The sequence below is a fragment of the Mesorhizobium sp. LCM 4577 genome (assembly GCF_001854795.2).
Lineage (GTDB): Bacteria > Pseudomonadota > Alphaproteobacteria > Rhizobiales > Rhizobiaceae > Mesorhizobium > Mesorhizobium plurifarium.
On sequence record NZ_MDDU01000002.1, the window covers coordinates 171,972 to 402,657 of the forward strand.

Annotated in this window: 210 protein-coding genes and 3 tRNA genes (2 of these 213 only partly in view); 119 read left to right on the top strand and 94 right to left on the bottom strand. The window is 64.9% G+C overall.

The annotated features are described in order from the left end of the window. The 12 genes from LCM4577_RS05355 to LCM4577_RS05410 all read left to right on the top strand — a co-directional run. On the top strand, window positions 1–123 hold the end of the coding sequence (locus LCM4577_RS05355) for a chemotaxis protein MotC (RefSeq protein ID WP_071070073.1). The gene continues 1,308 nt to the left of window position 1, outside the view; only the last 123 of its 1,431 coding nucleotides appear in the window; its start codon lies beyond the left edge, outside the window; the stop codon is at window positions 121–123. After that, window positions 120–1,475, top strand: a complete 1,356-nt coding sequence (locus LCM4577_RS05360; protein WP_071070075.1) for a flagellar hook-length control protein FliK — start codon at window positions 120–122, stop codon at window positions 1,473–1,475. Before LCM4577_RS05355 ends, LCM4577_RS05360 begins: the two co-directional genes overlap by 4 nt. Then, window positions 1,405–1,995, top strand: coding sequence for a transglycosylase SLT domain-containing protein (locus LCM4577_RS05365; RefSeq protein ID WP_083354641.1), 591 nt, complete (start codon window positions 1,405–1,407; stop codon window positions 1,993–1,995). Before LCM4577_RS05360 ends, LCM4577_RS05365 begins: the two co-directional genes overlap by 71 nt. 222 nt (window positions 1,996–2,217) lie before the next feature. Continuing rightward, on the top strand, window positions 2,218–2,886 hold the full coding sequence (locus tag LCM4577_RS05370; protein WP_040989981.1) for a response regulator transcription factor: 669 nt from the start codon (window positions 2,218–2,220) through the stop codon (window positions 2,884–2,886). Between the two features lie 91 nt (window positions 2,887–2,977). Further along, window positions 2,978–4,234, top strand: a complete 1,257-nt coding sequence (locus tag LCM4577_RS05375; RefSeq protein ID WP_071070077.1) for a flagellar hook protein FlgE — start codon at window positions 2,978–2,980, stop codon at window positions 4,232–4,234. 29 nt (window positions 4,235–4,263) lie between these two features. Continuing rightward, window positions 4,264–5,718 carry a flagellar hook-associated protein FlgK gene (gene flgK / locus LCM4577_RS05380; RefSeq protein ID WP_071070079.1) on the top strand — a complete coding sequence of 485 codons (1,455 nt, stop codon included), beginning with the start codon at window positions 4,264–4,266 and terminating at the stop codon, window positions 5,716–5,718. Between the two features lie 3 nt (window positions 5,719–5,721). Next, window positions 5,722–6,771, top strand: coding sequence for a flagellar hook-associated family protein (locus LCM4577_RS05385; RefSeq protein WP_040989987.1), 1,050 nt, complete (start codon window positions 5,722–5,724; stop codon window positions 6,769–6,771). A 31-nt stretch (window positions 6,772–6,802) separates the two neighbouring features. Next, window positions 6,803–7,150: a flagellar biosynthesis regulator FlaF gene (gene flaF / locus LCM4577_RS05390; protein WP_040989989.1), complete on the top strand. Its 348-nt coding sequence runs from the start codon at window positions 6,803–6,805 to the stop codon at window positions 7,148–7,150. After that, window positions 7,147–7,584, top strand: a complete 438-nt coding sequence (flbT, locus tag LCM4577_RS05395; protein ID WP_071070081.1) for a flagellar biosynthesis repressor FlbT — start codon at window positions 7,147–7,149, stop codon at window positions 7,582–7,584. The genes flaF and flbT overlap by 4 nt, the downstream gene beginning before the upstream one ends. A 1-nt stretch (window position 7,585) precedes the next feature. Further along, window positions 7,586–7,993 (top strand): flagellar hook assembly protein FlgD, encoded by a 408-nt coding sequence (gene flgD / locus LCM4577_RS05400; protein ID WP_071070083.1) that lies wholly within the window; start codon window positions 7,586–7,588, stop codon window positions 7,991–7,993. 23 nt (window positions 7,994–8,016) lie between these two features. Next, complete coding sequence (gene fliQ / locus LCM4577_RS05405; protein WP_040989996.1) at window positions 8,017–8,283, top strand: flagellar biosynthesis protein FliQ; 267 nt, start codon at window positions 8,017–8,019, stop codon at window positions 8,281–8,283. A gap of 227 nt (window positions 8,284–8,510) precedes the next feature. Continuing rightward, window positions 8,511–10,154 carry an MFS transporter gene (locus LCM4577_RS05410; RefSeq protein WP_071070085.1) on the top strand — a complete coding sequence of 548 codons (1,644 nt, stop codon included), beginning with the start codon at window positions 8,511–8,513 and terminating at the stop codon, window positions 10,152–10,154. A 12-nt stretch (window positions 10,155–10,166) separates the two neighbouring features. Here the strand turns inward: LCM4577_RS05410 and LCM4577_RS05415 are convergent, their stop codons facing one another. The 4 genes from LCM4577_RS05415 to LCM4577_RS05430 form a co-directional block, all read right to left on the bottom strand. Then, window positions 10,167–11,552 carry an FAD-binding oxidoreductase gene (locus tag LCM4577_RS05415; RefSeq protein WP_071070087.1) on the bottom strand — a complete coding sequence of 462 codons (1,386 nt, stop codon included), beginning with the start codon at window positions 11,550–11,552 and terminating at the stop codon, window positions 10,167–10,169. Between the two features lie 48 nt (window positions 11,553–11,600). Further along, window positions 11,601–13,382, bottom strand: a complete 1,782-nt coding sequence (locus LCM4577_RS05420) for a chloride channel protein (RefSeq protein WP_071070089.1) — start codon at window positions 13,380–13,382, stop codon at window positions 11,601–11,603. 158 nt (window positions 13,383–13,540) lie between these two features. Then, window positions 13,541–14,050, bottom strand: a complete 510-nt coding sequence (locus LCM4577_RS05425; RefSeq protein WP_071070090.1) for a cupin domain-containing protein — start codon at window positions 14,048–14,050, stop codon at window positions 13,541–13,543. A gap of 14 nt (window positions 14,051–14,064) precedes the next feature. Then, a complete protein-coding gene (locus tag LCM4577_RS05430) occupies window positions 14,065–14,793 on the bottom strand; it encodes an NAD(P)-dependent oxidoreductase (protein ID WP_071070092.1) in 729 nt (242 codons plus the stop codon). Window positions 14,794–14,855: 62 nt separating this feature from the next. Between LCM4577_RS05430 and LCM4577_RS05435 the strand changes: the two genes are divergently transcribed. From LCM4577_RS05435 to LCM4577_RS05470, 8 genes are all read left to right on the top strand, one after another. Further along, complete coding sequence (locus LCM4577_RS05435; protein ID WP_052468314.1) at window positions 14,856–15,329, top strand: MarR family winged helix-turn-helix transcriptional regulator; 474 nt, start codon at window positions 14,856–14,858, stop codon at window positions 15,327–15,329. 95 nt (window positions 15,330–15,424) lie between these two features. Then, window positions 15,425–17,512: a flagellar biosynthesis protein FlhA gene (gene flhA, locus LCM4577_RS05440; protein ID WP_040990011.1), complete on the top strand. Its 2,088-nt coding sequence runs from the start codon at window positions 15,425–15,427 to the stop codon at window positions 17,510–17,512. After that, window positions 17,509–18,261 carry a flagellar biosynthetic protein FliR gene (fliR, locus tag LCM4577_RS05445; RefSeq protein WP_071070094.1) on the top strand — a complete coding sequence of 251 codons (753 nt, stop codon included), beginning with the start codon at window positions 17,509–17,511 and terminating at the stop codon, window positions 18,259–18,261. The genes flhA and fliR overlap by 4 nt, the downstream gene beginning before the upstream one ends. 2 nt (window positions 18,262–18,263) lie before the next feature. Next, complete coding sequence (locus tag LCM4577_RS05450) at window positions 18,264–18,650, top strand: hypothetical protein (protein WP_071032972.1); 387 nt, start codon at window positions 18,264–18,266, stop codon at window positions 18,648–18,650. 100 nt (window positions 18,651–18,750) lie between these two features. After that, a complete protein-coding gene (locus LCM4577_RS05455) occupies window positions 18,751–19,290 on the top strand; it encodes a rod-binding protein (protein WP_082369904.1) in 540 nt (179 codons plus the stop codon). 8 nt (window positions 19,291–19,298) lie between these two features. Beyond that, window positions 19,299–19,718, top strand: coding sequence for a hypothetical protein (locus tag LCM4577_RS05460; RefSeq protein ID WP_071032968.1), 420 nt, complete (start codon window positions 19,299–19,301; stop codon window positions 19,716–19,718). 31 nt (window positions 19,719–19,749) lie between these two features. Next, window positions 19,750–20,280, top strand: coding sequence for a hypothetical protein (locus LCM4577_RS05465; RefSeq protein ID WP_041012660.1), 531 nt, complete (start codon window positions 19,750–19,752; stop codon window positions 20,278–20,280). 184 nt (window positions 20,281–20,464) lie between these two features. After that, window positions 20,465–20,749, top strand: coding sequence for an SCP2 sterol-binding domain-containing protein (locus LCM4577_RS05470; protein WP_040990022.1), 285 nt, complete (start codon window positions 20,465–20,467; stop codon window positions 20,747–20,749). A gap of 60 nt (window positions 20,750–20,809) precedes the next feature. Here the strand turns inward: LCM4577_RS05470 and LCM4577_RS05475 are convergent, their stop codons facing one another. Continuing rightward, window positions 20,810–21,334: a GNAT family N-acetyltransferase gene (locus LCM4577_RS05475; protein WP_071070597.1), complete on the bottom strand. Its 525-nt coding sequence runs from the start codon at window positions 21,332–21,334 to the stop codon at window positions 20,810–20,812. A gap of 343 nt (window positions 21,335–21,677) precedes the next feature. After that, entirely contained in the window at window positions 21,678–22,811 is a 1,134-nt protein-coding gene (gene odc2 / locus LCM4577_RS05480) for an ornithine/lysine decarboxylase (RefSeq protein ID WP_040990024.1), read from the bottom strand. Between the two features lie 541 nt (window positions 22,812–23,352). Here odc2 and LCM4577_RS05485 point away from each other — a divergent pair. The 4 genes from LCM4577_RS05485 to LCM4577_RS05500 all read left to right on the top strand — a co-directional run bounded on the left by LCM4577_RS05485 (window position 23,353) and on the right by LCM4577_RS05500 (window position 27,586). Continuing rightward, window positions 23,353–24,549 (top strand): amidase, encoded by a 1,197-nt coding sequence (locus LCM4577_RS05485; RefSeq protein ID WP_071032966.1) that lies wholly within the window; start codon window positions 23,353–23,355, stop codon window positions 24,547–24,549. A gap of 2 nt (window positions 24,550–24,551) precedes the next feature. Beyond that, window positions 24,552–25,451 (top strand): LysR family transcriptional regulator, encoded by a 900-nt coding sequence (locus LCM4577_RS05490; RefSeq protein WP_071070097.1) that lies wholly within the window; start codon window positions 24,552–24,554, stop codon window positions 25,449–25,451. A gap of 178 nt (window positions 25,452–25,629) precedes the next feature. Continuing rightward, entirely contained in the window at window positions 25,630–26,298 is a 669-nt protein-coding gene (locus LCM4577_RS05495) for a DUF1007 family protein (RefSeq protein WP_040990029.1), read from the top strand. Between the two features lie 157 nt (window positions 26,299–26,455). Beyond that, window positions 26,456–27,586: a nickel/cobalt transporter gene (locus LCM4577_RS05500; protein ID WP_052468794.1), complete on the top strand. Its 1,131-nt coding sequence runs from the start codon at window positions 26,456–26,458 to the stop codon at window positions 27,584–27,586. Window positions 27,587–27,592: 6 nt separating this feature from the next. Here LCM4577_RS05500 and denD read toward each other — a convergent pair whose 3' ends face one another. From denD to LCM4577_RS05520, 4 genes are read right to left on the bottom strand one after another with little or no spacing between them, the layout of a single operon-like run. Further along, the gene (gene denD, locus LCM4577_RS05505) at window positions 27,593–28,567 is read right to left on the bottom strand and encodes a D-erythronate dehydrogenase (protein ID WP_071032960.1); all 975 of its coding nucleotides are present in this window, start codon (window positions 28,565–28,567) and stop codon (window positions 27,593–27,595) included. Between the two features lie 2 nt (window positions 28,568–28,569). Then, window positions 28,570–28,776 (bottom strand): hypothetical protein, encoded by a 207-nt coding sequence (locus LCM4577_RS05510; RefSeq protein ID WP_040990031.1) that lies wholly within the window; start codon window positions 28,774–28,776, stop codon window positions 28,570–28,572. A 51-nt stretch (window positions 28,777–28,827) separates the two neighbouring features. Then, entirely contained in the window at window positions 28,828–29,823 is a 996-nt protein-coding gene (locus LCM4577_RS05515; protein ID WP_071032958.1) for a cation diffusion facilitator family transporter, read from the bottom strand. A gap of 57 nt (window positions 29,824–29,880) precedes the next feature. Next, complete coding sequence (locus tag LCM4577_RS05520; RefSeq protein ID WP_041004977.1) at window positions 29,881–30,567, bottom strand: GNAT family N-acetyltransferase; 687 nt, start codon at window positions 30,565–30,567, stop codon at window positions 29,881–29,883. A gap of 82 nt (window positions 30,568–30,649) precedes the next feature. On the opposite strand from LCM4577_RS05520, the gene LCM4577_RS05525 reads away from it, so the two are divergent. Beyond that, window positions 30,650–31,834: a pyridoxal phosphate-dependent aminotransferase gene (locus LCM4577_RS05525; protein WP_071070099.1), complete on the top strand. Its 1,185-nt coding sequence runs from the start codon at window positions 30,650–30,652 to the stop codon at window positions 31,832–31,834. 12 nt (window positions 31,835–31,846) lie between these two features. Here LCM4577_RS05525 and LCM4577_RS05530 read toward each other — a convergent pair whose 3' ends face one another. The 3 genes from LCM4577_RS05530 to LCM4577_RS05540 form a co-directional block, all read right to left on the bottom strand. Further along, window positions 31,847–32,608, bottom strand: coding sequence for an SDR family oxidoreductase (locus LCM4577_RS05530; protein ID WP_071070100.1), 762 nt, complete (start codon window positions 32,606–32,608; stop codon window positions 31,847–31,849). 238 nt (window positions 32,609–32,846) lie between these two features. Then, window positions 32,847–33,578 (bottom strand): tellurite resistance TerB family protein, encoded by a 732-nt coding sequence (locus tag LCM4577_RS05535; RefSeq protein WP_071070599.1) that lies wholly within the window; start codon window positions 33,576–33,578, stop codon window positions 32,847–32,849. 139 nt (window positions 33,579–33,717) lie between these two features. Beyond that, entirely contained in the window at window positions 33,718–34,647 is a 930-nt protein-coding gene (locus tag LCM4577_RS05540) for a rhodanese-related sulfurtransferase (RefSeq protein WP_071070102.1), read from the bottom strand. Between the two features lie 146 nt (window positions 34,648–34,793). On the opposite strand from LCM4577_RS05540, the gene LCM4577_RS05545 reads away from it, so the two are divergent. Then, window positions 34,794–35,432 (top strand): 2-dehydro-3-deoxy-phosphogluconate aldolase, encoded by a 639-nt coding sequence (locus LCM4577_RS05545; protein ID WP_071070601.1) that lies wholly within the window; start codon window positions 34,794–34,796, stop codon window positions 35,430–35,432. 11 nt (window positions 35,433–35,443) lie between these two features. Here LCM4577_RS05545 and LCM4577_RS05550 read toward each other — a convergent pair whose 3' ends face one another. Next, window positions 35,444–36,193, bottom strand: coding sequence for an SDR family oxidoreductase (locus tag LCM4577_RS05550; RefSeq protein ID WP_071070603.1), 750 nt, complete (start codon window positions 36,191–36,193; stop codon window positions 35,444–35,446). A 144-nt stretch (window positions 36,194–36,337) separates the two neighbouring features. On the opposite strand from LCM4577_RS05550, the gene LCM4577_RS05555 reads away from it, so the two are divergent. Then, window positions 36,338–37,231 carry an AraC family transcriptional regulator gene (locus LCM4577_RS05555; protein ID WP_071033161.1) on the top strand — a complete coding sequence of 298 codons (894 nt, stop codon included), beginning with the start codon at window positions 36,338–36,340 and terminating at the stop codon, window positions 37,229–37,231. Between the two features lie 69 nt (window positions 37,232–37,300). On the opposite strand, the gene LCM4577_RS05560 is transcribed toward LCM4577_RS05555, so the two are convergent. The 4 genes from LCM4577_RS05560 to LCM4577_RS05575 form a co-directional block, all read right to left on the bottom strand. Next, complete coding sequence (locus tag LCM4577_RS05560; protein WP_198540251.1) at window positions 37,301–37,477, bottom strand: hypothetical protein; 177 nt, start codon at window positions 37,475–37,477, stop codon at window positions 37,301–37,303. A gap of 125 nt (window positions 37,478–37,602) precedes the next feature. Beyond that, window positions 37,603–37,676 (bottom strand) — tRNA-Gln (locus LCM4577_RS05565). 93 nt (window positions 37,677–37,769) lie between these two features. After that, window positions 37,770–39,629, bottom strand: a complete 1,860-nt coding sequence (locus tag LCM4577_RS05570; protein WP_071070604.1) for a DUF882 domain-containing protein — start codon at window positions 39,627–39,629, stop codon at window positions 37,770–37,772. A gap of 378 nt (window positions 39,630–40,007) precedes the next feature. Beyond that, entirely contained in the window at window positions 40,008–41,555 is a 1,548-nt protein-coding gene (locus LCM4577_RS05575; protein WP_071070104.1) for a sigma-54 dependent transcriptional regulator, read from the bottom strand. A 157-nt stretch (window positions 41,556–41,712) separates the two neighbouring features. Between LCM4577_RS05575 and LCM4577_RS05580 the strand changes: the two genes are divergently transcribed. The 11 genes from LCM4577_RS05580 to LCM4577_RS05630 all read left to right on the top strand — a co-directional run bounded on the left by LCM4577_RS05580 (window position 41,713) and on the right by LCM4577_RS05630 (window position 54,952). Next, window positions 41,713–43,551 carry a M3 family oligoendopeptidase gene (locus LCM4577_RS05580; RefSeq protein WP_041004762.1) on the top strand — a complete coding sequence of 613 codons (1,839 nt, stop codon included), beginning with the start codon at window positions 41,713–41,715 and terminating at the stop codon, window positions 43,549–43,551. A gap of 355 nt (window positions 43,552–43,906) precedes the next feature. Then, on the top strand, window positions 43,907–44,602 hold the full coding sequence (locus LCM4577_RS05585; protein WP_041004764.1) for an NADH dehydrogenase: 696 nt from the start codon (window positions 43,907–43,909) through the stop codon (window positions 44,600–44,602). Window positions 44,603–45,061: 459 nt separating this feature from the next. Beyond that, complete coding sequence (locus tag LCM4577_RS05590; protein WP_071070106.1) at window positions 45,062–46,207, top strand: aminodeoxychorismate synthase component I; 1,146 nt, start codon at window positions 45,062–45,064, stop codon at window positions 46,205–46,207. Beyond that, on the top strand, window positions 46,156–46,818 hold the full coding sequence (locus LCM4577_RS05595) for an aminotransferase class IV family protein (RefSeq protein WP_071032941.1): 663 nt from the start codon (window positions 46,156–46,158) through the stop codon (window positions 46,816–46,818). Before LCM4577_RS05590 ends, LCM4577_RS05595 begins: the two co-directional genes overlap by 52 nt. Before the next feature lie 39 nt (window positions 46,819–46,857). Continuing rightward, window positions 46,858–47,793 carry a DUF3445 domain-containing protein gene (locus LCM4577_RS05600; protein ID WP_071070108.1) on the top strand — a complete coding sequence of 312 codons (936 nt, stop codon included), beginning with the start codon at window positions 46,858–46,860 and terminating at the stop codon, window positions 47,791–47,793. Between the two features lie 131 nt (window positions 47,794–47,924). After that, entirely contained in the window at window positions 47,925–49,370 is a 1,446-nt protein-coding gene (locus LCM4577_RS05605) for a homospermidine synthase (RefSeq protein WP_041004770.1), read from the top strand. An 87-nt stretch (window positions 49,371–49,457) separates the two neighbouring features. Further along, window positions 49,458–49,832 (top strand): hypothetical protein, encoded by a 375-nt coding sequence (locus LCM4577_RS05610; RefSeq protein WP_071032935.1) that lies wholly within the window; start codon window positions 49,458–49,460, stop codon window positions 49,830–49,832. Between the two features lie 191 nt (window positions 49,833–50,023). Then, complete coding sequence (locus LCM4577_RS05615) at window positions 50,024–52,075, top strand: bifunctional metallophosphatase/5'-nucleotidase (RefSeq protein WP_071070110.1); 2,052 nt, start codon at window positions 50,024–50,026, stop codon at window positions 52,073–52,075. A gap of 143 nt (window positions 52,076–52,218) precedes the next feature. Beyond that, window positions 52,219–53,283: a ferrochelatase gene (hemH, locus tag LCM4577_RS05620; protein ID WP_071070112.1), complete on the top strand. Its 1,065-nt coding sequence runs from the start codon at window positions 52,219–52,221 to the stop codon at window positions 53,281–53,283. Between the two features lie 135 nt (window positions 53,284–53,418). Then, complete coding sequence (locus tag LCM4577_RS05625; RefSeq protein WP_071070114.1) at window positions 53,419–54,369, top strand: SPFH domain-containing protein; 951 nt, start codon at window positions 53,419–53,421, stop codon at window positions 54,367–54,369. Between the two features lie 118 nt (window positions 54,370–54,487). Then, on the top strand, window positions 54,488–54,952 hold the full coding sequence (locus tag LCM4577_RS05630; protein WP_041004775.1) for an NfeD family protein: 465 nt from the start codon (window positions 54,488–54,490) through the stop codon (window positions 54,950–54,952). 50 nt (window positions 54,953–55,002) lie between these two features. Here the strand turns inward: LCM4577_RS05630 and LCM4577_RS05635 are convergent, their stop codons facing one another. Continuing rightward, window positions 55,003–56,004, bottom strand: coding sequence for an SIS domain-containing protein (locus tag LCM4577_RS05635; RefSeq protein WP_071070116.1), 1,002 nt, complete (start codon window positions 56,002–56,004; stop codon window positions 55,003–55,005). Window positions 56,005–56,164: 160 nt separating this feature from the next. Here LCM4577_RS05635 and LCM4577_RS05640 point away from each other — a divergent pair, with 160 nt between their 5' ends. Continuing rightward, window positions 56,165–57,967, top strand: coding sequence for an outer membrane beta-barrel protein (locus LCM4577_RS05640; RefSeq protein ID WP_071032923.1), 1,803 nt, complete (start codon window positions 56,165–56,167; stop codon window positions 57,965–57,967). An 82-nt stretch (window positions 57,968–58,049) separates the two neighbouring features. On the opposite strand, the gene galU is transcribed toward LCM4577_RS05640, so the two are convergent. Then, window positions 58,050–58,955 carry a UTP--glucose-1-phosphate uridylyltransferase GalU gene (galU, locus tag LCM4577_RS05645; RefSeq protein WP_071070118.1) on the bottom strand — a complete coding sequence of 302 codons (906 nt, stop codon included), beginning with the start codon at window positions 58,953–58,955 and terminating at the stop codon, window positions 58,050–58,052. 235 nt (window positions 58,956–59,190) lie between these two features. On the opposite strand from galU, the gene LCM4577_RS05650 reads away from it, so the two are divergent. The 3 genes from LCM4577_RS05650 to LCM4577_RS05660 all read left to right on the top strand — a co-directional run bounded on the left by LCM4577_RS05650 (window position 59,191) and on the right by LCM4577_RS05660 (window position 62,341). Then, complete coding sequence (locus tag LCM4577_RS05650) at window positions 59,191–60,411, top strand: lytic murein transglycosylase (RefSeq protein ID WP_071070606.1); 1,221 nt, start codon at window positions 59,191–59,193, stop codon at window positions 60,409–60,411. 221 nt (window positions 60,412–60,632) lie between these two features. Then, a complete protein-coding gene (locus tag LCM4577_RS05655) occupies window positions 60,633–61,847 on the top strand; it encodes a DUF459 domain-containing protein (protein WP_071070121.1) in 1,215 nt (404 codons plus the stop codon). 86 nt (window positions 61,848–61,933) lie between these two features. Further along, window positions 61,934–62,341 (top strand): MAPEG family protein, encoded by a 408-nt coding sequence (locus LCM4577_RS05660; RefSeq protein WP_071032916.1) that lies wholly within the window; start codon window positions 61,934–61,936, stop codon window positions 62,339–62,341. Window positions 62,342–62,494: 153 nt separating this feature from the next. On the opposite strand, the gene LCM4577_RS05665 is transcribed toward LCM4577_RS05660, so the two are convergent. After that, the gene (locus LCM4577_RS05665) at window positions 62,495–63,949 is read right to left on the bottom strand and encodes a glutamate synthase subunit beta (RefSeq protein ID WP_071070123.1); all 1,455 of its coding nucleotides are present in this window, start codon (window positions 63,947–63,949) and stop codon (window positions 62,495–62,497) included. 140 nt (window positions 63,950–64,089) lie between these two features. Further along, entirely contained in the window at window positions 64,090–68,826 is a 4,737-nt protein-coding gene (gene gltB, locus LCM4577_RS05670; protein WP_071070125.1) for a glutamate synthase large subunit, read from the bottom strand. A gap of 489 nt (window positions 68,827–69,315) precedes the next feature. Here gltB and LCM4577_RS05675 point away from each other — a divergent pair, with 489 nt between their 5' ends. Both LCM4577_RS05675 and LCM4577_RS05680 read left to right on the top strand, forming a co-directional pair. Continuing rightward, a complete protein-coding gene (locus LCM4577_RS05675; protein WP_071033159.1) occupies window positions 69,316–70,365 on the top strand; it encodes a low specificity L-threonine aldolase in 1,050 nt (349 codons plus the stop codon). Between the two features lie 10 nt (window positions 70,366–70,375). Then, window positions 70,376–71,269 carry an MBL fold metallo-hydrolase gene (locus LCM4577_RS05680; RefSeq protein ID WP_071070128.1) on the top strand — a complete coding sequence of 298 codons (894 nt, stop codon included), beginning with the start codon at window positions 70,376–70,378 and terminating at the stop codon, window positions 71,267–71,269. On the opposite strand, the gene LCM4577_RS05685 is transcribed toward LCM4577_RS05680, so the two are convergent. Further along, window positions 71,270–72,022: a sulfite exporter TauE/SafE family protein gene (locus LCM4577_RS05685; protein ID WP_071032908.1), complete on the bottom strand. Its 753-nt coding sequence runs from the start codon at window positions 72,020–72,022 to the stop codon at window positions 71,270–71,272. It lies immediately after the preceding gene. Window positions 72,023–72,157: 135 nt separating this feature from the next. Next, entirely contained in the window at window positions 72,158–72,625 is a 468-nt protein-coding gene (locus LCM4577_RS05690; protein ID WP_041004796.1) for an Hsp20 family protein, read from the bottom strand. 464 nt (window positions 72,626–73,089) lie between these two features. On the opposite strand from LCM4577_RS05690, the gene LCM4577_RS05695 reads away from it, so the two are divergent. After that, on the top strand, window positions 73,090–74,046 hold the full coding sequence (locus tag LCM4577_RS05695) for an alpha/beta fold hydrolase (RefSeq protein ID WP_071070130.1): 957 nt from the start codon (window positions 73,090–73,092) through the stop codon (window positions 74,044–74,046). 105 nt (window positions 74,047–74,151) lie between these two features. On the opposite strand, the gene hisN is transcribed toward LCM4577_RS05695, so the two are convergent. Together hisN and LCM4577_RS05705 are read right to left on the bottom strand one after the other, a co-directional pair. Then, window positions 74,152–74,925, bottom strand: coding sequence for a histidinol-phosphatase (hisN, locus tag LCM4577_RS05700; RefSeq protein WP_071070132.1), 774 nt, complete (start codon window positions 74,923–74,925; stop codon window positions 74,152–74,154). Between the two features lie 357 nt (window positions 74,926–75,282). Continuing rightward, entirely contained in the window at window positions 75,283–76,239 is a 957-nt protein-coding gene (locus tag LCM4577_RS05705) for an N-formylglutamate amidohydrolase (RefSeq protein ID WP_071070608.1), read from the bottom strand. A 150-nt stretch (window positions 76,240–76,389) separates the two neighbouring features. Here LCM4577_RS05705 and cpdR point away from each other — a divergent pair, with 150 nt between their 5' ends. Together cpdR and LCM4577_RS05715 are read left to right on the top strand one after the other, a co-directional pair. Next, on the top strand, window positions 76,390–76,752 hold the full coding sequence (gene cpdR / locus LCM4577_RS05710) for a cell cycle two-component system response regulator CpdR (protein WP_006199474.1): 363 nt from the start codon (window positions 76,390–76,392) through the stop codon (window positions 76,750–76,752). 115 nt (window positions 76,753–76,867) lie between these two features. Next, a tRNA-Val gene (locus LCM4577_RS05715) sits at window positions 76,868–76,942 on the top strand. Between the two features lie 98 nt (window positions 76,943–77,040). Here the strand turns inward: LCM4577_RS05715 and LCM4577_RS05720 are convergent. The 3 genes from LCM4577_RS05720 to LCM4577_RS05730 all read right to left on the bottom strand — a co-directional run bounded on the left by LCM4577_RS05720 (window position 77,041) and on the right by LCM4577_RS05730 (window position 79,492). Continuing rightward, entirely contained in the window at window positions 77,041–77,334 is a 294-nt protein-coding gene (locus LCM4577_RS05720) for a DUF1330 domain-containing protein (protein ID WP_071032903.1), read from the bottom strand. A gap of 27 nt (window positions 77,335–77,361) precedes the next feature. After that, window positions 77,362–78,126 (bottom strand): SDR family NAD(P)-dependent oxidoreductase, encoded by a 765-nt coding sequence (locus LCM4577_RS05725; RefSeq protein WP_071070134.1) that lies wholly within the window; start codon window positions 78,124–78,126, stop codon window positions 77,362–77,364. Window positions 78,127–78,337: 211 nt separating this feature from the next. Next, entirely contained in the window at window positions 78,338–79,492 is a 1,155-nt protein-coding gene (locus LCM4577_RS05730) for a dihydrodipicolinate synthase family protein (RefSeq protein WP_071070136.1), read from the bottom strand. 245 nt (window positions 79,493–79,737) lie between these two features. Between LCM4577_RS05730 and LCM4577_RS05735 the strand changes: the two genes are divergently transcribed. The 14 genes from LCM4577_RS05735 to LCM4577_RS05800 all read left to right on the top strand — a co-directional run bounded on the left by LCM4577_RS05735 (window position 79,738) and on the right by LCM4577_RS05800 (window position 95,981). Further along, window positions 79,738–80,781, top strand: a complete 1,044-nt coding sequence (locus LCM4577_RS05735) for a LacI family DNA-binding transcriptional regulator (protein WP_071032899.1) — start codon at window positions 79,738–79,740, stop codon at window positions 80,779–80,781. Continuing rightward, complete coding sequence (locus LCM4577_RS05740; RefSeq protein WP_071032897.1) at window positions 80,778–81,794, top strand: Gfo/Idh/MocA family protein; 1,017 nt, start codon at window positions 80,778–80,780, stop codon at window positions 81,792–81,794. Before LCM4577_RS05735 ends, LCM4577_RS05740 begins: the two co-directional genes overlap by 4 nt. Next, window positions 81,791–83,392 carry an acyl CoA:acetate/3-ketoacid CoA transferase gene (locus tag LCM4577_RS05745; RefSeq protein WP_071070138.1) on the top strand — a complete coding sequence of 534 codons (1,602 nt, stop codon included), beginning with the start codon at window positions 81,791–81,793 and terminating at the stop codon, window positions 83,390–83,392. The genes LCM4577_RS05740 and LCM4577_RS05745 overlap by 4 nt, the downstream gene beginning before the upstream one ends. After that, complete coding sequence (locus tag LCM4577_RS05750; protein ID WP_071033157.1) at window positions 83,385–84,161, top strand: enoyl-CoA hydratase/isomerase family protein; 777 nt, start codon at window positions 83,385–83,387, stop codon at window positions 84,159–84,161. The genes LCM4577_RS05745 and LCM4577_RS05750 overlap by 8 nt, the downstream gene beginning before the upstream one ends. Window positions 84,162–84,171: 10 nt before the next feature. Further along, the gene (locus LCM4577_RS05755) at window positions 84,172–85,683 is read left to right on the top strand and encodes an aldehyde dehydrogenase family protein (protein WP_071070140.1); all 1,512 of its coding nucleotides are present in this window, start codon (window positions 84,172–84,174) and stop codon (window positions 85,681–85,683) included. 58 nt (window positions 85,684–85,741) lie between these two features. Then, the gene (locus tag LCM4577_RS05760) at window positions 85,742–86,995 is read left to right on the top strand and encodes an ABC transporter substrate-binding protein (RefSeq protein ID WP_071070141.1); all 1,254 of its coding nucleotides are present in this window, start codon (window positions 85,742–85,744) and stop codon (window positions 86,993–86,995) included. A 125-nt stretch (window positions 86,996–87,120) separates the two neighbouring features. Further along, complete coding sequence (locus LCM4577_RS05765) at window positions 87,121–88,080, top strand: carbohydrate ABC transporter permease (RefSeq protein WP_071070143.1); 960 nt, start codon at window positions 87,121–87,123, stop codon at window positions 88,078–88,080. Then, on the top strand, window positions 88,077–89,021 hold the full coding sequence (locus LCM4577_RS05770; protein WP_071032887.1) for a carbohydrate ABC transporter permease: 945 nt from the start codon (window positions 88,077–88,079) through the stop codon (window positions 89,019–89,021). The genes LCM4577_RS05765 and LCM4577_RS05770 overlap by 4 nt, the downstream gene beginning before the upstream one ends. A 22-nt stretch (window positions 89,022–89,043) precedes the next feature. Beyond that, entirely contained in the window at window positions 89,044–90,159 is a 1,116-nt protein-coding gene (locus LCM4577_RS05775) for an ABC transporter ATP-binding protein (RefSeq protein WP_071070145.1), read from the top strand. A 68-nt stretch (window positions 90,160–90,227) separates the two neighbouring features. Continuing rightward, window positions 90,228–91,745, top strand: coding sequence for a GMC oxidoreductase (locus tag LCM4577_RS05780; RefSeq protein ID WP_071070147.1), 1,518 nt, complete (start codon window positions 90,228–90,230; stop codon window positions 91,743–91,745). Between the two features lie 199 nt (window positions 91,746–91,944). Further along, the gene (locus LCM4577_RS05785; protein WP_071032881.1) at window positions 91,945–92,706 is read left to right on the top strand and encodes a 3-ketoacyl-ACP reductase; all 762 of its coding nucleotides are present in this window, start codon (window positions 91,945–91,947) and stop codon (window positions 92,704–92,706) included. Between the two features lie 6 nt (window positions 92,707–92,712). Continuing rightward, complete coding sequence (locus LCM4577_RS05790) at window positions 92,713–94,341, top strand: GMC family oxidoreductase (RefSeq protein ID WP_071070149.1); 1,629 nt, start codon at window positions 92,713–92,715, stop codon at window positions 94,339–94,341. 7 nt (window positions 94,342–94,348) lie between these two features. Then, window positions 94,349–94,669 carry a Dabb family protein gene (locus tag LCM4577_RS05795; RefSeq protein ID WP_244508227.1) on the top strand — a complete coding sequence of 107 codons (321 nt, stop codon included), beginning with the start codon at window positions 94,349–94,351 and terminating at the stop codon, window positions 94,667–94,669. Window positions 94,670–94,763: 94 nt separating this feature from the next. Beyond that, window positions 94,764–95,981, top strand: coding sequence for an MFS transporter (locus LCM4577_RS05800; protein ID WP_071070151.1), 1,218 nt, complete (start codon window positions 94,764–94,766; stop codon window positions 95,979–95,981). 10 nt (window positions 95,982–95,991) lie between these two features. Here LCM4577_RS05800 and LCM4577_RS05805 read toward each other — a convergent pair whose 3' ends face one another. The 12 genes from LCM4577_RS05805 to LCM4577_RS05860 all read right to left on the bottom strand — a co-directional run bounded on the left by LCM4577_RS05805 (window position 95,992) and on the right by LCM4577_RS05860 (window position 110,489). Beyond that, window positions 95,992–96,837 (bottom strand): EamA family transporter, encoded by an 846-nt coding sequence (locus tag LCM4577_RS05805; RefSeq protein ID WP_041012623.1) that lies wholly within the window; start codon window positions 96,835–96,837, stop codon window positions 95,992–95,994. A gap of 7 nt (window positions 96,838–96,844) precedes the next feature. Then, window positions 96,845–97,762, bottom strand: coding sequence for an endonuclease/exonuclease/phosphatase family protein (locus LCM4577_RS05810; protein WP_071070154.1), 918 nt, complete (start codon window positions 97,760–97,762; stop codon window positions 96,845–96,847). 225 nt (window positions 97,763–97,987) lie between these two features. Further along, window positions 97,988–99,541, bottom strand: a complete 1,554-nt coding sequence (locus LCM4577_RS05815; RefSeq protein ID WP_071070156.1) for a sodium:proton antiporter — start codon at window positions 99,539–99,541, stop codon at window positions 97,988–97,990. A gap of 176 nt (window positions 99,542–99,717) precedes the next feature. Next, a complete protein-coding gene (locus LCM4577_RS05820; protein WP_040990142.1) occupies window positions 99,718–100,782 on the bottom strand; it encodes an ABC transporter ATP-binding protein in 1,065 nt (354 codons plus the stop codon). Window positions 100,783–100,797: 15 nt separating this feature from the next. Further along, complete coding sequence (locus tag LCM4577_RS05825; protein ID WP_071070158.1) at window positions 100,798–101,589, bottom strand: ABC transporter permease; 792 nt, start codon at window positions 101,587–101,589, stop codon at window positions 100,798–100,800. Next, entirely contained in the window at window positions 101,586–102,494 is a 909-nt protein-coding gene (locus LCM4577_RS05830) for an ABC transporter permease subunit (protein WP_041004825.1), read from the bottom strand. Before LCM4577_RS05830 ends, LCM4577_RS05825 begins: the two co-directional genes overlap by 4 nt. A 60-nt stretch (window positions 102,495–102,554) precedes the next feature. Beyond that, window positions 102,555–103,661, bottom strand: coding sequence for an ABC transporter substrate-binding protein (locus tag LCM4577_RS05835; protein ID WP_040990149.1), 1,107 nt, complete (start codon window positions 103,659–103,661; stop codon window positions 102,555–102,557). A gap of 245 nt (window positions 103,662–103,906) precedes the next feature. Next, the gene (locus LCM4577_RS05840; protein ID WP_041012620.1) at window positions 103,907–105,079 is read right to left on the bottom strand and encodes an iron-containing alcohol dehydrogenase; all 1,173 of its coding nucleotides are present in this window, start codon (window positions 105,077–105,079) and stop codon (window positions 103,907–103,909) included. A gap of 18 nt (window positions 105,080–105,097) precedes the next feature. Next, the gene (locus LCM4577_RS05845; protein WP_071070159.1) at window positions 105,098–106,486 is read right to left on the bottom strand and encodes an aldehyde dehydrogenase family protein; all 1,389 of its coding nucleotides are present in this window, start codon (window positions 106,484–106,486) and stop codon (window positions 105,098–105,100) included. A gap of 148 nt (window positions 106,487–106,634) precedes the next feature. Continuing rightward, window positions 106,635–108,005, bottom strand: coding sequence for a glutamine synthetase family protein (locus LCM4577_RS05850; protein WP_071070161.1), 1,371 nt, complete (start codon window positions 108,003–108,005; stop codon window positions 106,635–106,637). A gap of 87 nt (window positions 108,006–108,092) precedes the next feature. Next, on the bottom strand, window positions 108,093–109,649 hold the full coding sequence (locus LCM4577_RS05855; RefSeq protein ID WP_071070163.1) for an amino acid permease: 1,557 nt from the start codon (window positions 109,647–109,649) through the stop codon (window positions 108,093–108,095). 21 nt (window positions 109,650–109,670) lie between these two features. Beyond that, a complete protein-coding gene (locus LCM4577_RS05860) occupies window positions 109,671–110,489 on the bottom strand; it encodes an N-formylglutamate amidohydrolase (protein ID WP_071070165.1) in 819 nt (272 codons plus the stop codon). Between the two features lie 142 nt (window positions 110,490–110,631). Between LCM4577_RS05860 and LCM4577_RS05865 the strand changes: the two genes are divergently transcribed. The 3 genes from LCM4577_RS05865 to LCM4577_RS05875 all read left to right on the top strand — a co-directional run bounded on the left by LCM4577_RS05865 (window position 110,632) and on the right by LCM4577_RS05875 (window position 115,960). Then, window positions 110,632–111,456, top strand: a complete 825-nt coding sequence (locus tag LCM4577_RS05865; RefSeq protein ID WP_040990416.1) for a MurR/RpiR family transcriptional regulator — start codon at window positions 110,632–110,634, stop codon at window positions 111,454–111,456. 224 nt (window positions 111,457–111,680) lie between these two features. Next, window positions 111,681–112,832 carry an efflux RND transporter periplasmic adaptor subunit gene (locus LCM4577_RS05870; RefSeq protein ID WP_071070167.1) on the top strand — a complete coding sequence of 384 codons (1,152 nt, stop codon included), beginning with the start codon at window positions 111,681–111,683 and terminating at the stop codon, window positions 112,830–112,832. Beyond that, window positions 112,829–115,960 carry an efflux RND transporter permease subunit gene (locus tag LCM4577_RS05875; protein ID WP_071070169.1) on the top strand — a complete coding sequence of 1,044 codons (3,132 nt, stop codon included), beginning with the start codon at window positions 112,829–112,831 and terminating at the stop codon, window positions 115,958–115,960. Before LCM4577_RS05870 ends, LCM4577_RS05875 begins: the two co-directional genes overlap by 4 nt. A 1-nt stretch (window position 115,961) precedes the next feature. On the opposite strand, the gene LCM4577_RS05880 is transcribed toward LCM4577_RS05875, so the two are convergent. Genes LCM4577_RS05880 through LCM4577_RS05905 form a run of 6 tightly spaced genes read right to left on the bottom strand, consistent with a single transcriptional unit; the run spans window position 115,962 to window position 121,794 of the window. Beyond that, window positions 115,962–116,369: a GtrA family protein gene (locus LCM4577_RS05880; RefSeq protein ID WP_071070171.1), complete on the bottom strand. Its 408-nt coding sequence runs from the start codon at window positions 116,367–116,369 to the stop codon at window positions 115,962–115,964. After that, on the bottom strand, window positions 116,366–117,187 hold the full coding sequence (locus LCM4577_RS05885) for a ChbG/HpnK family deacetylase (protein WP_071070174.1): 822 nt from the start codon (window positions 117,185–117,187) through the stop codon (window positions 116,366–116,368). The genes LCM4577_RS05880 and LCM4577_RS05885 overlap by 4 nt, the downstream gene beginning before the upstream one ends. Then, window positions 117,184–118,152 (bottom strand): glycosyltransferase family 2 protein, encoded by a 969-nt coding sequence (locus tag LCM4577_RS05890; RefSeq protein ID WP_071070176.1) that lies wholly within the window; start codon window positions 118,150–118,152, stop codon window positions 117,184–117,186. Before LCM4577_RS05890 ends, LCM4577_RS05885 begins: the two co-directional genes overlap by 4 nt. Continuing rightward, on the bottom strand, window positions 118,145–119,479 hold the full coding sequence (locus tag LCM4577_RS05895) for a glycosyltransferase family 87 protein (protein ID WP_244508228.1): 1,335 nt from the start codon (window positions 119,477–119,479) through the stop codon (window positions 118,145–118,147). The genes LCM4577_RS05890 and LCM4577_RS05895 overlap by 8 nt, the downstream gene beginning before the upstream one ends. 30 nt (window positions 119,480–119,509) lie before the next feature. Beyond that, entirely contained in the window at window positions 119,510–120,547 is a 1,038-nt protein-coding gene (locus LCM4577_RS05900; RefSeq protein ID WP_071070180.1) for a zinc-binding dehydrogenase, read from the bottom strand. 5 nt (window positions 120,548–120,552) lie between these two features. Then, the gene (locus tag LCM4577_RS05905) at window positions 120,553–121,794 is read right to left on the bottom strand and encodes an acyl-CoA dehydrogenase family protein (RefSeq protein ID WP_041012612.1); all 1,242 of its coding nucleotides are present in this window, start codon (window positions 121,792–121,794) and stop codon (window positions 120,553–120,555) included. Window positions 121,795–121,926: 132 nt separating this feature from the next. Here LCM4577_RS05905 and LCM4577_RS05910 point away from each other — a divergent pair, with 132 nt between their 5' ends. The 6 genes from LCM4577_RS05910 (at window position 121,927) to LCM4577_RS05935 (ending at window position 126,357) form a co-directional block, all read left to right on the top strand. Continuing rightward, complete coding sequence (locus LCM4577_RS05910) at window positions 121,927–122,742, top strand: SDR family oxidoreductase (RefSeq protein WP_041004994.1); 816 nt, start codon at window positions 121,927–121,929, stop codon at window positions 122,740–122,742. A 51-nt stretch (window positions 122,743–122,793) separates the two neighbouring features. Further along, the gene (locus LCM4577_RS05915; RefSeq protein ID WP_071070182.1) at window positions 122,794–123,273 is read left to right on the top strand and encodes a MaoC family dehydratase; all 480 of its coding nucleotides are present in this window, start codon (window positions 122,794–122,796) and stop codon (window positions 123,271–123,273) included. Beyond that, a complete protein-coding gene (locus tag LCM4577_RS05920) occupies window positions 123,270–124,307 on the top strand; it encodes a phosphotransferase (RefSeq protein ID WP_071070184.1) in 1,038 nt (345 codons plus the stop codon). The genes LCM4577_RS05915 and LCM4577_RS05920 overlap by 4 nt, the downstream gene beginning before the upstream one ends. An 18-nt stretch (window positions 124,308–124,325) precedes the next feature. After that, entirely contained in the window at window positions 124,326–125,102 is a 777-nt protein-coding gene (locus LCM4577_RS05925) for an SDR family NAD(P)-dependent oxidoreductase (RefSeq protein ID WP_071070185.1), read from the top strand. A 207-nt stretch (window positions 125,103–125,309) separates the two neighbouring features. Further along, window positions 125,310–125,954, top strand: a complete 645-nt coding sequence (locus tag LCM4577_RS05930; protein ID WP_040990168.1) for a TetR/AcrR family transcriptional regulator — start codon at window positions 125,310–125,312, stop codon at window positions 125,952–125,954. A 169-nt stretch (window positions 125,955–126,123) separates the two neighbouring features. Then, window positions 126,124–126,357, top strand: coding sequence for a hypothetical protein (locus tag LCM4577_RS05935; protein ID WP_040990169.1), 234 nt, complete (start codon window positions 126,124–126,126; stop codon window positions 126,355–126,357). A gap of 90 nt (window positions 126,358–126,447) precedes the next feature. Here LCM4577_RS05935 and LCM4577_RS05940 read toward each other — a convergent pair whose 3' ends face one another. From LCM4577_RS05940 to LCM4577_RS05960, 5 genes are all read right to left on the bottom strand, one after another. Beyond that, on the bottom strand, window positions 126,448–126,672 hold the full coding sequence (locus LCM4577_RS05940; RefSeq protein ID WP_071032842.1) for a hypothetical protein: 225 nt from the start codon (window positions 126,670–126,672) through the stop codon (window positions 126,448–126,450). 85 nt (window positions 126,673–126,757) lie between these two features. Beyond that, entirely contained in the window at window positions 126,758–127,342 is a 585-nt protein-coding gene (locus LCM4577_RS05945) for a sarcosine oxidase subunit gamma (protein ID WP_071070187.1), read from the bottom strand. Next, a complete protein-coding gene (locus LCM4577_RS05950; protein ID WP_071070189.1) occupies window positions 127,335–130,328 on the bottom strand; it encodes a sarcosine oxidase subunit alpha in 2,994 nt (997 codons plus the stop codon). The genes LCM4577_RS05945 and LCM4577_RS05950 overlap by 8 nt, the downstream gene beginning before the upstream one ends. Beyond that, entirely contained in the window at window positions 130,325–130,621 is a 297-nt protein-coding gene (locus tag LCM4577_RS05955) for a sarcosine oxidase subunit delta (protein WP_040997306.1), read from the bottom strand. The genes LCM4577_RS05950 and LCM4577_RS05955 overlap by 4 nt, the downstream gene beginning before the upstream one ends. 72 nt (window positions 130,622–130,693) lie before the next feature. Next, window positions 130,694–131,947 carry a sarcosine oxidase subunit beta gene (locus LCM4577_RS05960; protein ID WP_041004846.1) on the bottom strand — a complete coding sequence of 418 codons (1,254 nt, stop codon included), beginning with the start codon at window positions 131,945–131,947 and terminating at the stop codon, window positions 130,694–130,696. A gap of 242 nt (window positions 131,948–132,189) precedes the next feature. Between LCM4577_RS05960 and LCM4577_RS05965 the strand changes: the two genes are divergently transcribed. The 9 genes from LCM4577_RS05965 (at window position 132,190) to LCM4577_RS06005 (ending at window position 139,705) form a co-directional block, all read left to right on the top strand. Next, window positions 132,190–132,948, top strand: coding sequence for an SDR family oxidoreductase (locus LCM4577_RS05965; protein ID WP_071070191.1), 759 nt, complete (start codon window positions 132,190–132,192; stop codon window positions 132,946–132,948). 108 nt (window positions 132,949–133,056) lie between these two features. After that, window positions 133,057–133,443 carry an SET domain-containing protein gene (locus LCM4577_RS05970; RefSeq protein WP_071070193.1) on the top strand — a complete coding sequence of 129 codons (387 nt, stop codon included), beginning with the start codon at window positions 133,057–133,059 and terminating at the stop codon, window positions 133,441–133,443. Window positions 133,444–133,622: 179 nt separating this feature from the next. Next, window positions 133,623–133,889: a 30S ribosomal protein S21 gene (gene rpsU, locus LCM4577_RS05975; protein WP_027165252.1), complete on the top strand. Its 267-nt coding sequence runs from the start codon at window positions 133,623–133,625 to the stop codon at window positions 133,887–133,889. Window positions 133,890–134,021: 132 nt separating this feature from the next. Then, window positions 134,022–134,873, top strand: a complete 852-nt coding sequence (locus tag LCM4577_RS05980) for a tetratricopeptide repeat protein (protein ID WP_071070195.1) — start codon at window positions 134,022–134,024, stop codon at window positions 134,871–134,873. A gap of 213 nt (window positions 134,874–135,086) precedes the next feature. Continuing rightward, the gene (locus LCM4577_RS05985) at window positions 135,087–135,563 is read left to right on the top strand and encodes a DUF992 domain-containing protein (RefSeq protein ID WP_071032831.1); all 477 of its coding nucleotides are present in this window, start codon (window positions 135,087–135,089) and stop codon (window positions 135,561–135,563) included. A gap of 248 nt (window positions 135,564–135,811) precedes the next feature. Next, on the top strand, window positions 135,812–135,940 hold the full coding sequence (locus LCM4577_RS05990) for a hypothetical protein (protein ID WP_274534965.1): 129 nt from the start codon (window positions 135,812–135,814) through the stop codon (window positions 135,938–135,940). A 16-nt stretch (window positions 135,941–135,956) separates the two neighbouring features. Then, the gene (locus LCM4577_RS05995) at window positions 135,957–136,967 is read left to right on the top strand and encodes a hypothetical protein (RefSeq protein WP_131803425.1); all 1,011 of its coding nucleotides are present in this window, start codon (window positions 135,957–135,959) and stop codon (window positions 136,965–136,967) included. Between the two features lie 8 nt (window positions 136,968–136,975). Next, window positions 136,976–137,980, top strand: coding sequence for a hypothetical protein (locus tag LCM4577_RS06000; RefSeq protein WP_071070199.1), 1,005 nt, complete (start codon window positions 136,976–136,978; stop codon window positions 137,978–137,980). Window positions 137,981–138,253: 273 nt separating this feature from the next. Next, entirely contained in the window at window positions 138,254–139,705 is a 1,452-nt protein-coding gene (locus tag LCM4577_RS06005) for an MFS transporter (RefSeq protein ID WP_083354643.1), read from the top strand. 64 nt (window positions 139,706–139,769) lie between these two features. On the opposite strand, the gene coaBC is transcribed toward LCM4577_RS06005, so the two are convergent. The 3 genes from coaBC to ubiE all read right to left on the bottom strand — a co-directional run bounded on the left by coaBC (window position 139,770) and on the right by ubiE (window position 143,733). Further along, the gene (gene coaBC / locus LCM4577_RS06010; protein WP_071070203.1) at window positions 139,770–141,245 is read right to left on the bottom strand and encodes a bifunctional phosphopantothenoylcysteine decarboxylase/phosphopantothenate--cysteine ligase CoaBC; all 1,476 of its coding nucleotides are present in this window, start codon (window positions 141,243–141,245) and stop codon (window positions 139,770–139,772) included. Between the two features lie 72 nt (window positions 141,246–141,317). Then, window positions 141,318–142,892, bottom strand: a complete 1,575-nt coding sequence (gene ubiB / locus LCM4577_RS06015; RefSeq protein ID WP_041004851.1) for a 2-polyprenylphenol 6-hydroxylase — start codon at window positions 142,890–142,892, stop codon at window positions 141,318–141,320. Window positions 142,893–142,956: 64 nt separating this feature from the next. After that, complete coding sequence (gene ubiE / locus LCM4577_RS06020) at window positions 142,957–143,733, bottom strand: bifunctional demethylmenaquinone methyltransferase/2-methoxy-6-polyprenyl-1,4-benzoquinol methylase UbiE (RefSeq protein ID WP_040990181.1); 777 nt, start codon at window positions 143,731–143,733, stop codon at window positions 142,957–142,959. Between the two features lie 168 nt (window positions 143,734–143,901). On the opposite strand from ubiE, the gene LCM4577_RS06025 reads away from it, so the two are divergent. The 3 genes from LCM4577_RS06025 (at window position 143,902) to LCM4577_RS06035 (ending at window position 146,404) form a co-directional block, all read left to right on the top strand. Then, a complete protein-coding gene (locus tag LCM4577_RS06025; RefSeq protein ID WP_071070205.1) occupies window positions 143,902–144,876 on the top strand; it encodes an adenosine deaminase in 975 nt (324 codons plus the stop codon). A 126-nt stretch (window positions 144,877–145,002) separates the two neighbouring features. Continuing rightward, window positions 145,003–145,632: a uracil phosphoribosyltransferase gene (gene upp, locus LCM4577_RS06030; RefSeq protein WP_071070207.1), complete on the top strand. Its 630-nt coding sequence runs from the start codon at window positions 145,003–145,005 to the stop codon at window positions 145,630–145,632. Between the two features lie 205 nt (window positions 145,633–145,837). Further along, entirely contained in the window at window positions 145,838–146,404 is a 567-nt protein-coding gene (locus LCM4577_RS06035) for a TIGR02281 family clan AA aspartic protease (RefSeq protein ID WP_040990183.1), read from the top strand. 5 nt (window positions 146,405–146,409) lie between these two features. Here LCM4577_RS06035 and deoA read toward each other — a convergent pair whose 3' ends face one another. The 6 genes from deoA to LCM4577_RS06065 form a co-directional block, all read right to left on the bottom strand. Further along, window positions 146,410–147,726, bottom strand: a complete 1,317-nt coding sequence (gene deoA, locus LCM4577_RS06040) for a thymidine phosphorylase (RefSeq protein WP_071070209.1) — start codon at window positions 147,724–147,726, stop codon at window positions 146,410–146,412. Then, window positions 147,726–148,529, bottom strand: coding sequence for a purine-nucleoside phosphorylase (locus LCM4577_RS06045; RefSeq protein ID WP_041004856.1), 804 nt, complete (start codon window positions 148,527–148,529; stop codon window positions 147,726–147,728). Before LCM4577_RS06045 ends, deoA begins: the two co-directional genes overlap by 1 nt. Continuing rightward, window positions 148,526–148,918, bottom strand: coding sequence for a cytidine deaminase (gene cdd, locus LCM4577_RS06050; RefSeq protein WP_071070610.1), 393 nt, complete (start codon window positions 148,916–148,918; stop codon window positions 148,526–148,528). The genes LCM4577_RS06045 and cdd overlap by 4 nt, the downstream gene beginning before the upstream one ends. Before the next feature lie 61 nt (window positions 148,919–148,979). Further along, a complete protein-coding gene (locus LCM4577_RS06055) occupies window positions 148,980–149,951 on the bottom strand; it encodes an ABC transporter permease (protein ID WP_041004857.1) in 972 nt (323 codons plus the stop codon). Window position 149,952: 1 nt separating this feature from the next. Next, window positions 149,953–151,092 (bottom strand): ABC transporter permease, encoded by a 1,140-nt coding sequence (locus tag LCM4577_RS06060; protein ID WP_071070211.1) that lies wholly within the window; start codon window positions 151,090–151,092, stop codon window positions 149,953–149,955. Further along, window positions 151,089–152,621 carry an ABC transporter ATP-binding protein gene (locus LCM4577_RS06065; RefSeq protein WP_071070213.1) on the bottom strand — a complete coding sequence of 511 codons (1,533 nt, stop codon included), beginning with the start codon at window positions 152,619–152,621 and terminating at the stop codon, window positions 151,089–151,091. Before LCM4577_RS06065 ends, LCM4577_RS06060 begins: the two co-directional genes overlap by 4 nt. A 257-nt stretch (window positions 152,622–152,878) precedes the next feature. Between LCM4577_RS06065 and LCM4577_RS06070 the strand changes: the two genes are divergently transcribed. Further along, window positions 152,879–153,088, top strand: a complete 210-nt coding sequence (locus LCM4577_RS06070; protein WP_040990189.1) for a SlyX family protein — start codon at window positions 152,879–152,881, stop codon at window positions 153,086–153,088. 22 nt (window positions 153,089–153,110) lie between these two features. Further along, complete coding sequence (locus tag LCM4577_RS06075) at window positions 153,111–153,518, top strand: hypothetical protein (RefSeq protein WP_041004859.1); 408 nt, start codon at window positions 153,111–153,113, stop codon at window positions 153,516–153,518. On the opposite strand, the gene LCM4577_RS06080 is transcribed toward LCM4577_RS06075, so the two are convergent. From LCM4577_RS06080 to LCM4577_RS06095, 4 genes are all read right to left on the bottom strand, one after another. Further along, window positions 153,513–153,971, bottom strand: a complete 459-nt coding sequence (locus LCM4577_RS06080; protein WP_244508229.1) for a GNAT family N-acetyltransferase — start codon at window positions 153,969–153,971, stop codon at window positions 153,513–153,515. The genes LCM4577_RS06075 and LCM4577_RS06080 overlap by 6 nt on opposite strands. Window positions 153,972–154,036: 65 nt before the next feature. Beyond that, on the bottom strand, window positions 154,037–155,026 hold the full coding sequence (locus LCM4577_RS06085) for a BMP family protein (protein WP_040990191.1): 990 nt from the start codon (window positions 155,024–155,026) through the stop codon (window positions 154,037–154,039). Window positions 155,027–155,262: 236 nt separating this feature from the next. Then, window positions 155,263–155,589 carry a hypothetical protein gene (locus LCM4577_RS06090; RefSeq protein ID WP_071032806.1) on the bottom strand — a complete coding sequence of 109 codons (327 nt, stop codon included), beginning with the start codon at window positions 155,587–155,589 and terminating at the stop codon, window positions 155,263–155,265. A 98-nt stretch (window positions 155,590–155,687) separates the two neighbouring features. Beyond that, window positions 155,688–156,383 carry a DUF2569 family protein gene (locus tag LCM4577_RS06095; protein ID WP_071032805.1) on the bottom strand — a complete coding sequence of 232 codons (696 nt, stop codon included), beginning with the start codon at window positions 156,381–156,383 and terminating at the stop codon, window positions 155,688–155,690. 459 nt (window positions 156,384–156,842) lie between these two features. Here LCM4577_RS06095 and LCM4577_RS06100 point away from each other — a divergent pair. Continuing rightward, window positions 156,843–156,932 (top strand) — tRNA-Ser (locus LCM4577_RS06100). Between the two features lie 38 nt (window positions 156,933–156,970). Here the strand turns inward: LCM4577_RS06100 and LCM4577_RS06105 are convergent. Both LCM4577_RS06105 and LCM4577_RS06110 read right to left on the bottom strand, forming a co-directional pair. Further along, on the bottom strand, window positions 156,971–157,468 hold the full coding sequence (locus LCM4577_RS06105) for a GFA family protein (RefSeq protein WP_244508230.1): 498 nt from the start codon (window positions 157,466–157,468) through the stop codon (window positions 156,971–156,973). 24 nt (window positions 157,469–157,492) lie between these two features. Beyond that, window positions 157,493–157,708 carry a KTSC domain-containing protein gene (locus LCM4577_RS06110; RefSeq protein WP_040990195.1) on the bottom strand — a complete coding sequence of 72 codons (216 nt, stop codon included), beginning with the start codon at window positions 157,706–157,708 and terminating at the stop codon, window positions 157,493–157,495. Between the two features lie 101 nt (window positions 157,709–157,809). On the opposite strand from LCM4577_RS06110, the gene LCM4577_RS06115 reads away from it, so the two are divergent. From LCM4577_RS06115 to LCM4577_RS06125, 3 genes are all read left to right on the top strand, one after another. Continuing rightward, window positions 157,810–158,421 (top strand): alpha-ketoglutarate-dependent dioxygenase AlkB, encoded by a 612-nt coding sequence (locus LCM4577_RS06115; RefSeq protein ID WP_071032801.1) that lies wholly within the window; start codon window positions 157,810–157,812, stop codon window positions 158,419–158,421. 82 nt (window positions 158,422–158,503) lie between these two features. Then, on the top strand, window positions 158,504–158,899 hold the full coding sequence (locus LCM4577_RS06120) for a hypothetical protein (RefSeq protein ID WP_071070217.1): 396 nt from the start codon (window positions 158,504–158,506) through the stop codon (window positions 158,897–158,899). Window positions 158,900–159,078: 179 nt separating this feature from the next. Then, the gene (locus tag LCM4577_RS06125) at window positions 159,079–160,269 is read left to right on the top strand and encodes an NADH-quinone oxidoreductase subunit D (protein WP_071070611.1); all 1,191 of its coding nucleotides are present in this window, start codon (window positions 159,079–159,081) and stop codon (window positions 160,267–160,269) included. A 193-nt stretch (window positions 160,270–160,462) separates the two neighbouring features. Here the strand turns inward: LCM4577_RS06125 and LCM4577_RS06130 are convergent, their stop codons facing one another. Next, window positions 160,463–160,897: a hypothetical protein gene (locus tag LCM4577_RS06130; RefSeq protein ID WP_071033149.1), complete on the bottom strand. Its 435-nt coding sequence runs from the start codon at window positions 160,895–160,897 to the stop codon at window positions 160,463–160,465. Between the two features lie 303 nt (window positions 160,898–161,200). On the opposite strand from LCM4577_RS06130, the gene LCM4577_RS06135 reads away from it, so the two are divergent. Continuing rightward, window positions 161,201–161,383, top strand: a complete 183-nt coding sequence (locus LCM4577_RS06135) for a hypothetical protein (protein ID WP_040990423.1) — start codon at window positions 161,201–161,203, stop codon at window positions 161,381–161,383. 42 nt (window positions 161,384–161,425) lie between these two features. Here the strand turns inward: LCM4577_RS06135 and LCM4577_RS06140 are convergent, their stop codons facing one another. From LCM4577_RS06140 to LCM4577_RS06170, 7 genes are read right to left on the bottom strand one after another with little or no spacing between them, the layout of a single operon-like run. Then, on the bottom strand, window positions 161,426–162,217 hold the full coding sequence (locus tag LCM4577_RS06140) for a sugar isomerase domain-containing protein (RefSeq protein WP_071070219.1): 792 nt from the start codon (window positions 162,215–162,217) through the stop codon (window positions 161,426–161,428). A gap of 23 nt (window positions 162,218–162,240) precedes the next feature. Next, window positions 162,241–163,008 (bottom strand): GntR family transcriptional regulator, encoded by a 768-nt coding sequence (locus LCM4577_RS06145; RefSeq protein WP_071032795.1) that lies wholly within the window; start codon window positions 163,006–163,008, stop codon window positions 162,241–162,243. Further along, the gene (locus LCM4577_RS06150; protein ID WP_071032792.1) at window positions 163,005–163,877 is read right to left on the bottom strand and encodes an ROK family protein; all 873 of its coding nucleotides are present in this window, start codon (window positions 163,875–163,877) and stop codon (window positions 163,005–163,007) included. The genes LCM4577_RS06145 and LCM4577_RS06150 overlap by 4 nt, the downstream gene beginning before the upstream one ends. Continuing rightward, window positions 163,874–164,614 carry a PIG-L deacetylase family protein gene (locus LCM4577_RS06155; protein ID WP_040990207.1) on the bottom strand — a complete coding sequence of 247 codons (741 nt, stop codon included), beginning with the start codon at window positions 164,612–164,614 and terminating at the stop codon, window positions 163,874–163,876. Before LCM4577_RS06155 ends, LCM4577_RS06150 begins: the two co-directional genes overlap by 4 nt. Continuing rightward, window positions 164,611–165,468, bottom strand: coding sequence for a carbohydrate ABC transporter permease (locus tag LCM4577_RS06160; protein WP_071070221.1), 858 nt, complete (start codon window positions 165,466–165,468; stop codon window positions 164,611–164,613). The genes LCM4577_RS06155 and LCM4577_RS06160 overlap by 4 nt, the downstream gene beginning before the upstream one ends. Next, on the bottom strand, window positions 165,465–166,397 hold the full coding sequence (locus LCM4577_RS06165) for a carbohydrate ABC transporter permease (protein ID WP_071070223.1): 933 nt from the start codon (window positions 166,395–166,397) through the stop codon (window positions 165,465–165,467). The genes LCM4577_RS06160 and LCM4577_RS06165 overlap by 4 nt, the downstream gene beginning before the upstream one ends. A gap of 55 nt (window positions 166,398–166,452) precedes the next feature. Next, the gene (locus LCM4577_RS06170) at window positions 166,453–167,724 is read right to left on the bottom strand and encodes an extracellular solute-binding protein (RefSeq protein WP_071070225.1); all 1,272 of its coding nucleotides are present in this window, start codon (window positions 167,722–167,724) and stop codon (window positions 166,453–166,455) included. A 312-nt stretch (window positions 167,725–168,036) separates the two neighbouring features. Here LCM4577_RS06170 and LCM4577_RS06175 point away from each other — a divergent pair, with 312 nt between their 5' ends. From LCM4577_RS06175 to LCM4577_RS06190, 4 genes are all read left to right on the top strand, one after another. Next, complete coding sequence (locus LCM4577_RS06175) at window positions 168,037–169,329, top strand: ABC transporter substrate-binding protein (RefSeq protein ID WP_071070227.1); 1,293 nt, start codon at window positions 168,037–168,039, stop codon at window positions 169,327–169,329. 27 nt (window positions 169,330–169,356) lie between these two features. Then, the gene (locus LCM4577_RS06180) at window positions 169,357–170,247 is read left to right on the top strand and encodes a carbohydrate ABC transporter permease (protein WP_071070229.1); all 891 of its coding nucleotides are present in this window, start codon (window positions 169,357–169,359) and stop codon (window positions 170,245–170,247) included. Continuing rightward, window positions 170,244–171,104: a carbohydrate ABC transporter permease gene (locus LCM4577_RS06185; protein ID WP_071070231.1), complete on the top strand. Its 861-nt coding sequence runs from the start codon at window positions 170,244–170,246 to the stop codon at window positions 171,102–171,104. Before LCM4577_RS06180 ends, LCM4577_RS06185 begins: the two co-directional genes overlap by 4 nt. Window positions 171,105–171,275: 171 nt before the next feature. Continuing rightward, window positions 171,276–172,139: a hypothetical protein gene (locus tag LCM4577_RS06190; protein WP_131803251.1), complete on the top strand. Its 864-nt coding sequence runs from the start codon at window positions 171,276–171,278 to the stop codon at window positions 172,137–172,139. A 23-nt stretch (window positions 172,140–172,162) separates the two neighbouring features. Here LCM4577_RS06190 and LCM4577_RS06195 read toward each other — a convergent pair whose 3' ends face one another. Further along, window positions 172,163–173,347: a Gfo/Idh/MocA family protein gene (locus LCM4577_RS06195; protein ID WP_071070235.1), complete on the bottom strand. Its 1,185-nt coding sequence runs from the start codon at window positions 173,345–173,347 to the stop codon at window positions 172,163–172,165. Between the two features lie 209 nt (window positions 173,348–173,556). Between LCM4577_RS06195 and LCM4577_RS06200 the strand changes: the two genes are divergently transcribed. From LCM4577_RS06200 to LCM4577_RS06235, 8 genes are all read left to right on the top strand, one after another. Then, entirely contained in the window at window positions 173,557–174,456 is a 900-nt protein-coding gene (locus LCM4577_RS06200) for a MurR/RpiR family transcriptional regulator (protein ID WP_071070237.1), read from the top strand. 71 nt (window positions 174,457–174,527) lie between these two features. Beyond that, a complete protein-coding gene (locus LCM4577_RS06205; RefSeq protein ID WP_041004872.1) occupies window positions 174,528–175,310 on the top strand; it encodes an SDR family oxidoreductase in 783 nt (260 codons plus the stop codon). Beyond that, a complete protein-coding gene (locus LCM4577_RS06210) occupies window positions 175,307–176,833 on the top strand; it encodes a mannitol dehydrogenase family protein (protein ID WP_244508232.1) in 1,527 nt (508 codons plus the stop codon). The genes LCM4577_RS06205 and LCM4577_RS06210 overlap by 4 nt, the downstream gene beginning before the upstream one ends. Window positions 176,834–176,852: 19 nt before the next feature. Next, window positions 176,853–177,764 carry a sugar phosphate isomerase/epimerase gene (locus tag LCM4577_RS06215; protein ID WP_071070241.1) on the top strand — a complete coding sequence of 304 codons (912 nt, stop codon included), beginning with the start codon at window positions 176,853–176,855 and terminating at the stop codon, window positions 177,762–177,764. 88 nt (window positions 177,765–177,852) lie between these two features. Beyond that, window positions 177,853–178,884 carry an ABC transporter substrate-binding protein gene (locus LCM4577_RS06220; protein ID WP_071070243.1) on the top strand — a complete coding sequence of 344 codons (1,032 nt, stop codon included), beginning with the start codon at window positions 177,853–177,855 and terminating at the stop codon, window positions 178,882–178,884. Window positions 178,885–178,985: 101 nt separating this feature from the next. Next, window positions 178,986–180,530: a sugar ABC transporter ATP-binding protein gene (locus LCM4577_RS06225; RefSeq protein WP_071070244.1), complete on the top strand. Its 1,545-nt coding sequence runs from the start codon at window positions 178,986–178,988 to the stop codon at window positions 180,528–180,530. Next, complete coding sequence (locus tag LCM4577_RS06230; RefSeq protein ID WP_071070246.1) at window positions 180,527–181,513, top strand: ABC transporter permease; 987 nt, start codon at window positions 180,527–180,529, stop codon at window positions 181,511–181,513. Before LCM4577_RS06225 ends, LCM4577_RS06230 begins: the two co-directional genes overlap by 4 nt. Beyond that, the gene (locus LCM4577_RS06235; protein ID WP_071032768.1) at window positions 181,510–182,496 is read left to right on the top strand and encodes an ABC transporter permease; all 987 of its coding nucleotides are present in this window, start codon (window positions 181,510–181,512) and stop codon (window positions 182,494–182,496) included. Before LCM4577_RS06230 ends, LCM4577_RS06235 begins: the two co-directional genes overlap by 4 nt. A 23-nt stretch (window positions 182,497–182,519) precedes the next feature. Here LCM4577_RS06235 and LCM4577_RS06240 read toward each other — a convergent pair whose 3' ends face one another. The 7 genes from LCM4577_RS06240 to LCM4577_RS06270 form a co-directional block, all read right to left on the bottom strand. Continuing rightward, window positions 182,520–185,189, bottom strand: coding sequence for a nitrate reductase (locus LCM4577_RS06240; protein ID WP_071070248.1), 2,670 nt, complete (start codon window positions 185,187–185,189; stop codon window positions 182,520–182,522). Between the two features lie 3 nt (window positions 185,190–185,192). After that, complete coding sequence (gene nirD, locus LCM4577_RS06245) at window positions 185,193–185,522, bottom strand: nitrite reductase small subunit NirD (RefSeq protein ID WP_071032765.1); 330 nt, start codon at window positions 185,520–185,522, stop codon at window positions 185,193–185,195. 20 nt (window positions 185,523–185,542) lie between these two features. After that, window positions 185,543–187,993: a nitrite reductase large subunit NirB gene (gene nirB, locus LCM4577_RS06250; RefSeq protein WP_071070250.1), complete on the bottom strand. Its 2,451-nt coding sequence runs from the start codon at window positions 187,991–187,993 to the stop codon at window positions 185,543–185,545. A gap of 16 nt (window positions 187,994–188,009) precedes the next feature. Next, a complete protein-coding gene (locus LCM4577_RS06255) occupies window positions 188,010–189,311 on the bottom strand; it encodes a nitrate/nitrite transporter (RefSeq protein WP_071070252.1) in 1,302 nt (433 codons plus the stop codon). Between the two features lie 52 nt (window positions 189,312–189,363). Continuing rightward, window positions 189,364–189,531, bottom strand: a complete 168-nt coding sequence (locus LCM4577_RS06260) for a hypothetical protein (protein WP_198540249.1) — start codon at window positions 189,529–189,531, stop codon at window positions 189,364–189,366. A 321-nt stretch (window positions 189,532–189,852) separates the two neighbouring features. Further along, on the bottom strand, window positions 189,853–191,082 hold the full coding sequence (locus LCM4577_RS06265) for a CmpA/NrtA family ABC transporter substrate-binding protein (protein ID WP_071070254.1): 1,230 nt from the start codon (window positions 191,080–191,082) through the stop codon (window positions 189,853–189,855). A gap of 2 nt (window positions 191,083–191,084) precedes the next feature. Beyond that, window positions 191,085–191,687 (bottom strand): ANTAR domain-containing response regulator, encoded by a 603-nt coding sequence (locus tag LCM4577_RS06270; protein WP_071070255.1) that lies wholly within the window; start codon window positions 191,685–191,687, stop codon window positions 191,085–191,087. A 162-nt stretch (window positions 191,688–191,849) separates the two neighbouring features. Here LCM4577_RS06270 and LCM4577_RS06275 point away from each other — a divergent pair, with 162 nt between their 5' ends. Then, window positions 191,850–192,575 (top strand): Crp/Fnr family transcriptional regulator, encoded by a 726-nt coding sequence (locus LCM4577_RS06275; protein ID WP_071070613.1) that lies wholly within the window; start codon window positions 191,850–191,852, stop codon window positions 192,573–192,575. 40 nt (window positions 192,576–192,615) lie between these two features. Here LCM4577_RS06275 and LCM4577_RS06280 read toward each other — a convergent pair whose 3' ends face one another. From LCM4577_RS06280 to LCM4577_RS06295, 4 genes are read right to left on the bottom strand one after another with little or no spacing between them, the layout of a single operon-like run. Next, entirely contained in the window at window positions 192,616–193,086 is a 471-nt protein-coding gene (locus LCM4577_RS06280) for a hemerythrin domain-containing protein (protein WP_244508233.1), read from the bottom strand. Window positions 193,087–193,110: 24 nt separating this feature from the next. Next, window positions 193,111–193,242, bottom strand: coding sequence for a cytochrome bd-I oxidase subunit CydX (gene cydX, locus LCM4577_RS06285; protein ID WP_071032755.1), 132 nt, complete (start codon window positions 193,240–193,242; stop codon window positions 193,111–193,113). Window positions 193,243–193,267: 25 nt separating this feature from the next. After that, the gene (cydB, locus tag LCM4577_RS06290; RefSeq protein WP_071070615.1) at window positions 193,268–194,422 is read right to left on the bottom strand and encodes a cytochrome d ubiquinol oxidase subunit II; all 1,155 of its coding nucleotides are present in this window, start codon (window positions 194,420–194,422) and stop codon (window positions 193,268–193,270) included. A 14-nt stretch (window positions 194,423–194,436) separates the two neighbouring features. Beyond that, window positions 194,437–196,008: a cytochrome ubiquinol oxidase subunit I gene (locus LCM4577_RS06295; RefSeq protein WP_071070257.1), complete on the bottom strand. Its 1,572-nt coding sequence runs from the start codon at window positions 196,006–196,008 to the stop codon at window positions 194,437–194,439. Window positions 196,009–196,107: 99 nt separating this feature from the next. Here LCM4577_RS06295 and LCM4577_RS06300 point away from each other — a divergent pair, with 99 nt between their 5' ends. Continuing rightward, window positions 196,108–197,724 (top strand): ATP-binding cassette domain-containing protein, encoded by a 1,617-nt coding sequence (locus LCM4577_RS06300; RefSeq protein WP_071070258.1) that lies wholly within the window; start codon window positions 196,108–196,110, stop codon window positions 197,722–197,724. Then, window positions 197,721–199,319, top strand: a complete 1,599-nt coding sequence (locus LCM4577_RS06305) for an ATP-binding cassette domain-containing protein (protein ID WP_071070260.1) — start codon at window positions 197,721–197,723, stop codon at window positions 199,317–199,319. The genes LCM4577_RS06300 and LCM4577_RS06305 overlap by 4 nt, the downstream gene beginning before the upstream one ends. Here LCM4577_RS06305 and LCM4577_RS06310 read toward each other — a convergent pair whose 3' ends face one another. Continuing rightward, window positions 199,320–200,813: an ATP-binding protein gene (locus LCM4577_RS06310; RefSeq protein ID WP_071070262.1), complete on the bottom strand. Its 1,494-nt coding sequence runs from the start codon at window positions 200,811–200,813 to the stop codon at window positions 199,320–199,322. Window positions 200,814–201,067: 254 nt separating this feature from the next. Here LCM4577_RS06310 and LCM4577_RS06315 point away from each other — a divergent pair, with 254 nt between their 5' ends. Further along, window positions 201,068–201,322 carry a hypothetical protein gene (locus LCM4577_RS06315; protein ID WP_071070264.1) on the top strand — a complete coding sequence of 85 codons (255 nt, stop codon included), beginning with the start codon at window positions 201,068–201,070 and terminating at the stop codon, window positions 201,320–201,322. A 78-nt stretch (window positions 201,323–201,400) separates the two neighbouring features. Here LCM4577_RS06315 and LCM4577_RS06320 read toward each other — a convergent pair whose 3' ends face one another. Next, a complete protein-coding gene (locus LCM4577_RS06320; RefSeq protein WP_040990257.1) occupies window positions 201,401–201,886 on the bottom strand; it encodes a hypothetical protein in 486 nt (161 codons plus the stop codon). A 190-nt stretch (window positions 201,887–202,076) separates the two neighbouring features. Between LCM4577_RS06320 and LCM4577_RS06325 the strand changes: the two genes are divergently transcribed. Together LCM4577_RS06325 and LCM4577_RS06330 are read left to right on the top strand one after the other, a co-directional pair. Continuing rightward, window positions 202,077–202,442 carry a RidA family protein gene (locus LCM4577_RS06325; protein WP_071070266.1) on the top strand — a complete coding sequence of 122 codons (366 nt, stop codon included), beginning with the start codon at window positions 202,077–202,079 and terminating at the stop codon, window positions 202,440–202,442. 91 nt (window positions 202,443–202,533) lie between these two features. Then, window positions 202,534–203,760: an amidohydrolase/deacetylase family metallohydrolase gene (locus LCM4577_RS06330; protein WP_071070268.1), complete on the top strand. Its 1,227-nt coding sequence runs from the start codon at window positions 202,534–202,536 to the stop codon at window positions 203,758–203,760. Window positions 203,761–203,916: 156 nt separating this feature from the next. Here the strand turns inward: LCM4577_RS06330 and LCM4577_RS06335 are convergent, their stop codons facing one another. Both LCM4577_RS06335 and LCM4577_RS06340 read right to left on the bottom strand, forming a co-directional pair. After that, window positions 203,917–205,707 (bottom strand): NAD(P)/FAD-dependent oxidoreductase, encoded by a 1,791-nt coding sequence (locus LCM4577_RS06335; protein WP_071070270.1) that lies wholly within the window; start codon window positions 205,705–205,707, stop codon window positions 203,917–203,919. Between the two features lie 196 nt (window positions 205,708–205,903). Then, window positions 205,904–206,851, bottom strand: a complete 948-nt coding sequence (locus LCM4577_RS06340) for a MurR/RpiR family transcriptional regulator (RefSeq protein ID WP_071070272.1) — start codon at window positions 206,849–206,851, stop codon at window positions 205,904–205,906. A gap of 275 nt (window positions 206,852–207,126) precedes the next feature. On the opposite strand from LCM4577_RS06340, the gene LCM4577_RS06345 reads away from it, so the two are divergent. From LCM4577_RS06345 to LCM4577_RS06365, 5 genes are all read left to right on the top strand, one after another. Then, window positions 207,127–207,954 carry an ABC transporter ATP-binding protein gene (locus tag LCM4577_RS06345; protein ID WP_071070274.1) on the top strand — a complete coding sequence of 276 codons (828 nt, stop codon included), beginning with the start codon at window positions 207,127–207,129 and terminating at the stop codon, window positions 207,952–207,954. Further along, window positions 207,951–208,799 (top strand): ABC transporter permease, encoded by an 849-nt coding sequence (locus LCM4577_RS06350; RefSeq protein ID WP_041004892.1) that lies wholly within the window; start codon window positions 207,951–207,953, stop codon window positions 208,797–208,799. The genes LCM4577_RS06345 and LCM4577_RS06350 overlap by 4 nt, the downstream gene beginning before the upstream one ends. A gap of 61 nt (window positions 208,800–208,860) precedes the next feature. Beyond that, a complete protein-coding gene (locus tag LCM4577_RS06355) occupies window positions 208,861–210,033 on the top strand; it encodes an ABC transporter substrate-binding protein (RefSeq protein ID WP_071070276.1) in 1,173 nt (390 codons plus the stop codon). 71 nt (window positions 210,034–210,104) lie between these two features. Beyond that, entirely contained in the window at window positions 210,105–211,196 is a 1,092-nt protein-coding gene (locus LCM4577_RS06360; protein WP_071070282.1) for a Gfo/Idh/MocA family protein, read from the top strand. A gap of 197 nt (window positions 211,197–211,393) precedes the next feature. Then, complete coding sequence (locus LCM4577_RS06365) at window positions 211,394–212,830, top strand: amidase (RefSeq protein ID WP_071032728.1); 1,437 nt, start codon at window positions 211,394–211,396, stop codon at window positions 212,828–212,830. Between the two features lie 104 nt (window positions 212,831–212,934). Here LCM4577_RS06365 and LCM4577_RS06370 read toward each other — a convergent pair whose 3' ends face one another. Continuing rightward, window positions 212,935–213,339 carry a hypothetical protein gene (locus LCM4577_RS06370; RefSeq protein WP_071032726.1) on the bottom strand — a complete coding sequence of 135 codons (405 nt, stop codon included), beginning with the start codon at window positions 213,337–213,339 and terminating at the stop codon, window positions 212,935–212,937. A gap of 434 nt (window positions 213,340–213,773) precedes the next feature. Here LCM4577_RS06370 and LCM4577_RS06375 point away from each other — a divergent pair, with 434 nt between their 5' ends. From LCM4577_RS06375 to LCM4577_RS06405, 7 genes are read left to right on the top strand one after another with little or no spacing between them, the layout of a single operon-like run. Then, entirely contained in the window at window positions 213,774–213,863 is a 90-nt protein-coding gene (locus LCM4577_RS06375; RefSeq protein ID WP_040990279.1) for a K(+)-transporting ATPase subunit F, read from the top strand. A gap of 22 nt (window positions 213,864–213,885) precedes the next feature. Then, window positions 213,886–215,589 carry a potassium-transporting ATPase subunit KdpA gene (gene kdpA, locus LCM4577_RS06380; RefSeq protein WP_071070284.1) on the top strand — a complete coding sequence of 568 codons (1,704 nt, stop codon included), beginning with the start codon at window positions 213,886–213,888 and terminating at the stop codon, window positions 215,587–215,589. Between the two features lie 7 nt (window positions 215,590–215,596). Next, on the top strand, window positions 215,597–215,827 hold the full coding sequence (locus LCM4577_RS06385) for a hypothetical protein (protein WP_071033146.1): 231 nt from the start codon (window positions 215,597–215,599) through the stop codon (window positions 215,825–215,827). Further along, entirely contained in the window at window positions 215,824–217,917 is a 2,094-nt protein-coding gene (kdpB, locus tag LCM4577_RS06390) for a potassium-transporting ATPase subunit KdpB (RefSeq protein ID WP_071070286.1), read from the top strand. The genes LCM4577_RS06385 and kdpB overlap by 4 nt, the downstream gene beginning before the upstream one ends. A gap of 12 nt (window positions 217,918–217,929) precedes the next feature. Beyond that, window positions 217,930–218,493: a potassium-transporting ATPase subunit KdpC gene (gene kdpC / locus LCM4577_RS06395; RefSeq protein WP_071070288.1), complete on the top strand. Its 564-nt coding sequence runs from the start codon at window positions 217,930–217,932 to the stop codon at window positions 218,491–218,493. A 53-nt stretch (window positions 218,494–218,546) separates the two neighbouring features. After that, complete coding sequence (locus LCM4577_RS06400; protein WP_071070617.1) at window positions 218,547–221,270, top strand: sensor histidine kinase KdpD; 2,724 nt, start codon at window positions 218,547–218,549, stop codon at window positions 221,268–221,270. Beyond that, window positions 221,267–221,959 (top strand): response regulator transcription factor, encoded by a 693-nt coding sequence (locus LCM4577_RS06405; RefSeq protein WP_040990284.1) that lies wholly within the window; start codon window positions 221,267–221,269, stop codon window positions 221,957–221,959. Before LCM4577_RS06400 ends, LCM4577_RS06405 begins: the two co-directional genes overlap by 4 nt. Window positions 221,960–222,144: 185 nt before the next feature. Here LCM4577_RS06405 and LCM4577_RS06410 read toward each other — a convergent pair whose 3' ends face one another. Continuing rightward, window positions 222,145–222,741, bottom strand: a complete 597-nt coding sequence (locus LCM4577_RS06410) for an invasion associated locus B family protein (RefSeq protein WP_040990285.1) — start codon at window positions 222,739–222,741, stop codon at window positions 222,145–222,147. Between the two features lie 32 nt (window positions 222,742–222,773). Further along, window positions 222,774–230,686, bottom strand: partial view of an autotransporter outer membrane beta-barrel domain-containing protein gene (locus tag LCM4577_RS06415; protein WP_244508235.1) — the 3' portion only. 298 nt of this gene lie beyond the right edge of the window; 7,913 of the gene's 8,211 nt are visible here — the last part of the coding sequence; its start codon lies beyond the right edge, outside the window; its stop codon occupies window positions 222,774–222,776.

The following is a 230,686-nucleotide window of genomic DNA, read 5'->3' on the forward strand; positions in this document are numbered from 1 at the left end:
GTTGTGCAGGCATCCGCGCCGGTGGCGACGACCGATGCGCAAGACCCGATCGACGCGGCGGTGACCAGCACGCGCCGTCAGCTCGACCAGATCGACCAACTCCTCGGAGCAGCTCCCAAATGACCAGCGTCAACCAGACCCTGCCGGGCTTTGCTTCGAGTCAGCCTCGGCAGCACGCAGCCGGCGGCAAGGACAAGGATCAGAATTTCGGCGAGATGGTGAACGGGGCGGAAAAATCAGATCGGCCGCAGAGCAGACATGCCGCCGGACCGGTAACGCCGGACGCACATCTCGCAGAGCGCTCATCTGCCACTGGCAAAGAGGAGCCGGACCAGGACCCCGGGGGGAAAACCGCCCCGTCGAAAGCGACCACGGGAAAGGCCACGAAGAACAGTGCCGGAGACGCAAAGCCGGGGGCGGACAATGATAGCACAGCACAAACCAGCGATTCCGCGCCGCTGCAGGATCGCCTGCCATTGCTGATGGCGCTGAGCGACATGAAGCATTTCGCGCAGTCGTCGGGCGCGGGCGACAAAGGTTGCACCGACGGTGACGATGGCGCCGGCGGACACGGATCACTGCAATTGCCGCTGCGCCCGGGCAAGCGCGCGGCGGTCGACGGTTCCGGCGAGCCGCAGTCGCGATCCACCCGTTCGACGTCGGCTGAAGACCACGGGCCTGACTTCGGGCAGAAGCCGCTCAAGGCGGACGGGGCTCTCGACATGCCGGGCCGCAGCGATGCCAAGATCATGCCGGCGCAAGGCAACGAACCGCAGGCGGACGGCCTGGTGCCGCCACAAGGCTGGCGGCCGGCCTCTGCCGCCAAGACCGCGCAACAATCGCAGTCGGCCACGCAGCAGACACCGGGCAAGCCGTCTTCTTCCGCCGCACGCATGGAAGTCGTCAGCCAGCAGAGCTTCCCGGCGCCGGCGCAAAACCCGATCGGCCAGACGGCATCGGCGCTGGTTGAAACGCTTGCCTCCGACAAGGGCGTTCAGCAGGCCTTCGCAACCGCCTCGGCAGGCTCGCAGACGACCAATTCTGTTGCCGTTCCGACACATGTGCTCAAGATCGAGCTCCATCCTTCGGAGCTCGGATCGGTCACCGCCAGCCTGCGGCTGTCGGGCGAGCAACTTTCGATTGAGATGAAGCCGCAGACACACGAGGCATATCACCGTCTCACCGCCGACAGCGACGCTATCGTCAAGTCCATGCGCAGCCTCGGCTTCGATGTCGACAAGGTTACGATCCTGCAACCTTCGATAGCAGCGCATGCGGCCAGCCGCGTTGACGCAAGCAGCGCCATGCCGATGTCGACAGGCCGCGACCAGCCTTCGTTCCAGCCCGGGAACTCGGGCGGCAACAGCGCGGGCGGCGACCGGCAACCGGGAAGGAACGATGGCAATGGCGCACAAGAATTCAGTCGTGCCGCTTCGCCTCTTCGCGAGCGCGCTGACGACGATATGTATATCTAGTTTCGCCGTCAGCGCGGCCAGCGCCGCGGCCAATCCCTGCGAGCCGGAGATCCTGCGCGCCGCCGACCGCTACGGCGTGCCCGCCGGCATCCTTTACGCGGTCGGCCTGACGGAGACCGGAAAGAAGGGCAGCCTGCAGCCTAATGCTTTGAATATAGAGGGAAAAGCCATCTTTCCCCACAGCCGCGGCGAAGCGCTCGCCACATTCGAGAATGCACGGCGCGAGGGCAAGACGCTGATCGATCTCGGCTGCATGCAGATCAACCATCGCTATCACGGCGCCCAGTTCCGCAGCGTCGAGGACATGCTCGACCCGCATCAGAATGTCGACTACGCGRCGCGCTTCCTGGTGAGCCTGCATGCTAGGCACATGACTTGGTCGATGGCCGTCGCCCGCTATCATGCCGGCCCCGACAACGACCCGGCGCAGAAGGTCTATGTCTGCCGTGTCATCGCCAACATGGTCGCCACCGGCTTCGGCAAATGGACATCGAACGCCAGCGCCTTCTGCAATCAATAGTTGCCACTCTTCGAACACCGATCGACCGTCGCCGGCATGCTAACCGGCGCCAATATCGTCAGCCGACAGTTCGGCGCGAATACACTTGCACAACCGGCTTTATTACGGCCTCCAAAAAACTCCCAAGAAAATAGCTACAAGAAATGATGGTTTTCCAGGATTCGCCGAGCCGGGTACCCCTTTCCGCACGGGGCAAGTGAATTTGATTCGGAGGGCGGGCCGATGATCGTGATCGTTGACGAGCGAGAGCTCGTGACAGAGGGCTACTCTTCACTTTTCGATCGCGAGGGAGTAGCCACGGCCGGCTTCGCGCCAGGCGAATTCGGCGAGTGGGTGAGTTCCGCCGCCGACACCGATCTCAGATCCGTCAGGGCCTTTCTCATCGGCGACTGCCGCGACGGCGCGATATCGCCGCGCCAGATCCGCGACCGCACCGGCGCGCCGGTGATCGCGCTCAGCGAACAGCACTCGCTCGAACATACGTTGCGGCTGTTCGAAAGCGGCGTCGACGATGTCGTCCGCAAGCCGGTCCATATCCGCGAGATCCTCGCCCGCATCACCGCCATCCGCCGCCGCGGCTCCGAAGAGGCCGCGTACACCGAAGTCGGCTCGATGCGCATCTTCATGGACGGCCGCGATCCGGAGATCGACGGCGAGCCGCTGCCGCTGCCGCGGCGCGAGCGGCGCATCCTGGAATACCTGGCCAGCAACCGCGGCCGGCGCGTGACCAAGACGCAGGTCTTCAACGCCATCTATGGCATCTTCGACGAAGAGGTCGAGGAGAACGTGGTGGAGAGCCACATCTCGAAGCTGCGCAAGAAGCTGCGTGAGAAGCTCGGCCACGATCCAATCGATTCCAAGAGGTTCCTCGGCTATCGGCTGGTGTTCTGATGGCCGCCCAAGGCCCATCCCGCGCCAGCCTCGCGCAAGACACGAGGCATAGTTTCATGGCCTCCTACCCAGGCACTGCGGAGATCCATCGATGAGCCTCTACGGAATGATGCGGACCGGCGTTTCCGGTATGAACGCGCAGGCCAACCGCTTGTCCGCGGTGGCTGACAACATCGCCAACTCCGACACCACCGGCTACAAGCGCTCTTCGGCCGAGTTCTCGTCCCKGATCATGCCCGGCACCGGCGGCGCCTATAATTCCGGCGGCGTGACGACGACGATCCGCTCGGCCGTCAGCACGCAGGGCGTCATGACCTACACCACCTCGGTGTCCGACCTTGCCGTCAACGGCGACGGCTTCTTCGTCGTGCAGGACGCCAGCGGCACACCCTACCTCACCCGCGCCGGCTCCTTCGTACCGGACGCGCAGGGCCGGCTGGTCAATGCCGCGGGCTACCAGCTCATGGCCTACAGCTACGCCAATGGCGAGCCGGCAGCGACCGCCAACGGCTTCGAAGGCCTCGTGCCGGTACAGATCTCCGACCAGGAAATGACGGCGACGCCGAGCACGGAAGGCGTCTTCAGCGGCAACCTGCCGGCAGGCGCCACTCCCGTCGCGGCCGGCAGCCTGCCCTCGACCAACAGCGCTTCGGCCCAGTACACGTCGAAAACGTCGCTGGTCGCCTATGACGATCTCGGCAACAAGAAGCTGCTCGACGTCTATTTCACCAACACCGGCGCCGGCACCTGGCAAGTCTCGGTCTTCGACCAGTCGAAGGCGACTCCCGGCACTTCCTTCCCCTATACCGGCGGCGCGCTGGCATCGACGAACCTCACCTTCGACACCACCACGGGCAAGCTCACCGGCGCAACCGACAGCATCTCCTTCACCGTGCCGGGCGGCTCGACGCTGAACCTCGATCTCTCCAAGGTGACCCAGCTCGGCACCGGCTTCACCGTCGCCGACGCCAAGGTCAACGGCAACGCGCCGAGCTCCATCCAGAAGGTCCAGATCGGCCAGGACGGCGTCATCTACGCGCAGTTCGCGGACGGGTCGACCAAGGCGCTGTACAAAATCCCGCTGGCCGACGTTCAGAGCCCCGACAACCTCACCGCAATGCCCGGCAACGTCTATGTGCAGAGCCCCGACTCCGGCGCCGTGCGCATCGGCTTTGCCAATGAAGGCAAGCTCGGCTCCATCGTCTCCGGAGCGCTCGAAAATTCCAACGTCRATATCGCCGAGGAGCTGACCAACATGATTGCGGYGCAGCGCAGCTACACCGCCAATTCCAAGGTCTTCCAGACCGGTTCGGACCTGATGGACGTCCTCGTCAACCTGAAGAGATAAACGACGGGCGCCGCCCGTGAAAGATCAGCATGTCGCTTTCCTCCGCACTAAGCATTGCCCAGTCGGCGCTCCTGGCCACGTCCAAGCAAACCAGCGTCGTATCGCGCAATGTGGCCGATGCGTCGAACCCGGACTACACCCGCCGCATCGCCGTGGTGACCAGCACGGCGCCCGGCGCCAGGGCGGTGGAAATCCAGCGCGCCGCCAATGATCTTCTGTTCCGGCAGAACCTCTCGGCGCTGTCGGCATGGAGCGGCCAGAGCGCGCTTTACGACGGCATGGATCAGCTCGATCTGTCGGTCAACGGGGTCGACAATGCGTCGTCCCCCTCCACCGCGATCGCCAACCTGCAGAAAGCTCTGCAGCTCTACGCCACCACGCCGTCGAACCAGAACCTGGGCACCAGCGTCGTCGACTCCGCCAAGCAAGTGGTGAATTCGCTGAACAGCGGCACCCAGGCGATCCAGGATTTCCGCACCCAGGCGGACAGCCAGATCGCCACTGCCGTCGACGATCTCAACTCGCTGCTCAGCCAGTTCCAGGACGCCAACAAAGCGGTCATCTCGGGCACGCGTTCCGGCACCGACGTCTCTGACGCGCTCGACCAGCGCGACGCTCTCCTGAAGAAGATATCGGAGTATGTTCCCGTCTCGACCTTCACGCGCGGCGACAACGACATGGTCATCACCACCAAGGACGGCACAACGCTGTTCGAGACCGTGCCGCGCTCGGTGACCTTCACGCCGTCGTCCGGCTATTCGGCCGGCACGGCCGGCAACACCGTCTATATCGACAACGTGCCGGTCTCGGCGGGCACCGGCGACAACTCCACCGCCGACGGCAAGCTTGCGGGCCTTCTGAAGCTGCGCGACGGCGTCGCCTCGACCATGCAGAGCCAGCTCGACGAAATCGCGCGCGGCCTCGTCACTGCATTTGCCGAAACCGCGCCATCGCAGCCCAATGCGACCGGCCTGTTCACATGGTCGGGTGCGCCGGCGATTCCGGCTGCCGGCACGCTGGTCGACGGCCTCGCCGGCACGATCAGCGTCAACGCCGCCTTCGATCCGAGCGCCGGCGGCAACCCCGCGCTGTTGCGCGACGGCGGCGCCAACGGCGTGGCCTATGTCGCCAACGGCGGCGGCGGCGCATCCTATGCGGACCTTCTGATCGGCTACTCCAGCAAGCTTGATCAGCCGATGACCTTCGACAGCTCGGCCGGCATCACCGTCAGCTCCGGCGTCTCCGACTATGCGGCCAATGCCATCGGCTGGTTCGAAGGCGTGCGCCAGCAGGCCTCGGCCAATGCCGACAGCAAGCAGGCGCTTGCGGCGCGCACGGCCGAGGCGCTGTCCAACGACACCGGGGTCAATGTCGACCAGGAGATGTCCCTGCTCCTCGACCTCGAGCACACCTATCAGGCCTCGGCGCATATGATGAAGACGGTAAGCGATATGCTGGACGCTCTGATGAGCGCGGTGGGATAATTCATGAAAGCGACAGGCGTTTCCTCTGCTGCCATTTCCAACGCGCTGCGTTACCAGCAGGCGAAGATGCAGGCCGACCTCGTCAAGGCGACGAAGGAATCGCAGACCGGCACGGTCGCCGATGTCGGCCTGGCGCTTGGCGCCCGCACGACCCAGGCCGTCACCTTCCAGCGCGATCTCGACCGGCTGAACGGCATCGTCGATTCCAACGCGCTCGTCTCGGCGCGCCTGACATCGACCCAGGATTCGCTCGGCCAGATCGCCGATACCGCCCAGAGCTTCCTGTCGGCGCTGACCAGCGGCGTCTCGGGCGACTCCTCGACCAGCATCCTGCAGACCGCCGGCGCCTCGGCGCTGCAGCAGATGACGGGCATCCTCAACACCAGCGTCAACGGCGAATATCTGTTTGCCGGCACCAACACCGACGTCAAGCCGATCGACGATTTCAACGCCGCCGGCTCGCCGGCCAAGGCCGCCTTCGACGCCGCCTTTTCGAGCTATTTCGGCTTTGCCCAGACCGACCCGGCGGCGGCCAACATCACCGCCGCGCAGATGGACAACTTCATCACCACACAGGTCGAGCCGCAATTCCTGGGCGCCGGCTGGCAAGCCAACTGGTCGAGCGCCACCGACGACCAGATCACCAGCCGCATCTCGCTCAACGAGACCACCCAGACTTCGGTCAGCGCCAATGAGCAGGGCATCCGCAAGCTTGCCATGGCGTCCGCCATGGTAAGCAGCCTGCTCACCGGCAATATCAGCGAGGCCGCCCAGAACGCCGTCGTCGGCCGCGCCCAGACGCTGGTCGGCGAAGCCATCGGCGGCATTACCCAGATACGGGCCGAGACTGGCATTGCCCAGCAACGCGTGTCCGATGCCAGCGACCGCATGAAAACCCAGGTCGACCTCTTCGAGAAGCATATCGTCGATCTCGAGGGCGTCGATCCGTCGGAGGCCGCGACTCGCGTCGCCGACCTGACGCAGCACATCGAGACGTCCTTCGCCTTGACCGCGCGTTTGCAGCAGCTCAGCCTGCTCAACTATCTGACTTGAACACCTAAACCGGAACGCCAGAGCGCCGACGATGTATCAATTCTCCTACGCCGACATCCAGACCGACTCCGTCGCCGATGCCAAGGACCGGGAGCGACAGTTGCTCACCCGATCGATCGACATGCTGGCAGCGGCAGCCGCCGTCGGCACCGAATCGATGGAAGCGGTCGAAGCGCTGCATTTCACCAACCGCATCTGGACCACCTTCGTCGAGGATCTCGGCTCCAGCGACAACGCGCTCCCCAAGGAACTGCGCGCCAACCTGATCTCGATCGGCCTGTGGCTGCTGCGCGAGACGGAAGACATCCGCCAGGGCCGCACCAACAATTTCGAAGGATTGATCGAGGTCTCCCAGATCATCCGAGACGGCATCCAATGACCAACACGCTGAAGATCTCGCTGAAGCCCAACGAGAAGATCTACATCAACGGCGCTGTCATCCGCGTCGACCGCAAGGTCACCATCGAGCTGATGAACGACGTGCAGTTCCTGCTCGAAAGCCACGTCATCCAGGCCGACCAGGCCTCGACGCCGCTCAGGCAGCTTTATTTCATCGTGCAGATCATGCTGATCAACCCGGCAGGCGCCGCGGAGGCGCGCGACATGTTCCGCCGCTCGCTGCCGATGCTGATCGCGAGCTTCGACAACCAGGACATCTGCAACAGCCTGAAGCAGATCGACCGCATGGTCGGCGAGGACGATATCTATGAGGCGCTGAAAGCGATCCGCGCGCTCTATCCGCTCGAGCGCAAGGCGCTCGAGGACAATGACGACATTCCCGAAACGCCCCGCGCACTGGCTGTAGGAGCATAAGATGGCCGTCGACATGACGACAACGATCCCGGTTGGCGCCAACCAGGCCAGCCAGCAGACCTCTAAGACGGCGGTGGACTACCAGTCGTTCCTGAAGCTTCTGATCGCCGAGATGAAGAACCAGGATCCAASCAAGCCGATGGATTCGACGCAATATGTTGCCCAGCTCGCCACCTTCTCCCAGGTCGAGCAGTCGGTGCAGACCAACACCAAGCTCGACCAGATCATGCAGTCCTCGGCCTTGTCGCAGGCCGACGCGCTGATCGGCCGCTCGATCACCTCGGYCGACGGCAAGACCACCGGCACGGTGGCTTCGGTGACGCTTTCCAGCAGCGGCCTGATCGCGGTGCTGCAGGACGGCACCCAGGTCCCGGTCGGCGCGGGCGTGTCGATCAAGCCGGCCGCCTAACCGGTTTCGCGCAGGGCCAGCCGATGAATGAGGCCGATGCCCTCGATATCGTCCAGTACGCGGTGTGGACGGTTCTCACCGCTTCCGCCCCCGTTGTGCTTGTGGCGATGGTGGTCGGCATCGGCATCGCGCTCATCCAGGCGCTGACCCAGATCCAGGAAATCACGCTGACCTTCGTGCCGAAGATCGTCGCCATCATGCTGGTGGTAGCGCTGACCGGGCCGTTCATCGGCAGCCAGATCTCGGCCTTCACCAACGTCATCTTCGAGCGTATCGAACACGGCTTCTGACGCGAAGCAGACAAGCGCTTGCGCTTGCATGAGCAGCGAGACGATAGGCTGGGCCGAGGCTGAAGGCGCGAAAATCGCGAAATTTTGATCCAGACCGGCAAGAAGCTTGGTCTAAAGCTTCGCCGACGCATTTTCGCTTTTGCCGTCCTATTGTTGGGTCGCACTCTTTGGCGAGTCGCCCGCCTCTTCAGGCGCGGCGAGCCTGAATAGCGGACGAAGGCGCAACCATGATCGACGACGAGCCGGAAAGCGAACGCGTCTCCGCGCTGGCGCCGTTCCGGCATGGCATCTTCCGCGCCGTCTGGTCGGCCAGCCTGGTGTCGAATTTCGGCGGCCTGATCCAGGGCGTCGGCGCCGCCTGGATGATGACCACGATCGCCACCTCGCCCTATCAGGTGGCGCTGGTCCAGGCTTCGACCACCTTGCCGATCATGCTGTTCGCGCTCGTCGCCGGCGCCATCGCCGACAGCTTCAACCGCCGCAAGGTGATGCTGGTGGCGCAGACCTTCATGCTGGTCGTCTCGGCGCTGCTCACCTTGTTCACCTGGCAAGGCTGGATGACGCCCTGGACGCTGCTTGCCTTCACCTTCCTGATCGACAGCGGCACGGCGCTGAACAGCCCGTCATGGCAGGCCTCGGTCGGCGACATGGTGCCGCGCGCCAAGGTGCCGGCGGCGGTGGCGCTCAACTCGCTGGGCTTCAACATCACCCGCAGCGTCGGCCCGGCCATCGGCGGCATCATCGTCGCCGCAGCCGGCGCGGCCGCAGCCTTTGCCGCCAACGCCATCAGCTATATCGGCCTGATCCTCGTGCTCGCCCGCTGGAGGCCGGCGCTGCCCGAGCAAACCTTGCCGCGCGAGTCGCTCGGTGCCGCGATGGGCGCCGGCCTGCGCTATGTCGCCATGTCGCCCAACATCGCCAAGGTGCTGGTCCGCGGCTCGGCGTTCGGCTTCAGCGCCGGCGCGGTGCTGGCGCTTCTTCCCCTGGTGGCCCGCGACGTCGTCAAGGGCGATGCGCTGACCTATGGCATCATGCTCGGCGCCTTCGGCATTGGCGCGGTCGGCGGCGCACTGATCAGCGTGCGGCTCAGGCAGTTGCTGTCCAGCGAGGCGATGGTGCGCATGGCCTTTGCCGGCTTCGCGCTCTGCGCCCTCAACGCCGCCATCAGCCACAATGCCTGGCAGACATCCGCGGGCCTGCTCATCGGCGGCGCCTGCTGGGTGATCGCACTCTCGCATTTCAACGTGACGGTGCAGATGTCCACGCCGCGCTGGGTGGTCGGCCGCGTCCTGTCGATCTACCAGACGGCGACCTTCGGCGGCATCGCTCTGGGCAGTTGGATCTGGGGCGTCGTCGCCGACGCGCATGGCGCCGAGATTGCGCTGATCGCGGCGGCGATCGCCATGCTTGCCGGCGCAGCCATCGGTTTCTTCCTGCCGCTGCCGAAGCAGACGGTCCTCAACCTCGATCCGCTCAACCGCTTCAAGGAGCCGATGCTGTCGCTCGATCTCAAGCCGCGCAGCGGCCCGATCGCCATCATGATTGAGTACATCATCCGCGAAGAGGACGTGCCGGAGTTCCTGGCGACCATGGCCGAGCGCGGCCGCATCCGCCGCCGTGACGGCGCGCGCAACTGGACGCTCGCCCGCGATCTGGAGTATCCATCCGTATGGATCGAGCACTACCACACGCCGACCTGGGTCGAGTACATCCGCCACAACCGGCGCGCCACCCACGCCGACGCCTTGGTCGGCGAGCGCATCCGCGCGYTGCACAGCGGCGAGGAGCCGCCGCGCGTGCGCCGTATGATCGAGCGCCCCACCACCGCCGGCACGACGCTTGTATCGCCCAAGGGCCCGATCGATCACTGATCTTCTGGCCGATCAATGCCCTGTCATGGCGTCGGCAATGGCGGCAAGCTTCGAAGTGTGTGCAAGCCCAGCCGCCTCGCGCTGGTCGGCGATGCGGTAGAGCTGATACATCGAATGGACGCCCAACCAGCGGAACGGCTCCGGCYCCCAGCGCCGCACTTTGCGGTTGACCCAGGGCAGCCGAGTCAGCTCGGTGTTCTCGCCGAGCACCAGATCGGTCAGCGTGCGTCCGGAAAGATTGGAGCTCGACACGCCGAGCCCGACATAGCCGCCGGCCCAGCCGATGCGCGTCGCGGGATCGAGGCCGACCGTCGTGCACCAGTCGCGCGGCACGCCGAGCACGCCGCACCAGGCGTGATCGATGCGGCACCCCGCCGTCTGTGGCAGAAGCGTCGTCAGGATCGTGTGCAGCTGGTCGATCGTCGCCTGCTGCGTCTGGCCGTTGACGTCGGTGCGCGAGCCGTAGCGGTAGGGCACGCCGCGCCCGCCCATGGTGATGCGCCCCTCACGCGTGCGCTGGGCATAGCAATAGGCATGCGCGGCATTGCCAAGCAGCTCGTGCCCCTCCCAGCCGATCCTGCGCCAGAGTTCTTCCGACAGCGGCTCGGTGACGATCTGCGCGCTGTTGAGCGCCAGCCATGTCCGCTCCTCGCCAGGGATGCCGGCCGTGAACCCTTCCGTCGCCCGGATGATGGTTTCGGCCCGCACCGTGCCGCGGTCCGTGGTCACAAGGCCCTTGGCGATGGATGTCACGGTCGTCTTCTCGTGGATCGAAACGCCGAGACGCTCGACCGCCGCCGCCAGCCCTCGCACCAACTTGGCCGGCTGCACGCGCGCCTGGCCGTGGATGACGAAGCCGCCCATGACGTTGCGGATGTCGATGCGCGCCCGGGTCGCCTCGGCGTCGAGCAGCTCGATGCGTTCGGGATCGGCGTCCCAGGAGCGGATCGTCTCGCATTCCTCGCGCACGCGTTCCAGCTGCGCCGGATTGGTGGCGACCGTCAGATTGTCGACGCGGCGGATGTCGGCATCGATGCCCTCTTCCGTCGCCACCCGGATCACCTCGTCGACGCAGCCTGCCATCGCCTTCTGCATGGCGGTGACGCCTTGCCGGGTCGAGGTCTTGAGATATTTCTCGCGCGACCAGYCGAAGCCGCCCGACAGCCAGCCGCCATTGCGCCCCGACGCGCCGAAGCCCGCGAACTCGCGTTCAAGCAACACGATGCGCAGCGATGGTTTGGCCTTCTTCAGGTAGTAGGCGGTCCAAAGCCCGGTATAGCCGGCGCCGACGATCGCGACATCCGCCTCGATGTCGCCCGGCAAAGGCGGACGCGGCGCGGGGATATGCCCCAGATCCGCGTACCAGAACGAGATATCGCCGTTGCGCTTGACTTGCATGGGGTGGCTTCCAAGAATGACGTCTTATTGGCCGGGCTGTCGTTCGGGTCAACCTTCGCCCGACAGGTCGCGGCGCGCCTTGTCGAGCTCTTCGGCGTAACGGCGCATCAGATGGCTTTCGGTGAGCAGGCCGAGAACGATGCGCTCGTCGAAGTCCTCGACCACCGCCAGTTCTTCGGCCCCGGTGCGCTGGAAGGTCTCGGCCGCGGTCTGGACGTTCATAGAAGGCACCAGCACCGCGTCCTTGAATTGGGCCAGCGCGCTCACCGGCGTATCGCCGTCGGAGCGATCGCTGTGCAGTTCCGGCACCAGAAGCATGCCGACATATTGGTCGGCTTGCTCGACGGCGATGACGCGCTGTCCGGAGCCGAGCGGGACCTCCTTGCGGAATTCGGCGAGCGTGGTCGAGGCAGGGATGGTGCGGACATCCTTGCGCATCATCGAGCCGACGGTGAGGCTGCGCATCCAGCCGACGTCATGGGCGCTGCGGATCGTCTCGCCGCGCAGATGGAAGCGCCAGGTCGAGAAGGAGTAGCCGAAGGTCTCGCGCACCAGGATGGCCGACATGATCGAGGCCGCCAGCACGACGCCGGTGAGCGTCAGGTCGCGGGTCGATTCCAACGCCAGGAACGTCATGGTCAGCGGACCGCCGACGACGCCGACCGCAAGCGAGGTCATGCCGACGACGGCGGCGACCGCCGGATCGATGCCGGCCGACGGCGCGGTCATCGCCATGACGCCGGCGAAGACCTTGCCGAGCAGCGCTCCAAGGAACAGCGAGGCGAAGAACAAGCCGCCGCGGAAGCCGGAGCCGAGCGAGATGGCCGAGGCCGCCAGCTTCAGCACGAAGACGCTCGCCACCACCGGCAGCGCGTAGTTCATGGCGAACTCGCGGTGCAGCGCGCCGTGGCCKCTGGAGAGCACTTGCGGCGTGACCAGCCCGAGCAGGCCGACGAAGATGCCGCCGATGAAGGGCCTGACCGACGCGTCGACCGACAATCGCACGAAGACGCGCTCGATAATGCTCACCAGATGCATGATGGCGATCGAGGCCGCTCCGCCGAGCAGTCCCAGAAGCAGGAACGGCACATATTCGCTGGCGGTCAGATTCGGCAAACCCGACAATTCCAGCGGGAACGGCACGCCGCCGAACATTTCCGCCGTTAGCGAGGCGCAGATCGCTGCCGTCATCACCGGCGCCACGTTGGCGACGGAGTAGATGCCGATGACCAGTTCGAAACCGTAGAAGGCGCCGGTCAGCGGCGCGTCGAAGGCGGCGGCGATCGCGCCGGCAGCACCGCAGCCGACCAGGACGCGCACATCATTGCGGCGCAGGTGGAAGGCGCGGGCAAGCCGGGAAGCAATGCCGGAACCGATCTGCGTGTAGCCGGCTTCCAAGCCGACCGAGGCGCCGAAGCCGCTGGAGATCATCGTTTGCGCCACGATGATGAAGGTATCGGTGAGCGACATGCGCCCGCCATAGAGCGCGTTGGCCTCGATCGGGTCGACTGGCGTGCGGAACTTGCGCTTTCTGAGCCAGATGACGGAAAGGCCGAGCAGCAGGCCGCCGATCGCCGGGTACATCGCCTGCGTCGGATCGGCGAGCGAGAACATCGCCGAAAGCCGCCCGCCCGGCTGCACGTCGAACAGCAGCCAGTGCATGGCTTGCACCAGCCCGCTCATGCCGGTGACCAGCGCGCCCGCGATGGCGCCGACCATGCCGGCCATCAGCACGATCACGATGCCGCGCGCCTCGAGCACGGGGATCGAGCTGATCAGCACCGCGCGAAGCCGGCGAGCGTAGACTTGTGGGTCGTTTCTGGCAGGCAACGGAACGGCTCGCCGGTATGCGAAAGGAAAACAGCTGCCGTGCCTGATACGCGCGGCGGCTATGCGTGGCAACCGCAATGCCGACCGCTTGTRGCGCCATTTTGGCGTTGCGCGAATTAGCCTTAAACAAGACTTGTCGTACGACCGAGGAGATAGACTTAGTCAGGTACGGGAATGGTGAGAGGGCCGCAATCATCTTCCGCGACGAAGATCACCAGCAGCTCGGCCGGCTCGGTGGCGCTGGCGTTCTCGGCGAAAGAATGGATCGCGCCAGGCGGTTCGWACCAGGTCTGGCCCTGAGTGTAGGTCACCGCCGGACTGCCTTCCATCTGCGAGCGCAGCGCTCCCTTGATGWCGAAGGCCGTGACGGAGCCCGGATGACGGTGTCGCGGCGTGTAGGCATTGGGCGGGAATTCGACCAGCGCCGTGGTGATCGAATGCCCAGGAACATTCGGCAGTTTTTCGCAGGACAGCGGCTTCACCGTGGTGGTCGGACGCGCCGCCACCCCTTCCCCCGCATCGGCTCCCATCATGTGGATATGCGCGTCCATTCCACCTGCGGCGGTGATTGCCCTGTTGTTCTGGACAAGGGCCATGCCAAGCAACCCGGCAGCGATGGCGACGACGCCGAGCAGCGTAAGGCTGCGTGAAGAAACGTCTTCGATCATGACAGCAACTCCTTTCATCCGGCTAGGCGAAAGCCAGCATGCCAGCCTAGTTCGGCGACGGCCTTGTCGGTCGTGATCCGGCCGTTCGGCTCCGCGACATTGAACGCGCCCTGCGTTCCATGCTCGACGGCAAGCAGCGCCGCATAAGCGGCGGCGTCGACATGGACGGCCGGCTCCGCGGCGGTTTCCGTGCCGGTGCCTGGACCGTAGAGATGGCCGTAGCGCAGCACGATGCCGGTGATCGGCGAGGCGCCGAGCACATGTTTCTCCAGCGCGATGACGCCGCCGACGCTGACGGCGCGGCCGCCTTCCGCACCACTGTCCAGCGGATCCGTCTCGGCATGCGGCTCTGCGCCCGGCGCATAGACCCAGGCGATGCTCTGCGCGATCAGCCGCTTGGCCCCGGCAGCCTTCGCCGCTTCGACGAGGTTGCGGGTTCCTTCGTCACGGATGCGGGCGTTGCGGGTGGTTGCCTCAGCCATCTTAGACGGATCGAGCCCTGCCGGCAGGTCTGTGAGCTGATGAATGACGATCTCGGGCCTGGCTGCCACGACCGCCGCGCGCAGCGCGTTGGCATCGAACACGTCGACCACCACCGGATCGGCGCCGAGCGCGCGAAGGTCCTCGGCTCTTGCCGCCTGGCGCGTCGTCGCCGTCACCTGATGCCCGGCAGCCACCAGTTGCGGCACCAGCCGGCGGCCGATCGCGCCCGAGGCGCCCGCAAGAAAAATACGATAGCCCATCGTCTTTCGTCCCTTGATGCGGTAATATCAGAGCACGAACAACATATAAGAGTACTGATATCATGCGCAAGAGGAATCCCTCCATTCCGTCCGCCGGTGAAGGCAAGCGCGGCGAGCAAGGCTATCTGGGCTATCTGCTGCGACAGGCGGCTGGCGCCTATCGCCTGAAGGTGGAGCGGACGCTGGATGAATTCGGCGTGACGCAGGCGCAGTTCGCGGCCCTCACCATGATCTCGGCCTATCCCGGCCTGTCCAACGCCGACCTGGCCCGGCTGGCCGTGCTGACGCCGCAGACGGTGAGCGTGATCGTCGGCAATCTGGAAAAGGCCGGCTCCCTCGTCCGTCGGCCACACGCCGTCCACGGCCGCATCCAGCACCTCGACCTTTCGGACAGCGGCCGCGCCCTGCTGAAGAAGTGCCGGGAACGCGTCTACAAGCTCGAAGGCGAGCTGACCGCCGGCCTCTCCGCCGAGGAGGAACGCGCCGTGCGGCGCTGGCTGGTCGCCGTCGCGACGACGGACGCAGCAAAGGCCTGAAAACCCACTTCGCCACTCTCCCACCTTCGCGCAAGCTTGGAGGATTACGGTCGAGGGYCTGCCCTATGCGTGGCGGGTCTTGATTTGGGGACGACATGGCGATCAGCGAAACACTCCCGTCCGGCCTGGTGGCGAAGAACGGCCGCGACGTCTTTTTCGCGCTGGGCATCGTCGTCATCCTGGCGGTGCTGTTCCTGCCGATCCCGGCATTCCTCATCGATATCGGCCTCGCTTTCTCGATCGCGCTTTCGGTGCTGATCCTGATGGTGGCGCTGTGGATCCAGCGGCCGCTCGATTTCTCGTCCTTCCCGACAGTGCTGCTGATCGCAACCATGCTGCGGCTATCGCTCAACATCGCCACCACGCGCATGATCCTGTCGCATGGCAATGAGGGCACGCATGCCGCCGGCTATGTCATCTCCGGCTTCTCCAAGCTGGTGATGTCGAGCGACTTCGTCATCGGCCTCATCGTCTTCATGATCCTGATCGTGGTGAACTTCATCGTCATCACCAAGGGCGCCACCCGTATCGCCGAAGTCGGCGCGCGCTTCACCCTCGACGCCATCCCCGGCAAGCAGATGTCGATCGACGCCGACCTTTCCGCCGGCATGATCGACGAGAAGACGGCGCAGTTGCGTCGCCGCGAGCTGGAAGAGGAATCCTCCTTCTTCGGCTCGATGGACGGCGCCTCGAAATTCGTGCGCGGCGACGCCATCGCCGGCCTCATCATCACGGCCATCAACATCGTCGGCGGCATCGCCATCGGCTATCTGCGCCACGGCATGGGCCTTGGCCAGGCGGCCGACGTCTTCATCAAGCTGTCGGTCGGCGACGGCCTCGTCACCCAGATCCCGGCCCTCATCGTTTCGCTCGCCGCCGGCATGCTCGTCTCCAAGGGCGGCACGCGCGGCTCGGCCAACCAGGCGGTGTTCGGGCAGCTCGGCGCGCACCCGCGCGCGCTCTATGTCGCGGCCTCGCTGCTGGTCATCCTCGGCCTGATGCCCGGCCTGCCGCTGTTCCCCTTCTTCGCGCTCGCCGGCGGCATGGCCGGCCTCGGCTACATCATCCCGCTGCGCCAAAGCCGCGAGCGCGCTGCCGCCGAGGCCCTGAAGACGCAGGAGAAGGCCAACAAGGTCGAGGAGGAGAAGAACTCGGTCAAGGCCTCGCTGGTCACCGCGGAGATCGAGCTGCTGATCGGCAAGCAGCTTTCGACCAGGCTGATGGTGGCGCATCAGGAGCTGGTGTTCCGCATGTCGAAGATGCGCAAAAAATTCGCCCAGCAATACGGCTTCGTCGTGCCGGAGGTGCGCGTCGCCGACGACTTCGCCATTCCGCCGAAAAGCTACCAGATCAAGGTGCACGGCACGGTCGTCGCCGAATACCAGATGCGCGTCGGCGAGATCATGGTGCTGCTCGGCACGCGCGGCGTGCCGGAGATCCCCGGCGAGGAAATCCGCGAGCCGGCTTTCGGCATGCGCGCCTATTCGGTGCTCGAAACCTTCGCCGAGGATCTGAAGCGCGAGAACTTCACCTTCGCCGACAACATGTCGGTGCTGCTCACGCATCTCTCCGAGGTGATCCGCAACAATCTGCCGCAGCTCCTGTCCTACAAGGACATGAAGGCGCTCCTCGAACGGCTCGACCCCGAATACCGCAAGCTCGCCGACGAGATCTGCACCTCGCACATCTCCTACCCCGGCCTGCAGGCCGTGCTGAAGCTGCTGCTCGCCGAGCGCGTCTCGATCCGCAACCTGCATCTGATCATCGAGGCCATCGCCGAGATCGCGCCGCATGTGCGCCGCACAGAGCAGATCGTCGAGCATGTCCGCATCCGGATGGCGCAGCAGATCTGCGGCGACCTTTCCGAAGGCGGCATGCTCAAGGTGCTGCGCCTGGGCAACCGTTGGGACCTCGCCTTCCACCAGAGCCTCAAGCGCGACGCCAAAGGCGAGGTGCGCGAGTTCGACATCGATCCGCGCCAGCTCGAGGAATTCGGCCAGGACGCCACAAAGGCGATCCGCAAGCATCTCGAGGCCGGCGAGCGCTTCGTGCTCGTCACCGCGCCCGACGCGCGTCCCTATGTGCGCATGATCATCGAGCGGCTGTTCACGACGCTTCCCGTTCTCAGCCATGTCGAGATCGCCAAGGGCGTCGAGATCAAGGTGCTCGGAACGATCTCGTGAACGCGCTCTCGCAAGGCGTCGTCATCGCCRCCTTCCTCGCCTTCTGCCGCATCGGCGCCTGCTTCATGCTGATGCCGGGCCTGTCCAGCGCCCGTGTGCCGATCCAGATCCGGCTGTTCGTCTCGGTGGCCGCGACCGGCGGTCTGCTCGCCTTCCTGTGGGACCGCATCTACCCCTTCGTCGATCCGCGTCCGCAGGTGCTCGCGCCGATGATCGTCTCCGAGCTGCTGGTCGGCGGGCTGATCGGGGCCATGACCAGGCTCTACATGGAGGCGCTGCGCTTCATGGGCTCGGCCATTGCCATGCTGATCGGCTATGGCGGCTCGGGCGGCCCGGCGATCGAGGAGCCCGAGCCGCAGGCGGCGCTTGCCGCCATCATCTCGTTCTCGGCGCTGCTTCTGCTTTTCGTCTTCGATTTCGACCACGAGATCGTCAAGGCGCTCGTCGCCTCCTACCAGGTCGCCCCGGTCAACGTGTTCTTCAACCCGCAGGCGGCCCTCGTCGACGTCACCGACACCGTGTCGGACGCCTTCTTCCTGGTCATCCGGCTCGGCAGCCCGTTCGTCGCCTATGCCATCCTGGTCAATCTGACGATCGGCTTCGTCAACAAGCTGACGCCGCAAATCCCGGTCTATTTCATCTCGCTGCCCTTCGTCATCGCCGGCGGCATGATCATCTTCTATTTCGCCGTCGGCACGCTGCTGTCGCTGTTCGTCGACGGCTTCGTCGACCTCACGCTGGCGCGGTAGCCATGACCACGCGCAAAGACCGCCTGAAGAAGCTGGTCAAGGTCCAGGAGCAGTTGAAAGCGCTGCACGAGACCCGCCATGCAGGCTTCCTCGCCGCAGCCGTCAAGGCCGAAGCGGAGGCCAAGGAGTTGATCGAGCGCTTCGACACCGATAAATCGCTCGCCGGCCTCTTTCCCGCGCTCTACCACAAGCGCATCACCGACGCGCTCGGCCGGCAGCAACAGAACCTCGAAAATGCGCGCCAGGAAGCCGCGCTGATCGCCACCGCGACGGCGCGCACCAACATGATCGAGCGCGCCTACAAGGATGTTCGCCGCCGCGACGAGCGCGAGCGCTCCGACCGCGAGCGGCTCGACCTGATCACGCAAAAGCGAACTTCCGACGGCTAACCTTCGCAAGCCTGCCACAAGCTTGTTCAGTCATTGTGCGGATAACAAAACCGGCAAAAGGCGGACTTTCTTGGCCATTTCCCCACCCAGCGACATCGTCATGGACGTTGCCCGCGCAGCGGAGCCGGCCGATGTCGAGGCCGCGCGGGCGGCGCTCCTCAGGCGCGCGGGTAGTGCGCCTGGCGCTTTCTCCCTCGATCCATCCGCAACGGTCGATGCCGGTTCCGTGCTCTCGCGCGCCACGGCCGACAAGGCGGAAGCCGCTAACCCCGCGAAGAAGTTCCAGCGCTTCGAGGCGATGGTGCTGACGACCTTCATCCAGAACATGATGCCCAAGGACACCGAGGGCGTTTACGGCAAGGGCCTGGCCGGCGACATGTGGAAGTCGCAGCTTGCCGAAAAGGTGGCCGATGTCATGGCCGCGCATGGCGGCATCGGCATCGCCCGGTCGATGCTTGCCGACCACTATCTCGACGGCAAGCACAAGGTGCCGGTCGGCCCGGTTGCCGGCGGACCGCAGAAAACCGAGATCGACCAGCAGACCCGGCTTTCGACCTCGATGGTCGAGGAGCTTGAGCGCAAGGCCGCACGGTCGATGACCGGCGACGACACAACCATAAAAACGGACATCAAGATCTAGGGACCTACATGGCCGACCAAACGGACCTTTCCAACCTTCCCGCGCGCACCAACGCAATGGAGGCGCCCGCCGCCGCACGACCCGGCAACCTCGCCGCCATCATCGGCCGCATCGAGGAAGTCGTGGACGAGGAGACCGCTGGTATCCGCAGCGGAACGGCCTATGACCTCAAGGCCTCGAACGCGCGCAAGAGCCGGTACCTCTACGAGCTCAACCGCGCCTTGAAGGGCGCCAATGAGATCGAATTCCTCGAGCAGCATAAGGAAGGCCTGGTGCGGCTGCGCCAGAAGCTGGCGAAGAACGAAGCGGCGATCCTTGCCCATCTCAACGCGGTCAACGAGGTCGCCACGCTTCTGAGGAACGCCATCCAGCGCGCCGATACCGACGGCACCTATTCGGCCGGCGAGTTCGGCATGGCGCGGGCATGATTGAGATGATCGGGGCGCAAGGAAAGACCCGGTGATAAAATTCATCGCCGCCGCGCTGTGGATTTGCGCCGTGACGCTCGGCGCGGTCTTCTATTCCTTCCAGGCTGCAGGCCAGCGCGGCGCGGCCGAACCGCCGAAGCCGATGCTGGGCGGCCTCGACTACGTCAAGACCGACATGATCTCGGTGCCGCTGCTGCGCGACGGCTCGATCGACGGCTATTTCCTCACCAAGCTCGTCTATACGGTGGAACCGGCAGAGATAAAGAAGCTGTCGGTCCCCGCGCAGGCGCTGATGACCGACCAGGTCTATTCCTACCTCTATTCCAACCCGCAGATCGATTTCACCAAGAAGGGATCGATCGATCTCGACGCCTTCCGCAAGTCGATCCGCGACACCATCAACACACGCGTCGGCGTCGAGCTGGTGCACGAGGTGCTGATCGATCAGGTCAACTTCCTCTCCAAGGACGATATCCGCGACAACGCGCTTCGCCGCCGCAGGAATGCCGGCGAAACGGCGGCGGCGATGACCAAGGCGTTCAAGACCGCGCCGGAGCATTGACGGCCTAGCCGTCGGAGACATGGCACAGCTCTCCAAGCGATATGACGCAGGGTGACCGCGTTGACGTTTACGTCAACCCGAAGCTATATGCGCCGTGATGGGCGGCCGCTTAGGCGTGGCGCGCCTACCTCGCCCAGCGGCCAAGCGCCGGTGCGCGTCAACGCAACCAACGAGGAGAACCGCCATGGGCGTTCAGGAGATTGCCGACAAGATCAAGTCGCGCGTGGCCAGCGCCGGCTTTGAGCATTCGGTCAAGTTCGACACCGGCAGCGACGGCGTCATCGTCATCGACGGCGCGACCGTCTCGACCACCGACGCGCCGACCGACTGCACCATCAAGCTCTCGCTCGACGATCTGGATTCGCTGATCGCCGGCGACCTCAACCCGACCATGGCCTTCATGGCCGGCAAGCTGAAGGTCGAAGGCGACATGACGGTCGCCATGGCGCTCAGCCAGCTGCTCGGCTGATCGTTCGCAAAAAACAACGCCGCCCATCGGGCGGCGTTGTTTTTTGTCGAATAGTAGACGTCACGCCACGAAGCCCGGCGCCTGTCCCTTGATCTTGCGGCCGGCGGCCTTGATCGTGCCCTTGGCGCCGGCCAGAGCACCTTCCCTCAGTTCCAGCGCCAGAAGCCGATGCCGCTCATAGGGGCCAGGCATGGCGAGCGCCCCGGTGCGGTCGGCCGAGAAGCCGAACCGCCCGTAATAGGGCGCGTCGCCGACGAGCAGGATCGCGCCGTGGCCGAGCCGCTCGGCCTCGGCGACCGCGTGCCGCATCAGCGCCGAGCCGATGCCGCCGCTCTTCAAGCCCGGCTCGACCGCGAGAGGGCCGAGCAGCAGCGCGGCCGGACCGCCCTCGCCCAGCCTCACATCCCACAGCCGCACCGTGCCGACGACCGCGCCCGAGGCATCGCGGGCGACGAAGGCCAAGCCTTCCGAAGGCCGGCGGCCGCGCCGCAGCTTCTCGGACGGCTTCTTCTTGCGCTTCGGCCCCATGGCACGATCGAGTAGCGCTTCGCGCGCCGCGACGTCGCCAGCGCCTTCGCCAAGGATGACGAAAGCCGGCGCCTGGGCGGCCCCCTCGTCCGGCGCGCTGCGCGAGCCAGCCTGTGCCCTGAGGGCAAGGGAGGGCGCGAACGCATTTTCAGGCGAAGTGGAAACCGGTTCGCCGTAAGAAAATGCGCCAAGAAGCACTGCCGTCGAGCCATTCTCCCCCGCGGAGAAAAGCTCAGCCGACGGTCCGGACGAGGGGGCAATTTCGGTGGCCACCATGGCCGATTTGGTCAGGTATTCCATGTCCGCGATCCTTCACGAGCGGAGATCTGTTCCACAAGCGAGCCCGGGCGGGCGACATCATCGCCCGCGCCGGATGATCTGAGCGGTCCTTGCGAACCGGTCAGATCACGTAGGATCGGAGAGGCTCGAAGCCGTTGAAGGCGACCGCCGAATAGGTGGTCGTGTAGGCGCCGGTGCCTTCGATCAGCACCTCGTCGCCGATGGTCAGCGACAAGGGCAGCGGATAAGGCGTCTTCTCGTACATCACGTCGGCCGAATCGCAGGTCGGGCCGGCGAGCACGCAAGGCGCGGTCTCCGAACCGTCATGGCGGGTGACCAGCGGATAGCGGATCGCCTCGTCCATGGTCTCGGCGAGACCGCCGAACTTGCCGATGTCGAGGAACACCCAGCGCACATTGTCGTTGTCGGCCTTCTTCGAGATCAGCACGACTTCCGACTTGATGACGCCGGCATTGCCGACCATGCCGCGGCCAGGCTCGATGATCGTCTCGGGCAGCGCGTTGCCGAAATGCTTGCGCAGCGCCGAGAAGATCGCCTGGCCGTAGGCCTGCGCCACCGGCACGTCCTTCAGGTAACGGGTCGGGAAACCGCCGCCCATATTGACCATCTTCAAGACGATGCCTTCCTCGGCGAGCGTCGCGAACACCTTCTTGGCGTCGCCCAGCGCGCGGTCCCAGGCCGACAGGTCGGTCTGCTGCGAGCCGACATGGAACGACACGCCATAGGCGTCGAGGCCGAGGCCCCTGGCATGGCGCAGCACGTCGACGGCCATCGCCGGCACGCAGCCGAACTTACGCGACAGCGGCCACTCGGCGCCTTCGCCGTCGGTCAGCACACGGCAGAACACGCGCGAGCCGGGAGCGACACGGGCGATCTTCTCGACCTCCTCGACGCAGTCCACGGCGTAGAGGCGGATGCCGAGCTGGTAGGCGCGTGCGATGTCACGCTCCTTCTTGATGGTGTTGCCGAAGGAAATGCGATCGGCCGGCGCGCCGGCATCCATCGCCATCTCGACCTCGGCAACCGATGCGGTGTCGAAGGACGAGCCCATCGCAGCAAGGAGGCGCAGGATTTCCGGCGCCGGGTTTGCTTTCACCGCATAGTAGATCTTGGAATCGGGCAACGCCTTCTCGAAGGCGCGGAAATTGTCGCGCACGACATCGAGGTCGACGACGAGGCAGGGACCGTTCGGACGTCGGGTGGCGAGGAAGTCAAGGATGCGCTGGGTGGCCATCGGGGTCTCTCCATCACGCCTTTCGGCGCGCACAAGGGTGCGGACGCGAGCTGTCGGCCTCGCGAACACGCGATCAAACAAAGGCGGGACGTCAAATCCATGGAACCAGCCGGTGGAGACCCCGGAACCATGAAATGCCGTCTCGCGGCGATGAACCTTGGCCTTGCCCGGCCTCGGTTCGCTTTGTCTGCCTTGGCTTGGATGGGAGAACCCCGTCCGCACTGCCGGCAATGAAGGTGTGCCTCTTTAGTAACCCCGGTCTTTGGACGACCGGAAGAGAACCAGAAAGGCCCGCACCGTCGTTGCTTCAAGGTGTCCTCGGTCTTGTGGTTGGCCACTGACCGACTGGAGGGGTTGGCTCCAGTTACCTTACCGATTGCCCTCACCATTCGAGGATCGGCGGACACCCACAGGCACGTGCGACTTTGGGCAAGCGCGATATAGGAGCGAAGGGTTTCACAATCAATAAAAATCGTAAGCGCAGGTTGTAAAATTTCTGGCATCGAACAATGTTTGTCGCACCGTATCCGGAAATCGAACGATGCCAGGAACTCAAGGACCGCTGAACGCCTTCCTCGATCTGCGCCAAATGCCTGTGGCGAATGCGGAATTGGGCCCGCTCGCCGGTCTGCGCCTGGCCGTCAAGGACATCTATGACGTCGCGGGTTACCGCACCGGCTGCGGCAATCCGCAGAAATTCGAGGAGGCGCATGCCGCCTCGCGCACGGCCGAAGCGGTGCAGACGATTCTCGATGCCGGCGCGCGATTCGTCGGCAAGACCCAGACCGACGAGCTGGCCTTCTCGCTGTTCGGCCAGAACGCGCATTTCCCCTTCCCGGTCAATCCCGCCGCGCCCGACCGCGTCACCGGCGGTTCGTCCTCCGGCTCGGCTGCCGCGGTCGCCGGCGGACTGGCGAACATCGCCACCGGCTCCGACACCGGCGGCTCGATCCGCGCGCCGGCGAGTTTCTGCGGCCTGATCGGGCTGCGCACCACTCATGGCCGCATCTCGCTCGACGGCGCGATGAAGCTGGCATCGAGCTTCGACACGTTCGGCTGGTTCGCCGACGACATCGAGACCTATGAGGCGGTCGGCAAGCTTTTGCTCGGTCGCGATCCGCAACAGCACCCGCTCAACCGCCCGCTGTCGATCCGCTGGCTGGACGCCTTCGTGACGGGTCCGGCGGAAGCCGCCGAATATCAGCGCATGAAGGCGCTGGCCGCCGCCGTCATCGGCCAGCCCGCGGAGACCGAATACGCCTTCGCCTCGTTCCCCGACGAGCTTTACTGGTGCTTCCGCCGCTTGCAGGCCTTCGAAGCCTGGCGCGAGCATGGCCCCTGGATCTCGGCCGGCGGCCGCCTCAGTCCGGGGGTCGAGGAGCGTTTCGGCTTCGGCCGCACAATAGATGCCAAAACTGCCGCCACCGAAGCGGCGCGGCGGCTGGCTTTCCGGGCTGAGCTTGGCGCCCTGCTCGGCAACAACGGCTTTCTGGTCCTGCCTACCGTTCCAGGCGCGGCGCCGCTTGCCGCCAGCACGCCCGAACAGTTCCAGGTCTATCGCGAAAGGGCGCTGCATCTTTTGTGCCTTTCCGGGCTTTCGGGCTTTCCGCAGATCACCTTGCCGATCGGCGCGATAGACGGCGCGCCCTTCGGCCTTTCGCTGCTCGGGCCTTCCGGCAGCGACGTTGCCCTGATACGGCTCGGCCGCAGGATTCTCGACGCGGCACGAAAGGTCTGACCATGGATACATTGACCCGCATGCGCGCCTTCATCGACGTGGTCGAAGCGGAAGGCTTTTCGGCCGCGGCGCGCAAGATCGGCCGCTCCAAGGCGCTGTTGTCGAAATATGTGCGCGAGCTGGAGGACGAGCTCGGCGCGCTGCTCTTGAACCGCACCACGCGGCAATTCTCGCTGACCGAAGCCGGCCACACCTATTATCAGCGCGCGTCCGAGATCGTGCGCGAGGTCGACAGCCTCGCCGAGGCGGTGCGCCAGTCTTCCGGCGACGTCCGCGGCAGGATCAAGCTGTCGGCGGCCCGCACCTTCGCCGACGCGCCGATCGGCCAGTCGCTGGTCGACTTCGCCAGGCAGCATCCCGACATCGTGCTCGACATCCATCTCGACGACCGCTTCGTCGACCTTGTCGAGGAAGGCTTCGACCTTGCCGTGCGCATCTCGCGGCTGGAGAACTCCTCGCTGATCGCCCGGCGGCTGGCGCCGTTCTCGGTCAGGCTTTGCGCTTCGCCGGAGCTGATCGCCAAGCATGGCGCGCCGACGCGGCCGCAGGATCTCGCCAACATGCCCTGCATCGTCGACACCAATGGCCGCTCGCTGGCCAACTGGCGCTTCAAGGGCGAAGGCGAGGAATCCATCAGCGTCGCCGTGTCGGGCCCGATCGAGGTCAACAGCCCGATCGTGGCGAGAGCCGCCGCGCTCTCCGGCCTGGGCTTCGCCATGCTGCCGGATTTCATCGCCGCCCCCGACGTCGCGTCCGGCAAGCTGGTCACAGCGCTCGACGACCGCCTCCTGGCCGGCACCGGCATCTTCGCCGTCTACCCGCACCGCCGCTATCTGCCGGCCAAGGTAAGGGTCTTCGTCGACTTCCTGGTGCACTGGTTCAGGACGCGCGACACCGCCTGATGCCTGTCGCCTCGACGCCCGCAGCGGCGCGCATCAAAGTGAAGCTGAGGCATGTCGCCCAAAAGTGCGCAGCGGTTTTGGGCGAACGACATGCATCGAAACCAAGCGCGTCCCAATTTCGCCCGCTTTATGTCAACCCTCGGGCTTGCTCCCGAAGTCAATGGAATCGCGGCACGGAATGCATCTGAAACGGCAAGCAACCATGCTGGCTTCGGCCCTTGCGGCCACATTGGCCTCGGTCGAGCAGGCTGAAGTCCATCCGCATGTCTTCGCCGAAGCCCGGCTCGACGTCATCCTCAGCCAGGATCACCAAAGTGTGACGGCGCTGCGCCACCTTTGGCGCTTCGACGATTTGTTTTCGAGTACAGTGATGATGGAGTTCGACAAGAACTCCGATCTGAAACTTGACGACAAAGAGCTCAAGGAAGTGGCCGACACCGTCCATTCCTCGCTGGCTGAGTTCAACTACTTTCAGCTCGTCACCCAGGACGGCAAGGACGTGCCCATGGTGCCGCCGCCGCATCTGATGGCGAATTTCGACAACGACCAGCTGATCATCCTGTTCGAGTCGCAGCCGAAGACGCCGATCAAGCTCGCCGGCAAGATCGACATCGGCGTCTACGATCCGACCTTCTACACCGCGATCGACTTCACCGACGACGCCAACATGACCGTCGAAGGCCTGCCCTCGACATGCACCAAGAAGGTCATCCGGCCGGATCCGGACGAGGCGATCAAGGAAAACCAGAAGACCCTGACGGACGCGTTCTTCAACGATCCGACAGGCACCGACATGAGCAAGATCTTCGCCACCAAGCTCGAGTTGAACTGCCCGCCGGAAGGATGATTTGGTGATGAGACCCTCTCTGCGCGCAAGCAGGTTCCGCAAAAGTGTCGCACGGTTTTGCGATTGGAACCTGCGACAAGCAAGGGAATCCAGGCGGATATTCGTGGGACATCCCACGAATATCCGCCTGGCTCTCGGCCTCTTGGCAGCCGCCTTGATGGCGACCCATCTGTCGGGCGTGGCCCATGCCCAGAGCTCGCTCGGCATCGGCACCAATGACGGCATGGCGCCGACCACTACGGGTCCGTTCGCCCATATCCTGATGTGGATCAATCTCAGGCAGCAGGAATTCTACCATTCGCTGGCCGCCGCCATGAAGGCGATGCGCCAGGACGGCAGCAAGTTGTGGCTGCTGATCGGCCTGTCCTTCGCCTATGGCATCTTCCACGCCGCCGGCCCCGGCCACGGCAAGGCGGTGATCTCGTCCTACATGGTCGCCAACGAAGTGGCGCTGCGGCGCGGCATCCTGCTTTCCTTCGTCTCGGCGCTGCTGCAGGGCCTGACGGCGGTGGTCGTCATGATGCTTGCCTATTTCGTGCTGCGGGGCACCGCGATCTCGATGACCGACGCGGCCTGGTTCCTGGAAATCTCCAGCTTCGTGCTGGTGACGCTGTTCGGTGCCTGGCTTTTGTGGCGCAAGCTTGGTCCGTCGATCCTGCGCCTGTTCGGCAGGACGCCCGCTTACAGCCTGTCGGCTGCCCATGCGGGCCATTCGCATGCGGGACACGCGCATACCCATTCGCACGCAGGCCATTCCCACGCACATGCGCACGCCGCGCACTCCCTGCACGTGCATGACGATCATGATCATCATGATCATTCGCATGCGCACGCCCATGATCATGGCGCGCATGACCATCACGCCGCGCACGGCCACGCCCATCACGACCATGGCCCGGGCGAAGTCTGCGAGACCTGCGGCCATTCGCACGCGCCGGATCCGGCGATGCTGTCGGGCGACCGCTTCGACTGGAAGACAGCCTGGTCGGCGGTGGCCGCCGTCGGCATCCGCCCCTGCTCCGGCGCGCTGATCGTGCTGAGCTTCGCGTTGCTCAACGGACTGTGGCTAGGCGGGTTGCTGTCGGTGCTGGCGATGTCGATCGGCACCGCGATCACCGTCTCGGCGCTGGCGACGATCGCCGTGACGGCCAAGAACTGGGCGGTCTACTTCGCCGGCGACGGACGCATCGGCAACCGTATCCATTCGATCGTCGAGATCGGCGGGGCCGCCTTCATCTTCCTGGTCGGACTGCTGCTTCTGTCGGCCAGCCTGTCGGGCGGCGTCTGAACTCTATCAGGCGATCTTTCCGTCCAGCTCGTCCTCGATATGGGCAAGGATGATCTCGTCGAAATTCTTCTCGGCGGCAAAGCCTAGTTCCCTCGCCCGCCTCGCCTCGAAGCGCGTCGGCCAGCCTTTGACGATCGCCCATATGGTCTCGTCGGACTGCTCGCGGATCCGCCTCGCCACCTCGGCGCCGGCAATACGCTCCAGCGCCTCGATCTGCTCGCCGACGGTCACGGCGACGCCCGGCATCGTGAGGTTGCGGCGCGGACCGACCTTGTCGCCGTCGATTTCGGCCGCATGGATGAGGAAATTCACCGCCGAGCGCGGGCTGGCATGGGTGTGCAGCACCGAGCGCGGCACCGGCAGGATCGCCTCCTGCCCGGCGAGCGGCTCGCGGATGATGCCGGAGAAGAAGCCCGACGCCGCCTTGTTCGGCTTGCCGGGGCGCACGCAGATCGTCGGCAGGCGAATGCCGATGCCGTCGAAGAAGCCGCGCCGCGTGTAATCGGCGAGCAGCGCTTCGCTCATCTGCTTCTGCGTGCCGTATGAGGTGAGCGGCGTCGGATGGAACTCGTCCGGGATGACGTCCGGGAACGGCGCGCCGAACACGGCGATCGACGAGGTGAAGACAAGGCGCGGCGCGAACGCCGCCAGCCGCACGGCGTCGAACAACGCGCGCGTGCCGTCGAGATTGACGCGGTAGCCCAGATCGAAATTGGCTTCCGCCTCGCCCGACACGATGCCCGCCAGGTGGAAGATCACGTCCGGGCGCGGAGCCACGAGGGCCGCCATGGCGCCGGGCGCGGAAAGATCGCCGGTGTGAATCGAGACATCGACGCCGGCGAGCGCCGGCGTCTGCGGCGCCACGATGTCGTGCAGGTCGAGCGCCGTTATCTTTTGCCCGCGCAGCATGCCGTCCTTGGCGAGCCGCGCGACAAGCTTGCGGCCGACCATGCCGGCCGCGCCCGTGATTAGAATTCTCATCTTCAGAGACCTTTCTTGCGCTGGCTGCGTCCGCGCAGCCACAGGACGACGAACAGCCCGACCATGAAGATCGCGGCGATGGCGGCCGCCAGCACCGTCGACACCTTGCCGGCGGCCAGCATGATGGCCGGCAGGAAATAGGCGGCGAGACCGAACAGCAGCAATATCACCGCCGCGGCGATCGCCGCGTTTTTTGTGTCACGGTCCATCAGCGGGCGGTCCTCATTTCGAGGCTGTTCGGTTTCATCGTCACGGCGGGATCAGTGATAATGCCGGCGATCGGCAGGCGCGCCATGCGCGTGATCGTGATCATGGTGATGGTCATGCTCGTCATGGCTGTCGGCGCATTGTCCGAATTCGGGCTCGACCGTGGCATGCTCGATGCCGTGCTTGATCGCAAGCCGCTTCTTGATGGCGCTCACCGCGATATGCGGATCGACGCCGTCGTTCAGGCAGGCATGCAGCGTCGCCATGTTGGAGGTCCCGTCGAGCGACCAGACATGCATGTGATGCACCTCGCGCACCCCCTTGACCGCGCTTTCGATGTCCTTGGCGATCACATCGCGGTCGAGGCTTGCCGGCACGCCTTCGAGCAGGACATGGGCCGCCTCGCGCATCAGCGACCACGCCGTCGACAGGATCAGCAGCGACACCAGCACCGACAGGATCGGATCGATCGGCGTCCAGCCGGTTGCCAGGATGATGAGGGCTGCCGCGATTGCCGCGGCCGAGCCGAGCAGGTCGCCCAGCACATGCAGGATGGCGCCGCGCATGTTGAGGCTCTCGCGGTCTCCGCCATGCAGCACGAAGAAGGAGGCGATGTTGACCAACAGGCCGGCCACCGCCACCACCAGCATCGGCCCGCCCAGCACCGGCGACGGGTGCATCAATCGCCCCCAGGCCTCGTAGACGATCCAGAGCGCGATGACGAAGATGGCAATGCCGTTGGTGTAGGCGACCAGCGTCTTCACCCGGGCGAAGCCATAGGTGAGCCGGCCGGTGGCCGGACGCCCCGCCAGGTGGAAGGCATACCAGGCAAGGCCGAGCGCGATCGAATCGGCGAGCATATGGCCAGCATCCGCGAGCAGCGCCAGCGAGCCGGTGAGCAGGCCGCCGAGCGCCTCGGCGACCATGAAGCCAGCAGTCAGGCAGGCCGCGATCAGGACCCGCTTCTTGTCGGTCGAACCATGCACATGGCCGGCGCCATGGCTGTGACCGGCCGGGCCATGATCGTGCGAAGCGTGGTCATGCGCCATTGCCGAACTCCTGTCTGACCTTGCCGGCAAGCGGTTTCCGCTTCCAGAGATCGTGGTCTACGCACCGAAGTCGGCGCGAAAATCCTCAAGGCGCCGCTTCTGGCCGCCTTCGCTATCGAAATTCGCCGGATCGAGCCAGCCTTCATAGGCTTTGCGCAAGGCCGGCCACTCCTTGTCGATGATCGAATACCACGCCGTATCGCGGTTTTCACCCTTGACCACAAGGTGCTGGCGGAAGATGCCTTCGAACTTGAAGCCGAAGCGCTCGGCGGCGCGCTTGGAAGGCTCGTTGCGGTTGTTGCATTTCCACTCGTAGCGGCGGTAGCCGAGATCGTCGAAAAGATATTTCGCGAACAGGAACTGCGCCTCGGTCGCCGCCGGCTTGCGCGAGATCAGCGGACCCCAATAGATGTTGCCGATTTCGCCGACGCCGTTGTTGGCGTCGATGCGCATCAGCGTCTGGCGTCCGGCGATCTTGCCGCTCGCCTTGTCGATGACGGTGAAGAACAGCGGATCCTCGCTGGCTTCGGCCTTATCGAGCCAGGGCTGGAAGGCGGCGCGAGTTTCCGGCGGGTAGTCGGGCAGCCAGGCGAAACGTCCGCCGGCATCGGAAACCGAGGAGGCCTCGTAGAGGCCGTCGCCATGCTTTGCCGCGCTCAGCGGTTCCAGCCTGACGGTGCGTCCCTCGATCGCCTTGCGTTCCGGCCGCGGGCGCGGCTGCCATTTCTTCAGATCTTCCGACACCGGCCACTCCAATCCGTTGACTTTTCCCGGCGGACGGTCACAAAAACGCTCGCTCACAGAAAGAACCACAGGGACGGGAAAAATGCTCCACACGATCGCGGCCTTCGACCGGCTTGGCGAGGAAAACGCTTTCGCGGTGCTGGCGAGGGCCACCGCGCTTGCCCATCAGGGCCGCGACATCATCAACCTCGGCATCGGCCAGCCCGACTTCAAGACGCCGCAGCACATCGTCGAGGCGGCGATCAAGGCGCTGCGCGACGGCCACCACGGCTACACGCCGGCAAACGGCCTCTTGGCCACCCGCGAGGCTGTCGTGCGCCGCACGCTGACCACCACCGGCGTCGAGGTGTCGCCCGAGAATGTGATGATCCTGCCCGGCGGCAAGCCGACCATGTTCGCCGCGATCCTGATGTTCGGCGAGGCGGGCACCGAGATCCTCTACCCCGATCCCGGCTTTCCGATCTACCGCTCGATGATCGAGTTCACCGGCGCCACGCCGGTGCCGGTGCCGATCCGCGAGGAGAACGGCTTTGCCTTCTCGGCCGACGAGACGCTGGCGCTGATCACGCCGAAGACCAGGCTGCTGATCCTCAACTCGCCCGCCAATCCAACCGGTGGCGTCACCCCGCGGGCCGAGATCGAGAAGCTGGTCAAGGGCTTGGAGAAGCACCCTCAGGTCGCCATCCTGTCGGACGAGATCTACGACGTCATGACCTATGACGGCGAGACCCACTGCTCGCTGCTCAACTTCCCCGAGATCCGCGACAGGCTGATCGTGCTCAACGGCTGGTCGAAGACCTGGGCGATGACCGGCTGGCGCATGGGCTGGTCGATCTGGCCGAACGGCGACAGGGGCGCCCATCTCTACGACAAGGTGCGCAAGCTGGCGGTGAACTGCTGGTCTTGCGTCAACGCGCCGAGCCAGTTTGCCGGCATCGCCGCGATCGACGGCCCGCAGGACGACGTCGAGAAGATGATGCGCGCCTTCGACAACCGCAGGAAGATCGTGGTCGAGGGGCTGAACGCGCTGCCCGGCATCTCCTGCGTCACGCCGAAGGGCGCCTTCTACGCCTTCCCCAACGTCTCGAAGACGGGTTGGAAGGCCAAGAAGCTCGCCTCGGCGCTGCTGGAGGACGYCGGCGTGGCGCTGATCGGCGGGCCGGATTTCGGCGTTCTCGGCGAAGGCTATATCCGGCTTTCCTACGCCAATTCCGAGGAGAACATCCTGCGCGCGCTGGAGCGGATCGAGGCGTTTCTGAAGAAGTGAACCGTCAGGCGCTTACCCGCGCCCGACAAACGGCATTTTCGTCGCCATCACCGTCATGAACAGCACGTTGGCGTCGAGCGGCAGGCTAGCCATATGCAGCACCGCATCGGCGACGCGCTGCACGTCCATCACCGCTTCGGCGGCGATCGAGCCGTTGGCCTGCGGCACGCCGACGGTCATCGGCTGCGCCATCTCGGTCAGCGCGTTGCCGATGTCGATCTGCCCACAGGCGATGTCGAAGGGCCGGCCGTCGAGCGCCAGAGTCCTGGTGAGCCCGGTGATCGCGTGCTTGGTCGCCGTATAGGGCGCTGAGCCCGGGCGCGGCGCATAGGCCGACACCGAGCCGTTGTTGATGATGCGACCGCCCATCGGCTTCTGCCGTCGCATGGCGCCGAAGGCCGCGCGAGCGCACAGGAACGAGCCGGTGAGGTTGACGCCGACGACATCGTTCCAGACCTCGACCGGGATCTCGTCGATCAGCGTCGACTTGTAGCCCATGCCGGCATTGTTGAAGAGCAGGTCGACGCGGCCGAAGGCCTCGAGCACGGTCTCGAACATGTCGTCGACCTCCTCGGCCTTGCTGATGTCACAGGCGACGGCCAATGCCTTGGCCTGCGTCTTGCCCGCATCGGCGATCGCCTCTTCCAGCATCGTCTTGCGGCGGCCGCAGAACACCGTGTTCCAGCCCGCCTGGAGCAGCGCCGTGGCGACGCTCTTGCCGATGCCGGTGCCGGCGCCGGTAACGATGGCGGTCTTCTCTGCTATGGCTGTCATCGCCGTCCTCCCGGTTTGCCTGGAAGACGTGGCATCGCAAATGCCGTGGATCATGGCAAGCCGCTATTGGCGACAAACAAGAGGCCAACAAAAAGGGCGGTCATTGGCGACCGCCCCGATCTGAACCGCGCTTGGGAGGAGGAAAAGCCGGTCCGACTGATTAGAATGATGCGCTTGCTGAGTTAACGAAACATTAACGACCAGCAGGGCGGTGCGCAGCGGCGTTTACCAACATGATTCACCACGGCGAATTAGGCGCGTTGCCCGCCGGCACCTTTGCCGCCGAGACAGTCGCCTCGACATGATCGACCAGCGCGTCCGGCAGGCCGAGCCGGCCGGCGAGCAGGTCGAGATAGCCGCGCTCGGCGCGCGTGTCGGGATCGATCGTCAGTCGCGAGGCGGTGTAGAGCTCGAGCTTCTGCGCATCGGTCTTGGCGCCGGCGACCAGCGTGTCGAGATCGAGCGGGCTTTCGAGCTCGGCAAGCAGGAATTTTTCCGCTTCCGCGCCGATGCCGGCGAGCTTGAGCTTGTCGGCGATCTTCTTGCGTTCGTCGTCGTCGACATGGCCGTCGGCCTTGGCCGCCGAGATCATCGCCCTGACCAGCGTCAGCGTGAACTCGGCCTCGCCTTGCGGCGCCTGCGCGGGATCGAAAGCAGTATCGGCCGGTGGCGGCAGCAGCTCCGGCTCGCCGGATGCCGGCGCCTGCGCGGGTTCATTGCCGGCCTTGTAATTCTGGTAGGCCTTGTAGGCGAGGCCGCCGATCGCCGCCAGGCCGCCGAGCTTGATGGCCGCGCCCGTCACCTGCCGTCCAGTGCCGGTGCCGAGCAGCACGGCGGCAAGCGCGCCGGCGGCCAGCGGATTGTCCTTCGCCATCTGTACCGCCTGCCCCGCCTTGTCGCGGACGGTCGAGCCCGTGCCGGGAATTTGCGAGCCGAGAAGGTCGTCGAGCAGCTTCTTGGGGTCGAGCATCAATGCCTCCAGAATTGGCCCGGCCAAATGCGCGCGGGCAAGGTTTCGGACCGGCAAGACGTAGGCCCCGCACATCAACATTACAATGATGGGGGACATTACAAGACGGGGCCGCTTTTCGGTTGCGGGGCCGGCCGCTCTAATTGCCGATATGACGCTTGCCACCGCGTGCTTGCGCCAGTTCCACCTGGCGATGGCGTTCGGCATAGCGCTCGCGATCCGCATCGGACCGCGCCTCGAAGCAATGCGGGCATGAAACGCCGATCGCGTATCTCGGCGACAGCCGGTCCTCGACCGTCAGCGGATGGCGGCAGGCGCGGCAGAGCTCCGCTTCGCCCTCGGTCAGGCCATGCGAGACGGACACCCGCTCGTCGAACACAAAACATTCGCCTTGCCAGAGGCTGTCTTCGGCCGGCACGTCCTCCAGATATTTCAGGATGCCGCCCTTGAGATGGAAGACATTTTTGAGGCCGAGCGACTTCACATAGGCCGTCGCCTTCTCGCAGCGAATGCCGCCGGTGCAGAACATCGCCACCTTGCGGCCTTCAAGCTCCTCGCGGTGCTCTTCGATCCAGGCCGGGAACTCGCGGAAGCTACTGGTCTTGGGATCGATCGCGCCCCTGAAAGTGCCAAGCGAGACTTCGTAGGCGTTGCGCGTGTCGACGACGACGGTATCGGCATCCGAGATCAGCGCATTCCAGTCGGCCGGCGCGACATAGGTGCCGGCGCTGGTCGCCGGGTCGATGTCCTCGACGCCCATGGTGACGATCTCGCGTTTCAGCCGCACCTTCATGCGGTGGAACGGCATCTCGGCGGCGCCGCTGTATTTGACTTCCAGCCCGGCAAGACCTTCGATGGCCCGCAGATGGTCCACGAGCGCGGCAATCGCTTCCTCGCTGCCGGCGACGGTGCCGTTGATGCCTTCACGCGCCAGAAGCAGCGTGCCCTTGATGCCGTGCCCGCAGCAGAAGGCTGCGAGCGGCGCGCGCAAGGCCTCGTATCCGTCGAGCCGGGCAAATTTATAGAGCGCGGCGACACGGACGGGCTGAATTTCCTTGGCTATTGTCATGGCTATGCCACTAGACCGTGGTGAAAGCCGTTTCAAGGCAAAGCAGGAAGGGCGGTCAGGTGCGCGGCATCGCGACACGCCGAGCTTCGTGGACTTGGATCAACCCTTCTGCTAATCGGTTTAAAATGATCGAAATGGAGACCAGCATGACCAGCATGACCGAAAAGCTCCTGTCGCTCCTCAACGGTCAGCCGGTTATCCCGGTGCTCAAGATCGCCAGTGTCGCCGATGCCGTGCCGCTCGCCCGCGCGCTTTCGCGCGGCGGCTTGAGGGCCATCGAGATCACTTTGCGCACGGCCGATGCGTTGGAGGCGATTCGCCGCGTCGCGGCCGAAGTCGAGGAAGCGGTCGTCGGCGCCGGCACCATCCTCGACGCCAGGCAGTTCGATGAGGCAGCCAGCGCCGGCTCGAAATTCATCGTCAGCCCCGGCATTACCAGCCAGCTTCTCGACGCGGCCAAGGACAGCCCCGTGCCGCTTTTGCCCGGCGCCATCACGCCCGGCGAGATCATGGCCGCGCGCGAAGCCGGCCTTCGCTTCCTGAAGTTCTTCCCGGCCGAGCAGTCCGGCGGCATCGCGTCGCTGAAGGCTTTCGCCTCGCCGTTGGCCGACGTGAAATTCTGCCCGACCGGCGGCATAACGGCCAAGAACGCCGCCGACTATCTGAGCCTGCCCAACGTGATCTGCGTCGGCGGCTCGTGGGTGGCGCCCGACGATCTCATCAAGGCCGGCAGGTGGGACGAGATCGAAGCGCTGGCGCGTGAGGCGAGCAAGCTCAAGAAGTAATCCGTGCTTGCTTACCAGGGCAGCGGGCCGTTCTCATCGAAATAGCCGCCCGTCGGCCCGCCGGGCTCCAGCGTCGCCAGCCGCACGATGATCTCGGCCGCCTGCTGCACCGTGCGGCCGCCTCTGTGCGCATTGAGATCCGTCGCGGTGTAGCCGGGCGCGGCGGCATTGACCATGATGCCGCGTGGCGCGAGTTCCCTGGCGAAGGCGAGTGTTACGGCGTTGAGCGCGGTCTTGGAGCTGCCATAGCCCATGACATTGGGCGACTGGCTGTTGCCGGACGCGCGCGCCAGCGATCCGAGATAGCTGCTCACCATGACGATGCGGGAAGCGGGGGATGCCGCGAGCAGCGGCAGGAACGCCTGGGTGACCCGCACTGGGCCGAAGACGTTGACGTCGTAGGTGGCTTTCATGTCCGCGACATCCTCGCGGCTCGGCGGCCGCTCATAGCGGCCATCCGGGCCTAGCGCCTCGACATAGCCGGGCGCGATGCCGGCATTGTTGACCAGCACGTCCAGGCTGGGAGTCTGCGCCGCGACGGCTTTGGCCGCCGCCGCCACGCTGCCGTCGCTGGCGACGTCGAGTGCGAGCCACTCGACGTCCAGCCCCTCGGTGCGCAGCGCTTGCGCCGCTGCTTCGCCGCGCTCGGCGTCGCGCGCCCCGAGCCAAACCTTATAATCCAATGCCGCCAGCCGCCGGGCGGTCTCAAAGCCGATGCCCTTGTTGGCGCCGGTCACCAGCGCATTCTTTCGCGTCGTCATGTCCATGTCTCCTGTTCGGTGAACCTAGAGATGACGTGAACCGGCTCGCTTCGCGCGCCAAAAGCTCTCAGCCTCTTGCCTGATCCTTGCAGTTGGGTGCCCGCTTGGTTGCCTGGCCGCCATGGATCGGCAATGCTGAAAGCGATGAACGACGCGCTTCAGGAACTGATCTCGATCGCCGGCCGCCATGCGAATGGGCGGCGGACGAAGACGGCCATTCCCCGCGTCACGATCGGCCGCAGCGAGGTTCCGACGCCGCCGCTGCCCGAGCTTTGCCAGCCGACCACGCTGTTCGTCCTGCAGGGAACCAAAACGGTGCTGATCGGCGACCGTACGCTCGCCTACAGCGCCGGCAGCTATTTCGTCTATGCGGTCGAGACACCCGCCACCAGCCAGTTGATCGAGGCGAGCGCCGCGCGGCCTTACATGGCCATCGCCTTCGCGCTCGATACCGAGTTGATCGCCGGCCTGCTCATCGACCACAAGCCGGCGATCGATGACGATAGCTTCGTGACCAATCAGGTTGATGACCTGCTGCTCGACGCATGGCGCCGGATGCTGCGGCTGCTCGACAGGCCGGCGGAGATTCCGGTTCTTGCGCCCATGCTGGAACGGGAGATCGCATTCAGGCTGTTGCAAGGCCCGCAAGGCGAGAAGCTGCGCCAGCTCGCGCGCGCCGACGGCCGCCTTTCGCAGATCCGCCGCGCCACCGCTTGGATCCGCGCGCATTACAACGAGCCGATCGATGTGACGCAATTGGCCGAGCTGTCGCATATGAGCAATGCCGCCTTTCATCGCCACTTCAAGGCGGCGACGGCGATGAGCCCGATCCAGTATCAGAAGCAGCTTCGCCTGCTCGAAGCGCGCCATCTGCTGATCGCGCAACCAGGCAGCGCCGCGCAGGTTGCTTTCACCGTCGGCTACGAAAGCGCTTCCCAGTTCAGCCGCGAATATGCCCGCCAGTTCGGATTGCCGCCTGCGCGCGACGCCGCGCGGCTTCTGGCCAAGGGCGAAGCGGCCACGCTGGAAGTTGACTGAGCACCAAAGCGCGCCGCGATCCTCTTAAACCGGCCGGCTTGCGCCGACCGGGGCAGTCTTGAAACGCAACTATCTGCAGACCCTGACCTTCTCGACCACCTTGTGATGGTGACGCCAATGCGTCACCAGCTTGGTCGCGCAATGGTGCTTTCCGGTCTTGACGATCACGGTTTCGGCTTGCGAGGGAGCGACTACAGCCGATGCCGCAGCCAGCGCCAGAACTGACGCCAATACAATCTTCTTCATGAATATCCTCAGTTTGGAACGAGCCCGTTTTAACCCATCATTGGGCTCGGCGTTCCAACTTCACGGTAAGTTCAGCCTGGCGTGAACATGCACACACGAAACGCCGGTTCGGACATTGCCAAGTCTGGTTCCCGCTCATGGATTCGAACCACGATTCACGCCTTCAAAGGGCGCTGTCCTACCATTAGACGAAGCGGGAAGACCGGCTGGTCAAAACGGGCGGCGCATGCCGCGAAAGACAAAAGCCGCGCTGGCGGACCAACGCGGCTTTGCGGTGGTCACGCTGGCTCGCCTATTTCGTTTGGAAGCGCGCGACCGAGAGGAACTTCACCGCATTGCCGGTGAAACGGCTTGCGTCCGGCACCTGGCCATCCGCCTGGAAGCCGGCCGTGTACACCTCGCTCGGCGGCGTATGCACGATGTTGTAGGCATAGCGCGGCGCCGTCGTCGGGTCGGAAACCGAGGCGATGTTGACGCCGCTGCCCAGCGCCCAGCGCGCGGCCTGCGGCGGCGTCGCCACCACCATGGCCTTGGGTCCTGGCTTCAGGTCGTGGGCGGACGCCCTGGCTTCCTTGGCCGTCGTCTTCACACCGCCGCCGATCGCCTGCGCGGGATCGGTCCCGGCCGGCAGGGCGGCGATGGCTTTGCGCGGCGAGGCCGCATCGACGCCTGACGGATCGTTGAAGGCGGAGCGAGGCTCCGGTTCGGTCAGCGACGCCAGCTGATATTCGGCGCCGCCGCCGTCGACCCCGACGGTCGCATTGGCCTGTTCGAGGACAGCCTTGACCTCATCCTGCTTGCCGGGCTGCGGCCGGGCGGTCGGCAGCACGGAGAACGCGTCGGTCGCGCTCTTGTCCTGCGAAGCCGTTTCGGCCAGCGCCAGAAGGACGTTCTTGTCCTTCGGCGCAAGTTCCGCCGGCGTCGAGCGGTCGGGGCGCCAGGTCGGCAGCGGGATGTTGTTGACCGCCACCTGCGCCGGATCGGTGCTCGCGGCCTCGGCGGCGCTGGCGGCGCCGAACGGAACCTTGTCCGGCACCGGCGCCTGTGCCGTCGAAACCGCCTGCTCCGTCGTCGCCGAGGCGTCGGCCGTGGCGAACGGCACGTTCTGCGGCGTCTGCTGGCCGACATCGACCTTCGGACGCGGCGCGAAGTCGGGCAGCGGAACTTCCTTGGGCGGCAGCGCGGCAATGATCGTCTCGGGCGTATCCTGCTCCGGCTGCTGCGAATCGTCGGCGCTGTCATCCGCGATCTGCGGGATGTTGGCGCGCTTGGCATCCTTCGGCGAAACGATCGCGATACCCGGAAGATTGCTGGTGCGGGCCGTGGCGGCGCTCGCGACCTGAACCTGCTTCACAGTCTTCTGCTGCGGCGCCGGGGCGCTGTCGTCGGCCTCGTCGTCGGCTTCGTCGGCGCCGCCGCCGCGGAACCAGGCGAACAGGCCGCCGGACCGCTTGGTCGAGCCACCGGCGCTGGCCAGTTCGATATTGGGCGTGCCGGCGCCCTTACGCGCCTGATAAGCGGCCATCGCCTGCTCATAGCCAGGCAGCGGCCTGCCGTCGCTCGGCACATGCAGCGTCTTGCCGTTCGGGAACAGGCTAACCAGCTCCTGGCGGCTGATGCCCGGCCAATGGCGCACATTGCCGACATCCATATGCACGAAGGGCGAGCCGGAGGTCGGGTAATAGCCGACGCCGCCGCCCTGCATCTTGAGGCCGATGTTGCGCAGCTTCTTCAGCGGCACGCCGGGGATGTAGAAGTCCATCGCCTTGCCCAGCATGTGCTGGCTCTTCTCGGCGACGCCGCGGCTGCGCGAGCGCAGCATCGCGTTGGTCGACGGCGAGCGATAGCCGCAGACGACCTGGATATAGTCGGTGGCTCCGCTTTCGCGATAGGCTTCCCAGACGAGGTCGAGCAGCCGCGGATCCATCTTGGTCGGCTCGTTGCGCCGCCAGTCGCGCAGGATGATGTTGATCTTGCGCAGGCCTTCCGGATCGTAGCGGCCATTGCGCTTGTAGACGATCTCGGCCTTCTCATGCGTGTGCAGGTGATAGAGCTTGAGCGTGCGCACCTCAGCCCTGGCGCCCGGCATCGTCGCGGACAGGAACCCGGCGGCCAAAATCACGAACGTCAGCCACCTCGGCCAGACGCTCATGTGAAAATGCCGCCCGTTTTTGTGTCGTTCGATTTTGTTCAAATCAAATGGCTTTCAGGCTGCCGTTTGTCCCCGGATTTGACCAAACGGATGCGTGGTGTTCACATCCGAATATCGATCCTAATGGTTAATCATCGTTTATTGAAGCCGAAATGCGGTAACACCGTGGCGATATCCCGTCAAAAATGATGCACAGCATTTCGTGGTAAACCGCTGGTTTAGATCAAGAATCCGGCCTCGGCCAGAACACGATCTGTTACCGTTAGCGTTAATGCGTGATCCTCGGCAACGCCAACCGCTGAAAACCCAGGATTTTCCTGTCAAAAGCGACAATTTGACTCGGATTTTAGGCGGGCAGGCTGGCTCGGAGCTTGCCTGTCACGAGGCGAGCCGGTCGACGCGACCCGCTTCGGGATCAATGCCATATTCCTTCAACTTGCGGTAGAGCGTCGAGCGGCCGATACCCAACCGGCGGGCGACCTCGCTCATCTGGCCGTTGTAATGGTCGATCGCGAGCTTGATCATCTCGAGCTCGACATCGGCCAGCGCCCGCACATTGCCGCGCTCGTCGAGCGCCCGAAGCGTTCCGAAGCGCGGCTGCGGCCTGGCCGGCGCCTCGCCGTCGGACACGCCAGCCCCGGTCGCATCGGCAACGGTCTCGTCCGTTTGCCGGGTCGCGTCCGCAATCGTTTCGGCGATGGCGGATGCCGGCTCCGCTCCGAGATTGACGGTGCCTTCCACCTGCGCCCGGATCTGCGGAAACTCCTCCTCGGTCAGCACATCGCCCTCGGCAAGCACCGACGCCCGGAAGACCGCATTCTCCAGCTGGCGGATGTTGCCGGGCCAGTCATAGGCCTGCAGCATCGCAAGCGCCGTGGCCGATATGCCGGCAAGGCGGCGGCGTGGATCGGCCGGAGCGACCTTTTCCATGAAATGGCGGACAAGATAGGGAATGTCGTCGCGGCGGTCGCGCAGCGGCGGCACGAAGATCGGGTAGACGTTCAGCCGGTAGAACAGGTCCTCGCGGAACTTGCCGTCCTTGACCTGCTGTAGAAGGTTGCGGTGCGTAGCCGAGATCAGGCGGATATCGACCTTGACGGTCGAGCGGCCGCCGACCGGATCGACCTCGCCTTCCTGCACGGCGCGCAAGAGCTTGACCTGGACGTCGAGCGGCAGATCGCCGATTTCGTCGAGGAACAGCGTGCCGGAATTCGCCTCGACGAATTTGCCGGTGTGCTTCTCCGTTGCGCCGGTGAAGGAGCCCTTCTCGTGGCCGAACAGGATCGATTCGACGAGATTATCCGGGATGGCGCCGCAATTGACGGTGACGAAGGGCTTCGAGCGGCGGTGGCCGCTGCCCTGGATGGCGCGCGCCACCAGCTCCTTGCCGACGCCGGACTCGCCTTCGATCAGGATCGGGATGTTGGAGGCCGCCGCTTTCTGCCCGAGGCGTATCACCCGGTCCATCGCCGGGCTGCGCGTGATCATGTCCTTGAAGGTGAGATGGCCGCCGCCGCGTCGCCGCGAGGCGCGCTTCATCTCGTCCTCGACGGCTTCCACCTTGAGCGCGTTGGAGATCGCGGTCTGGAGGCGGTCGGGCGACGCCGGCTTGACGACGAAATCGRAGGCGCCGTGCCGCATCGCCGAAACGACCGTCTCGATGCCGCCCTGCGCCGTCTGGACGATGACGGGAACGTCGATGGCGCGCTCGCGCATCGCCTTCAGCACGCCGATGCCGTCGAGGCCGGGCATGACGAGGTCGAGGATGACGACGGAGACCTCGCGCGCGTTCGGCCCGTCGAGCACGTCGAGACCGGCCTCGCCGCTATCCGTGACGATCGCGGTGTGGCCGAACTTGGTCAACGCGGCCTCGACAAGCCTGCGCTGCACCGGATCGTCATCGACTATGAGTATGGAACCTGTCATGACTGTTTGAGTTGTCCGCCCGAGAAATCCCATGGATCATCTTGGCACAGGGTTCTAAATAAGGTTTCAAAAAACCCGGTGAACGAATTCCTTAGGATTTGACCGGCTTCTCCTTTCCCTTTGATTCTGGCCCGTTGGTTCAAAAGAGGTATCGCTGATGCGCATGATGTTTGGTCGGCGGCTTGCGGCGCCAGCGTCCGGCCAGGGTGCCGCAGGGCTTGGCGACCTGCCGGAGTGGAATCTCGCCGATCTCTATTCCGGCATGGAAGCGCCCGAGTTGAAGCGCGACATCGCCAAGGCGGCCAGCGACGCCGTCGCCTTCGAGACCCGCTGGAAAGGCACGCTGGCCGCGGAAGCCGGGCGCGGCGGCGCCGGCCGGCTGGGCGAGGCGCTGCAAACCTACGAGGCGCTCGAGGAGCTGATCGGCCGCATCGTCTCCTATGCCGGCCTCGTCTACGCCGGCAACACCGCCGATCCGCAGCGCGCCAAGCTCTATGGCGACGTCCAGGAGAAGATGACGGATGCCAGCGCGCATCTTCTGTTCTTCGCGCTCGAGCTCAACCTGATCGACGACGCGGCGATCGAAAGCGCTTTGGCCGCCGACAAGGCCTTCGGCCACTACCGGCCCTGGGTGCTCGACCTCAGGAAGGACAAGCCCTACCAGCTCGAGGACCGTGTCGAGCAGCTGTTCCACGAAAAGTCGGTGACCGGACGCGGCGCCTGGAACCGCCTGTTCGACGAGACGATGACCGACCTGCGCTTCGACGTCGACGGCGAGGAGCTGACGCTGGAGCCGGCGCTCAACCGGTTGCAGGATGCCAATGGCGAGGTCCGCCGCCGCGCCTCCGAGGCGCTCGCCGCCACGTTCCGCAAGAACCTGCGCACCTTCACCCTCATCACCAATACTTTGGCCAAGGACAAGGAAATCTCCGACCGCTGGCGCGGCTTCCAGGACATCGCCGACTCGCGCCACCTCGCCAACCGCGTCGAGCGCGAGGTGGTCGACGCGCTGGCGGCGGCCGTGCGCGAGGCCTATCCGCGGCTGTCGCATCGCTATTACGCGATGAAGGCGCGCTGGCTCGGCATGGAGGTGATGAACCACTGGGACCGCAACGCGCCGCTGCCGGAGACGCCGCAGGCGGTGATCAGCTGGGACGACGCCAGGGACACCGTGCTCTCCGCCTACCAGCGCTTCTCGCCCGACATGGCCGAAATCGCCCGCGGCTTTTTCGATCGCAGATGGATCGACGCGCCGGTCAGGCCGGGTAAGTCGCCCGGCGCCTTCGCCCATCCGACGGTGCCGTCGGCGCATCCTTACGTGCTGCTCAACTACATGGGCAAGCCGCGCGATGTGATGACGCTGGCGCATGAGCTCGGCCATGGCGTGCACCAGGTGTTGGCCGCCGGCCAGGGCGCGCTGATGGCCTCGACGCCGCTGACGCTGGCCGAGACCGCCTCCGTCTTCGGCGAGATGCTGACCTTCCGCTCGCTGCTCGAGCAGACCGGAGACAAACGCGAGCGCAAGGCCATGCTCGCCCAGAAGGTCGAGGACATGATCAACACCGTCGTGCGCCAGATCGCCTTCTATGAGTTCGAGCGCAAGGTGCATGCCGAGCGAAAGAACGGAGAACTGACCTCGGACAGGCTCGGCGAATTCTGGCTGGAAGTGCAGGCCGAGAGCCTGGGACCGGCAATCAAGCTGCGTGAGGGCTATGAGGTCTTCTGGACCTACATCCCGCATTTCATCCACTCGCCTTTCTACGTCTATGCCTATGCCTTCGGCGATTGCCTGGTGAACTCGCTCTACGCCGTCTACCAGAACGCCGAGCGCGGCTTTCAGGAGAAGTATTTCGAGATGCTGCGCGCCGGCGGCACGAAGCATCACTCCGAGCTTCTGGCGCCCTTTGGCCTGGACGCCACCGATCCCGCTTTCTGGCAGATCGGCCTTGGCGTGATCGGTTCGCTGATCGACGAGTTGGAGGCGCTCGACAATTGACGACAGCAACGACGCGCACATCGGTCGCAATAATTTAGCCGATACGCATATTAGCAAAGATCTATTCTTGCCCTAAATAGCTGTTCTTGAATAATTCTCCGGCACATTTTTCAACTAGCTTTCGACAAGCCATATGATAGCGTCCGGCTTCAAGCTCAGCCGGACGCATCGCGTAGGCCAGAGATGGCTGGTCGCGGCGCCACGGCGAATGCGATAATGGCCGTCGGCTCCGGACAAGGCCGAACGCCGATGGCTCGATTGAAGCCGGCGGTCCCGCCAACCACGGAACCTTTGACGATCCTTGGCGTGBGCTCGCCTCCCGGGCCTCGGCCGACAGATCGGACTGGAGAGGGAAATGAGCACTTTCTTCTACATGCTCCTGGCGTTCGTTGTGGGTATCCTGGTTGGCTGGTTCATCTGGGGCCGCCTGCGCGGCGAACTCGACAGCCTGCGTGACGATCTCGACCGCACACGAAGCGAGCGCGACAGGCTGCGCGCCGACAGTGATCGCTTGAAGGGCGAGCTCGACGCCTGCGGCCGTGCCCGCGCCGATCTCGAAAGCCGGCTGCGCGACGCGCCTTCCGCCAAGGGCGGCGCCGACAAGGCCGCCACGCCGGCTCCGGCGGCGCTGATGTCGACCCCCGCGACCGCGACATCGGCGGCAAAGGCCGCTCCGGCGAAGTCGGCCGCCGCGAAGAAGCCAGCGGCAACGAAGACTGCAGCCAAAACCGCCGCGCCCAAGAAGGCGGCGGCGCCCGCGGCCAGGAAAGCCGCCGCGCCGCAGGCCGCGGCCGGCAAGGCAGACAATCTGCGCCGCCTCATCGGCATCGGCCCGGTCAACGAAAGACTGCTCAAGGGCCTCGGCGTCACCACCTATGCCCAGATCGCCGCCTGGACCGAGGCCGACGTGAAGCGCGTCGAGGAAGTGCTCAATTTCGACGGCCGCATCGCGCGCGAAAAATGGATCGAGCAGGCGAAATTGCTGGCCGCCGGCAACGAGGCCGAATTCGCCAGGCAGTTTCCGACGGCTGGCACCGCAAATAACACTTGAACATCTCGCCGGCGTCTCAGCATCGGAGGTTGGCCAGACATCCGTCAATTCGTCATCCTATGGCGTAGCGAGGAGCGAAGCGACGCAGCGCAGACCATAGGATCCATTCCGTTACCTACGAGCGTTGCAGCGGTGCAGAAAGGTCTTCGTTCTGCACCGCCTTTATCCTTCGCGCGAGGTCACGGAATGGATCCTCGGGTCTACGCGTCCGCTTCGCTCCCGCTCCGCCCGTGGATGACGAAGGTTTGAGCGTTTCCGCCAATCCCTGCATTAGCTCACAGCTAGCGAACAACTTCCGCGCCAACTGGACGCCTTTGCGCCGCCCGACGCCGCTCTCTCGATTGCGCCTCGCCGGCCCCCCATATAGAGCGGTCGACTTAGAGCAATTTCGGGAAAAGTGTGTAGCGGTTTTCCGTTCGAAATTGCGCCAAACAAAGAGATTGTCCGCTTCCAAGGCTCATGTCCCTGCCCGCAGCCATTTTCCGCAACGACGCGACCGCTCGTCAGTTGGTCTTCGGCCAACCGCGCGAGATCATCGCCGCCAACGATGCGGAAGAGTTCCCCCCCGCGCTTGAAAGGGCCCAGGCTGCTTCCGATGCCGGCAAATGGCTGGCCGGCTATTTCTCCTACGAAGCCGGCTACCTGCTCGAGCCGAAGCTGGTGCCGCTGCTGCCCGAAGGCCGCCGCGCGCCGTTGGTCTGCCTTGGCGTCTTCGATGCGCCCGTCGAGCAGGCCGTGCCGCAAATGCAGGCGCCCGCCAGCAACGGCCCGATCTTCGACGCCAGGGCGACATGGTCCGCCGAGGACTATGCCGGCCRCTTCGCGCGCCTCCACAACCACATCCGCAAGGGCGACTGCTACCAGGGCAACCTCACCTTCCCGGTCCGTGCGCAATGGTCCGGCGATCCGCTTGCTGCCTTCGACGCGTTGACGGAACGCCAGCCGGTCAAGTATGGCGCGTTGGTCTCGCTCGGCGATCCGGTCGTGCTGTCGCGCTCGCCCGAATTGTTCTTCGAGATCGATGCCGGCGGCATGATCGAGACGCACCCGATGAAGGGCACCGCGCCGCGCGGCGCGACCAAGGCGGAAGATGCGCGGCTGAAGGCCTTCCTGCGCAACGACGAGAAGAACCAGGCCGAGAACCGGATGATCGTCGACCTTTTGCGCAACGACATCTCGCTGATCAGCGAGGTCGGCACGCTGGACGTGCCGGAACTGTTCCGCATCGAGACCTACCCGACGGTGCATCAGATGGTGAGCCGCGTGCGGGCGAAGCTTCTGCCCGGTATCGGCATCCGCCAGGTCTTCGCCGCGCTCTTCCCTTGCGGCTCGATCACCGGCGCGCCGAAGATCCGCGCCATGGAAATCCTGCATGAGCTGGAAGATGCGCCGCGCGACGTCTATTGCGGCGCCATCGGCTGGATCGCGCCGGGCGGCAGGATGCGTTTTTCGGTGGCGATCCGCACCATCTCGCTCTTTGCCGACGGCGAGGCCGTCTACAATGTCGGCGGCGGCGTCGTCTTCGATTCCACCGCCGAGGAGGAGTATCGGGAGTGTCTGTTGAAAGCGCGCTTCGCGACGGGAACGGTGCCGGCTTCGAGCTGATCGAGACCATGCGCTGGGAGCCCGGCTCGGGCTTCCAGCGCTTCGAGCGCCACCTTGCCAGGCTTTATGCGTCCGCCGCCGAACTCGGCTTCGCCTGCGATCCGGGACGGATCGGCGAGGTGCTTTCGAACACCGTCAGCGGACACGGAGTTGCCATGCGCGTGCGCCTCGCCTTGCAGCGCAATGGCGAGGCGACGGCCGCCGCCCAAGCCTATGAACCGCTGCCCGCCGACAAGGTCTGGCGGTTGCAGCTGGCGCGCATCCGTCTCGATTCCGCCAACATGCTGCTGCGCCACAAGACAAGCCTGCGCCAGGTCTACACGCATGCGCGCGCCGAATATCTCGCCACCCGCGCCGACGAAGTGCTTTTGGCCAATGAGCGCGGCGAGCTCTGCGAGGGCACGATCACCAATCTCTTCGCCGATTTCGGCGACGGCCCGCTCGCCACGCCCCGCCTCGACTGCGGCCTTTTGCCTGGAATATTGCGCGGCGCGCTTCTGGACGAAGGCCGCGCCGTGGAAGCAATCTACAGCTTCGACGATCTGAGGGCGGCGAAGGCGATCTTCGTCGGCAACTCGCTGCGCGGGCTGATCCCGGCGCGGCTTGGCTGACCGCGCTGGAGACACAAACTGGATAACACCCAAACAGGCATGACCGTCCGCCAGCCGACCCACACGCCCTATGACGGGTCCTCGAAGCTCTTCGCTATCGGGCTGAAGCCGCTCGACTTCGAGCGCTGGATCGAGGTCGACGGATTGCTGCTGCCGCATCTCACCGAGAAGCAACGGCTCTACGCGGAAATCCCGGAAAAGGTCTTCGTCGAGGAAGATGGCACCCGCGACGCTCAGCGCGAAGTGCTGGACCTGCTCGTCGCGCATCTCGAAGCCGCGCATCCCGGCACGCACCGCCGTAGCGGAGTGAACGTCGAGCCGATCGGTTTCGAGGGGACGATCGACAGGCTGCCTCCTGCCCTGCGCGAAGCGCCGCTGGCAAGGGCCTCGCTGCTTGTCCAGGAAGACCTGATCCTGATGCGTCGCGACGAGCGCGGCTGGCGGCTCGCCGCCGGCTCGCTCTGCTTCCCTTCGTCCTGGTCGTTGCGGGAGAAATTCGGCAAGCCGCTGCAGGATATCCACGAGCCGGTGCCCGGTTTCGGCCCCGGCACGCGGCCGGCCGAGCTCATCAACCGCATGTTCGACGGCCTGCAGGGCCAGGCGGTCGAGCGCTTCAACTGGTCGATCCAGGCCGATGACAGGCTTTATCACCCGCTCTCCAATGTCGAGCGTATCGACCGCGCCACGAACCGCCCTAGCCGCTTCCCCGACGGCGACGTCAACGCCCACGCCTTCATCCGGGTCGAGCGCCAGACGCTGCGCAAGTTGCCGGCGTCGCGCGACATTCTCTTCACCATCCGCATCCATCTCGATCCGCTCAAGGTGCTCGAAGCCCATCCGGACCGGGCAACGCTGGCCGCCTCCTTCGCGGAGCAACTCCTGGCCCTCGACCAGCAGCAGCTCGACTACAAGGGCCTGACCGCCGACCGCGACCGGCTGGTCGCATTCCTCGACGGTATCGCCGGATCGGCTTAACCACGCCACCAAACCGGCTTACCCGCGATTGGCGCTTTTCGCTGGTTTATGACAATGATCTGTGGTGTAGCGCTTGGCCGTCGGGCCAAAGGCGCCCGGTTTTGCGCGTGTTTGAAGGAGTGTGCGAAAAAATGGCGAATGAAAACTGGCCCGTTTACGGTGAAATCACCGGTCCTGTCGTGATGATCGGCTTCGGCTCGATCGGGCGGGGAACGCTGCCGCTGATCGAGCGCCATTTCAAGTTCGACAAGTCGCGCATGACGGTCATCGACCCGCGCGACACCGACCGCAAGCTGCTCGACGAGCGCGGCATCACCTTCATGCAGGACGCGGTGACCGAGAAGAATTACAAGAAGCTGCTCACGCCGCTTCTGACCAATGGCGGCGGCCAGGGCTTTTGCGTCAACCTGTCGGTCGACACCGGCTCGGTGGACCTGATGAGACTGTGCCGCAAGCTCGGCGTGCTCTACATCGACACGGTCGTGGAGCCGTGGCTCGGCTTCTATTTCGACGCCGAGGCCGACAATGCCAGCCGCACCAACTACGCGCTGCGCGAGGCGCTGATCAAGGAAAAGCAAGACAAGCCCGGCGGCCCGACGGCGGTCTCCACCTGCGGCGCCAATCCCGGCATGGTCTCCTGGTTCGTCAAGAAGGCGCTGGTCAATCTCGCCACCGATCTCGGTTTCGAGTTTTCCGAGCCCGCGCAGGAAGACCGCGAGGGCTGGGCAAGGCTGATGAAGAAGGCCGGCGTCAAGGGCATCCACATCGCCGAGCGTGACACGCAGCGCACGAAGAAGCCGAAGCCGATGAACGTGTTCTGGAACACCTGGTCGGTCGAGGGCTTCATTTCGGAGGGCCTGCAGCCGGCCGAGCTTGGCTGGGGCACGCATGAAAACTGGATGCCGAAGAACGGCAAGAAGCACAAGCACGGCTCCAAGGCGGCGATCTATCTGGAACAGCCCGGCGCCAACACGCGCGTGCGCAGCTGGTGCCCGACGCCGGGCGCGCAATACGGCCTCCTGGTGACGCATAACGAGTCGATCTCGATCGCCGACTTCTTCACCGTGCGCTCTAAGAAGGGCAAGGTCCAATACCGCCCGACCTGCCACTATGCCTACCATCCCTGCAACGACGCCTTGCTGTCGCTGGACGAGATGTTCGGCGCCGCCGGCAAGCCGCAGCCGGTTCACCACGTGCTGGACGAGAACGAGCTGGTCGATGGCGTCGACGAGCTCGGCGTGCTGCTCTACGGCCATGACAAGAACGCCTATTGGTACGGCTCGCAGCTTTCGCTGGCCGAGGCGCGCAAGCTCGCCCCCTACCAGAACGCCACCGGCCTGCAGGTGACCTCGGCGGTCCTCGCCGGCATGGTCTGGGCGCTAGAGAATCCGACCGCCGGCATCGTCGAAGCCGACGAGATGGATTATCGACGCTGCCTCGAAGTGCAGTCACCCTATCTCGGACCGGTCAGGGGCTATTACACCGACTGGACGCCACTGGATAACCGGCCGGGCCTCTTCCCCGAGGACCTGGACAAGGACGATCCGTGGCAGTTCCGCAACATCCTGGTCCGATAGCAGCGGGATCTACTGCTCTCACAGCCTTGCAATCGCCCGGAAATCGGGCGATTGAAAAGGCGCGGACTGAGGAGAGGATTTTTCAAAATGACCATTGCGCGCAAACTGCTTTCGGCAGGCGCCGCGGCAAGCCTTCTGGCTGCGGCCGCCTGCACCACCACCGGCCCCTCGGAACCCCCGCCCACGGCGGCCCCCAAAGGCGTCGAGGGCAATTGGATCGACGCCAAGGGCACCGGCCTGTCGACCTTCGCAGGCGGCAAGTTCACCACCGTCGCCACCGACACCGGCCAGAAGCTGTCGGAAGGCAGCTACACCATGACCGGGGCGACCTCGGTCGAGATCCACGGCACCTCGCTGATCCGCCAGACGCCGGTCAGCTTCAACTGCCTGATGGTCTCCACCAGCCAGCTCAACTGCACCAGCGCCAGCGGCCAGAACTTCGTGCTGACGCGCCGGGCTTGAGGGCTCGCGAATATTCGATCCACAGGGACGGCGGCGCGAGCCGCCGTCCTTTTTTGTGCCGGCAAACATCTCCCTGATTTGCGCTTGCATCGGCTGGGACCCGATGTGAACATGATCCGAGGCTGACTGTTATTTTCCGGTCAAGCGAGGGCATTAGACACCTTGAAGGTCAGCTCATCCGGGAGACGAAGATGAAGAAGATTGCCGCGATTCTAGCCCTGTCGGCCTCGGCGCTCGGCCTGTCGGCAGGCGTGTCTTTTGCCGACTACACGCTGAACATCCTGCATTTCAACGATTGGCACAGCCGCATCGAAGGCAACAACAAATACGAGTCGACCTGTTCGGCCGATGAGGAGACCAAAGGCGAATGCATCGGCGGCGCCGGACGGCTGATCACGGCGATCGCCGAGGAGCGCAAGAAGCTCGAAGGCCAGAACGTGCTGYTGCYCAATGCCGGCGACAGCTTCCAGGGATCGCTGTTCTACACCACCTACAAGGGCGCGGCRGAAGAGGAATTCCTCAATCAGATCAAGCCCGACGCGGTGACGCTCGGCAACCACGAATTCGACGACGGCGAGAGCGCCCTGGTGCCTTACCTCGACAAGGCGAAGTTCCCGATCGTCAGCGCCAATGTCGTGCCCAACGACAAGTCCGGCGCCAAGGATAAGATCAAGCCTTCGATCGTCGTCGAGGTCGGCGGCCAGAAGATCGGCATCGTCGGCGCCGTCACCAACGACACGCCGGAACTCGCCTCCCCCGGCCCGAACATCGCCATCACGGATGACGTCAAGGCGATCACCGCCGAGGTCGAGAAGCTCAAGGGAGAAGGCATCAACAAGATCATCGCGGTCACTCATATCGGCTACCGGCGCGAGCGCGACGTGATCGCCAAGATCCCGGGTATCGACGTGGTGGTCGGAGGCCACAGCCACACGCTCTTGTCGAACACCGATCCGAAGGCCGAGGGACCGTACCCGACGATGGTCGACAACCCGGACGGCTACAAGGTGCCGGTCGTGCAGGCGGCGTCCTATTCGAAATATCTCGGCGAGTTCAAGGTCGTGTTCGACGACAATGGCAACGTCAAGGAAGCCAGCGGCGCCCCGATCTATCTCGACAAGTCGGTCACGCCCGATCCCACTGTCCTTGCCCGCATCAAGGAGCTCGGCGCGCCGATCGAGGCGCTGAAGAACAAGGAGGTGGCCGAGACCACCAAGGCGATCGACGGCAGCCGCGAGAATTGCCGCGCGCGCGAATGCGAGATGGGCAATCTCGTCTCCGACGCCATCCTTGACCGCACCAAGGGCCAGGGTGTCGAGATCGTCATCTCGAACGGCGGCGGCCTGCGCGCCTCGATCGATCAGGGAACGGTGACCATGGGCGAGGTGCTGACCGTGCTGCCGTTCCAGAACACGCTGGCGACCTTCAAGATCTCGGGCAAGGACCTGGTCGCCGGCCTCGAAAGCGGTCTCAGCCAGGTCGAGGACGGCGCCGGCCGCTTCCCGCAGGTCGCCGGGCTGAAATATTCTTTCGACAAATCGGTCGCGCCCAATGCCGGCCGCGTCAAATCGGTCGAAGTGATGGAGAACGGCGCCTGGGCGCCGATCAATCCGGACAAGCAGTATCTGGTGGCCACCAACAATTATGTCCGCCAGGGCGGCGACGGCTACAAGGTCTTCGCCGACAAGGCGACGGACGCCTATGATTACGGCCCGGGCCTCGAACAGGTGGTGGCCGATTATCTCGGCGCGCATCGCCCCTACACGCCCAAGCTCGACGGCCGCATCACCGAGATTGCGGCAACGACGGCCGCGGCCGAACCGGCCAAACCCGCGGAACCGGCCAAGCCCGCCGAGACCGCTCCCGCCGCCCAGGCGCCTGCGGCCGAGGCGGCAAAACCGGCCGAGGCTACGCCGGCAAACAGCGAACCGGCGATGCCGGCTCTGCCTTCCGGTTCGAGCGACATTGCCGGCACGCCGCCGGCCGTTTCGGCTGAAACCGCCCCCGCCGAGACCGCAAAGCCGGCTGAGGCAGCGCCGGCCGCGGAACCGGCCAAGCCCGCCGAAACCAAGCCGGCAGAAACCAGCCACACCGTCGCTGCCGGCGATACCTATTGGGACCTGGCGAAAAAGGCCTATGGCGACGCCACCAAGTGGAAGCTCATCTCCGAAGCCAACAAGGATTATAGGCCGCGGCGCCTGCCGCTCGGCGCGACGCTGACCATTCCGCCGGCCGCGAAGTAATCGGTCATCCGGATTCATGGCACCCGCCCGGACAACCGGGCGGGTGTTCCTTTTCCAGGCCCAAACACGATAAGGTGCGGCCAGACGCGGCATTGAAACCCGGCAGGGCATCGCTAGTTTCGCGGCGCGACCGGAGATTGTTGATGACGCTTGCCACCCCCACCGATGCCAGAACCGCGAAGGCCGCCGGCCCGCAGCCGTCGGGCGCCGCGCCGGTCAGGCCGGGCAAGATCGGCATCATGCTGGTCAATCTCGGCACGCCCGACGGCACCGACTTCAAGCCGATGTGGCGCTACCTGCGCGAGTTCCTCTCCGACCCGCGCGTCATCGAGCTCAACAAGGCGGTCTGGTACCCGATTCTCTACGGGCTGGTGCTGACCACCCGGCCGAAGAAGTCCGGCGCCAACTACGCCCGTATCTGGAACCGGGAGATGAACGAGTCGCCGCTGCGCACATTCACCCGCGCTCAAGGTGAGAAGCTGGCCGCCGCGCTCGCCGACCTGCCCGATGTGGTGGTCGACTGGGCGATGCGCTACGGCAATCCCTCGACGGCAAGCGTCGTCCAGAGACTGGTCGAGCAGGGCTGCGAGCGCATTCTCACCTTCCCGCTCTACCCGCAATATTCGGCGACGACGACGGCCACGGCTAACGACCAATTGTTCCGCGCGCTGATGCAGATCAGGCACGCGCCGGCGATCCGCAGCGTGCCGCCCTACTACGACGAGCCGGTCTATATCGAGGCGCTTGCCCGCTCGATCGAGAAGCACATCGCGACGCTCGATTTCGCGCCGGAAGTGGTGATCACCTCCTATCACGGCATCCCCAAACCCTATTCCGACAAGGGCGACCCCTACCAGTCGCATTGCCTGGAGACGACGCGGCTGCTGCGGGAGAGGCTCGGCTGGGACGAGAACAAGCTCATCACCACTTTCCAGTCGCGTTTCGGCGCGCAGGAATGGCTGCAGCCCTATACCGACGTCACGGTCGAGAAACTGGCCAAGGACGGCGTGAGATCCATCGCCATCGTCAATCCGGGCTTCTCCGTCGACTGCATAGAGACGCTGGACGAGATCGGCCGCGAAGCGGCCGAAACCTTCCATCACGCCGGCGGCAAGAACTTCGCCCATATCCCTTGTCTCAACGACAGCGCCGAAGGCATGGCGGTGGTCGAAGCGCTGGTGCGGCGCGAGCTTTCCGGCTGGGTGTGACCGGCTTCACCGACAGGCTTTGAAGCTGCTGCGCAAAACCCGCCGCTAAGCGATATTGGCGATCACCTGATTGTAACGTTGCGGAAACACACTTAATTGATTCCGTGAGGTCGCCGCCTTTGAGGGAGAAACGAAATGGGCTTCAGCGGTTTCGATATTGCCATCATTGTTCTTGTTTTTCTGGTCATCATTCTGCTTTTCAAGGGCATCAGGACGGTGCCGCAAGGTTACAATTACACCGTGGAGCGCTTCGGCCGTTACACCAAGACGCTGACTCCCGGCCTCAACATCATCAACCCGATCTTCGAGCGTGTCGGCGCCAAGATGAACATGATGGAGCAGGTGCTCGACGTCCCGACGCAGGAGATCATCACCCGCGACAACGCCATCGTCGGGGTCGACGGCGTCGCCTTCTACCAGGTGCTGAACGCCGCCCAAGCCGCTTACCAGGTCGCCGGGCTGCAGAACGCCATCCTCAATCTCACCATGACCAATATCCGCACCGTCATGGGCTCGATGGATCTCGACGAATTGCTCTCGAACCGCGATGCGATCAACGAGCGGCTGCTGCGTGTCGTCGACGAGGCGGCGCACCCGTGGGGCATCAAGATCACCCGCGTCGAGATCAAGGACATCAACCCGCCGGCAAATCTGGTGGAATCGATGGGCCGCCAGATGATGGCCGAACGCGACAAGCGCGCCCAGATCCTGGCCGCCGAAGGCCTGAAGCAGTCGCAGATCCTCGAAGCCGAGGGCCGCAGGGAAGCCGCCTTCCGCGACGCCGAGGCGCGCGAGCGTTCGGCCGAGGCCGAAGCCAAGGCGACGCAGGTCGTGTCGGAAGCCATCGCCAAGGGCGACGTGCAGGCGATCAACTACTTCGTCGCGCAGAAATACACCGAGGCCTTGGCCAAGATCGGCTCGTCAAGCAACAATAAGATCGTACTGATGCCGTTCGAGGCCTCGTCGCTGATCGGCTCGCTCGGCGGCATCGGCGAGATCGCCCGCGAAGTCTTCAAGGGCGACGGCCCATCCGGCACGCCGCGGCAGGGCTCGCGTCCGCCGGTCGTGCGGCAGACCGACAGTTGAGGTGACCGCCGCAATTCCAGGGTGACACGGTTTTCCGTCCGGAATTGCGGCAAACAGAGAAATAGGACGGTTCCTCGTTTCCGTGAAACGAGGAACTGCTCCGGGTGGGAGAACATCGATGATCGACCGCATCGTTTCGGAACTCGGACCGTGGAACTGGATGGTTCTCGGCATCGTGCTCCTGGTGATGGAAGTCGTGGCGCCAGGCGTGTTCATGCTGTGGATCGGCATCGCCGCGCTGATCATCGGCGCCGTGTCGCTGGCGATCTGGGACGCGGCCTTCTGGACCTGGCAGGTTCAGGTCCTGGCCTTCCTCGTGCTGGCCGTCGTCTCGGCCTATATCGGCCGGCAGATCGCCGTCAGCCGGGAGGGCAGCGTCGACCAGCCGCTGCTCAACCGCCGCGGCGCGCAGATGGTCGGCCGCACGGCGACCCTGGCCGAGCCGATCAAGAACGGCCGCGGCCGCATCCGGCTCGGCGACACGCTGTGGCGCGTCTCCGGTCCGGACCTGCCGGTCGGCGCGCAAGTACGCGTGACCGGAGCGGCGGATACCGATCTGGAGCTGATTGTCGAGGCGATCTGAGCCGAGACAGATCAAGATTTCGGGCCGGTTCGGCCTGAAATCATCCGGCGTCAGGCTGCGCCAATGCGCAGCAGGTCGTGCAAATGCACCAGTCCGACCGGGCGTCTGCCCTCGACGACCATCAGGCTGGTGATGGCGGAGGTGTTGATCGTCTGCAGCGCCGTCGCCACCAGCGTGTCGGGATTTGCGGTCTTCGGATTCTTCGTCATCACCTGATCGACGCTCATAGAAAGCAGGTCGCTGGCGATGTGCCGGCGGATGTCGCCGTCGGTGATGATGCCGGCCAGCGCGCCGTCGGCGTCGGTGATCGCCACGCAGCCGAACCCCTTGCGCGACAGTTCCAGGATCGCGTCGCGCATTCCGGTGCCCAGCGGCACCAGCGGCAGCCTTTCGCCCACATGCATGATCTCGCGCAGTTGGGTCAGGTTGGCGCCAAGCTGTCCGCCCGGATGGAAGGTGCGGAAATGATCCGGCGTGAAACCGCGCGCCTCGAGCAGCGCGATCGCCAGCGCATCGCCCATAACGAGCTGCAGCAGGGCGGAGGTTGTGGGAGCCAGCCCGTGCGGGCAGGCCTCCGGTACCGCCGGCAGCAGCAGCACGACATCGGCGGCTCGCGCCAGCGCGGAGCTCTCGCCCGAGGTGATGGCAATCAGTGGAATGGAAAAACGCCTGGAATAGGCGACGATGCCCATCAATTCCTTGCTCTCGCCCGACCAGGACATGGCGATGATTGCGTCGTCCCGGGCGATCATGCCGAGATCGCCGTGATTGGCTTCCGCCGGATGGACGAAGAAGGCCGGCGTGCCCGTCGAGGCAAGTGTGGCGGCGATCTTGGAGCCGATGTGGCCGCTCTTGCCGACGCCGGTGACGATGACGCGGCCTTCGATCCGAGAGATCAGGTCGATCGCGGCGGCAAAAGGCTCGGACAGCCCGTTTGCGAGAGCGGCCGCAAGGGCCGCCACGCCGGCCTGCTCCGTCGCCACTGTTCTCAGCGCCGATTCGATCGCGGCCTGCCTGTCCGGCCGCTTTCTTTCTGGGGACCCCGCATGCATGGGCGAAGCGATTAGCGCTTTGCCGCGCCCCTGTCCAACGGAATTGCCTAAGGCCTCTGATTGGAGGGGCTCCGAGGCGGCTCTCTCAACCCTCCGTTAACCATCCGCATTTACGGTTCGGTAAGTATGGCGCAACCGCGCCGCGCAAGCAGTGGTGACGATGTCCGGGGGCCAGCCTGAAACGAAAAACGGTCGGAAGGGCATTGCCGTTGCAGCACTGCTGCTGACGGCAAGCGCGCTTGCCCTGCTGCGTCCGGCGCCTGCATTTTCGCAGGAAACCGAGCTGCGCGGCGAGGTCTCCGAATCGGCCATACTCGCCGACCAGCAGCGCAAGGCGAGGCAGTTGCGGGCGCAAGGGTCGCTGGATCAGACACCGCCTGCGACCGCGGCCGCCCAGGACTCGGCACCGACGATCTATCAACCGGCAAGCCCCGGTGCCGTTCCCGATGACGATCAGACGGCGGGCGCGACGGACAGCATCTTCGACCAGCCGCAGGCAACGGACGATCCACTGGCCGATACGACGAAGCCGGCAAAACCGCGCCGGCCCTCGACGGCCGCTCAGCGTGCTCAGGACGCCAAGACCGACACCAAGGCGAACACCAAGACCGCCGACAAGAAGAAGGCCAAGAAGAAGGCGGGCGAGGCTACCGACAACACCACCACTGCCGCGACCGCCTCCACAGGCGACAAGGCTGACGCGGCAGCGGCCGAGGACGACGGCAGCAATCGCCGCGCCGTCACCATCGACAGCGTCGACAAGCAGAAGCTCGACCCGGGCCAGGAGCGCACCGGATCGATCGATGGACAGAAGGTCAAGCCGGAGGAAGATCCCTTCGCTGCTCCCGGTGTCAAGGTCGGCACCTTTGTGTTCCGGCCAACGCTGGAGCAAGGCTTCACCGCGACGTCCAATGCCGATTCCAGCAGCACCGGCAAATCCGCGGTTCTGTCCGAGACGGCGCTGCGTTTCACCGCGACTTCCGACTGGCGCGAGAATTCGGCTCTGATCACCGGCTACGGCCAGTTCCGCAACACCGTCTCGGGCGAAAAGATCAACGATGCGCAGGGCCGCATCGAAGGCCAGCTCAATGTCGATCTCGACAACGAGCTGCGCGCCATCGCCAAGCTCGGCTATGAGGCAGCACCGGAATCGGCCTCCTCGCCGGATGCGATCGCCGGCGTCACCTCGCAGCCGCTGCGCCAGACCGTGGACGGCAGCCTGGGTCTTGAAAAGAGTGTCGGCAAGATGCGTTACGCGCTGACCGGCGCGGTCTCGCATGACTTCTACGGCGACGCCAATCTCTCAAACGGCACCACGGTCTCGCAGAAGGATCGCAACAACACGCTCTACACCGGCACCTTGCGCACCGGCTATGAGATCTCACCGGCACTCACGCCCTTCACGGAAGTCGAAGTCGGCCGCAGGGTCTATGATCAGCGTCTCGATACCGACGGCTTTGAGCGCTCTTCGAAGCGGCTCGGGGCTCGCGCCGGCGTCGAGCTCGATATGGGCGAGAAGCTATCGGGTGAATTCTCCGTCGGCTGGTTACGCGAGGCGCTCGACGACAGCCGCCTCCCGGCAATCGCCGGGCCGTCCATCAATGCCGACCTCAAATGGTCGCCCGAGCGCGGCACCATCATCGGGCTCACCGGCAAGACCGATGTCGAGACCACCACGACGGCGGGCGAGAGCGGCGATATCCTCTACTCCGGCCGTCTGACCGGCGAGCGCCAGATCCGCGCCAATCTGACGGCGAACTCGGCGCTTGGCCTCGACTGGCGCGACTACACCGGCTCCGACGGCCACGATCTGGTCCTGAGCGCCGAGGCCGGGCTGACCTGGTGGCTGAACCGCTATGCCGGCCTCACCACCAAGGTGCGGACGGAGAAGCTGACCAGCAACCTGCCTGGACGCGACTATACGGCCAACAGCGTCTATCTCGGACTGAAGGTCCAGCGCTGAAGAGTAGCGGCAATGGCCGTGAGCACCGGAAGCGCAGGAACCTGCCGTTCGCAGACCGGCCTCACCTGAATATCGGCATAGGCTAGAACGCCGCGCCGCGGCGCTCCGCCGGCCGCACCTCGTCGAGCAGCGTGCGGATGACGCCGGCCATGCTTCCGTTCATGTCGCTGCGCCATAGCGCGAAGGCGACATTGGCTTCGACGAAACCTTCCGGCGAGCCGCAATCGAAAGTGCGCCCCTTGTAGTGATAGCCGTAGAAGGGCTGCTGTTTCTCCAGCTTCAGCATCGCGTCGGTCAGCTGGATTTCGTTGCCGGCGCCGCGTTCCTGGCTTTCCAGGATGCCGAAGATTTCCGGCTGCAGGATGTAGCGGCCGTTGATGAAGAGGTTGGACGGCGCGGTGCCCTGTTTCGGCTTCTCCACCATGCCGGTGATGCGGAAGCCGTGATGGGTGTCCTCGCCGCGGCCGACAATGCCGTATTTATGCGCTTCCGCCGGATCGCATTCCTGCACGGCGATGATGTTGTTGCCGGTCTCGGCATAGAGCTCGACCATGTCCTTCATGCAGCTCTTTTCCGACTGCATGATCATGTCCGGCAAAAGCAAGGCGAACGGCTCGTTGCCGACCAGCTCGCGGGCGCACCAGACGGCGTGGCCGAGGCCCATCGGCACCTGCTGGCGCGTGAAGCTGGTCTGTCCCGGCGCCGGCTGCAACCRCTGCAGGCGGGCGAGCTGGTCGTCCTTGCCGCGCTGGGCGAGCGTGTCATAGAGCTCGAACTGGACGTCGAAATGGTCTTCGATGACCGCCTTGTTACGCCCGGTCACGAAAATGAAATGCTCGATGCCGGCCTCGCGCGCCTCGTCGACCACATACTGGATGACCGGCCGGTCGACGACGGTCAGCATCTCCTTCGGGATGGCCTTGGTGGCCGGGAGGAACCGCGTGCCGAGGCCGGCCACCGGGAAAACTGCCTTGCGAACGCGCTTCATGCTGACACCCCTGCGTTTGAGCCAATTATCCGCTCGGCGGCACGCTCCGCAATCCCCCCGAACATTTTCACGGCGGAATCATTTTCACGCCGGAATGTTGGATTAACGGCAAGCGTTCAATGTGAGAGCTAAAGCCGCGATACCTCTTTTCGTTCCCGGCGGCACCTATGGTAAACTAAATACTAACCCGGTTCGGCGTTGAATGATCCTTCCTGATTTGACGAAGGAGGAAATGATGTCCGTTCGCAACACCGCGAGGCGCCTGACGGCACTGATGACGGCCGCCGGCCTCACGCTGGCCTTGCTGATGCCCGCCGGTCCCGCTTTCGCCGATGCCGGGTTCCGCCAATGGGTCGCGGGCTTCCGCTCCACCGCGGTGGCGGGCGGCGTTTCGGGCGCTGTCTACGATCAATCCATGAGAGGCATCGAGCCCGATCCGGTCGTGCTGGAAAAGGCCCGCACCCAGCCGGAATTCACCGCGCCCGCCTGGGACTATTTCGACAACCGCGTGCACGACCAGGCGGTGGCCAACGGCCAGGCGATGGCACGCAAATGGAAGCCGTGGCTCGATCGCATCGAGGCGCGGTTTGGTGTCGACCGCAACATCCTTCTGGCCATCTGGTCGATGGAATCGAATTATGGCGAGACGCTCAAGCGCGACGACATCATGCGCAACGTCATCCGTTCGCTGGCCACCCTTGCCTATGGCGATCCCAAGCGTTCGAAATATGCCCGCACCCAGTTGATCGCGGCGCTGAAGATCCTGCAGACCGGCGACATCGACGAGAGCCATCTGATGGGCTCCTGGGCCGGCGCGATGGGTCAGACCCAGTTCATTCCGACCAGCTATCAGCGCTATGCGTTCGACATGGACGGCAACGGCAGGCGCGACATCTGGAATTCGATCCCCGACGCGCTGGCGACCTCCGCCAACCTTTTGAAARGGAATGGCTGGCAGGCGGGCAAGACGTGGGGCTATGAGGTAACCATACCCGCCGGCAAGCTGCCCGGCGGCGCAAAGACGATCGCGCAGTGGCAGGCGCTCGGCGTCGTCAGGGCCAATGGCAAACCGTTCAGGAACCTGACCGACAAGGCGACGCTGAAAGTGCCCGACGGCCGGGGCGGCCCCGCCTTCCTGATGATCAGGAACTTCTCGGTCATCAAGGCCTACAACAATGCCGACAAATACGCTTTGGCCGTCGGCCTGCTCGCCGATGAGATCGCCGGCGGCACCGGCCTTGTGCAGGACTGGCAGCGGCCCTTCACCAAGCTCAGCTTCGAGGAAAGGCAGGAACTGCAGAAGCGGCTTTCCGAGCACGGCTATTACGACGGCAAGTTCGACGGCAAGATCGGCGACGGCTCAAAGGCCGCCATCATGGCCTATCAGGCCAAGGTCGGCTTGACCCAGGATGGCTATCCGAGTCTGGAAGTGCTCAAATGGCTCCGCAAGCGGTAGCTGAGCCGCTCTGATGCATGTCGCCCAAAAGTGCGCAGCGGTTTTGGGGGAACGACATGCATCAAACAAAGACTTAAGGCGCGTCGACTGAATCCGTTTCAGCGCGACGCGCTTTAAGGCGCCAGGCATCCTTTCAAAGACGGCTAGGATGCTGTAGCGCTTCGGCTTGCGCATGACTTTGCCCATGTCTGCCTGTCATGCGCCAAGGATGGAGAGGGTGTTTGGTTTCGGTTGTGCGTATCAGGCAGAGCATTCGCCGGGCGCCCATCCTGATTCTAGCCCTTGCGGTGCTTGTCGTCACCGCCGCCGGCGCCTTCCACGCTCCTGCGTTCGCGCAGGAGGAAAGCCGTGGCTGGTCGCTGCGCGACCTTCTGTTCCCGCGCCGCAGCGAACGCATCGAACCGCCGGTCGAAGTCCAGAAACCAAGGCCGAAACCCAAGAAGAAACCCAAGCCGCGCCCGCCGGCGGAACCGGAAACGCCGATCGTCGAGAAGACGAACGACGCCCGGGTCGTGCTGGTGGTCGGCGATTTTTTGGCGGGCGGGCTGGCGGAGGGCCTGGACACGGCCTTTGCCGACAATCCCGCCGTCAGGATCGTCGCCCGCGCCAACGGGTCGTCCGGCTTCGTTCGTGACGATGTCTACAATTGGCCGACCCAGATCAAATCGCTGATCGAAACCGAGAAACCGGCGGCCGTGATCGTCATGCTGGGTTCCAACGACCGCCAGCAGATGAAGGTCGGCGACGTGCGCGAGCAGCCGCGCTCGGAGAACTGGACCAAGGAATACGAGCGCCGCACCGATGCGTTCGGCAAGGCCCTACAAGACACCAAAGTGCCGTTCCTTTGGGTTGGCATGCCGGCTTTCGGTGTGTCGAAGATGAACTCCGACATGCTCGCCTTCAACGACATCTATCATTCGGCCGCCCAGAAACACGGCGGCGAGTTCGTCGATGTCTGGGACGGCTTCGTCGACGAGAACGGCGCTTTCGTCACCTCCGGTCCGGACATCAACGGCCAGCCGGTGCGCCTGCGTTCCGACGACGGCATCAACGTCACCAAGGCCGGCAAGCGCAAGCTCGCCTTCTACACGGAAAAGCCGTTGGCAAAGATACTCGGCCTGGCGGCGCCCGGAAGCATCACGACCGTGTCGGCGCCGGCCGGCGCCCCGGTGGAGGCGCCGAAGCCGGCCGCCGCGCCCGTCATCGTCGACCGCACTGCGCCGATGCTGCTCGGCGACCCGGCGCTCGACGGCGGCACCGAGCTGCTCGGCGCGACGCAACCGGCCAGGGCCGATCCGAACCTGCCCGGCGAAAAGCTGATCCTGGAAGGCAAGGCGCCGACGGCCTCGCCCGGCCGCGCCGACGATTTTTCCTGGCCGCCGAAGCCGCCGGCGACGGCAGCTGTCGAATCCGGCCCGACACCGTCAACTCCTTGACCGACGTTCCGGCGTAGCGGCAATTTCGCGCCGAGCCGAACAATGGCATTATTAGATTTGGCCGAAGTCAAAGTCGGGGGACGAATATGTCGGCAACGGGCTATGCCTTGCTTGGGTTCGTGACTTGGACCCTCTTATTGCTCATATGGATGGAAATCCTGCGCACCCATCTCGTGGTGAGCGGCCGCATCCTTGCGAATGGCTTTGCACCGGACAACGCCGGCCTTTCGCCCTTCCTGCAGCGGCTGGCGCGCGCCCACGCCAATTGCATCGAAGGCCTTCCCATATTCGGAGGTCTCATGGCCCTGGCCATGATGAGTTCGCGCACCGCGATTACCGACCCGCTCGCATATTGGTTTCTCGGCGCGCGTCTGATGCAGTCGGCCATTCATCTGACGTCGACAAGTCCGATCGCCGTCAAGGCTCGATTCTCGGCGTTCGCGGTCCAGATGGCTATCGGCCTCTATTGGGCGATAAAGCTGCTGCTCAGCTAAAGCATATCTCCCGAAAGCGGGAACCGGTTTCGGGATGAAGACATGCGTAAAATCAAAACTTAAATGCTTGGAGCGAATCTGAAAGATCGCGACGCGCTTTAGGGCGTCTCACCATTTCCGTGAAACGGTGAAACGCTCTAATGGATCGCCGCTTCAGCGCGGCAGCACCGTCGATCCCATCAGCGCCTCGTCGATCGAGCGCGCCGCCTGGCGACCCTCGCGAATCGCCCACACCACCAGCGACTGGCCGCGGCGCACGTCGCCCGCCGCGTAGAGCTTGTCGACGCTGGTCTTGTAGTCGCGGTCGTTCGCCTCGACATTCCTGGAGCGGCGGCTGTCGGTGACGACCTTGATCTTGCCGTCGAGCTCTTTCATCAGGCTGTCGCTCGCCGGACCAGCAAAGCCGATGGCGATGAAGGCGAGATCGGCGCGGATGACGAACTCCGTGCCGGGGATCGGCTTGCGCTTGTCGTCGACCTCGCAGCAGCGCACACCCGTCAGTTGGCCGTCCTCGCCGATGAATTCGAGCGTCGCCACCTGGAATTCGCGCTCGGCCCCCTCCGCTTGCGAGGAGGACGTGCGCATCTTCGTCGCCCAATAGGGCCAGACCGCGAGCTTGTCTTCCTTCTCCGGCGGCTGCGGGCGGATGTCGAGCTGGGTCACGCGCACCGCGCCCTGGCGGAAGGCGGTGCCGATGCAGTCGGACGCGGTGTCGCCGCCGCCAACCACGACGACATGCTGGCCGCCGGCGATGATCGGGTGTGAAGGCCAGGCCACCGATTGAATCGGCTCGCCGCCGACGCGGCGGTTCTGCTGCACGAGATAGGGCATGGCGTCATAGACGCCGCTGAGGTCGCTGCCCGGAATACCGGCCGGGCGCGGCGTCTCGGAGCCGCCGCAATAGAGCACCGCGTCGAACTCCTCGATGAGATCGGCCACCTTCATGTCGACGCCGACATTGACGCCGCAATGGAAGGTGACGCCCTCGCCCTGCATCTGCTCGATGCGCCGGTCGATATAGTGCTTCTCGATCTTGAAGTCGGGGATGCCGTAGCGCATCAGCCCGCCGGGCCGGCTCTCGCGCTCATAGACATGCACGTCATGGCCGGCGCGGCCGAGCTGCTGAGCCGCCGCCATGCCGGCCGGGCCGGAGCCGATGACGGCGACACGCTTGCCCGTCTTCTTTTCCGGCGGATAGGGCCGGATGTGGCCGGTCTCGTAGGCCTTGTCGGCGATCGCTTGCTCGACCGTCTTGATGGCGACCGGAATGTCCTCGAGGTTCAGTGTGCAGGCTTCCTCGCAAGGCGCCGGGCAGATGCGGCCGGTGAACTCCGGGAAATTGTTTGTCGAATGCAGGTTGCGGATCGCGCTGTCCCAGTCGCCATTGTAGACGAGGTCGTTCCAATCCGGGATCTGGTTGTGGATCGGGCAGCCCGTCGGTCCATGGCAATACGGGATGCCGCAATCCATGCAGCGCGCGGCCTGTTTCTCGACCTCCTTGTCCGACATCGGCAGCGTGAATTCGCGGAAATGCCGGATGCGGTCGGAAGCCGGCTGGTACTTGTGCACCTGCCGGTCGATCTCGAGAAAGCCTGTTACCTTGCCCATAGTCCAGTCCCTGCTGTCCGAAGGCACGCTTTTGCAGCGCACCCGTTAACCCCATAAGGCCGCCAGGGCAACCGAAGTCCGGGGTCAGGATTGTTGGTGAGGATGGCGGCCGGTGACCATCTCTCCGGCCTGCCCAACGCTTATTCCGCCGCCACGCTCATGCGCATGCGTTCCATCTCGATCAGCGCGCGGCGGTATTCCACCGGCATGATTTTTCGGAATTTCGGCCGGAAGTTCTGCCAGTCGTCCAGGATCTCGCGGCCACGCACCGAACCGGTGAAATGCACGTGGTTCGAGATCAGCTGGTAGAGCCGTTCCTCGTCATGGCTGGTCATGTCGCCCGAGACGTCGACGCGACCCTTGTGGTCGAGGTCGCCGCCGTGATGGAGCAGTTTCTCCATCAGGTCGTCCTCTTCCGGGACCGGCTCGAGTTCGACCATCGCCATGTTGCAGCGCTCGGCGAAATCGCCCTTCTCGTCCAGCACATAGGCGACGCCGCCCGACATACCGGCCGCGAAGTTGCGTCCGGTCTTGCCGAGCACGACGACGATGCCGCCGGTCATGTACTCGCAGCCATGGTCGCCGACGCCTTCGACGACGGCGGCCACGCCGGAATTGCGCACGGCGAAGCGCTCGCCGGCGACGCCGGCGAAATAAGCCTCGCCCTCGGTGGCGCCGTAAAGCACCGTGTTGCCGACGATGATCGATTCAGCGGCGACGATCTTGGCTTCCTCCGGCGGGCGGATGACGATGCGGCCCCCCGACAGACCCTTGCCGACATAGTCGTTGCCGGCGCCGACCAGTTCGAAGGAGACGCCGCGCGCCAGGAACGCGCCGAAGGACTGGCCGGCGGTGCCGGTGAGCTTGACGGTGATCGTATCCTCGCGCAGGCCCTTGTGCTTGAAGCGCTTGGCGACCTCGCCCGACAGCATGGCGCCGGTAGAGCGGTCGACATTGCGGATCGGCAGCTCGATGGTGACGGGCTGCTTGGCTTCGAGCGCGGGCTTCGCCAGCTCGATCAGCTTGCGGTCGAGCACGTCGTCGATCGGATGCTTCTGCCGTTCGGTCCAGTGCAGCGCCTCGTGCGGCGCGTCGGGCTTGTAAAACATCTTCGAGAAGTCGAGCCCGCGCGCCTTCCAGTGCTGGATCACGTCGCGCTTTTCCAGGAGATCGCTGTCGCCGATGATCTGGTCGAGATGGGTGTAGCCCATTTCGGCAAGCAGCGCCCGCACCTCTTCCGCCACATAGAAGAAGAAGTTGATGACGTGCTCGGGCGTGCCCTTGAAGCGCTTGCGCAGCACCGGATCCTGCGTCGCCACGCCGACGGGGCAGGTGTTGAGATGGCACTTGCGCATCATGATGCAGCCGGCCGCGATCAGCGGCGCGGTCGAGAAGCCGAACTCGTCGGCGCCGAGCAGCGCGCCGATGATGACGTCGCGCCCGGTGCGCAGGCCGCCATCGACCTGCAGCGCGACGCGCGAACGCAAGCCGTTGAGCACCAGCGTCTGATGCGTCTCGGCGAGGCCCATTTCCCACGGGCTGCCGGCATGCTTGAGCGAGGTCAGCGGCGAAGCGCCGGTGCCGCCGTCATAGCCCGAGATGGTGATGTGGTCGGCGCGCGCCTTGGCGACGCCCGCCGCGACTGTGCCGACGCCGACTTCCGACACCAGCTTGACCGAGACGTCGGCCGCCGGATTGACGTTCTTCAGGTCGTAGATCAACTGCGCCAGATCCTCGATCGAATAGATGTCGTGATGCGGCGGCGGCGAGATCAAGCCGACGCCGGGCGTCGAGTGCCTGACCTTGGCGATGGTGGCGTCGACCTTGTGCCCAGGCAGCTGGCCGCCCTCGCCGGGCTTGGCGCCTTGCGCGACCTTGATCTGCATGACGTCGGAGTTGACCAGATATTCCGCCGTGACGCCGAACCGCCCCGAGGCGACCTGCTTGATCGCCGAGCGTTCCGGATTCTTGCCGCCGCCGGGCAGCGGCAGATAGCGGTCGGCCTCTTCGCCGCCCTCGCCGGTGTTCGACTTGCCGCCGATGGCGTTCATGGCGCGCGCCAGCGTGGTGTGCGCTTCCCTGGAGATCGAGCCGAACGACATCGCCCCGGTCGAAAAACGCTTGACGATCTCGGCCGCCGGCATGACGTCGTCGATCGCGACCTTCTTGCGGCCGGTTTCCTCGGCTGTTCTGATCTTGAACAGGCCGCGGATGGTCTGCGCCCTGGCTGTGGCGCTGTCGATCTGCGCCGAATACTCCTTGAACGTGTCCCAGGAGCCCTGCCGCACGGCGTGCTGCAGGCTGGCGACCGCGTCGGGCGACCACATATGCGCCTCGCCGCGCATGCGGAACATGTACTCGCCGCCGACCTCGAGGCTATTGCGCAACACCGGATCGCTGCCGAAGGCATCGCTGTGGCGGCTGAGCGTCTCGGTGGCGATCTCGTCCAGGCCGACGCCTTCGATCAGCGTCGCCGTGCCGGTGAAATACTTCTCGACGAAATCGGACTTCAGCCCGATCGCGTCGAAGATCTGCGCGCCGCAATAGGACTGATAGGTCGAGATGCCCATCTTGGACATCACCTTGAGGATGCCCTTTCCGATCGACTTGATGTAGCGCGAGACCACCTCGTATTCGTCGACCTCTGCCGGCAGCTCGCCGCGCTTGTGCATGTCGAGCAGCGTGTCGAAGGCGAGATAAGGGTTGATCGCCTCGGCGCCGTAGCCGGCGAGGCAGCAGAAGTGATGCACTTCGCGCGGCTCGCCGGATTCCACGACGAGGCCGACCGCCGTGCGCAGGCCCTTGCGGATCAGGTGATGGTGCACCGCCGCCGTCGCCAGCAGCGAGGGAATGGCGATGCGGTCCGGACCGACCTGGCGGTCGGACAGGATGATGATGTTGTAGCCGCCCGCGACCGCCGCCTCCGCCCGTTCGCAGAGCCGGTCGATGGCGCCCTGCATGCCGGCCGCGCCCTCGTTCGAGCCGTAGGTGATGTCGATCGTCTTGGTGTCGAAACGGTCCTCGGTGTGGCCGATCGAGCGGATCTTCTCCAGATCGCCATTGGTCAGGATCGGCTGGCGCACTTCGAGCCGCTTGCGGCGCGACGTGCCGACCAGGTCGAAGATGTTCGGCCGCGGCCCGATGAACGACACCAGGCTCATCACCAGCTCCTCGCGGATCGGATCGATCGGCGGATTGGTGACCTGGGCGAAGTTCTGCTTGAAATAGGTGTAGAGCAGCTTCGACTTGTCCGACATCGCCGAGATCGGCGTGTCGGTGCCCATCGAACCCACCGCTTCCTGGCCGGTGGTGGCCATCGGCGCCATCAGGAGCTTGGTGTCTTCCTGCGTGTAGCCGAAGGACTGCTGACGATCGAGCAGGCTGACATCCTTGCGCAGCGCGCGCGGCTCGACCGGCTTCAAATCCTCCAGGATGAGCTGCGTGTTGGCGAGCCAGGTCTTGTAGGGGTGCCTGGTCGCGATCTCCGACTTGATCTCCTCGTCGGAGACGATGCGGCCCTTGGCGAGGTCGATCAACAGCATGCGGCCGGGCTGCAGCCGCCACTTCTGCACGATCTTTTCCTCCGGCACCGGCAGCGCGCCGGCTTCCGACGCCATGATGACGCGGTCGTCGTCGGTGACGATATAGCGCGCCGGGCGCAGGCCGTTGCGGTCGAGCGTGGCGCCGATCTGGCGGCCGTCGGTGAACACCACCGCCGCAGGCCCGTCCCACGGCTCCATAAGCGCCGCATGGTACTCGTAGAAAGCCTTGCGGTCGGCGTCCATGAGCTTGTTGCCGGCCCAGGCTTCCGGGATCAGCATCATCATGGCGTGGGTGAGCGAATAGCCGCCCTGGAACAGGAACTCGAGCGCGTTGTCGAAGCACGCCGTGTCCGACTGGCCCTCATAGGAGATCGGCCAGAGCTTCGAGATGTTGTTGCCGAACAGCTCGGAATCGACCGACGCCTGGCGCGCCGCCATCCAGTTGTTGTTGCCGCGCACCGTGTTGATCTCCCCATTGTGCGCGACCATGCGGTAGGGATGCGCCAGCTTCCACGATGGGAAGGTGTTGGTCGAGAAGCGCTGGTGCACGAGGATCAGCGCCGTCTCGAAGCGCGGATCCTTGAGGTCCTTGTAATAGGCGCCGACCTGGTAGGCCAGGAACATGCCCTTGTAGACGATGGTGCGCGCCGACAGCGACACGCAATAGGCGCCGACATCCTTATTGTCGTTCTCGGCATAGATACGGCCCGAGATCACCTTGCGCAGCAGATAAAGCCGCGCCTCATATTCCTCGTCGTCCGGGATGTCGGCCGTGCGCCCGATGAACACCTGCCGGTGGAACGGTTCGGAGGCGACGATATCCGGCGCCTTCGACAGCGACGAATTGTCGACCGGCACGTCGCGGAAGCCGAGGAGCGGCAGCCCTTCCGACTGCGCCGATTCGGCGATGATCTCTTCGATATGGGCGCGCAGTGCCGCGTCCTGCGGCATGAACCAGTGGCCGACGCCATATTGGCCGGCCGGCGGCAGCTCGACGCCCCTGGCCGCCATTTCCTCGCGGAAGAAAGCGTCCGGAATCTGCACCAGCACGCCGGCGCCATCGCCGACCAGCGGGTCGGCGCCGACGGCGCCGCGATGGGTGAGGTTTTCCAGCATCGCCAGACCGTCCTCGACGATCCCGTGCGACTTCACGCCCTTCATGTTGGCGATGAAGCCGACGCCGCAGGCGTCATGCTCGTTGCGCGGATCGTAGAGGCCCTGGGCGGCAGGGCCGTTGGTGGTTCGCAGCTCTTTGGTCAGGACGGTATGTTTAACGGCTGCCGCTTTCGTCTGCGCGGCCTGGCCGTTGATCGCAGATGGCGTCAGTTCCGTCATCGTCCTATCCTCCGTTCTCCACCTTGGCCCCGACGATCTCAGGGCGCTGGTTTGCCTTGGGAAGCGAGAATGCTTCCCCTTCATCTTGCTGCACGTCTCGCGAAATCCATCGAACCATACGGCCATACGCCCGGTTCGCATCCGGTATCGTACAGGTCAGAGTCGGGCCGTCTACCCGCCGCTCGCGACAATGGCCGGAATGGCAGCGATGATACGCCAGTCCAGCCTGTTTTGTGCGACAAAATAAGACAGCACTACTGTCCTAAATTTTTTATGGCAGAAATCGGGGACCTGCACAAGACCGATTCACAAAAAACTTGGGCGCGCCGCGACACAAAATTTCGTGACGAGCGCTGGAAACGCAAGCTTTGGTCCGGCCTTCGGGGCGACGCGCTGGCTTCACCGCTTTGCCGGCGATTGGCCCTTGCGCTTCGACCGCCGAAGCGGTCAAGTCCCGCCGCTTTTGCCAATCACGATATGGACCTCTCGATGTTCTTTGCCTCCGACAACTGGGCGGGCGTCCACCCCGACATCTCGGCCAACCTGTCGCGCCATGCCGCCGGCGTCGCCACCGCCTATGGCGACGGCGATCTGGACCGCGCCGTCTACCGCCGCTTCAGCGAGATTTTCGAGCGCGAGGTGCAGGTCTTCTTCGTCGCGACCGGCACCGCGGCCAACGCGCTTTCGATGGCTGCGTTGAACCGCATCGGCGGCATCGCGCTCTGCCATTCCGAAGCGCATATGAATGTCGACGAGTTCGGCGCGATGGGTTCCTACACCGGCGGCGCGCGCACGGCGCCGGTGCCCGGACCGCTTGGACGCGTGAACCCGGAGCTTCTTGACCGCGCCATCAAGCGCTACTCGCAGGACCTTGCTCCGGCCGGCCAGCCGATGGCGGTCACCGTCACCCAGGCGACCGAGGTCGGCACGGTGTACAGCGTCGACGACGTCAAGGCGATCGCCGAGGTCAGCCGCCGCCACAAGCTGCCGCTGCACATGGATGGCGCGCGCTTTGCCAATGCGATTGCGGCGACCGGCGTCAGCCCGGCCGAAATGACCTGGAAGAGCGGCGTCGACCTCATCTCCTTCGGCGGCACCAAGAACGGCTGCTGGATGGCCGACGCGGTGGTGATCCTCAATCCCGATGTCGGCAAGGACCTGCGCCTGCTACGCCAGCGCGCCGGACAGACCTTCTCCAAGGCCCGCTTCATCTCGGCCCAGTTCGAGGCCTATTTGACCGACGATTTGTGGCTGCGGATGGCCGGACACGCCAATCAGATGGCTGCGCATCTGGCCGAGACCATCGAGGACGCGCCGGCAGGCAGGCTCGCCTGGCTGCCGCAGGCCAATGAGGTGTTCGCCATCCTCGCCCGCGAAACCGCCGACAAGCTGCAGGCGGCCGGCGCCAAATTCTACGAATGGGGCGTTCCGCAGGGTTTCGACGGCCATCTCGGCGACAAGGAAGCGATCTACCGCTTCGTCGCCAGCTTCGCGACCACGACGGAAGAAATCGACCGCCTCGGTCAACTGCTCGCCTGAGGTCCCCGCCATGACCAGGCCGCTCCTCGGCTCGACGATGCGGCTGGTCCGCCCGGCGCCGAATGTGATTGGCTTCTATGACGGCCGCGTCGACGGCATCCGCATCTGGTCGGACGAACCGAACTGGCTCGACGACGGCGCTTATACGCTCGGCATCTGCACCTATGCGATCGTCGACGGGTCGCAGGCGCTTGTCTACGACACGCACATATCGCTGCCGCATGCCCGCTTCATCCGGCGAACCCTCGAAGAGATGGGCGTGACCTCGATATGCGTCGTGCTCAGCCACTGGCATGACGACCATATCGCCGGCAACGAAGTGTTCCAGGATTGCGAGATCATCGCCAACCGCCTCACTGCCTCGGCGCTCGAACGGGGCCGCGCCGAGATCGAGGGCGGAAATCCGCCGATCAAGCCGCTCGTCCTACCCAACAGGATGTTCGAGGACAGCCTCAGCCTTGCGGTGGGAGCGATCCCGATCGAACTGCGCCAGGTCGAAATCCACAGCCATGACGGCACGGTGCTGCTGATGCCCGACGCCGGCCTGCTGCTGGCTGGCGACACGCTGGAAGACTCCGTCACCTATGTCTCGGAACCGGAACGCCTTGCCGAACATCTGGTCGACCTCGACCGCATGTCCGGTTGGCAGTTCGACCGAATCCTGCCCAACCACGGTTCCTTCGAGGCGATCGAAGCGGGCGGCTATGACAGAAGCCTCATCGCGGCGACTGAGGCCTATATTCGCAAGCTGCTCGCCTGCCCGCATGACCCTGACCTGGCAAGGCAGGATCTGAAAACTTTCGGCGCCGACATGTTTGCCGCGACGGCAGCCGAATATTTCGCGCCATACGAAGCCGTTCACYGGCAGAATGTCGCGGCTGTCGTGGCGGCAAAGAGCCGATAGCTAAGCCAGGAAAGGCCGCAGCAACAGCTCGGCGCCGAGCAGGATCAGAAAAATCAGGAACCAGCGGCGGAAGGTCGCCGGGCTGATTTTCTGGCGCAGCACTTGCCCCAGCCACATGCCGAGCAAGGCCGGCAGCACGGCAAGCGAGGACATCGCCAGATGTCCGGCGTCGAACGCGCCATGCGAGGCGAGACCCAGCGCCAGGGCGATCGTCGACACGGTGAAGGAAAGACCGAGCGCCTGGATGAGATCGTCGCGGCTGAAACCCAGCGCCTGGATATAGGGGACGGCAGGCACCACGAAGACGCCGGTGCCGCCGGTGACCAGGCCGGTGAGGAAGCCCACGGCCGGCGAGGACCAGCGCTCTGTCCTCACCGGTACCGACGGCTGCCGCGCCAGCAATGTGTAGACAGCGTAAAGAATGAGCGCCACGCCGAGGCCGGCTGTCGTCCATTTGACGTTGTCGCTGGCGAGCAGCCGGGCGCCGATGATCGTGCCTGCCAGAATGCCGGCCATCATCAGCCAGAGCCGGCGCAGGATCGCGGAAAAGCTCGGCCCGGCGAAAAGCTGCCAGACATTGGTGACGAAGGACGGGACGATGAGCAGCGAAGCGGCTGTCACGGGCGGCATGATCGTGCCCAAGAGACCCATCGCCAGCGTCGGCAGGCCCATGCCGGTCACACCCTTGACCACACCGGCGAGCAGGAAAGTGATTGCGACGGTGAGTGCCGGCAACAGGGAAAAATCGGACATGGTCCTTCATGATCCGCCACTGCATGCTTCAAAAGAGCCAGAGAGGCTCGTTGCCGATGGCACAATAAAAAGCGGCGCCTCGCGGCGCCGCTTCCGTCTCGGGAGGGAGACGTTGTCTGTGATGCAGTCCGCCGATTACGCGGCGGCCTTGGCCTCGATCTGCTTGGCCTTGTCCGAGGACGAGGTGATCGCGATCTTGCGCGGCTTCAGCTCCTCGGGAATGTTGCGCTTGAGGTCGACGAAGAGCAGGCCGTTCTTCAGCGTGGCGCCTTCCACTTCGACGTGGTCGGCGAGCTGGAAGCGGCGCTCGAAGGACCTTGAGGCGATGCCGCGATAAAGCAGCTCCGAACCCTCGCTGTTGTTCTCGTCCTTGCGCTCGCCCTTGACGGTCAGCACGTTGCGGTGGGCTTCGATCGAGATCTCGTCTTCCGAGAAGCCGGCAACGGCCATCGAGATGCGATAGGCGTTCTCGCCGGTGCGCTCGATGTTATAGGGCGGGTAGGTCTGCGCGGTCTCGGGCTGGCCGAGCGAGTCGAGCATGGTGAACAGCCGGTCGAAGCCGACGGTCGAACGATAAAGCGGGGAAAAATCAACGTGACGCATAAGGTGTTCTCCTGTTGAGCAACATGGTTTGCGTGTGACCCGGTGCGAAACCCTCGAAAGGCGTTCCGGATAGGCCAGCGACCCCGATAATCGGCGGCCGCATCCCTCATTTGGGAAGCTCAAAAAGCCATTTCAAGGTTTTCTTCGCGTCGCAATGTGGCCACGTTGATGAATGGTGGATGAACCACCGCTTCGGCATCCGTTCAGTCATTCAGCGCTAGGCTTTGACCAACGTGACAGACAAGCGGCGCCTTTCCCCGCGCCGCGACGAGGCCGAACCGGGTGCAACGTCCCTTCCTCCCGGATCGACAGAGGCCGGAAGTGCGCCGCAGGCACTTCCGGCCTTCCCTTTGGAAGTTGCCGACCGCGCGGATCCTCGCAACGCTTTGCTTTTGCCGGCTGGCCGTCTATCACCATGCCGACGCCTCGCCCGTCCGGGCAAAGAGCAACCAACGACACGCCGAATGACGGATCTTTTCCATCTGACCGAGGACAACCCCGCGCCGCAGAATGCCGCGGGCGGGTTCTTCACCACGCGTGACGGCAAGAAGATCCGCTACGGCGTCTTCGCCGCCGTCGCCCGTCCGCTCCAGGGCACGGTGGTTCTGCTGACCGGGCGCAACGAGTGCATCGAGAAATATTTCGAGACCATCCGCGACCTCGCCGATCGCGGCTTCGGCGTCGCCATCCTCGACTGGCGCGGCCAGGGCGATTCCAGCCGCCTGCTGCGCGACCGCCAGCGCGGCTATGTCCGCAGCTTCCGCGACTATACGCGCGACCTCGAGCAATTTTTCGAGGAGATCGTGCTGCCCGACTGCCGCGGCCCCTATTACATCCTCGCCCACTCGACCGGGGCGGTGATTGCGCTGCTTGCCTCGCCGTCCATGGTCAACCGGGTGCGGCGCATGGTGCTGTTGGCGCCTTTTCTGGAGGTGCCGGACCTGCCGGTCTCGATCGCCACGGTGCGGCGCGTCTGCGCGATCTTCTGCGCGCTGGGCCTCGGCTGGCTCTACGCCGCGCTCGGTCCGCGGCCGAAAGTGCCGCCGCCTTTCGAGGTGAACAAGGTGACCTCGGACCCGCAGCGCTACCGGCGCAATGTCGGCATCTACGAGGCCTGGCCGCAGCTGGCGCTCGGCGGCCCGACCGTCCGCTGGCTGAAGGCGGCGGCCGCTGCCGCGCAAGCCGTCAGCGATCCGGATTTCATGGCAAGGGTCAAGGTGCCGATGCTGATCGTCGCCGCCGGCGCCGACCGGGTGGTCTCGACCAGGGCGGTGGAAGCCTATGCCCGGAAACTGCGCGTCGGCTCGCTGTTGATGATCGACGGCGCCGAGCACGAGATCCTGCAGGAGAAGGACATCTACCGCGAGCAGCTGCTCGCCGCTTTCGACGCCTTCATTCCCGGCACCGGCGACGCGCCCTGATCGGCTTAGAGCAATTCCAGGAAAAAATGTGAGCTTTTCCGTCCGGAATTGCGTAAAAACAAGAAGATAGAGCGGTTCGCCGTTTCCGTGAAACGGTGAAACGCTCTAGTCGCGCAGCGCCGCCATCGCCGCCGCGTGCAGTTCCGGCGTCGCGGCCGCCAATATGTCGCCGCCGTTTTCGGCCGGTCCGCCTTCGAAAGTGGTGATGACGCCGCCTGCCTTTTCGATGATCGGGATCAGCGCCACGATGTCGTAGGGCTTCAGGCCCGGATCGGTGACAATGTCGACGCTGCCGGCAGCCAGCATGGCGAAGGCATAGCAATCGGTGCCGTAGCGGGCGAGCTGGACTTTTGTTTCGAACTGATCGTAGCGCTTGCGCGCATCGCCCTTGAACAGGGCCGGCGTGGTCGTGAACAGCGTCGCTTGCGCGAGTTCGGTGGTCTTGCGCGTCGCGAGCCTGCGCGGTCCGCCCGGCCCTTCATAGTGCGACCCGGACGCGTTGGCGTAGAACAGTTCGCCGGTGAAAGGCTGCGACATCATGCCGGCGACCGCATCGCCGTCGACGGTCAGCCCGACCAGCGTTCCCCAGACCGGAATGCCGGAAATGAAAGCGCGGGTGCCGTCGATCGGGTCGATCACCCAGACATGCCGGCTGGTGAGGTTCTGGCTGCCGTGCTCTTCGCCGAGGATGCCGTGCTCGGGATATTCGGAAGAGATCAGCGCCCGGATCGCGCGCTCGGCCTCGCGATCGGCCTCGGTGACCGGGTCGAAGCTTCCCGACTCCTTGTTGGCGACCGCCCCCTGGCTGCGGAAGCGCGGCAAGGTTTCCGCGGCGGCGGCATGCGCGATGCGCCGCATGAAATCGGTGCTGATATCCAAGTCGCTCTCCCCATCGCGGCTCTTGCCAGCCGCTCTCTCTCGCAGAACAGGCGCTCTGAAGACCGGTCAGCCGCCCGCTTTCTGTTGCCCGAATGCCACATCTGAACCGCCGAAGCGGAATTTCCACATCATATTGAATTAAAAAACCCTGCTGTCGATTGACATTTGTGCGACGCACAATAATTTTGTCGTCGGACAGGTTATCCTGTCCATGCCCTCCTTGGGCGTTTCCTCCCTAGACTTCGACCGTGTCGTGAAAACGATGCGGTCTTTTTTTCGAGCAATTCCAGGAAAAGCGCGAAGCGTTTTTCCGTTCGGAATTGCGTTTGTAAAGAACGCGGCGCGCCGACCACGCCGTCACTCCGCCGCGAGCGGCAAATCGACGAAATGATGGTCGGGCATCGACATCAGGTCGGCCGAGAAGCGGGTCAGGTCGTCGGCCAAGGCGTCGAAGCCGGCCGATTTCTGGAATGTCCGCTCGTCCATGTAAAGCCCGCGATTGACCTCGATCTGCAGCGCATGCAGATGCCGCGCCGGCCTGCCATAGTGCTCGGTGATGAAGCCTCCGGCGTAGGGCTTGTTGTGCGCGACCGTGTAGCCCATGCCGACAAGCAGGCTGATCGCCATTTCGGTGAGCGCCGGCGAGGCCGAGATGCCGAACCGGTCGCCGATGATGAAGTCGGGCCGCACGCCGTTGTCGCCGACGCGAATCGAGGCCGGCATCGAATGGCAGTCGATGAGCACGGCATAGCCGAACCTGGCATGCGTCCTCGTGAGCAGCCGCTTCAGCGTCTCGTGATAAGGTTTGTACACCGCTTCGATGCGCCCCACCGCCTCCGCCAAAGGCAGCCGGCTGGGATAGATATCGAGCCCCTCGCCGACCAGTTTCGGCACCGTGCCCAGCCCGCCGGCGACCCGCGCCGAGCGGATGTTGCAGAAGGACGGCACCGGCTCCGCGAACATGCGCGGATCGAGCTCCCACGGCTCGYGGTTGACGTCGAGATAGGCGCGCGGAAAGTTCGCCGCCAAGAGCGGCGCGCCGAGCGGCACGGCGCCGCCGAAGAGCTCCTCGACATAGCAGTCCTCCGACCGGCGGATGGCGTTGCGGTCGAGCCGCGCCATGGCCAGGAAGCGCTCCGGATAGTGGCGGCCGCTATGCGGCGAGTTGAACAGGAAAGGGACGCGCTGTTCGGCGCCCGATCGGATTTCGAAGGGTGGAACGACCGAAAAATCCTCGGCTGCCGTCTTCAATTTGTACGAACCAGGATGAAGCACTGCATCATGACGCAAAACTTGCCACCTTGCGTCCGGCATGTCCAGCATTTCAGACCGTGAAACCGTGCTCCGAACCGAATGTTGGATGCCCTTCATTCACTTGATGTTTACCGGCTCCACCTCATATACAGGATGGTTAACGGCCTTGCCCGGCGGCAGGCTTKGGGCGGGTGATTCGGACGGGATATGATGGCACGCATTCTGCTGGCGGAAGACGATGACGATATGCGCCGCTTCCTCGTCAAGGCGCTGGAACGCGCCGGCTACCAGGTAAGCGATTTCGACAATGGCGCGAGCGCCTATGAGCGGCTGCGCGAGGAACCTTTTTCGCTGCTTTTGACCGACATCGTCATGCCCGAAATGGACGGCATCGAACTTGCCCGCCGCGCCACCGAGATCGATCCGGACCTCAAGGTTATGTTCATCACCGGCTTTGCCGCGGTCGCGCTCAATCCCGATTCCAAGGCGCCCAAGGACGCCAAGGTTCTGTCGAAGCCCTTCCACCTGCGCGATCTCGTCAACGAGGTCGAGAAGATGCTGCAGGCCGCCTGAGGCCTGCAAGGCTCGCATCGGCAGGGATCTCCTCGATGCGACAAACGGAAGCCGTCTTTCCACATTCCCGCTATTGACGCGCCGGATCAAAAGTGGTGTATGCGCGGCGTCGGATGGGCGTGTAGCTCAGCGGGAGAGCACTGCATTGACATTGCAGGGGTCACAAGTTCAATCCTTGTCACGCCCACCATCCTTCCAATAACTTAAGCAGACGACTGGTCCGCGCACGGCGATGGCCGTCCCCGAATCGATGAGTTCGGCGGTTCTCCAGCGGCCCTATGCCGATGGCTATCCAAGATTCCCTTCGAACATCACCAGCGTACGATTCGACGCCTTGAGCGCGAAGCGCATGGCTTCCTCATAGGCCGGGTCGGCATAGCAGGCCTTGGCGATCTCCAGCGACGGGAATTCCACCAGGACCATGCGCTTGGCATCGCGCGCCTCGACGAGCAGGGGCGGCTGTTTCGTCGTGTTGGTTCGTGCCTGGTATTTTTCGCCGATCGGCTTCCAGAGCCGGCCGTACTCGGCCTGCGCCTCCTGATCCGAAATCTCGGTTCCGACGATGAGCCAGTATCCCTTCACGCTGAAGCGCTCCCTGATGATTGCCGTCTACACCATGAACTCACCGCCGTTGACGTGCAACAAATGTCCGGTGACGAACTTGCCCATGTCGGATGCGAGATAGAGGCAGGCATTGGCGACGTCCTCGGCGGTCCCCAACGTCCTTAGCGGCACCGTGGCTTTCACATGCTCGTAGGTTTCCGCAAGATCGGGATACCACGCCGCATTCCTGTCGGTGTCCAGCCATCCAGGCGCGATGCTGTTGGCGGTCACCCCGTCCGGTCCGCATTCCAGCGCCACGGCTTTCRCCAGGCCGTGCATGCCGTGCTTGGCGGCGACGACATGCGCCCTGTTCGCCAACGGGAAGAGGGCATCCGTCCCCGCCATGTAGAGCAGGCGCCCGAACTTTCTTCGGCGCATGTGCGGAAGCACCGCCTGGGTCAGGATGAAAGCCGATCCGAGATTGGTGTCGATCACTTTCTGCCAGTCCCGAAGAGTGATCTCGTCGATCGGCTGGTGCGGTCTTATCCCGACGCAGGACACCGCGATGTCGACGCGGCCGAGTTCCGCGACCGCCCTGCCGATCAAGGCGTTCATGGCGGCCTCGTCGGTGCCGTCGCAGACGGATGCGATCGCCTCCACGCCAAGGGACCGCGCCTCGCCGGCGACGGCCTCGATCTTGGCCGCGTCGCTGCCGCCGGTTATGACGATGTGCGCCCCCGCTCGGGCAAACRCCAGGGCGACGGCCTTGCCGATGTTCTGGCCGGCCGCGGTAATGACCGCTACCCGCCCCTTCAAGCCGGGAACTTCCATGTGCTCACCTGCGGATCACGAGGGCGCGGAGCGCGTCCTGTCCCAACCTTGTAGATTGAGAAACCAAACAGGGGCTATGCCAGGAAGCAAGCCGCCATAGGTCTAAAGCATGTCTCCCGAAAGTGGGAACCGGTTTCGGGGCAAAGACATGCGCAAAATCAAAAGCCTAAAGCGCAAGGAGCGAATCTGAAAGATCGCGACGCGCTTTAGCTTAGATGCCCGCCATCGCCAGCAGGGTCTTCATCCGTGCGATGGCAAGATCGGGGTCGGCCAGCAGGCCGGCCTGGTCGGAGAGCCGGAAGACGTCCGCGTAGTGGCATATGCCGCGCGCCGACTGCATGCCGCCGACCATGGTGAAATGGTCCTGATGCCCGTTCAGCCAGGCCATGAAGACGATGCCGGCCTTGTAGTATTCGGTCGGCGCTTCGAAGATCTTGCGCGACAGCGGCACGGTCGGCGCCATCAGCGCGTCGTAACCGGCCTTGTCGCCCTCCGCCAACTTCGCCAGCGCGGCGTTGGCCACCGGGGCGATGGCGTCGAAGATGCCGAGCAGAGCATGCGAATGCCGCCTGCCGTCGCCGGCGATCAGCTCGGGATAATTGAAATCGTCGCCGGTGAACATCACGACGCCCTCGGGCAGCCGGTCGCGCAGCAGCACCTCCTTCTCCGCGTCGAGCAGCGATATCTTGATGCCCTCGACCTTCTCCGCATGCCGCTCGATGATAGCGACGACCGTGTCGAGCGCCGTATCGAAATCGTTGCTGCCCCAATAACCCTTGRGCGCCGGATCGAACATGTCGCCCAGCCAGTGCAGGATCACCTTGCCTGATGCCTGTGAGAGCATCCGGTCATAGACGCGGGCATAGTCGTCCGGTCCCTTTGCCACCGCCGCCAGCGCGCGGCTTGCCATCATGATCGCCTTGCCGCCTTCGCCTTCGATGAAGGCGAATTGGTCTTCATAGGCGCCGATGACGTCGTCGAGCGTCTTGGCCGCCGCAGGCGCCAGGTGATCGGTTCCCGCCCCCGAAGCGAGGTCGGCGCCCGGCACCGTTTTGGCCTCCGCTATCGAGCGCCGGATCAGTTCCCTGGCGCTCGCCCAGTCGAAACCCATGCCGCGTTGGGACGTGTCCATGGCCTCGGCGATGCGGAAGCCGAGCCGCCACAGATGATGGCGGAACGCCATGGTCCTGTCCCAGTCGACCGCCGGCCGCGACGAGGGGTTGGTCATGGCGATGGGATCGGCAACGACATGGGCGGCGGCATAGGCGATGCGCGAAAAACGCGCGCTCTTGTTTGGCTCGACCGGTTTGCCTACGAGCCGATAGCTGACCCGGTCGCCGTTTGCCGCAGGCAAGGTAATGTGCATGGAACTCTCCCGTTGCGGGTCGCTATAAATGGAACGTTCCAATAAATCAAGAAGCTTTATGATTCAAGGCGTCCGCGTCGGCGCGGCATAGCACCTCTGTAGAGGAATGCTTGCATTAGCGGGGGTTTTGAACCGCTCCAATCAATTTTTCGAATCCAAATAGGGAATCATGATTGACTCTAATTTGGATCGATGATTAGAACGTTCCAATAAATTTGCTCAAAGATGCGGAGGATGGAACGAGGATGGCCAGCCGGGCCAAGGCGACGATCCTGGACATCGCCCGCGAGGCCGGCGTGTCCAAATCGACGGTGTCGCTCGTGCTGCAGGGCAGCGGGCTGATCCGGCCCGAAACCGCGACCAAGGTGCGCAGGGCGATCGAGGATGTCGGCTATGTCTACAACCGCGGCGCCGCCAATCTGCGCAAGGCCCATTCCAACGTCATCGGCATGGTGATCAACGATCTCACCAACCCCTTCTTCGCCGAGCTTGCCGTCGGCATGGAGCGCGTCTTCCAGGCGGCGGGCGTCGTGCCCTTCATCGCCAACACGGCTGAAAACCCGGTGCGCCAGGAAGAGGTGCTGAAGTCGCTGATGGAACAGGGTGTCGCCGGCCTCATCGTCTCGCCGGCGCGCGGCACCACGCCGGGCGCCTTCCGCCGCATCGAGGCGGCCGGCGTGCCGATCGTCTTCACCATGCGCCGGCTGCCCGAAAGCCGCATTCCGGTGATCGCGCCGGACAACCATCGCGGCGCCTTTATCGCCACCGAGCATCTGATCCGCAAGGGCCATCGCCGCCTGGCCTTCTTCGGCGGCTCGTCCGATCTTGTCGTCTACCATGAGCGACTGGGCGGGTTCCTTGAAGCCTGCGAAACGCTCGGCATTCCCGCCTCCGACCGGCTGATTGTCGAGGGCGAGACCAGCCGCAAGGGCGGCATGGCCTGCCTGGAGACGGCGCTTGCCGCGGCGCAGCCACCGACGGCGGCGCTTTGCTTCAACGACGCGGTTGCCTTCGGCGCCATGCTGGCGCTGCGCAAACGCGGCCTCGAGGCGGGGGCGGACTTTGCCGTCGTCGGCTTCGACGATGTCGCCGAGGCCGAGCACTACAGCCCGGCGCTCACCAGCGTTGCCGTCGACACCGCGGGCCTCGGCGAGCGCGCGGCGCACGTCATGCTGAAGATGATCCAGTCGCGCACCACGCGGGCCGAGGACCATATCGGCGCCGTCAGCCTGGTCGTGCGGGAAAGCAGCGGTCCGGACCGCAACAGCCAAGTGGGAGACGCGGCATGAGCGTGCGATGGGGATTGATCGGCGCCAGCACGATCGCCAGACAGTTCATGATCGATGCCATTCGCGCCCAGGACGATGGCGACGTCGTTGCCGTGATGAGCTCCAGCGCGGAACGGGCCAAGGCTTACGCGGGGGAAAACCGCATTGCACGTGCCGTCTCGTCCCTCGACGCACTGCTCAGCTCGGACATCGACGCCGTCTACATCTCGACCACCAACGAATTGCACCTCGAGCAGGGCCTTGCCGCGATCAAGGCCGGCAAGCATGTGCTGTGCGAAAAGCCGCTGGCGCTGACCAGCGCCGATGCGCGCAAGCTGGTCGTCGCCGCGAAAGCCGCCGGCATCGTCTTCGGCACCAACCATCATCTGCGCAATGCCGGCGCGCATCGCGCCATGCGCGAGGCGATTGCCGCCGGCCGCATCGGCAAGCCGATCGCGGCGCGCGTCTTCCATTCCGTCTTCCTGCCGGAGAACCTGCAGGGCTGGCGCGTCACCAAGCCGGAAGCCGGCGGCGGCGTGGTGCTCGACATCACCGTGCACGATGCCGACACGCTGCGCTTCGTGCTTGGCGACGACCCGGTCGAGATTTCGGCTTTCACGCAGTCGGCCGGCATGGCCGGGAGCGGCCTGGAGGACGGCGCCATGTGCATCTGGCGCTTCCAGTCGGGAGTCATCGCGCAATCGCATGAGGGCTTCACCACGAAATTCGCCGGCACCGGCTTCGAAGTGCATGGCTCGGAAGGCTCGCTGATCGCCGCCAATGTGATGACGCAGAAGCCGGTCGGCTCGGTGCTGCTGCGCACCGCGAAGGGCGAGGAGGAGCTGAATTTCGATCGCGAGGACCTCTACACCCGCTCGGTCCGCCAGTTCCATGCCGCGATCCGCGGCGAGGGCCAGCCTGCCGCCACCGGCGAGGACGGCATCTGGTCGCTGGCTTCCGCCGAAGCAGCGCTTCAATCGTCGAAGACCGGCAAGGCCGTCGCTATCGACCCGCAACTCGGGAGCCTCGCGTGAGCAAGCTCGTCTCGGCGGCCCATGCCGCCGGCCTCATCAAGGACGGCATGGTCGTCTCGGTGTCGTCGTCGAGCGGCCTCGGCTGCCCCGACGCCGTGCTTGCCGCGATCGGCGAGCGTTTCGACGCGGAAGGCCATCCGAAGGCGATCACCACGCTGCACCCGATCGCCGCCGGCGACATGTACGGCATCAAGGGCATCGACCATCTCGCCAAGCCCGGCCTGTTGAAGCGCACCCTTTGCGGCTCCTATCCGTCCGGCCCCTCTTCCTCCGAACCGCCGCAGATCTGGAAGATGATCGGCGACAATTCCGTCGCTGCCTACAACGTTCCCTCAGGCATCCTCTTCGACATGCATCGCGAGGCCGCCGCCAAGCGGCCGGGCGTGCTGACCAAGGTCGGCCTCGACACCTTCGCCGATCCGCGCCACCAGGGCTGCGCCATGAACGCCGCGGCCAGCGAGCCGATCGTCTCGGTCCAACAGTTCGATGGCGAGGAATGGCTCTATTTTCGCGCCATCGTGCCGAACATCTCGATCATCCGCGCCACCACGGCCGACGAGCGCGGCAACCTCACCTACGAGCATGAGGGCGCCTATCTCGGCGGCCTGGAACAGGCGCTGGCGGCACGCAACAATGGCGGCATCGTCATCGCGCAGGTCAAGCGCGTCGTCGAGAACGGCACGCTGAAGCCGCATGACGTGCGCGTGCCGGGCGTGCTGGTCGACCACATCGTGGTGGCGCCCGACCAGTTGCAGACGACCCAGACGCCTTACGATCCGGCGATCTCGGGCGAGATCTTCCGGCCGCTGTCGACCTTCCGCACGCCCGAGATGAACATCCAGAAGGTGATCGCACGCCGCGTCGCCATGGAATTGCGCGATGGCATGGCCGTCAACATCGGCTTCGGCATCTCGGCCAACGTGCCGCGCATCCTTCTGGAGGAAGGCCAGCACGGCAAGGTCACCTGGGTGATCGAGCAGGGCGCGGTCGGCGGCGTGCCGCTGCTCGACTTCAAATTCGGCTGCGCCTCGAACGCCGAGGCGATCATGCCTTCGCCGCACCAGTTCATCTATTTCCAGGCTGGCGGCTTCGATGCCTCGCTGCTCTCCTTCCTGCAGATCGACCGCCACGGCTCGGTCAACGTCTCCAAGCTTTCGGCGCGGCCGCATGTGACGGCCGGCGCCGGCGGCTTCGTCGACATCACCGCGCGGGCGAAGAAGATCGTCTTCTCCGGTTTCTTCAATGCCGGCGCCAAGCTTTCCCTGGCCAACGGCGCGATCCGCATCGACCAGGAAGGCAAGGTCAAGAAGATCGTCGAGGAGGTCGAGCACATCTCCTTCTCTGGAAAACGCGCCGTCGCGCAAGGGCAGGACATCACCTATGTCACCGAGCGCTGCGTGATGAAGCTGACGCCGGACGGGTTGATGGTGACGGAGCTGGCGCCCGGCGTCGACCTCGAACGCGATGTGCTGGCGCAGGCCGAGATTCCGCTTGGCGTCGCGAATGACCTCAAGGTCACACCTGCGTCGCTCTACCAGGATCGGCCGATCGGCCTGTCGCTCAACGGCGGCGCCTCGCTCGGAGGTGCACATGGCTGAGCGTCTCGTCACCTTCGAAAGGGACGGCGCCGTCGGCATCGTCACGCTGCGCCGTCCGGAAAAATTCAACGCCCTCGACATTCCGATGCTGCGCGCGCTGGAAGCCGCGCTCGACGAAGCGGAACTGGCCGAGGGCGTCCGCGTCGTGCTGATGCGCGGTGAAGGCAAGGGCTTCTGCGCCGGCGGCGACGTCGAAGCCTGGGGCGCGATGAGCGCCGCCGATTTCCAGGTGCAATGGGTACGTTACGGCCACCGCGTCTTCGACCGGCTGGCCCGGCTCCGGCAACCGACCATCGCGGTGCTTTCGGGCCATGCGCTGGGCGGCGGACTGGAACTGGCCGCGGCTTGCGACTTCCGCGTCGCCGAGGCGCAGATAAAACTCGGCTTCCCCGAAACCTCGATCGGCGTGGTGCCGGGCTGGTCGGGCACACAGCGCGCCGTGCGCCGCTTCGGAGCACAGAGCGTGCGCCGCATGGCGATTGGCGGCGAGGTTTTCCTGGCGGCCGATGCCCTCGCGCACGGGATCGTCGACCGGCTGGTTGAAACCGGCAAGGCCTTCGACGAAGCCAGGGCCTGGGCCGAGAAGATCGCCGAGCGCGGCCCGCTCGCGACCGAAGCCGCCAAGCTGATGATTGGCGTTGCCGAGGGCGAGGAAGATGCCGCCGCGACCGAGGCGCTGGCCAGCGGCTTCATCGCGCTGACGGGTGACCTCAAAGCCGGCGTCGACGCCTTCAAGGCCAAGCAGAAGCCGGCCTTTTCGAGATCCTAGAGAAGACAAGATGAACGCACCGCTCAACATTGCCATGCCGGCCGAAGCGTCCCAGGCGCCGAAGGCCTATAAGCTGCTGGTCGACGGCAAGCATATCGATGCCCGTGACGGCCGCAGCATCGAGCGCGCCAGCCCAGGTCACGGCTTCGTCGTGTCCCGTTATGCGCAAGCGGGCGCGGCTGAGGTCGAGGCGGCGATACAGGCCGCGCACAAGGCTTTCGAGACCGGTCCGTGGCCGCGCATGAAGGCGTCGGAACGCGCGGCGGTGCTGCTCAAGACCGCCGACCTGATCGAGACCCGGCTGGAAGAGATCGCCCGCCTCGACGCACTGGAATCCGGCAAGCCGATCGCCCAGGCGCGTGGCGAGATCGGCGGTGCGATCGACATCTGGCGCTATGCAGCTTCGCTTGCCCGCACGTTGCATGGCGAGAGTTACGCCAACCTGGGCGACGATATGCTGGGCGTCGTGCTGCGCGAGCCGATCGGCGTCGTCTCGATCATCACACCGTGGAATTTTCCGTTCCTGATCGTCAGCCAGAAGCTGCCCTTCGCGCTCGCCGCCGGCTGCACTGCCGTGGTCAAGCCGAGCGAGATGACCTCGGCCTCGACCTTCGTGCTCGGCGATATCCTGCTCGAAGCCGGCTTGCCGGCCGGCGTCGTCAACATCCTCGCCGGCTTCGGCGCCGATGTCGGCGCGCCGATGGTCAGCCACCCGCTGGTCGAGATGGTATCCTTCACCGGCTCGACCCGCGTCGGCAAGATGACCATGGCGACGGCGTCCAATTCGCTGAAGAAGGTCTCGATGGAGCTCGGCGGCAAGAACGGCCAGATCGTCTTCCCCGACGCCGACCTCAAGGCGGCGGCCGATGCCGCCGTGTTCGGCGGCTTCTTCAACGCCGGCGAATGCTGCAACGCCGGCAGCCGCCTGATCGTGCACGAGGCGATCGCCGACGACTTCCTGAACGCGGTCAAGGCGCTGGCCCGGGAGGTCCGCGTCGGCGATCCGCTCGACGACCGCACCAAGGTCGGCGCGATGATCTCGGCCGATCATATGGAAAAGGTAGCCGGCTATGTAACGGCGGCGAAAACCGATGGCGGCGACGTTTTCACCGGCGGCGCCCGGCTTGCATCCAATGCCGGGCAATATCTCGATCCGACCATCATCCGCAACGTTACAGAGGACATGGCGATCGCCCGCGAGGAAGTGTTCGGGCCGGTGCTGTCCGTGCTCACTTTTGAAACGATTGAAAAGGCATTGCACATTGCCAACAACACGCCCTATGGTCTGTCTGCAGGGGTGTGGAGCGCCGGCGTCGACACATGCATGTCGGTGGCGCGCGGTGTGCGTTCGGGGACGGTTTGGGTGAATACGTTCATGGAAGGTTATCCCGAACTGCCCTTCGGCGGCTACAAGCAGTCCGGTCTGGGACGCGAACTCGGCAAACGCGCCGTCGAGGACTATACCGAGGAAAAGACGATCCAGTTTCATCGCGGCCAGCGCACCGGTTGGTGGGTCGGCTGAGTTGGGAGACCCCGGCGGACACCCGCCGGTTATGCGTATGCAACAAGGGAGGTAGTACATGTTGCGCAAACTCTTTATCGGAACGGCTCTTGCGACGAGCTTTGCGTTCTCGGCGCATGCCGCGGACGTCAAGGAAGTGCAGATGCTGCATTGGTGGACGTCGGGCGGCGAAGCGGCTGCTCTCAACGTGCTGAAGCAGGATCTGGCCAAGGAAGGCTATGCCTGGAAGGACGTGCCGGTGGCCGGCGGCGGCGGCGACGCCGCCATGACCGCGCTGAAGGCAATGGTCGCGGCCGGCAACTACCCGACCGCCTCGCAGATGCTCGGCTACACCGTGCTCGACTATGCCGCCGCCGGCGTCATGGGCGACCTGACCGAGACCGCCAAGAAGGAAGGCTGGGACAAGTCGGTTCCGGCCGCCCTGCAGAAGTTCTCCGTCTATGACGGCAAGTGGGTTGCTGCTCCGGTCAACGTCCACTCCGTCAACTGGCTGTGGATCAACAAGGCGGTGATGGACAAGATCGGCGGCACCGAGCCGAAGACCTTCGACGACTTCGTGGCATTGCTCGACAAGGCCAAGGCGGCCGGCGTCATCCCGCTCGCTCTGGGCGGCCAGAACTGGCAGGAAGCCACCATGTTCGACTCCGTCGTGCTGTCGACCGGCGGGCCGGAGTTCTACAAGAAGGCGATGAACGACCTCGATGAAGAGTCGCTCAAGTCCGACACGATGAAGAAGTCGTTCGACAACCTCGCCAAGCTCGTCACCTATGTCGATCCGAACTTCTCGGGCCGCGACTGGAACCTCGCCACCGCCATGGTCATCAAGGGCGACGCGCTGGTTCAGGTCATGGGCGACTGGGCCAAGGGCGAGTTCCACGCCVCCAACAAGACCCCGGGCACCGACTTCCTGTGCTACCGCTTCCCGGGCACCGACGGCTCGGTGATCTACAACTCCGACATGTTCGGCATGTTCAACGTTCCGGACGACCGCAAGGCCGCCCAGGTCGCGCTTGCCACCGCCACTTTGTCGAAGAGCTTCCAGTCGGCCTTCAACGTGGTGAAGGGTTCGGTTCCGGCCCGCACCGACGTGCCGGACACCGACTTCGACGCTTGCGGCAAGAAGGGCATCGCCGACCTGAAGAAGGCCAATGAGGGCGGCACGCTGTTCGGCTCGCTGGCCCAGGGCTATGGCGCCCCGCCGGCCGTCGCCAACGCCTACAAGGATGTCGTGTCGAAGTTCGTCCATGGTCAGATCAAGACCTCCGACGAGGCCGTGACCGAGCTGGTCAAGGCGATCGACGACGCCAAGTAAGGTTCACTTGAACCAGGTCTCCCCCGCTCCGGCGGGGGAGGTCTCCTGTCGATAAACGGTGCGGGAAAGACCCTGGTGCGTTCTGGCGCCGGGCCGTTTCCGACCAGCCGGTACTGGATGAGCCGATGAGCACAGTTGCCGAAACCCAGATCAAGCTGACACCGGAGCACGACGCCCGTCCCGGCGCGACGGTCCGTTCGCGGCTGCAGGACCTGCTGCCGAAGATCGTGTTGGCGCCGAGCTTCGCGGCGACGATCGTCTTCGTCTACGGCTTCATTCTATGGACGATCTATCTGTCCTTCACCAATTCCAAGACCTTCCCGTCCTACGACATCACCGGCGCCCGCGCCTATCAGCGGCTGTGGCGCTGGACCTTCGAGAGCGACCCGCCGTCGAGCTGGTACACCTCGATCACCAACATGGGCATTTTCGGCTTTCTCTATATCCTGATCTGCCTGGCGCTCGGCCTGTTCCTGGCCATCCTGCTCGACCAGAAGATCCGCGGCGAAGGCGTCTTGAGGCCGATCTACCTTTACCCGATGGCGCTCTCCTTCATCGTCACCGGCGTCGCCTGGAAGTGGTTCCTCGATCCTGGCCTCGGCCTGGAGCAGACGCTGCATCAATGGGGCTGGACGAGCTTCCATTTCGACTGGATCAAGAACAAGGATTTCGTCATCTACACGGTGGTCATCGCCGGCGTCTGGCAGGCTTCCGGCTTCATCATGGCGATGTTCCTGGCCGGCCTGCGCGRCATCGACGGCGAGATCATGAAGGCGGCGCAGATCGACGGCGCTTCCACCTTCCAGCTCTACCGGCGCATCGTCATCCCGCTGCTGCGGCCCGTGTTCCTGTCGGCCTTCATCGTGCTCGCGCATCTGGCCATCAAGTCCTATGACCTGGTGGTGGCGCTGACCAGCGGCGGCCCCGGCGGCTCAGCCTGGCTGCCCTCCAACTTCATGTATGAGTTCACCTTCAAGCGCAACGAGATGGCTGTCGGCTCGGCGAGCGCGGTGATCATGCTGATGACGCTGACCGCGATCATCGTGCCTTACCTCTATTCCGAACTCAGGGAGAAGCCGCGATGAGCGCTGTCACCTCGCCTGCCCGTCCGGCTTCGAGCGGCATCAGCGCCAGGACGATCAACCGCATCGTCATCTATGGCCTGCTCGCGCTGTTCGCTATCTTCTATCTGATGCCGCTCTTCGTCATGCTGGTCACCTCGTTCAAGACCATGGACGAGATCCAGAACGGCAACATGCTGGCACTGCCGCAATCGCCAACCATCGCGCCATGGTTCAAGGCCTGGGGCGAAACCTGCGTCGGCCTGACCTGCGCCGGCATCAAGGGCTATTTCTGGAATTCCATCAAGATGGTGGTTCCGGCGGTGCTGATCTCGACGCTGCTCGGCGCGTTGAACGGCTATGTGCTGACCAAATGGCGCTTCCGCGGCCACACGCTGGTCTTCGCCATGATGCTGTTCGCCTGCTTCATCCCGTTCCAGTCGGTGCTGTTGCCGATGGCGACGATCCTCGGCAGCCTTGGCCGTTTCGGCGTCACCCTGCAGAACGCGACCGGGTTCAATTTCGGCCTCGGCAATTCGACGGTGAACCTGGTCTTCGTCCATGTGGTCTACGGCCTCGGTTTCACCACCTTGTTCTTCCGCAACTATTACGAGGCCTTCCCGACCGAGCTGGTCAAGGCGGCGCAGGTCGACGGCGCGTCCTTCTTCCAGATCTTCCGCCGCATCATGCTGCCCAACTCGATGCCGATCTTCGTCGTCACCGTCATCTACCAGTTCACCAACATCTGGAACGACTTCCTGTTCGCCTCGGCTTACGCCGGCACCGGCGACGTGATGCCGATGACGGTGGCGCTGAACAATGTCGTCAACACCTCGACCGGCGTCGTCGAATACAACGTCAACATGGCTGCGGCGATGATCGCCGCGCTCCCCACCCTGATCGTCTATGTCGTCGCCGGCCGCTATTTCGTGCGCGGGCTGATGGCCGGCGCGGTCAAGGGCTGACCCCTTTCTTAAAGGAACGACCATGGCTTTTCTGGAAATTGATGGGCTGAAGAAGCGCTTCGGGAATGTCGAGATCCTGAAGGGCATCAATGTCGAGCTCGAAAAGGGCGGCTTCCTGGTGCTGGTCGGCCCGTCCGGCTGCGGCAAGTCCACGCTGCTCAACACGATCGCCGGGCTGGAGCAGATCACCGAGGGCGAGATCCGCGTCGACGGCCGCGCCATCAACGACCTGCATCCTTCGAAGCGCGACATCGCCATGGTCTTCCAGAGCTACGCGCTCTATCCGAACATGACGGTGGCCGGCAACATCGCCTTCGGCATGGAGATGCGCGGCGTGCCGGCGGCCGAGCGCMAGGCGGCGATCGACAAGGTGGCCAAGATCCTGCAGATCGGCCACCTGCTCAACCGCAAGCCCAGCCAGCTCTCCGGCGGCCAGCGCCAGCGCGTCGCGATGGGCCGGGCGCTGGTGCGCGACCCGAAACTCTTCCTGTTCGACGAGCCGCTCTCCAACCTCGACGCCAAGCTGCGCGTCGACATGCGCATCGAGATCAAGCGCCTGCACGCCACCACCGGCACGACGATCGTCTATGTCACGCACGACCAGATCGAGGCGATGACGCTGGCGACCAAGATCGCTGTCATGCGCGACGGCGAGGTGCAGCAGTTCGGCACGCCGGCCGAGATCTACAACAACCCGACCAACATCTTCGTCGCCGACTTCATGGGCTCGCCGGCGATGAACCTGATCCCGGCCAAGATCGACGGCAATGGCAGCGCGCTCTCGGTGGTGCTCGACCGCGAGGCGCGCCAGCCGATCGTGCTGCCGATGCCCGGCGCGCCTGCTGGCCTGTCGGCCTTCAAGGACAAGCAGGTCATCTTCGGCGTCCGGCCCGAGGCGCTGACCGACCCGGAGGGCGCCGAACGCAACGGTTCGAGCATCGCCACGGCCGACTGCCATATCGAAGTGGTGGAGCCGGCGGGATCGGACACTTTCGCCGTCACCAATCTCGGTGGCAAGGGCGTGGTGGCGCGGCTCAGAGCCGACGCCAGGATCCAGCCCGGCACCAGCACGCCGCTTGCCTTCAACCTCAGCAAGGCGGTGTTCTTCGACCCGGCGACCGAGAAGCGCATTCTCTGATGCATGTCGCCCAAAAGTGGCTCCGGTTTTGGGGCAACGACATGCATCAAAATAAAGATCTTTAGACTATGGCAAACCCGGATATCGTCATCATCGGCTCCGGCATCGGCGGCGCCACGATCGCCTCCGGCTTGGCCGGCAGCGGCGCCTCGATCCTGATCCTGGAGCGCGGCGAGCCGCTGCCCGCGACGCCGCATGCGCGCTCGACGCGATCGATCTTCATCGACGAGCACTACCGGCCGAAGGAGATGTGGCGCGAGGCCGGCGGCGCTGCCTTCAACCCCGGCAACTACTACTATGTCGGCGGCAATTCGAAATTCTTCGGCGCGGTCCTCATCCGCTACCGCAAGGAGGATTTTTCCGAGCTCGAGCATTTCGGCGGCGTCTCGCCGGCCTGGCCGTTTTCCTATGACGAATTCGAGCCGTGGTATTCGAAGGCCGAGCAGTTGTTTCGCGTGCGCGGCTCGCTCGGCGAGGACCCGACCGAGCCATTCCATTCGATCCCCTACGCCTTCAAGCCGGTGCCGGACGAGCCGCCGATCGCGCGCGCCCGCGCCGAACTGAAAGCCCTCGGATTGCATCCCGCTTCGCTGCCGCTCGGCGTCGACATCGAGACCTGGCTGAAGGAAGGCAAGACCGGCTGGGACGCCTTCCCCAACACCGGCCAAGGCAAGATCGACGCCCAGACCGGCCCGCTGACGGCGGCGCTCACCGACAAGAACATCCGGCTTGAAACCGGTGCGCATGTCGACTGGCTGGAAACGTCGCCGGACGGCAAAACGATTGCCGCCATCCACTACACAAAGAACGGCGCGCAAAAGACGCTGTCGCCGAAGCTCGTCATCCTGTCCGCCGGCGCGATCAACTCGGCCGCCATCCTGCTGCGCTCGCCTTCAGCCAATACTGGCAAGAATGGGGGCAAAGGCCTCGCCAACAGCTCCGACCAGGTCGGGCGCAATTTCATGAACCACAATTCGAGCGCGATGCTGGCGATCGACCCGCGCCGCCGCAACGACAGCGTCTACCAGAAGACGCTGATGCTCAACGATTACTATCTGTCGGACGGCAAGGGCGGCAAGCCGCTCGGCAATGTGCAGCTGCTCGGCAAGATCGATGGCAACATGCTCAAGGCCAATGTGAAGACGATGCCGAAATTCGTGCTCGACTTCATGGCCGGCCACGCCGTCGACTGGTACCTGATGTGCGAGGATCTGCCCGACCCCGAAAGCCGCATCATGGTCGACGGCAAGGAGATCGTCATGCAGTGGCGGCGCTCCAACATGCAGTCGCTGGAAGGCCTGACCAAGGTCATGCGCGAGAACCTTCGCGCCTGCGGCTATCCGATCGTGCTGTCGCGCCCCTTCGACAAGCGCACGCCCTCGCATCAATGCGGCACGGTGAAGATGGGCAACGACCCGGCCACTTCACCCCTCGACACGTTCTGCCGCGCCTACGACCACCAGAATCTCTACRTCGTCGACGCCGGCTTCCTGCCGACATCGGCCGCGGTCAACCCGGCGCTGTCGATCGCGGCGCAAGCGTTGCGTGTCGCCGATCACATCCGCAAGACGGAGCTTGCCGCATGATGGGCTGGCGCCGCCCCTCATCCGCCTGCCGGCACCTTCTCCCCGTAAACGGGGAGAAGAGGGCTGGCCGCAACCCCTGCGCTCCTTTGGCAATTGGCGAAAGCGCCGATAACAGCGTCCTTCTCCCCGTCACTATACGGGGAGAAGTGCCCGGCAGGGCGATGAGGGGCAGCGCCGACCTCCGCAGGATCAGCTTCCAATGACCCGCCCGTCAGCCATCATCACCGGCGGAGCGCGCGGCATCGGGCTGGCCTGCGCGGACGCGTTAGCCGAGGCAGGTTTCGATATTCTTGTCGCCGACCTTGCTGAGAAGCCCGCTGATGGACTGCCCGAAAAGATCGTCAAGCACGGCGCGGAGTTCGCCTACGCCCGCTGCGACATCGCCGATCTCGCCAGCCACGCCGCGCTCGTCGAAGCCGCGATCAACGCCTTCGGCCACATCGATTGCCTGGTCAACAATGCCGGCGTCGGCGCCGTGGTGCGCGGCGATCTGCTGGAGCTGAAACCGGATAACTTCGATCGTGCGCTCGCCATCAACCTTCGCGGCACTTTGTTCCTCAGCCAGGCCGTCGCCAAGGCCATGCTGGCGAAGCCTGCCGTTCCAACAAGGTCGATCATCACCATCACGTCGGTGAGCGCAGCCATGGCCTCGCCGGAGCGCGCCGACTACTGCATTTCCAAGGCCGGGCTTTCGATGTGGGTGAAGAACCTGGCGCTGCGGCTCGCCGCCGAAGATATCGGCGTGTTCGAGGTGCGGCCGGGCATCATCCGCACCGACATGACCTCCGGCGTTTCGGCCAAATATGACGCGCTGATCGACGGCGGGCTGGTGCCGGCGAAACGCTGGGGCGAGGCCGCCGATGTTGGTGCCGTGGTCGCCGCGCTTGCCTCCGGAAAATTCGGTTTTTCGACCGGATCGGTCATCGATGTCGATGGCGCGCTCTCGGTGCCACGCTTGTGAGGAACAATGGCTGACTACATCATTGTTGGCGCCGGTCCCGCCGGCTGCGTTCTCGCCAACCGGTTGAGCGAGGATCCGTCCAATTCCGTTTTGCTGCTGGAAGCCGGCGGGAAGGACTGGCACCCGCTCATCCACATGCCGGCGGGCTTCGCCAAGATGACCAAAGGCATCGCCTCCTGGGGCTGGTCGACCGTGCCGCAGAAGAACATGAAGGACCGCGTCTTCTGGTACACGCAGGCCAAGGTCGTCGGTGGCGGCTCCTCGATCAATGCCCAGATCTACACCCGCGGCAACGCCCGCGACTACGACGCCTGGGAGAAGGAAGAAGGCCTCGCCGGCTGGGGCTATCGCGACGTGCTGCCCTATTTCAAGCGCGCCGAGAACAACCAGCGCTTCGCCAACGATTTCCATGGCGACCAGGGCCCGCTCGGTGTCTCCAATCCGATCTCGCCGCTGCCGATCTGCGAGGCCTATTTCCGCGCCGGCCAGGAAATGGGCATACCCTTCAATCCGGACTTCAATGGCGCGAGCCAGGAAGGTGTCGGCTACTATCAGTTGACCCAAAAGAACGCCCGGCGCTCATCCGCTTCCGTCGCCTATCTGAAGCCGATCGGTGCCCGCAAGAATCTGACGGTCAGGACTGACGTGCTCGTCACCCGCGTCGTCGTCGAGAAGGGCCGCGCCGTCGGCGTCGAGATCGTCGACAAGCCGGGCGGCGAGAAGACCATCCTGCGCGCCGACCGCGAGGTGATCGTCTCGTCGGGCGCCATCGGTTCGCCCAAGCTCCTCATGCAGTCGGGCATCGGCCCGGCCGACCATTTGAAATCGGTTGGGGTCACGCCGGTGCATGACCTGCCCGGCGTCGGCTCCAACATGCAGGACCATCTCGACCTGTTCGTGATCGCCGAATGCACCGGCGACCACACCTATGACAACTACGCCAAGCTGCACCGCACGATATGGGCCGGCTTGCAATACCTCTTGCTCAAGAAGGGTCCCGTGGCCTCGAGCCTGTTCGAGACCGGCGGCTTCTGGTACGCCGACCCGACAGCCGCCTCGCCCGACATCCAGTTCCATCTCGGTCTCGGCTCCGGCATCGAAGCCGGCGTCGAGAAGCTGAAGAACCCGGGCGTGACGCTGAATTCCGCCTTCCTGCGCCCGCGCTCGCGCGGCACAGTGCGATTGAAAAGCGCCGATCCGGCCGACCATCCGCTGATCGATCCGAACTACTGGTCCGATCCTTACGACCGCGACATGTCGATCAAGGGCCTGCGGCTGGCGCGCGAGATCATGCGCCAGAAGGCGCTTCAGCCTTATGTGCTGCGCGAGGTGCTGCCCGGCCCTGCCCTGCAGAGTGACGCCGACCTTTTCGACTATGCCTGCCGCACGTCCAAGACCGATCATCATCCCGTCGGCACCTGCCGCATGGGTCATGACGCGATGGCCGTGGTGACGCCGGATCTGAGGTTGCGCGGCATCGACGCCTTACGCGTCTGCGACGCCTCGGTGATGCCGCGCGTGCCTTCCTCCAACACCAATGCGCCCACCATCATGGTGGGCGAAAAAGGCGCTGATCTCATCCTCGGCCGCGAGCCGCTGCCGCCGGCCGTGTTCAAGGGCAACCAGGCGGCGTGAGGCATCAATGATGATCCGGCATTGCGTCTTTGTCCGTTTTCGCGACGACGTTCCTGAAACCGAGCGCGCGGCGATCCATGCCGATCTCGAAACCTTGCGCGCCGTCATCGACGGCATGGGCAAGGTAGAGTTCAGCGCCAATGTCAGTCCCGAGCCGTTTGCGCGCGGCTTCGGCCACGGCTTCACCATCGATTTCCGCGACGCCGCCGCCCGCGACGCCTATCTGGCGCACGAAGCGCATCAGCGCGCCGGCGCCCGCCTGGTCGCCGCGCTCGAGGGCGGTACCGATGGGCTGATGGTCATCGATCTCGAAGTGACGCAAATGTGACCGCTCGCCGGCTTAAAACCGGCTGCTGTCCCGTTCTCTTTTGCCCGCCCAGGAACATATCGTTGCTTTTGGGGGATGCAAAAGGAGGACCGCCTTGAACCTCACCGCTGAGCAGAAGAAAACCGTAGTCGCATCGTTTCTCGGCTGGACGCTCGACGCTTTTGATTTCTTCCTTCTGACCTTCCTGCTTACCGATATTGCCGCTGAGTTCCAGACCGACGTGCCGGCGGTCTCCAAAGCACTGTTCCTGACATTGGCGACGCGCTTCATCGGCGCGTTCTTCTTCGGCATGCTTGCCGACAAATACGGCCGCAAGCCGATCCTGATGCTCAACATCGTCAGCTATTCGGTGATCGGCGCCTTAGCCGCCTTCTCGCCCAACCTCGGCGTATTCCTCGCGCTGCGCGCCCTGTTCGGCATCGCCATGGGCGGCGAATGGGGCCTGGGCAGCTCGCTTGCCATGGAATCCATCCCGCCCAGCGCGCGCGGCACGGTCTCGGGCATCCTGCAATGCGGCTATCCGGCCGGCTATCTGCTGGCCGCGGTGGTCTATGGCCTGCTCTATGGGCAGAAGATCGGCGACTTCACCTTCGGCTGGCGCGCCATGTTCCTCCTGAGCTTCGTGCCGGCCCTGGTCGTGCTGTTCATCCGCTCGCATGTGCCGGAATCGCCGGCCTTCGTCGAAGGCCGCACCCAGACACGGCCAGGYCTCCTCGAAACGCTGCGGAAGCACTGGGGCATCGCGCTCTATGCCGTGGTGCTGATGATGTTCTTCAACTTCTTCAGCCATGGCACGCAGGACCTCTATCCGACCTTCCTGAAGAAGCAGCACGGCTTCGACACGCACACGGTGAGCTGGATCACCATCGTCGCCAATATCGGCGCCATCGTCGGCGGCCTTGCCTTCGGTGCGCTGTCGGAAAGGATCGGCCGCATCAACGCCATCACGCTCGCCTGCGTGATCGCCTTGCCGGCAATTCCGCTCTGGGCCTATACGACCACGCCCTTCATGCTGGCGATCGGCGCTTTCATCATGCAGGTGGCGGTGCAGGGCGCCTGGGGCGTCATCCCGGTGCATCTCAACGAATTGTCGCCGGGCTCGGTGCGGGCGACGCTGCCCGGCTTCATCTACCAGGCCGGCAATCTGGCGGCTTCCTATGGCGGCCCCTACCAGGCGGGGATCGCCGAAGCGCCGGGAGGCAGCTACGGCTATGCGCTGGCCCTGTTCGCCGGCGTGGTCGCCGTCTGCATCATCGTCGTCATCCGCTTCAGTCCGGAAAAGCGCGGCCAGGTGATGACCGTGCTCAGCTGAGTATCTGTTTTCAACCCATCCTGAGCGCGGCGACGCCGGCGACAATGCCGAGCGCCGCGGCCGCGCGCCAGGCCGTCATCTTCTCGCCCAGCGCCAGCACCGAGATCAGCATGGCGAACAGGATCGAGGTTTCGCGCAGCGACGCGACCGAGGCGATCGGCGCCTTGGTCATTGCCCACATCACGATCCAGTAGGCTGCGCCGCTGAGCACGCCGGTGAACAGCCCGGCCTTCCAGTCGCGCGCCAGCACCGGAAGCGACCGCGGTCCGCGGAAGGCAATGCACAGGACGAGCGCCCATGCCGCATCACAGACGAACAGCCAGGCCGCGTAGCTTTGCGCGGTTGCGGCCAGCCGCGCGCCGCTGCCGTCGGAAAGCGTGTAGCTGGCGATGAAGATCGAGGTGGCGAGCGCGAAGCCGACCGCGCGCAGATTGAGTTTCTCCAGATGCGCCCCACCCCGAAACGACATGACCAGCGTGCCTGCCGACAGAAGCACGATGCCGAGGATGGCGAAGGGCGCCGGAACCTCGCCGACCACGACGATGCCGCCCAGCGCCGAGAGCAGCGGCGCGGTGCCGCGCGCCAGCGGATAGGTCTGGGCGAAATCGCCCGCCTTGTAGGCGCCGATCAGGAAGGTCCGGTAGCCCATGTGGAAGAAAACGGAGGCGAGGATGAATGGCCAGACCTCGGCCTTCGGCACTTCGACGAAGGGCAGCGCCACAAGTGCCGCGGCGCCCATGCCGAGCGTCATCAGCGTGATCGACAGGAAGCGGTCGAGATGGACCTTGACCAGCGCGTTCCAGATCGCGTGCATGGCCGCCGCCGAAAGCACCGCCAGGAAGACGAACAGCGTCATCCCCGCCTCACCTGCCCGCCAGACTTGAGCCGATGCCCGGCGTTTCCAGATCGATATCGACCCGAAGCGGAAAATGATCGGAAGCCACCTCGCCGATATCGGCGCTGACCGAACGCACGCGCCCGGCCAGCATGCCGCCGACGAAACAATGATCGAGCCGTCGTCTCGCCAGCCTGCCGTCGATGATCTTTTCGTGCGTATGGAAGTCCGGTCCCGGCTCGGTGGCGACGGAAGCGGCATCGACGAATCCGTCGATATAGGCGGCTCCGCGGTGATAGGGGGTATTGCCGACGATGCGCCGGTATTCGGCGCTGCCTGGCTCCATGTTGAAATCGCCCAGCCAGATCGCCGCCACCGGGTTTTCGGGTTCCGGCTGGCCGTTCGACCAGTTGCGTCGCGGCTCATCGTCGACGCCGCTCCAGGGGCCGCCGTCGGACGGCGCGCGACGATGCTCGGTATTGAGATAGTCGATCTGCTCCAGCCGCTCCTCGGCCGCGATATGGGCAAGATGCAGCGAGAACACGCGCACTGGTCCCGCCGGCGTACGGATCATGCACTCCAGCGCCGCGTTGCGGGTGTTGAGCGGCCTCAGCGTGCGCCGCAGCGGCAGCGTGTGCAGCCGCGACCAGACGATCGGCAGCTTCGACAGCACCATCGTGCCGAACTGCCGCCGGCGATTGACGATGCGGCCGCCGCGCCTCTCGCTGGCATCCATGTCGAAGGCGGGGCCATAGGCCCAGTAATAGTCGGGCAGCAAGCTGGACAGGATCTCGGGCTGATCGTCCTCATTGGTGCGCTGCCAATGCCGCTCGACTTCCTGCAGCGCGATGATGTCGGCGCCATCCACCAGCCTGGCACAGCGGCTGAGATCATAGCGCCCGTCGCTGCCGTAGCCGTATTGGATGTTGTAGCTGATCAGCTTCATTGATTAACCGGCTCACTTCTGGCGATTGCAGTAGCGCAATTCCAGGAAAAGTGTGAGCGTTTAAGTTCGGCGTCTTCGCCGTAACCTTTCCGTCCGGAATTGCGTCGAGAAAAAAGACATAGAGCGGTTCGCCGTTTCAGGTGAAACGCTCTAGCGCCAGGCCCCTTGCGTTGCAATGGACCGGCAGGACAAGTGGAATAGTCCAATGGAACCCGGCGAACCGCGCTAATAGGTCGTCAGCGGCTGGAAGCTTCCGGCGGGCGACGCCGCCAGTTCCGACCAGTCGATCTCCTCTTCCAGCCGGTGGTAGGCCTCGTCGCCGATCGTGCCGTTGCTGCGCAGTTCCTCCAGCGTGTCGCGCTGCCGCTTGATGGCGTAAAGGCGCAACCGGTCGTATTCCGTCGCGGCTTGCGCGTCGTCGGGGTTTTCCGCAACCCGCCGCTGCGCCTCATACTGCTCGCGCACGACGGCGGCAGCGGCCGATGTCTTGCGGTTCAGCACGTCGAGCGCGGCCTGCATGATGGCGACGCGCGCCTCGGCTACTTCGCGATCGATCGTCATATCCCGCTCGAAATTGAGCCAGCGCAGAAGCGGCTTCAGGCTTATCCCCTGCAGGACCAACGTGCCAAGCACGACAGCGAACGCGGCAAGCACGATCGGGTCACGCCCAGGAAAATTGGCCGGCAAGGCAATTGCCACCACCAGCGTCACCAGCCCGCGCATGCCRCACCAGCCGACAAGCACGGCGCCGCGAAACGTCGGCGCATCCTGCTTTCTGTCTTCGCCGCCGGAGCGGGCGAACCAGCGTATGACCGCGACGTAACCCGCCACCCACACGAGCCGCGCCACGATGACGACGACAAGCACCGTTGCGGCGAACAGGAATGCTCCGCCTTGCCCGTCGCCGGAGAGACGGCCGACGATCGACCGCGCCTGCAGGCCCATCAGCACGAAAGCCAGCACGTTGAGCACGAATACCGCCGACTCCCAGACCGAATAGGTGCTGACGCGACGTCTCGCCGACATCCGGCGCGGCGCGGTGCGCGCGATGGTGATGGCATAGACGACGATTGTGATGATGGCGGACAGACCGAGCTTGTCGGCAATGATCCAGACGGCGAAGGTTCCGGCGAACTGCACAACGGTGCTGCTTGCCGCGTCCTCGATGCGGGTGAGCGCCAGCAGTGAGACGCGGCCGAACAGATAGCCGGCGATAACGCTACCGACCGTCGCGAGCAGGATGACYGGCACCGCGTCCTTCAGCATGAGCGTGCCGACCGCTGCCGCGACCGAAATCCGGTAGATCAGCAGCGCCGTGGCGTCGTTGAGCAGRCTCTCCCCTTGCAGGATCGCGGTGATGCGGTGCGGCACCTTGAACTGGCTGAGCACGGCACTTGCCGCGACCGCGTCCGGCGGCGCGACGATGGCGCCGAGCGCGATCGCCGCCGCGATCGGCAGTCCGGCCATTTTCCAGCCGACGAAGGCGACGACCACCGCGGTGAAGACGACGGCGCCGAGCGCCAAAAGCACCAGCGACAGCCGGTACCGCTTCAGGTCGCGCAGCGAGGTGTCATAGGCGGCATCGAGAAGCACCGGCGCGATGAACAGCGCCAGCGCCAGTTCCGGATCGATCTCGATCACCGGCGCGCCCGGCACAAAGGCAAGCCCAACGCCCGCAAGCGCCAGCAGCGATGGGTAAGGCACCTCCAGCCGCCGCGACAGCGCCGTCAGCGCGACGGCGATCAGAAGCAGGACGAGCGTAAGTTCGAACAGAGCCATGGCTCATCGTAGCGGCGAAGCGCGAAGCTTGGCAGTACCTTCGAGTCAGGATGCTGTTGATTTATCCGGCAAACCCGCGCTGCCTCATAGGGTGTGCTCGCAGGACAAACCGATGGCGCCCGTATACCACCGAGAGCCCCTGGCATGTCTTATCGGCATCAGGACGGCCAGGGCCGTCAGTGCAGGACCAGCATATCGCCCGACGAGAACGAAATATCCGCCTTGTCGCCGACGACCGGCGGCGGCGTCGTCGAATTGTTGAAGGTATCGAGCGAAACCGTGTTGCCGCCGATGCCGACGCGCACGCGGATGACCGAGCCGAGGAAATGCACTTCGGCGATCTCGCCCGACAGGCTGGTGTCGTGCCCGGGCTGGCGCGCCAGCGAGATCGCTTCCGGCCGCAGCGCCAGCGACAGCGTATCGCCGGACTTCGAGCCGTTGAGTTTGCCCTTGAGCGAGACTTCCTGCGCGTTGACCTGCACCTTGCCGGCCGAGGCGTCGGTGACCTTGCCCTCCAGCACGTTGAGCGTGCCGACGAAATTGGCGACGAATTTGGTCGCCGGCCGGTTGTAGATCTCGAACGGCGTCCCGACCTGCTCGGCCCGGCCGCCATACATCACCGCGATGCGGTCGGAGATCGACAGCGCTTCTTCCTGGTCGTGCGTGACGAAGATGGTGGTGATGCCGAGCTTCTTCTGGATCGAACGGATTTCCTCGCGCAGCGACACGCGCACCTTGGCGTCGAGCGCCGACAGCGGCTCGTCAAGCAAAAGCAGCTTCGGCTTCGGCGCAATGGCGCGCGCGAGCGCGATGCGCTGCTGCTGGCCGCCGGAAAGCTGGTAGGGATAGCGGTCGGCCATCTGTGGCAGCTTGATCATGTCGAGCATCTCGGCGACGCGCCTGTCCGCGTCCGGCTTCGACATGCCGGCCACCTTGAGGCCGAAGGCGATGTTCTGCGCCACCGTCAGGTTCGGGAACAGCGCATAGGCCTGGAAAACCATGCCGACATTGCGCTGGTTCGGCTTCAGCCTGGTGATATCCTTGCCGGCTACGACGATCTTGCCTGCCGACGGCTCCTCGAAACCGGCCACCATGCGCAGCACCGTCGTCTTGCCGCAGCCCGACGGCCCGAGGAAGGAGACGAATTCGCCCGGTTCGACATCGAGATTGAAGTCCTGGACCACGGTTGTGGCGCCGAAGGATTTTCGAACGTGCTGGATTGAGAGGAATGGCTCAGCCATGGCTTTCTCTTTCGCTCAATTAGGGCGGTTCGCCGATTTCGGCGCGAAGCGGGACAGGACCTGGATCAGCGACATACAGCCCCAGGTAATGGCGAAGGCGATGATGGCAAGTGCCGCTGGCTCGTAAGCACGGTTGGCGCCCATGTTCTGCAGATACGGGCCGAAGGCCGGCCGGTTGAGCAGGCTGGCCACGGTGAACTCGCCGATGACGATGGCAAAGGTCAGGAAGGCGCCGGACAGAACCGCGATCAGCACGTTGGGCAGGATCACGCGTCCGATGATCGTCGTCCAGCCGGCGCCGAGGATCTGCGCCGCTTCGGTGAGCGTCCTGACGTCGATGGTGCGAAGGCCGGTATCGACGGCGCGGTACATGTAAGGCAGCGCCAGCGTCGCATAGCCGATGACGAGCAATGCGTTGGTGCCTAAGCCGCTGGCGAGGAACGRCAGCGGCGAGCTAGAGCCGTACATGCGGATATAGCCGAACACGATGACGATGGCGGGAATGACCAGCGGCAACAGCGTGACGAATTCGACGATCGGCCTGAGCTGGGGCAGGCGCAGCCGGATCCAGTAGGCGGTGGGCACCACCAGAAGCACGCCGAGGATGATGGTGAAGATCGCGGCCACCACCGAGAAGGTGAAGGATTCCTGGAAGCGTGCATCGCCGAGCACGACGCGGTATGCCTCGAAGGAATATTCGCCGCGCTTCATGCGCATTGAGAATTCCAGCGTCGCGATCAGCGGAATGAAGAAATAGGCGGCGCCGAGGACGAACGTCAGCCAGGCCCAGAACTTACCCGACTTCATTTGAGCCACCTCTCCGAGCGGGTCCGGAACCAGATGTAGAAGACATTGGCGAGCCCGGTGATGAAGATCATGCCGAAGGCGATCGCATAGCCGAGATTGGCGTTGTGCAGCACGTCGCCGCGGATCTGCGCATAGAGCACGATCGGCACGATGTTGAGCGACGAGCCGGTCAACGCATAAGCGGTGGCGATGGCGCCGAAGGCGTTGGCGAAAAGCAGGATGAAGGTGCCGAGGAAGCTCGGCCACAGGACAGGAATGACGACCATGCGCCAGTACTGCCACTGGGTGGCGCCGAGCGTCGCGGCGGCCTCGCCCCATTCCTTTTTCAGGCCGTCGATCGCCGGCACGATGATGACGACCATCAGCGGGATCTGGAAATAGAGATAGGTCAGCGTCAGGCCCCAGAAGGACAGCACGTTGAAGCCGTGCTGATAGAGGTCGAAGCCGATCGAGCGCAAAAGCACAGTGAGCAGGCCGAGGCGGCCGAGCGTCGCCAGGAAGGCGAAGGCCAGCGGAACGCCGGCAAACTGCGAGGCGACGCCCGAGAAGGTGAGCGCCGCCGAACGCGTCCAGTTGGGCAGGCCGCCGCGCACGATGGCGATGGCGATGGCGAGGCCGATGAAGGCGCCAAGCAGCGACGAGGCGACGGAAACCTTGATCGAGATCCAGTAGGCGGCAACGATGGTCGGCTGCGCGAGATCTGCGATGTTCTGCAGCGTGAAGCCGCCGTCGGCGTTCTGGAACGCGCCGATGATGAGATAGAGCGTCGGCAGGATCAGGAACATCAACGCGAAGATGATGAAAGGCGCGACGCCCAGCCATTGCGTGGGCAGACGCATCGCGCGCGCGCCGGGCGGAATGGTCTTACCGGCGGCGGACGGTCCTGAAAGGCTGATATCGGTCATGCCTGACTGCCTTCAATAAGGGAATCCGGGCGGCGCAAGGCCGCCCGGAAGAGCATCGACTTACTTGACGTTGGCGCCGACGACCGAGTCCCAGCCCTTGGTGATCTCTTCCTTGGCAGCGCCCTGCTCGTCGAGCGACGGGAACACGGCCTTGGCATAGGCGTCTGCCGGCGGCAGCTTGTCGAGCAGCTCCTGCGGAACCTTGCCGTTCTTGGCGAGGTCGTTGAAGCGGATCGGGTGRCAATAACCCTTCAGCCAGCCGATCTGGCCTTCGTCGGAATAGAGGTATTCCATCCACAGCTTCGCGGCGTTCGGATGCGGCGCGTAGGCGCTGATCGCCTGCACGTACACGCCGGCGACGACGCCGGTCTTCGGGATGACGATATCGGTCGGCGGGTTGCCGTTCAGCGTGTCGCGGCCCGACAGGTTGTTGTAGTCCCAGTTGATCAGGATCGGCGTCTGACCCTGCGCGAGCGTGGCCGGCTTGCCGATGACCGGAACGAAGTTGCCGCCGGCGTTGAGCTTCTTGAAGAAGTCGAGGCCGGCTTCGCCGGCGGCCTTGCCGGCAGCGGCGCCGGTGGACAGACCGGAAGCGTGGACGGCCTGGATCGCCTGGTTCGACGCGCGCGGATCACCGGCGAGCGCAACCGAGTTGGCGTATTCCGGCTTCAGAAGGTCGGCCCAGTCGGCCGGAACGTTCTTGACCAGATCCTTGTTCACCATGAACGACAGAACGCCGTAATAGTCGCCGTACCAGGCGCCGTCGGCATCCTTGGCGCTGTCCGGGATCGAATCCCAGGTCGAGACCTTGTAAGGCATCAACAGGCCGTCTTTCTTGGCCGAGGGGCCGAAAGCCAGGCCGACGTCGATGACGTCGGGGGCCTGCGGACCCTTGTTATCCTTGTTGGCCTTGATCGCCTCGACCTCGTCGCCCGAGCCGGCGTCGGGATTGAGTTCGTTGATGGTAATTCCTGGATACTTAGCCTTGAAAGCGTCGATCACTGCCCCATAGCCGCACCAGTCATGCGGAAGCGCGATGACAGTGAGCTGGCCTTCCGCCGTCGCGGCCTTGGCGAGATCGTCCAGCGAATCCGCGGACGAAATCATCGTCGACGCAAAGAGCGTCGCGGCCGAGAGGGAAAGCACTTTCCCCGTGAACTTGAACATGTGTTCTCTCCGTTGAACTGGCGCCGTTGGGCGCCTGCGATGCGGGTATCGTTTTCGTGTGACAGCCAGATGAAGGCTTTTTGAAACCGGAGCCCCGCGGCGAAAAAAGTTAACTCTTTTTAACGGACTGTAGCAATTAGCCCGCGCTTAATTTTCCGGCTAATGGTTAGCCGCCTTGTTTTTTGCCCCGCTCCTCCTCCAGCTGCTCGCCCTTTCTTCAACTCTTCGGCATTGAAAGCCGGCTCTCAGACGGAGCCGGCGATCGCGTTTTCGAGCAGCGCCAGCGCCGCTTTCTTGGTGAGCTTGACCGGATTGCCGCCGGCCGTCGGGTCGACCACCGCCATATCGGCGATCAGCGCCTTGCGCTTCTTGTCCATGTCGAGCCCCTTGATCAGGCCGGGCAGCGCGTGCGGCACCTTGAGCTCCTTGCGCAGCTTGATGACTGCCTTGGCGAAGCCGTCGAAGCCGCCCTTTATGCCGCAATAGGCGGCGAGCCTGGCGATACGGTCCTCGATCGCCTCTCGATTGAAGGCGAGCACATAGGGCATGAACACGGCATTGGTCATGCCGTGATGGGTGTCGTAGAGCGCGCCGATCGGATGCGACAGCGAATGGATGGCGCCCAGCCCCTTCTGGAAGGCGGCGGCGCCCATGGCGGCGGCGCTCATCATGTGGGCGCGGGCGACGAGATCCTTGCCGTTGGCGAAAGCCTTCGGCAGGTTCTCGAACACCAGCCGGATGCCTTCCACCGCGATGCCGTCGGCCATCGGGTGATAGCCGGGCGCGCAATAAGCCTCGAGGCAGTGCGCAAGCGCGTCCATGCCGGTGCCGGCGGTGATGAAGGCAGGCATGCCGACCGACAGCTCCGGATCGGCAATGACGATCGCCGGCAGAAGCTTCGGATGGAAGATGACCTTTTTGGTATGGGTCTCCTCATTGGTGATGACGCCGGCGCGACCGACCTCGGAGCCGGTGCCGGCCGTGGTCGGCACGGCGATGATCGGCGCGATCGCATCCGAATTGGCCCTGGTCCACCAGTCGCCTATATCCTCGAAATCCCACACCGGACGCGTCTGTCCGGACTGGAAGGCGATCAGCTTGCCGAGATCGAGGGCCGAGCCGCCGCCGAAGGCGATGACGCCGTCATGCTTGCCCTTCTTGAACACGGCGATGCCGGCGGTGAGGTTGGACTCGACCGGGTTCGGCTTCACCTCCGAAAACACGCCATAGGGGACCTTGGCGTCGTCGAGGATCTTCAGCGTCGAGGCGACGACCGGCAGTTTCGCCAGGCCGGGATCGGTGACGAAGAGCGGACGCTTGATGCCGGCGGCCGCCAGCGCATCCGGCAGTTCCTTGATGCGGCCGGCGCCGAAACGGACGGTGGTGGGGTAGTTCCATTTGGAGATGAGCTTGGACATTTTTTGTCTTTCGAAAGGTCAGATCGCTTCACGCAGGTGATAGGATTTCGGGCGGGTCAGATTGTCGTAGCCGATGGCCGAGAGCGCCGCGCCCTTGCCGGTGTCCTTGACGCCGGTCCAGACCAGCGCCGGATCGAGATAGTCGCAACGGTTCATGAACACGGTGCCGGTCTCGACGCGGTCGCCGATGGCGATCGCATGCTCCGTGTCGCGCGTCCAGATCGAGGCCGTCAGCCCATAGGGGCTGTCGTTCATCAGCGCGATCGCCTCCTCGTCGTTGCGCACCTTCATGATGCCGACGATCGGCCCGAAGCTTTCCTCGCGCATCACGCTCATCTGGTGGTCGACCTCAGTCAGCACCTCCGGCGCCAGATAGGGCGAGCCCGGCTTGTCGTTCTCGACCTTCATGTTGATGTGCGCGATCGCGCCCTTGCGCAGCGCTTCTGCCTTCTGCTCGCGGATCAGGTCGGCGAAACGCGCCTGCGCCATCGGGCCCATGGTGGTCRCCTGCTCCAGCGGATTGCCGACGATATAATTCTTCGTCTCGGCGATGAAGCCCTCGACGAACTCGTCATAGACCTTCTCATGCACATAGACGCGCTCGATGCCGCAGCAGCACTGGCCGGAATTGTAGAAGGCGCCATCGACCAGGTTGGCGACCGCATGGTCCAGCTTGGCGTCGGGCAGCACATAGGCCGGGTCCTTGCCGCCGAGCTCGAGGCCGAGCGTCATGAAGGTGCCCGCCGCGGCCTTCTCGATGGCGCGGCCGCCAGCGACGGAGCCAGTGAAGTTGACATGGTCGATCTTGCCCGAGCCGAGCAGCTTCTCGGTCTGGGCATGGTTCATGATGAGGTTCTGGAACAGGCCCTTGGGCAGGCCGGCCTTGTCGAAAGCCTGCTGGAAGCGTTCGCCGACGAGCAGTGTCTGCGCCGCGTGCTTGAGGATGACGGCGCTTCCGGCCATCAGCGCCGGCACGATGGTGTTGACCGCGGTGAGATAGGGATAGTTCCACGGCGCGATCACCAGCACGACGCCGAGCGGCACCTTCTTCACATAGCGGCGGAAGCCGTCCTTCGGATTGGAGGCCATGACCGGCTTCAGCGCAGCTTCAGCGATCTCGACCATATAGCTGGTGCGTTCCTTGACGCCGCCGAACTCGCCGCCATAGCGCACCGGCCGGCCCATCTGCCAGGCGATCTCGGGCACGATCTCGTCGGTCATGGCGACCAGCGCTTCCAGCATCGCCAGCATATACTTGCCGCGCTCGACGACCGGCGTCTCGGCCCACTTCTCCTGCGCCGCCCTGGCGCGCTCGACCGCCGCACTGATCGCCTGGTCGCTCGCGACCGGCCGTTCGGCGTAGATCGAGCCGTCGATGGGGGATTTGAGTTTGACCGTTTCGGTCATGTGTTCCTCGCAGTTTTATAACACTCGCAATGATGTGGCTGGCGCTTCCTTCATGCGCCGGCCGGCAGGGCCTGCGCCGAGGCTCAAAGGCGCTGCCCGCCTTCTCCTTCGCTGAAGGCCGGGACAGCGCCGACGCTAACGCGGCACCTTAATACCGCTCGAAGCCCCGATGCAGTTCCCAATCCGTAATACGGCGGTCGTATTCGAACTGCTCCCAGCGGGCGGTGTGCACATAATGCTCGATCACCTCGTCGCCGAAGGCCTGCTTCAGCATCTTCGACTTGGCTAGCGTCTCGGTGGCGTCGCGCAGCGTCTTCGGGATCTCGGGCAGGCGCGAGGCCTGATAGGCGTCGCCGACGAAAGGCTTCTGCAATTCCAGCTTCTCGTCGATGCCGGCGAGGCCCGACGCGATCAGCGCCGCGAAGGCGAGATAGGGATTGAGGTCGGCGCCGCCGATGCGGCACTCCATGCGGATGCCTTTGGTGCCCTCGCCGCAGAGCCGGAAGCCGGCGGTGCGGTTGTCCTCACTCCACATGATCTTGGTCGGCGCGAAGGTGCCGGCCTGGAAGCGCTTGTAGGAATTGATGTAAGGCGCCAGGAACCAGGTGAACTCCTTGGCGTATTTGAGCTGGCCGGCCGCCCATTGCTGGCCGAGACTGGACAGCGTCCAATCGGCTTGTCTGTCGAAAAACAGCGGCGTCTTGCCATCGGCGCTCCACAGCGAATTGTGGATGTGGCTCGAATTGCCGGCGAGTCCATAATTGTATTTGGCCATGAAGGAGATGGCCTTGCCTTCGGAATCGGCGATCTCCTTGGCGCCGTTCTTCAGGATGACGTGGCGGTCGGCCATCTCGAGCGCCTCGGCATAGCGCACATTGATCTCTTCCTGGCCCGGTCCCCACTCGCCCTTGGAGTTTTCGATCGGAATGCCAGCGGCCTCCATCTCGTTGCGAAGCCGGCGCATGACGCCTTCTTCCTTGGTGGTGATGCCGATCTGGTAGTCGCCGATATAGGGCGAGGCGCTATCCAGCCCCTGCCAATGCTTTTTGCGGGCGGACTCGTAGGTTTCGCTGAACAGGTAGAATTCGAGCTCGGAGGCGAAATAGCCGATATAGCCGCGCTCCTGCAGCCGCTTGACCTGCTTCTTCAGGATCGCGCGTGGCGAGTGCGCGAGGTCGTCATGCGTGTGATGGTCGAGCACGTCGCAGATGACCAGCGCCGTCTTCTCCAGCCACGGAATGCGCCGCAGCGTCGACAGGTCCGGCTTCATGACGAAATCGCCATAGCCCTTCGACCAACTCGCCGCCCTGTAGCCCGGCACCGGCTCCATATCGATGTCGCAGGCCAGGAGATAGTTGCAGCCATGCGTCTCGCCATGCGCTGAATCAACGAAATACTGGGCCAGGAAACGCTTTCCCGCGAGCCGGCCCTGCATGTCGACGATGCAGGCCAGCACCGTGTCGATCTCGCCGTTCGAGACCGCTTTCTTCAACTGATCGAACGAGAAATTCCCGGCCATTCCTTTGGCGCTCCAGTGCTTGTCGATTTGAGGGGAGAAACGAGAACCATGGCCGGCGTACGCCGGCCATGGCCGTGAAGCGAAGGTTCAGTGGCCGGTCTCGCCGACCGCCTGTTCGGCCGCCTTGATCGCCGCCTGGCGCGCCGCGATGATGTCGCCCAGCGGCGGACCCTGGAAGCGGTTGCGCTCGAAAGCAAACCAGACGATCGCCGTCAGGATGAAGAAGCCGACGGTGATGTAGAGCGCCCAGTCGTTCGGCGGCTGGATGCCGATGACGAAGATCAGGATCATCGACACGATCGACAGGAAGGCGAACAGCATGAAGATGCCGCGCCCCATGTTCCACGGGCCCATCTTGTCCCACTTCGGCGTTCCCCAGGCCATCATGCCAAGCACGATCGGCACGGTGAAGGAGAGGAACAGGAAGATGACGGTGCAGGACACCACGATCGTATAGGCCGAGGTGCCGGCGACCGAGACCACCGACGAGCCCCATACGAAAAGCACCGACAGGATCGAGGCAGTCCAGATCGCCGCCACCGGCGTGCGGTAGGTCGGGCTGACCTTGGCAAGCGCCGCCGAGCCGGGCAGTCCGCCGTCGCGCGAGAAGGCGAAGATCATGCGCGAGGCGGAGGTGACGGTGGCGAGGCCGCACAGGAGCTGCGCCAGGAACACGACCAGGTAGACGAACTCCTTGAGGCCGGACGGGACGCGCTGGTCGAAAGCCCAGAAGAACACGTTCCAGCCCTGCTTGGCCGCGTCGTCCATGTTCGGGATCATCAGCACGAAGGCCGCCAGGAACAGGTAGCCGAACAGCGCCGACCAGATGACCGACATCACCATCGCGCGCGGCACGGAAGACGCCGCCTTGATGGTTTCCTCAGAAGTGTGCGCGGAAGCGTCATAGCCCGTGATCGTGTAGATCGGCAGCAGCAGGCCGAGTGCGAAGACCCAGGCGTTCGATACTTGCGGCCACACGCCGCCGCCGGCATCACCGGAGTAGTTGTGGAAGGTGAAGAGGCGGCTGAAGTCCCAGGTTTGGGCAAACAGCAGGCAAACCACCGCGATAAGGATCGAGCCGAAGAAGATCAGATAGCCGGAGAAATCGGTCAGCTTCGCCGTCAGCTTGATGCCGAGATGGTTGATCAGCGCCTGGGCGCCGGTGATGATCACCAGGAAGATCATCTGGTTGGTCAACGTGCCCTCGATGCCGAGCGCCGGACCGAAGGCGCCGACGAAGAAGGTCCAGGTGCCGACATTAATAGCGCCGAGCACGGTGATAAGACCGAGCAGGTTGAGCCAGGCCGTCACCCAGCCGGTGCCGCGATTGCCGAGGATCGAACCCCAGTGATAGAGGCCGCCGGCCGTCGGATAGGCCGAGCTGATCTGCGACATGGCGACGGCGAAAGTGAGCGACACGAAGCAGCCAACCAGCCAGCCGATGYCGACGCCGATGCCGCCGGCGCCCGAGGTCGCCTGCGCCAGCGAGTTGATGCCGCCGGACAGGATGCAGATGATCGAGAAGGAAACCGCGAAATTCGAAAAGCGGCTGAGCCGCCGCTCCAGTTCCTGGGCATAGCCCATGCTGTGAAGGACCTGAATATCCTTCGCCTTATCGACTTCGGTATAGTCGTCTGCTGCCATTTGGAAGTCCCCTGTTGGTTCTTAGCTGGCCGATTGTACTGACTTACCCATTGCGCTTTGTCGGGAGCCCTTGGCCTCCTCGGGCTCCAGATTCGAAAATATGCCTGTGAGCAGATCCGCCCATTTCCGCTGCCCGGTCTCGCCGGCGATTTCGTCGTTGCGGATTTCGATCATCGCGCAGGGCAGCCCGCGCGACCGCGCATGCCGTTCCAGCGTGAAATAGACGCGGTCGGCCGGCGAATAGGGTTCGTTGACGCCGACGGTGACGCCGGCAAGCCGCCGCAGCGCCGCGACCAGGGGCGTTGCCAGGCGGCGGTCGTCATCATGGATGATGCCGATATGCCATGGCCGGCTCTTGCCCTTGTAGACCGGTGTGAAGGAGTGCACCGACACCAGCCGCGTTTCCTGACCCCGCGCCAGCCGCCGCTCGATGATCTGGGCGATCGTGTCGTGGAAGGGGCGCCAGGCAAGGTCGATGCGCGCGGCGCGCTGCTTGTCGGACAGGCCCGAATTTCCGGGAATGGCGGTGGTCTCGCTGACCGGCGGCACGAGGTCCGGCGCGTCGAGCGGCCGGTTGCAGTCGATGACGAGCCGCGACACGCGGGTCTCGATCAACGTCGCGTCGAGCGCCTCGGCCATGCGGAGGGCGACAGGAAGCGCGCCCGGATCCCACGCGATATGACGGGAAAGGTCCGCGGCCGGCAGGCCGAGCGTTCCGAATTCGGCGGGCAGGAAGTTGGAAGCGTGATCGCAGGTGAAGACGAAGGGGCTGGATCCGTCGGGATTGGTCACCCTGACGGTCTCAGACGGGGCAAGGCTAGCGGGCCGAGCTTTCTCCATATCGTCCCCTGCGGAACGCTGTATCTTATGTTACGTATTTTGTCTCATTGCGTCCCTGTGAATGATTTCATACAGTTTGACCGGCTTTGTCAAACGCGAATTCGGGAAACCGGCGGCGGCGGGTCAACGGGCGGGGGAAAACATGATTTCCAGCATTGCCGAACTGATCTCTGACCGCATCGGCGCTATGCCGGCCGGCGAGCGCCGCGCCGCCCAGACGCTGATTGCCAACTATCCTTTGACCGGGCTGAAGACGGTCGCCGAATTTTCGGCCGCGGCCGGCGTGTCCTCGCCGACGATCCTGCGCTTCGTCGCCAGGCTCGGCTTCCAGAACTACCCCGAATTCCAATCGGCGCTGCAGGATGAGCTGGCGGCGCAATTGCAGTCGCCCGCTTCGCGCACGCTCAATCCGGGCTCGGCCGGCGGCGCCGTCTCGCCGATGCTCGAGGCGACGCTCGACAACATGCGCGAGACGTTCCGCCACCTTACCGACAAACAGCTCGCCGACATCGCCGCGCGGCTTGCCGAGCGGCGCGGCAAGACCTTCCTCATCGGCGGCCGCTTCACCGATCCGCTGGCGCGCTACATGGCTGCCCATCTCGCCATCATCCAACCGGACGTCTATCACCTCGCCGGCCAGGAGAGCATTTGGCGCGACCGCCTGATCGACATGGGCAAGCGCGACGTGCTGGTGATCTTCGATATCCGCCGCTACCAGGAAAGTCTGGTCCGCTTCGCCGAGAAGGCGCATCACCGCGGCGTGCAGATCATTCTCTTCACCGACCAGTGGCTGTCGCCGATCGCCCGCTTTGCCCGCCATGTGATCGCCGGACGCACCGCCGTGCCGTCGGCCTGGGATTCGTCGGCCGCTCTGTTCGTGGTCGCCGAAACGCTGATCGGCGCCGTGACCAGGCAATTGGAAGCCGCCGGCGCCAAGCGCATCCGCGACCTGGAGAGCTTGCGCTAGCCGGGCGAAAGCCGGTGGCCGCCGGCCAAACGCGGCAAAACGCAAGGGTCCCAACCGCGCCCCGCGTTCACGTTACCTAGATTTAATGTGCACGTTTGCGTGATAATTGCCATAAACCGCTGATATCAGGGTGTGGAGTGGCCGGTTTTCGCCCCCACCCCGTGTCGTCGATGTGCTTGCTTCCTTCTGGAATCCGGCAGACGAGTCCTGCCGCTGGAGTGTCGATGTCGAGCTGGAAGCAGATTGTTGCAGCGCTTGTGATTCTGGTTGCCGCCGTGGCCGCCTGGGCGCGCTTTTATCCCGGCGCGCCACAGATACTGTCGCATTGGGGGCTGGACTGGGCCATCACCGCGACGCCTCCGGCTACGGAGAGCGCCGGCCCCGGTCAGTCCGGACGCAGCCGCGCAGGTCAGGTCGTCACCATCGTCGCTTCGCCCGCCGGCACCGCCACCATCAACGACAGGCTGCAAGCGATCGGCACCGGCCGCGCCAACGCGACGGTCACCGTCAACCCATATTCGTCCGGTCGCCTCACCGAGTTGCTGGTCCAGTCCGGCACGCATGTCGAAAAGGGCGATGTCATCGCCAAGCTCGATTCCGATGTGGAAGTGATCGCGCGCGACCGCGCGCAGGTGGCGATCGAGGATGCGCAGTCCAAGCTCGACCGGGTGAAATCGCTCAGGGCTTCCAACGCGGCCACGCCGGTGGCCGTCGCCGATGCCCAGGTGACGCTCGCCAATGCCAAGCTGGCGTTGCGCGACGCCGAGCTCGCGCTGGAGCGCCGCTCGATCGTGGCGCCGATCGAAGGCACCGTCGGCATCCTGCCGATCGCCGCCGGCAACTACGTCACCAGCCAATCGGCGATCGCCACGCTTGACGACCGGTCCTCGATCCTGGTCGACTTCTGGGTGCCGGAACGTTTCGCCGCCGCGGTCAAGGTCGGCGCCCAGCTGTCGGCCACGCCCTTGGCCAACCCTAACCAGGTCTATACCGGCACCGTCTCGGCCATCGACAACCACATCGACGAGAACAGCCGCACGCTGCTCGTCAAGGCAACGATCGCCAACCCCGCCGATTCGCTGCGCGCCGGCATGTCCTTCCGGATCGGCATGCGGTTCTCCGGCGATACCTATCCGGCCGTCAACCCCCTTGCCATCCAGTGGGGAACCGACGGCGCCTATGTCTGGGCCGTCGCCGACGGCAAGGCCAAGCGCGTTCCGGTGCGTATTATCCAGCGCAACACCGAGACGGTGCTGATCGATGCGCCGGTCGCGAGCGGCGACATGGTGGTGACCGAAGGCACGCAGAGCGTCAGCGAAGGCGGCGATGTCCGCATCGCCGGCCAGGGTAGCGCCACCGAGGCCGAAGGCTCATGATGAGCATCGGCGACGCCGCTCGGGGATCGGGCCTCACCGCGCTTTTCATCCGCAGGCCGGTCATGGCCTTCGTGCTCAACACGCTGATCGCTGTTGCCGGGCTTGCCGCCTTCTGGGGCGTCGAAATCCGCGAATTGCCGGATGTCGACCGCCCGGTCATCACAGTCAACACCACCTTCGAGGGCGCGGCCGCCGAAACCGTCGACCGCGAGCTGACCGACGCGATCGAAGGCGCCGTCGCGCGCGTCTCAGGCGTCAAGTCGATCTCGTCGACGTCCTCTTTCGGCCAGAGCCGCGTCACCATCGAGTTCAACGACGGTGTCGACCTCAACGTCGCGGCCTCCGACGTGCGCGATACCGTCAGCCGCATCACCAACCAGCTGCCCGAAACCGCCGACGCGCCGCGCATCGTCAAGGCCGACGCGAATTCGGATCCGGTGATGCGGCTCGCGGTCACCTCCGACACGATGTCGGTGCAGGACATGACGGTGCTGGTTCAGGACCGCATCGAGGACGAGCTTGCCGCGGTGCCCGGCGTCGCCGACGTCCAGGTGTCCGGCGACCGCGACAAGATCTTCCGCATCGACGTCGACCAGAACAAGCTGGCGAGCCAGGGCTTCACCGTTGCCGACCTAAGAACGGCGCTTGCCTCGGTCGCCTTCGATTCCCCGGCCGGTTCGATCACCACGACGAACCAGGACCTCATCGTGCGGACCACCGCCGACGTGACCACGCCGGAGGAGTTCGAGAACATCGTCATCGGCGGCGCGACCCGCATCCGCGACGTCGCCACGGTGACGCTCGGACCCGATATCGGCCAGACTTCGCTGCGCTCCGACGGCAAGACCGGTATCGGCCTTGGCATCATACGCCAGGCGGAATCGAACACGCTGGACATCTCGACCGGCGTCAGGGCCGCCGTCGCGAAGCTGCAGGAGACGCTGCCCGCGGGTATGTCGATCAAGGTCACCAGCGACGACGCCGTCTTCGTCAACGGCGCCGTGCATGAGGTCGAGATCGCGCTGGCGCTCTCGGTCTCGATCGTGCTGATCGTCATCTACGCCTTCCTGCTCGACTGGCGCGCGACGCTGATCCCCGGCCTGTCGATGCCCGTCGCCATGATCGGCACCATCGCGGCCATCTATCTCGCCGGTTTTTCCGTCAACATCCTGACGCTCCTGGCGCTGGTGCTGGCGACCGGTCTTGTCGTCGACGACGCCATCGTCGTGCTGGAAAACATCGTGCGCCGCCGCAACGAAGGCATGGGGCCGCGCGCCGCGGCGGTGCTCGGCACCCAGGAAGTGTTCTTCGCGGTCGTCGCCACGACGCTGACGCTGGTCGCCGTCTTTGTGCCGATCTCCTTCCTGCCGGGACAGACCGGCGGCCTGTTCCGCGAGTTCGGCTTCGTGCTGGCGATGTCGGTGCTGCTCTCCTGCGTGGTCGCGCTGACGCTTTGCCCAATGCTTGCCTCGCGCATGCTGACCAGCGCCTCGCTTCACCATGAAGGCGGCACAGGCATCGGCGCGCGCATCGGCGGGGCGCTGCATCGGCTGTACAAGCGTTGCCTGCATCTTTGCCTCGACGCACCCTGGATCGTGGTGCTGGTCGCGCTCATCTTCGCCGGCACCGCCTTCACCCTGTTCGGCACCATCCGCCAGGAGCTGACGCCGACGGAGGACCGCGCCGTGGTGCTGTTGCGCATCAACGCGCCGCAAGGCGTCAGCCTCGACTACACGACCGAGCAGATGCGCAAGATCGAGCGACTGATCCAGCCGCTGCGTGATTCCGGCGAGATCCGGTCGACCTTCGAGAACGCCGGCAACAACGGCTCCTACAATTCGGGCTTCATGGTGATGACGCTGGCGCCCTGGGACGAGCGCAGCCGCAGCCAGCAGGAGATCATGGCCGATATCAGCCGCTTGACGAAACAGGTGCCGAGCGTGCGCGTCTTTCCGGTGCAGCCGAACAGCCTTGGCATCCGCGGCGCCGGCAACGGCCTGCAATTCGCGCTGGTCGGCAACGACCGCAAGGCGCTGAGCGAGGCGGCGGTGAAGATCGTCGACGAGATGCGCCAGGATCCCCGCTTCCAGACGCCGCGGCTTTCCGTCGATCCGACGCAGCCGCAGCTCGCGGTGGCCATCGACCGCGAACGCGCCTCCGATCTCGGCATCGACATCACCGGGCTCGCCGACACGCTGCAGGCCATGCTCGACGGCAACGATGTCGTCGACGTCTACATCGCCGACCGCAGCTATGGCGTGAAGCTGGTCTCGACCACCAACCCGATCAACGATCCGACCGATCTGGAAAACATCTTCCTGAAGACGTCCGATGGCCGCTTCGTGCCGATGTCGACCATCGCCACGCTGACCGAGCGCGCCGTGCCGCCGTCGCTGACGCGCGAGCAGCAGCAGCCCTCGGTCGCGATCACCGCCAATCTCGGCAGTGGCTTCGCGCTCGGCGAGGCGCTGACCCGCGCCGAGCAGATCGCGGCGCCGCTGCTGCCGCCCGGCGCGCGCATCCTGCCGCTCGCCGAGGCCGCCACGCTCGGCGAGAGCAACAGCGCCATGATCGCCGTCTTCGGCTTCGCCCTGGTCATCATCCTCCTGGTGCTGGCGGCGCAGTTCGAGAGCTTCGTCAGCGCCGTCATCATCATGGCGACCGTGCCGCTGGGCTTGGCCTGCGCCATCTTCGCGCTGCTCCTGTCGGGCACCAGCCTCAATGCCTACAGCCAGATCGGCCTGGTTCTTCTGGTCGGCGTCATGGCCAAGAACGGCATCCTCATCGTCGAGTTCGCCAACCAACTGCGCGACCGCGGGGCAGGCGTGCGGGAGGCGATCGAGGAGGCGGCCACCATTCGCCTGCGCCCGGTGATGATGACCATGATCTGCACCGTGCTCGGCGGCGTGCCGCTGGTGCTGGCCGCCGGCGCTGGCGCCGAGGCGCGCGTGGCGCTGGGCTGGGTTATCGTCGGCGGCCTTGGGTTAGCCACCGTCTCGACCCTGTTCCTCACCCCGGTCGCTTATCTCCTGCTCGGCCGCTTCGTCACGCCCAAGGCGCATGAGGAAGCCCGGCTGAAGCGTGAGCTCGAGGAAGCAGCCTATGTCGACCTGGAGCCGGCCGAGTAGGCTATTTCAACAACCGGCCTTCGATCGACCAGCGCGCTGCCAGGAAGTTCAGCACGGCCGCGACCACGACACCGATGATCTTGGCGGGCCAGACGCCGACGGYCCCTGCCAGCACGGCGATCGAGAGGCTCGAGACGCCAAGCGAAATCAGCGCGCCCAGTGAGACGAAGCGCAGGAAGGAATGGTGGAGCCGGATACCGGGGTCCCGCTCGAACGACCACAAGCGGTTCGCCACGAAGGAGAAGAGCACCGCGACGAACCAGGCGCCGACATTGGCGGCCAAAGCCGGCACCGCGAGCTTGAGCAGCAGGAAGAATGCGGTGAGGTCGATGCCGGTGTTGACCAGCCCGACCAGCGCGAAACGGACGATCTTGTTGCCGGTCGAACGTTGCGGCTGGCTGGCGCTCATGCCCTGCCGTCCATCACGCGCGCTCCGGCCTTGTCGAGGCTGGCGCCGAAATCCTCGGAACTCAGAACCGCAAACTCGACCTCGCGCACGGCTTGCATCGGGTCTCGCGCCCGCAAAGTGTCATCGACATGGCCCGGATGGCACATGAACAAACCTTGTTCGGGCAAGGTTTCGACCGCGGCGCGCAGCGTCGAGGCGAATTTCCCCGGCTGCCGCCAGTCATAGATGCCGGAAAGCGGCGTCATGACACTGAAGCCTGCCCGTCGCATCGCGCTGTTGAAGCCGGCGGCCAGGGCGGCGATCGCCGCGATCTTGGCCGCCGCCGGGTCCAGGCCGGAAAACCCAGGCGCGCCGCGTAGCGCTGGTTTATGAGCGGCCGCGCCAAACCGGGCGAGCAGCCAATTCCGCACCACGGGAAGAAAATGCACATGCTGGTGTCCGTCGATATGGTCGGGCGGGTCAGCCAGCGCTGCGGTGAAGCGGTCGTACTGGGCGTCGAGCTCGGCATGAATGTCCCGCTCGTCGATGCGCCCGCGCCGAACCGGCAGCGCAAGGGCGGCGAGCCCGGGCAGCTTGCCTTCCGGCGCCAGGCTGGACGAACCGGTCGCCGCGATCTGATCGGTGAGGGTCAGATGCAATCCGATGGCCGCCCTTCTGCGAAAAGGCCTGATGCGCGCCGCCGCCTCTTCCCATTCGGGAAGGCCGGTCATGCAACTGGTTCCGGTCAGACGGCCGCGCGCGATGAGGTCGAGGATCGCGCCCGATACTCCCGGCGCAAGGCCGTAATCGTCGGCGATCAGGCGGATCGACCTGGTCATTTGTCGGAGGCAGCCTGCTGGACGGCATCGCCGTGCAGGACGTCGCGCACGATGTAGACGGGCCGGTCCTTGCTTTCGCTGAGCGTGACCCAGACATATTCGCCGATCAGGCCGAGCAGTGCCAGGTTGAGGCCGCCCAAAAGCACGACGGCGACCATGATGCTGGGGTAGCCAGGCACGGCGATGCCGTAGAACAGCACCTCGAAGAGCACCTTCACGCCATAGGCGAGACCGGCCAACGCCGCCAGCAATCCGATGAGGCTGATGACGCGCAGCGGGATCACGGAAAACGAGGTGAACCCTTCAAGCGAGAACGCGATCAGGTTGAACCTTGTCCATTTCGACGTGCCGCCGGCGCGGTTTTCCGGCGAATAAAGCACCGCCTTCTGGCGAAAGCCCGCCCAGGCGAATAGGCCCTTGTTGAAACGCCGCTTGTCGCGCACGCTGGTCAAGGCACGTGCCACAGCGCCGCGCATGACACGGAAGTCTCCGGCATTTTCCGGGATATCGAAACGCTGGCTGCTGTTGATCAGCTTGTAGAACAGCCGCGCCAGCTGGCTGCGCCGCCAGCTCCCCTCGCGCCGGTCGTTCTGCGCGTAGACCACGTCGATCTCAGGATTCTCGACCAGCTCGCCGATCATCTTCAGGCTGATGTCCATGGAGTGCTGGAGGTCGGAATCCATGATCAGGACCATGTCGCCGCGGGAATGATCGAGGCCGGCGAGCACAGCCGCTTCCTTGCCGAAATTGCGGCTCAGCCGCACGATCTCCCAGGAGCCCGACAATGAAGCGRCGAATGTCTCGGCGCTGCCGTCGCGGCTGCCGTCGTCGACGAGTAGCYTGCGGACCGTCATGCCGAAGCGCTCCGCCACGGCCGCTTCCAGCCTGTCGAGCAGCCCGACAAACGCGATGGCGGATTCGGCCTCGTTGAAGAACGGCGCGATGATGTCGAGCATCTCAGCCATGCGCGACGGCTCCGGCGGCTGGTGCCTTCCGTCTGTCTTGCGTCCAGAACCTGCCGATGAGCACGCTGGCGACTATGCTGATGCTGATCGGCCGGAACCACAGGTGGAAAAGATCGTGCAGTCGCAGATCGACGCTGGTCAGTCCGGTGGCGAAGAGGAGCGTTGCCAAGAACCAGCACATGGCTCCGCCTCCCTTCTCCCGCCAAAGCAAGGCGATGGCGAGACCCGCAGGCACCGCCACCATGGCATAGGTGTTCTGCTCGACCCGCGGATTGAAGACGCACATGTAGAATGYCGCGGCGAGGAAGATGGCGAGTCCGTTGACGTTGGGTTCCAGCCTGCGGTCGTACCGCAGTACCAGCCAGAGTGTGGCCAAGCCGGCGACGACGCGCACGATCGTCGCCACGGATTCAGGGATCGGCATCCCAACCCGCGTGAAAGGCGCCGTGAAGTCGGCCGGGACGAAGGGGCCGGTTGGATCGACCGTCATCGAAGTCAGCAGCCGGAAGAAATCGTGATATTGCGCGTTGATGTAGTCAGTCGACGCAAAGCCATAGGGGATGGCGAGCACGACGAGCACAGCCAGTACCAACACCGGTATCAGCCTGGGACGCAGCGCTCCCGCGAGAAGCAGCATGATGATCGCGGTCGGTTTGGCGATGATCGCAAGCGATGCCCAGAAGAAGCTCTCAGCCCGGTGTCCCTCGAGAGTCGACAATGTGAGAAACCAGCACGCCCCGGTGAGCAGGATCGTCGCCTGGCCGTTGCGAAGCGCCGCCAGCGACACCGGCAAGGCAAGGAAGAGGCCGAAGGACAGCAGCCATGTCTGCTCCTCGCCTCCAAGCTTGCGCACCTGGCGCATCGCGGCAAAGGTCAGCAAGCCGAAGCCCAGCATGTGCCACAAGATATTGCCCAGATATGGCCCGAGCTTCAGCAGTGGAACGTAGAGGACGGCGAAGGCGGGAGCGTATAGATACCCCATGGCGACGTCGACCTGATACAGCGGCTGGCCGCTTAGAAACGCTTCGCTGCCATGTCTATAGATATGGACCACCGAACGCGTGGTGGGCGACCATAGCACCAGGCCAAGCACAATCAGAAACGACCCGATCCACAGCCAAAACCCCAAACGGTCGAAGACCGGCCTGGTTACCGTCATAGCGCACCCCGCATTCCGACCAGGACGGCTTTCCCATCGCCGCTTGGCTTCAAGCGCCGGCCAGATATCACATCGAAATGAAATAGAACATCCGAGCGTGACTGTTACCGACGCGGGGCAACGGAAGGCGAAACAGCGGCGTTTTTCCGCCGCTCTCTTGTCGATCACGGTTTTGTGTTCAAATCGGCGCCCGGCTGCCTACGGCCTGATGAACACCTTTCCGTTGGGCTTGGCGAGCTCGGCCGGCAGCCGCGCCATCGCCTCGTCCAGCGGCACGACCGCCGTGACGTCGGTCGACCAGCGTCCGTCGGAAAAGCGCTTCTGCGCCTCCAGCACCGCCGGGCCCAGCCTGTCGCGGAACTGGCGCATCCATTCGGCCAGCCAGAAGCCCTCGATGCGCTTGTGCTGGAAGATCAGTTGGCCGGGTTCGCGGATCACCGTCGGCTCGGCGTCGAGCCGGCCATAGACGATCCAGCGCCCGCGTTTCGGCATGGCGGCGAAGATGGTGGAAGCCAGCGGGCCGGTGACGGCGTCGAGGAAAATGCGCGGCTGCTCGGCCTTCATCGTCTCTCGCAACGCCGCCTCGAAATCCGCCGCCTTCTCGTTGAGCACATGGGCGGCGCCGAGTTCCTTCAGCAGTGGGATCTGCTCGTCGCGACGCACCGTGACGATCGGCCGGAAGCCTGCTTCCTTCGCCAGCCCGATGATCAGCTTGCAGAGCTGGCTGGCGCCTGCGGTCATGATGAAGGCCTTTTCGCCTTCCTCTCTGACGATGTCGAACATGGCCAAGGCTGTCAGCGGATTGACGATCATCGCAGCAGCATCCTCGTCGCGTACCGTGTCGATGAGCGGGATGCAGGACGCGGCTTCGGCGACGGCATAATCCGCCCATGCGCCCCAGTTCGACACGCCGGTGGCGAAGGCGACGCGCTTGCCCGCAAGGCTTTTTGCATACGGGTCATCGCCCGTGGCGACGACAATGCCGACGCCCTCGAAACCGGCCGGCCGGCCCTTGACCCGCGGCTGGCCGTACTGGCCCTTGATGAAGGCGATGTCGGACGGGTTGATCGAGGCGAGGCTGACCTTGATCAGCGCTTGTGTCGGCCCAGGCGCCGGCACGGCGATGCTGCCGGGCTGGAGATAAGGCTCCATCGCTTCCAGCGCGGCCGCCGAAGGCGTCCTGGTGTAACCGTCGCCGACAAGCAGCAGACCCTGCATTTGCGATGGAAGCGCCATGGCCGTCAGACCTTTTCCTGCGTGTATTTCTTTAGTTCCGTGCGCGCCACCTGGCGCCGGTGCACGGCGTCCGGCCCGTCGGCCAGCCGCAATGTCCTCAAATGCGTCCAGGAGCGGGCGAGCGGCGTGTCCTGGCTGATGCCTTGCGCGCCGAACATCTGCACCGCCTCGTCTGTGACCTTCAGCGCGACGCGGGGAGCCACCACCTTGATCTGGCTGATCCAGGGCGCGGCCGCGCGAGCATCTCCCTGGTCGATCATCCACGCAGCCTTGAGGCACAAGAGCCGCGCCATCTCGATCTCCATGCGGCATTCGGCGATGATGTCGAAATTCGCGCCGAGCTTTGCCAGCGGCTGGCCGAAGGCCTCGCGCCGCACCGAACGCTGACACAGCATCTCCAGCGCCATCTCCGCCTGGCCTATGGCGCGCATGCAATGATGGATGCGGCCCGGCCCGAGCCGCCCCTGCGCGATCTCGAACCCCCTGCCCTCGCCGAGGATCAGGTTTGCCGCCGGCACCCGGACGTTGTCGAATCTCAGATGCATATGCCCATGCGGCGCGTCGTCATCGCCATAGACCTGCATGGGCCGCAGCTTGGTGATGCCCTTGCTGTCGGAAGGCACCAGGATCATCGAATGCCGGCGATGCTGCGGCTCCCCGTCCGATCCCGTCCTGACCATGACGATATAGATGGCGCAGCGCGGATCGCCCGCTCCGGAAGCCCACCATTTCTCGCCGTTCAGCACATAGTCGTCGCCCTGCCGCTCGCAGCGCATCGAAATGTTGGTGGCGTCCGAAGACGCCACGTCCGGCTCGGTCATCAGATAGGCCGAACGGATTTTCCCCTCGAGCAGCGGCTCCAGCCAATCGCGCTTGTGCGCTTGCGAGCCGTAGCGCTCCAGCACCTCCATGTTTCCGGTGTCGGGCGCCGAGCAGTTGAAGGTTTCGGCGCCGAGATGCGCCTTGCCCATCTCCTCCGCCAGATAGGCGTATTCGACGGTGGAAAGGCCGTAGCCGCGCTCGGAATCGGTGAGCCAGAAGTTCCACAGGCCGCGCTCGCGCGCCGTCTTCTTCAAGCCCTCCAGGATTTCCGTCTGCCTGGCCGTATAGGCCCAGCGGTCGCCCCCCTTGCCGACTTCGGCGAGGAACGCTTCGCCGAGCGGCGCGATCTCGTCGCGCACCATCGCCGCCACACGCTCGTGGATAGGCTTCAGCCGCTCGGTCATTCCGAGATTCATGTCCGCCATCGCTTACGCCTTTCCGAAGATAAATCTTTACCCGTGGCAAGGATGACCGTACTTCGGCTAGCCTTGTCAACGCGAGTCCTTGGGGCGAGTCCCTGGGCAAGTCCCCGGCCGGGCAGGATGCGGAGAAACATGATGAGCTATCTGGACAAGCTGTTCTCGGTCGCCGGCAAGACCGCGCTGGTGACGGGTGCTGCGACCGGCATCGGCCGCATGGTGGCGACCGGGCTGGTGCGCGCCGGCGCTCATGTGATGATCGCCTCGCGCAAGGGCGAGGATTGCGTGAAAGTCGCCAACGAATTGAACGCGCTTGGCGGCTCGGGCCATGCCGAGGGCTTTGCCGGCGACGTGTCCAGCGAAGCGGGCATCGCCGCGCTCGTCGCCGAGGTCAAGGCGCGCGCGGAGCGCCTGCATATCCTGGTCAACAATGCCGGCATTTCCTGGGGCGCGCCGCTGCAGGATTTCCCTTACCACGCCTGGGCCAAGGTGTTCGGCGTCAACGTCACCGCCGTCTTCCACCTGACCAGAGAGCTTTTGCCGCTGCTCGACGCCGCCGCGAGCGACGAGGACCCGGCCCGCGTGATCAATCTCGGCTCGGTGATGGGCACCCAGCCGCTGGCCGACGACGCTTATTCCTATGCTGCTTCGAAAGCGGCGGTGCATCATTTGACGCGTACGCTGGCGATCGAGTTCGCCGCGCGCCGCATCACCGTCAACGCCTTTGCGCCCGGCCCTTTCCAGAGCCGCATGACGGCCTTTGCCACCGCGACCGAGGAGCAGGCGAAACATGTTGGTAACCATGTTCCGCTCGGCCGTATCGGCGTGGCGGATGACATTGCCGGCGCAACGCTTTATTTGTGCAGCCGTGCCGGAAGCTATGTCACCGGCGCCATCCTGCCGATCGACGGCGGCCAGTCGGTGCAGCATGGAATGACTTTGTTCAAGGAGTAGGCGCCCGGTTCGAGGAATCGTTATCCGGGCGGGGGTGCGGAGGACATCAGCGTGGAACCGATCAGTCTCGATACGCTTCTGGCAAGCGTCGGCAAGGAGGTCGGCGTCTCGCCCTGGCGAACGGTCACGCAGCGCATGATCGACCAGTTCGCCGATGCGACCGACGACCACCAGTTCATCCATTGCGATCCGGAGCGCGCCAAGCGCGAGACGCCGTTCGGCGGCACCATCGCGCATGGCTTCCTGTCGCTGTCGCTTTTGTCGGCAATGACCTTCGAGACCATGCCGCCGATCGAAAACACCAAGATGGGTGTCAATCATGGGTTTGATACGCTGCGTTTCCTGGCGCCGGTGAAGACCGGCTCGCGCATCCGCACTCGCTTCGTGCTGGCGGACGTCAAGGTGCGGCCGTCCGGCTGGGTGCAGACGGCGCATGACGTGACCATCGAGATCGAGGGTTCGAAGAAGYCGGCCCTGACGGCGCGCTGGCTGACCTTGACGCTGATCGAGCGCCAGCCCGAGAACGCATGAGCGGCGAGGCCGGTGCCATAGACCAGGCGGCGCTTGCGCCCTATCTCGAGGCGCATATTCCGGGCTTTGCCGGCTTGTCCGCGATTGAAAAATTCAAGTCCGGCCAGTCCAATCCGACCTATCTTCTGACTGCCGCCAGCGGCCGTTATGTGCTGCGCGCCAAGCCTCCAGGACAATTGCTGAAATCCGCGCATCAGGTCGACCGGGAATTCCGGGTCATGCGGGCGCTTGCCGGCACGGCGGTGCCGGTGCCGCGCATGCTGCATCTGTCAGGCGAAGACTCCCCGATCGGCCGCATGTTCTACGTCATGGAATATGTCGATGGCCGCATCTTCTGGGATCCGTCGCTGCCGGATCTTTCCGGCAATGAAGAGCGCGCCGCGATCTACGACGCGATGAATGCGACGCTTGCCGCCATGCACGACGTCGATGTCGACGCCGTCGGCCTTGGCGATTTCGGCAAGCCCGGCAGCTATTTCGAACGCCAACTTACGCGTTGGGCCGGCCAGTACCGGGCCTCCGAAACCGAAACCATAGCCGATATCGACAGGCTGATCGCGTGGCTCGAAACGCATATGCCGGCCGATGACGGCCGCGTTTCGCTTGTCCATGGCGACTACCGGCTGGACAACATGATGTTCGCGCCGGGCGCGCCAAAAGTCATCGCGGTGCTCGACTGGGAATTGTCGACGCTCGGCCACCCCTTCGCCGACCTCGCCTATCAATGCATGCAGTGGCGCCTGCCGCATGCGTCGGGTTTTCGCGGCCTCGGCGGTGTCGATCGCGCGGCCGCCGGCCTGCCTTCCGAGGAGGCCTATGTCACCGATTACTGCCGCAGGCGCGGCATCGAGGCGATCGGCAACTGGACCTTCTTCCTGGCGTTCTCCTTCTTCCGGCTGGCGGCGATCTGCCAGGGCGTTTACCGCCGCGCCCTGGACGGCAACGCCTCCAATCCGGAAAAGGCGAGGACCTACGGCCAAGCGGTGAAGCTGCTTGCCGCGCTTGCGGTCGAACTGATCGACGAGAACAGCTGAAAGCGGGAGAGCTGGGCGATGGGCCGTTTCGATGGGATGACGGTGCTGATCACCGGCGCGACCGGTGGCCTCGGCAGCGGCGCGGCAAAGGCCTTCGCCGCCGAGGGCGCGCGGCTGGTGCTCTCCGATCTGGATGAGGCTGCGCTCGGTGGCTTCGCCGCAACACTCGACGCCGAGACGGCTCACCTTGCCGGCAATATCGCCGACGAAAACCTCTCCGAGGGTCTGGTGAAGCTTGCCGTGCAAAAGTTCGGCCGGCTCGACATCGCCGTCAACAATGCCGGCATCGTGCACAGCTTCGTGCGCCTGCCGCAGGTGGCATCGGACGAGGCGCGCCGCGTGGTCGAGGTCGACCTGCTCGGGGTCTTCTATGCCATGWAGCACCAGATTCCTCAGTTGGAGCGGCAATTCAAGGAAAGCGGCAAGGGCGGTGTCATCGTCAACATCGCCTCGGTCGCCGGCCTCTCCGGCGCGCCGAAGCTGTCGGTCTATGCAGCTGCCAAGCACGGCGTCGTCGGGCTGACGCGCTCGGCCGCCGTGGAATATGCCAGCAAGGGAATACGCATCAACGCGGTCTGCCCGGCCCACACCCGCACGGCAATGGTCGATGGCTTCGTGCGTGTCACGGGGGCGCCCGAAGCCGAAGCGCTTGCCGAGCTCACGCGCGGGGTGCCGATGAAGCGTGTCGGCGAGGTCGACGAGATCATCACCGGCATCCTTTTCCGTGCCGACCCTGACAACTCGTTCATGACCGGCCACACGCTGGCGCTCGATGGCGGCATTGGCGCCATTTGAGCGTGCCGGGGGGGACGGCTACAGCAATTCCAGGAAAAGTGTGATCGGTTTCCCGTTCGGAATTGCGTGAAAACAAAGAGATAGAGCGTCCGCAATCGTGTTAACCGAAGAGTTTGAGCGAACGTTGCGGAACCGGAACGCTCTCTTGTCCGTTCCCGTACAGCGTATATAATTTCGTCAGGCAACCAACCACAAAGGCAGCGGACATTGACGCTGAGCGTTCAGAAACGCCGCGAAAAACAGAAGGCGGAGCTTCGCTCGGAACTCGTCGCGGCGGCTCACAAGCTGGTGCAGGAAGAGGGCTATGAGGGCCTCACCATCCGTAAGCTCGCCAAGCGGGTCGGCTATGCGCCGATGTCGGTTTATTCCTATTTCGCCGACAAGCAGGACATCCTCTTCGCGCTCGCCGAGGACGCCTTCGAGACGCTCGCCCGCCGCATCGAGGAGCACTCCGCCGACGATCCGATCGAAGCGCTGCAGGCCGTGATGACMGAGTACGCGGCTTTCGGGCTCGGCAATCCCAACGAATACCGCACCGTCTTCATGACCGAGAAGACCAGGCTGCCCGAGGGGCGCAGCTATGAGGACATGGAAGAGGGCAACCCGGCCATGAAGGTGCTGATCAAACGCGTCGAGGCCTGCGTCGCCGCCGGCAGGCTCAAGGGCGATCCGCGCGCCATCGCGACCATGCTGTGGACCGTCGGCCATGGCACGATTTCGCTTCTGATCACCTTTCCGTTCTATCCTTTCGGCGACCCCGAGGCTTACGTGAAGCGCATGTGCAACTTCATGATGGCCTCGCTGTCGGAGCAGGACATCCCGCCGCTCACCGAAACCCCGATCGACTGCTGATCCTCACAGCTGTTTTTTGCGCCGCCAGCGGCTTGATTCGCCGTGGCGCGTTCTTACGTTCAAGAAAAGTTGTCGTACACGTACAGATTCCGTCTTGAATTCCGGTTCCAGTCCCCGTATGTGTACGTTGTATCGTACATGTACGAAAAAAGATGACTGGAGACGGAAAATGAAGAAGACCATCCTCGCCCTCGCCGCCGTGCTGGCTTTCTCGGGCACCGCTTTTGCCGGTGCGAACCAGCCGGCCAAGCATGCCCCGGCCGCCTGCGTTCAGACCAACACCAATGTGGTTCTCGATTGCACCGCGACCGGTTCGGTCGAAAAGGCAGACACCGCCAAGACCCAGACCAAGAGCCCGCGCCTCGGCATCGACGTCAGCCCGTGGTTCGTGCCCGGCCTGTAAGAGTAGACCACCAGCAGAAGCGACGACAACGGGCGGCACTTGGCCGCCCTTTTCGTTTCGCCTGAAGTCCGATTGCCTTCTGCGACGGCGCTACTTCTTGCGCGGCTTCATTCCAGCCACGGCCTTGGCCTTGCCGGGCTTTGCCGGCCCTCCGGGGATGGAAGTGCTGGTAATCGATACCGGATCGCTGGCCGGAAACGTGTCCTCGAGGCCTTCCTCGAGTTCTTCTTCGTCGACCTCGCGATGCCTTTCGTGCTCCAGCGAACGGACTGCCGCTGTCTTCTTGGCTGACTTCGGCGCGGATTTGGACGGCATCGGCAATCTCCCTCGCGAGCTGCGGAAACGGYCAGGGCCGACGATGGTTCCTGCCGCGCTGCTTCCCGACAGCGCAGTGTGGAGATCAGTTCGCCGCGTCGCCTGCCGCTTCCGACAGCAAAGTAAAGACATAGTCCGAGAAGGAACGCCARCATTCCACACGGAACGCGTCGGCCGCTGTGCGCAGCAGCACGATCTCGGATTTGCCGAGGATGGTGCGCGAGGCGGCACCCACCGGGAAAGCCTCGAGCGACRGGTCCTGCGGACAGCCCGAATTGACCGTCGCCGCGCCGCCAGCTCCAGTGACCGAAATCCCGACATTGCGGTGCGAGATGCCGACCGCCGAATGCAGCGCCGTCACCTTGGCGCAATCGGCGAGCGGATCCTTGCCGGTCTCGTCGATGACGAGCCATTCGTCCGGCCCGAGCCACAGCGCCGTACGCCCGTCCTTGGTCGCCGAGGTCTTCGGCTTTGTCGGCAGCGCAAGGCCGAGCGCCTTGGAAAGCGCGGCAAGCGAAGCCTGCGGCGCGCGCAGCGAGATGCGTTCGGCCGGCGGCAGCATCTCCACCTTCACGCCCGGCGCCGACAGCGTGCGGCCGGCAAGTGCTGGACGCCGCTCGACCGAAGCGGAAGCGGCGGCGGCTTTTGTCTTGGCGGCGGCCTTAGCCATTGAGGCGTTCTCCCTTCTCGTCGACGAACACCATGCCGGTGACTTCCACCTCGATCGTGCCGTTCGGCATCGGCACATAGAGCGTCTGGCCCATGCGGTCGCGGCCGCCGGCGACCAGCGCCAGCGCGATCGAACGGCCGCAATTCTCCGACCAGTAGCTGGAGGTGACGTGACCGATCATCTTCATCGGGATCGGCTGCTTCGGATCGGCGACGATCTGCGCGCCCTCTTCCAGCACGACCTTCGGGTCCTTGGTTTTCAGGCCGACAAGCTGCTTGCGGCCTTTGGCCACCAAGTCCGGCCGGGTCAGTCCCCGGATACCGACGAAGTCGGTCTTCTTCTTGCCGACCGCCCAGTCGAGCCCGGCATCGTTCGGCGTCACCGTGCCGTCGGTGTCCTGGCCGACGATGATATAGCCCTTTTCGGCGCGCAGCACGTGCATCGTCTCGGTGCCGTAGGCAGTCGCGCCATGCTTCTGGCCTTCGGCCCACAGCGCTTCCCACACCGCCTCGCCATAGTCGGCCGGCACGTTGACTTCGAAACCGCGCTCCCCGGTGAAGGACATGCGGAACAGCCTCGTCGGCACGCCGCAAATCTTGCCCTCGCGCACCGACATGTGCGGCATGGCCTCGTCCGACATGTCGATGCCTTCGACCAGCGGCGCGATGATATCCCGCGACTTCGGCCCCTGCACCGCGATCACCGCCCATTGTTCGGTGATCGAGGTCAGCCAGACATTGAGATGCGGGAACTCGGTCTGGAGGTAATCCTCCATGTGGTTCATGACGCGCGGCGCGCCGCCCGTCGTCGTCGTCACGTGGAAGCGGTCCGGCGCCAGCCGGCCGACGACGCCATCGTCATAGATGAAGCCGTCCTCGCGCAGCATGATGCCGTAGCGGCAACGCCCCGACTCCAGCTTCTCCCAAGGGTTGGTGTAGAGCAGTTCCATGAATTTCGCCGCGTCCGGCCCGACCACCTCGATCTTGCCGAGCGTCGAGGCGTCGAACAGGCCGCCGACCTTGCGCACCGTCACGCATTCGCGGTTGACGGCGGCATGCATGTCCTCGCCCGCCTTGGGGAAATACCAGGCGCGCTTCCAGTGGCCGACATCCTCGAACACCGCACCTTGGCGTGCCGCCCAGCCATGCGTCGCCGTGCGCCGGGTCGGATCGAACAGCGCGCCGCGCGCATGACCGACGATCGAGCCAAAGGTCACCGGCGTATAGGGCGCGCGGAACGTGGTGAGGCCGACCTGGGGGATCGGCTTGCCCAGCTCCTCGGCGGCGATCGCCAGGCCATGCATGTTGGACGTCTTGCCCTGGTCGGTCGCCATGCCGTTGGTGGTGAAGCGCTTGACGTGCTCGATCGAGTGCATGCCTTCATGCACCGCCTGGCGGATATCCTTGGCGGTGACGTCGTTCTGGAAATCGACGAAGGCCTTGACTGTCGTGCCCGGCCCGGCGCCGGGCCCAGCACCCAGCATGCCGCGCGACCAGCTCTCGCCGGCGTCGACCTTCGGCTTGGCGCCCTTGCCAACCTTGCCGCCGGCCTCCTTCGCCGCCTTTGCGCCGGCCGCATAAGCCTCGTCGACCGTCGCATCGAGCCCGTCGGTGCCGTTGCAGGCGCCGACCGAGACGCAATCCTGCGCATAGGCGCCGGGCACGAAGCGCCTGGTCTCGTCGTTGAAGGCGACCTTGCCGCGCGACTGCGAGAACAGATGCACCGACGGCGTCCAGCCGGCCGACATCAGGATCGCGTCTACGGGAATAGTGCGCCCGCCGCCGCCATTCTTCGGCTGCACGGTCATCGACGACACGCGCAATTTGCCGCCGGCGCTCACCACCGCGCGGCCGAAATTGATCTCGATGCCGAGCGCCCTCRCCTCGTCGATCACGGCCCCCGAAGGGTTGTCGCGCAGATCGACGATGGCGGCGATATTGACGCCGGCCTTCTTGAGGTCGATCGCGGCGGCATAGGCGGAATCATTGGCCGTATAGACGCCGACATTCCTGCCGACGGCCACGCCGTAGTGGTTGAGGTAGGTGCGCGCCGCCGAAGCCAGCATCACRCCTGGACGGTCGTTGTTGGCGAAGACCATGTGGCGCTYGATGGCGCCGGTTGCGATGACGACACGGACGGCGCGGACCTGCCACAAGCGTTCGCGCGCCAGCTCCCGGCCAGGGTTCTTGAGATGGTCGCTGACCCGCTCGACCAGGCCGACGAAATTCTGTGCGTAGTAGCCAAAAGCGGTCGTGCGGGAGAGCACGCGGACATTGTCCATCGCCTTGAGCCTGGCGATCGCCGCTTGAGCCCATGCGTAGCCGTCCTGTCCGTCGATCCTGGCGCCGCTCTCGAAGCGCAGGCTGCCGCCGAATTCGGCCTGCTCGTCGGCGATGATTACCCGCACGCCTGTTTCGGCGGCGGCAAGGGCGGCGGCGATGCCGGCGGCGCCGCCGCCGAGCACCAGCACCTCGCAATGCGCGTAGCGGGAGGCATAGTGGTCCGGGTCCGGCTTCTCGGGCGAAACGCCGAGGCCGGCGGCGGCGCGGATCTTTGGCTCGTAAAGATCCTTCCAGGCCCATTTCGGCCACATGAAGGTCTTGTAGTAGAAGCCGGCCGAGAACATCGGCGAGGCGATATCGTTGATGGCGCCGACGTCGAAAGCGAGCGACGGCCAGCGGTTCTGCGAATTGGCCGTCAGCCCGTCATAGAGCTCCTGCACGGTGGCGCGAACATTGGGCGTCTTGCGCGCATCGTCGCGCACGATCTGCACCAGCGCGTTGGGCTCCTCCGCCCCGGCCGACAGGAAGCCGCGCGGCCGGTGGTACTTGAAGGAACGGCCGACGAGATGCACGCCGTTGGCAAGCAGCGCCGAGGCAAGCGTATCGCCCGCGATGCCGGTGTAGGGCTTGTCGTCGAAGCTGAACGCAGCGGTCTTCGCCTGGCTGAGGCGACCGGCGCCGGAGATACGGAACGCGGCGTTCATTTCGAGGCTCCAGGCAGCTTCGCGGGCTTCGGCTCGCCGGCCTTGTAGGTCATGACGAACTTGTCGGTGACGGTGTCGCGCACCGCATTGAAGAAGCGCGCGCAGCCATGGATGTGGCGCCAGCGCTCATAGATGACGCCCTTGGGGTTCGCGCGGATGAAGAAGAATTTCTCGAAATCGTCGTCGCTCTCGGCGGCAATGTTGGTCGGGCGCGCGATATGCGCCTCGCCGGCATTGCGGAATTCGAGTTCCGGGCGCTCTTCCTCGCAATAGGGGCAGCGGATGAGAAGCATCTGGGTGATCCTAAAACTTGCCGTGACCGGCGCACGCGCCGGCCGGGTGAAAGCAAATCGGCTGAGCCGTCATCAATGCGCCACCGCCGCCGCGGCGGCCTCGTCGATGAGACGCCCCGTGCGGAAGCGCTCCAGCGTGAAGGGCGCGTTGATCGGGTGCGGCTCGTCCTTCGCGATCGTGTGCGCGAAGACATTGCCCGAGCCTGGCGTCGCCTTGAAACCGCCCGTGCCCCAGCCGCAATTGACGTAGAGTCCCTTGACCGGCGTCTTCGCCAAGATCGGCGAGCGGTCGGGGGTCACGTCGACGATGCCGCCCCAGGAGCGCAGCATCTTCATGCGCGTGAAGATCGGGAACATCTCGCAAATGGCGTCGAGCGTGTGCTGCAATATGTGCAGGCCGCCGGTCTGCGAATAGGAGACATACTGGTCGGTGCCGGCGCCGATGACCAGCTCGCCCTTGTCCGACTGCGAGATATAGGCGTGCACGGTGTTCGACATCACCACGCAAGGCACCACCGGCTTGATCGGCTCCGACACCAGCGCCTGCAGCGGATAGCTTTCGAGCGGCATGCGAACACCGGCCATGTTCATGATGACCGACGAGTGGCCGGCCGCGACCACGCCGACCTTCTTGGCGCCGATGAAGCCGCGCGTCGTCTCGACGCCGCTGACCGCGCCATTGGCCGCCCGCTTGATGCCGGTGACCTCGCAATTCTGGATGATGTGCACGCCCCGCGCCGAGGCGCCGCGCGCATAGCCCCAGGCCACCGCGTCATGGCGTGCCGTGCCGCCGCGCCGCTGCAAGGCCGCGCCCATCACCGGATAACGCGCATCCTTGGAGATGTTGAGCGGCGGGCAGAATTCTTTCGCCTCTTCCGGCGTCAGCCATTCATTGTCGATGCCGTTGAGGCGGTTGGCATGGATATGGCGCTTGAAGACCTGCACGTCGTGCACATTGTGCGCCAGCATCATGACGCCGCGCGCCGAATACATGACGTTGTAGTTGAGCTCCTGGGAAAGCCCATCCCACAGCTTCAGCGCATGGTCGTAGATGCCGGCGCTTTCGTCATAGAGGTAGTTGGAGCGGATGATGGTGGTGTTGCGGCCGGTGTTGCCGCCGCCGAGCCAGCCCTTCTCCAGCACCGCGATGTTGGTGATGCCGTGCTCGCTCGCCAGGTAGTAGGCCGTCGCCAGGCCGTGACCGCCGGCGCCGACGATGATGACGTCGTATTCCTTCTTCGGCTCGGGCGAAGTCCACTGCTCTTCCCAGCCCTTGTGGCCGCGCATCGCCTCGCGGGCGATGGCGAATACCGAGTATTTCTTCACGTTAAGCCTCGCGCCAAAATCGCGGATGTCGTTCGGGCCTCTCCCGTCACGCGAGGTCTATCACTAGCGAAACCGCGATGTCATCCTTGCGCTGTTTGCGACGGCGCTTGCCGCTTTGCGCCAGCGTCATGCAATGTCCGCGCGACGGTGGCAAGGCAGCTTTCGGGTGGCTGCATCCATGCACATTTGCGACCCAAGCATCCAACCGCCGGCAGCCCGGCACAAAGGAAGGATGCAAGAACATGCTCACCCTGACAAACAAGGTCGCCATCGTTACCGGCGCAAGTTCCGGCATCGGCCGCGCCACTGCCAGGCTGTTCGCCGAGCAAGGCGCAAGCCTGGTCGTCGCCGCCCGGCGTCAGGCCGAGCTCGACGCGCTCGTCGGCGAGATCGAGGATGCCGGCGGCGCAGCGGCCGCGCTTGCCGGCGACGTAAGGAACGAAACCTATGCGAAGGCCTTGGTGGAACTCGCCATTGCGCGTTTTGGCGGCCTCGACATCGCCTTCAACAATGCCGGCGCCGTCGGCGCGATGGGGCCGGTGCCCGACATGGCGCCGGCGACCTGGCATGAGACAATGGACACCAACCTGACCAGCGCCTATCTCGCCGCCAGGCACCAGATCCCGGCAATGCTGGAGCGCGGCGGCGGTTCGCTGATCTTCACCTCGAGCTTTGTCGGCTACACCGCCGGCATGCCGGGCATGGCGGCCTATGCCGCGGCCAAAGCCGGCCTGATCGGGCTGACGCAGGTGCTGGCCGCCGAATACGGCCCAAGAGGTTTGCGCGTCAACGCGTTGCTGCCCGGCGGCACCGACACGCCCGGCGCGACCACGACCACGCCCGAGGCGCGCGCCTTCGTCGAAGGCATCCATGCCTTGAAGCGCATGGCGCAGCCGCAAGAGATCGCCTGCTCGGCGCTTTATCTGGCCTCCGACGCATCGAGCTTCACCACCGGCACGGCCTTGTTTGCCGATGGCGGCGTCTCGATCAACCGGACGTGATCCGGCCAGCAAGCTGGAAACGTGCTCATCCGCTGAAATGTCGCGGCGCGGCCTTGCATTTCGGCGCGAATTGACGATTTCGTTTCCCGTCAGAATGGACGGGGAACGATGCTGCTGATCAGAACCTATGTAGCCCAGAGCGCCATCGAAGGCGTCGGCGTCTTCGCCGCCGAGCCGATCCGCCGAGGCGCTTCGATCTGGCGGCTCGACCCGGATTTCGACCGGCTGATCCCGATGGACAAATACGAGGCCGCGCCGCCGCATCTGCGCGAGTTGCTCGACCGCTACGCCTATCCGAGCCCGGACAAGCCCGGCTTCATGGTCTATGAGGTCGACAATGGCCGTTTCATGAACCATTCGGAACGACCGAATACGGATTTCTCTCAATATGGCGGCGCCACCRCCATTCGCGACATCGCCGCCGGCGAGGAAATCACCTGCGATTATGGCGAGTTTTTCGAGGACTTTGCGCGCCTCCATCTGACGACCGCATAGGGCGAACAAACGTTGGCGTGCAGCGCTCGGGTTTTTGATCGCTGTTTCGCGCAATCAGAGGTGGACATCCCAGCCTGATTCTGCTATCAGCCGCCACAATTCGCGGTGCAGCTCGCCGCGGAGGCATCCCGGCTATGGCCGATTGCCTAACGATTTCAAACCCGAAGACAGGATTGCCCGTGCAGGTACTCGTCCGCGACAACAACGTTGATCAGGCGCTTCGCGCGCTGAAGAAGAAGATGCAGCGCGAAGGTATTTTCCGCGAAATGAAGATGCGCGGTCACTACGAGAAGCCGTCCGAGAAGCGTGCCCGCGAGAAGGCCGAGGCCGTGCGCCGCGCCCGCAAGCTGGCCCGTAAGCGCGCCCAGCGCGAAGGCCTGCTGCCGATGACCCCGCGCCCGGCTCCGGCTGGTGCTGCCGGCGCATCGCGCTCGCCGCGCTCATAACGCCAATTTTTCGTCCTTTTCGAAGGATACCGAGGGTGGCGCGATGCGAAATCGCCGCCACCTTTTTGTTTATAGATTCGAGCCGGTTCGGAGAGGGAACGGACTGACGGCGCCGCGGCAGTGAGGACAAAGATGAACGCTATTACCGTAGAGCGCGGAACCGCTTTTCGCGGCTTCGCCCTGACGGCGGCCCTGTTTTCGGGTCTGGTGCTTGCAGCATGCCAGACAAGCCCGACAGGTGAGTTCAACTCGATCGACAAGGCGCAGGGGTCGAGCGAGAACATCTCCTCGCTTTCGGCCGTCATCCAGCGCAATCCGCAGGATCCCGAGGGCTATAATGTGCGCGGCTCGGCCTATGGCCGCGGCGGCCAGTACCAGGCGGCGCTCAAGGACTTCAACCAGGCCATCCAGCTCAATCCGAACTTCTACCAGGCCTATTCGAACCGCGCGCTGATCCAGCGCTTCCTCGGCAATCAGCAAGCGGCTCTGGCCGACTACAACCGCGCGATCCAGATCAATGCCAACTACGACGCCGCCTATATCGGCCGCGGCAATCTCTACCGCAAGGCGGGCCGCACCCAGGATGCCTTCAACGACTTCCAGAAGGCGATCCAGCTCGACACCACCGACGCCCGCGCCTACCACAATCGCGGCCTGATCTATCAGAGCCAGGGCCAGCACAAATTCGCCATCGAGGATTTCTCGACCGCGATCTCGCTGGCGCCGGACGCCGCCGAGCCCTACAACGGCCGCGGCCTCTCCTACCTGGCGACGGGCGACGAGGACAACGCCTTCTCCGACTTCAACATGGCCATCAAGCTCGACGGCAAGAATGCCGAGGCCTGGGCCAACCAGGCGCTGATCTACGAGCGGCGCGGCGACAAGGGACGGGCGGCCAAGTCCTATCGCGAGGCGGTCCACCTCGATCCCAACTACCAGCCGGCCAAGGACGGCCTTTCGCGCACCGGTGGCAACGCCAGCTGATCGGAAGCTGACGCCGCCGGAAGGGGTGTATCGCACGACGCCCGGTCACCGCCGGCGGCCGCCGTGTTGCGCCGCGGCGACGCCGATAGCGATCCGTTAATCGCCCAGGGCAACGCGTTAACCTTCGCCATGTTCGCGCCAAGTTTTCGGCGGAACGCTCGACACACCTCGATCGTTAAGCCGGGGCCAAATTTTCGCGAAAGGACCTTTCCAATGATCAAATCCCTTGCCTGTGCCGCTGCCGCGCTTGCCGCCACGGTCCTCGCTTCTCCGGTCAGCGCCGGCACGCTGCGCCTTGGCACGCTCGATTGCACCATCGATGGCGGCATCGGCTACGTCATCACCTCMAACAAGGGTGTGTCGTGCACCTTCCGTCCCTATCATCACGGTCCGGCGGAACAGTACACCGGCATGATCTCCAAGCTCGGCGTCGACCTTGGCCAGACGCATCAGGGCCAGCTCGTCTGGGCAGTGCTTGCCGGCACGCGTCATCATGAGGCGGGCGACCTCGCCGGCAGCTACTACGGCGTCAACGCCGAGGCTTCCGTGGTGACCGGCGGCGGCGCCAATCTCCTGGTCGGCGGCCTCGACGGCGCCTTCATGCTGGAGCCGCTCAGCGTCCAGGCGCAGACCGGCGTCAACCTGGCCGTCGCGGTGGCCTCGCTGGATCTCGTCCACTCCTACAAATAGCCGCCGCAGAACCACGGCACTCCGCGGGGCCGCGCCTTCTACGAAGGCGCGGCCTTCGCATATTATGCAGCCATCGATCGCGGTCGGAAGCACGAGCGCCGCCAGAATATCGATTGCGTGTGGCGGCTTTGCTTATCTTGTGTTATCAAGCTGAGGTGTTGGTGGCAATCGCCGGCAGAGGGGCAGCCGCCCAACAGATGCAAAGACATCGTTGACTGCAATTCTTGTTGCAGGTCCGGGAGGCTGTGATGGATTTCATCGAGCGGTTATTCGGATTTTCGCCTGACGGCGGCTCAGGATCTTTCGAACTTCTTTTGATCCTTGCACCGTTCCTGGTCGCTGCGGTCTGGTTCTATATGCGTCGGCAACGACGCTGACGGCCCGAGACAGGCCGTGAGCCCGGTCCCCAAAATATTGGAATTCCTGAGGGCGATCGTCGACGCCTTCAAGGAGTGGCCAGACAATCTGCGCCGGATAGCCGGGCAGATTTGCGCGCGCGTCAGGTTGATTTGCGAAAGAGCCAAGCTCCCTAGCCGGCTCGACCGGAGCGGGCCGCAACGCTGCGTCAAGATCAGCGACCCCGCTTACAAGCGGCCGGACCCTTTGATCTACGCTCAGTACTATCTGATGGGCCAGGGCCTGGCTGTCACCTGGGACAATCCGGATATCGAGATCAAGCGCGGTGGCGCCACCGTCCCGCCGCATATGCTGGAGCCGGACACCGAATATGAGGTGGTCGCGCGCATCTGGAACAACTCGACCGAGGCGCCGGTCGTCGATCTGCCGGTGAAGTTCTCCTATCTGAGTTTCGGCATCGGGACCACCTCGACCTGGATAGACGAGGCAAAGACCGATCTCGGAGTCAAAGGCGGCGCAAATCATCCGGCCTTCGCTTCGGTCAAATGGCGCACGCCGGCCGACCCCGGCCATTACTGCATTCAGGTGCTGCTCGATTGGCTGGACGACGTGAACCCCAACAACAACCTCGGGCAGGACAACACCACCGTCGGCGTCGCCCATTCCCCGGCAAAGTTCGAATTCCGTCTGCGCAACGGCGAACGGGAGAGGGCCGAGTTTCGGCTTGAAGCCGACGCCTATGCATTGCCTGAATTGCCGATCTGCGGCGAGCGGCCCCGTCCGAGGCCATCCCGCCGGCCGCTGCGCACCTTTCCCGGCACCATCGCGGCAGTGCCTGCCGGCCATACCCGTCAGGCACATCCCATTCCCTCCGGCTGGCTTGTCACCTTCGACCCGGCGCAAGCCGCCCTCGGTCCCGGAGAAGAAATTTCCGTCGCCGTCAATATCGAGCCACCGGCCGGCTTCACCGGCCGCAAGGCGATCAACGTCCACGCCTTCTCGGCGCGCGGACTTGCCGGCGGCGTGACGCTTTATGTCGAACGGTAGGAACCGCCATGGCTTACCGGCACTACACGAAATGCATTTCGGTCGGAAATCATATCGGTAAGCAATATGCGCAGGTGATCATTGCCGCTGCCGTGGTTGCGCTGCCGCTGATCCTGGTCGGCGTCGTTGCCGGGCCGGCGGTCCTGCTGGTCGCCCTCGCGGCCATCCTCGCATACTGCCGCTGGTGGCTTTACGATCGGCTGGTCTGCCTTGGCGGCGACGAATGTGCGGTTGGCTGGCTGCTCAAGATCGATCCGCCACAGGAGAAGTCCGGTCTCGATCGCTTCGATACCGACTACAGTCTCAATCTGGTCCCGGGAAACGTCTTCGAATTCACGCCGCAGGCCGAGGCCGAGAAGATCCAGCCGTTCGGACGCCTGCTCGCCAACACCCCTACCATCAAGAATGCGGGCCTCGATTGGCAGGGACTGGAGGCACGTCAGTGGGCCAATGACGACCCTACCGCGGTGCTTCACTGCGAATTCGAAGGCGCCGGCGTCTACGATCTGATGATCGCCTGCCTTGCCGCGATCCCCGTGGCCACCGCAGCCGCGGTGGCTTGCGCCATTCCCTTCTTCGGATGGATCGCATGCGCGATCCTGACGGTCATCGCGGCCGCAATCGTCATAGTCGGCGGCATCGTCGGCATTCTCGACACGGCCAATCCAACCGATGTCGACGAGAATCTCGGCGACCTTCACGTCAATGATCCGACGCGGCGCGGCGCCGACATCCTGTTCGTCAAGGGGACGTGGGTCTATGATTCCGCCCATGAAGGCTGGAATGAGATCCACCCGATCAAGCACTGTCAGAAGATCGGCACATGGAACGGCAGCTGGAACGAATCTTCGGTTCCGGACGGCAGCTCCGACCGCTGGTGCGAGGCCGTGGATTCAGCTGGCTCGCCGTTGACCGTCGCAGCCCAACAGGATCCGGAAAACCAGTGGACCATCCATCCCGTCATCGACGGTTGCCGTCGTCTATCCGAACCCGAGCCGGACCCTGTTCACTGATTTCCCGGACATATCCCGCGTGCCTTCACCTTCCGGTGGTGCGGCAAGCTGACTGGCCGACCGCGACAGGCCAGGCCCTTCTGCCRCAATCCTTCCGTGAGCGTGAAAAAGCCTCTTGAGCCCAACCGCGCTTGAGGTTTTACAAGCTCCGCCGAACTGGATCCAAAGCATGATCCCGAAGATGGAAACCGGTTTTCGGAGGAGATCATGCTCGACCCGATAGAGCCTCGTTCGCAACGCGGATGAGGTGCGCAAAGCAGGCAGGAGATCGGCGTGACGGCAGCAAGCGGCAACAAAGTGACCGGCAAAAGGGTGGATTGGCGGGCGCTGTGGGCAAGCGGCGACCTGGCGCGCTTCTGCTTCGTCAGCCTCGGCATCCTGCTGCATGCCACCAACGAGACGATGGTGGCGACGGTGATGCCGGCCATGGTCGGCGATCTCGCGGGCGTGCAACTGGTCGGCTGGTCGTTGGCGATCTACGAGCTTGGCGCGATCGTCGCCGGTGCCGCGGCCGGACGGCTGGTCAGCTATGTCGCCCTGCGCTCCAACATGATGGTCGCCGCGCTGCTCTACGCGATCGGCGCGCTGATCTGCGCCACGGCGCCTTCCATGCCGTTGTTCCTCATCGGACGCCTGGTCGAAGGGCTTGGCGGCGGCGCGCTCGTATCGCTGGCCTTCGTCTCGGTCGAGCGCCTGTTTCCACGTAACATCTGGCCGCAGCTCTTCGGCATCATGTCCGCGATCTGGGGCGTCGCCGCCTTCAGCGGCCCGATGCTCGGCGCCCTCATGACCGAGTTCCTGTCGTGGCGCTGGGCCTTCGGCATCTTCACCTTCGGCGGCGCGGCGATGGCGCTGGCAAGCTTCATTGTGCTCGACACGCCTGAGGCAAGGAAGCCACAGGCGGGCAGCGGCAAGGCGCCACCCTTCCCCTATCCGGCGCTCGCCTGCCTCGCCCTCAGCGTCGTGCTGATCGCCGGCGCCGGTATCGACATCGCCCTGTTGCGCTCGTCCCTGCTCCTCCTGCTCGGCCTGATCGGCCTGGCGCTGTTCTTCCGCATCGATGCGCTCAGGCCGCAATCCCGGCTCTTTCCGTCGCCTCTGTTTTCATGGCGCTCGCCGCTTGGCAGCGGCATGACCATGGTTGCGGCATTCTCTGTGGCGACCTGCACCTTCACCATTTACGGGCCGCTGCTTCTCACCACGCTGCACGGCATTCCGATCCTGACCACCGGCTACATCATCGCTGCCGAATCGATCGCCTGGTCGATCCTGTCGATCCTCATCGCCAATGCGCCGCTGGAGCGCGAGAGGCTGATCATCGTCGTCGGCGCGCTGATGATCGCCTCCGGCCTCGCCGGCTTCGCCTACACCATCCCGGCAGGCTCGATCCCGCTGATCCTGCTCTGCGCCCTGCTGCAGGGCGGCGGCTTCGGCGTTTGCTGGCCCTTTCTCACGCGCGTCATCGTCGCTTCGGCGCGCGACGGCGAGCAGACGATCGCCTCGGCCGCCGTGCCGACCATGCAGCGCATCGGCTACGCGGTGGGCGCAGCGCTTGCCGGCATCGTCGCCAATGCCAGCGGCTTCTCGGAGGGCCTGAACCGTGAAGCGGCTGCCGGCGTCGCCGGCTGGCTGTTCCTCGCCTTCGTGCCTCTGGCTGTCCTGGGATGCATCGCCGCGCTGAGCATCGCGCTGCCGACGCTGCGGCCTCAGCAAGCGCCCGGCTAGAGCAATTCCAGGAAAAGTGTGAGCGGTTCTCCGTCCGGAATTGCGTCGAAACAAAGGGTCTAGACTAAACGACGACGGTCTGTCGCAGCCGCTCTGCGATCAGCGCGGCGAGCCGCACCGCCACCTCGTCCTTGCCCATTTCCGGCCATTCCTCGACGCCGGTTCTGGAGACGATGCGCACCTTGTTGCGGTCGCCGCCCATCACGCCGGACGGGCCGATGCCGCTTTCATGCGAAACGTCGTTGGCGACGATGAAGTCGGCGCCCTTTTTCTTGAGCTTGGCCTCGGCATTGGCGATGAGGTCCTGCGTCTCGGCGGCGAAGCCGACGACGAGGCCAGGCCGCTGCGCATGATGGCCGATGCCTGCCAGGATGTCGGGATTTTCGACCATCTGCAGCGAAGGCGGCCTCTCGCCCGCCACCTTCTTGATCTTCTCACCGGCGGCGTTCGCCGTGCGCCAGTCGGCGACGGCGGCGACGAACACGGCGGCATCCGCCGGCAACAGGCTCTCGACCGCCTGCTTCATCTGAGCGGCCGTTTCGACATGGGTGGTCGCGACACCGGCCGGATCGGCGATGGTGACCGGACCGGAAACCAGCCGCACATCGGCGCCGAGCTTGGCAAGAGCGGCCGCGATCGCATGGCCCTGCTTGCCCGACGAGCGGTTGGCGATGTAGCGCACCGGATCGATCGGCTCATGCGTCGGCCCGGAGGTGACGATGATCCTGCGGCCGGCAAGCGGCTTCGGCTTCTCGTCGAGCATGGCCTCGATCGCGGCGGCGATCTCCAGCGGCTCGGCCATGCGGCCCTCGCCCGCTTCGTTGCTCTCGGCCATCTCGCCCTTGGCGGGACCGACAAAGGCGATGCCGTCCTTCTGCAAGATCGCCCGGTTGCGGCGCGTTGCCGGATGCGCCCACATTTTCGGGTTCATGGCCGGCGCCATCAGCACCTTCTTGTCGGTGGCCAGAAGCACCGTCGAGGCAAGATCGTTGGCATGGCCGTTGGCGAGCTTGGCCATCAGGTCGGCTGTGGCCGGCGCGACGACCAGCAGATCGGCCTCGCGCGACAGCCTGATGTGGCCGACATCGTGCTCGTCATTGCGGTCGAACAGCTCGGTGAAGACATGGTCGGCTGAAAGCGCGCCGACCGACAGCGTGGTGACGAATTGCTGCGCGGCCGACGTCATCACCACCCGTACCGACGCGCTGCGCTCGCGCAGCCGCCGGATCAGGTCGAGCGCCTTGTAGGCGGCGATGCCGCCGCCGATGACGAGCAGGATGCGCTTGCCGGAGAGAGAACCTCGCGAAACTGATTTGGCGGATGCGGCGACGACCGGCGCTGCCTGCTCCTTCGAACCCGTCAGCGCACGCAGCTTTTCCTCGATCTGGCCGATGCGCTCGGCCTGCCCTGCCCGACCTTCGACCGCGGCGCGTATCATCGCCCGCGCCTGCTCCTCCATCGAACGGCCATTCTCGGCCGCCAGCTGCCGGAGCAGGTCCTTGACCTCGTCATCCAGATTGCGGATCGTGATGCTGGCCATGTGATTGYACTCGCTTCAAGTAACGCTTGCAATGATAGCAATGCAATCAATCGGCGACAAGCCGCATGGCGGTCAAAGCAACTTCCACGCGATATAGATCAGCGTCAGCGCGATCACCCAGAGCGCTACGCGGCCGGAACGGGTGTGGCGCGCTTCCGCCCTGCCTATGGCGCGCGCGGTCGCCTCGTCGAAGCGCAGGCCGTTCTCCGCCATCAGGTCGATCTCGCGTGACAGCCGCTCGGTGCGGGCCACGAGATCCGGCGCCTGCCTTGCCAGCGACACAAGGGCCCTGCCCGCGTCGCGCGCATCGGCGAGCATGCCGCGCGGGCCAAGATTGCCGGCGATCCAGTCGCTGACCACGGGCTCGGACGTCTTCCACATGTTGAAGGCTGGATCGAGCGTGCGCGCGACGCCTTCCACCACCACCATGGTCTTTTGCAGAAGCACCAGCTCGGTCCGCGTCGCCATATCGAACAGCTCGGTGACTTCGAACAACAGCGTCAGCAACTTCGCCATCGAGATGGTCTCGGCCGACTGGCCGTGGATCGGCTCGCCAATGGCGCGGATCGCCTGCGCGAAGGCAGAGACATTGTGCTGGCGCGGCACATAGCCTGCCTCGAAATGCACCTCGGCGACGCGCTGATAATCGCGCACGATGAAGCCGTAAAGGATCTCGGCGAGGAAGCGCCGTTCCTTCTTGCCGAGCCGGCCGGCAATGCCGAGATCGACGGCGACGATGGTGCCGTCCGCCTCGACGAACAGGTTCCCCGGATGCATGTCGGCATGGAAGAAGCCGTCGCGCAGCGTGTGCCGCAGGAACGACTGGATGAGATTGGCGGCGATCGCCTTGAGGTCATGCCCGGCGGCGGCGAGGCCAGCGATGTCGTTCATCTTGACGCCGTCGATCCACTCCATGGTGAGCACGTCGCGGCCGGTCCGCTCCCAGTCGACCACGGGCACGCGAAAACCCGTATCGTCCTTGGTGTTCTCGCCGAGCTCGGAAAGCGCCGCCGCCTCGAGCCTCAGATCCATCTCGATTCTGGTGGTCTGCGCCAGCGTCTGGGTCACCTCGACCGGGCGCAGGCGGCGTGACGAGGGGATATATTTCTCCTGCAGGTGGGCAGCGAGGAAATAGCTTTCGAGATCCTGGAAGAAGCGGCGCCGCACGCCGGGCCGGATAACCTTCACCGCCACCCGCGAAGCGACACCCTCGCGCACGACTTCGGCGCTGTGCACCTGCGCGATCGAGGCCGCCGCAACCGGTTCGCCGAAGCTGGCATAGAGGTCGTCGATCCTGCGCCCGAGCGAGGCTTCGATCGCATGGATCGCCTCCGCCTTCGGGAACGTATGCATCTTGTCCTGCAAGAGCGCGAGGTCGAGCGCCATGTCGTTGCCGACGACGTCGGGCCGCGTTGCCAGGAACTGGCCGAGCTTGACGTAGGAGGGGCCAAGCCGCACCACTGCCCGCGCCAGCCTGTCGCCGCGCTGGTAGCTCAGCGCCCGGCGGCGGGTGAAAAGCCGCGCCACCCGCCAGCCGAATTTCGGCATGCCGGAGAGCTCTTCGCCTGGCAACGCCGCGACGACGCCCTCGCGGACCAGCACCCAGCCGGCCCGGGCGAGTCTGAAGGCGGCAGCGACGCTGCTCATAGCCCAACCTGCGTCAAGGAGAGCTGCTTCAAAGGGGCCTGCTTCTGCTGCAAAGGGCCGCGCCTCAAAGCTTCCAGCCGGAATGAAGGGCGGCGATGCCGCCAGAATAGTTGCGGAAGGTGACGCGGTCGAAGCCGGCGCGGGCGATCATCGCCGCGAAATTCTGCTGGTTGGGGAACTTACGGATGGATTCGACCAGATAGGAATAGGGCTCGCCGTCGCCGGTCACCGCCTTGCCGATCCTGGGGATCGCGTTGAACGACCAGGCTTCATAGGCCTTGTCGAGCAGCGGCATCTCGACCTCGGAGAACTCCAGGCACAGAAACCGTCCGCCGCGCTTCAGCACGCGATAGGCTTCGGCAAGCGCGACTTCGATGCGCGGCACGTTACGGATGCCGAACGCGATCGTATAAGCGTCGAAAGTGTCGTCCTCGAACGGCAATTCCTCCGCATTGGCTTCGACAAAGTCCGTGTTTGCGGCCAGGCCCTGCTTCTCGGCCCGGTCGCGGCCGACCGCCAGCATGGAGCCGTTGATGTCGAGCACCGTGGCATGGGCCTGGCGCTGGCTGGCCTCGACGATGCGGAAGGCGATATCGCCGGTGCCGCCGGCCACGTCGAGCACCTTCCAGCCCGGCCGCTTCGGCGGGTTCAGCCAGGCGACCATCGCGTCCTTCCACAGTCGATGCAACCCGGCCGACATCAGATCGTTCATCAGGTCGTATCGATTGGCCACCTTATGGAAGACGTCGTTGACCAGGGGCTGCTTCTCGCCTGCCCCGACCTTCCTGAAACCATAGGAGGTTTCCATGCCGCCCGCGGCCGTGGTTCTCTCAACTGACATTATTTTGATCCGTCATAAAACCGGCGGGACCATAGCCGATCGATGGTGCCGACGCTATTGTCCAAGGCGCGGTTTTCGGCCGCGCTTTCAAAACCCGGTCGGGCAAGGTCTTGCGTGATTTTCCGGCCAGCACCTGTGCGAGAGCAGCATACCGGACGGGATGACCGCATGATTTTGAAGGCCGAACTGCACTGCCACATCGAAGGCGCGGCGGCGCCCGAGCTCGTCGTCGCCCAGGCCCGCAAATACGGCAAGGATCCTTCGCCCTACATCCAGGACGGCTCCTTCGTCTGGCACGATTTCACCTCCTTTCTCGCCGCTTACGATTTTGCATCCGACCTGTTCCGCAGCGAAGAGGACTATGCGCGCCTCGCCGACCATTATCTGACCAGCCTCGCCCGCGACGGCGCCATCTATTCCGAGATCTTCACCTCGCCGGATCATGCCAAGAAGGCCGGGCTGTCGCCAAAAGCCTATACGGATGCGCTGGGCGAAGGCATCGTGCGCGCCAGGGCCAAGACCGGCATCGAGGGGCGCATGATCGTTACCGGCGTGCGCCATGTCGGCGTCGAGGCGATCGAGCAGGCGGCGCGCTTCGCGGCACGCTGCGGCCATCCGCTGGTGACCGGTTTCGGCGTCGCCGGCGACGAGCGCGTCGGCGATTTCGAGGACTATGTGCGCGCCGTCGAGATCGCGCGCGAAGCCGGCCTCGGCATCACCATCCATGCCGGCGAGCTGATGGGCTGGGAAAGTGTCAAGGCGGCGCTCGACCACATCCGCCCCGCCCGCATCGGCCATGGCGTTCGCGCCATCGGGAACCCCGACCTCGTCCGCCGCATCGCCGACCAGGGCGTGGTGCTGGAATGCTGCCCAGGCTCCAACATCGCCTTGAAGGTCTTCGACAGCTTCGCCGACCATCCCTTCCCGGCGTTGCGCGCCGCCGGCTGCAAGGTGACGCTCAACTCCGACGACCCGCCCTATTTCTGGACTTCGCTGAAGCGCGAATACGATATCGCCGCCGAGCATTTCCGCATGGACGACAAGGCGCTCACCGCCGTCACCAGGACGGCCGTCGAGGCGGCCTTCGTGGATAGGAAGACCAAGGCTATGCTGCTCGCCCGCGTGAATGGCGGCCGACGCTGATTTCGTCTTCCGGATTCGCTTCTTCCTCTGGATTCAGGGCAAAAGCTGTGGTGGATGGCCGCCGGGCGGTTCCTTGGCCGGCACATTGTCGCTAGGGTCGTCTCAAGCAAGTCTAAGGAGATCTCGATGCAGGGCGTCACCGTCGTCGACCACCCCCTTGTCCAGCACAAGCTGACCATCATGCGCAAGAAGGAGACCTCGACGGCCGGCTTCCGGCGGCTGCTGCGCGAGATTTCGCTTCTGCTCGGCTATGAGGTGACCCGCAATCTCGAGCTGACCACGACCATGATCGAGACGCCGATCGAGGAGATGGAGGCACCGACGCTGGAAGGCAAGAAGCTGGTCTTCGCCTCGGTGCTGCGCGCCGGCAACGGCCTGCTCGAGGGCCTGCTCGACCTGGTGCCGGCCGCCCGCGTCGCCCATATCGGCCTCTACCGCGACCATGAGACGCTGGAAGYCGTCGAATATTTCTTCAAGGCGCCGAGCGATCTTGCCGACCGGCTGGTGATCGTCGTCGATCCGATGCTGGCGACCGCGAATTCGGCGATCGCCGCGATCGACAAGCTGAAGGGGCGCGGTGCCACCAACATCCGCTTCCTGTGCCTGCTCGCCGCACCCGAAGGGATCGAGCGCTTCACCAGGGCGCATCCCGACGTGCCGATCTTCACCGCCTCGATCGACCGCCAGTTGAACGACAAGGGCTATATCATGCCCGGCCTCGGCGACGCCGGCGACCGGATGTACGGGACAAAGTGAGCGCGTTTCTTAACTGGCCGTTTACGCAAGCTTGCGGTTCCGGCACGAGTTAAAATCATAAAAACCATGGCGGACTTAAGGATGCTGCTTTCGGGAGCAATTCCAGGAAAAGTGTGAAGCGGTTTTCCGTTCGGAATTGCTTCAAAACAAAGGGATAGAGCGGTTCAACGTTTCCTTGAAACGGTGAAACGATCTAGGGGCATCCATGCTGCGCAAGCTTCTCATCCTCGGCATCTTTGCCGGAACCTCGGCTTCGATTCCGATCGTCTATCAGGCTAACCCGCATCTGGTGGACGGCCTCTTGAAATCGACCGTCGCCCCGCAGCCGACAGCCCCGGAGGCCCAGCCGCAGGTCAATCTCGCTTCCGTCCCGGACAAGCCGGCGGCGCCGATGCCGCTCGGCCGCCAGGTGCTGGTCAACGCCGATGCGCGCGGCCACTTCACCTCGCAGTTCAAGCTGAACGGCCGTCAGATCGACGGCATGATCGACACCGGCGCGACATTGGTCGCCATCAACACCTCGACGGCGCGCAGGATCGGCATCTCGCTCAACCCGTCCGACTTCAATCACCAGGTGAACACCGCCAACGGCGCGATCAAAGCCGCCGTGGTGACGGTCTCGCGCCTGCAGATCGGCAAGATCTCCATCGACAACGTTCAGGCGATGGTGCTCGACGACAGGGCGCTGCAAACCAACCTGATCGGCATGAGCTTCCTGCAGCGGCTGCAGAAATACCAGGTTCAGGACGGCTCGCTGCTGCTCGTCCAATAGCCTGATCAGCGAGGCAGTATCCGCCTGAGCACGGTCTTTTCGGCGGGCGGCTTGGAACCCCCGATCGCATAAGCAGCACGCACCGCGGCCGCCGCCGCTTCGGCCTCCGCTTCGGTGCGCGCATGCACCAGCGCCAATGCCTCGCCCGAGCGCAGTTCGGCGCCGACCGGCAACAGCCGGGTCAAACCGACGGCGTGATCGATCTTGTCGTCCGGATGCGAACGCCCGCCACCAAGCGTGACGACGGCAAGCCCGATGTCGCGCGTGGCGATGCCGGTCACGAATCCGTCCTGTTCCGCTTTCACGGCCAGTTCGACCGGCGCCGTCGGCAGGTATTTTTCCGGCTTCTCGACGAAATCGCCGGGACCGCCAAGCACGGCCACCATCCGCGCGAAGACGGCGGCCGCTCGGCCGCCGGCGAGCGCTTCGGTCGCACGCCTGAGGCCATCTTGCTGCGACGAAACCAGCCCCGCCGACTGCAGCATCTCGGCTGCCAGCGCCAGCGTCACATCCTCCAGCCGGCGATCGCGATAGCGCCCAGTGAGGAAATCGACAGCGTTCTTCACCTCGACCGCGTTGCCGGCGGCCGAGGCCAGCGGCTCGTTCATGCCCGTCACCAGCGCCGATGCGCTCAGGCCGGCGCCGTTGGCCACCTCGACCAGGCTGTTCGCCAGGGCAACCGCATCGCGCGACTTCTCCATGAAGGCGCCGTTGCCGACCTTGACGTCGAGCACCAGCGAGCCCAGGCCCGCGGCGAGCTTCTTCGACAGGATCGAAGCGGTGATCAGCGGGATCGATTCGACCGTGCCCGTCACGTCGCGGATCGCGTAGAGCCGGCGATCGGCAGGCGCCAGATCGGCAGTCTGGCCGATGATGGCGCAGCCAGCCTCGAGCACCGTCTTGCGGAAGAGCGCCACGTCCGGCTGGCTGGTGTAGCCGGGGATGGCATCCATCTTGTCGAGCGTGCCGCCGGTGTGGCCGAGGCCGCGGCCCGAGATCATCGGCACATAAGCGCCGCAGGCGGCGACGATCGGCGCCAGCATCAGCGAGACATTATCGCCGACGCCGCCCGTCGAATGCTTGTCGGTGACCGGGCCCGGCAGGTCGGACCAATCGAGCACGTCGCCGGAATCGCGCATGGCGATCGTCAGCGCAACCGCTTCCTCGCGGCTCATGCCGTTGAGGAACACGGCCATGGCGAAAGCGCCGACCTGGCCTTCGGAGATGGTGCCGGCCGTCAGCCCGGCGACGAAGGCCGCGATCTCATCGGCCGAGAGCTTGTGGCCATCGCGTTTGCGGCGGATGATCTCCTGCGGCAGCATCAGTCGGGCAGACCGTCCTGGAAGACGCGCCGCAGGATCGTCGCCAGCCGCGCGCCGCCGACCGGCGCCATGTCCTTGGTTTCCTGGTGCGAGAGCTCCGCCCCGGTCATGCCGGCCGCCAGGTTGGTGATGACCGAGCAGGCGGCGACCTTGAGCCCGAGGAAGCGGGCGAGGATGACCTCCGGCACGGTCGACATGCCGACCGCCGTCGCCCCCATGACGCGCGCCATGCGGATCTCGGCCGGCGTCTCGAAGCATGGTCCGGAAAACCACATATAGACGCCTTGATGCAGCGCCGTGCCGGTTGCCTTCGCAGCCTTCTCGATCGCTCCGCGCAAGCCCGCATCATAGGCCTCGGTGAGGCCGACGAAGCGGCGGTCGCTCGGCTCGCCGATCAGCGGATTGGAGCCGGAGAAATTGATGTGGTCGGTGATCAGCATCACCGAGCCCGGTCCCATTTCAGGATCAATCGAGCCGGCGGCGTTGGTGAGGATCAGATGCGAGATGCCGATGCCGGCAAGCACCTCCAGCGCCGGGCGCATCGCCGCGGCGTTGCCGTGCTCGTAATAATGCGCACGGCCGGACAGCATCAGCACCGGTGTGCCGGCGAAATGCCCGGCAACCACCTCGCCGGCATGGCCCGAAACACCGCTGCGCGGGAAGCCCGGCAACTCGGCATAGGAGATGCGCCTGGCATCCTTGACCTGGTCGACCAGCCCGCCGAGACCCGAGCCCAGCACGAGCGCCGCCGTCGGCGCCAGCCCGTCCAGCTTCTCGACCAGATGATCCAGCGCTTCCATCATTTCAAGATATCGCCCCTGAAGCCGTAGGGCAGCATGTCGCCCATGGTGACCGTCTCGGCCACGCCGGTGTCGTCGCACAGATAAAGCTTCGTCTCCGGCCGGCAGAATTCCGCCAGCCGCTGCCGGCAGCCACCGCAGGGCGAGCRTTTGGCCATGCGTTCGGCGATCACCGCGATCTCGACGATCTTGCCGCCGCCGCCCATGATATAGTGGCCGAGCGCCGTCGTCTCGGCGCACCAGCCTTCCGGATAGGACGCCACCTCGATATTGGCGCCGGTGAAGACGCGCCCGTCCTCGGTGCGCAGCGCGGCACCCACCGGGAACTTTGAATAAGGCGCATAGGCCTTGGCCATCGCCGTCTTCGCCGCCTCGAACAGATCATGCGACATCCGGTTCTTCTCTCCCACGATCTTGTTCAAATGCCGGTCGCCGCCGGACTAAAATTCCGGCTCAGCGTTCCTTCACATAGGGCACGCCGCCGGCGCGCGGCGGGATGGCCTTGCCGATGAAGCCGGCAAGCAGGATGACGGTGAGCACATAGGGCAGCGCCTGCATGAACTGCACCGGCACCTTGCCGATGATCGGCAGCGGCGAGCCCTGCAGGCGGATCGCTGCGGCATCGAGGAAGCCGAACAAAAGGCAGGCGAACATGGCGTTGACCGGCTTCCACTTGGCGAAGATCAGCGCTGCCAGCGCGATATAGCCCTTGCCCGCCGTCATGTCCTTCACGAAGCCGCCATTCTGCACCATGGAGAGATAGGCGCCGGCGACCCCCGTGAGGATGCCGGTGCAGATCAGCGCGCGATAGCGCAGCCAGGCGACCGAGATGCCGGCGGTGTCGACGGCGGCCGGATTTTCGCCGACCGCCCGCATCCTGAGGCCAAAACGGGTGCGAAACAGCACCCACCAGGTGAACGGCACCATGGCGAAGGCGAAATAGACCAGGATCGAATGGCCGGAGATCAGCTCGGCATAGATCGGGCCGATGATCGGCACATCCTTGATCGCGTCGGCGCCGGGCCAGGTGATCGCAGCGAAGCGTTCGCCCGGCTGCAACGCCGGCGTGCGTCCGCCTTGGCTGAACCAGGCCTGGCCGAGGATGATGGTCGATCCCGCGGCGACGAAGTTGATCGCCACGCCGGAGACGATCTGGTTGCCGCGATGCGTGATCGAGGCGAAGCCGTGCACCAGGGCGAAGGCGACCGAGATCAGCACCGCGGTGCCGAGGCCGATCAGCGCCGAATGGAAGACGGCGGCGGCCGAAGCGCCGGCAAAGGCGCCGACCAGCATCTTGCCTTCCAGCCCGATGTCGAAGATGCCGGCCCGCTCCGAATAGAGCCCCGCCAGGCAGGCGAGCAGCAGCGGCACCGAAAGGCGGATGGTTGAATCCAGCACCTGGACGATGGCGTTGAACGTGTCCATCTCAGGCCCCCTTCCCGTTCACCGCCTGCATGCCGACCGATTTCGGACTGACCGAGGCGAACAGCGCCTGGATATAGGGCCTGAACATATGCTCCAGCGCACCGGCAAACAGGATGACCAGGCCCTGGATGATGACGATCATGTCGCGGCTGATCGCCGGCATCTCGAAGGCAAGCTCGGCGCCCCCCTGGTAGAGCATGCCGAACAGGATCGCCGCCAGCACGATGCCGACCGGATGCAGCCGGCCCATCAGCGCGACCGCGATGCCGACATAGCCGGCGCCCGAGACGAAATCGATCGCGACATTGTGCTGGTCGCCCATCACCGGATTGAGCGCCATCATGCCGGCCAGCGCGCCGGAGATCATCATCGCGGTGATGATGATACGGGTTTCCGAAATGCCGGCGTAGCGCGCCGCCTTCGGGCTGTGACCATAGGTGCGCATCTCGTAGCCGAGCCTGGTGCGCCAGATCAAAAGCCAGACCAGGAAGGCCATGACCAGCGCCAGGAGGAAGCAGATGTTGAGTGGCGCGGAACGGATCTTGGCGCCGAACAATTCGATGATCCAATTGAGCTTCGGCAGTTCGGCGCCGGCGAGGAAATTGCGCGTCTGCGGCGCCTGCGAGCCGGCCGGCTTCAGCGGACCGACCAGCAGATAGACCATCACTGAGGCAGCGATGAAGTTGAACATGATGGTGGTGATGACGATATGCGAGCCGCGCTTGGCCTGCAGATAGGCCGGGATCAGGCCCCAAAGCGCGCCGAACGCCGCCGCGGCCACGATCGCGATCGGAAAGATCACCCACCAGGGCATCACGCTGTCGAGGCTCAGGCAGACGAGCGCGATGCCGAGGCCGCCTATATAGGCCTGGCCCTCGGTGCCGATGTTGAACAGGCTGCAATGCGCCGCCACCGCCACCGACAGCCCGGTGAAAATGAAGGTCGTGGCGTAGAACAGGGTGAAGGCGATGCCAGTGCCCTTGCCGAAGGCGCCTTCGACCAGGATGACGGCGGCGCGAAACGGGTTTTCCCCGACCAGCATGACGACGAAGCCGGCGACGATGAAGGCGACCGACAGGTTGATCAACGGAATCAACCCATAATCGGCCCAGGCCGGCAGTTTGGCGTAGGGCGTGCTCATTCGGCGGCCTCCTGGTGCTCGACGCCTGCCATCAGCAGGCCAAGCTCGCCTTCGGTCGCCTCCGGCCCGCGCTCGCCGACGACACGGCCGGCGAACATCACCAGGATGCGGTCGGAGAGCGAGCGGATCTCGTCGAGCTCGACCGAGACCACCAGCACCGCCTTGCCCTGGTCGCGCATGGCGATCAGCCGCTTGTGGATGAATTCGATGGCGCCGACATCGACGCCGCGCGTCGGCTGGCCGACGATCAGCACACCGGGATCCTGCTCCATCTCCCTGGCCAGCACGATCTTCTGCTGGTTGCCGCCGGAGAAATTGGCCGTCTTCAGCCGCGGATTGCCGGGACGGATGTCGTATTTCTCGATCTTGTCCTTCGCGTCGGCCATGATGGCGTCGACGTCGAGGAACGGTCCCTTCAGATAGCGCTCGTCGTCGTGATAGCCGAGAATCGAATTCTCGTTCTCCTCGAAGGCGAGCACCAGCCCGACATGGTGGCGGTCCTCGGGCACATGGGCGAGCCCGCGGTCGCGCAATTCGCCGGGATCGGCCTTGCCGGTGAGATCGATCGGCTTGCCTTCCAGCGTCACTTCGCCGGAGACCGCATGCCGGATGCCGGAGATCGCCTCCAGCAGTTCGGACTGGCCATTGCCGGCGACGCCGGCGATGCCGACGATCTCGCCGCCGCGCACGTCGAAGGAGACATTGTCGACCATGGTGACGCCGCGCGAATCCTTCACCGTCAGGTTCTTGACCGAGAGTTTTACCGCGCCGGCCTCCGACTGGCCCTTCTCGACCCGAAGCAGCACGCGCCTGCCGACCATCAGTTCGGCCAGTTCGCCGACCGTGGTTTCCTTCGTCACCCGGGTCGCCACCATCGTGCCCTGGCGCATCACCGAAACCGTGTCGGTGATCGCCATGATCTCGCGCAGCTTGTGCGTGATGAGCACGATCGTTTTTCCTTGATCCTTCAATTGCTTGAGGATGCGGAAGAGGTGGTCGGCCTCGGCCGGCGTCAAGACGCCCGTCGGCTCGTCGAGGATCAGGATCTCGGCGCCGCGGTAGAGCGCCTTGAGGATTTCGACGCGCTGCTGCAGGCCGACCGGCAGCTCCTCGATGACGGCGTCGGGATCGACCTCGAGGCCGTATTCGCGCTCCAGCCGGTCGAGCTCCGAGCGCGCCTTGGCGATGCTGCTCTTCAGCAGCGCATCGTTTTCGGCGCCGAGGATGACATTTTCCAGCACCGTGAAATTGTCGACCAGCATGAAATGCTGGTGCACCATGCCGATGCCGAGCGCGATGGCATCGTTGGAGGTGCTGATCGACACCGGCTTCCCGCCGACGCGGATTTCGCCGCTGTCGGCCTGGTAGAAGCCGTACAGAATCGACATCAGCGTCGACTTGCCGGCGCCGTTCTCGCCGACGATGCCGTGGATGGTGCCGCGCGCGACTTCCAGGTTGATGTCGCGGTTGGCGCGCACGGCGCCAAAACTCTTGTTGATGCCTATGAGCTCGATTGCGGCTTGCGCCATGCAGCCTGTCCCACTCGTTATTTTTTTATCGCTTGGTCAAAATGCCTAGCATGATGCCCCGCTTATGCCAATCGGCCGTTCACTCTCGACAAATCCCCGCGCCCTTGTCAATTTCGAACCTGAGCAGGTTCCGCAAAAGTGTCCCACGGTTTTGCGATCAGAGCCTGAAAAACTAACAGAGCTAAGCAGATATTCGTGGGGCAGCCCACGAATGTCTGCTTAGGTGGGAGCTTGATATTCGCAGCGGTGGGTTTTGCATGGCTATGCCTGACGATCGGCTGACGACGCTGGAAATCCGCGCCGCCGAGCAGGAAAAGACCATCGAGGAACTGTCCGGCCAGATCGCCGAGCAGTGGAAGGTTATCGAGCGCATGGAGCGCAAGCTCGCCGCCCTGACGGACCGGTTCCTGGAGCTGGAGGAGCAGACCGCTCCCGATGTTCCGGTGACCAAGCCGCCGCATTGGTGAAGCGCCATGGGGAAAGACGGCCATGCCTAGTGAAAGCGACCGTGTCGCCAGGGCCGGCGACTATGTCTTTGGCCTGATGAACGACAGGGAACGCGCCCGCGCCGAGCGCGACCTCGAGATCGATCCCGCCTTTCGCGACACGGTGCTGCGGCTGGCCGAACGCTTGCGCGCCTTCGATCCCGTAGGACTCGAGGCGCGCGACAATCGCTGGGAGCAGGTCACGCAACGCCTTGCCGAATTGCCGCAGATGCAGACGCGGCTGGGTGGCGTTGCCGGCCCTGGGACGGAAGCACCGCCGCCGATGATCCACCGGCTCGAACGCAAGCCCTACGGCATCGGCCTGCATTCGCTTGGCGGCAGGCTGGGCTTCGTCATCGCGCTTGCCCTGGTGGCCGCCTTTGCGCTCGGCTATCTCGCCGGAACGCTATAGTTTTCTCGACATCAGAAGCATCGGCTCGCCGTCCTGCTTGAAGGTCTCTATCCCCGTCCACCCGAGCGCTTCGTAGAAGCCGCGCGCCTGCCAGGTGTACAGGTAGAGCGTGCCGATGCCGGCCGACGCGGCATGGGCCTCGACGGTCTTGACCAGCGCCGTGCCGATTCCGCTGCCGCGGTAGGCTTCCTCGACGACCAGCCCGGCCAGCCATGGCGTCAGGTCGTGCGGCGAACTGATCTCGTCGCGAACGAGCAGGCAGCTCCCGATCGGCCGGCTACGCTCGCGGGCAACGAAAGCCGCCTCGAGGCCGTCGCCGGCGATCAGGCCGCGCAGCCCGGCCACGTCCTCCTCGAGTGTCCGGCCCGTGCCCTCGAAGAAGGCCTCGAGCCGAAGCCGCGCGATCGCTTCGACGTCGCCGTCTGCCATGGCTTCGATTGTCGGTCGCATCATGCCCGTCTCCAAAACGAAACCGCCGGGCGTTGGCCCGGCGGTCCAAAACCTGGTTCAGCTGCCGATCAATACGGGCAATTGTTGTCGGCGGTGTAGTCGTGCACCTGGACCTTGCCGGAGATGATGTCGGCCTTGGCCTTTTCGACGGCCGCCTTCATCTCATCGGTCACCAGCGCCTTGTTGTTGTCGTCCATGGCATAGTCGACACCGCCTTCCTTGAGGCCGAGATTCTCGAGGCCGCCCTTGAAGGTGCCGTTCTTGCCGTCCATGAAGGTGTTGTAGACGGCGACGTCGACGCGCTTCATCATCGAGGTCAGCACCTTGCCCGGCTGCAGGCCATTCTGGTTGGAGTCTACGCCGATGCCGAGCTTGCCTGCATCCGCAGCCGCCTGCAGCACGCCGACGCCGGTGCCGCCGGCCGCCGCGTAGACCACGTCGGCGCCCTGGTCGATCTGCGTCTTGGCGATCTCGCCGCCCTTGGCCGGGTCGTTCCAGGCGGCCGGCGTGTCGCCGGTCATGTTCTGGATGACGTCGGTAGCACCTGCCGACTTGGCGCCGCCGACATAGCCGCATTCGAACTTGCGGATCAGCGGGATGTCCATGCCGCCGATGAAGCCGACCTTCTTCGACTTCGACGCCATCGCCGCCAGGATGCCGACGAGATAGGAGCCTTCATTCTCCTTGAACACCAGCGAGCGGACATTGGGCAGGTCGACGGCATCGTCGATGATGGCGAAATTCAGGTCTGGATAATCTTTCGCGACCGCTTTCAGCGCGTCCTCCCAGGCAAAGCCGGCCATGACGATCGGGTTGCGGCCGTCCTCGGCGAAGCGGCGCAGCGCCTGCTCGCGCTGCGAGGCGTTGGAGACTTCGAACTCGACATAGGCGACGCCGGTTTCCTTCTTGAACTTCTCGGCGCCGTTATAGGCGGCCTCGTTGAAGGATTTGTCGAACTTGCCGCCCAGATCGTAGAGGATGGCCGGCTGCACATCTGCGGCGAAAGCCGGAAGAACCATTGCGGTTGCGGCCAGAAGGCCGAGAACGATACGTTTCATGTGATCCACACCCTGTCGGTTATTTTTCCGTTTTGCACCGCCTGCCAGCCCGGTTCTCCGGCAGGCTGGCGACGCCAGGCAGGAAGTGTTCTCCCCTCCCGCTCGCGGTCAATCTGGCACGGCGCGAAACAAAATTCACGTGGAATTTTGACCTGTTGGAAAAAGCGGTTACCGGCGGTTGGGCTCGGCGACTTCACCGTAGCCGTCCGTCCGCAACAGCTTCAAAACAAGGGCCTTCAGGGAGTTGGTGCGAATTCTGCGCCGCGGCGCTTGCGCCGGTAGCCGATGGCGTAGAGCAGGAAGGCAAGCACCGCGAACACCGCAAAACCGGGTTGCGCGAGCACCCAGGCGGCGGCGCCGTCCCAGACCAGCGGGCCTGCCTTGGCGCGCACGAAAGTCTCGAATGCCGCGCGGGTGTCAGGCGAGACCGCGAGCCAGCTTGCGTTGAGCGGCGTCATCACCAGCGAGGAGGCTGCGACCGAGCGTGTGGTGTCGATCACCGCCATGATGACGGAAATCGACAGCGCAACCATGGCTGCCAGCCGAAAGATGAAACGCAACATCGACGCTCTCCCCGGGAACGCTCCGTCTACCCCGCAACCGACATAGAGCGTGCGTGGTTCCCGCGCAATCGCGGCCCCATGAAATTGACACCGTGAAATTAGCGGGCCGGCGCCGTTCTGCGCCGGTTCACCCGCCAGACGGCGAAAATACCGCCGGCGACCGCGCCCACGATCAGGCCGCCCAGGCCGATAAAAGCCGCGAAAAATCCACAGGCGCCCTCGAAGCAGCTCATATGCGTCAGGTCGGCGATCAGCGAACCGGCGAAGAACCCGCCGAATGCGCCGATCACGCCGCCAAGGATGATGCCGAGCAGCGCGGCAAGGATCGAGACGAAGACCGGCGGACGCTCAGTCTCCGGATTGGCATAGACGGTCTCGGAGCCGGCGCCATTCCGCAGGAGGTAGATACAGAGCAGGCCAATGGCGATCTCGGCCACGGTGAAGCCCAGCGCCTCTACCGAGAAGACGAAGGCGTAGGACACATAGGCCTGGCGCAGGACGAGCCAGATGATGATGGCGACCTGCCAGATCGTGTAATGGCGAGGAAAGCGGGCCGAGCGGTTGAAGGCAAGCCCAAGCAGGTACAAACCCCACAGGATGGTGATCACGCCGCCAGCCAAGCCGCCATAGACGAGCAGGAATGCATTTTCCGGCAGGCTGAAATCGCCGATCAGCCGCCAGTTCGCGATCAGGCCGTAGGCCGACAGGCCCATGACGATGACGAGCCAGGCCACCGGGACGAAGGAAAGCCCGCTATCCGGCCGCCCCGCGGGTTGCTGGTCGATCGACGCCATGCCAGGACGATGCCCCTCGCCCGAACAATTCCTGGAAAGGCACGTGGCTGCTTTCCGTCAGGAACTGCAAAAACTGAACCGGCAACTCCAGGGAAGCTCGCAACCGTTCCAACCGGGATTGCATGAAAACAAAGAGTTCGGGCAGTCGACAGCCGCGCGGAGCCGAAGTCAAGCACAGCCAGTTGGGAGCGGCCGGCCTGTGCACATCATTCGAACGCTTCGGCCCTCCTGAACACACGGCTCTGCCCTTTTCACGGCAAAAGCCGCGGCAATGCCATTATGGCTTGGCATTCGCTTTCGGATCGACTAGATGAGCCCCGCGCCTGTTTGCCTAGACGGCTACCGGTGCCGGGAAGGTTGTCCGCCGGTTGAAGGCAACTATATGTCCGTTGTGGACTTCCCATGGGAGCATCTCCCCAACCCGCGCGGCGAAACCGGCCGGCGCGAGATGTCAACGACGGAGAGGTGGCCGAGTGGTTGAAGGCGCACGCCTGGAAAGTGTGTTTACGGGAAACCGTAACGCGGGTTCGAATCCCGCTCTCTCCGCCATAAACTTTCATGATATTTCAGCCCGCGCGCGCAGCGCCTCAGGAACGGTCGCGCGGATTTCCAAATGAAGGATCGCGCCGGCGCGTGTAGCCATTCACGCGCGGCAACCCGTCATCCATGACGATGAAGGGCAAGCGCATTTCCCAATAGGCCTGGGCTTGCGGCGCAAACCTCTCGGGCGCGTCCATGAAACCGGCCGAAACATAGAATTCGTCCGGAAGGCCCTGATCGGCATAGCCGATGGACGTGCCGCATTTTTCGCAGAACGATCGCACCACGCCTCTGGTTTTGGAGAATGTCTTGGGGCTCGCACCCATCCATCTCACCTCGTTTGGCCGATATCCGATCCAGATCGTCAGCGGACTGCCGATCGCCCGCCGGCAATCGTCATCGTGATCGAAGCAGATCCAGAAAGGCTCCCCGGTAAACTCTGCTGAAACCTTGCCGCAGAAACAGCGGCCTTGCTCGATACGAATCATCGGGTGGTTAACCTCCGGGACCTGTTGTCGAAAAACTCTACGTTGCGCGGCCACCATCCCTCTGTTCACACCGGCCAGCGCTCAATGGCCGCTTCCATGCTCGACCAGGTGATATCTGAAACGATCGCGCACGAATTCGTTGAAGAATTGCCCTTTTGAGAACGCCGCCTTGAAAGCCGTGTAGATCTCGGGTCCGACGTCCTCATAGTCATAGCGCTTGCCAGTTGGGACGAACCATACCGAAAGGACCCGCTTCGACCGATCGTAATGGATATTCCGGATCGCGGTGGAAGGCATGTGCCGCCTCCTGGTTTCCCCCTTAATCCTTCGTGCGCCTCTGGGTTCCATCATGCCTGGACCGGCCTTGCAGAAGCGGTCTCATTGCCTATGTGATCCGCATGTCATCAGCCAGGAACCGGACCGGCGGGGGCGCTTTCCAAGGCGATCTCTTCGGCGCGCCTGCCAGCGCGCCGCCCGCACCCGAAGGCTTCTCCTATCAGCCGGACCTGATTACCCGCGACGAAGAGCATGCGCTGATCAGTCAAATCCAGGACCTGCCCTTCAAGCCGTTCGATTTTCACGGCCATCTTGCCAACAGGCAGGTCGTCGGCTTCGGCCTGCGCTATGACTATGAGCGCCGCCAGGTGCTCGAAGCGCCGCCGATTCCGGACTTCCTGTTGCCGCTTCGCGTCAAGGTCGCCCTCTTCGCCGGCGTCCCGGCATCCGAATTCGCGCAGGCGCTGATCAATGAGTATCGCCCGGGCGCCGGCATAGGCTGGCACCGGGACAAGCCGCATTTCGAGCTCGTCGCGGGCGTTTCGCTGCTGGCGCCCTGCAGCTTCCGACTGCGCCGCAGGAAGGGCGCGGCATGGGACCGTGAAACGATCGAAGTCGAGCCCAGGTCCATCTATCTCATGGCCGGGCCGGCGCGGAACGAGTGGGAGCACTCCATCCCGCCTGTCGAACGCCATCGCTATTCGGTGACGTTCCGGACAATGCGGGCTCTTTAGGCAGTCGCACCGGCGACCATCCGGGAACCATCGCCGGGCCCCGGGGTTGTGTCGTCAGATTTCGAGATCGAAAGGAAAGACGATGCGTATGTTGACGATGGTCCTGACGCTGTCGGCAATGGCATTGGCGCAGGCGGCTTCCGCTCAACGCGCCGATCCGCAGCCGCCGCAAGCCCTGCCTCCCGCCCAGGAGCCCATCCCCGGCCAGCCCCAGCCCGRCCAGGACGATGCCGCCCAGAACGTCACCAATATCGTCGTGGTGGCGATGGAGGACCTGCCTTCGGAAGTGAAGGCGCAGGCCGAAGCCATAGTCACCAGGACGACCGCCAAGGAACTGGCCAAGCTGCAAAGCTCGGTCGACGCCTCCCCCGAGGCGACGTCGGTTCTGCATGCGAACGGGCTGAATTCCTCGCAGGTCGTCGCCGCCAACATCGACGGTGACGGCACGCTGACGCTGATCATTCAGACGACGGCCTGACTAAAGCATGTCTCCCGAAAGCGGGAACCGGTTTCGGGACTAAAGACATGCGTAGAATCAAGAACCTAAAGCGCAGGGAGCGAATCTGAAAGATCGCGACGCGCTTTAGGGGCATGACCCGGCCGAATGGCGCTGACGGCCGCGGTTCGTATTCGATCCTCACTCTTGCGGAGGCCGTCATGACCGAAGCCGCAGTCCGCAACTTCACGCTCAACTTCGGGCCGCAACACCCTTCGGCRCATGGTGTGCTCAGGCTGGTGCTGGAGCTGGACGGCGAGATCGTCGACCGCGCCGATCCGCATATCGGCCTGCTGCATCGCGGCACCGAGAAGCTCATCGAATACAAGAACTACCTGCAGGCCCTGCCCTATTTCGACCGGCTCGATTATGTCGCGCCGATGAATCAGGAGCATGCCTTCTGCCTCGCCGCCGAAAGGCTGCTCGAACTGTCCGTTCCGCGGCGTGGCCAATTGATCCGCGTGCTGTTTTGCGAGATCGGCCGGCTCTTGTCGCACCTTCTCAACGTCACCACGCAGGCCATGGACATCGGTGCGCTGACGCCGCCGCTCTGGGGTTTCATCGAGCGCGAGAAGCTGATGGTTTTCTATGAACGCGCATCCGGCGCCCGCATGCACGCGAATTATTTCCGCGTCGGCGGTGTGCATCAGGACCTGCCGGAGGATCTGCTCGACGACATCTGGGATTTCTGCGATCCGTTCCTGAAGGCATTGGGCGATCTCGATGAACTTTTGACCGAAAACCGTATCTTCAAGCAACGCAATGTCGATGTCGGCGTGATCTCGCTCGATGACGCCTGGGGCCTGGGTTTCTCCGGCCCCATGGTGCGCGGCTCGGGCGCCGCCTGGGACCTGCGCAAGGCGCAGCCCTACGAATGCTATCCGGAGATGGATTTCGACATCCCCATCGGCAAGCACGGCGACTGCTACGATCGCTATCTGGTGCGCATGGAAGAGATGCGCCAGTCGGTGCGCATCATGCGGCAATGCCTGGAAAAGCTGCGCTCGGCCGATGGCCGGGGTCCGGTCGCCGTGCCGAACCAGAAGATCACGCCGCCGCCGCGCGCCACCATGAAGCGCTCGATGGAAGCGACGATCCAGCATTTCAAGCTCTATACCGAAGGCCACCGCGTGCCCCCCGGCGAAGTCTATGCGGCGGTCGAAGCGCCGAAGGGCGAGTTCGGCGTCTATCTGGTCTCGGACGGCAGCAACGTTCCCTATCGCTGCAAGATACGCGCGCCCTCCTTCGCCCATCTCCAGGCGATGGATTTCCTCTCGCGCGGGCATATGGTGGCGGATGTCGCGGCGATCATCGGCTCGCTCGACATCGTCTTCGGCGAGATCGACCGCTAGAGCAATTCCAGGAAAAGCGCGCATCGGCTTTCCGTCGGGAATTTGCGTGAAAACAGGAGGCTCGGGCGGCTCTGCGCGAAACGCTGAACCACTCTGTTGAACCACTCCAGAGAGGGAGCGCGGAGAACCGGTCAGGACTCCACCGCTCCCATCAAGGTCTGATCGGTCGCGATTGCATGCATCGCGGCCGTCGCTAATGCATGAACACCGCTCTCAACCAGGCAAGAATACCCGCGCCCGGAGAGATCGCCGCGCGCACGCGCGATGCCGCCCAGCGGGCCGGCATGTTGGCGCCGACATGGCAATGGCAGACGACCTCGTGCAGCTGCCAGTCGCTCATCTCGAAGAAGCGCTTGGCTTCACCGTAAGTGTCGTCCTGCAGGCCTTGCGCGCGAAAGATCGGATCCTCGAAAGCGACGGTGATCGCCGATCCGTCCGTGCGCATCCTTTGACGCACATCGGGCGAAGCGTATTCGGTCCCCGTCAGCGCCGTGAGGCGGCGGCCGGGGTTTTGTTCGAGGAGTTGCGCCCAGCGCTCGAGGCGCTGGCCCCGATTGGCGATGAAAGCCGGCGCTTCGGCATGAACGTCGGCAACGGCGTTGATTTGGTCAAGGGTTTGGTGCTTCACGGCCGTCTCCTTGTACAGGCACAATTGGCCACCCGCTGACAATGGAACTAAGGCACGGCCAGTCGCCGGCAAGAGCTGAAACAGGCGCGCGGAATCATTTGATCGCCACTTGCCGTCGTGGCGCGGCGCGGTCGTGTTGGAACCATCCGTGGGCATGGCCGTTCTGCCAGCTTGCGCTGCCGCGCGCTCCCGACGAAGCGTCTGAATGCGGCGGCGACCGCACCATCGTTTCAGGGCGGGCAGCAGATTCCGGGTTTTGGATCGCAGCAAAGCTCGTCGGGCGCAGAGCGGAAGGAAAACGCGATGGCCATTCTCCCCAATCCGGACCCATCCCCCACCCCGGTGCCTACGCCGCCGCCGATCCCGGAGCCGAAGCCGATGCGCGAGCCGGATCCCGACCGGTTGCCCGACGAGGAGCCGATCCCCAATCCCGACGAGAATGACGCGCCCCCCAAGCATTCCGCAACCGGGCGGCGCCGGCGCTGACGGCCTTGCGGGAGGCGCGCCGATGCGCCTCCCGAGCCACCATCATTCCCCGCGCATCGTCGCCTGGAAGGCGGGCAGGTGCTTCTTCTGCGCCTCGATCATGCGCTCGCGGTAGACGCCGTAGATGACGTCGGTGTCGTGCAGCGTCACGCCCGCGATGGTCGGCGAGGCGAAGACCGGCAGCTCGATGCCGCGCTTCGACAATTGCTCGGCGGTGCGCGCGAGCAGCTCATGCGCCATGATCATCGCCAGCACCGTCGAGGACCCCGCCACCGGGCGGCTCCAGCCTTCGATCGGCACCACCGCGTCCTCGATCGGCGAGCAGGTGTCGATGACGAGGTCGGCGGCGTCCGCCAGCCTTTTGCCCGAGGAATGCGTGGCCGGCTTGTCGAGATTGTTCTTGCTGGTGACGGCGACGACGAAGATGCCGCGCTTCTTGGCATAGAGCGCGGTGTCAATGCCGGACGAATTGCGGCCGCTATGGCCGAAGATGATGATTGAATCGCCCTTGTTCAGCGGCTGGTGGTCCAAGAACTTCTCGGCGTATTTCTCCGTCCRCTCCAGCCACAAGAGCTCGCGCACGCCGCCGGCGCCGAGCACGTTGTGCCACATCACGCGCGGGTCGGTCAGCGGATTGAAGCCGACGAAGCTGCCATAGCGCGGGAACATCTCCTGCGCCGGCAGCACCGAATGGCCCGAGCCGTAGAGATGGACCAGCCCGCCATTTTGCAGCGTGTCGGCGAACCGGCTTGCCGCCTCGCCGAAGGCTTCCGAATTGGCCTTCGATGCCTGTTCGATGAGGGCGACGAGACGGGGGATGTAAAGATCGGACACTTCGGTACTCCTGTTTGATCGTGTCAGCTTCTGGTGTTCGGGAGGCGGCCGGCGCGCAGCGTCGAGCGTATCTCGTATCGGTCGCCGCGCATGACGGAGACGGTGAATTCGAACGGGCCGCGCTCGTCGATGGTGATGCGCTCGACGACGAAGGCGGGACTGCCCGCGGGTAGGTCGAGCAGCTCGGCGTCGGCGACGCTGACGGCGCCGACGCGATAATTCTCGCGCGCCTCGACCGGCACGATGCCGTATTGCCGCTCCAGCGCCTCGTAGAGCGAGCCCTTGAGCAGCCCGGCATCCAGGAAGCCCGGCACGCGCGCCGCCGAAAGCTGCGCGGTCTGAATGCCGATCGGTTCGTTGTTGCCCAGCCGCAGGCGCCGGATCCGCACGATGGGATCGCCCTCCTCGATCTCCAGCGCGCCGGCCGCAGCCGCATTGGCAGTGGTCAGGCTGCAATCGAGCAGGCGCGAGCCGGCGACCACGCCGATATTGCCCATTTCCTGCGTGAAGGAGGTGAGCTCGCGCGTGCCGGCGACCAGCGTGGCCGAGCGCACGAACGTGCCCCTGCCGTGCTCGCGCCTGAGCAGCCCGCTTTCCTCCAGGTTGCGCAGCGCGTGGCGCAAAGTGATGCGGCTGACGCCGAACAAGGCGCAGAGCCGGTCCTCGGCCGGGATCTGGTCGCCGGTTGCCCACTCGCCGCTCTTGACGATGGCGCGGATCGCCTCCTCGACCTGATACCAGAGCGGCTCGGGCCGCCTGCGGTCCGGCTGCTGAAAGCTCGCTTCGCTCATCGGATCTGCCTCCACCCGCTTCCCGCCTGCCCGGCAAGCGCGGCACCGACCAGGCCGGCGCGGGAGCCGAACAATCCAGGCTTGAGTTCGATGCCGCGCAGATGCGGCGGCAATTGACGCCGAAGCGCCGCAAGCAATGGCGGCGCGATCACATCCAGAGCATCGGCAAGGCCGCCCGAGACGAGGATGACGCCCGGATCGAGCAACCCCACGGCGCCGGCGAGCGCCGTGCCGAGCTGGCGCGCCGGCACCTCGAGCAGGGCCTGCGCGGCAAGCTGGCCTGCCTTGGCGGCTGCGATCAGCTGGCGGCTGTCGGCCAGTCCGATCTGCGCGGCAAGGGCGTCCAGCGCACGACCGGAGGCGACACGTTCCAGCCAGCCGCTGCGCTCCTCGCCGTGGTCCTTGATGTCGGCGCTGGCCCAGCCGAAGGAGCAGGCGCCGCCGTGCGCGCCGGCGACGATGCGACCGTTGGCCAGCACCGCCGAGCCGATGCCTGTGCCGATGGCCAGCAGGATTGCATCGGATACGTCCTTGGCCGCGCCTTGCGCCGCTTCCGCCAGAAGCGCGATCTGCGCGTCGTTGCCGACCGCCACGCTCATATCTCGGAACAGCGCCGCGATATCGACGCCATCGAGCCAGGGCAGGTTCGGGATCCAACGGCAGACCGACCCTTCAGTCAGGCCGGGCACCGCAAGCCCGAGCGCTTTGGCTTCGCCTGCGGCCGCAAGCGCGCCAACGCGCGCGGCGAACGCGTCAAGGCTTGCCGGCGCCGGCTCGCGGACCTGCGGCGCAAGGACGCCGATATCGCCGGTATGGACGGTGGCGCGCAGATTGGTGCCGCCGAGATCGATGGCGAGAATCGGTGTCATGTCTCGCGGCTCCGATCGGCGGGCGGCGCGAACAGTCCGCTGCCGGCATTCCAGGAATGCGAGGCCGCCGCGAAGGCCTGCGCATGGCGCGTGCCGCGCAGGCAGCCGCGCAGCCGGTAGAGTGCGCTGTAATAGTCGACATAGGGAAAGCTGCTCAGGCCCCGCGCCAGCTCATACTCCATCACCGCCTCCTGCCAGGCGTCGAAGCCGGCGCTGACGTCGACGAGATGCTCGGGGCGGAAACCTTCGTCGTCCTCCCAGTTCTCGCCGAAGAGCAGAAGCTGCGGCGTATGCGCGGGATGGGCACGCTTCAGCGTCGGCAGAGCAGAGAAGAAAATGCCGGTCTGCGTGAGCTGCGCCGCCGCGCGATGGTCCTTGTGCCAGCTGCCGTGCCAGTGCGTGATGACAATCTCCGGCTGCACCCCGCGGATGACGTCGCAGACCTGCAAGGCGGTCGCGTTGTCATTGGGCAGGAAGGCGTCGCGCAGCTTCATGTTGCGCATCGAAACACCGAGCCGCGCGGCGGCCTTCGCCGCCTCGTCCTCCTTCTGCGCCGAATAGTGCTCCGGAATCAGGCAGGGATGGCCCTGCTCGCCCATCGACAGATGCAGGAAGGTGACCTGGGCTCCATTCTTGGCGGCGGCCGCCGCAAGAGGCCCGGCGATGACCTCGGCGTCGAAGGCATGCGCCCCGACGACCAGGATCGAGCGCGCGGCATAGACCTTGTCCTCGATCATTTCATGCCTCCCCCGGCGCCGACGCCCTCGCGAATCTGGCGCGCCAGCAAACAATACATGATCAGGATCGGCGCCATGGAGATCGCCAGCGAAGCGAACACCAGGCCCCAATCGGTGCGGAACTGTCCGACGAACACGCTGATGGCCAGCGGCACGGTCTTGTAGCGGTCGTCGAAGATGAAGATCAGCGGGAAGAAGAAATCGTTCCACACCGCGATCGCCGTGAAGATGGCGACGATCGACACCGCCGGCTTCACCATGGGCAGCACGATCTGGAACAGGATGCGCGTCTCGCCGGCGCCGTCCATGCGCGCCGCCTCGTCGAGCTCGGACGGCAACACGCGCATGAAATTGGCGAAGATGAAGACGGCGAAGGGAATGCGGATCGCCGAATAGACGAGGATCAGCCCGGTGAGCGAGTCAAGCAGGCCGAGGGAGCGCATCAGCGTGAACAGCTCGACCGAGGCCAGCCGGATCGGCAGCATGATGCCGGACAGGAAAAGGCCAAGCATGATGCCGTTCCAGCCGAGCCTGTAGCGGCTGAGCGGATAGGCGGCCATGGCCGAGACGATGATGGTGAGGACCACCGCGCCGCCGGTGACGATCAGGCTGTTGACGAAGTTGTGGCCGAGATCGGCCCGCGTCCAGGCGCGGACGAAATTGTCGAACGCCCAGCTCTGCGGCAGGCCGAGCCGGTTGTCGTAGATCTCGGCTGTCGTCTTGAAGCAGGAAACGATGAGGATGTAGAGCGGCAGCAGCACCGCCGCCGTCCAGGCCAGCAGGATGGTCCAGCCGGGCAATTGCGCGAGCCTCTGCGGAATTGCCAATGTTTGCTGACTGGGCGGCGTGTTCATAGCTCGACCGTCCGCTTGTCGAAGAAGCGCAGCATCAACAGCGTGCCGATGCTGAGGATCAGGAACAGCATCGTGCCGAGCGCCAGCGCCAGTCCGATGTCGGTGATGCCGACCGCGCCTTCCGCGCCGAAGGCCAGACGGTAGAAATAGGTCACCAGCGTGTCGGTGGCGTAGCTCGGATTGCCCTGCACCCCCTGCATCACATAGACGATATCGAACTGGTTGAAGGTGTTGATGAAGGAGAGCGTCGTCAGCGTGCCGAGCGCCGGCATCAAGAGCGGCAGCGCTATCGCATAGAGCATGCGCGCATTGCCGGCGCCGTCGAGCTTCGCTGCTTCGAACACCTGCGGCGAGATTTGTCTCAAGCCCGCCGTGTAGATCAGCACCGGCAGGCCCATCCAGTTCCAGGCGTCGACGGCGATCAGCATGCCGAGCGCGGTGTGGCTGTTGCCGAGCACGGTCAGGCTGCCTTGATGCAGGCCAAGCCCGTTCAGCGCCCATTCGACGATGCCGCCCGGCGCCAAGAGCAGCCGCCACAGCGCGCCGACGATGACGGGGCTGAGCACCGCTGGGAAGAAGAACACCGACTGGAAGAAGGCAGCGCCCCTGCCACGCAGGAAAAGCAGCCAGGCGAACAAAAGGCCGAGCCCGTTCTGCAGCACCATGATGCCGAAGAACCACACGACGTTGTGCCAGAGCGCGCCGTAGAGCCGCGCCCCGCTCGGGAACACGAAGAGCCGCGAGAAGTTTGCCAGCCCCGCGAACTCCTGCATGCGCAGCCCCTTCCAGGTGAAAAAGCTGCCCCACAGCGACAACAGCAGCGGATAGAGCACGAACAGCCCGTAGACGGCCAAGGCCGGCAGGATGAACAGCACCGCCATGCGCTGCTGCGTGCGCTGAAGGCTGGTCGTGCGGCGGGGCTTGATCATGCGCTGCGTTCTGTGGGGCAGAGATGTCGGCCGTCTGACGGCCGGCCGGCACTCCCTACTGCTTTGGTTTGAACCAGGTGGCGACGGCGGCCTGCATGTCCGCCGCCAGCTTCTCCGGCGTGACATTGCCTTCGACCATGTCGATGATCTCGGATTGCAGCACCGAGGAAGCCGTCGGCGTCTGCCAGCGGAAGCCGACCAGCGTCAGATATGGCGTCGAGTTCTTCGCCATCTCCATCATCTTGGACAGAACCGGATCTTTCACCGTGACGTCGGTGCGGGCCGGCGGCCAGCCGAGCTCGTCGGCGAAGGCCTGCGCGAATTCGGTCGAGGCCATGTAGTTCAGCACCTTGGTCGCCGCTTCCTTGTTCTGGCTCTCCGAGACCAGACCGTAGGAGCCGTCCGAGAAGGCCGAGGTGTAGAGCTTGGTCGAGGCGTCGTCGGCCGGGAACGGGAAGATCGAGAATTTCAGCTTCGGGTTCTGCGACTTGAAGCTGCCGTTCTCGAACGAGCCGCCGAAGAACATTGCCGCCTTGCCGCCGATGAACTGCTGCGTCGCGGTGGTGTAGTCGATGCCCGCGAAACCGTCGGAGTAGTAAGGCTTCAGCTCGGCGAAGCGCTTCAGCGCCGCGACATAACGCGGGTCCTCGAAGGTCGCCTTGCCGCTCATCATCTCGTCATAGAAGCCGGGACCGTAGAGCGTCGGCCCGATGACGCCGACGCCGATCTCCAGCTCCCAGGCCGAGCCGTTGGCGCCGCCATTGGCGATCGGCGTAATGCCGGCCGCCTTGAGTTTTTCGCAGGCGGCGACGAAGTCCTTGTAGGTTTTCGGGATCGCGATGCCTTGCGCGGCAAAAATCTCCTCGTTGTAGAAGACGCCCATCATCGGCACCGAATAGGGCACGCCGTAGAGCTTGCCGTCGGCGCGGCCGCGCGCGCCGCCAAGGGCCGCATCCGGCATGTTCTTCAGTTCGGTTACGCTGTCGTCGAGCGCGTCGACATAGCCGCCTTCGATGAAAGGCTGCAATTCGCCATAGGCCTTGAGCTGCGCGATATCGGGTCCGCGGCCGCCGCGCAGCGCCGTGCTCAGGCGGTTCTGGTAGTCGGCGTCGGGCGTGAACTGGATATCGACCTTGATATCGGGGTTCTTCTTCTCGAAGGCCTCGAAGATGCGATGCATCGCGGCCTCGTCCTCGGTGCGCCAACTCCACAGCGTCACCGTCGAGTCGGCGCGGGCCGGCAGCGTCGTAATGGCGCCGGCGCAAGCTACGGCAACGCCGCCGATCAGGCCGAGCGCGGCGCGCCGGTGGATGGAAAGCATGCTCATTACCAGTTCTCCCATTGTTTCGGTTTTGCGGCTCGAACGGCAAGCAGCCCGGAGGCGGTCGTCTGCTTTTTCGTAAAGTCATTATAACGACATGATGCCGTCCGCAAGAGCCATAACGACATCGATGATCGGGGGCGGCACGGGAGGCAACGGAATATATGATTGATTTATAACAACTATTTTATACCACCGATGCTATCCGCATTTTTGATCCACGAACATGCTCCGAGCCTTCGCATGCAAGGGGCTTGCGCCACTGCTCAAACTTGTCATAACGTCATTGCTCGTGCCGCTTTTTTGTGGAGGATGCCGATGTCGCTTGCCTGGATCTCGAAGCTGGCTCTCGCAGCGGGGCTCGTCGCGCTACCCGCGACCGGCTGGGCTCAATCGGTCAACATCTCCTACCTGACCCACTGGTCGCCGGAGACGGTGGCCTTGCTCGAAGCGGCGGCGAAGGATTTTTCCACCACTCATCCCGATGTCGCCATCACCGTGCGCGCGGTCCCCTTCGGCGACCTGCTGACCACGCTGCGCTCGCAGGGCGGCTCCTCCGACGGCCCGACGATCGGCGGCATCTACGACCTGTGGCTACCGGAACTGGCCAGGGACAAGCTCGTCGCCCCTGCTCCCGACGCTATTGCCAGCGAGGTGAAGAAAGCCTGGCCGGCGGGCATCGTCAGCGCCGCCTCCGTCGGCGGCGCGCTTTACGGCATCCCGAACGAGATCGACGTCTATGCGCTGAACTACAACAAGGAACTGTTCAAGGAAGCGGGCATCGCCGCGCCTCCGAAAACATGGGCCGAATTCAAGGATGCCGCAGTCAAGCTGACCAACAAGGACAAGGGCCAGCAGGGCTTCGGCATGATCAACTCATGGGCGGCGGGCGTGGTCCATCCCTTTGCGTCGCTGCTCGTCTCCAATGGTGGCAACCTGGTCAAGGACGGCAAGCCGGCGCTGGACAGTCCCCAGGCCGGCGAGACCTTCGCGCTCTATGAAGACTTGATAAAGTCCGGCGCGAGCAATCCGGCGATGGCGACCGCCGACGCCAACACCACCGGTCCGTTCCTCGACAATTTCGTCTCCGGCAAGACCGGCATGATCATCATGGCGAACTGGTGGGAAAGCGCGCTCAAGACCGGCATGGGCGACAAGTTCACGAACATCGCCACAGCGCCGATCCCKGTAGGCCCGGGCGGCGATAAACCGCATTCGATCTCCTATTCCTGGATGACCGTCGTCAACGCCAAGGCCGGCGAGGCCGAGCAGAAGGCGGCCTGGGAGTTCCTGGCCTGGCTGAACAGCCCGAAATCGGGCAAGAACGGCGCCTCGGCCATGTCCGACATATTGATGTCGATGGGCATCCTGCCGTCTCGCACTTCCGACATCGAGGCGCATAAGGACAAGCTCGGTTCCGAATTCCTGTCCGGCTATGTCAGCGTGCTTGCCGATGCGCGGCCATTTCCGGTCGTGCTCGGCGGCCAGGAATTCTCGGAATCCCTGCAGCAGACGCTCGAGGCGTTGCAGTATGGCCAGGTCTCGGCCAAGGATGCGCAGGCGAACGCTCAGGCCGACGCCACGTCGATCCTGGAGCGTGCCGCCAAATAGTTCGGGTCCCTGACCGGAAGCAGGTGAATGGCCAAAGCTTTCCGTGCCTCGGCGGGCATCATGCTTGCGCCCGCCGTGACATTGATCGGCGTGTTCGTGCTTGTGCCGATGCTGCTCACCGTCTGGCTGTCCTTCCAGGACTGGTCGACGCAGACGCCTTTTTCCGAGGCGAGCTTCGTCGGCCTCGGCAATTTCCACGAGATATTCGGCCCGACCTCGGTCGGCCGCGACTTCAAGACCGCGCTCCTCAACACGGCGATCTACACCGCGCTGTCAGTCGTCCTCATCCTGCCGCTGTCGGTCGTCTTCGGCCTGCTGGTCTATCAGCGCCAGGTCGCTGGCGGCACGGCGCTGCGCACGGTGCTGTTCTCCACCTACATGGTGCCGATGATCGCCGTCGCCCTGGTCTGGTCGAAGCTGTATGCGCCGAGCGAAGGCCCGCTCAACCAGTTGCTCGGCCTGATCGGGATTAGCCCGCAACCCTGGCTCTCCTCGCCGCGCTCGGCGCTGGTCTCGATCGTGTTGCTCAATGTCTGGCAGCAGGTCGGCTATTTCACCGTGCTCGCCATCGCCGGGCTGACGCAGATCCCGGGCAGCCTCTATGAGGCGGCGACGCTCGACGGCGCCAATGGCCGGGAGCAGTTCCGCTTCATCACCCTGCCGCTGCTTCGCCGCACGCTTCTGTTCAGCGCCGTCATCGCCATCATCAACGCCGTGCAGGTGTTCGAGCCGGTCGCGTTGATCACGCAAGGCGGACCGGTCGGCTCGACCAATGTGCTCACCTACCATATCCGCCGCGTCGGCATCGAACGCGCGCAAGGCGGGCTGGGTTCGGCCATGGCGGTGATGTTGATGATCTCGCTGATCGTCTGTGTTTCGGCGCTGTTTGCGTTCGTCAACCGCAAGGACAGCGAATGAGCGCGGCAACCCGATCGCCCGCCCGCAAGCGCCCTTCGGGGCGCAAGGCGCTGCTTGCGACCGCAATGCTTCTGGTCGCCGTCGCCTCCGCCTTCCCGCTCGCCTGGATGGTGCTATCCAGCCTGAAGACGCCGGCCGAGACCATGCAGGTGCCGCCGGTCTGGATCCCGCACACGCCCACGCTCGATGCCTATGAAAAGGTCGCTGGCGTCATCAATGTCGGACGCTCGATGTGGAACTCCCTGGTCATCGCCTCGGTCACCACGGCGGGCATCCTGATCACCAGCATGATGGCCGGCTACGCCTTCGCCAAATACTCCTTCCCCGGCCGCTCGCTGCTCTTCTCGCTGCTGATCGCCACCATGTTCCTGCCGCCGATCGTGACGCTGATCCCGCTCTACCGCACGGTCGGCTCGATCGGGCTGAACGCTAGCCTCGCCGGCATCATCGTGCCCAACCTCGCCAACGCCTTCGGCATCTTCCTGATGCGCCAGTTCATCGCCGGCGTGCCCGACGACCTCATCGACGCTGCGCGCATGGACGGCGCCTCCGAGCTGCTCATCCTCTACAAGATCGTGGCGCCGAGCGTGGCGCCGGCAATCGCCGCGCTGGCTCTGTTCGCCTTCGTCTATCACTGGAACAGCTACCTCTGGCCGCTCACCGTTTTGCAGGGCAATGCCGACGCCTATCCGATCGTGATCAGCCTCAGCCGGCTGCTCAGCTACAATCGCGGCGCCGTCAACACCGGCCTGGTGATGGCCGGCGCCACGCTCGCCGTACTGCCGCCGCTGGTGCTGTTCGTCTTCCTGCAGCGCTTCTTCGTCGATTCGATCGTGGGATCGGCGATCAAGGGATAACAGTCGAAAGTGCCCTCACTAACACTTCAGTACGATAAGACATGGCGACTACGCTGCAAATTCTCCATATTACCAATCAGCTGACTTCGTAGCTTCGCCATAACATCCAAACCCATTCCAAGCCCCGCGTGTTGCGCGCTATAAACGCGCACACACGAAAAAGAGACATTAATGACCATCGTAATAGCGCTTCGTCGAGACGAAGAAATACTCCTTATGGCGGATACAAAGGTAACCGACGCTAACAGCACCGGGCCAAATATTATTCCAGGAAGACTTAAAATAGTCACTATCGGCCCTCGTGTGTCAGTCGCCTTCGCCGGCAACGCTGATCCCGCAGGCGTAGCGTTGAGGGAAGCTAGGAAGGAGCTCCAACATGACGGCTTGGTCCCTGCAGTCGAGGTCCTGAAACAATATTCTAGCGACGGCACTGTAGACTTCTTGGTTGCAGCCCATACCCCCGAGATATCGTTACTGCGTCTACGTCGCGGCGTATCACTTGAGGTTGCCGATGTCTGCACGCTACGGCATGACGATCCGTTCCGAGAAGACATCGACAGGGCAAGGGTGACACATGACAGTCAATCGCTTGCCAAAAGTGATCTACGTTCCCGATTTATAGATCGATTGATGACGAACCGATCCGATCTTGGACTCCACATTGGGGGCATTCCTATCTGCGTTAGTGCCGCTTCCTCAGGGCATCGATATCTTGGGCAAACTGGAATTTACACTTACAAGTTCCCACCATTGAAAGCTGGACAGGAAACTCATCAGCCCATCGAGCAAGTCTATACTGGGGACGGACATTTTCAACTAAGCGTGGTACCCAGCGACGCTGATGATGTACCTGTTGTTGGTGTTTGCCTCCTCCAAGCACGAACGGGATATGTCTTTTCGCCGATCGAACAGCCTGAGGCCTTCGTCATTCCTCTTGCACCCCCAACTTTGGAGTGGGAAGGACATGAGCAACAAATGTTTGGCACGCTGAAAGCAGCGATCGCGACGCACGTTGACACTGTTTCTGATGGATAACAGCTTATCTCGATCTCRCTCCTTCACCCAAACCGCGCCGGCGTCCAAGCTCCGGCCGCCGCATTCGACTCTACCGCGGCGGCGACGAACTTCACGCCGCGCGCGCCGTCGACCACGTCGGGCACCTGTGCCGCCCGGCCAGCATCGACCGCGCCGCCCGCGCGATGCGCGCGGATGATATCGGCGGCGTCACGGTAGAAATTGGCGAAGGCCTCGATATAGCCTTCCGGGTGGGCGGCCGGCATGCGCGAGACGCGCCGCGCTTCCGCGGTCGAGCCATGGCCGCCGCGCACCAGCGTGCGCGTTTCCTCGCCATAGGGCGAGAAGCGCAGTTCCTCGGGCCGTGATCCTGACCATTCGAGCCCGGCCTTCTCGCCATAGATGCGCACCGAGAGATCGTTGTAATGGCCGGGCGAGGTCTGGCTGGCGAGAATCGTGCCGCGTGCGCCGCCTGCCCAGCGCACGAGCACATGCGCGTTGTCGTCGAGCCGCCGCCCGGGCACGGCGGTGAAGAGGTCTGCCGAGACCGCCTCCGCCTCGAAACCGGAGACGAAGCTTGCGAGGTTGAAAGCATGCACGCCGATATCGGCGAGCACCGCCGATTGGCCGGCGCGCGCCGGATCGGTGCGCCATTCCGCCTGCTTCTGGCCCTCGGCGTCGATCGGCTTGGTCAGCCAGTCCTGGATATAGGCGCCGTGCACCGACACGATGCGGCCGAGCTCGCCCGCCGCCACCATTTCGCGCGCCTGGCGGACCATGGCGTAGCCGGTGTTGTTGAGCGTGACGACGAAACGGCGCTGCTTCGCTCGCGTCAGCGCCACCAGCGCTTCAGCCTCCTCAAGCGTCGTCGACAGCGGCTTGTCGCAGATGACGTCGATGCCGGCCTCGAGGAAGGCGGTCGCGATCGGCGCGTGCAGGTGGTTGGGCGTGACGATGACCACCGCCTCGATGCCATCGGCCCGCGCTGCTTCGGCCTTCGCCATGGCGCGGTAATCGGCATAGCTGCGCTCGGGCGCGATGCCGATCTCCGCGGCGGAGGCCGCGGCGTTCTCCGGATCCGAGGACAATGCGCCCGCGACCAGCGCGATCTGGTCGTCGAGCCGCATGGCGAGGCGATGCACGGCGCCGATGAAGGCATTGCGGCCACCTCCGACCATGCCGACCCGGAGACGTTGACGCGACGTACCATCGGCGGTTGCATAGACCATGATTGCGATTATTCTCCCAGGTTCGACATGCCGGCCGGTGCGGATACATGACCGGCGGCGGTTGTTTTCGAATGATATTTCTATTTTTCGTTTTGTAAAACGATTGTGCCGCGTTAGCTTTTTACCCTCGGTCCAGGCGATGGACCGCATCCGGAGGGCAGGGATCGGATGACGCATCCGATGGTTGGGGTCACGATGAGGCATATCCTATGAGCGGCCGCGGCAAGGCGGCCGACGAGCCGTCCACGCATAGCCTGGAGACGGCGGCGAGAAAGCGGAGTCGAGCACTGGCAGCACTTGGCTATACAAAGCCGCAAACCTATGAAGAGCTGCGGGCGGTGCTTGCGTCGGGAACCGTGCATTTCCCGAAACGGCTTCGCCAGGTGGCGATCTTCCTCTGGCAGCATCCGAGCGATGTGGCGCTTGGCACGATCGCGCAGGTGGCGGACCAGGCCGGCGTGCAGCCCTCGACCCTGGTGCGCTTCGCGCAGATCTTCGGCTATTCGGGCTTTTCCGATTTCCAGCTCCTCTTCAAGGACCGCATGAAGGGCTCCTGGCCGGATACGCAAGGCAGCCAGGAAAAGCCCGCGGAGCCGAATGCAAACCTGCATTTCCTCAACGGCATGGTCGGCGCCTGCCAGGCCTCGCTCGGCCGCATCGGCAATGATTTCGATAGCGCCGCTTTCGAGACGATGATCGATCACCTGGCGGCGGCGGAACTGATCTATGTCATCGGCAGCAAGCGTGCCTTCCCCGTCACCACCTATCTGTCGCTGACGCTCTCGCAGCAAGGCGTACGCAACGTGCTGGTCGACAATGTCGGCTCGACCGCGCTCGACCAGGTCGGCTGCATCACGCCGCGCGACGCGGTGCTCGCCGTCTCTTTCAGTCCCTACAATTCGATCACGCCCGACCTCGTCGCCGTCGCGCATGAGCGCAAGGCGCGCATCCTCACCATCACCGACAGCACCTTCTCGCCGCTGGCAAAGCTCTCCGACACCTGGCTGGAAGTGGTCGAGCAGGACTTCGGCGGTTTCCGCTCGCTCGCCGCCTCGCTTGCCGTCGGCATGGCCTTGGTCCACGGCGTCGTCGCGCGCCGGACAGGCTGACCGGCGTGGTTGACTAAAGAGAACTATCGTTCCATATTTGAAAAAATGGAAACTTTATTCCGGGAGGAGGAATGGAGGTTCGTCTCGACGGCAAGGTGGTGCTGGTCACCGGCGCGACGCAAGGCATCGGCCGGGCGATCGCCGAGATTGCCGCGCGTTCCGGCGCTGCCGGATTGCTGATCACTGGGCGAGACCAGAAGCGCGGCGACGCGGTGGCCGCCGAGCTTGCGGCCATGGGCACTCCTGCCGCCTTCGCTGCTGCCGATCTCGGCGATCCCGAAGCTCCGGCGCAGCTGGCGCAAGCCTGCATCGACCGCTTCGGCCGCATCGACGGCCTGGTCAACGCCGCCGGCCTGACCGACCGCGCTTCCTTCGCCGATGCAACGCTCGACGACTGGTCGTCGCTGTTTGCCGTCAACGCCCGCGCGCCGTTCTTCCTGATGCAGGCGACGATCGCCGATATGAGGAAACACGGTCAGGGCGGCTCGATCGTCAACATCCTGTCGATCAACGCGCATTGCGGCTCGCCGGAGCTGGCCGTCTATTCCGCCACCAAGGGCGCGCTGGCGACGCTGACCAAGAACGCCGCCAATGCCCACCGCTTCGACCGCATCCGCGTCAACGGCATCAATGTCGGCTGGACCGACACGCCGGCCGAACGCGTCATGCAGGCCGAGACGCTCGGCCAGGGTCCGGGCTGGCTCGACGCGGCCAATGCGACGCAACCCTTCGGCCGCCTGTTCTCCGTGACCGACATCGCCAACCTCGCCGTCTTCCTGCTTTCCGACGCGGCCGGCCCGATGACCGGCGCGCTGGTCGACCAGGAGCAATGGGTGATCGGAGCCAACCGGTGAGCGCCGAGACCCTCAGCCCTGCCCTGCTCGATCGCTTGCCGTCCGAAGTCCGCAGACCGGCTTACGATCGCGCGGCACTCAAGCCGGGAATCGCCCATATCGGCGTCGGCGCCTTCCACCGTTGCCACCAGGCCGAATACACCGACGATCTCCTGGCGAAGGATTTCGGCCGCTGGGGGCTGGTCGGCATCAACATACGCCCGCCTTTGCTGGCCGACACGCTGGGGCGCCAAGGTGGCCTTTACACACGGTTGATCCGTCAGAACGATGAGGTGGAAGCGCGCGTCATCGGCAGCATCGCGCGCGTCGTCGACAGCCAGGACAGTGCCGAGCCGGCGCTGGAGGCGCTCGCCTCGCCCGACATCGAAGTCGTCACCATGACGGTGACCGAAAAAGGTTATTGCCACATCCCCTCGAGCGGCGCGCTCGACCTCGACCACCCCGATATCGTCCACGACCTCACCAATCCCGAGGCGCCGCGCAGCGTGCCCGGAATCCTGGCACGGGCGCTGGAACGGCGCATGGCCTCGCATGGCCGGCCGGTGACGCTGCTCTCCTGCGACAACATCCCGACCAACGGCATCATCCTCGGCAATGTCGTGCGGACATTCGCGGAGCGGCGCGGCAGGCGGCTGGCGGACTGGATCGAGGCCAATGTCGCCTTCCCCTCGGCCATGGTCGACCGCATCGCGCCGGCGACGACCGAGGCCGATATCGATACGGTTGRGCAGCGTTTCGGCTACCGCGACAACGCCGTTGTCGTCGGCGAACGCTTCCGCCAATGGGTGATCGAGAACCGCTTCGCCGGACGCGTGCCGCGCTGGGACCTTGTCGGCGCAACCTTCGTCGACGACGTCACGCCGTTCGAGCACCTCAAGATGCGCGTGCTGAACGGCGCCCAGACGACGCTCAGCTATCTCGGCGTTCTGGGCGGCTTCGAGCACACCTTCGAAACGATCGCTGACCCGCTTCTGGCAAGCTTCGTCCGGCGCATGCTGACTGAGGAGACGCTGCCGACGCTGATGCCGGTGCCCGGCATCTCGCCCGCTGCCTATGTCGAGCAGAGCCTGTCGCGCCTCACTAACACCGCGATCCGCCATCGCAACCACCAGATCGCCACCGACGGCTCGCAGAAAATCGTGCAACGCCTGCTCAACCCTATCCGCGATCGTCTGGCGAAAGGCGGGAGCATCGCGCTTCTCTCGGTGCCGGTCGCCGGCTGGATGGCCTATCTGATCAAGGCTTCTGCCCGCTTCGGCCGCGCCTGGCAGGTGTCCGATCCGTTTGCCGACAAGATCGCAGCCATTGCCGATCGCATCGGCTCGAACAGCAACGCGCTTGTCGATTCGATCCTTGCGATCGACGCCATCTTCGATCCGCAACTGGCCGCGAACGCAACATTCCGCGCGCATGTCGTCGCCGACCTCGACGGCCTGCTCTCGAATGATCCGACGGGCTTTGTCAGACAAGTCTGTACTGGGCCAACAGATGCGCGGTTGAAGCAGCCGGCTCGATCTGCATAGTTAGCTATTGGGAGGCATCATGAAACTTGGACTGCTAACAGCACCGTTTCCGGATACGCCGCTCGGCGAGGTTGCCGACTGGGCGCGCTCGGCCGGCTTCGAGGCGCTGGAAATCGCCTGCTGGCCGAAGACTTCCGGCGCCAGCCGCCGCTATGCCGGCACCAGCCATATCGACGTCGATATCCCTGCCGCGCAGGCGAAGGACATCGCCGCCGAGCTTGCCGGCAAGGGCCTGGCCGTCTCCGGCCTCGGCTTTTATCCCAATCCGCTCCATCCCGACCAGGCGCATCGCGAGGCTGTGATCGATCACCTGAAGAAGGTGATCGTGCTGGCGAGCCGCATGGGGGTCTCGCTGGTCAACACCTTCTGCGGCGGCGACGCCTCGAAAAATGTCGACGCCAATTGGGAAGACGCGAAAAAAATCTGGCCGGCGATCATCGCCCATGCCCGGGAGCATGGCGTGAAGCTCGCCTTCGAGAACTGCCCGATGATCTTCAGCTATGACGAGTGGCCAGGCGGGCACAACATCGCCTACTCGCCTTACGTCTGGCGCCGCATCCTCGAAGCCTGGGGCGGCGATGTCGGCATGAACTTCGACCCCTCGCATCTCGTCTGGCAGATGATCGACAAGGAGCGCTTCATCCGCGAGTTCGGCGCAAACATGCTGCATGTGCATGCCAAGGACCTGATGATTGATCATGATGGTTTGTACGAGCGCGGAATCCTTTCCGCTGGCATAGGCTGGCAGGTGCCACGCATGCCGGGGCTTGGGGACATCGAGTGGAGCAGGATTTTTTCGGGCCTCTACCGGGCCGGTTACGACGGGCCCGTCATCATCGAGCATGAGGACCGGCGCTTCGAGGGGACGGATGAAAAGGTGAAGCGCGGCTTCCTGCTTGCCCGCGACGTGCTGCRCCCTTTCATCAAATGACGAAAGCTTGGCTCCGATCGCTTCGGCGCCCAGGAACTAAACTGAAAATCGAACTGAACTGAAAAGATCAATGTGGAGGAATACTGACATGAAAAGATATCTGACCGCCTCGCTGCTTGCCGGCGCCGCCCTGCTTGCCACGGTGGGCGTCTCGGCCGCCGCCGGCAAGTACACGATCGGCATTTCCAACACCGTGCAGGGCAATGGCTGGCGCGAGGAAATGATCTGCGCGATGAAGGCGCAGGCGCTCGCTTCCGGCGAGGTGGCGAAGCTCAACATCGCCCACCGCAACACCGACGCCGCCGGCCAGCTCGAGGACATCCGCAACCTGATCAGCGCCAAGGTCGACGCCATCGTCGTCAACCCGGCCGATCCGGCCGGCATCAAGGCTGGCCTGGAAGAAGCCACCAAGGCCGGCATCGTCGTCGTCGCCGTCGACCAGGCGGTGACGGAACCGTCCGCCTACATCATTTCCAACAACCAGGAACAATACGCCTATCTCGGCGCCAAGTGGCTGTTCCAGCAGATGGGCGGCAAGGGCGAGGTGTTCTACATGCGCGGCGCCGCCGGCGCTTCGGCCGACTCTGATCGCGACAAAGGCTTCAAGAAGGCGCTGGCCGAATTCCCTGACGTGAAGGTCGCGCAGGAAGTATTCACCGGCTGGCAGCAGGACCAGGCCAAGCAGCAGATCCTGTCCTTCCTCGCCACCGGCACGCCGATCAACGGCATCTGGACCTCGGGCATCGACAACGTCATCGTCGACGCGCTGGTCGAGCAGCAGGCGCCGATGGTGCCTGTGGTCGGCGCCGACAATGCCGGCTTCGTCGGCCAGTTGAGCTCGGTCAAGGGCCTGGTGGGCGCTGCCGTCACCAATCCCGGTTCGATCGGCGGCGCCGGCGTGACCCTGGCGCTGCAGATCCTCGACGGCAAGAAGCCGGCGCAGCAGACCGTTCTGGTCGAGCCGCAGCTCTGGGAAAACGCCACCGACGAAGGCAAGGCCAAGCTGAAGCGCGTCGTCGACCCCTCGCTCAGCCCCGAATGGCCGGTGTCGATCTCTATTCCCGACTGGACGACCTACACCAAGGATCAGATCGTCGCCTGCAAGGGCCCGGGCGAGTAAGCGCCTGATCCGAACGCAAGCGTAAGGACGCCGGACCAAGGTCTGGCGTCCTTGCCATTTGATTTGGCACGCATAATTTGAGCCTTTAAATCGAGAACGCCTTGACCGCCAACCCTCTCCTCGACGCCACCGGCGTGGCCAAGAACTACGGCGCCGTTGCTGCGCTGCGCAACGCCTCGCTCTCGGTGCTGCCGGGCGAAGTCCATGCGCTGATGGGCGCCAACGGCGCCGGCAAGTCGACGCTGGTGAAGATCCTGACTGGCGCGATCAAGGCCGATGCCGGGCGCATCCTGATCCGCGGCAAGCAGCTCGATGTCCGCTCGCCGGCCGCCGCCCGCCGCGCCGGCCTGCTGCCGGTCTACCAGGAACCTTCGCTGATCCCCGACCTCGATGTCCTGTCCAACCTGCGGCTGACCGGCACGCCGGTCGAGCCCTTCCGGGCCTGGGTGCGCGAGCTCGGCATTCCCGACCTCGATATTCGCGAGACCGCCCGCCATATCCCGCTGGCCATCCTGCGCGTGCTCGACCTTGCCCGAGCGCTTGCCGTGGAGCCCGACGTGCTTCTGCTCGACGAGATGACCGCGGCGCTGCCGGCGAACCTCGCCGAGAAGGTCCTGGAAGTCGTGCGCCGCCAGGGCGACGCCGGCCGCTCGGTCATTTTCATCTCGCACCGTTTCGTCGAGATCTCCGCGCTCTGCGACCGCGCCACCGTGCTGCGCGACGGCTCCACGGTCGGTGTCGTCGACATCGAGCCGGGCATCGAGGAAAGAATAGTCGAGATGATGCTCGGCACCCGCATCGAGAAGACACGCGTTGCCGCGCGCGCGGCAAACGATGTAGCGATTGCCGGTGGTGGCCGCCCGCGCCTGTCGGTCCGCAACCTGCAGCTCGGCACCAAGCTCAACGACGTCTCCTTCGATCTCGCCAATGGCGAGGTAGCCGGCGTCTTTGCGCTCGAGGGCCAGGGCCAGGACGAGCTCTTCGCCGCTCTTGCCGGCTCGATCCGCCCGACCGGCGGCAGCATCGACGTCGACGGCGCGCCGGTGAAATTCTCGCATCCGAGCGACGCCATCCAGGCTGGCATCGCCTATGTGCCGGGCGACCGCACCGAGGCTTTGGCCATGCAGCGTTCGGTGCGTGAGAACATCGCCCTGCCCTTCAGCGCCGCGCTGCGCAAATGGGGGCCGATCCGCATGCGCCGCGAGCAGGTGGTGGTTTCCGGCGCCATCGGCAGGTTGCAGATCGACACCCGTGCGCAGGGCGAGGTGCAGCGCCTTTCCGGCGGCAACCAGCAGAAGGTGACCATCGCCCGCTGGATCGCGGCCAACGCCCGCACCATCCTTTGCTTCGACCCGACGCGCGGCATCGATGTCGGCACCAAGCAGGAGATCTACAAGCTGCTGCGCGAGCTCGCCGGCCAGGGCAAGTCGGTGCTGTTCTACACATCCGAGATGGAAGAGGTGCAGCGTGTCTGCGACCGCGTCATCGTCATCTTCGGCGGCCGCGTCGTCGATACTTTCCCGGTCGAAGAGGCCGACGAGCCGGCCTTGATGCGGGCCGCCTACGGCCTGCCGCGCGGCGCCAATGCCGATGTCGGCATCCTTGCCGAGGTCAAACCCGGTTCCAATGCGGAGGCCGCGTCATGAGCCGCTTTCTCCGCAACCAGGGCTGGGTGGCAGGCCTCTTCGCCCTGCTGATCTTCCTCTTCGTCGTCACCAAGCTGATCCAGCCGGGCTATGGCAGCGGCGATTTCGGCTCGCTCGCGCGGGCGGTTCTGCCTTACGCTTTCGCCGTCGCGGCCCAGACGGTCGTCGTCATCGCCGGCGGCATCGACCTTTCGGTCGCCGCCATGATGGCGCTCACCAGCGTCACCGCAGCCTCGATGATGAACGGCGCCAGCGAGGAATATGCGCTCTTCGTCGTGCCCTTCGTGCTGGCGATGGGGCTGGCGCTCGGCGCGCTGAACGGCATCCTCATCGTTGTCACCCGTGTGCCCGACATCGTCGTCACTTTGGCCATGCTGTTCGTGCTGCAGGGCGCGGCGCTGCTCGTGCTTGAAGCGCCCGGCGGCGGCGCCGCCGAATGGCTGAAGGCAAGCGTCGTCGGCACCGTACCGATCCCCGGCCTTCCCGATTGGGCCGACGCCTGGGTGCCGAAGGCGCTGGTGCTGCTCCTCGTCTGCCTCTGCATCGTCTGGATTCCGCTCAGGCGCTCGCGCCTTGGCCTTTCCATATACGCCATCGGCAGCAACGAGCTTGCCGCCTTCCGCAGCGGCGTGCCGGTGGCGCGCACCAGGATCGTCGCCTATGCGCTGTCCGGCCTGTTCGCCGCGCTCGGCGGCCTGTCGCTCACCATCAGCACCGGCATCGGCGCGCCCATCCCCGGGCCTTACCTGCTCGCCAGCGTCGCCGCGGTGGTGCTGGGCGGCGTCGCCCTCGGCGGCGGCAAGGGCGGCCTGCTCGGGCCGATCATCGCCGTCTTCGTGCTGAGGCTGGTGCGCACCGACCTGACGCTCTTGGCCATCGATCCGAATGTCACCGCCATCATAGAGGGCTTGATCATGGTCGCGGTCGTGATGTTCGGCGCCTTCATCACCATGCGCAGCCGCCCGGCGGGAGCAACGCCATGACCGACATCGCGACCATGCCCCAGCCTGTCTCGTTCGGCCGGCGCCTGAAGCGCTTCATGGCGGACCGGCCGCTCATTCCGCTGATCATCCTTTTGATCATCCTCGTGGTGATCCTGCAGGTGCTGCGCCCGGGGATCGTCAACGAGCGCTGGCTCGCCAACACGGCGAAGTTCGCCATTCCGCTGGCGATCCTCGCCGGCTGCCAGACCATGACCATGCTGACCGGCGGCATCGACCTTTCCGTCGGCACGGTGGCGACGATGAGCGCCTTCATCATGGCCACCCAGATCGTCAACCAGGACCCGGCGGTGGCGTTTCTGCTCGCCATGCTGCCCGCCGTGCTGATCGGCTTCGTCAACGGCATCGGCGTCGGCGTGTTCCGTGTCCATCCGCTGATCATGACGCTCGGCACCAGCCTGATCGGCACCGGCTTCCTGCAGGTCTACCAGCGCACCGTGATCGCGTCCGGCGCCAAGATCCCCGATTTCCTCAACTGGCTGGGCACCGGCGTCACCTACGGCTTCCCCAACGCGCTTCTCCTGTTCGTGCCGGTGGCCGTGCTGATCGTCTTCATGCTGAACCGCACCGGCTTCGGGCGTCTGCTCTATGCCGTCGGCGACAATGAGCGCGCCGCACGCCTGTCAGGCGTGCGCTATTGGCAGGTGATCACGGCGCTCTACGTGCTTTCCAGCCTGCTCGCCGGCATCACCGGCCTGCTCTATATCGGCCTGATCAAGGCGCCATCGCTCTCGCTCGCCGAACCGCTGGTGCTGCCTTCGGTGGCCGCCGCCGTCATCGGCGGCACCTCGATCTTCGGCGGTCGCGGCGGCTACACGGGCACCATCATCGGCGCGCTGATCCTGACCGTGCTGACGACGCTGCTCACCATCCTGCAGATGCCGGAAGGCGGCCGCCGCATCTTGTTCGGCTTCATCGTGCTATTCGTGACGGCGGCGTATCTGCGGATCGTCGAGGACCGCTGAAAATCGGCAGTGACAGGAACGGTTCACTCCGCCGCCTGCATCGGGCGGGCATCGATCATCGCCTTGATCTCCGACCGGCATGAGCCGCAATTGGTGCCGGCGCGCAGCTTCGCACCGATCGCTTCCAGACTGTCGCATCCGGCGGCGATCGCGGAAGCGAGCTGGTTGGCGCCAACATGGAAGCACGCGCACACGACGCGGCCGATGGCAGGCATGGGCACCGGCGAGCGTCCCGACAGAAGCGCGTGACGATCGGCCGTGGACAGCGGCTGGCGCGTGGCAAGCAACGACACCAGCCAATCCCGCGCCGGCAATTGGTCCGGAGCGGCGGCAAGCAAGGCTTCCGCCATGACGCCGCCATCGTCGATCGCCGCGGCGCGATAAGCAAGGCCGCGCCGATCGGTGTACTCCAGGAGCTGATCCCGTCGCTGCACGCCAAGCAGCTTGCGCGCCAGGAGGATGCCCTGGTCCGGCGGCTCGGTTCCGGTCAGCTCGTAGACCCAGCCGCCGTCGACCGCATGCCGGCTCCAGTGGACGAAGCCCGTTGGCCTCAGATCGCGGCGCGTGATGAGGACGCCGGTCCATCCGGTGTTTTCGCGCACGATCCTGGCCGGGACATGCTTGAGCTCCGGCTGGCCGGAATGCGGATCGGTGACGGGTGAGGACAAAAGGCCCGCTGCGGCCCTAGCCGCGAACTGGCCGCTCCAATGCATGGGCATGAAGGCCTGGCCACGCCGCTGCGCCTCCGTCACGCGCACCCTGGCGCGGACGAAGCCGAAGCGGGTCGACAGATGGGCGAGATCGCCATCCTTGAGACGGTGCGCGGCCGCATCCGCCGGATGGAGCTCGACCGCCGGTTCCGGCGCATTCGCCATCAAACGCGGCACGTTGCCGGTGCGCGTCATGGTGTGCCACTGATCGCGCAGCCGGCCGGTGTTGAGGGCAAGCGGGTAGTCCGCGTCGACCGCGAAAGCCGTTGCCTCCTGCCGCACCGGCACGAAACGCGCGCGGCCATCGGGCGTCGGGAAGCGGCCATCGCCGAACAATCGTGTCTGCTGCTCGCCTCGCTCCAACACGGGCCAATGACGCGGCGCGAAGGCGGAATAGTCTTCATCGCTGAAGTCAGCCATGCCGCCGATACCGAACAGGCGCCCGCCCCCGTTCTCGAAGGCGGAAAGCGCCGCATGCTCGCGAAAAATCTCGGCCGGCGTCTGGTAGGCGAAGGCATCACCAAAGCCCATGCGGGCCGCGACCTCGCAGACGATGCGCCAGTCGGCCCTCGCCGCGCCCGGCGGCGGCAGGAACGGCCGCTGGCGCGAGAGCCGCCGTTCCGAATTGGTGACCGTGCCATCCTTTTCGCCCCAGGCGGCAGCCGGCAGCAGCACGTCGGCATAGCGCGTGGTGTCGGTGCGGGTCACGTCCGAGACCACCACGAACTCGCATTTGGCTAGCGCCGCGCGCACGCGCGACGCATCCGGCATCGAGACGGCGGGATTGGTGCCCATCACCCACAGCGCCTTGATGCGGCCGTCGGCGACCGCCTGGAACATGTCGACAGCCTTCAGGCCGCCGCGCCGCGCGATGTTGGGCGCGTTCCAGAAGCGCGAGACACGGTCGATGTTGGCCTCATCCGCAAAGTCCATATGCGCGGCAAGCTGGTTGGCCAGACCGCCGACCTCGCGGCCGCCCATGGCGTTCGGCTGGCCGGTGACCGAGAACGGCCCCATGCCGGGCTTGCCGATGCGGCCGGTGGCGAGATGGCAGTTGATGATGGCGTTGACCTTGTCGGTTCCATGCGCCGACTGGTTGACGCCCTGGCTGTAGACCGTGACGGTCCGCTCGGTGCCGGCGAAGAGATCGTAGAAGGCCCGGACATCGGCGGCCGCCAGCCCACAACCTTTCGCGACACGCGCGATCGTCGGTGCATCGGCGCCGGCCAGCCCGGCTGCGGCGTCGAAACCCGACGTATGCTCGCGGATAAATCCGGTATCGATCTTCTCGGCCTGGACGAGATATGCGAGCAGCCCGTTGAACATAAGCACGTCCGTGCCGGGGTCGAGCGCCAGATGCAGGTCGCATTCGTCGGCAGTCGCGGTGCGGCGCGGATCGATGACGACGATCTTCGTCCCACGCTTCCTGCGCGCCGCTAGCATGCGCTGGTAGAGCACGGGATGGCACCATGCAGTGTTGGAGCCGGTGAGCACGATGAGATCGGCGCACTCGAAATCCTCATAGACGCCGGGGACGATGTCCTCGCCAAAGGCGCGGCGGTGGCCTGCGACGGACGATGCCATGCAGAGCCGCGAATTGGTGTCGATATTGGCCGAGCCGATAAAACCCTTCATCAGCTTGTTGGCGACGTAATAGTCCTCGGTGAGCAACTGGCCGGAGACGTAGAACGCGACCGCGTCCGGCCCATGCTCGGCAATCGCCTGCGAGAATTTTGAGGCCACGCGGTCGGACGCTTCGTCCCAGCTCGCCGGCTTGCCGAGCACCTCCGGCTGAAGCAGACGGCCTTCGAGGCCGAGCGTCTCGCCGAGGGCGGACCCCTTCGAGCAGAGCCGGCCGAAATTGGCCGGATGCTCGGGATCGCCGCGGACGGTCGCCTTGCCGTCCGCGGCGATCTCGGCCAGCACGCCGCATCCCACCCCGCAATAGGGGCAGGTGGTCCTCACCTTGCGTGCTTCTGCCATGCCTCAGGCCGCTTTCGAGACCAGCGCTTCGAGCGCGATGAACAGCCGGTCTCCCTCGACCTTGACGGGAAGCGTCGTGACCGCGCCTTCGTCGGCGCCGAGCGCTTTGCCCGTCTCCAGCGAGATCACCCAATTGTGCAACGGGCAGGTCACCGCCGCGCCGTGGACGATGCCTTGGCTCAGTGGCCCGCCCTTGTGCGGGCAATGATCGTCTATGGCATAGACCTGGTCGTCCGCAGTGCGGAAGACGGCGATCTTGCCTTGCGGAGTGGCCACGCAACGCGCGCCGCGCGGCGGGATGTCAATGATGGAGCCGATGGCGATCCAGTTCATGCCGTCTCTTTCCTGTCGACTCACTCCGCCGCCTCCGCGAACCCGACGGAGGCCATCGGGCGGAACTCATGCTTGTCCTTGCCGGAGACCCGCTCYGACCACGGATCGACCTGCGCGAATTTCTGGCTGAAGACGAAGCGCTCGAAATAGGCGCGGCGCTTTTCGGTGTCGTTCAGGATCTGCTTCTTGATCTCGGCGGTGCCGATGCGCTTGGCCCATTTGTAGATGCGCTCGAGATAGCGGGCCTGCTCGCGATACATCTGGACGAGCGCCACGATCACCTCCAGCGCCTCGTCCTCGGTCTTCGCCAGGCCAAGCACTTCGGTGCCCCTGATGTCGAGGCCGGCCGCGCCGGCGAAGTGGATCTCGTAGCCGGAGTCGACACACACCACGCCGACATCCTTGCAGGTCGCTTCGGCGCAATTGCGCGGGCATCCCGACACCGCCATCTTCACCTTGGCCGGCGTCCAGGAACCCCACATGAACTTCTCGATGCGGATGCCGAGCCCCGTCGAATCCTGCGTGCCGAAACGGCACCAGTCGGAGCCGACGCAGGTCTTCACCGTGCGCAGGCCCTTGGCATAGGCATGGCCGGAGACGAAGCCGGCCTTGCCGAGATCGGCCCACACCGCCGGAAGATCCTCCTTGCGGATGCCCAGCATGTCGATGCGCTGGCCGCCGGTCACCTTGACCATCGGGATCTCGAACTTGTCGACCACGTCGGCGATGGCGCGCAATTCGCCGGCGCTGGTCACGCCGCCCCACATGCGCGGCACGACCGAATAGGTGCCGTCCTTCTGGATGTTGGCGTGCACGCGCTCATTGATGAAGCGCGACTGATAGTCGTCGGCATATTGGTCGGGCCAGTCGCAGACGAGATAATAGTTGAGCGCCGGCCGGCATTTTGCGCAGCCGCAGGAGGTCTTCCATTCGAGCTCCTGCATGATGGCGGGGATCGTCTTCAGGCCCTTCGCCTTGATCAGGCGCCGCACGTCGTCATGGCCAAGGCTCGTGCAGCCGCATATCGGCTGCACTGCCGCCGGATTATAGGCATCGCCCAACGTGAGCTTTAGCAGCTGTTCGACCAGACCGGTGCACGAGCCGCAGGAGGCCGAAGCCTTCGTATGCGCGCGCACATCGTCGAGGCCGGTCAGCCCCTTGGCCGTAATGGCGCCGGTGATCTTGCCCTTGCAGACGCCGTTGCAGCCGCAGATTTCCGCATCATCCGCCAGTGCCGCAACGGCCGCCAAAGGGTCCGAGGAAGCGCCTCCCTGGAACGCCTGGCCGAAGATCAGCGTGTCGCGCATCTCGGAAATGTCGGTCGCCTTCTTCTTGAGGTCGTTGAACCAGGCGCCGTCGGCCGTCTCGCCGAACAGCACCGTGCCGATGATGCGGTTGTCCTGCAGCACGACGCGCTTGTAGATGCCGGCCGATGCGTCGCGCAGGATGATCTCCTCGCGGTCCTCGCCATCGGCGAAGTCGCCCAGCGAATAGAGGTCGATGCCGGTGACCTTGAGCTTGGTCGGCGTGTCGGAGTGAACGAAGCGCCTGTCCTCGCCATCCGCGAGCCCGGCCGCCGCGACCCGCGCCATCTCGTAGAGCGGGGCGACCAGACCGTAGACATGACCGCCGACCTCGGCGCATTCGCCGAGCGCCATGATTGCCGGATCGGATGTCCGCATGCGGTCGTCGACGACGATGCCGCGATTGACCTCGAGCCCGGCCTCCTTGGCAAGCGCGGTGCTCGGGCGGATGCCGACCGCCATCACCACCAGCGTCGCCGGGATGATCGTGCCGTCCATCAGCTCGACGCCTTCGACCTTGCCGTTGCCGACAATCGCCTTGGTGTTGGCCTTGGTCATGACCTTGATGCCGCGCGCCTCGACGGCCTTCTGCAGCAGGTAGCCGGCGGCCGGGTCGAGCTGGCGCTCCATCAGCGTCGGCATGACGTGCAGCACGGTGACGTCCATGCCGCGTTCCTTGAGCCCTGCCGCGGCTTCGAGGCCGAGCAGGCCGCCGCCGATGACGACCGCCTTGGCGCGCGACTGCGCCGCAAGCAGCATGGCGTTGACGTCGTCGAGGTCGCGGTAGGTGAGCACGCCGGGCAAGTCCTTGCCGGGCACCGGAATGATGAAGGGCACTGAGCCGGTGGCGATGACCAGCCGGTCGTAGCTCTCGGTCACGCCATGGTCCGAGGTGACGGTCTTGGCGTCCCGGTCGATGGCGACGATCCGATGGCCCTTGTAGAGGGTGATGCCGTGCTTGATGTACCAGCCGTCGCCATGGATGACGATTTCCTCGAACGCCTTCTCGCCCGACAGCACCGGCGACAGCATGATGCGGTCGTAGTTCACGCGCGGCTCGGCGTTGAAGATGGTAACGACGTAGCGGTCGGGCGCTGCTTCCAGCAGGTGCTCCAGCATCCTGCCCGGCGCCATGCCGTTGCCGATGATAACGAGTTTCTCGCTCATGTCGGTCTGCTCCGATCTATTCGGCGGCGTAGGATAGGGACGGGCTCTCGACCTCGGCCGCGCGCTCCATCCGGCGGATGGTGACGTGCATCCAGACGAGGCAGGAGACGACGATCAGGAACAGCAGCATGAAACAGCTCGACCAGACCCCGGTGAGGTCGTTCAGCGCGCCGAAGGCGATCGGCAGGATGAAGCCGCCAAGGCCGCCTATCATGCCGACGACGCCGCCGACCGCGCCGACGTTCTGCGGATAATAGACGGGGATGTGCTTGTAGACGGCGGCCTTGCCGAGGCTCATGAAGAAGCCGAGCACTGAGGCGACGGCGATGAAGGCGAGCGGGCCGATCTCGACATGGAAGGGGATCGGCCCGCTGATGCCGCGCACGACATAGTCTGCCGAGGGGAGCGACAGAACAAGCGTCGCGACGGCAGAGACGCTGAAGGTCCAGTAGAGCACGGTGCGGGCGCCGATGCGGTCGGACAACACGCCGCCATAGGCGCGGAAGATGCTGGCGGGAATCGAATAGGCGGCGCCGATCATGCCTGCGGTGGCGATGCCGAAGCCATAGACCCCGATCAGGTAGCGCGGCAGCCAGAGCGACAGCGCCACGAACGCGCCGAAGGCGAAGAAATAGTAGAAAGCAAAGCGCCAGACCTGGAGGTTCTTCAGCGGCGCGAATTCCTGCCAGAAGCTCCTCGCGGGTGCTGCTTTGYCGGCGCGGCGCTCGCGGATGACCGGATCGTCGTCGGTCGTGAACCAGAAGACGATGGCCATGACGACCAAAGCCGCCGCCCAGATCAGCGCCACCGACTGCCAGCCCCAGGCAAGCAGCACGAGCGGCGCCAGGAACTTGGTGACCGCGGCGCCGACATTGCCGACGCCGAAGATGCCGAGCGCCGTGCCCTGTTTTCCAGCGGGGAAGAAGCGTGAGACATAGGCGACGCCGACGGCGAAGGAGCCGCCGGCAAGCCCGACGCCGAGCGCGGCAAGCAGCATCTGCTCGTAGCTATGCGCGAAAGCGAGCAGGAAGGTCGCGACCGCCGCCGCGAGCATGGTCATGGTGTAGACCAGCCGCCCGCCATAACGGTCGGTCCAGACGCCGAGCACGGTGCGCACGAGCGAGCCGGTGAGGATCGGCGTGCCGACGAGGAGGCCGAACTCGGTCTCGTTCAGCCCAAGCTCCTGCTTGATGCGCACGCCGATGATGGAAAAGATCGTCCACACCGCGAAGCAGACGGTGAAGGCGATGGTGGATATGACAAGCGCCTGCCGGGAGCTGCTGTCCTGGCTTTGCGCGGCTGGGAGATTGGCGGTCATGACTGGCTCCGGTTTGCGGCGTCGGAGGCACCGCGTGTTGTGTCGATTATGATCAGCGCAACGGGACTTGCGCGGTCACTTGCGCACCCTTGTCCTCGGTTTCGTGATTGGCTGGGAACAGCAGCAACGCTGCGACGAACAGCGCCGCCGTCAGCGCGCTGCTCGCCACGACATCGCGGCGGGTGAAATCCTTGAGCGAGGGTCCGATCCGTCTGGTCATCGTGGTCTCCGGTCCAAAACGAAAAAAGCTGCCGTCCAGGCCCTCTCGCGTCCGTACATCCGGGATCGCGTGATGACCTGAGCGGCAGCTTTGCCTGTGGCGCCCACCATTGGACGCCTGTTCCATTGCCCGCGAACGGGCTTGATTATGTCAAAGCACGAAGCGTGCCAGTTTCACGCAGAGAGAGAAATTCAAGGAAAATCAATGTTGTAGGAATTTTGACCTTCGACCGCGCCGAGCGGCAAGCCGGTCAAACATTGATCAATGGCTTAGACATGCCGCATAAATTTTGTGCAATGCACAAGATTGACGCGCAAATGATCAGACGCGTTTCTGGCCGGCGATGTAGGCATCGATCCGGTCCGGATCGAAGGTCTGGCCGTCGAAAAATCCGTCCGGGCCGAGCACGAGGCTTGCCCCCGCCGAGCCGACCGGTGTCGCGACCTTCAGCGCCCCTTCGACCTTGGCATTGGCGCCGGGCAACGCCACGCCGAGGGGCTTCAGCGCCGAGCGATAAAGGTCGGGCCGGTAGCAGTCGCGCGCGATGGCGAGATTTTGCGGCGTGTGCGGCAACTGTCCCCAGCGCACCATCTGCGTGTAGAACCAGAGCGCGTGGCTCTTCCAGGGAAAGTTCGCCGCCTTGTCGAAGGGCAGGAAGAAATCCTCCACGCTCCGCTCCGCGCCGCCGCCGAGCTGAAGGCGTCCGGTGAGCGCCGGCATCTGGATCGCCTCCGGCTGCCCGAGGAAAGCGGACCTCGCCATCAGCGCGGCCTGCTCGCCGCGGTTCGCCGGATCCTGGCACCAGCGCGCCGAATGATGCAACGCCCTCAAGAGCGCCGCCAGCGCCTCCGGGTTCTGCTCGGCCCACGCTCTGCGCGCGCCGATGACCTTTTCCGGGCTGTTGCGCCACAAAAGCGCCTTGACGGTGACGATGTGGCCGGTGCCGGCTGCGACGGCGGCGCTGTTCCAGGGCTCGCCGACGCAATAGCCGTCGATGCGGCCGGCGGAGAGCGCATCGGCCATGAAGGGCGGCGGCACGATGACGATCTCGATGTCGCGGTCGGGATCGATGCCGCAGGCGGCGAGCCAATAGCGCAGCTCGTAATTGTGCCCGGAATGGGGGTGCACGACTGCGAAACGCAGAGGTTCGCGGCGGCCGGCGGCCGCCCGCTCGCGGATCAGCGCGCCGAGCGCGGCGCCGGCGCGCGCCGGGTCGAGGTCGGACGCAGCCCCTTGCGCCGCCATGCCTTGCCACACCGTGTTGGATACGGTGACGCAGTTGCCGCCGAGCCCGAGCGAGAAGGGCACGATGGTTTCCGACGCAAGCGGCGTGAGGCCAAGGCTGCAGGCAAGCGGCATCGGGCCGAGCATATGCGCGACATCGAAATGGCCGATGGCAATGCGGTCGCGGATATTGGCCCAAGAGGTCTCGCGCTGCAGCTTGAGATCGATGCCCTCATGYGCGGCAAAGCCCATCTCGGCGGCGGCGACCAGGACGGCGCTATCGAAGAGCGGCATGAAGCCGGCGGTGATCTGATGCGCGGCGCTCATGCTCATTCGCCCTCCAGCGGGCCCAGCAGCCCTGCCGCCGTCACCAGGCTCTGGGCGATCTCGGCGATCTTGCGGTTCTGGTTCATGGCGGTCTTGCGCAGGAGCGCGTAGGCCGCCTCTTCGCTTAAGCCCCGCGACTTCATCAAGATGCCCTTGGCCCGATCGACGACCTTGCGGTTCTCGAGTTCGCTGCGCGCCTCCTCCAATTCGCGCGCCATGCGCGAGAAAGCGTTGAAGCGGCTGATAGCCATGTCGAGGATCGGCTTGATGCGCTCCTTCTTCAGCCCGTCGACCACATAGGCGGACACGCCGGCATCGACGGCCGCCTCGATCGAGGCCCGGTCGGAGCGATCGACAAACATGGCGATCGGCCGTTTCACCGCGCGCGAAAGCTGGAACATGTCCTCAAGCATGTCGCGGTTCGGATTTTCGAGATCGATGACGATGACGTCCGGCTCCAGCGCGGCGATGCGCTTGGCTATGCCTGCCACGTCATGGACCACGGTGACGTGACGATGGCCGGCATCCCGCAATCCGGCCTCGATGATCGAGGCGCGGATGCGGTTCTCGTCGATAACAAGGATGGTCAACGAACCGGCCAGCATGCCTCTATTGTGCAGGCAGGCCCCAATTGTGCAATGCGGCAGTCCACCGAAAGATGGCCCCGGCCTCACGAAAGGCAGCTTCGTCGGGCCAGCGCGGGCTGCGACGCTATCGCGCCCCCGGAGCGCGTTGCTGGCGGACGGCGGGAACACTATAGCTGTTCCATCGTGCGCGAAGACATTCACACGACAGGCATACCGGCTCTCTGCGTTTCATGCGAGGCGCGGCACCGCGGTATATGCGGCGCGCTCAACGCCGAGCAGCTCCTGGCGCTTGCCAAATCGACAAAGCGGCAGAAGGCCGAGGCCGGCAAGGAACTGGTGGGCGATTCCACGAGCGTCGAGCGCTTTTCCAACGTGCTTTCAGGCGTCGCGAAGCTGACCAAGACGCTTTCCGACGGCCGCCAGCAGATCGTCGGCCTGCAATTCGCTCCCGATTTCCTCGGCAGGCCCTTCCAGAGCGAGAGCACGCTCACCGTCGAGGCCGCCACCGAGGTCGAGCTGTGCTCGTTCCCGCGGCAGGCGCTGGAGCGCATGATGAAGGAGCAGCCGGATCTCGAGCATCGCCTGCTCGAGCAGAAGCTGCGCGAGCTCGACCAGGCGCGCGACTGGATGGTGGCGCTCGGCCGCAAGACCGCGGCCGAGAAGATCGCGAGCTTCCTTTTGATGATCGCGCGCAACATCGATCCGGCACCCGGACCGGAGCGTCGGGACTCCACTTTCGAGCTGCCGCTGTCACGTGCCGAGATCGCCGATTTTCTCGGCCTTACCATTGAGACGGTAAGCCGGCAGATCACGCGGCTGCGCGGCGAAAACGTGATCCGTATCGAGAACAACCGCCACGTCATCGTCGGCGACATCGGGCGTCTGGCGGCGCGGGCCGGAGACTGATCCTCGGCTGGCCGCCCAAGACAAGCCGGTACGGCAGCCGCTACGAAGTCCTGCCGGAACCGCTGCCGTGAGCGCGGACAATCTCAGGCAGCACATGCTCGCGCTCGAAGGCGATGTGGCGGCGCATCGATTCGAAAAAGGCGCGCAGCATGTAGCCGAATGCCTCGGGATTCTCGATCAGCCGCCCATGGCCGTAGGCTAGAAGCGCCTCGCCGAGATCCGCTGCCGCGCTTTCGTCCTCCATATGCTCGAGCTTCAGTCGCGCGACGGTGTCTTCCTCGCCGGTCTGCTGCACAAAGGCGGGGAAGACGACCTCTTCCTCGAAGCGGTGGCACTCGCGCAGCAATGGCAGGAGGTCGGCCGCCACCGCGAGACACTGAAGCCGATCGACGCGCGACGGCAGATCGTCGGCAATGCCTTCGAGCATGTGGCAGAGCGCGAGTTTCTGCACATGAGCCCGCCTCATATCCGCCGGGCTGTGCAGCGGCTCCTCCGGCTTGACGCCCGTCATGATCGCTCCTCCGTCGCGCCCGGCTCAAGGTGTGGGCAAGGCGACGGTGTCCTCGACCGGTTGTTCGCGGACGGTGCGCAACTCGTACCAGAGCGCGTTGAGGATGCCGACGGATGCGGCCAGTCCGAGGCCGAGCATCCAGGAAAAATACCACATGGCTTGTTTCTCCTATTCAGTTCGATCAGTAGGCGGACGAGCCCGCCTTCTCGACGCTCTTTTCGCCGACCTTGCCCCACAGCACGCGGTAGACCCAGGCGGTATAGGCAAGGATCAGCGGCATGAAGATCACCGTGGCGATCAGCATGTTGCGCAGCGTCGCGCGGCTCGATGAGGCGTCGAAGACCGCGAGCGAATGGCCGGGGTTGCTGCTCGACGGCAACAGGATCGGGAACATTGCCAGCCCCACTGTCGCGATGATCGTCACGACGCCGAGATTCGAGGCAATGAAGGTCCAGCCTTCCAGCCGCGCCCGGAAGCCGGCGGCCGCAAGCAGCGGCGCGGCGACGCCGAGCGCGGGCACGATCCAGAGCATGGGATGGGCATGGAAGTTCGCCAGCCAGGCGCCGCCGTCCGCCACTACGGTCTTGATCAGCGGATTGGACGGCCCGTCCCAAACGATCGGCGATGTCACCTGGTAGCCGCCGAGCAGGCCGAGCCAGACCAGCACGCCGCCGCCGGCAAAGAGCACCGCCGTGATGATTGCGGAGCGCGTGCCGACGGCGCGGGCACGCTTCGCGACCATCCCTTCCGCCTTGAAGGTGAGCCAGGCCGCGCCATGCGTCACCATCATGGCAAGCGAAACCAGGCCGCAATAGAGCGCCAGCGGATTGAGCAGCCCGAAGAGGCTGCCTTCATAGATCGGGCGCAGGTCCGGCGTGAAGTGGAACGGCACGCCCTGCAAGGTGTTGCCGATGGCAACGCCGAAGATCAGCGCCGGCACCGCGCTGCCCACGAACAGCGCCCAATCCCAACGCGTGCGCCAGGCGTGATCCGGCCGCTTCGAGCGGTACTTGAAGGCCACGGGGCGCATGATCAGTGCCAAAAGCACAAGGAACATGGCAAGATAGAAGCCGGAAAAGCTTATCGCATAGAGCGCCGGCCATGCCGCGAAGATAGCGCCGCCGCCAAGGATGAACCATACCTGGTTGCCTTCCCAGACTGGGCCGATTGTGTTGATCGCCACGCGGCGCTCGGCGTCCGTCTTGGCGACGACGGGCAGCAGCGTGCCGACGCCCATGTCGAACCCGTCGGTCACCGCGAAACCGATCAGAAGCACGCCGAGCAGTATCCACCAGATCACGCGCAGCGTTTCATAGTTCAAGAGAAATTCGATCATCGTCATGATCCCTGTCACTTTGCCGGTTGCATCGCCGGGTCGGCGTTCGGGGCGAGATCGTCGATGACCTTCGCAACCTCGGGCCCCTTGCGGATGGCGGCCAGCATCAGCCTGACCTCGATGACGGCGAGCACGCCGTAGACGAGCGTGAAGCCGGCGATGGTGAGCAGCAAGTCGCTCACGCCAAGTTCCGACGTGGCGAGGAAGGTCGGCAGCACGCCGTCGATGATCCAGGGCTGGCGACCGAACTCGGCCACGAACCAGCCGACCTCGATGGCGATCCAGGGCAGCGGCATGGCGATGAGCGCCGCGCGCAACAGCCAGCGTGGCGCCTCGGTCTCGCGCGTCGTGTGCCACAGCGAGACGGCGAACAGCGCCAGCAGCGCAAAGCCGCAGGCCACCATCAGGCGGAAGCCGAAGAAGAGCAGCGGCACGTAAGGCACCGTCGACCAGGCGGCCTCCTTGATCTGCTGTTCGTTCGCCTGCCGCGGATCGGGCAAGTACCGCTTGAGCAGCAGCGCATAGCCGAGATCCTTTGAGCTTGCGTCGAACACGGCGCGGGCAGCGGTATCGTTGCGGTCGGCCTTGATCTTCTCCAGCGCGTCATAGGCGACGATGCCGTTGCGGATGCGGGCTTCTGCATGGGCGACGAGCTCGTCGATGCCGGGAATCGGCCTGTCGATCGAGCGCGTGCCGATGATGCCCATCACCCATGGAATGCGGATGGCGAAATGCGTCTCGCGATCGCTCTGGCTCGGGATGYCGAACGCCGTGAACGACGCCGGCGCCGGCTCCGTCTCCCACATGGCCTCGATGGCCGCGAGCTTCATTTTCTGGTTGTCGGTCAGCGCGTAACCGCTCTCGTCGCCGAGCACGATCACCGACAGCGCCGATGCCACGCCGAAGGCCGAGGCGATCACGAAAGAGCGCTTGGCGAGTTGGACATGGCGTCCCCTGAGCAGATACCAGGCCGATACGCCAAGCACGAAAGTGGCGGCGCAGACATAGCCGGCCGAAACGGTGTGGACGAATTTCGCCTGCGCCACCGGATTGAAGATCACAGCCATGAAGTCGGTGACCTCCATGCGCATCGTATCGGGGTTGAAGGCGGAGCCGACCGGATTCTGCATCCAGCCATTGGCGATCAGGATCCAGAGCGCGGAGAAGTTGGTGCCGAGCGCCATCAGCCAGGTCACGATCATATGCGCGCGCGGCGAGAGCCGATCCCAGCCGAAGAAGAAAAGGCCAACGAAGGTGGCTTCGAGGAAAAAGGCCATCAGCCCCTCAATGGCCAAAGGCGCCCCGAACACGTCGCCGACATAGTGCGAGTAGTAGGCCCAGTTCATGCCGAACTGGAATTCCATGGTGATGCCGGTGGCGACGCCCAGCGCGAAGTTTATGCCGAACAGCACGCCCCAGAACTTCGTCATGTCGCGCCAGATGGTGCGGCGGGTCATCACATAGACGGTTTCCATCATGGCGATCAGGATGGAGAGGCCGAGCGTCAGCGGGACGAACAGGAAATGATAGAGGGCCGTCAGCGCGAATTGCAGTCGGGAAAGATCTACGAGGAGAACGTCGGCCATGGAAGCATCCTTTCTGGGTACGCCTCATAACGCGGAAAGGATATACTCGGGTTGACATGGATCAATTCGTTTTGTCTCTCCGGGTGACAAAAGGAGTGCATGAAAATAGCCGCCGTTCCCGCATCGCCCTCTGATCCTGGCGTCTCGGCGCCTGCCGCATTCGAGGCGCTCTCCACCGCCGGGCGGCTGGCAAGGCACGGATTGCACGGTCTTCTCGCATTGCAGGCAATCCGCGCGGCTCTGCGGCTTGGCTTCGCCGCCACGGCGGCGATGGCCGCCGGCCGGCTCGTGATGGACGCAGCGGTCGATCCGTGGCCGATCGCCGCGGCGTTGGCGCTTCTAGCCGCCGCCTGCTTCGCCGGATTCGCCACCGACAGCGTGCAGGCGTCCGCGGAACACGCCGTGTCGACGCGGCTGCGGACGCTGGCGGGCGAGCGACTGAGCGAAATGCCGGCGCGCCAGCTGCAATCGCTCTCGATAGGCAGCTTGGTCGTTTCGATGCAGCGTCATCCGGAATCGATCGCCGCGCTGCAGGTCGGCCATCGTGCCGCCACGGCCATGATGGCCGCCGGCCCATTGCTCTCGGCCCTGGTGCTTTGCTTCGTCTCCTGGCAGGCGGCCCTGCTGGTCATCTGCCTGACGCCGGTGATGATCCTGTTCTTCGCATTGATAGGCAATGCCATCCGCCGCCGCGCCAATGCCCAGGAACGCGCCTTCGGCCGGCTGGCCGGCCAGTTCGCCGACCGCATCCGCACCTTGCCCACGATCCTCGCCAACCATGCGATGGCCGGCGAGGAGGCAAAGCTTGCCCGGCGCCTCGAAGCCTATGCGGACAAGACGATGAGCGTGCTGCGCATCGCCTTCGCCAATGCCGGTATCATCGACTTCTTCGCCTCGCTCTCGATTGCGCTCCTCGCGGTCTTCCTTGGCCTCGGACATCTGAAGCTTGCGACGATCCCGGGCTTCTCCGGTCTCGAACTCTGGCAAAGTCTGTTCATCCTGATGATCGCACCCGAATATTTCGCGCCCTTCCGGCGCTTTTCGGAGCAATACCACGCCAGGGCGGAAGGACAGGCTGCCGCCGCCGCGCTGGACCGGCTGCTCGATGCCGAGCCCGTCGCGGCGAAGACCTTGCCAGCGCTCGACCGATTGCGCCTGACTCTGCCGGCGCATGGCCTGATCGCCATCGTCGGCCCCAGYGGATCAGGCAAATCGACCTTGCTGCGCCGTCTCGCCGGGCTCGAATCGGGCGCAATGCCGGCGCCGGAAACCCATCCCCTGGCCACTGGAGAAATCGCCTGGGTTTCGACGGACGCGTATGTGCCCGAAGGATCGCTGGCCGAAGCCATTTCGTGGAACGCCGGTGCGGTAGACCGGAACCGGCTGGAGGACGTCGCAAGCGCGATCGGGCTGCTCGACGACGCGCTGCTGCCAGGCGGCCTCGATGCCAGGCTGGACAAGGGCGGCGCCAACCTTTCGGGGGGCCAGCGGCTGCGCATCGCGGTTGCCCGTGCGCTGCTTTGCGGACGAGCCGTGCTGGCCGACGAACCGACTGCAAAGCTCGACCGCGACACGGCCGAGGCCGTGCGGCGCATGCTGGTCGAAATCTCAACGACGCGGCTGGTCGTTGTGGCGACACATGACCGGGACCTTTCCGCGGCCGCCGACACCATCGTCGATCTCGCTCAGGGCGACACGGTCGAGGTGGCGGCATGAGCGCTGCGTTTCAGCCATCGAGCCGGAAGTCGTGGCGGCTGGCGACGGGCTTCGCCTTCGCCGCGCTGGCCTGCGCCACATTGCTGGGCGGCGTTTCCGCCTGGCTGCTGGGATCGGTGGCGATCGCCGGCCTTTCTGCCGCCGCCTTTACCTTCAACTTCCATATCCCGGCGGCTTTCATCAGGCTGTTCGCGATCGGCCGCACCGCGGCCCGCTATGGCGAGCGCCTGACCGGCCACAAGGCGGCGCTTGCCGACCAGGTATCGCGTCGCGTCGGGCTCTTCGCTGCCATGGCGGCGGCGCCGGCGGTTCGCCGGGCGGGCTGGCAATTCGGCGACGACGCGCGCCTTGCCGACTATCTCGACGACGTCGAGGACCTCGACTATGCCAGGCTGCGCGCCGGATTGCCGGCGCTGACGCTCGGCTGCGGCCTGGCGGTCCTCATCGTGGGCTCAGCGGCGCTGGCGCCCTTGTCCCTCCTGCCGATCGGCCTTTTGCTACTTGCCATCCTGCTCATGGGGAACCGGGTAGCCAAGGCCGGCGCCGTGGCGTTGGGGCGGACCAGATCGCTGCGTCGCGGAGGCGCAAGCCGGCTTGGCGCGGCCATGGCGTCGGCCGTCCCGCTCAAGGCCGAGCGCGCCTGGAGCCACGAATGCGCCGAAGCGCTTGCGGCGCTCTTCGGCGCCGACGGCGAATTGCTTGCGCTCCGTCGGCTCCAGGCCCGGCTGGATATGATAGGCGCGGCCTTCGGCCCGGTCGCCGGCATCGGCGTCATGGCCGCCGCCTGGCATGCGGGACGGCTAGGCTCGGAACTTCTCCTGCCCATGCTGCTTGCCTTCTCGTGGCTGGCGCTGGGCGAAGCGGTGAACGGCGCATCGCGCATGCTCGTGGCCGTGCTGCGCCGCAATGCGGCGCGGGCGGAGGTCGATCAATGGAGGCGAGGCGCTTCGCGCGACAGGCATGTGCCCGAGCCCCGGCCGTTCGAGCCGCGCATGCTGCTCCATGGCGGGCTGCAGCGTCGCGCGCCCGACGGGCGGCCCATTGGGGCGCTGCTCGCGTTGCACCTTGAAAAGGGCCGGCCGACGATGCTTGCCGGGGCAAGCGGCTCGGGCAAGACCAGTCTGCTCAAGCAGATCGCCGGCTGGATCGGCGAGGATGGTTTTGCCGCAGGCGACCGCATCCTGTCGGCAGCTGAGCGGCAGGCGCTCGCGGCGCTCGTCCTGCACGACGCGGTCATCCTCGAGGACACCGTCCGCGCCAACCTCTTCGCCGGCGATGTCCCGGACGCAGCACTCTGGCGGGCGCTGGAAGCCGTCGAGATGGACAGCCGCATCCGCGAGGCCGGCGGGCTGGATGCCTGGATCAGGCAGGACAGGTTCTCGCTCGGCGAGGTGCAGCGCATCAATCTCGCGCGCGCCTGGCTGTCGTCCCGCCCGCTGATGCTGCTCGACGAGCCGACCGAGCATCTCGATGAGGAGCAGGGCCAGCGCATTCTTGAGCGGCTGCTCGCCCACCTCGATGACCGGATCGTCGTCGTCTCGATCCATCGCGCGCCGCCGCTTCGCGATGTCCGCACCGTCGAGCTGCAACCGTAATCACGCCGCCGAGCTGTCCTGCTCCGCGGCATTGGGATCGCCCGGCGCCGTCGCCCAGGCGAGCTCGACCAGCGTCACGGTGCGCCGTCCGGCGCCGTCGACCTGGCAGACGATGAGCCCCTGCTCCTCGATATAGTCGAGCAATCGCCGTGCACGGCGCAGCGAATGCGAGCCATACGCGCGGGCGATGGCAGCATCACTAGGGCATGGCCAGCCCTCCTTCGCGGCGCGGGCGATCATCATGAACACGCCCTGCATGTCCTCCGGCAGCAGCGAGGCGCGCACGGAAACGTCCCGCCACGCATCGTCCTCGGCCATGTCGGAGCCGACGCCGGCGCGGGCCCGCGTCAGCATGCGGCGGAATTCCGCGAGGTCGGGCACGACCGAAGCCAGGCCCTCGATGCGGCAGCGGACCACGAACTCCTGGTAGAGCACGCCGATGACGCGGAAGCCCGCATCCGGYTCGGCCAGGATGGCGCGCAGGATGCGGTCCATCCGCTCGCGCCGCTCGGCGAGGTCCTCGGCGCTGGGCTGCGGCTCCGCCGGCTCGGGGCGGATGTCCAGCGGCGCGGCCTTGGCCGCCATCAGTTGGTCGAGCAGGTCGGGCGAAGGCCGGCGCTGCGGCCTGACCGTCTCCGGCGGCGGCGCGGCAAGAATGATGGAGCGCGCATCCTCGAGCGCGGCTTCTGGCAGCGGCATCAGCCGCGGCGTGCCGTTGCGCGGGCTGGTTTCGGTCTGGCCGATGCGCACGCTGAGCGGACGGCGCGACAAGGCAGGCCCAAGCGCCATGAAATGCCCGCGCTCCAGGTCGCGAAATGCTTCGGCCTGCCGCCGCTCCATGCCGAGCAGGTCGGCCGCGCGCGCCATGTCGATATCGAGGAAGGTGCGGCCCATCAGGAAGTTGGAGGCTTCCGCCGCGACGTTCTTGGCAAGCTTCGCCAGCCGCTGCGTGGCGATGATGCCGGCAAGGCCGCGCTTGCGGCCGCGGCACATCAGATTGGTCATGGCGCCCAGCGAAAGCTTGCGTGCCTCATCCGAAACCTCGCCGGCGGCGGCCGGCGCGAAGAGCTGCGCCTCGTCGACCACGACGAGCATCGGGTACCAATGGTCGCGCGCGACCTCGAACAGCCCGCCGAGAAAAGCCGCGGCGCGCCGCATCTGGTTCTCGGCGTCGAGCCCTTCGAGGTTGAGCACCGTCGAGACGCGATGGATGCGCGCCCGCTCGCCGGCCGCCTGCAGGCCGCGCTCGGTATGCTCCTCCGCGTCGATCACCAGATGGCCAAAGCGTTCGCCCAGCGACACGAAGTCGCCTTCGGGATCGATGATCGTCTGCTGCACCCAAGGCGCGCTCTGTTCGAGCAGCCGACGCAGCAGATGCGACTTGCCGGAGCCCGAATTGCCCTGCACCAGCAGGCGGGTCGCCAGCAATTCCTCAAGGTCGAGGGCCGCCGGCGCGCCTGCCGTGGTCTGCCCCATCTCGATTGCAACGGTCATATTTCGATTCGGATCGTCTCCCTGCGCGCGACGGGCTTACCAACCGGAGCGCCGCGCGTCGAGCACGGCCGGCGCCCGGTAACGCAATGTTCCACACCTATGGGCGAGCGTTAGCTCGTCTCAATAGGCGAGCATTAGCTCGCGAGCGGCGGTAGACTGTCGGCAATCGCACTGGTCGGACCACCATTTCGCTGGCGCAATTCCACCATTGGCGTATCATCTTTCCAAAGAGGGTTCACGGCGGGAGGAGGCTGATGAACGTCGCTTCAGAACTGCCCGACGTGGATCCGACGGTGCAAGATGTTGTTTCGTCTGCCCTTTCGAAATTTCGCGCCGGTGACACGATCTCGACCCGCGCGATGATCGACGCCATCCGCCAATCGGACCCCACCTGCGAGGACAGCGACGATCATCTGGTCGAGCTGATCGTCATGGCCGCCGTTGGTAAGACCATGGGCGTCGTCTTCGACCATCGCTCGCCCGACGAGCGATTGCCGCGACTGTCATAGCGAGCCCGTCGGCCGAAGCCTTCATCCACCGGGCGGAGCAAGGAGCGGGTTTGCCAACGCAGTCGCCGCCCGATAAGCCTAGCTTCCCAGTGGGTGCGGCATATAGCCGACAAAGCCGGCGATCTTCCAGCGCCCGCCGACCTTGCGACAGAAGTACAAGGTCTGCCACTTCAGCCGGTCGACGCCGCCATCGGCCTTGGCGACCGAGCCGTCGAACTTCTTGTGTAGCACCGCGCGATCGCCGTCGACGTCGATGTCGCGCATGTTGGTGACACGGAACAGCGCCTCGCGCAGCGGCTCGGCGAATTTCGTCGCCGCGGTTTCCTTGGCCTGCCGCAGCCATTCGTCGCGATAGATTTCGAGCCTTGGGAACTGCAGCCGCCAGGCATCGGCGTTGCTGAGGAAATGCGCATGCATGCCGAAGAAGCTCTCGGCGATGAAATCGTCCTCGACCATCGACCAGTCCTGTCCGAGGAAGGCATCGATGTCGCGCCGCACCAGCATTTCCCACAGCGCGTGACGGTCGGCATCGCCTTCCGGAAACGGGTTCTTGTCGAAGGTCATGCTGGATCTCCCCTCATATCTGCGCCGCCGGGCGGAGGCAGCGTCGAGCGCAACATGCTCACGCTTCTGTAATAAAGCAACATGGATTTCGAAAAAATGTTGCTTTCCGACATTGGCTCTAGGAGGATCGTGCCGACAAGCGTAGACGGCTATATGACCGGTCCCGTTCATTCGCCAAGAGGAGGCTTACTTGCCCAAGCAATGCTTTGGAAAATCGCATGTTCCGCTCTCGCCCGCCGTGCGGGCCGGCGATTTYGTCTATGTCTCCGGCCAGGTGCCGGTGGGCAACGACGGGCTGGTGGTGAAGGGCGGCATCGCCGARCAGACCGAGCAGGTGCTGCAGAACGTCAAGGCGGCGCTGGCGCTGGCCGGCTGCACCATGGACGATGTGGTGAAGACCACCGTCTGGCTGGAGGACGCCCGCGATTTCGGCACCTTCAACACTGTCTATGCGAAGCATTTCCCGAAGGATCCGCCGGCGCGGACCACGGTCGAGTCCCGCCTGATGATCGACATCAAGATCGAGGTCGAGGCGGTCGCCTACCGGCCGGTCTGATCGCCCCGGGGTCTGATCGCTTGGAGCAATTCCAGGAAAAGTGCTTAGCGGTTTTCCGTCCGGAATTGCGCGAAACAAAGAGAGGGCATCGATGCAGTTCGATTTCCTGATCAAGGGCGGGCGTGTCATCGATCCCGCATCGGGCCTGGACGCGCAGCGCGACGTCGCCATCGCCGGTGGCCGCGTCGCCGCGATCGACGCCGCCATCGATGCCGGAGCGGCGGGCGAAGTGGTCGATGCCAGGGACTGCATCGTCACGCCCGGCCTTATCGATCTGCACAGCCACGTCTATTGGGGCGGCACCTCGCTCGGCGTCGATGCCGACCGGCTCGCCGCCAAGAGCGGCACCACCACCTTCATCGACGCCGGCAGCGCCGGCGCCGGCAATTTCCTGGGCTTCCGCCGCCATGTCATCGAGCGCTCGAAGGTCCGCATCCTGGCTTATGTCAACATTTCCTTCGCCGGCATATTCGGCTTCGCCAAGACCGTGTCCGTCGGCGAATGCGGCGATCTCAGGCTTTGCGAGCCGCGCGAGACGGTGGCCGCGGTGCGCGAGCACGCCGATGTCGTCGTCGGCGTCAAAGTCCGCTCCGGCAAGCATGCCGGCGGCACGAGCGGCATCGCGCCGGTCGACCTCGCGCTCGAAGCCGCCGACAAGGCCGGCCTGCCGCTGATGGCGCATATCGATGAGCCGCCGCCCGGCCGCTCGGAGGTGCTGCCCAGGCTACGGCGCGGCGACATCCTCACCCACTGCTTCCGGCCGTTCCCCAACGCGCCGGTCTTCGCCTCCGGCGCGGTGCGGCCCGACATGCGCCTAGCGCGCGAACGCGGCGTCATCTTCGACATCGGCCACGGCATGGGCTCCTTCGACTTCGAGGTGGCGAAGGCGATGCTCGCCGAGGGTCTCGCGCCAGACGTCATCTCGAGCGACGTGCATCTCTACTGCGTCGACGGCCCGGCCTTCGACATACTGGTCTGCATGTCGAAGCTCATGGCGCTCGGCATGCCGCTGGTCGAGGTGCTGCGCGCGGCGACGGTGAACCCCGCTGAAGCGATTGCCCGGCCCGAGCTCGGTGCGCTGAAGGTCGGCGGCATCGGCGATGTCGCGGTGCTCAGGCTTCAGCAGGGCCGTTTCACCTTCGTCGACGCGGTCGGTGCATCATTGGTCGCGGACCAGCGCCTGGTCTCCAACGGCATCGTCATCGGCGGCAAATGGTGGCCGAACGAAGCACCCGACCACAATGAGACGGAGCGTTTCGAGGCCCATGCTCACCATACGCATGTGGATGTGGCGGCCAGGCATTTGGGGCGGAGGTGATCTCCCCCCTCGAGGGGGAGATGTCGCCGAAGGCGACAGAGGGGGTCGCCTCGCGTGGAGCGCCAACTTTCAGACGCAGCAAAGAGACCGAGCCCAGTCGGACCGACCCCCTCTGGCCTGCCGGCCATCTCCCCCTCAGGGGGGGAGATCGCAGCTTCACCGCCGCGCATTGCTCGGCTCGCCGTAAACCGGCGTCGCAATCCCCTCCATCCGCGCCTTGAGCTGCAGCGCCACATACTTCGAATAGAACCGCGACAGCGCGAGGTTGCCGCCATGGAACCACAGCGCTTCCTGCGCCGTCGGCTTCCACATGTTGCGCAGCTCGCCCTGCCACGGACCGGGATCGCCCTTCACGCCGGAGCCGAGGCCCCAGCACGGGCCGACCTTGTCGGCGACCTCGCGCGAGACGATCCCTGCCACCGTCTCGTTCATCGACTGGTAGCCAGTGCAGCAGACGATGGCGTCGACGGCGAGCTCGCTGCCGTCCTCGAATAGGATACCGCCCGGCGTCAGCGACTTGATGCCGACGCCGCTTTTCACCGCGATCTCGCCGTTCAGGATCAGCTCGCAGGCGCCGACGTCGATGTAATAGCCCGAGCCGGTGCGATAGGCCTTCATCAACAGTCCGGTTTCGTCCTCGCCGAAGTCGATGGCGAAGCCGCTGTCGCTGAGACGCTTGTAGAAATCCGCGTCGCGCGCCCTGATCACGTCGTAGAGCGCTCGCTGGCCCTTCGGCACCAGCGCGAACGGCGTCGAGGCGACGATCATGTCGGCCTTGTCGGTGGTGATGCCGCGCGCCAGCGCCTTTTCCGAGAAGATCTCGAAGCCGACATCCATCAGCGTGTTGGATTTCACCACTGTGGTCGGCGAGCGCTGGATCATGGTGACCTTGGCGCCCGCTTCCCAGAGGTCGACGCTGACATCGTGGCCCGAGCTTGCCGCGCCAATAACGGCGACGCGCTTGCCGCGGAATTTCTCGCCCGTGGAATACTGGCTGGAATGCAGGAGCTCGCCTTTGAAGCTGTCGGCGCCCGGCAATTCGATCTGTCGCGGCGGCCCGTAAGCGCCGGTGGCGAAGACGATGTGCTTCGGCTTCAGCGTGATGCGCTGGCCGACGCGATCGACCACGACGGTCCAGACCTTTTCGGCCTCGTCATAGGCGGCGCTGATGCATCTGGTGGCGACCCAATAGTTCAGCTCCATCACGCGGGCATACATTTCCAGCCAGTCGCCCATCTTGTCCTTGGGCGTGAAGACCGGCCAGTTTTCCGGGAATGGAATATAGGGCAGATGGTCGTACCAGACCGGATCGTGCAGCACGAGCGAGCGATAGCGGTTGCGCCAGGAATCACCGGCGCGCGCGTTCTTCTCGATGACAAGGGTGGGCACGCCGAGCTGCCGCAGGCGGGCGCCGAGCATGATGCCGCCCTGCCCGCCGCCGATCACCAGGCAATAGGGCTGTTCATGCACACCCAGATCGCGCGCCTCGCGCGCCCGCGCTTCCGCCCAGGTCTCGCGCTTCGGGTCGGCCTTGGGGCGGATGCCGAGCGGCCGCGCCGGACCCTTCTGCTCCTCGAAACCCTTGAGCTCGCTCATCGCCGTGAACAGCGTGCGGCAGCGGCCGTCCTTGAGCCGCAGGATGCCCTCGCCGCGCGCCACCGTCGTCTCGAACGTGAACCAGGCCTCGACGGTGCCGTCCTCGACGCTTGGCTCTCCGGACAGATGCCAATGCGACGGCCGCGCCAGATGGAGTGTGGTCTGCAGCATCTCGCGGATCGCGGCCTGCCCCTCCATGGTCTTGATGTTCCATGTGAAGGTCAAAAGATCGCGCCAGTAGCAATCCTCCACGAAAAGGCCGGTCGCCGCCTCGATATCGCCGGCCTCGAGCGCCCGACCGAAGGCGCCGAGCCAGGTAGCCGCCTGTTGCGATGGTGCGATGTCGAGCATTCTCTTCGGTCCTTTTTCAGTTCGAAAGCCGGCGCCGCCTTCCCCTTCTCCCCTTGTGGGAGAAGGTGTCGCCGAAGGCGACGGATGAGGGGTGCTCCAGGGAAAGCCAGCGTCTCACTCTGCTGGAACACCCCTCATCCGTCTCGGCGCTATCGCGCCGATCCACCTTCTCCCACAAGGGGAGAAGGAACAGTCGCTAATCTCCCAGCGGCTCCATCTCCTTACCTGTCCGATGGATCTGGGCGTTGTATTTGATGCGGCGCACCGTCTCGCGCGCCGGACCGTCGATCCTGTAGGCGGTCGCCACCGCCAGAAGATCGATGGCCGTCAGGAATGCGTAGCGTGACGCGGTCGGCTTCAGCGTGTCGGGATATTCGGGCACGGCAACCGTCAGCCGCACGTCGCAGACCCGCGTCAGTTCGGTGTCCGGCGCCGTCACGCAGATCGCGTTGGCGCGGTAATGCTTGGCGAGTTCCACCRCTTCGATCACCTCGCGCGTGCGGCCGGTGGCCGAGATCGCGATGACCAGATCGCCCGGCTTCAACGTCGAGGCGGTCATGCGCATCAAATAGGGATCGCATTGCGCGCTGATGGTGATGCCGTAGCGGAACAGGCGGTATTGCGTTTCCTGCGCCAGCGCCGACGAACTGCCGCCGAGGCCGAACACCGTCACCTGCCGCGCCGTGGCGATCAGCTCCGCCGCCCTCTGCAACTGTCCCGGATCGATCTGTCGCTCCGCTTCCTGCAGCGCGCGCCGCGCCTCGCCGAAGACGGCGTTCCAGAACGGCATGCCGCTGTCGCTGTTCGTGGGTTGCGGCTTGGTGGCGAGATAAAGCGCGCCGACGACAAGGCTCTGCGCCAGCTTCAGCTTGAAGTCGCGCACGCCGTCGCAGCCGATGGCGCGGCAGAAACGGGTCACCGTCGGCTCGCTGACTCCGGCGCGCTGYGCAAGCGCGGCATTGGAAGCATCGACCGCATATTTGACGTCGTCGAGCACGACATCGGCGACGCGGCGCTCGGCCGGCCGCAGCTCCGCATAGCTGTCCTTCACCTGCGAGATGATATCGGGAATGCGCCTGACATGGTCGTGCCGGCCGCCGTCTTCGTCGGTCGTTCGCAACACCTGGCTGTCAGCTTCGGTCATTRGCCAGTCCTCCCCAGCCCGCTTCGGGACCTGTCATCTTCGCGATTATCCGCCTGCTGGCCATAGGCAATCAACCGAAGCGAGTATGTAGGAAAGTAACACACATCGCAAGGGATCATAAAGGCGGTAAAAATCAAATATTTAGATAAAATCTGATGGAAGCTGATTGCTTCCGCCATCCGTCGCCGCTTGACAGTAAAGTAGGATAGTTACAGACTGATTTTGCGGACAGATGGGGCCTCCGGCAACCCATCGCGCAGTCTCCGAGGGGGAGCATGAGTACGGCAAGCGGAAGAACGCCGAAGCTCGGCGTGCAGGCAGCAACGAAGGTCTATCAGACGGGCTCCGGCGATCTGCTGGCGCTGGATCGCTGCAGCCTCGATGTGCAATCCAACGAGATCGTTTCGATCGTCGGTCCCTCCGGCTGCGGCAAGACCACGCTGTTGTGGTCGATGTCGGGCCTGCATCGGCTGACAGGCGGCTCCATCCTGCTCGACGGCAAGGAGATCACCGGACCGCGCCCCGAAATCGGCATCGTCTTCCAGGAAGCGAACCTGCTTCCGTGGCGCAATCTCGACGCCAACATCAACTTCCCCTTCGAGATCAAGGGCGAGAAGCCCGACCGCGCCTGGATCGCGCATCTGTTGAACCGCGTCGGGCTCGACGGCTTCGGCGGCAAGTTCCCGCGCGAGCTTTCCGGCGGCATGCAGCAGCGCGCCGCGATCGTGCGCGCGCTGGCGCTGAAGCCTTCGGTCCTCCTGATGGACGAGCCCTTCGGCGCGCTCGACAGCTTTACCCGCGAGGAGATGAACCGCCTCGTCGAGGAGATCTGGCTCGACACCAAGACCACCATCGTCTTCATCACCCACAGCATCGAGGAAGCGATCTTCCTCTCCGACCGCGTGGTGGTGCTGACGACACGGCCCGGCCGCGTCGCCAAGATCTACGACGTGCCGTTCCAGCGGCCGCGTTCGCTGGAGATCATGGCGACGAAGGAAGTCTTCGATCTCACCAACAAGATCAAGATGGACATCGTCGGCGAGCGCGTCCGGCCAAAGACGCCGGAACGGCCATCAGCCGAAATCGTGAGGATCAGGCCGTGAGCGGAGGCGACGCCATTCCGGAATTCTCCAAGTCKAAGTCGGGCGACGGCCAGGATGTCAGCCTGACCAATCTTTCGGCCTTCGCCAGCGGCCCCGGTATCAAGTCCGGAGCCGAAGTGGCGGCTATCCTCGCCGTTGCGGTTGTGATCATCGGCGGCATCGAGCTGGCGTTGCGCGTCTTCCATGTGCCGCAATACATCATGCCGCCGCCGAGCTCGATCGTTTACGCTCTCTTCGACGAGTTTCCGCTGATCGCGCCGCATCTCGGCTACACGCTGGTCGAGCTTGTCTCGGGCTTCGCCATCGGCGCCGTCGTCGGCCTGGTGATGGCCGCGGTGATTACCCAGTTTCCCTTCGCCGAAAAGATCGTCGCGCCCTACATCCTGATCCTCGTCACCACGCCGATGCTGGCGCTGGTGCCACTGCTCATCCTGCGTTTCGGCTTCGGCTACACGCCGCGCATCATCGCCGTGGCCCTGGCAGCCGGTCCGATGGTGATGATCAACGCCGCGACCGGCTTCCGCCGCGTCGACAGCGCCAAGATCGCCTTGGCCCGCTCCTATGGCGCGAGCACGCTGCAGATCTTCTGGAAGATCCGCGCGCCGATGGCGCTGCCGATGATCCTGGTCGGCCTGATGATCGGCGCGATCTTCGGGCTGCTCACCGCCGTCGGCGCCGAGATGGTCGGCGGCGGCTTCGGCCTCGGCAACCGGCTGACCTCCTATTCGTCGATGATCCAGATGCCGCAATTCTTCGCGGTGGTGCTGATCCTGTCGACGCTCGGCATCCTGATCTACGTGCTGTTCTTCCTGATCGGCAAGAAATGGGCGAGCTGGGAGACATAAGCGAAAAGACGGGGTCGCCCGGGAGGCGGGCGAAGGCAAGCAATCAACAAAGGGGAATGCCATGACCAACGAAAGCTCATTCGACACAGCGACAAGAGCGGGCATCAGCCGCCGCTACTTCCTGCAGGTGACGGCGGCGGGCGTCGTGACCGCCACCGCGCTCGGYGCGTCCGGCCTTAAGGCCAGGGCGGCGGGCTATGAGAAATTCACCTGGATCTCGCCGCGCGGCACGCTCGAAGTGCTGGACGACTATCCCTACTGGTCGGCCAAGAAGGCGGGCTATTTCGGCGACCTCGCCACCGACATGCAGCCCGGCCCGTCGGACGGCACCGCGACGGTGAAGTTCGTCGATGTCGGCCAGGCCGACATGGGCTTCCCCTCGCCCGGTGTCTTCTCCTTCGCCATCCAGAACGGCATGAAGCTGAAGTCCGTCTTCCACATGGGCGCGCGCGACACCTTCAGCATCGCCTTCCGCAAGGGCCAGGGCACCAAGAACCTCAAGGACCTCGAAGGCAAGACTATCCTGCTCGGCTCCGCCGCCTGGCAGGCGATCGTCGATCCGCTGCTGGCAGCCCAGGGTGTCGACATCAAGAAGGTGAAATATGTCGAGGCCGGCTGGCCGACCTGGGGTACCGCGCTTGCYGGTGGCCAGGGTGATGCGGCGCTCTCCTGGGAGGGCCTGYGCGCCGAATGGATCGCCAAGGGCCTCGACTTCGAGTACTGGCTGGGCGTGCAGAATTCCAAGCTGCCCGCCAATACTTTCGTCGTGCGCGCCGCCGACCTCGAGGACGCCGACAAGAAGGCCTTCCTGGAAAAATATCTGCGCGGCTGGGCGATGGGCCTCGAATTCGGCTATCAGAACCCGCGCGCCGCGGTCGAAGCGGTGTTCGAGCAGTTCCCGACCCTGGCCAAGAACCTCGGCCCCGAGCTCGGCACGACGTCGATCCTGCAGCAGATCAACGTCTTCCGCGGCGACATGGACAAGCGCGGCGGCTGGGGCTCGCACGACATGGCGAGCTGGCAGGGCTTCTTCGACGAGATCCTGAAAATTGGCCAGATCACCGCGCCGGTGAAGGCGGAAGATGTCTGCACCAACGACCTGATCCCGGCCGCCAACGATTTCGACAAAGCCAAGGTCAAGGCTGACGCCGACGGCGTGAAACTGTCGGAAGGCTTCGCCGCGCTCGACGTCGACAAGATCAAGGCGCACCTGTTCGATTCCGCCGTCAAATAAGACGGACCGATCGACCAACGGGCGGCGCATGGCGCCGCCCGAATATCGTTCAAAGCATCGAGGAGGCTGACATGGCCGGCAAAGTAAGAATCCTGGTGGTTGGTCTGGGCAACATGGGCGCCTCCCATGCCAGCGCCTACCACCGCTCCGACGGCTTCGAGATCGTCGGCATCATGAGCCGCAACATCAAGAGMAACAAGAAGATCCCGAAAGAACTCGCAGGCTACCCGCTCTACGAGGATTTCGACCTGGCCCTGAAGGAGACCAAGCCGGACGCGGTCTCAATCAACAGCTGGCCGAACACGCATGCCGAATATGCGCTGAAGGCGATCGCCGCCAACTGCCATGTGTTCATGGAGAAGCCACTGGCTACCAACATCGCGGACGCCGAGAAGGTGGTGGCCGCGGCGCGCGCCAGGAACCGCAAGCTGGTGCTGGGCTATATCCTGCGGGTGCACCCGTCCTGGATCAAATTCATCGAGGTCGGCAAGACGCTCGGCAAGCCGCTGGTGATGCGCCTCAACCTCAACCAGCAGAGCAGCGGCACCGCCTGGCACTGGCACAAGAACCTGATCGACTCGCTGATCCCGATCGTCGACTGCGGCGTCCATTATGTCGACGTCATGTGCCARCTGACCGGCGCCAAGCCGGTGCGCGTGCATGGCATCGGCGCAAAACTCTGGGCCGAGGCCGACAAGCAGAATTACGGCCATTTGCACGTCACCTTCGATGACGGCTCGGTCGGCTGGTACGAAGCAGGCTGGGGCCCGATGATGAGCGAGACCGCCTATTTCGTGAAGGACGTGGTTGGCCCGAAGGGCGCGGTCTCGATCGTTGCCGGCCAGGGGGCAAGCAGCGCCAAGGACGCCGAGGAGGTGTCCGACTCCGCCGACATCGACCGCCACACCAAGACCGACGCGCTGAAGATCCACTATGCGCAGGTCGACGGCGACAAGAATTTTGCCAAGCCGGACGAGATCGTCAGCATGGAGGACGAGCCCGGGCACCAGGAACTCTGCGACCGCGAGCAGGCCTTCTTCCTGCGCGCCATCCGCGAGGACCTCGACTTGACCGAGCAGATGGATGCCGCGGTCAACAGCCTGCGCATCGTGCTGGCCGCCGAGCAGAGCATCGCGGAAAAACGCACCGTCGAGTTGGCGTGAAGACTCACAGCCACGGTCACGCCACGCCCCCTCATCCGGCCTCTGCGCGGCCACCTTCTCCCCAGCAGGGAGAAGAGGGAAGCGCCGGCGCTGACAATCTCCTCTCCCCGCCGGGGAGAGGTCAGCCGAGCGAAGCGGAGGCTGGGTGAGGGGGGAGCCACTCTCAGCCTTCAGCGAGAACCTAACGGGAGGAACACATGGCCGCGATTTCGGAGAGCCTGCTCGAAACCTACACCAATTCCGATGCACTGGGTCTGGCCGATCTGGTGAAGCGCGGCGAGGTTTCTCCGGCCGAGCTGGTCGAGGCGGCGATCACCGTGATCGAGCGCCTGAACCCGGAACTCAACGCTGTCGTCCATCGTCTCTACGACATGGCGCGCACCCAGGCGGCGACGGTGGACAAGAACGCGCCCTTCGCCGGCGTGCCCTATCTGCTCAAGGAGCTCGCCTCGTCCTGGAAGGGYGCGCCCAACACCAACTCCTGCCGCTACCTCAAGGACTTCGTCGCCGATTCCGACAGCGAGGTGGTACGCCGCATAAAGGCCGCCGGCCTGGTGCTCGTCGGCAAATCCAACGCGCCCGAGAATGGCTGGTCTATCACAACCGAGCCAAAGCTTTACGGCACGACGAAGAACCCGTGGAAGCAAGGCATCACGCCGGGCGGCTCGAGCGGCGGCGCCGCGGCCGCGATCGCGTCGCGCATGGTGCCGATCGCCGAAGCGAGCGACGGCGCCGGCTCGATCCGCGTGCCGGCATCCTGCTGCGGCATCGTCGGTCTGAAACCGTCGCGCGGCCGCGTCAGCCTCGCCCCCTTCGGCGACTATTGGTATGGCGGCGCCTATTTCCTCTGCTGCTCGCGCACCGTGCGCGACACCGCCGCCTATCTCGACGCGGTGGCCGGCGCCCTGCCCGGCGACGCCTACACGCCGCCGGTTCCCACCGACAGTTGGCTGAACCTTTCCGCGCGTGCGCCGAAGAAACTGCGCATCGGCTTCACCATCACGCCACCGAACGGCACGGCGATCGATCCCGAAGTCAAGGCGACCGTGCTCTCCACGGTCGCCGCTCTCGAACGCCTCGGCCACGCCATCGAGGAGCATGACATGCCGCTCGATGCCGACGCGGTATGGAGGACCTACACCGATATGACCTGCGTGCAGACGGCGGCGACTTTCGATTTCCTGGAGACGCTGGTCGGCCGCCCCGTAACCACGAACGATGTCGAACCGCTGACCTGGGCGATCATCCAGCGCGGTCGCGCGACCAGCGGCATCAAGCATATCTCCGATGTAGAGCAACTGAGGTTGATCGGCCGCGACATTGTCGGCGACCTCAACGCCTACGACATCTTCATCACCCCGACGCTGACGCAGCTGCCGCGCCCGCTCGGCTATTACGACATGTCGGAAACTGATCTCGACCGCTACAACGCCAAATGGGGCGACGCGGTCTTCAACTTCCCGTTCAACATCTCCGGCCTGCCGGCGATCTCGCTGCCGCTCGGGCAGTCGGCCGGCGGCGTGCCGATCGGCGTGCAGCTCGTCGGCCGCTACGGCGACGAGGCGACGGTGCTGGCGCTATCATCGCAGCTGGAAGACGCCGTGCCGTGGAAGGATCGGCGGCCGACGCTGTAAACAGAGCAGCTCGATCGGGATCAGCGCACCAATAAACGGGCCTTGCCCGGCAGGGCAATGAGGGGCAGCACTAACCTGTGGCATTTGGCCGTAACGCACGCTTCCTAAGCAGCTGAGCTTTCGTCGATCAAGCCGAGCTGTCTGGCACAACGCATAAGCCTGCCAACCTGTCCACGTCGGATCGAGTGGTGCCCATTCGCGTAAAGCTCAGTGATCCAATCTTCGTCATCTTCACTCAGATCCAATCGCGCTTCATAGCAATTTCGCAGCAAGCGGCTGATGCTAAAACCACGGTACTCAGCCACCAGGACTAGGCTGTCTCTCACCTCGAGCAGTTTCTCGACCTGTCGAGTAGTCAGCTCGTCGTCAACATAGCCAATTATGCTTTCGACGAACCCCGTCTCCCATTCGGTCAGTGCTTCACGCTCGGATGCAAACAATAATCTTGCAATAGATCGCGCAGCGGCGGTGTCTTTGCGGATACGCTCAATCTCACTCCAAGATGCCATATGCCATCTCCGACTATCCGGTCGCAGCACAACAAGGACAAACTGTGGATAATTGCGGGGATAATATTTAGGTGAGTCGTCGCCTAAGGGAAAGAGCAACTGCGGATAGCTCACCTTGGCAAACGCGTTCAACGACCGAATAGTCAGGCCAAAACTCCTATAAAATTCCTATATCTTTCCCATCCGCCCCGTCTCGAACCTTTATGGCGATCGGGTCCATATTTCCTTCGAAAACGCTTTGATCGCCGTCGCCACCAAGGTGACGCGCGCCCCGCGTGCAGTTTCGAGCTCGCCACAGCGGGCCCGCAAACACAAAGTGGAAACAAGGAATACCTGCAATGGACCTCATAGTTCTCGGGATCGGGATTTTGTTCTTCGCCCTGTCCTTAGCTTACGTCAAAGCCTGCGACATCATCTGAGCGGAGGGCCGGATCATGCTTCTCGATTATATCCTCGGCGGCGCGGTGACCTTGTTCCTGCTCGCCTATCTCACCTACGCCCTCATCCGCCCAGAGCGCTTCTGATCGACGCACGGAAGGTCACATCATGACAATCAACGGCTGGATACAGATCCTCGTCTATTGCGGGATCTTGGCTTTGCTCGTGAAGCCGCTCGGCTTCTATATGTACCGCGTCTTCAGCGGCGACCGCACCTTGCTGTCGCCGGTGCTCGTCCCGATCGAGCGCGGGCTCTATCGTCTCGCCGGAACGAGCGAAAAGGAAGAACAGCACTGGGCGGTCTACGCGACCGGCATGCTGCTCTTCAATCTCGCCGGTTTCCTCGTCCTTTACGCGCTGCAGCGGCTGCAGGGCGCCCTGCCCTACAACCCCGCCGGCATGACCGCGGTCGAGCCTGGCCTGGCCTTCAACACGGCGGTCAGCTTCGTCACCAACACCAACTGGCAGAATTACGGCGGCGAAAGCACGATGTCCTATCTCGTGCAGATGGCCGGCCTTACCGTCCAGAACTTCGTTTCGGCCGCCACCGGCGTTGCCATCGCCATTGCGCTCATCCGCGGCTTTGCCCGCGCTTCCGGCAAATCGATCGGCAATTTCTGGGTCGATCTCACCCGCTGCATGCTCTACGTGCTCCTGCCGATATGCATCTTGTTGACGCTCGCCTATGTCTGGCTGGGCGTCCCGCAGACCCTTGGTCCTTATGCCGACGCCACCACGCTGGAAGGCGCCAAGCAGACCATCGCGCTTGGCCCGGTTGCCTCGCAGCTCGCCATCAAGATGCTCGGCACCAATGGCGGCGGCTTCTTCAACGCCAACTCGGCGCATCCGTTCGAGAACCCGAACGCAATCTCCAACCTGATCCAGATGCTGTCGATCTTCGCGATCGGCGCCGCGCTCACCAACGTCTTCGGCCGCATGGTCGGCAGTGAGCGCAAGGGCTGGGCGATCCTGGCCTCTATGGGCGTGCTGTTTCTCGTCGGCGTCACCGTCTGCTACTGGGCCGAGGCCGCCGGCAACCCGCTGGTCCATGCGCTCGGCATCGACGGCGGCAACATGGAAGGCAAGGAGACGCGCTTCGGCATCGCTGCGTCGGCGCTGTTCGCCGTCATCACCACGGCCGCCTCCTGCGGCGCCGTCAACGCCATGCACGACAGCTTCACCGCGCTCGGCGGCATGATTCCCCTCATCAACATGCAGCTCGGCGAGGTCATAGTCGGCGGCGTCGGCGCCGGTTTCTATGGCATCCTGATGTTCGTCGTCGTCGCCGTCTTCGTCGCCGGTTTGATGGTCGGCCGCACGCCGGAATATCTCGGCAAGAAGATCGAGGCCAAGGAGGTCAAGATGGCGATGCTCGCCATCCTCTGCCTGCCGCTGGCGATGCTGATCTTCACGGCCATCGCCGTGGTCCTGCCGAGCGCCGTGGCTTCGATGGCCAATGGCGGCCYGCACGGCTTCGCCGAGGTGCTTTACGCCTATACCTCGGCGGCCGCGAACAACGGCTCGGCCTTCGGCGGCCTCTCGGGCAACACGCCCTGGTACAACATAACGCTGGGCATCGGCATGCTGATGGGCCGCTTCCTGGTCATCATCCCGGCTTTGGCCATCGCCGGCTCGTTGGCCGCCAAGAAGACCGTCCCCGCTTCGGCCGGCACCTTCCCGACCGACGGCATGCTGTTCGTCGGGCTGCTGGTCGGCGTCATAATCATCGTCGGCGGCCTCACCTTCTTCCCGTCGCTCGCCGTCGGTCCGATCGTCGAGCATCTGGCGATGATCCATGGACAGACCTTCTGAGATGACCATGCCCCGCTTCAACGACATACGTCGCAACGACCCTCACCAGACCGGTGACGGAGCGCCCGACAACGGGAAGGACGAGAAGCCTCGTCCTTTCCCGACCCTTTCAACCTTCCTCGGCATGGCGGCCGTACTGTTCGTGCTGTGGCTGCTGGCCACCGGCCTTCCGCACCTGTTCCCGAAGACCGAACACCCGGCGCCGTCCAACATAACCGATACTGGAACCCAAAAATGAGCCAGTCCAAATCCGCTGTTATCATGGATGCGCGCATCCTGGTGCCCGCCATCGGCGGCGCCTTCCGCAAGCTTGACCCGCGCACGCTGGTCAAGAACCCGGTGATGTTCGTCGTCGCGGTCGTCTCGCTGCTCACAACCGTGCTTTTCGTCCGCGACCTGGTCACCGGCGGCGGCGATCTCGGCTTCACGCTGCAGATCATCATCTGGCTGTGGTTCACCGTGCTGTTCGCCAATTTCGCCGAGGCCGTGGCCGAGGGCCGCGGCAAGGCGCAGGCCGACTCGCTGCGCAAGGCGCGCACCGAGACTCAGGCCAAGCTGCTCAACAACGGCGACCGCACCAAATTCAAACTGGTGCCGGGCACCAGCCTGAAGGTCGGCGATGTCGTGCTGGTCGAGGCCGGCGACATCATCCCGTCCGACGGCGAGGTGATCGAAGGCGTCGCCTCGGTCAACGAGGCGGCGATCACCGGCGAATCCGCGCCCGTCATCCGCGAATCCGGCGGCGACCGTTCGGCCGTCACTGGCGGCACCCAAGTTCTGTCCGACTGGATCCGCGTGCGCATCTCCGCCGCGTCCGGCCAGACCTTCCTCGACCGCATGATCTCGCTGGTCGAGGGTGCGGAGCGCCAGAAGACGCCGAACGAGATCGCGCTCAACATCCTGCTGGTCGGCATGACGCTGATCTTCGTGCTGGCTACCGCAACCATTCCGAGCTTCGCCTCCTATTCGGGCGGCTATATCCCGGTGACGATCCTCGTCGCCCTGTTCGTCACGCTGATCCCGACCACGATCGGCGCGCTGCTCTCGGCCATCGGCATCGCTGGCATGGACCGCCTGGTGCGCTTCAACGTGCTCGCCATGTCCGGCCGCGCCGTCGAAGCYGCCGGCGACGTCGACACGCTGCTGCTCGACAAGACCGGCACCATCACGCTTGGCAACCGCCAGGCGACCGAGTTCCGCCCGGTCAAGGGCGTCACCGAGCAGGAACTGGCCGACGCCGCCCAGCTTGCCTCGCTGGCCGACGAGACGCCGGAAGGCCGCTCGATCGTCGTGCTGGCGAAGGAGAAATACGGCATACGCGCTCGCGACATGGCAACGCTGCACGCCACCTTCGTGCCCTTCACCGCGCAGACCCGCATGAGCGGCGTCGACATCGACGGCTCCTCGGTGCGCAAGGGCGCGGTCGATGCGGTGCTCGCTCATGTCAATCAGGCGACCGTCGCTGCTCACGGCACGCGTCCCACTGGCGACGCCATCCGCGACCTGCAGGCTGTTGCCGACGAGATCGCCAAGGCCGGCGGCACGCCGCTGGCGGTCGAGCGCGACGGCCGCCTGCTCGGCGTCGTCCACCTCAAGGATATCGTCAAGGGCGGCATAGCTGAGCGTTTCGCCGAGCTGCGCAAGATGGGCATCCGCACCGTGATGATCACGGGCGACAACCCGCTCACCGCAGCGGCGATCGCCGCCGAGGCCGGCGTTGACGACTTCCTTGCCCAGGCGACGCCCGAGAACAAGCTGTCGCTGATCCGCGAGGAGCAGGCCAAGGGCAAGCTGGTCGCCATGTGCGGCGACGGCACCAACGACGCGCCGGCGCTGGCCCAGGCCGATGTCGGCGTCGCCATGAACACCGGCACGGTCGCCGCGCGCGAGGCCGGCAACATGGTCGACCTCGACAGCGACCCGACCAAGCTGATCGAGATCGTCGAGATCGGCAAGGCGCTGCTGATGACGCGCGGCTCGCTGACCACCTTCTCGATCGCCAACGACGTGGCCAAATACTTCGCCATCATCCCGGCGATGTTCGCGGTCTTCTACGTCGCGCCCGGCCAGTCCACCGGTCCGCTGCAGGCGCTCAACATCATGCACCTGGCGACACCGCAGAGCGCCATCCTGTCGGCCATCATCTTCAACGCGCTGATCATCATCGCGCTGATCCCGCTGTCGCTGAAAGGCGTGAAATACCGTGCCATCGGCGCCGGCTCGCTGCTCACCCGCAACCTGCTGATCTACGGCCTCGGCGGCATCATCGTGCCGTTCGCCGGCATCAAGGCGATCGACCTGATCGTCACGGCCCTCGGCCTCGCATAAGGATTTGCCCCTATGTTCAAGCAACTCAGACCCGCTCTTGTCATGATCGTCTTCTTCACGGTGCTGACCGGCCTCATCTATCCGATCGGCATGACCGGCATCGCCCAGGCGCTGTTCCCGAGCCAGGCCAATGGCAGCCTGATCACCAGGGACGGCAAGGTGATCGGCTCCAGCCTGATCGGACAGGCCTTCGCCGGCGACCGCTATTTCCACAGCCGGCCATCGGCCGCCGGCGACGGCTACAATGCGACGTCCTCCAGCGGCTCGAATCTCGGCCCGACCAATCCCAAGCTCATCGAGCGCATCAAAGGCGATACCGAGAAGCTGAAGGCCGAAAACCCGAACGCACCGGTGCCGATGAACCTCGTCACCACCTCCGGCAGCGGCCTCGATCCCGACATCAGCCCCGAGGCCGCCTATTTCCAGGTGCCGCATGTCGCCAAGGCCCGCGGCGTGGACGAGGCCAAGGTGAAGGCGCTCGTCGACAGCCATGTCGAGGATCGCGAGCTTGGCGTCCTCGGCGAACCGGCGGTCAATGTGCTGGCGCTGAACCTTGCGCTGGACGAGCTGAAATAATCCGCCCGCGCCGGGGATCGACACGGTCCCCGGCGCAATTCATGATTGGACTGATGCCGGACGACAGGACCGACCCCGAGAACCGCCCCTCTCCCGACGCGCTGCTGGAGCATGCCGAGCGCGAGGGTCGCGGCCGCCTGCGCATATTTCTCGGCGCAGCGCCCGGCGTCGGCAAGACCTACGAGATGCTGATGGCGGGCCGCGCCCGCCGCGCCGACGGCGTCGATGTCGTGATCGGCGTCGTCGAGACGCATGGCCGTAAGGAAACCCAGGCCCTGGTCGACGGCTATGAGGTGATCCCGCGCCGCCTGGTCGACTATCGCGGCCAGACCTTGGACGAGATGGACATCGACGCCATCCTGAAGCGGCACCCCGCGCTTGTCCTGGTCGACGAGCTTGCCCACACCAACGCGCCGGGCAGCCGGCACCCCAAGCGTTATCTCGACGTCCAGGAGATCCTTGCGCAAGGCATCGACGTCTACACCACGCTCAACATCCAGCATGTGGAAAGCCTGAACGACGTCGTCGCCCAGATCACCCGCGTCAGAGTGCGTGAGACGGTTCCCGATTCCATCATCGACGAGGCCGACGACATCGAGGTCATCGACCTCACCCCCGACGACCTGATCAAGCGGCTGCACGACGGCAAGGTCTATTTCCCCAACACCGCGCAGCGCGCTATCGAGAACTATTTCTCGCCGGGCAATCTGACGGCGCTGCGCGAGCTGGCCCTGCGCCGCACGGCCCAGCGCGTCGACGAGCAGCTGCTCAACCACATGCAGTCGCACGCCATTCCGGGACCGTGGGCGGCCGGCGAGCGGGTTCTCGTCTGCGTCGACTCGCGGCCAGGCGGGGCGGCCCGCATCCGCTATGCGCGAAGGCTCGCCGACCGGCTGCGCGCGCCCTGGACGGCGCTGCACGTCGACACGCCGCGCCTCGCGGGCCTGTCCGAGGAGGACAAGGACCGCCTGGCCAGGAACCTGCGCCTCGCCGAGCAGCTCGGCGCCGAGATCGCCACCATTCCCGGTCAGAACGTCGCCCAGGACATCGTGCGCCACGCGACGGCGAACAACTTCACCCATATCGTCATCGGCCGGCCGACCCGCTCGCGCTGGCGCGAGCTGATCGAGGGCTCGCTCACCTATGACCTGATCCGCAATGCCGGCGACATCAGCGTCCACGTCATCTCGGGCGCCGAGCGCGATGACGACGCTCCGCCGGCACGGGTGAAGGCGGCGCCCGAGCAGAAACCTTTCCAGATCTGGCCCTATCTGTTCTCGACGGCCTATGTCGCCGGCGCGCTGGCCGTCAGCTCGATCCTCGACCAGTTCCTCGACGTCCGCAATCTCGCCAGCGTCCTGCTTCTGGCGGTGCTGACATCGGCCGTGACATTCGGGCTCTGGCCGGCGCTCTATGCCTGTTTCCTCTCCGCGCTTGCCTTCAACTTCTTCTTCCTCGAACCGCGTTACACGCTGACGATCAGGGACCCGGAAAGCATCGTTGCCTTTGCCGTTTTCCTCGTCGTCGCCGTCATCGCCAGCAACCTGACGGCGCGGGTGCAGCGCCAGGCGGTCGCCGCGCGCTCGCGGGCGCGCGCCACCGAGGACATCTACTCCTTCTCCAAGAAGCTCGCCGGCGCGGGCACGCTCGACGATGTTCTATGGGCCACCGCCTTCCAGATCGCCTCGATGCTGAAGGTCCGCGTCGTGCTGCTTTTGCCGGAAAACGGCACCATCACCGTCAAGGCCGGCTATCCGCCGGACGACACCCTGGCTGAGGCCGATATCGCGGCCGCGCGCTGGGCCTGGGAGCACAACCGCGCCGCCGGCCGCGGCGCCGACACCTTGCCCGGCGCAAAACGCCTCTATCTCCCCTTGCGCACCGGACGAACCGCGATCGGCGTCGTCGGCCTCGACAATGACAAGCAGGGTCCGCTGCTCACGCCTGAGCAGCAGCGTTTGCTCGACGCCCTCGCCGATCAGGCTGCCGTCGCCATCGAGCGCGTACAGCTCGTCGCCGATGTCGACCGTGCCAGGCTTGCGGCTGAAGCCGACCGGCTGCGCTCGGCGCTGCTCACCTCCATCTCGCATGATCTGAAGACGCCGCTTGCCGCGATCATGGGCGCGGCCGGCACGCTGAAGGAATTCGCGCCGGCGCTTCCGGAAAAGGACCGCGCGGAGCTTCTGTCGACGGTTGTCAGCGAGTCCGAGCGGCTGAACCGCTTCATCGCCAACCTGCTCGACATGACCAGGATCGAGTCGGGCGCGATGGAACCGAATTCGGCGCTCCATTATGTCGGCGATGTCGTCGGCTCGGCGCTGAACCGGGCGCAGAAGATCACGGCCGAGCACAGAATAGAGACCGACATCCCGGCCGACCTGCCAATGCTCAAGCTCGATCCCGTGCTGTTCGAGCAGGCGCTGTTCAACCTGCTCGACAATGCCGCCAAATACGCCTTGCCCGGGTCTGCCATCCGCCTGCAGGCCTGGGTCGACAGCGGCGCTGTCATCCTGCAGGTGATGGATGAGGGGCCGGGTATCCCGCCCGATGACCTGGAGCGGATATTCGATACCTTCTACCGCGTGCGCAAACGCGATCAGGTGCGCGCCGGCACCGGTCTCGGTCTGTCGATCAGCCGCGGCTTCATCGAGGCGATGGGCGGCACGGTCGCGGCGGCCAACCGCACCGACCGTTCGGGCGCGATCTTCACCATCCGCATGCCGGTGCCGGCTGAGTTGCCGGCGYTCGGCGCACCGCTTACGGATGATGCGGCATGACAAACCGGACCGTCTCCATTTTGATCGTCGACGACGAGCCGCCGATCCGCAAATTGCTGCGCGTCGGCTTGGGCAGCCAGGGCTATGCGGTCTCCGAAGCGCCGAACGCCAAGGCGGCGCTCGAACTCATGCAGACCGAACGGCCGGACCTGATCCTGCTCGATCTCGGCCTTCCCGGCATGACCGGCCTCGAGTTGCTTGGCAAATGGCGCGGCGACGGGCTCGACATTCCGGTCGTCGTTCTCTCCAGCCGCACCGACGAGGCCGGTATCGTCGCGGCGCTCGAGCTCGGCGCCGACGACTACGTGACCAAGCCCTTCGGCATGAACGAGCTCGTCGCCCGCATCCGCGTGGCGCTGCGCCACAAATTCCAGCAGCAGGGCGAGAAGCCTGTGTTCCATACCGGCGACCTCTCGGTCGATCTGGTGAAGCGGATCGTCAAGGTCGAGGGCAAGGAAGTGAAACTGTCGCCCAAGGAATACGACATCCTGCGCATGCTCGTGCAATATGCCGGCAAGGTGCTCACCCACCAGTTCCTGATGAAGCAGATCTGGAACGACTCGACCGACGTGCAATATCTCAGGGTCTACGTGCGCCAGCTGCGGCAGAAGATCGAGAAGACGCCTGACCAGCCGCGCTACATCATCACCGAGACCGGCGTGGGATACCGTTTGCGCGAGGTTGAGTAGGTTCGACGGAGTCTCTATCGAAGCCCCTGTCCAAGGTCAGGGCGAGCGAAGCTCCTGGTGAGACGATCAGAAGGATGCTGTGGCGTCGCGTTCCTTCACACCCCCCTCTGTCCCGCCAGCGTTTCAGATTTCTGCCCGCCGCAGCGCTCTTCTGTCGAAGGCAGTATCCTGGCAGTGCAGACCGATCAATCCGCCGACAAATCCGCCGTCCGCGCAAGCGCGCTTCCAAAACCGTTGAGCGAGATGGTGAAGGAGATCGGCTGCATGGTGTCGGCGGCGATTGCGTTGATCTTCAGCGTGGTGCCGTTCTGCAGAAGCGGCGTGGTATCGGCGTCGAACGTCACCGGCACAAGGCAACCCACCGCCTGGCATGTGTTGAACTGCAGCGTCCCGTCCAGCTTCTTGTCGTCGATCTCGAGCGAGATGCCGTTGGCGAGCGCAAGCCCGAAGGGCAGCGCCAGCGTGCCGGCGGAGTCCTGGCCGGTTTTGGTCGTCAATTCGATCGCCAGCAGCCGCTGGCCGCTCTGCTTATTGAACTGCTGATGCGACAGGCTGCAGACCTTGTTAGTGCCGGTGACCTGGCAGTTGACCGTCCAGTCGCCATGCGTTTCCGACAGCGCCGAGGCGCCGCCCGGCAGCTGCGGCTTGGCCGTCGCGTCGGCGGGCTTGGCCGCGGGCGCCGCCTTGTCGCTCTTGTTCTGCGCGGCAAACCCGGCCGCCGGCACACCGGCAATGCAGGCGGCTGCCAGCATCGCCGCGATAGACGCGTACTTGGTCCTCATGACATCCCTTCTTGGCCGTCGTCCCGCGTCAGCTAGAAGCTGACCTTGAGAGACGCGCTGACCGCGTTCTGCTTGACCGTTTCCCCGAAGGCGCCGTTGTACCTGACCGCCAGGCCGACGCCGTTGACGCCATTGAGCTCCAGCCCCGCGCCGACCCGATAGAGCGGCGAATCGATGGCCTCCGTCAAGTGCAATGCCGGGTTGCCGGGGAGATTCTCGGCGGCGGCGAAACGCCCCTCGATCTCCCACTGCTTGGTGGAGAACTCGACGCCGGCCTTCCCGTAGATGCGGAAACTGGCGATGTCGCTGACCGGGATGTCGGCGCCGACCTCCAGCGCCGGCGTCACGGCATAGAACATGTTGTCGCTGCCGTCGAAGCTGAAGGCGGCGACCGAGCCCTCCTCCTTGCCGGAGACGTCGAGCCAGCGCGCGTCGAACTGGAGCGTCGGCTGCAGGTAGAAAGCGCCCATCTGATGCGTCATGCCGACCCGCGCCGAACCCCCGAACTGGGAGGTATCCTGATTGTAGGTGACGCTGTTGCCGATGCCGTCGAGCAGCTCCTCGGGCAGATAGACGCCGTCCAGCGTCTCGCCGGGAATGAAGCCGACCTGATCGATATGGGTGTCGCGCTCGCCCTTGAAGGAGCCGGTGCCGCCGCCGAGCGCGAAGTCGGCGAAGTAGTTGTTGTTCTCGTACTTGGCCAGCGCATAGGCCTGCCAGGATTCGCCCTTTGTGTCCGACAGCTCATCGCCGTTGAAGGCGATCTTGGAATCATACTCGGTGCGGCCGATCGTGGCGCCGAGCGACCAATTGTGCCCTACCTCGGCGATGCCGCCCAACGACATGGTCTTCAACGTATCGTCCCGGCTGGTGGTGCCGGCGCCGGCATTCCTGCTGTATTCGGCCTGCGGGGTGATGGTGCCCCAGATACAGCGGTCGTCGGTATTCTTGTAGGCCGCGACGCCGGTGCATTCATGCGCCTGGTCGAGCATGGTGTCGGTGGAGCGGTTGATCATGTCGAAGGTGTGCACGGCATAGTGCGGGGTGAGCCGCGTCAGCGCCGCGCCCAGCTCCGCCTCGGTCTGCGAAAAGCGCAGCATGTTGATCAGCCGCGCCATCGGATTGTCCGGGCTCGAGGCGGCCTCGACGTCGTCGAGATACTGCGCCATCTGGAACACGCCGGGATCCGTCGTGCCGGAGCCCGGATCCTGCGCCAGCTCGAGGAAGGTCGGGTTGTCGGCGTAGAGCACAAGGTCGGTGCCGTTGTCGACACGGGTCAGGAAGTTGAAGCCGACCGCCGGATGCAACGTCTGCGCCGTGATGCCGGAATCCGTCATCGCCGAGCCCGTCGCCAGCGTGTATTGCGTGAACAGCTTGTCGATCGACAGGAAGTTGAGCGGCGCCGTGCCGGCGAAATCGCCCGTCTCCGTCAAGGTCAGCTTGTCGGTGATCTGGTTGTCGAGGTCGATATCGGTGACGAAGGAGCCGGTATTGTCCTGGGTCCAGCCGCCGGTGACGTCGACCGTCGCCACCACGCCGATGCCCTGGTTGGTCATCAGGCCCTGGTTCTTGAACATGCCGCCGGCGCCGAGATTGATCGATTTAAGACCGACGAACGAGGAATCGGCGAAATTGTCGAACTCGTTGATGCCGCCGCCGAGATCGACATTGCCGATCACGCGGCCGAGGCCGACGATGCTCTTCTGGTTCTTGAAGGTATCGTTGCCCGAGGTGCCGGTGACCGCGAGCGGGCTGAACTGGTCGAGCAGCGATTCCAGGATCGCATCGTCCGGCACGACGGGACCGGGCGCCAGGAGCGAGGCGCTGAAGGCCGCCAGTTTCGATTGCATGATCGAGAAGGTCGGCGTCGCGCCCATCGCATAGAGCAGGCTGTTGTTGTTGACGGTGTTGTCCTGTCCGCCCACCAGCATGACGGCAACGCCGGTGCTGGAACCGCCGATCGTGTACTGGCCCTTGAGATCGATGGTGATGTTGCCCTTGGTGCCCTGCGCCGTGCTCTCGCCATAGGCCGCCACCGAGTCGGCGCCCTGCGCGAACAGGCTGCCGCCGGCGGTCAGATGGACGAGGTTGGAGTTGCCCTGGCCGGTGGCGCTCTGGCCGAACATCGCATAGGAGCTAGCGCCCTTCACCCAGACCTGGCTGTCGGTGCTGGCTGTCGCCGCCGCCGCGTCGCCGATACCGCCTTGCGAGCCGGCCGCCGACTGGTTCATGTCGAGCGAGGAATTGCCGCCCGCGCCACCGCCGCCACCGACCGCCTGGGCGACGATGCCATGCGCGCGGTCGCCATCGGTCTCGATCGCGCCCGACTGGATGATGGTGACCGTGCCGCCGGTGCCCTTGGTGCCGCCCGGCGTGTTGAAGCCGATGGCATTCGGCCCGCCGCCGTCGTCATCGGCGCCGAAGCGGCCGAAGCCCGCGCCGCCGAAACCGCCGCCGCCGCCGACCGATTGCGCGATGATGGCGATGGAATCCTTGCCGTGCGTGATGATCTCGCCGGTGCGGGTCACCGTCACGTCGCCGCCGTCGCCGCCATTGCCGCCAAGGCCGCCGATGGCCAGTGCGTTCGAGGCCTTGCCGCTGGCGTCGCCGCCATAACCGCCGCCGCCGCCGATCGACTGCGCCACCACGCCATGGGCGCGCGCGCCGAACGTCTCGATCTTGCCGGAGACGTCGACCTCGACCTTGCCGCCATTGCCGCCGCTGCCGCCGAAGCCGCCGATCTGCAGCGCCACCGAGCTGTCGCCGGCCGTGTCGGCCGTAACGGTTCCGCCGTAGCCGCCGCCGCCGCCGATCGACTGGGCGAAAATGCCGATCGCGCCGTCCTTGTTGGTGGTGATGACGCCGTCATTGTTGACGATGACATGGCCGCCATTAGCGCCGTCGCCGGCCGGCAGGGAAACCGCGCCGCCGATGCTCATGTCGGCCGTCGAAGCGCTGGCCGCTGCGCCCGAGGCGCCGCCGCCGCCGCCGACCGATTGCGCGAAGATGCCATGCGAAAGATAGCCGTAGGTCGTGATCTCGCCGTGGTTGTCGACGGTGACGTCGCCGCCGCGGCTGCCCGAGCCCCCGATGCCGCCGATCGACAGGTTGACCGCGACGTCCTCGGCCTCGCCGGTCTCGGTCGAGCCGCTGCCGGCCGCGCCGCCGCCGCCGCCGATCGACTGTGCGAAGACGCCGTAGGAATTGTCGCCGTTGGTGACGATCTGGCCGCTCGCATTGTTGATCACATGGACGAACTTGCCGATGCCGCCGTCGCCGCCGAGACCGCCGAGCGATGCCGCGATCGAAACCTTGGCGTCCGCCGATGTCGAGGCGGCCGCGCCGCCGACGCCGCCGCTGCCGCCGATCGACTGCGCCATGATGCCGTGCGAGTTGGCCATGTCGGTCTCGATGATGCCGCTGTTGGTGACATGCACCTCGCCGCCGTCGCCGCCGCCGGCGCCCAGCCCGCCCATCGAGAACTTGACATCGACCGTGCCGCCGTCGCTTCCGGTGCTCTTGCCCGCGCCGCCTGAACCGCCGCCGCCGCCGATCGACTGCGCGAAGACGCCGATCGAGTTCTCCCGCTTGGTCCAGATGAAGCCGTTCGAATTGTTGGTGACTTCGACGAGCGCGCCGTTGCCGGCGCTGCCGCCGCCGCCGGCGATGGCGCCGCCAATGGCGTATTCGGCCGTGGCGCCGGCCGAGGCCGAGCCGCCGACGCCACCGCCGCCGCCGATCGAACTGGCGCTGATGCCGTAGGAGAAAGCGCCGTCGGTGATGATCCAGTTGTTGTTGGTGACGGAAACCTCGCCGCCATTGCCGGCCGTGCCGCCCGGAAGGGCGAGAGCCACGCCGATCGAAACCGAGGTCGAGCCTTCGTCGCCGGAGCCGATATCGCCGCCTACGGTTTCGTCCGAAGCCGACGCGGCGCCCGCCGCGCCACCGCCGCCGCCAACCGACATCGCCATGATGCCAGTGGAGCCAAAGCCTGAGGTGAGGATGATGCCTGTGTTGTTGACCGTGACCTTCATGGCGTCGGCGGCGCCGCCGCCGGAGCCGGCGAGACCCATGTTGACGCTGACGCTGGTCTGGCTGGTGCCACCGATATTGTAGGACTTGGCCGTGCTGGAGCCGCCGATGCCGCCACCGCCGCCGATCGACTGCGCCATGATGCCGGACGAGAAGGCGCCGGTCGTGGTCAGATTGCCCGAATTGATGACATCGACCGTGTTGCCGTAGCCGCCCTTGCCGCCSCTGCCGCCCATGGCAAAGTTTGCGTTGACGGTGACGCCATCGCCGCCGCCCAGGGAAGCCGAGCCGCCGGTGCTGGTGCCGCCATTACCGCCGCCGCCGCCGATCGACTGCGCCACGATGGCGCTGGAGGAATCGCCGTCCGTGGAGACGGTCATCGCATTGGTGACGTGCACATCGCCCGCGTTGTTGCACTTGGTCGGATCGTCGTCGATGCACCCGCCCCCCTTGCCGCCGATGTTGACGGTCGCCGTCACCGTCACGCTGTTGCCGTAACCGCCCGCGCCGCCGAACGTGTCGCCGCCATTGCCGCCGCCGCCGCCGACCGACTGCGCCAGGATGCCGACGGCCTGGAAGCCATGCGTGATGATCTGGCCGCCGCCGACCAAGCCGGACTCGACCGTGACTTTGTTGCCCTGGCCGCCGTTGCCGCCGCTGCCGCCGATGGCGACGCCGACATTGATCGTGACCTCGTCGCTGACCGCGCCGGCGATCGAGGTGGCGCGTCCGCCATTGCCGCCGCCGCCGCCGATCGACTGCGCCACGATGCCGCCCGAGCCGTCAGCGTCGGTCAGCGATACGATCTTGCCGTTGGCCTTGACGAACACCTCGCCGCCCGAACCGCCGTCGCCGCCGCTGCCGCCGACGGTCACCGCCACGGCCGCGGATGCATAGAGCCCGGCGCTGAAGGCGCCGGCGACGGCCTTGCCGCCATTGCCGCCGCCGCCGCCGATGGCCTGCGCGATGATGCCCTTGGCGCCCATGCCGCTGACGGTGATGTCGCCGGTATGGTCGACCGTGACCTTCATGGCGTCGCGGCCCGCGCCGCCATCGCCGCCGACGGCGACGCCGACGCCGACGAAAGCGCCGACCGACACCGCGCCGGCATTGCCGCCATTGCCGCCGCCGCCGCCGACCGATTGCGCCATGATGCCGTGGGCGAGGTCGCCCTTGGTCGTGATGTTGGCGGTGTTGGTGACCTCGACCTCGGCGCCGTTGCCGCCGCCGCCGCCCTTGCCGCCGACGCCGACCGCGGTGAACAGGCCGCCGGCCCCCGCCAGGCCGCCGTCGCCGCCGCCGCCGCCGATCGCCTGGGCCAGGATGCCGACCGACAGATCTTCATTGGTCTGGATCACGCCCGAATTGGTCACGGTGACCTTCATCGCGCTGCCGCCGTCCGCGGCCGCGCCGCCGACCGCGAGCGAAGGCCCGCCGACGGCGATCGAGAAGCCGCCCGAGCCGCCGCCGCCGCCGATCGACTGCGCCTGGATACCGTGCGACTGGATTCCGTCGGTGGTGATGTCGGCGCCATTGGTGACGTCGACGGTGTTGCCATTGCCGCCGCCGGCGCCGTTGCCGGCGATGCCGACATTGAGCGACAGGCTGCCGGCTATGCTGCCGCCGCCCGTGCCGCCGCCGCCGCCCACCGACTGGGCGAGGATGCCCGTCGAATGGTCCTTCATCGTATGGATGGTGCCGTCGTCGATGTCGACGGTGACGGTGTTCGACGCGCCCGCCGCGCCGCCCTTGCCGCCGACACCGACGGAGGCGCCGGCGGCGAGGTTGAACGAGAAGCCGCCATTGCCGCCACCGCCGCCGATCGACTGCACGACGAGCCCGGCCGAATTCACTTCATGCGTGGTGATGGTCGTGCTGGCGGAATGGTATTCGACGGCGCCTGCCCCGCCGCCGCCGGCGCCGTTCCCGCCGACGCCGACGGTGATGCCGGCGCTCAGGCCGATGACGCCGCCGCCATTGCCGCCGCCGCCGCCGATCGACTGCACGATGATGCCGGCCGAGCGCTCGCCGAAGGTCTCGACCGAGCCGTTATAGGTCGTGTGGACAGCAACGCCGGCACCCGCCGCTCCCGCGCCGCCGCCGATGCCGACGGTTGCTATCGCCGCGAATGTCCCGGCGAAGCCGCCATTGCCGCCGCCACCACCGATCGACTGCACGATCAGGCCGGCCGAATCCGCGCCATGCGTGGTGATGGACTGCGTCCCGCCATCGGGCGAGCGGAAGAAGACCTCGCCGCCGTCGCCCCCTTTGCTGCCCGAGCCGCCGACACCCACGGTGGCGCCGAAGCTGCCGGCAACGACGAAGCCGCCATTGCCGCCGCCGCCGCCCAGCGACTGCGCGATGATGCCGGCCGACCGCTCCTTGAAGGTCTCGACACTGCCGCCCGAGGTCACGTCGACCTTCTTGCCGGCGCCGCCGGCGGCGCCCTGGCCCCCGACGCCGACCGCAACCACGCCGGCGCCGCTCAGCGCAAAGCCGCCATTGCCGCCGCCGCCACCGACCGATTGCGCGAGGATGCCCGTGGAATCGCTGCCGTTCGTCGTCACCTTGGCGTTGGCGATGTTGTAGGTCACCACGTCGCCGTCGCCGCCGGCGGAGCCGCTGCCGCCGATGGCGACCGATGCGATCGTGCCGATGGCGAAGCTGCCGCCGCCATTGCCGCCGCCACCGCCGACCGATTGCGCGAGGATGCCGATTGCCGAATTGCCGGTCGTGCTGACGACCGCGCCCGCGCCGGCCTGGTTCACGTTGACGGCGCCGCCGTTGCCGCCCGTGCCGCCGCCACCGCCGATCGCCACCGCGATATTGGCGCCCGCCGAAAGCGCGAAGCCGCCGTTGCCGCCGCCGCCGCCGACCGACTGGGCAAGAACACCATGCGCGCCGTCGCCGCTGCCGTCCGCCCCCGTGGTGATCGTGCCGCCGACATTGGCATTGACGGTGCCGCCCTTGCCGCCGCCGCCGCCCGTGCCGCCGATTGAGACCACGCCGGCCGCGCCGCCGCCGTCGCCGCCGCCGCCGCCGATCGATTCGACGAGCATGCCGATGGCGCCGACGCCGTTGGTCTTGATCGTGCCCGTGTTGGTGCCGGTGGCGGTGCTGCCGTCATTGCCCGCGGCGCCCGACCCGCCCCCGCCGAACAGTCCGAAAGCACCGCCGCCGTCGCCCCCGCCGCCACCCACCGACTGAACGACCATGCCGCTGGCATAGTCGCCCATCGTTGTGATGTTGCCCGAGTTCTTGCCGTCCACCGTGCCGCCGATCGTCGGCACGCCGCCATTGCCGCCGCCGCCGGCGATCAGGCCGCCGCCGCCGGCGCCATCGCCGCCGACGCCGCCGGCGGAACGCACGAGAATGCCCTTCGAGAACGCCCCTTGCGTGAGGATCGTGCCGGCATTGTCGACCGAGGCGGGACCGCCGTAGCCACCAGCTCCGCCATCGCCGCCATCGCCGCTGCCGATCGCTCCGGCAAAGCCGCCGTCGCCGCCATTGCCGCCATCCGAGATGGCGCTGATGCCATTGGAGAAGTCGCCGGTCGTGGTTATGTCGCTGCTGGAGGTGGTGGTGACGGTGGCCGTGCCGCCATTGCCGCCGCGGCCGCCGACGCCGCCATCCGACAGGCCCAGAGAAGCGGCGAATCCTCCATCGCCGCCGTTGCCGCCGCTTGCGTTGGCGATGATGCCATCGGCGGATCCGCCTGACGTCTGCAGCACGGCGGTGTTGGTGATGTCGACGACGCCGCCGGGCCCGCCATCTCCGCCGTCGCCGCCCTCGAGTTCGACAAAGGGCGGGATCGCGGTGGCGTGGATGACGGTCCCGCCGTCGCCGCCGTCGCCGCCCTTGGCGCTGCCGACAAAGGCAGCCGTTCCCACAGTGGAGATGGGAGCATTGTTGG

What these genes read in the sequence shown, in the direction of transcription:
- denD (WP_071032960.1), bottom strand. Translation starts at nt 28,567, where the DNA reads ATGAGAATTCTAATCACGGGCGCGGCCGGCATGGTCGGCCGCAAGCTT.
- LCM4577_RS06025 (WP_071070205.1), top strand. Translation starts at nt 143,902, where the DNA reads ATGATTTTGAAGGCCGAACTGCACTGCCACATCGAAGGCGCGGCGGCG.
- LCM4577_RS06180 (WP_071070229.1), top strand. Translation starts at nt 169,357, where the DNA reads ATGGCCAAAGCTTTCCGTGCCTCGGCGGGCATCATGCTTGCGCCCGCC.
- LCM4577_RS05850 (WP_071070161.1), bottom strand. Translation starts at nt 108,005, where the DNA reads ATGGCCGGGAATTTCTCGTTCGATCAGTTGAAGAAAGCGGTCTCGAAC.
- cpdR (WP_006199474.1), top strand. Translation starts at nt 76,390, where the DNA reads ATGGCACGCATTCTGCTGGCGGAAGACGATGACGATATGCGCCGCTTC.
- LCM4577_RS05635 (WP_071070116.1), bottom strand. Translation starts at nt 56,004, where the DNA reads ATGCATGCGGGGTCCCCAGAAAGAAAGCGGCCGGACAGGCAGGCCGCG.
- LCM4577_RS06260 (WP_198540249.1), bottom strand. Translation starts at nt 189,531, where the DNA reads ATGACCAGACGGATCGGACCCTCGCTCAAGGATTTCACCCGCCGCGAT.
- LCM4577_RS06135 (WP_040990423.1), top strand. Translation starts at nt 161,201, where the DNA reads ATGGCCATTCTCCCCAATCCGGACCCATCCCCCACCCCGGTGCCTACG.
- LCM4577_RS05990 (WP_274534965.1), top strand. Translation starts at nt 135,812, where the DNA reads ATGGATTTCATCGAGCGGTTATTCGGATTTTCGCCTGACGGCGGCTCA.
- odc2 (WP_040990024.1), bottom strand. Translation starts at nt 22,811, where the DNA reads ATGGCCACCCAGCGCATCCTTGACTTCCTCGCCACCCGACGTCCGAAC.
- LCM4577_RS05870 (WP_071070167.1), top strand. Translation starts at nt 111,681, where the DNA reads ATGTCGAGCTGGAAGCAGATTGTTGCAGCGCTTGTGATTCTGGTTGCC.
- LCM4577_RS05495 (WP_040990029.1), top strand. Translation starts at nt 25,630, where the DNA reads ATGCATCTGAAACGGCAAGCAACCATGCTGGCTTCGGCCCTTGCGGCC.
- LCM4577_RS05860 (WP_071070165.1), bottom strand. Translation starts at nt 110,489, where the DNA reads ATGGAGAAAGCTCGGCCCGCTAGCCTTGCCCCGTCTGAGACCGTCAGG.
- LCM4577_RS05450 (WP_071032972.1), top strand. Translation starts at nt 18,264, where the DNA reads ATGACCACGCGCAAAGACCGCCTGAAGAAGCTGGTCAAGGTCCAGGAG.
- LCM4577_RS06375 (WP_040990279.1), top strand. Translation starts at nt 213,774, where the DNA reads ATGCTTCTCGATTATATCCTCGGCGGCGCGGTGACCTTGTTCCTGCTC.
- LCM4577_RS06095 (WP_071032805.1), bottom strand. Translation starts at nt 156,383, where the DNA reads ATGGCGTCGATCGACCAGCAACCCGCGGGGCGGCCGGATAGCGGGCTT.
- cydX (WP_071032755.1), bottom strand. Translation starts at nt 193,242, where the DNA reads ATGTGGTATTTTTCCTGGATGCTCGGCCTCGGACTGGCCGCATCCGTC.
- LCM4577_RS05810 (WP_071070154.1), bottom strand. Translation starts at nt 97,762, where the DNA reads ATGAAGCTGATCAGCTACAACATCCAATACGGCTACGGCAGCGACGGG.
- nirD (WP_071032765.1), bottom strand. Translation starts at nt 185,522, where the DNA reads ATGAACTGGATCGCCATCGGCTCCATCATTGACATCCCGCCGCGCGGC.
- LCM4577_RS05690 (WP_041004796.1), bottom strand. Translation starts at nt 72,625, where the DNA reads ATGCGTCACGTTGATTTTTCCCCGCTTTATCGTTCGACCGTCGGCTTC.
- flhA (WP_040990011.1), top strand. Translation starts at nt 15,425, where the DNA reads ATGGCGATCAGCGAAACACTCCCGTCCGGCCTGGTGGCGAAGAACGGC.
- LCM4577_RS05385 (WP_040989987.1), top strand. Translation starts at nt 5,722, where the DNA reads ATGAAAGCGACAGGCGTTTCCTCTGCTGCCATTTCCAACGCGCTGCGT.
- ubiB (WP_041004851.1), bottom strand. Translation starts at nt 142,892, where the DNA reads ATGAGCAGCGTCGCTGCCGCCTTCAGACTCGCCCGGGCCGGCTGGGTG.
- LCM4577_RS05580 (WP_041004762.1), top strand. Translation starts at nt 41,713, where the DNA reads ATGCGCATGATGTTTGGTCGGCGGCTTGCGGCGCCAGCGTCCGGCCAG.
- LCM4577_RS05510 (WP_040990031.1), bottom strand. Translation starts at nt 28,776, where the DNA reads ATGGACCGTGACACAAAAAACGCGGCGATCGCCGCGGCGGTGATATTG.
- LCM4577_RS05455 (WP_082369904.1), top strand. Translation starts at nt 18,751, where the DNA reads ATGGACGTTGCCCGCGCAGCGGAGCCGGCCGATGTCGAGGCCGCGCGG.
- LCM4577_RS05550 (WP_071070603.1), bottom strand. Translation starts at nt 36,193, where the DNA reads ATGACGACGCGAAAGAATGCGCTGGTGACCGGCGCCAACAAGGGCATC.
- LCM4577_RS05770 (WP_071032887.1), top strand. Translation starts at nt 88,077, where the DNA reads ATGAGCGCTGTCACCTCGCCTGCCCGTCCGGCTTCGAGCGGCATCAGC.
- LCM4577_RS06230 (WP_071070246.1), top strand. Translation starts at nt 180,527, where the DNA reads ATGAGCCGCTTTCTCCGCAACCAGGGCTGGGTGGCAGGCCTCTTCGCC.
- LCM4577_RS06170 (WP_071070225.1), bottom strand. Translation starts at nt 167,724, where the DNA reads ATGAGCATGCTTTCCATCCACCGGCGCGCCGCGCTCGGCCTGATCGGC.
- LCM4577_RS06405 (WP_040990284.1), top strand. Translation starts at nt 221,267, where the DNA reads ATGACAAACCGGACCGTCTCCATTTTGATCGTCGACGACGAGCCGCCG.
- LCM4577_RS05955 (WP_040997306.1), bottom strand. Translation starts at nt 130,621, where the DNA reads ATGCTTCTCATCCGCTGCCCCTATTGCGAGGAAGAGCGCCCGGAACTC.
- LCM4577_RS05605 (WP_041004770.1), top strand. Translation starts at nt 47,925, where the DNA reads ATGGCGAATGAAAACTGGCCCGTTTACGGTGAAATCACCGGTCCTGTC.
- LCM4577_RS06370 (WP_071032726.1), bottom strand. Translation starts at nt 213,339, where the DNA reads ATGGCATCTTGGAGTGAGATTGAGCGTATCCGCAAAGACACCGCCGCT.
- LCM4577_RS06105 (WP_244508230.1), bottom strand. Translation starts at nt 157,468, where the DNA reads ATGGTGGCCGCGCAACGTAGAGTTTTTCGACAACAGGTCCCGGAGGTT.
- LCM4577_RS06205 (WP_041004872.1), top strand. Translation starts at nt 174,528, where the DNA reads ATGGAGGTTCGTCTCGACGGCAAGGTGGTGCTGGTCACCGGCGCGACG.
- LCM4577_RS05820 (WP_040990142.1), bottom strand. Translation starts at nt 100,782, where the DNA reads ATGGCTGAGCCATTCCTCTCAATCCAGCACGTTCGAAAATCCTTCGGC.
- coaBC (WP_071070203.1), bottom strand. Translation starts at nt 141,245, where the DNA reads ATGGCCAGCATCACGATCCGCAATCTGGATGACGAGGTCAAGGACCTG.
- LCM4577_RS06235 (WP_071032768.1), top strand. Translation starts at nt 181,510, where the DNA reads ATGACCGACATCGCGACCATGCCCCAGCCTGTCTCGTTCGGCCGGCGC.
- LCM4577_RS05875 (WP_071070169.1), top strand. Translation starts at nt 112,829, where the DNA reads ATGATGAGCATCGGCGACGCCGCTCGGGGATCGGGCCTCACCGCGCTT.
- LCM4577_RS05540 (WP_071070102.1), bottom strand. Translation starts at nt 34,647, where the DNA reads ATGACAATAGCCAAGGAAATTCAGCCCGTCCGTGTCGCCGCGCTCTAT.
- deoA (WP_071070209.1), bottom strand. Translation starts at nt 147,726, where the DNA reads ATGCTGCCGCAGGAGATCATCCGCCGCAAACGCGATGGCCACAAGCTC.
- LCM4577_RS05370 (WP_040989981.1), top strand. Translation starts at nt 2,218, where the DNA reads ATGATCGTGATCGTTGACGAGCGAGAGCTCGTGACAGAGGGCTACTCT.
- LCM4577_RS05740 (WP_071032897.1), top strand. Translation starts at nt 80,778, where the DNA reads ATGAGCGTGCGATGGGGATTGATCGGCGCCAGCACGATCGCCAGACAG.
- LCM4577_RS05785 (WP_071032881.1), top strand. Translation starts at nt 91,945, where the DNA reads ATGACCCGCCCGTCAGCCATCATCACCGGCGGAGCGCGCGGCATCGGG.
- LCM4577_RS05360 (WP_071070075.1), top strand. Translation starts at nt 120, where the DNA reads ATGACCAGCGTCAACCAGACCCTGCCGGGCTTTGCTTCGAGTCAGCCT.
- LCM4577_RS05805 (WP_041012623.1), bottom strand. Translation starts at nt 96,837, where the DNA reads ATGACGCTGTTCGTCTTCCTGGCGGTGCTTTCGGCGGCGGCCATGCAC.
- LCM4577_RS05630 (WP_041004775.1), top strand. Translation starts at nt 54,488, where the DNA reads ATGATCGACCGCATCGTTTCGGAACTCGGACCGTGGAACTGGATGGTT.
- LCM4577_RS05935 (WP_040990169.1), top strand. Translation starts at nt 126,124, where the DNA reads ATGAAGAAGACCATCCTCGCCCTCGCCGCCGTGCTGGCTTTCTCGGGC.
- LCM4577_RS06335 (WP_071070270.1), bottom strand. Translation starts at nt 205,707, where the DNA reads ATGCTCGACATCGCACCATCGCAACAGGCGGCTACCTGGCTCGGCGCC.
- LCM4577_RS06145 (WP_071032795.1), bottom strand. Translation starts at nt 163,008, where the DNA reads ATGAGCGAAGCGAGCTTTCAGCAGCCGGACCGCAGGCGGCCCGAGCCG.
- LCM4577_RS06410 (WP_040990285.1), bottom strand. Translation starts at nt 222,741, where the DNA reads ATGAGGACCAAGTACGCGTCTATCGCGGCGATGCTGGCAGCCGCCTGC.
- LCM4577_RS06385 (WP_071033146.1), top strand. Translation starts at nt 215,597, where the DNA reads ATGCCCCGCTTCAACGACATACGTCGCAACGACCCTCACCAGACCGGT.
- LCM4577_RS06240 (WP_071070248.1), bottom strand. Translation starts at nt 185,189, where the DNA reads ATGGCAGAAGCACGCAAGGTGAGGACCACCTGCCCCTATTGCGGGGTG.
- LCM4577_RS06065 (WP_071070213.1), bottom strand. Translation starts at nt 152,621, where the DNA reads ATGGCGCAAGCCGCAATCGAGCTCATAGGCATCAACAAGAGTTTTGGC.
- LCM4577_RS05430 (WP_071070092.1), bottom strand. Translation starts at nt 14,793, where the DNA reads ATGGGCTATCGTATTTTTCTTGCGGGCGCCTCGGGCGCGATCGGCCGC.
- LCM4577_RS06305 (WP_071070260.1), top strand. Translation starts at nt 197,721, where the DNA reads ATGAGCGCTGCGTTTCAGCCATCGAGCCGGAAGTCGTGGCGGCTGGCG.
- LCM4577_RS05830 (WP_041004825.1), bottom strand. Translation starts at nt 102,494, where the DNA reads ATGACCGATATCAGCCTTTCAGGACCGTCCGCCGCCGGTAAGACCATT.
- LCM4577_RS05545 (WP_071070601.1), top strand. Translation starts at nt 34,794, where the DNA reads ATGACCAGCATGACCGAAAAGCTCCTGTCGCTCCTCAACGGTCAGCCG.
- LCM4577_RS05515 (WP_071032958.1), bottom strand. Translation starts at nt 29,823, where the DNA reads ATGGCGCATGACCACGCTTCGCACGATCATGGCCCGGCCGGTCACAGC.
- LCM4577_RS06280 (WP_244508233.1), bottom strand. Translation starts at nt 193,086, where the DNA reads ATGACGGGCGTCAAGCCGGAGGAGCCGCTGCACAGCCCGGCGGATATG.
- LCM4577_RS06320 (WP_040990257.1), bottom strand. Translation starts at nt 201,886, where the DNA reads ATGACCTTCGACAAGAACCCGTTTCCGGAAGGCGATGCCGACCGTCAC.
- flbT (WP_071070081.1), top strand. Translation starts at nt 7,147, where the DNA reads ATGACCAACACGCTGAAGATCTCGCTGAAGCCCAACGAGAAGATCTAC.
- gltB (WP_071070125.1), bottom strand. Translation starts at nt 68,826, where the DNA reads ATGACGGAACTGACGCCATCTGCGATCAACGGCCAGGCCGCGCAGACG.
- LCM4577_RS05900 (WP_071070180.1), bottom strand. Translation starts at nt 120,547, where the DNA reads ATGGCGCTTCCATCGCAAATGCAGGGTCTGCTGCTTGTCGGCGACGGT.
- LCM4577_RS05675 (WP_071033159.1), top strand. Translation starts at nt 69,316, where the DNA reads ATGTTCTTTGCCTCCGACAACTGGGCGGGCGTCCACCCCGACATCTCG.
- LCM4577_RS06165 (WP_071070223.1), bottom strand. Translation starts at nt 166,397, where the DNA reads ATGATCAAGCCCCGCCGCACGACCAGCCTTCAGCGCACGCAGCAGCGC.
- LCM4577_RS06075 (WP_041004859.1), top strand. Translation starts at nt 153,111, where the DNA reads ATGCCTAGTGAAAGCGACCGTGTCGCCAGGGCCGGCGACTATGTCTTT.
- LCM4577_RS05910 (WP_041004994.1), top strand. Translation starts at nt 121,927, where the DNA reads ATGAGCTATCTGGACAAGCTGTTCTCGGTCGCCGGCAAGACCGCGCTG.
- LCM4577_RS05460 (WP_071032968.1), top strand. Translation starts at nt 19,299, where the DNA reads ATGGCCGACCAAACGGACCTTTCCAACCTTCCCGCGCGCACCAACGCA.
- LCM4577_RS05865 (WP_040990416.1), top strand. Translation starts at nt 110,632, where the DNA reads ATGATTTCCAGCATTGCCGAACTGATCTCTGACCGCATCGGCGCTATG.
- LCM4577_RS05530 (WP_071070100.1), bottom strand. Translation starts at nt 32,608, where the DNA reads ATGACAGCCATAGCAGAGAAGACCGCCATCGTTACCGGCGCCGGCACC.
- LCM4577_RS05625 (WP_071070114.1), top strand. Translation starts at nt 53,419, where the DNA reads ATGGGCTTCAGCGGTTTCGATATTGCCATCATTGTTCTTGTTTTTCTG.
- LCM4577_RS05660 (WP_071032916.1), top strand. Translation starts at nt 61,934, where the DNA reads ATGTCGGCAACGGGCTATGCCTTGCTTGGGTTCGTGACTTGGACCCTC.
- LCM4577_RS05735 (WP_071032899.1), top strand. Translation starts at nt 79,738, where the DNA reads ATGGCCAGCCGGGCCAAGGCGACGATCCTGGACATCGCCCGCGAGGCC.
- kdpC (WP_071070288.1), top strand. Translation starts at nt 217,930, where the DNA reads ATGTTCAAGCAACTCAGACCCGCTCTTGTCATGATCGTCTTCTTCACG.
- LCM4577_RS05795 (WP_244508227.1), top strand. Translation starts at nt 94,349, where the DNA reads ATGATGATCCGGCATTGCGTCTTTGTCCGTTTTCGCGACGACGTTCCT.
- fliQ (WP_040989996.1), top strand. Translation starts at nt 8,017, where the DNA reads ATGAATGAGGCCGATGCCCTCGATATCGTCCAGTACGCGGTGTGGACG.
- LCM4577_RS06345 (WP_071070274.1), top strand. Translation starts at nt 207,127, where the DNA reads ATGAGTACGGCAAGCGGAAGAACGCCGAAGCTCGGCGTGCAGGCAGCA.
- LCM4577_RS05570 (WP_071070604.1), bottom strand. Translation starts at nt 39,629, where the DNA reads ATGAGCGTCTGGCCGAGGTGGCTGACGTTCGTGATTTTGGCCGCCGGG.
- flaF (WP_040989989.1), top strand. Translation starts at nt 6,803, where the DNA reads ATGTATCAATTCTCCTACGCCGACATCCAGACCGACTCCGTCGCCGAT.
- LCM4577_RS05490 (WP_071070097.1), top strand. Translation starts at nt 24,552, where the DNA reads ATGGATACATTGACCCGCATGCGCGCCTTCATCGACGTGGTCGAAGCG.
- LCM4577_RS06330 (WP_071070268.1), top strand. Translation starts at nt 202,534, where the DNA reads ATGCAGTTCGATTTCCTGATCAAGGGCGGGCGTGTCATCGATCCCGCA.
- LCM4577_RS05965 (WP_071070191.1), top strand. Translation starts at nt 132,190, where the DNA reads ATGCTCACCCTGACAAACAAGGTCGCCATCGTTACCGGCGCAAGTTCC.
- LCM4577_RS06080 (WP_244508229.1), bottom strand. Translation starts at nt 153,971, where the DNA reads ATGATGCGACCGACAATCGAAGCCATGGCAGACGGCGACGTCGAAGCG.
- LCM4577_RS05610 (WP_071032935.1), top strand. Translation starts at nt 49,458, where the DNA reads ATGACCATTGCGCGCAAACTGCTTTCGGCAGGCGCCGCGGCAAGCCTT.
- LCM4577_RS05585 (WP_041004764.1), top strand. Translation starts at nt 43,907, where the DNA reads ATGAGCACTTTCTTCTACATGCTCCTGGCGTTCGTTGTGGGTATCCTG.
- LCM4577_RS06090 (WP_071032806.1), bottom strand. Translation starts at nt 155,589, where the DNA reads ATGTTGCGTTTCATCTTTCGGCTGGCAGCCATGGTTGCGCTGTCGATT.
- LCM4577_RS06315 (WP_071070264.1), top strand. Translation starts at nt 201,068, where the DNA reads ATGAACGTCGCTTCAGAACTGCCCGACGTGGATCCGACGGTGCAAGAT.
- hemH (WP_071070112.1), top strand. Translation starts at nt 52,219, where the DNA reads ATGACGCTTGCCACCCCCACCGATGCCAGAACCGCGAAGGCCGCCGGC.
- LCM4577_RS05750 (WP_071033157.1), top strand. Translation starts at nt 83,385, where the DNA reads ATGGCTGAGCGTCTCGTCACCTTCGAAAGGGACGGCGCCGTCGGCATC.
- LCM4577_RS05695 (WP_071070130.1), top strand. Translation starts at nt 73,090, where the DNA reads ATGACGGATCTTTTCCATCTGACCGAGGACAACCCCGCGCCGCAGAAT.
- LCM4577_RS06000 (WP_071070199.1), top strand. Translation starts at nt 136,976, where the DNA reads ATGGCTTACCGGCACTACACGAAATGCATTTCGGTCGGAAATCATATC.
- LCM4577_RS06185 (WP_071070231.1), top strand. Translation starts at nt 170,244, where the DNA reads ATGAGCGCGGCAACCCGATCGCCCGCCCGCAAGCGCCCTTCGGGGCGC.
- LCM4577_RS05555 (WP_071033161.1), top strand. Translation starts at nt 36,338, where the DNA reads ATGAACGACGCGCTTCAGGAACTGATCTCGATCGCCGGCCGCCATGCG.
- LCM4577_RS06115 (WP_071032801.1), top strand. Translation starts at nt 157,810, where the DNA reads ATGTCATCAGCCAGGAACCGGACCGGCGGGGGCGCTTTCCAAGGCGAT.
- LCM4577_RS05790 (WP_071070149.1), top strand. Translation starts at nt 92,713, where the DNA reads ATGGCTGACTACATCATTGTTGGCGCCGGTCCCGCCGGCTGCGTTCTC.
- LCM4577_RS06060 (WP_071070211.1), bottom strand. Translation starts at nt 151,092, where the DNA reads ATGAGCACGCCCTACGCCAAACTGCCGGCCTGGGCCGATTATGGGTTG.
- LCM4577_RS06035 (WP_040990183.1), top strand. Translation starts at nt 145,838, where the DNA reads ATGCTGCGCAAGCTTCTCATCCTCGGCATCTTTGCCGGAACCTCGGCT.
- LCM4577_RS05685 (WP_071032908.1), bottom strand. Translation starts at nt 72,022, where the DNA reads ATGTCCGATTTTTCCCTGTTGCCGGCACTCACCGTCGCAATCACTTTC.
- LCM4577_RS06200 (WP_071070237.1), top strand. Translation starts at nt 173,557, where the DNA reads ATGAGCGGCCGCGGCAAGGCGGCCGACGAGCCGTCCACGCATAGCCTG.
- LCM4577_RS05485 (WP_071032966.1), top strand. Translation starts at nt 23,353, where the DNA reads ATGCCAGGAACTCAAGGACCGCTGAACGCCTTCCTCGATCTGCGCCAA.
- LCM4577_RS05885 (WP_071070174.1), bottom strand. Translation starts at nt 117,187, where the DNA reads ATGACCAGGTCGATCCGCCTGATCGCCGACGATTACGGCCTTGCGCCG.
- LCM4577_RS06220 (WP_071070243.1), top strand. Translation starts at nt 177,853, where the DNA reads ATGAAAAGATATCTGACCGCCTCGCTGCTTGCCGGCGCCGCCCTGCTT.
- LCM4577_RS06160 (WP_071070221.1), bottom strand. Translation starts at nt 165,468, where the DNA reads ATGAACACGCCGCCCAGTCAGCAAACATTGGCAATTCCGCAGAGGCTC.
- LCM4577_RS05940 (WP_071032842.1), bottom strand. Translation starts at nt 126,672, where the DNA reads ATGCCGTCCAAATCCGCGCCGAAGTCAGCCAAGAAGACAGCGGCAGTC.
- cydB (WP_071070615.1), bottom strand. Translation starts at nt 194,422, where the DNA reads ATGATCGAATTTCTCTTGAACTATGAAACGCTGCGCGTGATCTGGTGG.
- LCM4577_RS06155 (WP_040990207.1), bottom strand. Translation starts at nt 164,614, where the DNA reads ATGATCGAGGACAAGGTCTATGCCGCGCGCTCGATCCTGGTCGTCGGG.
- LCM4577_RS05755 (WP_071070140.1), top strand. Translation starts at nt 84,172, where the DNA reads ATGAACGCACCGCTCAACATTGCCATGCCGGCCGAAGCGTCCCAGGCG.
- LCM4577_RS05435 (WP_052468314.1), top strand. Translation starts at nt 14,856, where the DNA reads ATGCGCAAGAGGAATCCCTCCATTCCGTCCGCCGGTGAAGGCAAGCGC.
- LCM4577_RS06085 (WP_040990191.1), bottom strand. Translation starts at nt 155,026, where the DNA reads ATGAAACGTATCGTTCTCGGCCTTCTGGCCGCAACCGCAATGGTTCTT.
- LCM4577_RS05600 (WP_071070108.1), top strand. Translation starts at nt 46,858, where the DNA reads ATGACCGTCCGCCAGCCGACCCACACGCCCTATGACGGGTCCTCGAAG.
- LCM4577_RS05840 (WP_041012620.1), bottom strand. Translation starts at nt 105,079, where the DNA reads ATGTCCAAGCTCATCTCCAAATGGAACTACCCCACCACCGTCCGTTTC.
- LCM4577_RS05560 (WP_198540251.1), bottom strand. Translation starts at nt 37,477, where the DNA reads ATGAAGAAGATTGTATTGGCGTCAGTTCTGGCGCTGGCTGCGGCATCG.
- LCM4577_RS06195 (WP_071070235.1), bottom strand. Translation starts at nt 173,347, where the DNA reads ATGGTCTATGCAACCGCCGATGGTACGTCGCGTCAACGTCTCCGGGTC.
- LCM4577_RS06070 (WP_040990189.1), top strand. Translation starts at nt 152,879, where the DNA reads ATGGCTATGCCTGACGATCGGCTGACGACGCTGGAAATCCGCGCCGCC.
- flgK (WP_071070079.1), top strand. Translation starts at nt 4,264, where the DNA reads ATGTCGCTTTCCTCCGCACTAAGCATTGCCCAGTCGGCGCTCCTGGCC.
- LCM4577_RS06150 (WP_071032792.1), bottom strand. Translation starts at nt 163,877, where the DNA reads ATGACACCGATTCTCGCCATCGATCTCGGCGGCACCAATCTGCGCGCC.
- LCM4577_RS06045 (WP_041004856.1), bottom strand. Translation starts at nt 148,529, where the DNA reads ATGATGGAAGCGCTGGATCATCTGGTCGAGAAGCTGGACGGGCTGGCG.
- LCM4577_RS05665 (WP_071070123.1), bottom strand. Translation starts at nt 63,949, where the DNA reads ATGGGCAAGGTAACAGGCTTTCTCGAGATCGACCGGCAGGTGCACAAG.
- LCM4577_RS05980 (WP_071070195.1), top strand. Translation starts at nt 134,022, where the DNA reads ATGAACGCTATTACCGTAGAGCGCGGAACCGCTTTTCGCGGCTTCGCC.
- LCM4577_RS06055 (WP_041004857.1), bottom strand. Translation starts at nt 149,951, where the DNA reads ATGGACACGTTCAACGCCATCGTCCAGGTGCTGGATTCAACCATCCGC.
- LCM4577_RS05470 (WP_040990022.1), top strand. Translation starts at nt 20,465, where the DNA reads ATGGGCGTTCAGGAGATTGCCGACAAGATCAAGTCGCGCGTGGCCAGC.
- LCM4577_RS05500 (WP_052468794.1), top strand. Translation starts at nt 26,456, where the DNA reads ATGGCGACCCATCTGTCGGGCGTGGCCCATGCCCAGAGCTCGCTCGGC.
- LCM4577_RS06190 (WP_131803251.1), top strand. Translation starts at nt 171,276, where the DNA reads ATGACCATCGTAATAGCGCTTCGTCGAGACGAAGAAATACTCCTTATG.
- LCM4577_RS05920 (WP_071070184.1), top strand. Translation starts at nt 123,270, where the DNA reads ATGAGCGGCGAGGCCGGTGCCATAGACCAGGCGGCGCTTGCGCCCTAT.
- ubiE (WP_040990181.1), bottom strand. Translation starts at nt 143,733, where the DNA reads ATGTCAGTTGAGAGAACCACGGCCGCGGGCGGCATGGAAACCTCCTAT.
- LCM4577_RS05640 (WP_071032923.1), top strand. Translation starts at nt 56,165, where the DNA reads ATGTCCGGGGGCCAGCCTGAAACGAAAAACGGTCGGAAGGGCATTGCC.
- LCM4577_RS06110 (WP_040990195.1), bottom strand. Translation starts at nt 157,708, where the DNA reads ATGCCTTCCACCGCGATCCGGAATATCCATTACGATCGGTCGAAGCGG.
- LCM4577_RS05535 (WP_071070599.1), bottom strand. Translation starts at nt 33,578, where the DNA reads ATGCTCGACCCCAAGAAGCTGCTCGACGACCTTCTCGGCTCGCAAATT.
- LCM4577_RS06270 (WP_071070255.1), bottom strand. Translation starts at nt 191,687, where the DNA reads ATGCTGGCCGGTTCGTTGACCATCCTTGTTATCGACGAGAACCGCATC.
- LCM4577_RS05905 (WP_041012612.1), bottom strand. Translation starts at nt 121,794, where the DNA reads ATGGCGGACATGAATCTCGGAATGACCGAGCGGCTGAAGCCTATCCAC.